The organism is Anoxybacillus andreesenii (assembly GCF_030813005.1).
In the GTDB taxonomy this organism is placed as follows: Bacteria; Bacillota; Bacilli; order Bacillales; family Cytobacillaceae; genus Robertmurraya; species Robertmurraya andreesenii.
Map to the genome: position 1 here is coordinate 1 of NZ_JAUSTU010000003.1, position 230,686 is coordinate 230,686.

General features: G+C 40.8%; 220 protein-coding genes, 4 pseudogenes and 2 riboswitches (1 of these 226 cut by a window edge). Of the genes and pseudogenes, 81 read left to right on the top strand and 143 right to left on the bottom strand.

The annotated features are described in order from the left end of the window. Positions 1-63: 63 nt before the first annotated feature. Together J2S07_RS03660 and J2S07_RS03665 are read right to left on the bottom strand one after the other, a co-directional pair. On the bottom strand, positions 64-654 hold the full coding sequence (locus J2S07_RS03660; RefSeq protein WP_307149053.1) for a transposase: 591 nt from the start codon (positions 652-654) through the stop codon (positions 64-66). A 29-nt stretch (positions 655-683) separates the two neighbouring features. Then, positions 684-1,862 (bottom strand): tyrosine-type recombinase/integrase, encoded by a 1,179-nt coding sequence (locus tag J2S07_RS03665; RefSeq protein WP_075981806.1) that lies wholly within the window; start codon positions 1,860-1,862, stop codon positions 684-686. 289 nt (positions 1,863-2,151) lie between these two features. Here J2S07_RS03665 and yiaA point away from each other — a divergent pair. The 6 genes and pseudogenes from yiaA to J2S07_RS03695 all read left to right on the top strand — a co-directional run. Further along, a pseudogene (gene yiaA, locus J2S07_RS03670) lies at positions 2,152-2,529 on the top strand (inner membrane protein YiaA); the annotation flags it as partial. A gap of 83 nt (positions 2,530-2,612) precedes the next feature. After that, positions 2,613-2,802, top strand: a riboswitch (cobalamin riboswitch). Between the two features lie 168 nt (positions 2,803-2,970). Continuing rightward, positions 2,971-3,492, top strand: coding sequence for a cobalamin adenosyltransferase family protein (locus tag J2S07_RS03675; RefSeq protein ID WP_307149054.1), 522 nt, complete (start codon positions 2,971-2,973; stop codon positions 3,490-3,492). A gap of 11 nt (positions 3,493-3,503) precedes the next feature. Then, positions 3,504-4,445 (top strand): ABC transporter substrate-binding protein, encoded by a 942-nt coding sequence (locus J2S07_RS03680; RefSeq protein ID WP_307149055.1) that lies wholly within the window; start codon positions 3,504-3,506, stop codon positions 4,443-4,445. 627 nt (positions 4,446-5,072) lie between these two features. Further along, positions 5,073-6,311 carry a saccharopine dehydrogenase family protein gene (locus J2S07_RS03685; RefSeq protein ID WP_307149056.1) on the top strand — a complete coding sequence of 413 codons (1,239 nt, stop codon included), beginning with the start codon at positions 5,073-5,075 and terminating at the stop codon, positions 6,309-6,311. A gap of 1 nt (position 6,312) precedes the next feature. Further along, positions 6,313-7,440 (top strand): carboxynorspermidine decarboxylase, encoded by a 1,128-nt coding sequence (nspC, locus tag J2S07_RS03690; protein WP_307149057.1) that lies wholly within the window; start codon positions 6,313-6,315, stop codon positions 7,438-7,440. A 134-nt stretch (positions 7,441-7,574) separates the two neighbouring features. Continuing rightward, complete coding sequence (locus J2S07_RS03695) at positions 7,575-8,816, top strand: sugar efflux transporter (RefSeq protein ID WP_307149058.1); 1,242 nt, start codon at positions 7,575-7,577, stop codon at positions 8,814-8,816. Between the two features lie 58 nt (positions 8,817-8,874). On the opposite strand, the gene J2S07_RS03700 is transcribed toward J2S07_RS03695, so the two are convergent. After that, the gene (locus J2S07_RS03700) at positions 8,875-9,177 is read right to left on the bottom strand and encodes a DUF5634 family protein (RefSeq protein WP_307149059.1); all 303 of its coding nucleotides are present in this window, start codon (positions 9,175-9,177) and stop codon (positions 8,875-8,877) included. Between the two features lie 362 nt (positions 9,178-9,539). On the opposite strand from J2S07_RS03700, the gene J2S07_RS03705 reads away from it, so the two are divergent. After that, complete coding sequence (locus J2S07_RS03705; protein WP_307149060.1) at positions 9,540-9,656, top strand: YhfH family protein; 117 nt, start codon at positions 9,540-9,542, stop codon at positions 9,654-9,656. A 71-nt stretch (positions 9,657-9,727) separates the two neighbouring features. Here the strand turns inward: J2S07_RS03705 and J2S07_RS03710 are convergent, their stop codons facing one another. Continuing rightward, the gene (locus J2S07_RS03710; protein ID WP_307149061.1) at positions 9,728-10,621 is read right to left on the bottom strand and encodes a LysR substrate-binding domain-containing protein; all 894 of its coding nucleotides are present in this window, start codon (positions 10,619-10,621) and stop codon (positions 9,728-9,730) included. A gap of 207 nt (positions 10,622-10,828) precedes the next feature. On the opposite strand from J2S07_RS03710, the gene J2S07_RS03715 reads away from it, so the two are divergent. Genes J2S07_RS03715 through J2S07_RS03755 form a run of 9 tightly spaced genes read left to right on the top strand, consistent with a single transcriptional unit; the run spans position 10,829 to position 20,768 of the window. Next, on the top strand, positions 10,829-12,610 hold the full coding sequence (locus tag J2S07_RS03715) for an assimilatory sulfite reductase (NADPH) flavoprotein subunit (protein WP_307149062.1): 1,782 nt from the start codon (positions 10,829-10,831) through the stop codon (positions 12,608-12,610). Between the two features lie 54 nt (positions 12,611-12,664). Further along, positions 12,665-14,383, top strand: coding sequence for an assimilatory sulfite reductase (NADPH) hemoprotein subunit (gene cysI / locus J2S07_RS03720; RefSeq protein ID WP_307149063.1), 1,719 nt, complete (start codon positions 12,665-12,667; stop codon positions 14,381-14,383). A gap of 21 nt (positions 14,384-14,404) precedes the next feature. Then, positions 14,405-15,109, top strand: coding sequence for a phosphoadenylyl-sulfate reductase (locus tag J2S07_RS03725; protein ID WP_307149064.1), 705 nt, complete (start codon positions 14,405-14,407; stop codon positions 15,107-15,109). A 16-nt stretch (positions 15,110-15,125) separates the two neighbouring features. Continuing rightward, complete coding sequence (cysP, locus tag J2S07_RS03730) at positions 15,126-16,202, top strand: sulfate permease (RefSeq protein WP_307149065.1); 1,077 nt, start codon at positions 15,126-15,128, stop codon at positions 16,200-16,202. Further along, entirely contained in the window at positions 16,199-17,347 is a 1,149-nt protein-coding gene (gene sat, locus J2S07_RS03735; protein ID WP_307149066.1) for a sulfate adenylyltransferase, read from the top strand. Before cysP ends, sat begins: the two co-directional genes overlap by 4 nt. Before the next feature lie 13 nt (positions 17,348-17,360). Beyond that, positions 17,361-17,963: an adenylyl-sulfate kinase gene (gene cysC / locus J2S07_RS03740; protein ID WP_307149067.1), complete on the top strand. Its 603-nt coding sequence runs from the start codon at positions 17,361-17,363 to the stop codon at positions 17,961-17,963. Between the two features lie 15 nt (positions 17,964-17,978). Then, entirely contained in the window at positions 17,979-18,755 is a 777-nt protein-coding gene (gene cobA, locus J2S07_RS03745) for a uroporphyrinogen-III C-methyltransferase (RefSeq protein ID WP_307149068.1), read from the top strand. 12 nt (positions 18,756-18,767) lie between these two features. Continuing rightward, positions 18,768-19,502 (top strand): sirohydrochlorin chelatase, encoded by a 735-nt coding sequence (locus tag J2S07_RS03750; RefSeq protein WP_307149069.1) that lies wholly within the window; start codon positions 18,768-18,770, stop codon positions 19,500-19,502. Between the two features lie 60 nt (positions 19,503-19,562). Continuing rightward, positions 19,563-20,768 carry an acyl-CoA dehydrogenase family protein gene (locus J2S07_RS03755; protein ID WP_307149070.1) on the top strand — a complete coding sequence of 402 codons (1,206 nt, stop codon included), beginning with the start codon at positions 19,563-19,565 and terminating at the stop codon, positions 20,766-20,768. 73 nt (positions 20,769-20,841) lie between these two features. On the opposite strand, the gene J2S07_RS03760 is transcribed toward J2S07_RS03755, so the two are convergent. After that, positions 20,842-22,149: a nucleobase:cation symporter-2 family protein gene (locus J2S07_RS03760; protein WP_307149071.1), complete on the bottom strand. Its 1,308-nt coding sequence runs from the start codon at positions 22,147-22,149 to the stop codon at positions 20,842-20,844. Further along, positions 22,146-22,739: a xanthine phosphoribosyltransferase gene (locus J2S07_RS03765; RefSeq protein WP_307149072.1), complete on the bottom strand. Its 594-nt coding sequence runs from the start codon at positions 22,737-22,739 to the stop codon at positions 22,146-22,148. Before J2S07_RS03765 ends, J2S07_RS03760 begins: the two co-directional genes overlap by 4 nt. Before the next feature lie 119 nt (positions 22,740-22,858). Next, positions 22,859-22,960: riboswitch (purine riboswitch) on the bottom strand. A 128-nt stretch (positions 22,961-23,088) separates the two neighbouring features. On the opposite strand from J2S07_RS03765, the gene J2S07_RS03770 reads away from it, so the two are divergent. Then, positions 23,089-23,424: a L,D-transpeptidase gene (locus tag J2S07_RS03770; RefSeq protein WP_307149073.1), complete on the top strand. Its 336-nt coding sequence runs from the start codon at positions 23,089-23,091 to the stop codon at positions 23,422-23,424. Between the two features lie 117 nt (positions 23,425-23,541). Here the strand turns inward: J2S07_RS03770 and J2S07_RS03775 are convergent, their stop codons facing one another. Then, positions 23,542-24,132, bottom strand: a complete 591-nt coding sequence (locus tag J2S07_RS03775) for a guanylate kinase (RefSeq protein WP_307149074.1) — start codon at positions 24,130-24,132, stop codon at positions 23,542-23,544. Positions 24,133-24,429: 297 nt separating this feature from the next. Between J2S07_RS03775 and J2S07_RS03780 the strand changes: the two genes are divergently transcribed. Both J2S07_RS03780 and J2S07_RS03785 read left to right on the top strand, forming a co-directional pair. Next, the gene (locus J2S07_RS03780; protein ID WP_307149075.1) at positions 24,430-24,822 is read left to right on the top strand and encodes a globin domain-containing protein; all 393 of its coding nucleotides are present in this window, start codon (positions 24,430-24,432) and stop codon (positions 24,820-24,822) included. A 179-nt stretch (positions 24,823-25,001) separates the two neighbouring features. After that, positions 25,002-25,772: a 3-hydroxyacyl-CoA dehydrogenase gene (locus J2S07_RS03785; RefSeq protein ID WP_307149076.1), complete on the top strand. Its 771-nt coding sequence runs from the start codon at positions 25,002-25,004 to the stop codon at positions 25,770-25,772. Between the two features lie 146 nt (positions 25,773-25,918). Here the strand turns inward: J2S07_RS03785 and J2S07_RS03790 are convergent, their stop codons facing one another. The 3 genes from J2S07_RS03790 to J2S07_RS03800 form a co-directional block, all read right to left on the bottom strand. Then, entirely contained in the window at positions 25,919-26,461 is a 543-nt protein-coding gene (locus tag J2S07_RS03790) for a GNAT family N-acetyltransferase (protein WP_307149077.1), read from the bottom strand. 120 nt (positions 26,462-26,581) lie between these two features. Next, the gene (locus J2S07_RS03795) at positions 26,582-26,923 is read right to left on the bottom strand and encodes a spore coat protein (RefSeq protein ID WP_307149078.1); all 342 of its coding nucleotides are present in this window, start codon (positions 26,921-26,923) and stop codon (positions 26,582-26,584) included. A gap of 17 nt (positions 26,924-26,940) precedes the next feature. Then, positions 26,941-27,216 carry a ferritin-like domain-containing protein gene (locus J2S07_RS03800; RefSeq protein WP_307149079.1) on the bottom strand — a complete coding sequence of 92 codons (276 nt, stop codon included), beginning with the start codon at positions 27,214-27,216 and terminating at the stop codon, positions 26,941-26,943. Between the two features lie 275 nt (positions 27,217-27,491). Between J2S07_RS03800 and J2S07_RS03805 the strand changes: the two genes are divergently transcribed. Continuing rightward, the gene (locus J2S07_RS03805; protein WP_307149080.1) at positions 27,492-27,836 is read left to right on the top strand and encodes a zinc ribbon domain-containing protein YjdM; all 345 of its coding nucleotides are present in this window, start codon (positions 27,492-27,494) and stop codon (positions 27,834-27,836) included. Between the two features lie 74 nt (positions 27,837-27,910). Here J2S07_RS03805 and J2S07_RS03810 read toward each other — a convergent pair whose 3' ends face one another. Next, positions 27,911-28,612, bottom strand: coding sequence for an NAD-dependent protein deacylase (locus tag J2S07_RS03810; protein ID WP_307149081.1), 702 nt, complete (start codon positions 28,610-28,612; stop codon positions 27,911-27,913). 148 nt (positions 28,613-28,760) lie between these two features. Between J2S07_RS03810 and J2S07_RS03815 the strand changes: the two genes are divergently transcribed. The 3 genes from J2S07_RS03815 to J2S07_RS03825 all read left to right on the top strand — a co-directional run bounded on the left by J2S07_RS03815 (position 28,761) and on the right by J2S07_RS03825 (position 30,288). Then, positions 28,761-29,108, top strand: coding sequence for a hypothetical protein (locus J2S07_RS03815; RefSeq protein WP_307149082.1), 348 nt, complete (start codon positions 28,761-28,763; stop codon positions 29,106-29,108). A 73-nt stretch (positions 29,109-29,181) separates the two neighbouring features. Beyond that, a complete protein-coding gene (locus J2S07_RS03820; protein WP_307149083.1) occupies positions 29,182-29,382 on the top strand; it encodes a histidine kinase in 201 nt (66 codons plus the stop codon). A 24-nt stretch (positions 29,383-29,406) separates the two neighbouring features. Beyond that, complete coding sequence (locus J2S07_RS03825) at positions 29,407-30,288, top strand: mechanosensitive ion channel family protein (RefSeq protein WP_307149084.1); 882 nt, start codon at positions 29,407-29,409, stop codon at positions 30,286-30,288. A 159-nt stretch (positions 30,289-30,447) separates the two neighbouring features. Here the strand turns inward: J2S07_RS03825 and J2S07_RS03830 are convergent, their stop codons facing one another. Beyond that, positions 30,448-30,912 carry a DinB family protein gene (locus J2S07_RS03830; RefSeq protein ID WP_307149085.1) on the bottom strand — a complete coding sequence of 155 codons (465 nt, stop codon included), beginning with the start codon at positions 30,910-30,912 and terminating at the stop codon, positions 30,448-30,450. 217 nt (positions 30,913-31,129) lie between these two features. Between J2S07_RS03830 and J2S07_RS03835 the strand changes: the two genes are divergently transcribed. The 5 genes from J2S07_RS03835 (at position 31,130) to J2S07_RS03855 (ending at position 37,299) form a co-directional block, all read left to right on the top strand. Next, positions 31,130-32,353, top strand: coding sequence for a dicarboxylate/amino acid:cation symporter (locus J2S07_RS03835; RefSeq protein ID WP_307149086.1), 1,224 nt, complete (start codon positions 31,130-31,132; stop codon positions 32,351-32,353). A gap of 240 nt (positions 32,354-32,593) precedes the next feature. Further along, positions 32,594-33,727 carry a zinc-dependent alcohol dehydrogenase gene (locus J2S07_RS03840; protein ID WP_307149087.1) on the top strand — a complete coding sequence of 378 codons (1,134 nt, stop codon included), beginning with the start codon at positions 32,594-32,596 and terminating at the stop codon, positions 33,725-33,727. A 44-nt stretch (positions 33,728-33,771) separates the two neighbouring features. Continuing rightward, positions 33,772-34,239: an 8-oxo-dGTP diphosphatase gene (locus J2S07_RS03845; protein WP_307149088.1), complete on the top strand. Its 468-nt coding sequence runs from the start codon at positions 33,772-33,774 to the stop codon at positions 34,237-34,239. Positions 34,240-34,361: 122 nt separating this feature from the next. Next, a complete protein-coding gene (pepF, locus tag J2S07_RS03850; RefSeq protein ID WP_307149089.1) occupies positions 34,362-36,149 on the top strand; it encodes an oligoendopeptidase F in 1,788 nt (595 codons plus the stop codon). Between the two features lie 295 nt (positions 36,150-36,444). Further along, positions 36,445-37,299, top strand: coding sequence for an AAA family ATPase (locus J2S07_RS03855; RefSeq protein ID WP_307149090.1), 855 nt, complete (start codon positions 36,445-36,447; stop codon positions 37,297-37,299). A 204-nt stretch (positions 37,300-37,503) separates the two neighbouring features. On the opposite strand, the gene J2S07_RS03860 is transcribed toward J2S07_RS03855, so the two are convergent. From J2S07_RS03860 to J2S07_RS03870, 3 genes are read right to left on the bottom strand one after another with little or no spacing between them, the layout of a single operon-like run. After that, positions 37,504-38,163, bottom strand: a complete 660-nt coding sequence (locus J2S07_RS03860) for an ABC-2 transporter permease (protein WP_307149091.1) — start codon at positions 38,161-38,163, stop codon at positions 37,504-37,506. After that, a complete protein-coding gene (locus tag J2S07_RS03865; RefSeq protein ID WP_510182024.1) occupies positions 38,147-39,016 on the bottom strand; it encodes an ABC transporter ATP-binding protein in 870 nt (289 codons plus the stop codon). The genes J2S07_RS03860 and J2S07_RS03865 overlap by 17 nt, the downstream gene beginning before the upstream one ends. Positions 39,017-39,030: 14 nt before the next feature. Next, positions 39,031-39,402 carry a GntR family transcriptional regulator gene (locus tag J2S07_RS03870; protein ID WP_307149093.1) on the bottom strand — a complete coding sequence of 124 codons (372 nt, stop codon included), beginning with the start codon at positions 39,400-39,402 and terminating at the stop codon, positions 39,031-39,033. Between the two features lie 180 nt (positions 39,403-39,582). Between J2S07_RS03870 and J2S07_RS03875 the strand changes: the two genes are divergently transcribed. The 6 genes from J2S07_RS03875 to J2S07_RS03900 all read left to right on the top strand — a co-directional run bounded on the left by J2S07_RS03875 (position 39,583) and on the right by J2S07_RS03900 (position 46,244). Further along, positions 39,583-40,308, top strand: coding sequence for an ABC transporter ATP-binding protein (locus J2S07_RS03875; RefSeq protein ID WP_307149094.1), 726 nt, complete (start codon positions 39,583-39,585; stop codon positions 40,306-40,308). Next, entirely contained in the window at positions 40,305-41,369 is a 1,065-nt protein-coding gene (locus tag J2S07_RS03880; protein ID WP_307149096.1) for an ABC transporter permease, read from the top strand. Before J2S07_RS03875 ends, J2S07_RS03880 begins: the two co-directional genes overlap by 4 nt. 15 nt (positions 41,370-41,384) lie before the next feature. Then, a complete protein-coding gene (locus J2S07_RS03885) occupies positions 41,385-42,032 on the top strand; it encodes a TetR/AcrR family transcriptional regulator (protein ID WP_307149097.1) in 648 nt (215 codons plus the stop codon). A 280-nt stretch (positions 42,033-42,312) separates the two neighbouring features. After that, positions 42,313-43,929, top strand: a complete 1,617-nt coding sequence (gene glpA, locus J2S07_RS03890; RefSeq protein ID WP_307149098.1) for an anaerobic glycerol-3-phosphate dehydrogenase subunit GlpA — start codon at positions 42,313-42,315, stop codon at positions 43,927-43,929. Then, entirely contained in the window at positions 43,922-45,034 is a 1,113-nt protein-coding gene (locus J2S07_RS03895; RefSeq protein WP_307149099.1) for an FAD-binding protein, read from the top strand. Before glpA ends, J2S07_RS03895 begins: the two co-directional genes overlap by 8 nt. Beyond that, positions 45,027-46,244 carry an anaerobic glycerol-3-phosphate dehydrogenase subunit C gene (locus J2S07_RS03900; protein ID WP_307149100.1) on the top strand — a complete coding sequence of 406 codons (1,218 nt, stop codon included), beginning with the start codon at positions 45,027-45,029 and terminating at the stop codon, positions 46,242-46,244. Before J2S07_RS03895 ends, J2S07_RS03900 begins: the two co-directional genes overlap by 8 nt. Positions 46,245-46,458: 214 nt before the next feature. Here J2S07_RS03900 and J2S07_RS03905 read toward each other — a convergent pair whose 3' ends face one another. Beyond that, positions 46,459-46,602 (bottom strand): hypothetical protein, encoded by a 144-nt coding sequence (locus J2S07_RS03905; protein WP_307149101.1) that lies wholly within the window; start codon positions 46,600-46,602, stop codon positions 46,459-46,461. Positions 46,603-46,766: 164 nt separating this feature from the next. Between J2S07_RS03905 and J2S07_RS03910 the strand changes: the two genes are divergently transcribed. Then, positions 46,767-47,519, top strand: coding sequence for a DUF2161 domain-containing phosphodiesterase (locus J2S07_RS03910; RefSeq protein WP_307149102.1), 753 nt, complete (start codon positions 46,767-46,769; stop codon positions 47,517-47,519). Positions 47,520-47,554: 35 nt separating this feature from the next. On the opposite strand, the gene J2S07_RS03915 is transcribed toward J2S07_RS03910, so the two are convergent. Further along, complete coding sequence (locus J2S07_RS03915) at positions 47,555-48,244, bottom strand: DUF1287 domain-containing protein (protein WP_307149103.1); 690 nt, start codon at positions 48,242-48,244, stop codon at positions 47,555-47,557. 278 nt (positions 48,245-48,522) lie between these two features. Between J2S07_RS03915 and brnQ (J2S07_RS03920) the strand changes: the two genes are divergently transcribed. Further along, on the top strand, positions 48,523-49,881 hold the full coding sequence (gene brnQ, locus J2S07_RS03920; protein ID WP_307149104.1) for a branched-chain amino acid transport system II carrier protein: 1,359 nt from the start codon (positions 48,523-48,525) through the stop codon (positions 49,879-49,881). A 124-nt stretch (positions 49,882-50,005) separates the two neighbouring features. Next, positions 50,006-50,443 (top strand): peptidylprolyl isomerase, encoded by a 438-nt coding sequence (locus J2S07_RS03925; protein ID WP_307149105.1) that lies wholly within the window; start codon positions 50,006-50,008, stop codon positions 50,441-50,443. Between the two features lie 51 nt (positions 50,444-50,494). On the opposite strand, the gene J2S07_RS03930 is transcribed toward J2S07_RS03925, so the two are convergent. Further along, positions 50,495-52,048: an ABC-F family ATP-binding cassette domain-containing protein gene (locus J2S07_RS03930; protein ID WP_307149106.1), complete on the bottom strand. Its 1,554-nt coding sequence runs from the start codon at positions 52,046-52,048 to the stop codon at positions 50,495-50,497. Between the two features lie 309 nt (positions 52,049-52,357). Here J2S07_RS03930 and J2S07_RS03935 point away from each other — a divergent pair, with 309 nt between their 5' ends. Continuing rightward, complete coding sequence (locus J2S07_RS03935) at positions 52,358-53,548, top strand: glycine C-acetyltransferase (protein ID WP_307149107.1); 1,191 nt, start codon at positions 52,358-52,360, stop codon at positions 53,546-53,548. 27 nt (positions 53,549-53,575) lie between these two features. Continuing rightward, the gene (locus J2S07_RS03940) at positions 53,576-54,529 is read left to right on the top strand and encodes an L-threonine 3-dehydrogenase (RefSeq protein ID WP_307149108.1); all 954 of its coding nucleotides are present in this window, start codon (positions 53,576-53,578) and stop codon (positions 54,527-54,529) included. A 49-nt stretch (positions 54,530-54,578) separates the two neighbouring features. On the opposite strand, the gene selD is transcribed toward J2S07_RS03940, so the two are convergent. Then, positions 54,579-55,631 (bottom strand): selenide, water dikinase SelD, encoded by a 1,053-nt coding sequence (gene selD, locus J2S07_RS03945; protein ID WP_307149109.1) that lies wholly within the window; start codon positions 55,629-55,631, stop codon positions 54,579-54,581. A gap of 205 nt (positions 55,632-55,836) precedes the next feature. On the opposite strand from selD, the pseudogene J2S07_RS03950 reads away from it, so the two are divergent. Continuing rightward, positions 55,837-56,022: pseudogene (locus tag J2S07_RS03950) on the top strand (Rdx family protein); the annotation flags it as partial. 104 nt (positions 56,023-56,126) lie between these two features. Continuing rightward, entirely contained in the window at positions 56,127-57,533 is a 1,407-nt protein-coding gene (selA, locus tag J2S07_RS03955; RefSeq protein ID WP_307149110.1) for an L-seryl-tRNA(Sec) selenium transferase, read from the top strand. Positions 57,534-58,088: 555 nt separating this feature from the next. Here selA and J2S07_RS03960 read toward each other — a convergent pair. Next, positions 58,089-58,238 (bottom strand): small acid-soluble spore protein P, encoded by a 150-nt coding sequence (locus J2S07_RS03960; protein WP_307149111.1) that lies wholly within the window; start codon positions 58,236-58,238, stop codon positions 58,089-58,091. A gap of 105 nt (positions 58,239-58,343) precedes the next feature. On the opposite strand from J2S07_RS03960, the gene J2S07_RS03965 reads away from it, so the two are divergent. Next, complete coding sequence (locus J2S07_RS03965) at positions 58,344-58,604, top strand: hypothetical protein (RefSeq protein WP_307149112.1); 261 nt, start codon at positions 58,344-58,346, stop codon at positions 58,602-58,604. Between the two features lie 40 nt (positions 58,605-58,644). Here J2S07_RS03965 and sspO read toward each other — a convergent pair whose 3' ends face one another. Beyond that, the gene (gene sspO, locus J2S07_RS03970) at positions 58,645-58,794 is read right to left on the bottom strand and encodes a small acid-soluble spore protein SspO (RefSeq protein ID WP_307149113.1); all 150 of its coding nucleotides are present in this window, start codon (positions 58,792-58,794) and stop codon (positions 58,645-58,647) included. A 336-nt stretch (positions 58,795-59,130) separates the two neighbouring features. Between sspO and acnA the strand changes: the two genes are divergently transcribed. From acnA to J2S07_RS04010, 8 genes are all read left to right on the top strand, one after another. Next, positions 59,131-61,839 (top strand): aconitate hydratase AcnA, encoded by a 2,709-nt coding sequence (gene acnA, locus J2S07_RS03975; RefSeq protein ID WP_307149114.1) that lies wholly within the window; start codon positions 59,131-59,133, stop codon positions 61,837-61,839. Positions 61,840-62,065: 226 nt separating this feature from the next. Beyond that, a complete protein-coding gene (locus J2S07_RS03980; protein WP_307149115.1) occupies positions 62,066-62,617 on the top strand; it encodes a redoxin domain-containing protein in 552 nt (183 codons plus the stop codon). A 182-nt stretch (positions 62,618-62,799) separates the two neighbouring features. Next, positions 62,800-62,931, top strand: coding sequence for an FbpB family small basic protein (locus J2S07_RS03985; RefSeq protein WP_126407478.1), 132 nt, complete (start codon positions 62,800-62,802; stop codon positions 62,929-62,931). Positions 62,932-62,994: 63 nt separating this feature from the next. Beyond that, a complete protein-coding gene (locus J2S07_RS03990; protein WP_307149116.1) occupies positions 62,995-63,147 on the top strand; it encodes an acid-soluble spore protein N in 153 nt (50 codons plus the stop codon). Positions 63,148-63,329: 182 nt separating this feature from the next. Further along, positions 63,330-63,560, top strand: a complete 231-nt coding sequence (tlp, locus tag J2S07_RS03995; RefSeq protein WP_307149117.1) for a small acid-soluble spore protein Tlp — start codon at positions 63,330-63,332, stop codon at positions 63,558-63,560. A 98-nt stretch (positions 63,561-63,658) separates the two neighbouring features. Further along, a complete protein-coding gene (locus tag J2S07_RS04000; protein WP_307149118.1) occupies positions 63,659-65,998 on the top strand; it encodes an AAA family ATPase in 2,340 nt (779 codons plus the stop codon). Next, positions 65,998-66,429, top strand: coding sequence for an acyl-CoA thioesterase (locus J2S07_RS04005; protein ID WP_307149119.1), 432 nt, complete (start codon positions 65,998-66,000; stop codon positions 66,427-66,429). Before J2S07_RS04000 ends, J2S07_RS04005 begins: the two co-directional genes overlap by 1 nt. A gap of 21 nt (positions 66,430-66,450) precedes the next feature. Then, a complete protein-coding gene (locus tag J2S07_RS04010; protein WP_307149120.1) occupies positions 66,451-66,741 on the top strand; it encodes a hypothetical protein in 291 nt (96 codons plus the stop codon). 10 nt (positions 66,742-66,751) lie between these two features. Here J2S07_RS04010 and J2S07_RS04015 read toward each other — a convergent pair whose 3' ends face one another. From J2S07_RS04015 to plsY, 4 genes are all read right to left on the bottom strand, one after another. Next, positions 66,752-67,552: a CPBP family glutamic-type intramembrane protease gene (locus J2S07_RS04015; protein WP_307149121.1), complete on the bottom strand. Its 801-nt coding sequence runs from the start codon at positions 67,550-67,552 to the stop codon at positions 66,752-66,754. A 121-nt stretch (positions 67,553-67,673) separates the two neighbouring features. Further along, entirely contained in the window at positions 67,674-69,761 is a 2,088-nt protein-coding gene (locus J2S07_RS04020) for a methyl-accepting chemotaxis protein (protein ID WP_307149122.1), read from the bottom strand. A gap of 556 nt (positions 69,762-70,317) precedes the next feature. Beyond that, entirely contained in the window at positions 70,318-71,136 is an 819-nt protein-coding gene (locus tag J2S07_RS04025; protein ID WP_307149123.1) for an ATP-binding protein, read from the bottom strand. Between the two features lie 250 nt (positions 71,137-71,386). Further along, on the bottom strand, positions 71,387-71,968 hold the full coding sequence (gene plsY / locus J2S07_RS04030) for a glycerol-3-phosphate 1-O-acyltransferase PlsY (RefSeq protein ID WP_307149124.1): 582 nt from the start codon (positions 71,966-71,968) through the stop codon (positions 71,387-71,389). A 258-nt stretch (positions 71,969-72,226) separates the two neighbouring features. Here plsY and J2S07_RS04035 point away from each other — a divergent pair, with 258 nt between their 5' ends. From J2S07_RS04035 to J2S07_RS04075, 9 genes are all read left to right on the top strand, one after another. Continuing rightward, positions 72,227-73,942, top strand: coding sequence for a glycosyl hydrolase family 18 protein (locus J2S07_RS04035; protein ID WP_307149125.1), 1,716 nt, complete (start codon positions 72,227-72,229; stop codon positions 73,940-73,942). Positions 73,943-74,044: 102 nt separating this feature from the next. Continuing rightward, positions 74,045-75,334, top strand: a complete 1,290-nt coding sequence (locus J2S07_RS04040; protein ID WP_307149126.1) for a purine/pyrimidine permease — start codon at positions 74,045-74,047, stop codon at positions 75,332-75,334. 72 nt (positions 75,335-75,406) lie between these two features. Beyond that, positions 75,407-75,820, top strand: a complete 414-nt coding sequence (locus tag J2S07_RS04045; RefSeq protein ID WP_307149127.1) for a CoA-binding protein — start codon at positions 75,407-75,409, stop codon at positions 75,818-75,820. Between the two features lie 365 nt (positions 75,821-76,185). Next, a complete protein-coding gene (gene parE / locus J2S07_RS04050; protein ID WP_307149128.1) occupies positions 76,186-78,165 on the top strand; it encodes a DNA topoisomerase IV subunit B in 1,980 nt (659 codons plus the stop codon). After that, positions 78,162-80,606 carry a DNA topoisomerase IV subunit A gene (gene parC, locus J2S07_RS04055; RefSeq protein ID WP_307149129.1) on the top strand — a complete coding sequence of 815 codons (2,445 nt, stop codon included), beginning with the start codon at positions 78,162-78,164 and terminating at the stop codon, positions 80,604-80,606. Before parE ends, parC begins: the two co-directional genes overlap by 4 nt. 198 nt (positions 80,607-80,804) lie before the next feature. Beyond that, positions 80,805-82,085: an MFS transporter gene (locus J2S07_RS04060; RefSeq protein ID WP_307149130.1), complete on the top strand. Its 1,281-nt coding sequence runs from the start codon at positions 80,805-80,807 to the stop codon at positions 82,083-82,085. A gap of 79 nt (positions 82,086-82,164) precedes the next feature. Beyond that, the gene (locus J2S07_RS04065) at positions 82,165-82,932 is read left to right on the top strand and encodes a YybI family spore inner coat protein (protein WP_307149131.1); all 768 of its coding nucleotides are present in this window, start codon (positions 82,165-82,167) and stop codon (positions 82,930-82,932) included. Between the two features lie 292 nt (positions 82,933-83,224). Next, a complete protein-coding gene (locus tag J2S07_RS04070; RefSeq protein ID WP_307149132.1) occupies positions 83,225-83,704 on the top strand; it encodes a staygreen family protein in 480 nt (159 codons plus the stop codon). 125 nt (positions 83,705-83,829) lie between these two features. Beyond that, on the top strand, positions 83,830-85,320 hold the full coding sequence (locus tag J2S07_RS04075; protein WP_307149133.1) for an amidase: 1,491 nt from the start codon (positions 83,830-83,832) through the stop codon (positions 85,318-85,320). A 370-nt stretch (positions 85,321-85,690) separates the two neighbouring features. On the opposite strand, the gene J2S07_RS04080 is transcribed toward J2S07_RS04075, so the two are convergent. Next, entirely contained in the window at positions 85,691-86,062 is a 372-nt protein-coding gene (locus tag J2S07_RS04080; RefSeq protein ID WP_307149134.1) for an rRNA methyltransferase, read from the bottom strand. A gap of 24 nt (positions 86,063-86,086) precedes the next feature. Next, positions 86,087-86,872, bottom strand: coding sequence for an LAGLIDADG family homing endonuclease (locus J2S07_RS04085; protein ID WP_307149135.1), 786 nt, complete (start codon positions 86,870-86,872; stop codon positions 86,087-86,089). 283 nt (positions 86,873-87,155) lie between these two features. On the opposite strand from J2S07_RS04085, the gene J2S07_RS04090 reads away from it, so the two are divergent. After that, the gene (locus J2S07_RS04090; RefSeq protein WP_307149136.1) at positions 87,156-87,449 is read left to right on the top strand and encodes a spore germination protein; all 294 of its coding nucleotides are present in this window, start codon (positions 87,156-87,158) and stop codon (positions 87,447-87,449) included. A gap of 85 nt (positions 87,450-87,534) precedes the next feature. On the opposite strand, the gene J2S07_RS04095 is transcribed toward J2S07_RS04090, so the two are convergent. From J2S07_RS04095 to J2S07_RS04130, 8 genes are all read right to left on the bottom strand, one after another. Beyond that, positions 87,535-88,392 (bottom strand): class I SAM-dependent methyltransferase, encoded by an 858-nt coding sequence (locus J2S07_RS04095; RefSeq protein WP_307149137.1) that lies wholly within the window; start codon positions 88,390-88,392, stop codon positions 87,535-87,537. 77 nt (positions 88,393-88,469) lie between these two features. Further along, complete coding sequence (locus J2S07_RS04100) at positions 88,470-89,099, bottom strand: hypothetical protein (protein WP_307149138.1); 630 nt, start codon at positions 89,097-89,099, stop codon at positions 88,470-88,472. 69 nt (positions 89,100-89,168) lie between these two features. Beyond that, positions 89,169-89,657: a UPF0175 family protein gene (locus J2S07_RS04105; protein ID WP_370872781.1), complete on the bottom strand. Its 489-nt coding sequence runs from the start codon at positions 89,655-89,657 to the stop codon at positions 89,169-89,171. A 28-nt stretch (positions 89,658-89,685) separates the two neighbouring features. Further along, positions 89,686-89,961 (bottom strand): DUF6155 family protein, encoded by a 276-nt coding sequence (locus J2S07_RS04110; protein WP_307149139.1) that lies wholly within the window; start codon positions 89,959-89,961, stop codon positions 89,686-89,688. 301 nt (positions 89,962-90,262) lie between these two features. Further along, on the bottom strand, positions 90,263-90,829 hold the full coding sequence (locus J2S07_RS04115; RefSeq protein WP_307149140.1) for a hypothetical protein: 567 nt from the start codon (positions 90,827-90,829) through the stop codon (positions 90,263-90,265). Positions 90,830-90,955: 126 nt separating this feature from the next. Continuing rightward, positions 90,956-91,630: a GNAT family N-acetyltransferase gene (locus J2S07_RS04120; protein WP_307149141.1), complete on the bottom strand. Its 675-nt coding sequence runs from the start codon at positions 91,628-91,630 to the stop codon at positions 90,956-90,958. 159 nt (positions 91,631-91,789) lie between these two features. Beyond that, positions 91,790-92,581: a helix-turn-helix domain-containing protein gene (locus J2S07_RS04125; RefSeq protein ID WP_307149142.1), complete on the bottom strand. Its 792-nt coding sequence runs from the start codon at positions 92,579-92,581 to the stop codon at positions 91,790-91,792. A 126-nt stretch (positions 92,582-92,707) separates the two neighbouring features. Continuing rightward, positions 92,708-93,316: a Type 1 glutamine amidotransferase-like domain-containing protein gene (locus J2S07_RS04130; protein ID WP_307149143.1), complete on the bottom strand. Its 609-nt coding sequence runs from the start codon at positions 93,314-93,316 to the stop codon at positions 92,708-92,710. Between the two features lie 308 nt (positions 93,317-93,624). Here J2S07_RS04130 and J2S07_RS04135 point away from each other — a divergent pair, with 308 nt between their 5' ends. The 3 genes and pseudogenes from J2S07_RS04135 to J2S07_RS04145 all read left to right on the top strand — a co-directional run bounded on the left by J2S07_RS04135 (position 93,625) and on the right by J2S07_RS04145 (position 95,953). Next, positions 93,625-94,479, top strand: a complete 855-nt coding sequence (locus J2S07_RS04135) for an MFS transporter (RefSeq protein WP_307149144.1) — start codon at positions 93,625-93,627, stop codon at positions 94,477-94,479. A gap of 18 nt (positions 94,480-94,497) precedes the next feature. Next, positions 94,498-94,860: pseudogene (locus J2S07_RS04140) on the top strand (MFS transporter); the annotation flags it as partial. A gap of 172 nt (positions 94,861-95,032) precedes the next feature. Further along, positions 95,033-95,953: a redoxin domain-containing protein gene (locus J2S07_RS04145; RefSeq protein WP_307149145.1), complete on the top strand. Its 921-nt coding sequence runs from the start codon at positions 95,033-95,035 to the stop codon at positions 95,951-95,953. Between the two features lie 37 nt (positions 95,954-95,990). Here J2S07_RS04145 and J2S07_RS04150 read toward each other — a convergent pair whose 3' ends face one another. The 6 genes from J2S07_RS04150 to J2S07_RS04175 form a co-directional block, all read right to left on the bottom strand. Next, positions 95,991-96,992, bottom strand: a complete 1,002-nt coding sequence (locus J2S07_RS04150; RefSeq protein ID WP_307149146.1) for a glycosyltransferase — start codon at positions 96,990-96,992, stop codon at positions 95,991-95,993. Positions 96,993-97,114: 122 nt separating this feature from the next. Beyond that, entirely contained in the window at positions 97,115-97,699 is a 585-nt protein-coding gene (locus J2S07_RS04155) for an FHA domain-containing protein (RefSeq protein ID WP_307149147.1), read from the bottom strand. A 3-nt stretch (positions 97,700-97,702) separates the two neighbouring features. Beyond that, entirely contained in the window at positions 97,703-100,141 is a 2,439-nt protein-coding gene (locus J2S07_RS04160) for a protein kinase domain-containing protein (protein WP_307149148.1), read from the bottom strand. Between the two features lie 12 nt (positions 100,142-100,153). Continuing rightward, on the bottom strand, positions 100,154-100,888 hold the full coding sequence (locus tag J2S07_RS04165) for a PP2C family protein-serine/threonine phosphatase (RefSeq protein WP_307149149.1): 735 nt from the start codon (positions 100,886-100,888) through the stop codon (positions 100,154-100,156). Further along, entirely contained in the window at positions 100,888-102,150 is a 1,263-nt protein-coding gene (locus tag J2S07_RS04170; RefSeq protein WP_307149150.1) for a trypsin-like peptidase domain-containing protein, read from the bottom strand. The genes J2S07_RS04165 and J2S07_RS04170 overlap by 1 nt, the downstream gene beginning before the upstream one ends. 98 nt (positions 102,151-102,248) lie before the next feature. Then, a complete protein-coding gene (locus tag J2S07_RS04175; protein ID WP_307149151.1) occupies positions 102,249-103,277 on the bottom strand; it encodes a PP2C family protein-serine/threonine phosphatase in 1,029 nt (342 codons plus the stop codon). A gap of 232 nt (positions 103,278-103,509) precedes the next feature. On the opposite strand from J2S07_RS04175, the gene J2S07_RS04180 reads away from it, so the two are divergent. Continuing rightward, the gene (locus tag J2S07_RS04180; protein WP_307149152.1) at positions 103,510-104,136 is read left to right on the top strand and encodes a glycosyl hydrolase family 18 protein; all 627 of its coding nucleotides are present in this window, start codon (positions 103,510-103,512) and stop codon (positions 104,134-104,136) included. Positions 104,137-104,414: 278 nt separating this feature from the next. Here J2S07_RS04180 and J2S07_RS04185 read toward each other — a convergent pair whose 3' ends face one another. From J2S07_RS04185 to J2S07_RS04240, 12 genes and pseudogenes are all read right to left on the bottom strand, one after another. Further along, positions 104,415-105,416, bottom strand: coding sequence for an LLM class flavin-dependent oxidoreductase (locus J2S07_RS04185; RefSeq protein WP_307149153.1), 1,002 nt, complete (start codon positions 105,414-105,416; stop codon positions 104,415-104,417). A gap of 322 nt (positions 105,417-105,738) precedes the next feature. Continuing rightward, on the bottom strand, positions 105,739-105,978 hold the full coding sequence (locus tag J2S07_RS04190; RefSeq protein WP_307149154.1) for a hypothetical protein: 240 nt from the start codon (positions 105,976-105,978) through the stop codon (positions 105,739-105,741). A 190-nt stretch (positions 105,979-106,168) separates the two neighbouring features. Beyond that, the gene (locus J2S07_RS04195; protein ID WP_307149155.1) at positions 106,169-107,665 is read right to left on the bottom strand and encodes a catalase; all 1,497 of its coding nucleotides are present in this window, start codon (positions 107,663-107,665) and stop codon (positions 106,169-106,171) included. Positions 107,666-107,899: 234 nt separating this feature from the next. Continuing rightward, positions 107,900-108,382: a hypothetical protein gene (locus J2S07_RS04200; RefSeq protein ID WP_307149156.1), complete on the bottom strand. Its 483-nt coding sequence runs from the start codon at positions 108,380-108,382 to the stop codon at positions 107,900-107,902. Continuing rightward, entirely contained in the window at positions 108,372-108,746 is a 375-nt protein-coding gene (locus J2S07_RS04205) for a hypothetical protein (RefSeq protein WP_307149157.1), read from the bottom strand. The genes J2S07_RS04200 and J2S07_RS04205 overlap by 11 nt, the downstream gene beginning before the upstream one ends. A gap of 170 nt (positions 108,747-108,916) precedes the next feature. Continuing rightward, positions 108,917-109,825 (bottom strand): hypothetical protein, encoded by a 909-nt coding sequence (locus J2S07_RS04210; protein WP_307149158.1) that lies wholly within the window; start codon positions 109,823-109,825, stop codon positions 108,917-108,919. Between the two features lie 32 nt (positions 109,826-109,857). After that, positions 109,858-110,445: an OmpA family protein gene (locus J2S07_RS04215; protein WP_307149159.1), complete on the bottom strand. Its 588-nt coding sequence runs from the start codon at positions 110,443-110,445 to the stop codon at positions 109,858-109,860. A 103-nt stretch (positions 110,446-110,548) separates the two neighbouring features. Continuing rightward, positions 110,549-111,211 (bottom strand): annotated as a pseudogene (locus J2S07_RS04220) (hemerythrin domain-containing protein); the annotation flags it as partial. Positions 111,212-111,362: 151 nt separating this feature from the next. After that, the gene (locus tag J2S07_RS04225) at positions 111,363-112,538 is read right to left on the bottom strand and encodes a CapA family protein (protein ID WP_307149160.1); all 1,176 of its coding nucleotides are present in this window, start codon (positions 112,536-112,538) and stop codon (positions 111,363-111,365) included. 168 nt (positions 112,539-112,706) lie between these two features. After that, a complete protein-coding gene (locus tag J2S07_RS04230) occupies positions 112,707-113,726 on the bottom strand; it encodes a zinc-binding dehydrogenase (RefSeq protein WP_307149161.1) in 1,020 nt (339 codons plus the stop codon). Positions 113,727-113,854: 128 nt separating this feature from the next. After that, positions 113,855-114,319 carry a CD3072 family TudS-related putative desulfidase gene (locus J2S07_RS04235; RefSeq protein ID WP_307149162.1) on the bottom strand — a complete coding sequence of 155 codons (465 nt, stop codon included), beginning with the start codon at positions 114,317-114,319 and terminating at the stop codon, positions 113,855-113,857. Continuing rightward, entirely contained in the window at positions 114,309-114,884 is a 576-nt protein-coding gene (locus J2S07_RS04240) for a CD3073 family putative ECF transporter S component (RefSeq protein WP_307149163.1), read from the bottom strand. Before J2S07_RS04240 ends, J2S07_RS04235 begins: the two co-directional genes overlap by 11 nt. Before the next feature lie 177 nt (positions 114,885-115,061). Between J2S07_RS04240 and J2S07_RS04245 the strand changes: the two genes are divergently transcribed. Next, positions 115,062-115,886 (top strand): MBL fold metallo-hydrolase, encoded by an 825-nt coding sequence (locus tag J2S07_RS04245; protein WP_307149164.1) that lies wholly within the window; start codon positions 115,062-115,064, stop codon positions 115,884-115,886. On the opposite strand, the gene J2S07_RS04250 is transcribed toward J2S07_RS04245, so the two are convergent. Beyond that, entirely contained in the window at positions 115,868-116,530 is a 663-nt protein-coding gene (locus J2S07_RS04250) for an NUDIX hydrolase (RefSeq protein ID WP_307149165.1), read from the bottom strand. The genes J2S07_RS04245 and J2S07_RS04250 overlap by 19 nt on opposite strands. A gap of 124 nt (positions 116,531-116,654) precedes the next feature. Here J2S07_RS04250 and J2S07_RS04255 point away from each other — a divergent pair, with 124 nt between their 5' ends. Continuing rightward, complete coding sequence (locus tag J2S07_RS04255; protein ID WP_307149166.1) at positions 116,655-117,386, top strand: hypothetical protein; 732 nt, start codon at positions 116,655-116,657, stop codon at positions 117,384-117,386. Between the two features lie 31 nt (positions 117,387-117,417). On the opposite strand, the gene shc is transcribed toward J2S07_RS04255, so the two are convergent. After that, entirely contained in the window at positions 117,418-119,301 is a 1,884-nt protein-coding gene (shc, locus tag J2S07_RS04260) for a squalene--hopene cyclase (RefSeq protein ID WP_307149167.1), read from the bottom strand. An 83-nt stretch (positions 119,302-119,384) separates the two neighbouring features. On the opposite strand from shc, the gene J2S07_RS04265 reads away from it, so the two are divergent. Together J2S07_RS04265 and J2S07_RS04270 are read left to right on the top strand one after the other, a co-directional pair. Further along, complete coding sequence (locus tag J2S07_RS04265; RefSeq protein ID WP_307149168.1) at positions 119,385-120,524, top strand: DUF2515 domain-containing protein; 1,140 nt, start codon at positions 119,385-119,387, stop codon at positions 120,522-120,524. Next, positions 120,484-120,900, top strand: a complete 417-nt coding sequence (locus J2S07_RS04270) for a CBO0543 family protein (RefSeq protein WP_307149169.1) — start codon at positions 120,484-120,486, stop codon at positions 120,898-120,900. Before J2S07_RS04265 ends, J2S07_RS04270 begins: the two co-directional genes overlap by 41 nt. A gap of 19 nt (positions 120,901-120,919) precedes the next feature. Here J2S07_RS04270 and J2S07_RS04275 read toward each other — a convergent pair whose 3' ends face one another. The 3 genes from J2S07_RS04275 to J2S07_RS04285 form a co-directional block, all read right to left on the bottom strand. Then, positions 120,920-121,783: a hydroxymethylglutaryl-CoA lyase gene (locus J2S07_RS04275; RefSeq protein WP_307149170.1), complete on the bottom strand. Its 864-nt coding sequence runs from the start codon at positions 121,781-121,783 to the stop codon at positions 120,920-120,922. 43 nt (positions 121,784-121,826) lie between these two features. Next, on the bottom strand, positions 121,827-123,197 hold the full coding sequence (locus J2S07_RS04280; protein ID WP_307149171.1) for an aldehyde dehydrogenase: 1,371 nt from the start codon (positions 123,195-123,197) through the stop codon (positions 121,827-121,829). Positions 123,198-123,259: 62 nt separating this feature from the next. Beyond that, on the bottom strand, positions 123,260-124,408 hold the full coding sequence (locus J2S07_RS04285; RefSeq protein WP_307149172.1) for a thiolase family protein: 1,149 nt from the start codon (positions 124,406-124,408) through the stop codon (positions 123,260-123,262). Positions 124,409-124,595: 187 nt separating this feature from the next. Here J2S07_RS04285 and J2S07_RS04290 point away from each other — a divergent pair, with 187 nt between their 5' ends. Continuing rightward, positions 124,596-126,113: a sensor domain-containing diguanylate cyclase gene (locus J2S07_RS04290; protein WP_307149173.1), complete on the top strand. Its 1,518-nt coding sequence runs from the start codon at positions 124,596-124,598 to the stop codon at positions 126,111-126,113. Positions 126,114-126,177: 64 nt separating this feature from the next. Here J2S07_RS04290 and J2S07_RS04295 read toward each other — a convergent pair whose 3' ends face one another. The 7 genes from J2S07_RS04295 to J2S07_RS04325 form a co-directional block, all read right to left on the bottom strand. Further along, on the bottom strand, positions 126,178-126,426 hold the full coding sequence (locus tag J2S07_RS04295; RefSeq protein WP_307149174.1) for a hypothetical protein: 249 nt from the start codon (positions 126,424-126,426) through the stop codon (positions 126,178-126,180). Positions 126,427-126,512: 86 nt separating this feature from the next. Beyond that, positions 126,513-127,112 (bottom strand): response regulator transcription factor, encoded by a 600-nt coding sequence (locus J2S07_RS04300; RefSeq protein WP_307149324.1) that lies wholly within the window; start codon positions 127,110-127,112, stop codon positions 126,513-126,515. Then, positions 127,105-128,241, bottom strand: coding sequence for a sensor histidine kinase (locus tag J2S07_RS04305; protein ID WP_307149175.1), 1,137 nt, complete (start codon positions 128,239-128,241; stop codon positions 127,105-127,107). Before J2S07_RS04305 ends, J2S07_RS04300 begins: the two co-directional genes overlap by 8 nt. A gap of 94 nt (positions 128,242-128,335) precedes the next feature. Further along, entirely contained in the window at positions 128,336-129,379 is a 1,044-nt protein-coding gene (gene desA, locus J2S07_RS04310) for a Delta(5) desaturase DesA (protein WP_307149176.1), read from the bottom strand. A 193-nt stretch (positions 129,380-129,572) separates the two neighbouring features. After that, on the bottom strand, positions 129,573-131,225 hold the full coding sequence (locus tag J2S07_RS04315; RefSeq protein ID WP_307149177.1) for an FAD-dependent oxidoreductase: 1,653 nt from the start codon (positions 131,223-131,225) through the stop codon (positions 129,573-129,575). Positions 131,226-131,370: 145 nt separating this feature from the next. Beyond that, positions 131,371-132,099 carry a GTP pyrophosphokinase gene (locus J2S07_RS04320; protein ID WP_307149178.1) on the bottom strand — a complete coding sequence of 243 codons (729 nt, stop codon included), beginning with the start codon at positions 132,097-132,099 and terminating at the stop codon, positions 131,371-131,373. Positions 132,100-132,103: 4 nt separating this feature from the next. After that, positions 132,104-132,754, bottom strand: coding sequence for a TetR/AcrR family transcriptional regulator (locus tag J2S07_RS04325; protein WP_307149179.1), 651 nt, complete (start codon positions 132,752-132,754; stop codon positions 132,104-132,106). Positions 132,755-133,068: 314 nt separating this feature from the next. Between J2S07_RS04325 and J2S07_RS04330 the strand changes: the two genes are divergently transcribed. Further along, complete coding sequence (locus J2S07_RS04330; protein ID WP_307149180.1) at positions 133,069-133,233, top strand: hypothetical protein; 165 nt, start codon at positions 133,069-133,071, stop codon at positions 133,231-133,233. 76 nt (positions 133,234-133,309) lie between these two features. Here J2S07_RS04330 and J2S07_RS04335 read toward each other — a convergent pair whose 3' ends face one another. The 5 genes from J2S07_RS04335 to J2S07_RS04355 form a co-directional block, all read right to left on the bottom strand. Continuing rightward, entirely contained in the window at positions 133,310-134,845 is a 1,536-nt protein-coding gene (locus J2S07_RS04335; RefSeq protein ID WP_307149181.1) for a long-chain-fatty-acid--CoA ligase, read from the bottom strand. Positions 134,846-134,944: 99 nt separating this feature from the next. Next, positions 134,945-136,318 carry an MFS transporter gene (locus J2S07_RS04340; protein ID WP_307149182.1) on the bottom strand — a complete coding sequence of 458 codons (1,374 nt, stop codon included), beginning with the start codon at positions 136,316-136,318 and terminating at the stop codon, positions 134,945-134,947. A gap of 247 nt (positions 136,319-136,565) precedes the next feature. After that, the gene (locus J2S07_RS04345) at positions 136,566-137,477 is read right to left on the bottom strand and encodes a CBASS cGAMP-activated phospholipase (RefSeq protein ID WP_307149183.1); all 912 of its coding nucleotides are present in this window, start codon (positions 137,475-137,477) and stop codon (positions 136,566-136,568) included. A 9-nt stretch (positions 137,478-137,486) separates the two neighbouring features. Further along, positions 137,487-137,945 carry a branched-chain amino acid aminotransferase gene (locus J2S07_RS04350; protein WP_307149184.1) on the bottom strand — a complete coding sequence of 153 codons (459 nt, stop codon included), beginning with the start codon at positions 137,943-137,945 and terminating at the stop codon, positions 137,487-137,489. Positions 137,946-138,190: 245 nt separating this feature from the next. Continuing rightward, positions 138,191-138,952, bottom strand: coding sequence for an exodeoxyribonuclease III (locus J2S07_RS04355; RefSeq protein ID WP_307149185.1), 762 nt, complete (start codon positions 138,950-138,952; stop codon positions 138,191-138,193). Between the two features lie 163 nt (positions 138,953-139,115). Here J2S07_RS04355 and J2S07_RS04360 point away from each other — a divergent pair, with 163 nt between their 5' ends. Further along, positions 139,116-140,234 carry a CAP domain-containing protein gene (locus J2S07_RS04360; protein ID WP_307149186.1) on the top strand — a complete coding sequence of 373 codons (1,119 nt, stop codon included), beginning with the start codon at positions 139,116-139,118 and terminating at the stop codon, positions 140,232-140,234. 58 nt (positions 140,235-140,292) lie between these two features. Here the strand turns inward: J2S07_RS04360 and J2S07_RS04365 are convergent, their stop codons facing one another. From J2S07_RS04365 to J2S07_RS04415, 11 genes are all read right to left on the bottom strand, one after another. Further along, the gene (locus tag J2S07_RS04365; protein ID WP_307149187.1) at positions 140,293-140,589 is read right to left on the bottom strand and encodes a rhodanese-like domain-containing protein; all 297 of its coding nucleotides are present in this window, start codon (positions 140,587-140,589) and stop codon (positions 140,293-140,295) included. A gap of 11 nt (positions 140,590-140,600) precedes the next feature. After that, positions 140,601-140,960: a rhodanese-like domain-containing protein gene (locus J2S07_RS04370; RefSeq protein ID WP_307149188.1), complete on the bottom strand. Its 360-nt coding sequence runs from the start codon at positions 140,958-140,960 to the stop codon at positions 140,601-140,603. A gap of 111 nt (positions 140,961-141,071) precedes the next feature. Further along, positions 141,072-141,953: an NAD(P)-dependent oxidoreductase gene (locus J2S07_RS04375; protein WP_307149189.1), complete on the bottom strand. Its 882-nt coding sequence runs from the start codon at positions 141,951-141,953 to the stop codon at positions 141,072-141,074. Between the two features lies 1 nt (position 141,954). Further along, complete coding sequence (gene hyi / locus J2S07_RS04380) at positions 141,955-142,728, bottom strand: hydroxypyruvate isomerase (protein WP_307149190.1); 774 nt, start codon at positions 142,726-142,728, stop codon at positions 141,955-141,957. Positions 142,729-142,893: 165 nt separating this feature from the next. After that, positions 142,894-144,162 carry a LysM peptidoglycan-binding domain-containing protein gene (locus tag J2S07_RS04385; protein ID WP_307149191.1) on the bottom strand — a complete coding sequence of 423 codons (1,269 nt, stop codon included), beginning with the start codon at positions 144,160-144,162 and terminating at the stop codon, positions 142,894-142,896. A gap of 134 nt (positions 144,163-144,296) precedes the next feature. After that, positions 144,297-144,860 (bottom strand): hypothetical protein, encoded by a 564-nt coding sequence (locus tag J2S07_RS04390; protein ID WP_307149192.1) that lies wholly within the window; start codon positions 144,858-144,860, stop codon positions 144,297-144,299. Between the two features lie 113 nt (positions 144,861-144,973). Next, a complete protein-coding gene (locus J2S07_RS04395) occupies positions 144,974-145,570 on the bottom strand; it encodes a lysozyme inhibitor LprI family protein (RefSeq protein ID WP_307149193.1) in 597 nt (198 codons plus the stop codon). A 68-nt stretch (positions 145,571-145,638) separates the two neighbouring features. Beyond that, positions 145,639-148,194: a DEAD/DEAH box helicase gene (locus tag J2S07_RS04400; RefSeq protein ID WP_307149194.1), complete on the bottom strand. Its 2,556-nt coding sequence runs from the start codon at positions 148,192-148,194 to the stop codon at positions 145,639-145,641. Positions 148,195-148,455: 261 nt separating this feature from the next. Then, a complete protein-coding gene (locus J2S07_RS04405) occupies positions 148,456-149,817 on the bottom strand; it encodes an MATE family efflux transporter (protein WP_307149195.1) in 1,362 nt (453 codons plus the stop codon). Positions 149,818-149,958: 141 nt separating this feature from the next. Continuing rightward, positions 149,959-153,138, bottom strand: coding sequence for a UvrD-helicase domain-containing protein (locus J2S07_RS04410; protein ID WP_307149196.1), 3,180 nt, complete (start codon positions 153,136-153,138; stop codon positions 149,959-149,961). Further along, the gene (locus tag J2S07_RS04415) at positions 153,131-156,118 is read right to left on the bottom strand and encodes a PD-(D/E)XK nuclease family protein (protein WP_307149197.1); all 2,988 of its coding nucleotides are present in this window, start codon (positions 156,116-156,118) and stop codon (positions 153,131-153,133) included. Before J2S07_RS04415 ends, J2S07_RS04410 begins: the two co-directional genes overlap by 8 nt. A gap of 236 nt (positions 156,119-156,354) precedes the next feature. Between J2S07_RS04415 and J2S07_RS04420 the strand changes: the two genes are divergently transcribed. Beyond that, positions 156,355-156,855, top strand: coding sequence for a MerR family transcriptional regulator (locus J2S07_RS04420; protein WP_307149198.1), 501 nt, complete (start codon positions 156,355-156,357; stop codon positions 156,853-156,855). A gap of 32 nt (positions 156,856-156,887) precedes the next feature. Here the strand turns inward: J2S07_RS04420 and J2S07_RS04425 are convergent, their stop codons facing one another. From J2S07_RS04425 to J2S07_RS04520, 20 genes are all read right to left on the bottom strand, one after another. Then, positions 156,888-157,085 carry a hypothetical protein gene (locus J2S07_RS04425; RefSeq protein WP_307149199.1) on the bottom strand — a complete coding sequence of 66 codons (198 nt, stop codon included), beginning with the start codon at positions 157,083-157,085 and terminating at the stop codon, positions 156,888-156,890. A gap of 171 nt (positions 157,086-157,256) precedes the next feature. Then, entirely contained in the window at positions 157,257-157,583 is a 327-nt protein-coding gene (locus J2S07_RS04430; protein ID WP_307149200.1) for an SCP2 sterol-binding domain-containing protein, read from the bottom strand. 87 nt (positions 157,584-157,670) lie between these two features. Then, positions 157,671-158,102 (bottom strand): GtrA family protein, encoded by a 432-nt coding sequence (locus J2S07_RS04435; protein ID WP_307149325.1) that lies wholly within the window; start codon positions 158,100-158,102, stop codon positions 157,671-157,673. Beyond that, positions 158,065-159,093 carry a glycosyltransferase family 2 protein gene (locus J2S07_RS04440; protein ID WP_307149201.1) on the bottom strand — a complete coding sequence of 343 codons (1,029 nt, stop codon included), beginning with the start codon at positions 159,091-159,093 and terminating at the stop codon, positions 158,065-158,067. Before J2S07_RS04440 ends, J2S07_RS04435 begins: the two co-directional genes overlap by 38 nt. 17 nt (positions 159,094-159,110) lie before the next feature. Continuing rightward, on the bottom strand, positions 159,111-160,781 hold the full coding sequence (locus J2S07_RS04445; protein WP_307149202.1) for a DUF6044 family protein: 1,671 nt from the start codon (positions 160,779-160,781) through the stop codon (positions 159,111-159,113). Positions 160,782-160,891: 110 nt separating this feature from the next. Further along, positions 160,892-161,293, bottom strand: a complete 402-nt coding sequence (locus J2S07_RS04450) for a MaoC/PaaZ C-terminal domain-containing protein (RefSeq protein ID WP_307149203.1) — start codon at positions 161,291-161,293, stop codon at positions 160,892-160,894. Beyond that, the gene (locus J2S07_RS04455; protein ID WP_307149204.1) at positions 161,290-161,739 is read right to left on the bottom strand and encodes a MaoC family dehydratase N-terminal domain-containing protein; all 450 of its coding nucleotides are present in this window, start codon (positions 161,737-161,739) and stop codon (positions 161,290-161,292) included. The genes J2S07_RS04450 and J2S07_RS04455 overlap by 4 nt, the downstream gene beginning before the upstream one ends. Before the next feature lie 15 nt (positions 161,740-161,754). Further along, the gene (gene fabG, locus J2S07_RS04460; RefSeq protein WP_307149205.1) at positions 161,755-162,519 is read right to left on the bottom strand and encodes a 3-oxoacyl-ACP reductase FabG; all 765 of its coding nucleotides are present in this window, start codon (positions 162,517-162,519) and stop codon (positions 161,755-161,757) included. 75 nt (positions 162,520-162,594) lie between these two features. Continuing rightward, positions 162,595-163,770, bottom strand: coding sequence for an acyl-CoA dehydrogenase family protein (locus tag J2S07_RS04465; RefSeq protein WP_307149206.1), 1,176 nt, complete (start codon positions 163,768-163,770; stop codon positions 162,595-162,597). A 100-nt stretch (positions 163,771-163,870) separates the two neighbouring features. Next, a complete protein-coding gene (locus J2S07_RS04470; RefSeq protein WP_307149207.1) occupies positions 163,871-165,058 on the bottom strand; it encodes a thiolase family protein in 1,188 nt (395 codons plus the stop codon). Positions 165,059-165,062: 4 nt separating this feature from the next. Next, complete coding sequence (locus J2S07_RS04475) at positions 165,063-166,226, bottom strand: acyl-CoA dehydrogenase family protein (RefSeq protein ID WP_307149208.1); 1,164 nt, start codon at positions 166,224-166,226, stop codon at positions 165,063-165,065. Between the two features lie 226 nt (positions 166,227-166,452). Beyond that, positions 166,453-167,682: an ABC transporter substrate-binding protein gene (locus tag J2S07_RS04480; RefSeq protein WP_307149209.1), complete on the bottom strand. Its 1,230-nt coding sequence runs from the start codon at positions 167,680-167,682 to the stop codon at positions 166,453-166,455. A gap of 73 nt (positions 167,683-167,755) precedes the next feature. Beyond that, on the bottom strand, positions 167,756-168,463 hold the full coding sequence (locus J2S07_RS04485) for an ABC transporter ATP-binding protein (protein WP_307149210.1): 708 nt from the start codon (positions 168,461-168,463) through the stop codon (positions 167,756-167,758). Beyond that, on the bottom strand, positions 168,447-169,220 hold the full coding sequence (locus J2S07_RS04490; RefSeq protein WP_307149211.1) for an ABC transporter ATP-binding protein: 774 nt from the start codon (positions 169,218-169,220) through the stop codon (positions 168,447-168,449). Before J2S07_RS04490 ends, J2S07_RS04485 begins: the two co-directional genes overlap by 17 nt. Before the next feature lie 35 nt (positions 169,221-169,255). Continuing rightward, complete coding sequence (locus J2S07_RS04495; protein WP_307149212.1) at positions 169,256-170,224, bottom strand: branched-chain amino acid ABC transporter permease; 969 nt, start codon at positions 170,222-170,224, stop codon at positions 169,256-169,258. Next, complete coding sequence (locus tag J2S07_RS04500; RefSeq protein WP_370872785.1) at positions 170,224-171,054, bottom strand: branched-chain amino acid ABC transporter permease; 831 nt, start codon at positions 171,052-171,054, stop codon at positions 170,224-170,226. The genes J2S07_RS04495 and J2S07_RS04500 overlap by 1 nt, the downstream gene beginning before the upstream one ends. Before the next feature lie 220 nt (positions 171,055-171,274). Beyond that, positions 171,275-172,960: a sigma-54 interaction domain-containing protein gene (locus J2S07_RS04505; RefSeq protein ID WP_307149213.1), complete on the bottom strand. Its 1,686-nt coding sequence runs from the start codon at positions 172,958-172,960 to the stop codon at positions 171,275-171,277. A gap of 102 nt (positions 172,961-173,062) precedes the next feature. After that, positions 173,063-173,602, bottom strand: coding sequence for a hypothetical protein (locus J2S07_RS04510; protein ID WP_307149214.1), 540 nt, complete (start codon positions 173,600-173,602; stop codon positions 173,063-173,065). Continuing rightward, positions 173,583-173,774, bottom strand: a complete 192-nt coding sequence (locus tag J2S07_RS04515; RefSeq protein WP_307149215.1) for a YbxH family protein — start codon at positions 173,772-173,774, stop codon at positions 173,583-173,585. The genes J2S07_RS04510 and J2S07_RS04515 overlap by 20 nt, the downstream gene beginning before the upstream one ends. Before the next feature lie 21 nt (positions 173,775-173,795). Continuing rightward, on the bottom strand, positions 173,796-173,945 hold the full coding sequence (locus tag J2S07_RS04520) for a hypothetical protein (protein WP_307149333.1): 150 nt from the start codon (positions 173,943-173,945) through the stop codon (positions 173,796-173,798). Positions 173,946-174,166: 221 nt separating this feature from the next. On the opposite strand from J2S07_RS04520, the gene J2S07_RS04525 reads away from it, so the two are divergent. After that, complete coding sequence (locus J2S07_RS04525) at positions 174,167-174,907, top strand: hypothetical protein (protein ID WP_307149216.1); 741 nt, start codon at positions 174,167-174,169, stop codon at positions 174,905-174,907. Positions 174,908-174,982: 75 nt separating this feature from the next. Here the strand turns inward: J2S07_RS04525 and J2S07_RS04530 are convergent, their stop codons facing one another. The 10 genes from J2S07_RS04530 to J2S07_RS04575 all read right to left on the bottom strand — a co-directional run bounded on the left by J2S07_RS04530 (position 174,983) and on the right by J2S07_RS04575 (position 186,854). Beyond that, positions 174,983-176,419: a glycoside hydrolase family 1 protein gene (locus J2S07_RS04530; protein ID WP_307149217.1), complete on the bottom strand. Its 1,437-nt coding sequence runs from the start codon at positions 176,417-176,419 to the stop codon at positions 174,983-174,985. Between the two features lie 29 nt (positions 176,420-176,448). Next, positions 176,449-177,354, bottom strand: coding sequence for an ROK family protein (locus J2S07_RS04535; protein WP_307149218.1), 906 nt, complete (start codon positions 177,352-177,354; stop codon positions 176,449-176,451). A gap of 69 nt (positions 177,355-177,423) precedes the next feature. Then, positions 177,424-178,449 carry a LacI family DNA-binding transcriptional regulator gene (locus J2S07_RS04540; RefSeq protein ID WP_307149219.1) on the bottom strand — a complete coding sequence of 342 codons (1,026 nt, stop codon included), beginning with the start codon at positions 178,447-178,449 and terminating at the stop codon, positions 177,424-177,426. A gap of 92 nt (positions 178,450-178,541) precedes the next feature. Next, positions 178,542-179,390 carry a carbohydrate ABC transporter permease gene (locus tag J2S07_RS04545; RefSeq protein WP_307149220.1) on the bottom strand — a complete coding sequence of 283 codons (849 nt, stop codon included), beginning with the start codon at positions 179,388-179,390 and terminating at the stop codon, positions 178,542-178,544. Position 179,391: 1 nt separating this feature from the next. Further along, positions 179,392-180,339 (bottom strand): carbohydrate ABC transporter permease, encoded by a 948-nt coding sequence (locus J2S07_RS04550; protein WP_307149221.1) that lies wholly within the window; start codon positions 180,337-180,339, stop codon positions 179,392-179,394. A 184-nt stretch (positions 180,340-180,523) separates the two neighbouring features. After that, entirely contained in the window at positions 180,524-181,825 is a 1,302-nt protein-coding gene (locus tag J2S07_RS04555) for an ABC transporter substrate-binding protein (protein ID WP_370872786.1), read from the bottom strand. Between the two features lie 449 nt (positions 181,826-182,274). Then, on the bottom strand, positions 182,275-183,111 hold the full coding sequence (ahlS, locus tag J2S07_RS04560) for an AhlS family quorum-quenching N-acyl homoserine lactonase (protein WP_307149223.1): 837 nt from the start codon (positions 183,109-183,111) through the stop codon (positions 182,275-182,277). A gap of 53 nt (positions 183,112-183,164) precedes the next feature. After that, positions 183,165-184,346: an iron-containing alcohol dehydrogenase gene (locus J2S07_RS04565; RefSeq protein WP_307149224.1), complete on the bottom strand. Its 1,182-nt coding sequence runs from the start codon at positions 184,344-184,346 to the stop codon at positions 183,165-183,167. After that, the gene (locus J2S07_RS04570; protein ID WP_307149327.1) at positions 184,347-185,777 is read right to left on the bottom strand and encodes an aldehyde dehydrogenase family protein; all 1,431 of its coding nucleotides are present in this window, start codon (positions 185,775-185,777) and stop codon (positions 184,347-184,349) included. It lies immediately after the preceding gene. 84 nt (positions 185,778-185,861) lie between these two features. Further along, positions 185,862-186,854 carry a LacI family DNA-binding transcriptional regulator gene (locus J2S07_RS04575; protein ID WP_307149328.1) on the bottom strand — a complete coding sequence of 331 codons (993 nt, stop codon included), beginning with the start codon at positions 186,852-186,854 and terminating at the stop codon, positions 185,862-185,864. Between the two features lie 226 nt (positions 186,855-187,080). On the opposite strand from J2S07_RS04575, the gene J2S07_RS04580 reads away from it, so the two are divergent. Then, positions 187,081-187,701, top strand: a complete 621-nt coding sequence (locus tag J2S07_RS04580) for a PdaC/RsiV family protein (protein ID WP_307149225.1) — start codon at positions 187,081-187,083, stop codon at positions 187,699-187,701. 158 nt (positions 187,702-187,859) lie between these two features. Here J2S07_RS04580 and J2S07_RS04585 read toward each other — a convergent pair whose 3' ends face one another. The 10 genes from J2S07_RS04585 to J2S07_RS04630 form a co-directional block, all read right to left on the bottom strand. Next, a complete protein-coding gene (locus J2S07_RS04585; RefSeq protein ID WP_307149226.1) occupies positions 187,860-188,423 on the bottom strand; it encodes a TetR/AcrR family transcriptional regulator in 564 nt (187 codons plus the stop codon). A gap of 33 nt (positions 188,424-188,456) precedes the next feature. Continuing rightward, positions 188,457-189,629 (bottom strand): thiolase family protein, encoded by a 1,173-nt coding sequence (locus J2S07_RS04590; protein ID WP_307149227.1) that lies wholly within the window; start codon positions 189,627-189,629, stop codon positions 188,457-188,459. A gap of 69 nt (positions 189,630-189,698) precedes the next feature. Then, positions 189,699-190,670 (bottom strand): MBL fold metallo-hydrolase, encoded by a 972-nt coding sequence (locus J2S07_RS04595; RefSeq protein ID WP_370872787.1) that lies wholly within the window; start codon positions 190,668-190,670, stop codon positions 189,699-189,701. Between the two features lie 116 nt (positions 190,671-190,786). After that, positions 190,787-192,421 (bottom strand): ABC transporter substrate-binding protein, encoded by a 1,635-nt coding sequence (locus J2S07_RS04600; protein WP_307149229.1) that lies wholly within the window; start codon positions 192,419-192,421, stop codon positions 190,787-190,789. A gap of 33 nt (positions 192,422-192,454) precedes the next feature. After that, the gene (locus J2S07_RS04605; protein WP_307149230.1) at positions 192,455-193,363 is read right to left on the bottom strand and encodes an ABC transporter permease; all 909 of its coding nucleotides are present in this window, start codon (positions 193,361-193,363) and stop codon (positions 192,455-192,457) included. A gap of 42 nt (positions 193,364-193,405) precedes the next feature. After that, positions 193,406-194,353, bottom strand: a complete 948-nt coding sequence (gene nikB / locus J2S07_RS04610) for a nickel ABC transporter permease (RefSeq protein ID WP_307149231.1) — start codon at positions 194,351-194,353, stop codon at positions 193,406-193,408. Between the two features lie 14 nt (positions 194,354-194,367). Next, complete coding sequence (locus J2S07_RS04615; protein ID WP_307149232.1) at positions 194,368-196,392, bottom strand: ABC transporter ATP-binding protein; 2,025 nt, start codon at positions 196,390-196,392, stop codon at positions 194,368-194,370. 35 nt (positions 196,393-196,427) lie between these two features. Further along, entirely contained in the window at positions 196,428-197,975 is a 1,548-nt protein-coding gene (locus tag J2S07_RS04620) for a class I adenylate-forming enzyme family protein (RefSeq protein ID WP_307149233.1), read from the bottom strand. Positions 197,976-198,040: 65 nt separating this feature from the next. Next, positions 198,041-199,252 carry an MFS transporter gene (locus J2S07_RS04625; RefSeq protein ID WP_307149234.1) on the bottom strand — a complete coding sequence of 404 codons (1,212 nt, stop codon included), beginning with the start codon at positions 199,250-199,252 and terminating at the stop codon, positions 198,041-198,043. 139 nt (positions 199,253-199,391) lie between these two features. Then, positions 199,392-200,558 carry an acyl-CoA dehydrogenase family protein gene (locus J2S07_RS04630; protein ID WP_307149235.1) on the bottom strand — a complete coding sequence of 389 codons (1,167 nt, stop codon included), beginning with the start codon at positions 200,556-200,558 and terminating at the stop codon, positions 199,392-199,394. A 362-nt stretch (positions 200,559-200,920) separates the two neighbouring features. On the opposite strand from J2S07_RS04630, the gene J2S07_RS04635 reads away from it, so the two are divergent. Further along, positions 200,921-201,415 (top strand): Gmad2 immunoglobulin-like domain-containing protein, encoded by a 495-nt coding sequence (locus J2S07_RS04635; RefSeq protein ID WP_307149236.1) that lies wholly within the window; start codon positions 200,921-200,923, stop codon positions 201,413-201,415. A gap of 116 nt (positions 201,416-201,531) precedes the next feature. On the opposite strand, the gene J2S07_RS04640 is transcribed toward J2S07_RS04635, so the two are convergent. The 3 genes from J2S07_RS04640 to J2S07_RS04650 form a co-directional block, all read right to left on the bottom strand. Next, positions 201,532-201,747, bottom strand: coding sequence for a hypothetical protein (locus J2S07_RS04640; RefSeq protein ID WP_307149237.1), 216 nt, complete (start codon positions 201,745-201,747; stop codon positions 201,532-201,534). Between the two features lie 265 nt (positions 201,748-202,012). Continuing rightward, positions 202,013-203,728 carry a GMC family oxidoreductase gene (locus tag J2S07_RS04645; RefSeq protein WP_307149238.1) on the bottom strand — a complete coding sequence of 572 codons (1,716 nt, stop codon included), beginning with the start codon at positions 203,726-203,728 and terminating at the stop codon, positions 202,013-202,015. 23 nt (positions 203,729-203,751) lie between these two features. Continuing rightward, positions 203,752-204,510 carry a gluconate 2-dehydrogenase subunit 3 family protein gene (locus J2S07_RS04650; RefSeq protein ID WP_307149239.1) on the bottom strand — a complete coding sequence of 253 codons (759 nt, stop codon included), beginning with the start codon at positions 204,508-204,510 and terminating at the stop codon, positions 203,752-203,754. Between the two features lie 111 nt (positions 204,511-204,621). On the opposite strand from J2S07_RS04650, the gene J2S07_RS04655 reads away from it, so the two are divergent. Beyond that, the gene (locus J2S07_RS04655; RefSeq protein ID WP_307149240.1) at positions 204,622-205,350 is read left to right on the top strand and encodes a hypothetical protein; all 729 of its coding nucleotides are present in this window, start codon (positions 204,622-204,624) and stop codon (positions 205,348-205,350) included. Between the two features lie 295 nt (positions 205,351-205,645). Here J2S07_RS04655 and J2S07_RS04660 read toward each other — a convergent pair whose 3' ends face one another. The 6 genes from J2S07_RS04660 to J2S07_RS04685 form a co-directional block, all read right to left on the bottom strand. Then, a complete protein-coding gene (locus J2S07_RS04660) occupies positions 205,646-206,884 on the bottom strand; it encodes a hypothetical protein (protein ID WP_307149241.1) in 1,239 nt (412 codons plus the stop codon). A gap of 42 nt (positions 206,885-206,926) precedes the next feature. After that, positions 206,927-207,112 carry a hypothetical protein gene (locus J2S07_RS04665; RefSeq protein WP_307149242.1) on the bottom strand — a complete coding sequence of 62 codons (186 nt, stop codon included), beginning with the start codon at positions 207,110-207,112 and terminating at the stop codon, positions 206,927-206,929. A 333-nt stretch (positions 207,113-207,445) separates the two neighbouring features. Beyond that, entirely contained in the window at positions 207,446-207,760 is a 315-nt protein-coding gene (locus tag J2S07_RS04670) for a hypothetical protein (protein WP_307149243.1), read from the bottom strand. A gap of 18 nt (positions 207,761-207,778) precedes the next feature. Beyond that, a complete protein-coding gene (locus J2S07_RS04675; protein ID WP_307149244.1) occupies positions 207,779-208,360 on the bottom strand; it encodes a GNAT family N-acetyltransferase in 582 nt (193 codons plus the stop codon). A gap of 95 nt (positions 208,361-208,455) precedes the next feature. Further along, positions 208,456-210,870, bottom strand: a complete 2,415-nt coding sequence (locus J2S07_RS04680) for a DEAD/DEAH box helicase family protein (RefSeq protein WP_307149245.1) — start codon at positions 210,868-210,870, stop codon at positions 208,456-208,458. Continuing rightward, entirely contained in the window at positions 210,863-211,189 is a 327-nt protein-coding gene (locus J2S07_RS04685; RefSeq protein ID WP_307149246.1) for a nucleoside triphosphate pyrophosphohydrolase, read from the bottom strand. Before J2S07_RS04685 ends, J2S07_RS04680 begins: the two co-directional genes overlap by 8 nt. Before the next feature lie 118 nt (positions 211,190-211,307). Here J2S07_RS04685 and J2S07_RS04690 point away from each other — a divergent pair, with 118 nt between their 5' ends. Then, complete coding sequence (locus J2S07_RS04690) at positions 211,308-211,700, top strand: (deoxy)nucleoside triphosphate pyrophosphohydrolase (RefSeq protein WP_307149247.1); 393 nt, start codon at positions 211,308-211,310, stop codon at positions 211,698-211,700. Positions 211,701-211,749: 49 nt separating this feature from the next. Here J2S07_RS04690 and J2S07_RS04695 read toward each other — a convergent pair whose 3' ends face one another. The 6 genes from J2S07_RS04695 to J2S07_RS04720 all read right to left on the bottom strand — a co-directional run bounded on the left by J2S07_RS04695 (position 211,750) and on the right by J2S07_RS04720 (position 218,020). Continuing rightward, positions 211,750-211,908 carry a hypothetical protein gene (locus J2S07_RS04695; RefSeq protein ID WP_307149248.1) on the bottom strand — a complete coding sequence of 53 codons (159 nt, stop codon included), beginning with the start codon at positions 211,906-211,908 and terminating at the stop codon, positions 211,750-211,752. 37 nt (positions 211,909-211,945) lie between these two features. Then, entirely contained in the window at positions 211,946-212,857 is a 912-nt protein-coding gene (locus J2S07_RS04700) for an Rpn family recombination-promoting nuclease/putative transposase (protein ID WP_307149249.1), read from the bottom strand. 152 nt (positions 212,858-213,009) lie between these two features. Further along, positions 213,010-216,159 (bottom strand): DEAD/DEAH box helicase, encoded by a 3,150-nt coding sequence (locus J2S07_RS04705; protein WP_307149250.1) that lies wholly within the window; start codon positions 216,157-216,159, stop codon positions 213,010-213,012. 49 nt (positions 216,160-216,208) lie between these two features. Then, positions 216,209-216,937: a Fic family protein gene (locus J2S07_RS04710; protein WP_307149251.1), complete on the bottom strand. Its 729-nt coding sequence runs from the start codon at positions 216,935-216,937 to the stop codon at positions 216,209-216,211. A 74-nt stretch (positions 216,938-217,011) separates the two neighbouring features. Then, positions 217,012-217,473: a UPF0158 family protein gene (locus J2S07_RS04715; protein ID WP_307149252.1), complete on the bottom strand. Its 462-nt coding sequence runs from the start codon at positions 217,471-217,473 to the stop codon at positions 217,012-217,014. Positions 217,474-217,573: 100 nt separating this feature from the next. Then, on the bottom strand, positions 217,574-218,020 hold the full coding sequence (locus J2S07_RS04720; RefSeq protein ID WP_307149253.1) for a tetratricopeptide repeat protein: 447 nt from the start codon (positions 218,018-218,020) through the stop codon (positions 217,574-217,576). Between the two features lie 558 nt (positions 218,021-218,578). Between J2S07_RS04720 and J2S07_RS04725 the strand changes: the two genes are divergently transcribed. Beyond that, positions 218,579-218,884: a hypothetical protein gene (locus J2S07_RS04725; RefSeq protein ID WP_307149254.1), complete on the top strand. Its 306-nt coding sequence runs from the start codon at positions 218,579-218,581 to the stop codon at positions 218,882-218,884. A gap of 143 nt (positions 218,885-219,027) precedes the next feature. Here the strand turns inward: J2S07_RS04725 and J2S07_RS04730 are convergent, their stop codons facing one another. Both J2S07_RS04730 and brnQ (J2S07_RS04735) read right to left on the bottom strand, forming a co-directional pair. Next, on the bottom strand, positions 219,028-219,915 hold the full coding sequence (locus J2S07_RS04730; protein ID WP_307149255.1) for a UCP032817 domain-containing protein: 888 nt from the start codon (positions 219,913-219,915) through the stop codon (positions 219,028-219,030). Positions 219,916-220,160: 245 nt separating this feature from the next. After that, complete coding sequence (brnQ, locus tag J2S07_RS04735; RefSeq protein WP_307149256.1) at positions 220,161-221,471, bottom strand: branched-chain amino acid transport system II carrier protein; 1,311 nt, start codon at positions 221,469-221,471, stop codon at positions 220,161-220,163. A gap of 520 nt (positions 221,472-221,991) precedes the next feature. On the opposite strand from brnQ (J2S07_RS04735), the gene tnpB reads away from it, so the two are divergent. After that, complete coding sequence (gene tnpB / locus J2S07_RS04740; protein WP_307149257.1) at positions 221,992-223,143, top strand: IS200/IS605 family element RNA-guided endonuclease TnpB; 1,152 nt, start codon at positions 221,992-221,994, stop codon at positions 223,141-223,143. Between the two features lie 81 nt (positions 223,144-223,224). Here the strand turns inward: tnpB and J2S07_RS04745 are convergent, their stop codons facing one another. From J2S07_RS04745 to J2S07_RS04765, 5 genes are all read right to left on the bottom strand, one after another. After that, on the bottom strand, positions 223,225-223,398 hold the full coding sequence (locus tag J2S07_RS04745; protein ID WP_307149329.1) for an FAD-binding protein: 174 nt from the start codon (positions 223,396-223,398) through the stop codon (positions 223,225-223,227). A gap of 82 nt (positions 223,399-223,480) precedes the next feature. Beyond that, positions 223,481-225,133 carry a recombinase family protein gene (locus J2S07_RS04750; protein WP_307149258.1) on the bottom strand — a complete coding sequence of 551 codons (1,653 nt, stop codon included), beginning with the start codon at positions 225,131-225,133 and terminating at the stop codon, positions 223,481-223,483. Positions 225,134-225,190: 57 nt separating this feature from the next. Further along, a complete protein-coding gene (locus J2S07_RS04755) occupies positions 225,191-225,394 on the bottom strand; it encodes a transposon-encoded TnpW family protein (protein ID WP_024833073.1) in 204 nt (67 codons plus the stop codon). A 75-nt stretch (positions 225,395-225,469) separates the two neighbouring features. Further along, positions 225,470-226,369 (bottom strand): phage major capsid protein, encoded by a 900-nt coding sequence (locus J2S07_RS04760; RefSeq protein WP_307149259.1) that lies wholly within the window; start codon positions 226,367-226,369, stop codon positions 225,470-225,472. Between the two features lie 273 nt (positions 226,370-226,642). Further along, on the bottom strand, positions 226,643-228,652 hold the full coding sequence (locus J2S07_RS04765; protein WP_307149260.1) for a phage/plasmid primase, P4 family: 2,010 nt from the start codon (positions 228,650-228,652) through the stop codon (positions 226,643-226,645). A 942-nt stretch (positions 228,653-229,594) separates the two neighbouring features. Here J2S07_RS04765 and J2S07_RS04770 point away from each other — a divergent pair. Further along, a complete protein-coding gene (locus J2S07_RS04770; protein WP_024822623.1) occupies positions 229,595-229,816 on the top strand; it encodes a helix-turn-helix domain-containing protein in 222 nt (73 codons plus the stop codon). Between the two features lie 4 nt (positions 229,817-229,820). Beyond that, positions 229,821-230,686, top strand: partial view of a type I restriction-modification system subunit M gene (locus J2S07_RS04775; protein WP_307149261.1) — the 5' portion only. The gene runs 703 nt beyond the window's last position; only the first 866 of its 1,569 coding nucleotides appear in the window; the start codon lies at positions 229,821-229,823; its stop codon lies off the right edge, out of view.

The window sequence follows — 230,686 nt, forward strand, 5'->3', positions numbered from 1 at the left end:
TGTTTTGTTCTTGGCATGATGTTAACCTCCTTGGTACATTAGGCAGTATAAAATAAAATACTCTTATTGTCCAAGTTCATTTTGGGGCTTATGAGATAACTGTTCATAAACTGCGCGGAAGAAGTTTGCTAACTTTGATCTAATTTCTCTTCCACCATACTTATAATGATGACTTTTCCTAGTTGTTTTTAGACCGTTGTTATTTAGCCACCAAATCCATTTTTTCTCAGCTTCATCAACATCCAAATCAAGAAGTGATTGGAGTTTGGGGTATTTTTCGTTTAGAAATAAAATAATTCGATATATGTACCCAGAGTATTTACTAAAGAAGACTCTTAGACCAATTTCATCATTAAACAATCTGTGGAACATAACATATTTCAGTTCTAAAGCAAAGTTATGATTTTCGGAAGTGAAATTTACATTTTTACGTTTTTGTGTATATTTTTTGAATTGTTCCTTAAAGTTAGGAATAATACCAATGTCATTTACATTCCAACTATCACTAACTAAAAAGTAATCATCATAAACTAACTCTGTTATTACCTTCCCATCTCTAGAAATTTCCTTAACCTCATAAGAGGAAAGAGTAGATGTGATTAAATCCCAATATTCACTTTTTTGAATTGGATTACTTGCTACTTTGTTTTCCAAAGTTTATCCTCCTTAAATATCAATCTAGATTAAAAGGGAACTAAATCATCAGGAATATTTGAATTAATTTCATCCTCTGTGATTTTACTCTTCCCAATCTCAAAAACGTGAGAGACTTTCTCCCAATCTTTACGAATATCATCTTCAGATGGGTGGATGTATAAGTCTATCGTTGTTTGTATTTGTGCATGTCCTAAACGCTCTTGTACCGCTTTAATGTTCTTAGTTTTAAGATAAAACATTGTCCCATGAGTATGACGAAAAATATGTGGTGTAATATGTATGCCTGTTTTTCTCTCAATCTCTTTAAAAGTTGCGTAGACATCCGAATAGGTGAGAGGTTGTCCAGCATTCTTTCCCCAAATTTTAACAAATACAAAGTTATGGTCTGGATTATATTCATCAATTACCTCATACAAGTAATCATCATATAAGTCCATTAGTCCTTGAGAAATATCTATTTTCCGTTCACCAGTCTTCAATTTCCCGCCATTTGGTAATTCGCCTCTATCAGTTAACTGAATTTTATGCTCCCTTTTTCTAGCATCAAAAAGAAAATCTTCAAGGAATAAAGAGAGGACCTCACCTATACGTAATCCACTTTCAAAAAGTAACCTTACTAAGAATCGATCCCTAATGTTTGTAGTAGATTGATAGATTTCATCAACCTGTTCTTTTGTAAATATTTTAACTCTATTTCTTCTTGGTTCATCTAATTTAAGGATATTTTTAGTGGTGGGTTTACCCTTATTCACATGATGTAAGAAGCCCTTATACCCATTTCCACCTGCACCTACAAACATCTTCTTCATTAGTTTCTCGACAATATCTGAATCAATTAGCTCGTTTCGGTATAGATAATCGTAAAAGTTTGTAACTACTGTAAGGTAAGTATTAACTGTCTTCGCACTACGTTTGGCTGGTAATTTTTTATGAGGTACTACTTTATTGCTTTCATATGGATTTCTTAGCCAAGCAATAAAGTTAGATAATTTTTCAAAGCTCACATCCTGATAATCTATTCCAATTTGTTCTAAGTATGTAAAGTAGAATTTCAAAGCCGTACAGTAAGTCCTTAAAGTATTGCTACTATCCTCTCTGTTATGTAAATACTTCATATACTTAGCAACAGGTTCTACAGGTAACCCATCTGCTCTAATAAGAAGAAATGCTTTTCTATTTTCTACAGTTACCTCAACTATCCTCATGATATAACCTCCAATCCTTTTATTATCTTAATAGTGGCTCTGCTCATAAAAGTACTATCCTTATTGTTTCTTTAAAGGTCCTCGAAACTATCGTTTCTGCGGAGTGCTATCCTCGCACCGAGGCTACGTCCTCTTGAAAACAAACAAACGTTCTTTAGTTTATATATTCATATTAAACTTTTGAAACCATATATTCAACCATTATTTAACTAATATATTATGTAAATAAAAAAGGATAATTAGCCCTCATAATAGACTAACTATCCTATAATAAATAATCTATATTTAATTCAAAGGGGCATCTTGGGCTGCTTTAATTGTTGGTGTTGGTGCTTATCTCATCGGTTTGTTTAATGCAGGAATGGAGTTGAACGAGAAGGGCTATTATTTTGCCATTTTAATATTCGGACTTTATTCATCTGTATCCCTACAAAAAGCTGTAAGGGATAGGGACGAGGGAATCCCTGTAACGAGCATTTACTATGGTATTAGTTGGTTTGCCCTTATCGTATCGATTTCATTAATGGGAATCGGTTTATACAACGCAGGAAGTATCGTACTAAGCGAAAAAGGCTTTTATGGCATGGCCTTTGTTCTTAGCCTATTTGCAGCGATAACCGTTCAAAAGAATGTGAGAGATACACAAAGGGCGAGGGAAAAAGATTGAAAGCAGTTAGAATCAGTTTTCTGAAGATAGACAAATTCCCTTTAATTTTCTATCAATATAATGTAAACTAATCCATATGTGAATATGTCTTGCAGAGATTAGGTGCTAACTTGTTAGCTAAAAAAGGGAATTCGGTGAAAATCCGAAGCTGTTTCCGCAACTGTAAGTGCTGATGAAATAAGAAATACCACTGTTTGTTTCTAAACAAATGGGAAGGTTCTTAAAGTAAGATGATGCATGAGCCAGGAGACCTGCCTATTCTTGAACGTATTTTGCTCTTCGGAAGTTAAGAGGATTGTACGGCAGTGTTTCTATTTTATAGGTCAGCCTTGATCAGAATTAATAGAATGATAGCCGTCCAATTTTTATGGGCGGCTTTTTTATGATCTCGAAGACTCGTTCTGCAGCTATTCACGAAAAAAAAGAGAGGAGGAATGAATATTGAAAAAGGATTCTCGCTATCTATGCTATCCATTTATGCGTGAGTCAGCTTCAACAGTAGACTTTGAAATCAGGACCGATTCATTGACGACTCGAATTGGACAAGCCGCTTCGCAAACACAGGATTTACCTGTCGTACATAGTGATTTAATAGATTTGCTCCCAATGGCCTATCATTTAAATGGCTCAGCACGAGGAAAACTTGCCATATTCCCAGAAGATTTGGAACGGCTAAGTAAGATGTATGATTTTTACAAGGCGGAGGTTGAAGAGCAGATTCAGACCTTCCTTTTACCGCAAGGAACAGAAGCTGCATGCACACTCCATGTTTGTCGTAGTGAAGCAAAGAAATCGGTACGCGCTCTACATAAGGTTAGCTTGGAAAAAGAGATACCTGAAATCATGTTTGATTATGCCCATTTATTAGCGAATGTCTTTTTCGTCATGGCGGTCTATGTCAATAGACAGCATGGGGTCGAGGAAATCCCTTTTATTAGTAAATCATATCCAACGAGAAAATAGGAGGAATCACAATGCCAAAAAATCTTATGAAATGGCTTTCTGCATTGATGCTCGTTTTTTTACTAGCAGCATGTAATTCTGCACAAGAGCCAGAAAAGCAGGACAAAGATACAGAAAAGCAAGCTCCAAAAACTGAATCCTATACAGTGAAAGACGACACTGGAACAGACATCACATTTGATAAAGTGCCTGAAACGGTTGTTTCTCTTGCACCAAGCAATACGGAAATCCTATTTGCTTTGGGTGTAGGTGACAAAGTAGTCGGTGGTACTGATTTTGACAACTATCCAGAGGAAGCACAGAATATTGAGCGCGTCTCAGATTCCATGAACATTAATGCAGAAAAAATCATTGGACTAAAGCCTGACGTTGTCATTGCCTATACAATTGGAGAGGCCGACACTTTAAACCCACTGAAGGATGCGGGGATTCCAGTATTCGTCATCCAATCTGCGACTTCATTTGATGACGTCTACGGTGACATTGATCAAATTGCCAAAGTGATGGGTGTTGAAGAAAAAGGCAAAGAATTAGTCGATGACATTCGTGGAAAAATTGCAGGAGTAGAGGAAAAGATCTCAAATGTATCAGATAAGAAAACCGTTTATTTTGAAATTGATCCTACTCCGTTTACAACAGGAAAAAATACCTTCCAGCAGGAAATTTTAAATGCAGCTGGTGTTGAGAATATTTTTGCAGACCAAGAGGGATGGATTCAAGTTTCAGAAGAGGAAGTCATCAAGAGAAATCCTGCTATTATTGCCACCACTGTTAACTATGTCGAGGACCCGGTTGGAGATATTAAAGGTCGTGCCGGCTGGGATCAGCTAGACGCAGTGAAATCTGATCAGATTTTTGAATTAGATCCTGATGTCACATCTCGACCAGGACCAAGAATTGGAGAGGCAGTTGAACTCGTAGCAAAGATGGCCTATCCAGATCTATTTAAATAATTGTTTGAGAGTGACCGTTTTGAAATAAATTCGAAACGGTCACGTTTGTTTTGACCAAGTCCTGACGATTAAAAAAACTATAAACAACTTAGCATTAAAAGGAATAAAAGTTTTTTTTATTTTTTTATAGATTTTTTTATTATTTCCTGTTAAGATAAGCAAGTATTATTTATGGAGAGCAGATATTCAAATATCAGAGTCTTTCCAAGCAGATAATTTTGACCACTTTCTTCAAAATAAGAGAGTTAAGGCCATACGGACAGCCGGGTCAAGTGCCGATTGGCAACTTTGTTGCCTTATTGATTGAGTTAGAAGCTCAAATTTTATAAGTTGGTTACTTTACAACCAGTGCATATTGCATATCAACTTGTGAAACGGTCAATAAGAGTGGTAAAAGTAATTATTTGCTATATAGACTCTGAACCTATTATTTGAATAAAGAAAAGCTCTTCTATGATTCTGTCTATAAAAGAGTTCTGTTCAGATCTGTATGCTTTTCTTACGAATTCAAATGACCAACAAGCAAGTGGTGCGCATATATGCGTATGCACTTGCTTTTTTATTTGAGCAAAAACTTCAGTTCTGCCTATTTAGGTGAAAAAATCTAATTTAAAGGGGAAATGAAAAATGGGTAAAGCACTTATCATTGGTTGTGGCGGTGTGGCATCTGTTGCCATCCACAAATGTGTCCAAAACAGCGAGGTATTCGAAGAAATTTGTATTGCGAGTCGTACAAAGTCAAAATGTGACGACCTAAAAGCAAAGCTAGATGGAGGCAAAACAAAGATCACAACAGCACAAGTGGATGCCGACAATGTGGACGAGCTGATTGCTCTCATAGAAGAGGTAAAACCGGATATCGTCATGAATTTGGCCCTCCCATATCAAGACTTAACGATTATGGATGCGTGCTTAGCAACGAAGACGCATTATTTAGATACAGCGAACTATGAGCCAGAGGATACGGCTAAGTTTGAATACAAGTGGCAGTGGGAATACCGTGAGCGCTTTGAAAAAGCTGGCATTACCGCACTATTAGGAAGCGGCTTTGACCCAGGTGTTACAGGCGTATTTTCAGCACATGCTTTAAAGCATCACTTCGATGAAATTGAGTACATTGATATCCTTGACTGTAATGCAGGGGATCATGGCTATCCATTCGCAACCAACTTCAATCCAGAAATTAATATTCGTGAAGTTTCAGCCAACGGAAGATACTGGGAAAACGGTGAATGGATCGAGACCAAGCCGATGGAAATCAAACGCGTCTATAACTTCCCAGAAATTGGCGAAAAGGATATGTACCTACTTTATCATGAGGAGCTAGAATCTCTTGCTCAAAACATTCCTGGATTAAAGCGAATTCGCTTCTTCATGACCTTTGGACAAAGCTATTTAACCCATTTAAAATGTCTTGAAAATGTTGGAATGACTTCCATCGAGCCAATAGAATTTGAAGGCAAGCAAATCATTCCACTTCAATTCTTAAAGGCGGTATTACCAGATCCAGCTTCTCTAGGCCCGCGTACAAAAGGAAAAACAAACATCGGCTGTATTTTCCGCGGTAAGAAGGATGGCAAGGACAAAACCTATTATGTGTATAATGTTTGTGACCATGAGGAGTGCTTTAAAGAGGTAGGATCCCAGGCCGTTTCCTACACGACTGGAGTTCCAGCGATGATCGGTGCAATGATGATTATGACAGGTAAATGGAATAAGCCTGGCGTTTACAATATTGAGGAATTCGATCCAGATCCATTCATGGAAGCATTAAACAAATGGGGACTTCCATGGAAAGAAAGCTTTGATCCAGAGCTAGTCGATACTGTGGCTGAAAATGAAAAAGAGCCGGAGCTAGTGCGATAAGATGAGGTTTGAAGAGTTACCAACACCTTGTTATGTAGTCGATGAAGAACTCCTTGAAAAAAATCTAAAAATCCTCAGAGGTGTCATGGACCGGACCGGGGCAAAGATCATTCTTGCCCAGAAGGCTTTTTCCATGTACTCCACTTATCCGCTTATTCGCCAATACTTAAGTGGGACAGCGGCAAGTGGCCTTTATGAAGCAAGACTCGGCTATGAGGAAATGGGGAAGGAGAATCATGTCTTCTCCCCAGCTTACCGAGAGGATGAAATGGATGAGATTATTCACTATTGTGATCACATCATTTTCAATTCTTTTTCTCAGGTGGAAAAGTATCGGGATCGGGTATTAAGTGCTGGAAAAAAGGTCGGTCTTCGCATCAATCCGGAGTGCTCCACCCAGGTCGGACATGAAATTTATAATCCTTGTGCTGTCGGGTCAAGGTTCGGGGTTACACTCGAGCAATTTCATCCTGAAGACTTAGAGGGGATTTCTGGCTTTCATTTTCATACCTTATGCCAACAGAATTCAGACGACCTTGCCACTACATTAGATGCTGTGGAGGAAAAATTTGGTCCGTGGCTTGCCCAAATGGAATGGATCAATTTCGGTGGCGGCCACCATATTACGAGAGAGGATTATGATATCCCATTACTCGAGGATTGTATTAGAAGAATGCAGGAAAAATACGGATTAGAAGTCTATCTTGAGCCAGGGGAAGCCGTTGCCTTGAATGCGGGTTACCTCGTGACAACGGTTCTTGATACGCTTCAGAATGGGATGGATATCGCCATCCTTGACACGTCTGCGTCCTGTCATATGCCTGATGTACTAGAGATGCCGTATCGGCCGCCTCTTTTTGATTCAGGCGAACCTGGGGAAAAGGCGTATACGTATCGACTTGGCGGACCTACTTGTCTTTCTGGTGATAATATTGGGGACTATTCATTCGATCAGCCTTTGAAAAGCGGCGACCGCCTCGTGTTTGGTGATATGGCCATTTACTCAATGGTGAAGAATACAACCTTTAATGGAATGGCGCTGCCATCGATCGCTCTGAAAGGGAAAGACGGCGACTGCCGCATCATGCATAAGTTTGGTTATGAAGATTTTAAGATGAGATTGACCTAAAATGAAATAAAAAGTCACCTTCAATTAGAGGGTGACTTTTTTGATATTCATTTGATGGTATCTATAGACACCAGAAATATAGGGTTTATAATGGAATTCGTAATTATTCTCAATTGTTAGGATCGTGGTACTTCGTGAAGAACAGCAGTGTAAAGGATAAAGTTCTATATGTGTTTCGCATTCCTACCTTTCCAGTCCTCTTTCTCATTAACACCATTTTTGGGTTTTCCTTATCCTTTTTTGCCCCATTTTCATCTCTTTTTGGTATTGATGAAGTAGGGATGAGCAATGCAGGCTTTGGAATTTTTATGACGGTCATGGCCATCGGAGGTGTATTGATTAGTAGTTATATTGCAAAGCGTTCCGATACAAGAACCAGCCGGCGAAAGCTTTTGCTTATTACCTCTCTAACTGGGGTTTTGGGCTATGCCTTATTTGCCATATTGAGGGATTATTTCGCTCTCATGATTACAGCGTTTTTCCTGCTGGGAACCACAGCAGCTTCTGTGCCACAATTATGGGCTTATGCCCGTGATGCGTTGAAGGCTGCGAATATTCCGAGTGAAGAAACGCCTTTTATCATGAATGTCCTGCGCATGTTCTTTGCCCTTGCTTGGACGGTTGGACCTGCAGTAGGAGCTTGGCTTTTAGTCATTATTGGGTTTAAGGGACTTTTTCTCTGTGTTTCGGCTGCATACTTCTTCGCATTCATGACGATTCTATTCTTTTTGAAAGAAGTTCCGAAGCAAGCTACACCGTCGAAGGAGTCGTTGGCAGTTCGGAAACATCTTGCTCGACCGCATTTATTATCATACCTTGTCGCAGCATTATTATTAGCAGCAGCGATGAACATTCATATGCTCAATGTTCCACAGTTTGTAACAAAGGTGCTTCACGGGTCGGAAATGGATGTTGGTTATATTTTTAGTGTTCCGCCCATTTTTGAGGTTCCTTTTATGATTGCCGTAGGAATTCTTGCAACCAAAATGGATAATGGGTTATTAGTAAAAATCGGTTTTTTTATTGCGACAATCTATTTCATTTTGTTCAGTTTCGTCAGTGAGACATGGCAAATTTATCCGTTGCAAATTCTTAGCGCGGCTCAGGTATCGATTACGGCTGGCATTGCTATTTCATATTTTCAGGATTTTATTCCAGAAGCACAAGGGACGGCAACTACACTTTATATGAATTCCACACAAATCGGTCAAACTCTCGGATATCTCACGTTTGGATTTGTTTCAGAGTTCATCCATTATGAAAATCTAATTGTTATTTATGCTGTTCTAGCCGGCATTGGATTTGTCTTACTCCTCTTTTTTGCGAAGGAGAAGATGAATGTACCCATCGTTGAATCAAAGGTCCAGGATCTATAGGAATGATTAACACCACCCGATTTTGCTAAACGGGTGGTGTTTTTATTTCTTTGGATTTTTATAATTCACGAAATGCATTTTCAAGGCTTGTGAAGCCAGTTGAGTCCTTTCCATCGGGATCATCGGTTTCAATTGTCCACAAATTATTGATCGGAGCAAGTTCTTGTTCATGATCCTTTCTGAAGGTTGAATGAATATGATAGGTTTTGCCATCCTTTTTCACTGTGTAGCCCATATAATAAATATTGTCCTGGCCCTCTTCTTCAAAAATTCCAATATCGTCAATGCCATACTTTTCGACATAGGATTGAAATGGCTCTTGCAGGGCCTGAATAATCTGTTCTCGTGGCAAATATTCCATTTGATTTCTTCCCCTTTCTGTCAACTCCTACCTTTAATATGGCATTTCTTCTTTAGAAATAATCAAGATAGCAGCATAAGAAAATCGTTTTTATGAATACTAAAAATGGAAAAAATATAAAAAGGAGATATTAAGACGGCTGATTTGAATGAAACCCATTTGATCCACTTTGGAGATATTCTAACAGAAGAGATTATCAAACAGTTTCCAGAGAAATTTGAGTGATCAATGATGACCTCGGTAAATTATCGGGGTTATTTTTAATTAGAAAAAATCTAAAAAAGTTATATAACAGTATTTACAAATTATATTCTGTTATAGTACAATGAAGATAACAAAATGAAACGGTAGGAGGAATAAAAATGATGGAAACAAACCCAATTATTAAGGAATGTGTTGAGTGTGGAGGAGAATTTAAGGAAAAGCAAAAATCAATTCATTATGAATGTGAGCGTTGTGTTGGGAGACATGAAGAATAGATAAAAAAGCTGCAAATTTGCAGCTTTTTTTGCTGTTTATTAAGAATTCAAGTCTTTAACATCGAAAACGTTCATCCCTCGAACTTCCACTTTTCATCCACAGCTTCAATAAACGCCTGCACATTCTTTTTCTCCTGCATGACGGGTGAATAGATATAGGAAAAAGAGCTACTAAAGTCAAGCTCATTCACTTGAATGAGCGATAATTGTTTTTCTGCCAAATCCCTTGCTATGGCGCGTACAGATAAGAGCGATAAACCGAGACCATTCTTGACACATTCTTTAATCACTTGAGTACTGTTAACAGAAAGCATTGATTTTACCGATAATCCATTTCGATCAAGCATCCCCATTAATAATTCACGAGTCCCAGAACCCATTTCTTGAGTAATCCAAGATTGATTATGTAAATCCTTAAGGTCAATCGATGATTTCCGAGCTAACGGATGATCAGGTGAAGCAAGGATGACTAATTGATCATCCATAAAAGGGATGACTTCTAGCTCCTTATCATCCATCTGGTCATCAATCAAACCGATTTCGAGCTTGAACTGTCTGATAGAATCAACTATTTCTTCAGTATTGCCAATCATTACTTCAATTTCGAGCTTTTGGTACTTACGTTGGAGATCGGACAGAAGAGAGGGGAGTAAATATTCTCCGATTGTATAACTGGCTCCTATTCTTAAAGTCCCTTTTATCTCTTCCTGTAATTCGAGAATGTCTCTTTTGGCTTGTTCATAGAGGTCAATGATTTGTTTGGCACGCTCCACTAACAGCTGACCATTTGGAGTAATGTTCAGGAATTTTGGTGAACGCTGAAATAACTCTGTTTGAAACTCCTGCTCCAAATTCTTAATATGTAGGCTCACTGTCGGCTGTGACATCAAGCGGATTTCAGCTGTTTTTGTGAAATTTTTGACCTCTGCCAGAGTAACCAAGGTTCTTAGTTCTTCTATTTGCATCAAGCACCCACCTTACTATTAGGAATGTTAATGATCATCATTATGAAAAATGATTTTACATATGCCCTTTTCTCCGTTACAGTTTTGAAATAATAAGTTTCATATTTTTTTAGAAATAAAACCAACTTATTTGATAGGAAAAGTAAAGATATGTTCATCGTATCATATCTTGTTTCGAAAGAGAATCTTTTTGTGGGGTGAATAAAGTTGCAACTTCAAGTAGGAAATAGTCCTTTTAATGCAAAGCAGTCGGCGCTTCTCAATGAACTTTTAGAGTCCCTGACGCCTACGCAAAAGATCTGGCTTAGCGGTTTTTTTGCCTGTTCTGCTACTGAAACGAAGACACGCCCTGTGGCACAAAATCGTTCAAAAGAGGTGACGATCTTATATGGATCGCAAACAGGCAATTCACAGGGGCTTGCGAAAAAGGCAGGAAAGGCATTAGAAGAAAAGGGCTATCAGGTTCATATTGAGGCGATGAATGATTTTAAAGCGAATCAATTAAAAAAGGTGCGGAATCTTTTAATCATTATCAGTACTCACGGGGAAGGCGATCCACCAGACAATGCAGTCCTTTTCCATGAGTATCTGCATGGTAAGCGGGCACCGAAGCTTGACGGACTTTCCTATTCTGTCCTCGCTCTTGGCGATAGCTCCTATGAATATTTTTGTCAGGTAGGGAAAGAATTCGATAAGCGCCTGGAGGAGCTTGGGGGTGTCCGGCTCTATCCACGATTTGACTGTGACGTAGATTTTGAGGAGCCCGCATCCGAATGGCTTGAAGGAGTGATTCACAGTTTAGAAGAACAAGAGGGAATGGCTGAGGAGGTTCAACACTCATTACCACTCCAGGAGCAGGCAGTCTCATCTTATTCCCGCAGCCATCCTTACCAAGCTGAAGTGTTGGAAAACATCAACCTAAATGGCAGAGGTTCAGAAAAAGAGACCCGTCATTTAGAGTTATCCCTTGCAGGATCTGGACTAACCTATCAACCAGGGGATAGTCTTGGAATTTTTCCAAAAAACGATCCAGCTCTCGTTGCTGAGCTTATTGAGGAACTGAAATGGAGCCCAGAGGAATCAGTCCCAATTCAAAAGCAAGGCGACCGAGTGAGTTTAAGAGAAGCGCTCACAAGCTACTATGAAATTACTGTTCTAACAAAACCTCTATTACAAAAAGTCGTTGAGCTCACACAGAATGAAGCACTAGCCACCCTACTTTCCAATGAAAAGGATTGGAAGGCTTACTTAAAGGGTCGAGACCTTCTCGATTTGGTCCGGGACGTAGGATGCTGGGGGGATACAGCGGAGGAATTTGTGTCGATTCTTAGAAAAATCCCACCTCGACTGTATTCAATTGCGAGTAGCGTAAAGGCTTATCCGGCTGAGGTTCATTTAACGGTTGGGACGGTAAGATACACAGATCATGAACGTGAACGGAAGGGCGTATGCTCCTGTTACTTGGCTGAACGCCTTGAGCTTGGTGAGAAAGTTTCCGTCTTTGTCCAAGAAAATGATAATTTCCGCTTACCTAAGGATCCTCAGGTTCCAATCATTATGATTGGCCCTGGAACAGGAGTGGCTCCATACCGTGCATTTCTACAAGAGCGGGAGGAACTCGGTTATGATGGGAAGGCTTGGCTCTTCTTTGGTGATCAGCATTTCATGACGGATTTCCTTTATCAAACTGAATGGAATCAATGGTTAAGGAACGGGATTCTGACTAGATTAACTGTAGCTTTTTCTCGAGATCAGGAAGAAAAAGTGTATGTTCAGCACCGCATGCTTGAAGAGAGTAAGGAAATTTTCTCCTGGTTAGAAGAAGGTGCTGTTGTCTATATTTGCGGTGATGAAAAAAAGATGGCAAAGGATGTTCATCAAGCACTGATCGAAATCATCGCTCAGGAGGGTGCGTACAGTCGCGAGGAAGCAGAAGCTTATCTAGCTGATATGCAAAAGCAGCGAAGATACCAGCGCGATGTGTATTAGAGAGAAGAAAGACTTATGAGATGAACCAATAAATCCTAGAGAGGAGATTTGAATATGAGTAGAGATCATTTACAGGCTCCTAAAGGACCTCCAAGTAAGAATGAGCAGTTAAAAAAAGAGAGCAACTTTCTACGGGGAACACTAAAGGAGGAGATGGCAGATAGACTTCATGCAGGGCTATCGGATCCTTCGAATGTACTGCTAAAATTTCATGGTAGTTATCTTCAGGATGATCGGGATCTGCGCAACGAACGACAAAAGCAAAAGCTTGAGCCTGCCTACCAATTCATGATCCGTGTGCGCTTACCTGGTGGGGTGGCAACCCCTGAGCAATGGCTTGTTATGGATGAGCTTTCAGAGAAATATGGGAATCACTCCTTAAAGTTAACGACACGCCAGACCTTTCAGCTGCATGGGATTTTGAAGTGGAATATGAAACAAACGATGCAGGAAATAAATCGGGCACTGATGGATACGATTGCTGCATGCGGAGACGTCAATCGAAATGTGATGTGTAGCGCTAATCCCTATCAATCAGAAATTCATGCCGAAGTATATGAATGGTCGAAAAAATTAAGCAACGGTCTATTGCCACGAACGAAAGCATACCACGAAATTTGGCTAGATAACGAGAAGGTTTTTGGAACACCAGAAATAGATGAAGGGGAACCAATGTACAGCCCTGTCTATTTGCCGCGGAAGTTTAAGATTGGGATTGCTGTTCCGCCTTCAAATGACGTGGATGTTTTTTCACAGGATATCGGCTTTATTGCAGTTGTTGAGAATGAAAGCTTAGTAGGCTTCAATGTCGCCATTGGTGGTGGGATGGGCATGACCCATGGAGATGTGGAAACATATCCCCAGCTTGCAAAAGTGATTGGCTTCTGTAAGCCAGAGCAATTAAATGATGTAGCCGAAAAAATCATCACCATCCAGCGCGATTATGGCAATCGCTCCATTCGCAAAAATGCTCGTTTCAAGTATACCGTGGATCGCCTTGGGATCGAAGCGGTGAAGAATGAGCTCCAACAGCGCCTCGGGTGGAATTTGGAGGAGGCGAAGCCCTTCCATTTTGAGCATAATGGTGATCGATATGGCTGGGTGAAAGGGACAGGAGGAAGATGGAATTACACCCTTTTCATTGAAGGGGGAAGGGTGAAGGACACGGAACGCTTCAAGCCCAAAACAGGACTTCGAGAGATTGCTAGAAAGCATAAGGGAGAATTTATCATCACCCCGAATCAAAATTTGATTATTGCCAACGTGTCGGAAGAAGGCAAGGAAGACATTCATCGTCTACTGGATAAATATGGTTTGAATGACGAGAGCTATGCTCGTGCATTAAGAAGAAACTCCATCGCATGTGTCGCCTTGCCAACATGTGGGCTAGCGATGGCAGAAGCAGAAAGGTATTTGCCAACTCTCATTGACAAGATTGAGCGGATCATCGATAAGAATGGTCTACGAGATGAGGAAATCACAATCCGCATGACTGGCTGTCCAAATGGATGTGCCCGTCATGCGTTAGGAGAAATCGGTTTTATCGGAAAGTCAATTGGGAGATACAACATGTATTTGGGCGCTGCCTTTGATGGAAGCCGCTTAAGTAAAATCTATCGTGAGAACATTGCCGAGGAGGAAATTCTGAAGGAGCTAACCGTACTTTTATCCCGTTATGCCAAAGAAAGATTGGACGAGGAACGTTTTGGAGATTTTGTCATTCGTGTGGGAATTGTAAAGGAAACAACGGATGGTACAAATTTCCACCATTAGGAAGGGAAGGGAGGGTTTCTGATGGATGATCTTCTTAAGCAATACGGTTCACCCCATTTTACAATCGATGAAGAGACGAAAGGAGCGAAAGAAGTCGTCAAGTGGGCCTATCGGAATTTTCCTGAGGAAAGAATCGTATATGCATCAAGCTTTGGAGCGGAGGCGATCGTATTAATCGACATTATCCAACAAGTAAAGAGTGATGCCCATATTGTCTTCCTGGATACGGACCTTCATTTTCCTGAAACATATGAAGTCATTGAAGCCATTGAAAGACGATTTCCGAGCCTCTTCATCGAGAAAAAGAAGCCCCAGCTCACCCTAGATGAGCAATCGGCACAATATGGTACAGCCTTATGGAAAAGGGAGCCAAATCAATGCTGTCACATTCGCAAAGTCATTCCATTACAGGAAGTGTTATCAACAAAGGATGCTTGGATATCGGGGCTGCGCAGGGAGCAATCGCCTACAAGAGCGAATACAGAGTTTTTAAATAGGGATGAAAAATTCAAAAACATTAAAATCTGTCCATTGATTCATTGGACGTGGGAGGATGTATGGTCGTATATCCGAAAGCATCATCTTCCATATAACAAGCTTCATGATCATCATTATCCGAGCATCGGCTGTTTTCCGTGCACCGTAGCGGTCACAAAGGACGGGAACCCTCGTGCAGGACGATGGTCAGGTTGGAGAAAAACCGAGTGTGGTCTTCATTCAAGTTAGAGGAGGTTGAATAGTTTTGAGCATCAGCGCCATTCTCATCGGACTTTTTTTTGCATTGAATATCGGTGCCAGCGGGGCAGCGGCATCGATGGGAATCGCCTACGGTTCTGGCGTTGTCAAAAGGAGAATGGCGTTACTACTTTGTGCTTTCGCTGTTTTTCTCGGCGCTTATTTTGGCGGAGGGGAAGTAGTCAAAACATTAGGAAATGGAATTATTCCAAGTGAAACCTTCACCATTGCCATTTCGATCATTGTATTGTTTTCAGCGGCACTATCCCTTTTTTTAGCCAATATATTAGGGATTCCCTTATCTACGAGCGAAGTAGTCGTTGGCTCGATTATAGGTGCGGGGCTCGTTTATCAAACCATTTTTCTCGAAAAAATAGCATGGATTATTTTATTTTGGTTTTTAACACCATTCTTGGCCTTCCTACTTGCGATTATAGGGCAGCTCGTGTTGAAGGTGAAGCCATTTCAAGGGCTTTTAAGAACGCAGGTTGCCGTTAAAATTCTTCCATTACTCTTGATTGTCACTGGGATGTTTGAAGCTTTTTCCGCAGGGATGAACAATGTTGCTAATGCGGTTGGTCCGTTAGTTGGGGCAGGTGTGATGTCGATAGAAAGCGGAATTTTACTTGGTGGGCTATTTGTTGCATTCGGTGCCCTGTTCTTAGGGGCGAAGGTGTTAGAAACGAACGGCAAAAGAATCACCTCGATTCGGCTCGAGGACGGCTGCCTTATATCGGGTACAGGAGCGAGTATCGTCACGATTGCCTCGATCTATGGTATCCCCGTTCCGTTAACTCAGATTACCACAAGTTCCATTATTGGAATCGGATTTGTGAAGGAAGGTCTGTCCGTATTAAAAAAGCAAGTCGTGATGCAGCTCTTTACCGTGTGGATCGTTTCCCCATTAATCTCGATGGTCTTGTCCTATACTTTGATTCAAATTTTGATTGAGCATAATTTTTATCCGATTGTCGTCGTCATAGGTGTCCTGATCTCAGTGTTCGGTGTGGTGTTTTTGCAAACAAGAAAGGATGCTGAAATGGCGTTAACGAGCAATGTTATTGAAAGGAAGGGAGAAAATTGACCCAATTACCAGCTCCTCATGGAGGAGAACTTGTGCAATTATTTGACCCAAATCTTGAAACAGATTCGATCCACATGAGCATACCGATTGACGCGATTGCTTTAAGTGATCTCGAGCTCATTGGGATCGGACTTTATAGCCCACTGAAAGGCTTTCTCGGGAAAAAAGACTATGATTCTGTCTTGGAAAGGATGCGACTTCATAATGGGCTCGTTTGGTCGATTCCGATTACTTTACCAGTGTCTACAGCTATCGCCAGCACTTTAACGGTAGGAGAATATTACAAGCTAAAATTTAATGGTGATACGTATGGGGTCATTCGCGTTTCAGAATGGTATGAACCCGATTTAGAAAGGGAAGCGATTCGTGTCTACCAAACAAATGAGCTTGCTCACCCTGGAGTGAAGCGCCTTTTTGAACGGGGCACTGTCTATGTGGCAGGTGACATTACCCTAGTGAAGAAAGTGGATAAAGGGAGTTCCTCAGACGTATGGTTTGAGCCGAAGGAAACGCGAGCACTTTTTGCTGCAAAAGGGTGGAGGACAATTGTTGGTTTTCAAACGAGAAATCCGATTCACCGCGCCCATGAATATATTCAAAAGGCAGCGCTTGAAACTGTGGACGGTCTGTTTGTCAACCCGCTTGTAGGTGAAACGAAAGCAGATGATATTCCAGCTGATGTTCGGTTAAAAAGTTATCGGGTCTTGCTCGAAAACTATTATCCTACTGAAAGAGTTCACCTAGGTGTGTACCCAGCAGCAATGAGGTATGCGGGGCCGAGAGAAGCGATTTTTCATGCCATTGCTCGCAAAAACTTTGGCTGTACGCATTTTATTGTCGGTAGAGATCATGCTGGTGTAGGCAATTACTATGGCACGTACGATGCCCAAAGGATATTTAGTGATTTTACGGAGGATGAACTTGGGATTAAGCCATTATTCTTCGAGCATAGTTTTTATTGCTACAAATGTGATGGGATGAGCTCAGAGAAGACATGTCCTCATGGAAAAGATGATCGTGTCATTCTATCTGGGACAAAGGTGAGGGAGCTATTGCGGTCGGGAACGTTTCCACCATCGACATTCAGCCGCAAGGAAGTAGTTGAGGTGCTCATTGAAGGGCTAAAGGAGAAATCTACTGTTTGAGGAGGGGAGAGAATTGCAAGTGACAAACCTAACATGGCATAAGCAAACCGTATCCAAATGGGATCGACACGCTCAAAATGGCCATCGCAGCTGTGTTCTATGGTTCACAGGTCTATCCGGTTCTGGGAAATCCACGATCGCCAATGCCGTCTCTCATGAGTTATTTCGCCAAGGCATCAAGGAATATGTTCTTGACGGGGATAACATTAGACACGGTCTCAATAAGGATCTGGGCTTTTCAAATCGGGATCGTACTGAAAATATTCGGCGTATTGGCGAAGTTGCAAAGCTATTTGTCGAGAGTGGTACCATTGTCATATCGGCTTTTATTTCTCCAATCAAAACCGATCGTGAACAGGTGAGAGCTCTTTATCCTGATGGAGAATTTTTCGAAATCTTTATTGATTGTCCCATTGAAGAATGTGAAAGGCGGGATCCGAAAGAGCTTTATAAAAAGGCTCGCCGTGGTGAAATCAAAGGTTTTACAGGCATTGATAGCCCGTATGAACGACCGGAAGATCCAGAATTAACGATTGCTTCACATGAAATCAGGGTGGAAGATGCAGTTGCGACGATTATTGAATTTTTGCAGGGGAAGGAAATTATTCCTAGTTAAAGGAGGCGTTATCCGATGGTTGGCAAGGTATATTTAGTTGGCGCTGGGCCAGGAGATCCTGAGCTGATTACGGTAAAAGGGCTCCGATATTTACAGCAGGCAGATGTTATTATGTACGACCGGCTGGTGAACAGGGAACTCCTTCAATATGCCAGTGAGAAAGCCCTCCTTATATATTGCGGCAAACGACCACATGCTCATACGATGAAACAGGAGAGCATTAATCGTCTACTCGTAAAATATGCGAAGAAAGGTTGTCATGTCGTCCGCCTAAAAGGAGGAGATCCATTCGTCTTTGGACGTGGCGGTGAAGAAGCTTATGCATGTACGGTGAACCACGTTCCATTTGAAGTGGTTCCAGGCATAACGGCTGGAATTGGTGCAGCAGCTTATGCAGGAATCCCTGTCACTCATCGACATTTGAGCAAAAGCTTTGCCTTCATTACTGGGCACGAAGAAGATCTTATGGCGAAGGGGCAAGAGTGGTCCCACTTGGCTAAAGCGGTTGATACGATCTGTGTCTATATGGGAGTCTCCCATTTGCCCTCCATTGTTAGAAATTTAATAAAGAATGGGAAATCACCGCAGACCCCAATCGCCCTTATTCATTGGGGAACATTGGCTGAGCAGAGAACGGTGATCGGAACGTTAGAAACAATTGAAGCGAATGTAAAAAAAGCACATATATCGAATCCTAGTATGATCATCATCGGGGAGGTCGTTCGTTTAAGTGACTCGTTGAGCTGGTTTCATGAAGAAGTGAATCTTCTGTTTCCAGCCATTGAAGGCTAGGAGGCAGGTCGTATGAAGGCTGTTCTTTATGTTGCCCATGGTACCCGTTCGAAAAAAGGAGAGCTTGAGGCGAGAAGCTTTTTACAAAAAATTATGATGAAAGCCCCACTGCCGATTCAAGAAATAAGTTTTCTAGAACTGTCAGAACCATCAATGGATGAAGGGTTTGCACGCTGTATTCAACAAGGGGCAACAGACATTACGGTCATTCCAATTTTCCTTCTTGCAGCAGGGCATATGAAACGAGACATTCCCGACAATGTAAAGAGATGGAAACAGAAATACCCCCAAATACGTATTGAACTTCTGAATGCACTTGGGGTACAAGAAGAAATTGTCGACGGGATTGTCGAATTAATACATGAGTCGATAATTGATTTGAAACGAAATGACTCGATCTTAATTGTTGGACGTGGCAGCAGTGATCCAGACATTTATCAAGCCTTTGCCCAAATTGAAAATATGCTGAGAAAACGAATCAAAATCGAATCGATTTCCACCTGTTATCTCGCGGCAGCTGAGCCAAGCTTTACTTGTGGGTTGAATAGACAACTGACAAATACAACCGGGCGGGTGATTGTTGTTCCGTATTTGCTTTTCTCAGGGTTGCTCCTTTCAGAAGTGAGCCGAACCTGCCGAAAATTCGGTTCAAAAGTGATCCAAATGGGACCGTTAAGTCACTATCCTGCAATCGAATCCCTTCTTGTTCGAAAAGTATCTATCCCAAATATTTGCAGTTTGAGGTAGGATATACCCGCTGAAAAGTAGAAATATTTAGACAACATGGATTTTTGGGAGGTTTTTGTGATGAATTTTGAATTAACGGAGGAACAGGAAAGTGTGAAGTCGATGCTTAGAAGGTTTGTTGATAAGGAAATCATTCCTAATATGCGCGAATGGGACCGGCAAGGACATTTTGAACCAAGCGTGTTGAAAAAGCTAGCAGATTTACAGCTAATGGGGGTCTGTATTCCAGAGGAATATGGTGGAGCAGGTATGGATTACAACACCCTTGCGATTGTTTGTGAGGAGCTGGAAAGGGGAGATACCGCTTATCGAACAGCCGTATCCGTTCATACCGGACTAAATAGCATGACACTTTTACAATGGGGAACAGAAGAACAAAAGTGGAAATATTTAGTCCCTCAAGCACAGGGGGAAAAGATTGGGGCTTTCGGGTTAACTGAACCCAATGCAGGTTCAGACGTAGCAGCAATGAACACAACTGCCGTTCTAACAGGGGACCATTATATTCTAAATGGCTCAAAAACATGGATTTCACTCTGTGATGTCGCTGATCATTTCTTAATTTTTGCCAAGACAGACCCAGGTCTTGCCCATAAGGGGATATCTGCTTTCGTTGTTGAGCGAACGTTTGAGGGAGTGGAGACGAAGGCGATCAAAGGAAAGCTCGGAATCCGTGCTGGGAATACTGGTGAGGTATTTTTATCAGATGTGAAGGTTCCTGTTGCAAATAGAATAGGGGAAGAGGGGGAAGGCTTCAAAATTGCGATGTCAGCGCTTGATAATGGCAGGTTTACGGTTGCTGCGGGTGCTGTTGGCTTAATTTCAGCAAGCTTAGAAGCAAGTTTGAAATATTGCCATGAACGACAAACCTTTGGAACGGAAATTGGTCGTCATCAGCTCGTGCAGCAAATGATTGCGAAGATGAGCGCGAACTTAGAAATTTCCAGATTATTAGTTTTTAAAGCGGGATGGTTGAAGAACAAGGGCATACGAAATACGAAGGAAACGTCTCTTGCCAAATGGATTGCCTGTAATGCCGCATTTGAAGCAGCCAATGATGCCGTCCAAATTCATGGAGCAAATGGGTATTCAGATGAATTTCCGGTCGAACGCTATTTACGGAATTCGAAAGCACCTGTCATTTATGAAGGAACACGAGAAATTCACACAATTATGCAGGGAGAGTATGCATTAGGCTATCGAGAAGATAAGCCACTCCGAAAAAACCTGCCTGCTTGGCCGTTTGAGAAAACGTCCGTGCATTAATTCCTTGGCTTAAATGCTGTACTAACGCAAAATTAAATAGCGGGTCTATGAAAAGGATAGACCCGCTTTACTTCTATGATGCGTGCTGTTCCTCAACAGCGTGCATTTTTTTAGTTCGTGACGGTGCTAAATGAAAGACGATGTTTAAAATAATCGCTGTCAAGCTTCCAATTACAATGCCATTGCTCGTTAAGATATGAATCCCCTCAGGGAGATGTTCAAAAACAGCTGGTACAGTCGTAACCCCAAGACCCATCCCTATCGAGCAGGCCACAATGAGCAAGTTTTCCTGTGAAGCGAAGTCAATTTTGCTGAGCATCTTAATTCCTGAAGCAATTACCATACCGAACATCGCAACCATCGCACCACCCAGAACTGGAGTAGGAATGACTGTTGTAAAGGCACCGATTTTGGGAACGAATCCGATCAAAATAAGGAACCCAGCGGCAGTATAAATGACATTATTACGTTTTACCCCGGACAGCTGCAAAAGTCCGACGTTTTGAGAGTAGGTCGTATATGGGAATGCATTAAAGAATCCACCAAGTATAATCGCGAGCCCTTCTGCCCGGTAACCATTTGAAAGATCCTTTTCTGTTAGTTTTCGATTGGTGATATCTCCGAGGGCGAAATAAACACCAGAAGACTCGACAAGACTGATCACAGCGACAATGGTCATCGTAAGAATGGCAGATGCATGAAAGGATGGCATCCCAAAATAGAAAACCTGTGGCAAATGAAGCCAGGAAGCCTCTAAAACTGGGGTGAAATCTACCATTCCCATGAAAAATCCTATAAGTGTACCAGTAAGCAAACCAATTAAGATCGCAATCGCTCGCACAAACCCCCTACCAAATCGGTACAGAAGGATGATAAATAATAGGGTACCAAAAGCGAGGGAAATGTTTGAGATAGCTCCGAAATTTTCGTTCCCTTGTCCACCCGCCATATTATTCATGGCAACAGGAATTAAGGTAATTCCGATAATCGTTACCACTGAGCCTGTTACAACTGGAGGGAAGAAACGGGCGAGCTTTCCAAAAAATGTCGAGATAAGAACAACCACTAAGCCTGAAACAAGGATTGACCCGTAAATAGCGGAAATCCCATACTCGCCGCCAATGGCAATCATTGGCCCCACAGCCGTAAAGGTACAGCCAAGAACGACAGGTAGTCCAATTCCGAAAAACTTATTCTTCCAAACTTGAAGAATGGTAGCGACTCCACACATAAAAATATCGATAGAAACAAGGTAGGTTAACTGCTCTGCTGTCAGACCGAGAGAAGTACCGACAATAATCGGAACAATTACAGCTCCTGCGTACATGGCAAGCACATGCTGGATGCCTAACGATGCGGTCTTTAATAGATTTGTATTCATGACAGAGCAACCTCCAATTCCTCTAAAAAGGCTACCTCTCCATTTTCCAAAGAGGAGATTCGGGCAAGGGATTCTACTTTATAGCCTTTTTCCCGAAGCGATTGACCGCCTTCCTGGAAGGATTTCTCAATCACAATCCCAAATCCTGCTACTTCAGCACCAGCTTGATTTACAATCTCAGCTAAGCCAAGGGCAGCTTGACCATTCGCTAAGAAATCATCTATAACTAAAACCCTATCGTCTGAAGCGATGAATTTGCTAGAAACGGAGATTTCATTTGTTTCATTTTTCGTAAAAGAATGGACCGTTGCTGTCAGCAGGTCGTTTACAAGGGTCAGTGATTTTCTTTTTCTGGCAAAAACTACCGGGACTTGGAGCTCCAGTGCCGCCATCAAACCAGGGGCAATCCCCGATGACTCAATTGTTAATACCTTAGTAATTCGTTCAGATTGGAACCGCCTTGCAAATTCTTTCCCAATTTCGACCATCAATACGGGGTCAATTTGGTGATTTAAGAACGAATCCACCTTCAATACTTGATTGGATAATACTTTGCCTTCTGACTGAATCTTTTGTTTGAGTAAGTCCATCATTTTTCCTCCTAGTCAAAATAAAAAACCTGAAATCATTGCACCCTCAAAAAATGAGTGAGTCAATGACCTTCAGGTTTGCCTTAGAAGGAAATGGAATAAACACCTACAAAATAGATGTATCCCCATTGCTCACTCATAGTCGGTGTATTTACGGTACTCCGGTAGAAACTTGCGGGCCATATCCCCGCGATTATATGAGTGAATGCGTTGATTATCATGTAGAACATATTATAGGGTCTTGTTTCGACTTTGTAAATAGCTGTCGAAAGATTTGTAGTTTCATTGATAGGGAAGAACAAAATTTTGTATCCCCCGTAGAATAGTATTAAAAATGGGGTGATTTACCTTGGTCAAGTGGAAAGATGTTTCGACCTCCAAGCATCTACTTAAACTCTTTGATGGAAGCAGGCTTATCAAGTCCTATCCGATAGGAGTGGGGAAAATACTAACTCCTACACCTGGAGGAACCTATAAAATCATCAACAAACAGAAAAATCCAGGTGGTCCATTTGGAGTTCTTTGGATAGGATTATCAAAACCCCATTATGGGATTCATGGAACGAATAATCCCTCTTCAATTGGTAAAAAGGTCTCTCACGGCTGCATCCGCATGTATAATAGTGATGTCTTGGATTTGTCATCAAGAGTACCAATTGGGACGGAAGTGTATATTCATAAATAGGGGCACTTTTCTAAAAGCTTTCCTACAAATAATAAGAACGTTACTCCTTAATGCAAATGCATTGACAATGATTGCTCGTCATGCACTTCCAATAAGGAGTAACGTTCGTTTTCAGGATTAATAGTCTGTAATAATGATATCACGCTCAAGGAACTGTTCAATCACTTCGCTTACTTGGAAGGAAACCTGTGGTGAATCAAAGTTCTCAAAAACGTATTCACAGCTATCTTTATACGCCATAATTTCTTGATAATGATCAAGATGGCGTTTAATATCTTCCTCGCTATCGCCGCGCTCCTTTTGTCTTTCGATTACGGTATCACGGTTAGCGTATATGAATAATCGCATAACACGATCTCCGTACATGCCCTTTAGCTTCTCTGTCCCTTGAGGATTCAAGGTTAAATAGACGAGATTATGGGATTCAAAAGCCTTTACAATATCCTCCTCACGAATTCCGTAATGGAAGCCGTCTATTTCCACAGACTCTAGAAACTCCTGATTCTCTTCCATTCTTTTAAAACTCTCAACATCGACAAAATGATAGTCTTCACCATTTACTTCATAATGACGGGGAGGACGTGTCGTATAGGAGAGGACAGTTTCCATATCGAACATCGTAGCAACCATTTTTGCAATTGTCTTTCGCCCAGACCCATCTGGACCAGTGTAAATGAATAGCTTTTCCTTTTCTTTAATTTTGTACATAGATGAACCTCCTTTGGTTATATTTAATTATGGGATAAACAGTACGGCGGGAAAGGATGAGGGGAGAAGGATTTATAGTTATTTTTCCATTATATCAGAATTTTTACAAAATTTTAATATCTTATTTAGAAATTTTTCAAAACTTTTGGAGAAGAAAAATCCTTGTACCACTATTGTGCAGGAGTGGCTTTCTAAAGAATTGTTTTGTGCATCATAAAGCTAGTGGTGTGACATAGATCACAAAATGATTTCCTATTTAATTCTATAATGGTGGTTAATATATTGAGGTGATGGGAAATGGAATATAAATTTAAGACACTTTATTCAGAGATCGGTGGACAAGAAACGATTGATCGACTTGTGAATGCTTTCTATCCAAAAGTATATGCTGACCCGGAGCTACGGCCACTTTTTGAAGGGGACATGGAGGAAATTAAAAGAAAGCAGAAGCTATTTCTTCCACAATTTCTTGGAGGCCCTGCCCTTTACAGTCAAGAGTTCGGTCCTCCAGCGATGCAGCAGCGGCATCTTCCGTTCGAAATTACACCAAAGAGAGCAAGATGCTGGCTCCGTTGCATGCGTGAGGCTTTTGAAGAGATTGGCCTATTTGACAACCCAGCTGGAAAACCGTTTTATGATCGATTAACCCAGGTAGCTGGGATCATGGTGAACACCGCAGATAAAGAATAGAAACAGTCCTTATGGCTGTTTTTATTTTACAATAAATATACTGAAAATTAAGAATAATCCATGTTATAATGGGCTCAGTAAGGTATTTATAGGAGAATAGGGGGGAAATGATTGAAACTGGAGGAACTGATCCTCTAAAAGTAAAGAGAGTTAGGTTTAGATAGGAGGAGAAAGAGGATATGAAATTAAAAGATACAGTAGCTGTAGTAACAGGAGGAGCATCAGGTCTTGGAGAAGCAACTGTTTTGCGCATTGTTGAAAATGGTGGCTTTGCTACAATCATTGATATGAACGAGGAAAAAGGAGATACACTTGTTGAGAAAATAGGTTCCGATCGTGCGCTTTTTGTCAAAGCCAATGTGGCGAGCGAAGAGGAAGTAGCAGTCGCCCTTAATCAAACAATAGAAAAGTTTGGCGCTGTTCATGTAGCTGTAAACTGTGCTGGAATAGGAATTGGCGAGAGAGTCGTTGGCAAAAAGGGACCGCATGATCTGAGCCGTTTCAAAAAAGTCATTGAGGTCAACCTAATCGGCACCTTTAATGTGATTAGGCTAGCGGCTGAAAAAATGACATCGAATGAGCCAAATGAAGAAGGGGAAAGAGGGGTTATCATCAATACGGCATCTGTGGCAGCTTTTGAAGGACAAATTGGGCAAGCCTCCTACAGTGCATCAAAGGGCGGGATTGTAGGTATGACCCTGCCAATTGCGAGAGAGCTCGCTCAATTCGGGATTCGTAATGTTACGATTGCTCCTGGTCTCATTGATACGCCGTTGTTCGGCAATCTTCCTGAACCTGCACGGCAGGCCTTAGGTGCGATGATTCCATTTCCAAAGCGTCTCGGTTATCCTGAAGAGTATGCTCATTTAGCAACCAGTATCATCGAAAATCCAATGCTCAATGGTGATACGATCCGCCTAGATGGAGCGATCCGTATGCAGCCACAATGATCAATTTTTAGGTTCCCTTTTGGTCACTCTACATATTTTTAATGATCTCCGTTTCTAATGAATTTTGATTAATGGGTTCTCAATAGGGGAATAAGCAAATTCATAGAAAGGAGCCCCATTATATGAATGAAAGGCTCCTTTCTAAGCTAGAAATCCTTTTTTAACCTTGCCAGCATAAGTAAATCATCATATTTGTCACAAGTGAATTCATATTGTGCTAGCAAACCTTCTTCATTAAATTTCAACTTTTTTAATAAACCTAGTGATGCAAAGTTCTCTGGCTCTACTAATGCTTGAATTCGATTAATATTTAGCTCTACAAATCCAAAGGGAATAATCGCCCTTAATGCCTCTCCCATGATTCCCTTATTCCAATAATGCTTTGATAACTCAAACCCGATTTCCGCTCGATGATGCCTTTTATCCCAGTTATGGAACCCACATGATCCTATCACCTTATTTATTTCTTTAAGTGTAATTCCCCATCGTATGCCTACCCCAAAATCGAAGATTTTCCGGTACCAGTTAATTTCTTCGAGTGCTTCCTCTTCATCCCTAAAAGGGGACATACCGTAGAATTTCATTACTTCTTCATCTGACAAATATTCTAGAATATCCAAACGATCCGTTTCTATTATTTCCCTCAATATAAGTCTTTCAGTCTCTAAAACTGGGAATCTCTTTTTCATATCTTCACCTCATTTTTCCACAATAGCAAAAAAATGGTCAATTTTCCAGTAAGTCAAGTTGAAAAAGAGTAGAAATAAGGAAAAAGACTGAGCGTGAAATTCTCAGCCTTTTTGTGCTAATTATTGAAAAGGAAATTGCGAGGAATAGCTGCTGAACTGTTGATGGGCCTGATCGATTTTTTGCTGCTCCTCGGCCTCAAGCTTATACCATCCATTTTGGAACATAAGTGTATAAAAATGACGACAACTACGATGCGTTTCTTCCAGCATTTGAAGTAGGTCTACAAACAACGCATCATGACTCGCCTCACGAACAGCAACATTCAAGCTGTCGGTTAAATATTTACAAGTGGCAAGTGCATCATTCAAAAAATCACGATCATTCATTTCAGGTGTTTTTACCTTTGGTAGTTGCCCTGTTTGCGGGTTGGCAATTTGCTTATTTTGCTGTTGGTTTTGCAATAGAATCACCCCTAAACTTAGTGCTGCTGACTTTGATTTGGATTTGGAATATTCGCCATGACTGCATCATTGTTGACATCAAGATGTGATAAAAGCCGTTCGAAATGGGCTTGGTGCATCTTTCCCGCTTGATTCAATGCCTGTTTGAATTCTTCATTTTCAACCTGTTCTGCGTAAAAATGAAATTTCTTAAAAGCTAATAGCTCCCAGCTCATGGCATCCTTTAAATAGGAGATATCCTTTGTCGTAATGGCCTGAGGCGGATTGGGTATGGGTACTTGAGAATGTTCCATGTATCTTGCTCCTTCACTATCTTAATGGTCCCAAATACATAAGTTCGGACGATCTTATAATTTACAAAAGTGGAATAAATTATTCTAAAAAAAGCATGCTTCTGGCTTAAGATAAATACGTTCAGAAAGTGGAAATGAAAATATCTTTAAATCTTCCTTTTTTAAACAAATCTCACCATGTAAATCGAATGGGGGAATCTAGCAATCTCACTTGCCAATCCTGGAAGTCTATGCCAGTATAGAGGGGACTATATTGAAGATTAGGAGGATATGAAATGTCTAACGAGACACCGAATTGCCCAAAGTGCAGTTCAGAATACACCTATGAGGATCGAGGACTATTCGTTTGTCCGGAATGTGCTTATGAGTGGTCCGGTGAGCAAGCTTCCAATTCAGCCGAGGATGAATTAGTCGTACAAGATGCCTACGGCAATCTTCTTAAAGAAGGAGATACCATCACGGTTATCAAGGATCTAAAGGTAAAAGGAAGCTCAACTGTATTAAAAATCGGCACAAAGGTAAAAAATATTCGCTTGATTCACGGCGATCACAATATCGATTGTAAAATTGATGGATTTGGAGCCATGAAGCTCAAATCAGAGTTTGTAAAAAAGGCCTAATAATTTTAAAACAGGGCTTGAGATTCAACAATGAACTCAAGCCCTGTTTTAAAATTTTGCTTTTTGATACACCTTTATAATTCCAATTCCTGCAGCAACTCGCCAATCTTTTTATCGTGAATGACCAAATCCGAATAATGATCAAATGGGGTTGGCTCCTGATTAACAATGACTAATTTTGCACCGTTTTCCTTTGCGATAAGTGGAAACTGATTGGCTGGCGTGACTGTTAATGAAGAACCTAATACGATAAATAGTTCCGCTCTTTCTGACTCCTCAAGTGCCAGATGGAATGCCTCCTCAGGGAGAGACTCTCCGAACAGGATTATTGAAGGGCGAAGGACTCCGCCACATTTACAATAATAATCTCCATGCAAATATTCTGAGCTGTCAAATTGTTTTCCGCATCTTTGGCAGTGTAACTTTTGCAGTGTTCCATGCAATTCCGCCACTTGTTTTGAACCCGCCGCATGGTGAAAACCGTCCACATTTTGCGTAATGATTGATTGGAGAAGGCCCTTCTGTTCCCATTCCGCTAAAATATAGTGGCCACGGTGAGGTTGGTATTCTTTTACTCCAATCACTCTCTCCCGGTAAAATTCAATGAATTCCTCCACATTATGATTCAGTGCGTCCGTACTGGCAATCTTGCTGGGGTCTTTCTTCTTCCACATCCCATTCGAAGAACGAAAATCAGGCAAGCCACTTTCTGTTGACATGCCTGCACCAGTAAATACAACTGTGTAGTTGGACTCCTGAAGCCATTTTTTCAGCATACTCAACCCTCCTTGTATTTACAAAGATTATAGCATATTAGAGCTTTACCCTTTGTTCATCGTATGGCGGTCCTTTCATTTTTTCACAATTTAAAGGTTGGAGCCCTTTTTCTCGCATATATATTTACAAAAAAGGAGAGCTATCTCAATGGAATTTGAACGTGAAAAAGCATTGTTTTTAGGAAATCAATTACGAGAGTTTGTTGCCTTCGTTCATCAGAGTTATCGAGATAATACGTACATGTCTGACAAGGATCAGCTTTACCGCTTGAAAAATTTGGTAGACGAATATAAATTTCAGCTTTTAGCTGAGGAGATCCTGAGAATCAATCAGTTTTCATGGGAGGCAAAAGGGACTGAGATTTTAGTCGGAAGGGTCAGAAAAGGGATAACTAGTATCCATAATTACATTGAAAATAATCGAAATGGCCTATTCATTTTTTCGGCACGAGTCTATACCATAAAAACGGCCTGCAAATCCTTCACTACGTTCTAACCAAAATGTTCGATCGAATTCAATTTGTAATTGTATAATAGGAATGGAAGAGACAAAGAAGGGGAGTTTAAATTTGAAATCAAAAAGATTAACTTTCAGCATTCCTATTATGATTGTTGTTTGGTTTGTCGCCATGTGGATGCTGAATTCGGGCTACGAAGAGATTCAGTATTCCATTCGGTTAATGATTGCCATTGGTGCCGTTATCGTATCAGGAGTTATATCTTATTTTCTTTTTCCTGACCATGAAGGGAAAAAGGATTCTGGTAAATAGTTTTTCTATAGAAAGGATGTTATTGTGTTAGGTTTCTTAGGTTTTGATTTTGCCACTTGGGTTGAAAATTATGATTGGGAAAGCTTGATTATTAAAATTGGCAGTATTTCTTTAAAGGTTATTGCGATTTTCATTGCTTATTTCATAATTAAAAGAATCGGTCGAAAATTATTAGAACAGACTTTCAACCGGGTCATGAATCGCAAAGAAATATCAGAGGGACGAGCCCTGACCCTACATCGATTAGTGGAAAATATTTTTCAATATGCCTTAATCTTTATTGTTGCGGCAACATTGTTGAGTGTGTTTAATATACCGGTTGCAAGCCTAATTGCTGGTGCAGGAATTGTGGGTCTTGCCGTCGGATTTGGTGCTCAAGGGCTGGTTAGCGATGTTGTAACGGGCTTTTTCATCTTGCTCGAAAAGCAAATTGATGTCAATGATTATGTTACGATTGGGAATTTTGATGGCATTGTGGAGGCTGTGGGGTTGAGGACGACTCAGGTTCGTGGCTTTAACGGAACTCTACATTTTATCCCGAATCGAGAAATTCTTAGTATAAGCAATCATTCACGGGGAAATATGCAGGCACTTGTTGATATAAGGATCTCGTATCAGGACGATATTGATCGAGCGATTGAGATTATGCAAAAAGCCTGTGATCAGGTGGCTGCTCACAATCCGGCCATTGTTGAGGCTCCAAAGGTTCTCGGTGTACAAGCATTCGGTACATCCGACGTGGTGATTCGTGTTATTGCAAAGACGGTAAATATGGAGCAATGGGGAGTGGAACGACAGCTTCGTAAAGCCATTAAGGATGCTTTTGATGAGAATGGTATAGAAATTCCTCTACCACAGCAAATGCTTGTTCAAAGAGACAATCGGAATTTACAACAAAATGGCTAAGGGATTAGAGAGAATCTAATCCCTTTTTGTATGGTTTGGTGATTGGTCAAGTCCGGCCGGGACAGATCAAGGTATACCTCTCAAATAAGAGGGATTTTTCTACAGAATCCAGAATGGTAGAGATGAAAAAATCAGGATGTTCATTTTCACTCATCACCTTCATCTTTCAATCATTTTCAAAATATCAAGTATGGATTGAAGATGCATGCCCTCATGAAAAATTGTGCGAATCAGAACTTGCTCGATCGTATGCATGCCCATTTCAGTAGGCGGAAATTCTTCCTCCAAACGACTGCCGTATTGATTCTTAATCTCGAATGGCTGTGATTTCAAAATCAATTTTAATTCATTAAAGGTCGGAGTATTGACATCAAAGTTGGAGGGAGAAGTACCATAACCAAACCAACTCATAAACTGCTCTGGTACAATCGCCTTTTCTTTTGTAACAGATTGAATCCAGAGATATTGATCCAAATAAATATGACCCAAATTCCAGCGAATATTGTTCTTAAAGCCCTGTGGTATGATCTCTGCCTCTTCAGGAGAGACGTGTTCAAGAACTGCCAAAATTTCATCTCGATAAGCTTTTAACTGATTAAACAATACTTCGTGACGCTTTTTCAATTCTTGTCCTCCTACTCTATTTTTTCTCTTACTAATGATTCGATAGAAATACTTTTGATCCTTCCGAAAAATTAGAAATATGAATGTCATTGAGCAATCAAATCGCCTTTTCGGGATGTCTAGTGTTTCGTTTTTTATGTACTTTTTTTCTTTGATAGTTTAATAGTATAGTATTATATTAAATATAAATCTGGTTCTTGTTGTGGGGGTAGTCAATTTGAAAACAGCCTGGAAAAGCTACCGATTTCCAATTATTTTACTTTCATCGGTTATTTTAGGTAGCATCATTGGCATCACTTTAGGAGATAGGGCAGAAGTTCTTAAACCCCTTGGTGATATTTTCTTGAATTTAATGTTTACCGTCGTCGTACCACTCGTATTCTTTGCAACAACCTCGGCGATTGCCAATATGGGAAGTGGTAGTCGCTTTAAAAATGTCATCTCCTCGACCTTCCTTGTTTTCATAGGGACAGGCCTTATTGCAGCATTGGTAATGGTTACAGCAGTGAAATTGTTTCCTTCGGCTGCTGAGATGCATATTGAACTTGCTAAGCCAGAAGCGGTGGAATCGATTTCTGCAGCCGAACAAATCGTCGGGATATTCACCACTTCGAATTTCATTGACCTTTTTACAAGGGAGCATATGCTTGCACTCATTTTCTTTTCCTTGCTATTAGGTTTTTCCACTTCACTCGTAGGGGAAAAGGCTAAGCCACTGGCCCGCTTCATGGACGCTGGAACATTGGTTTTGACTAAAATGGTCAATCTCATCATGTACTATGCACCGATAGGATTGGGTGCTTATTTTGCCTATCTTGTCGGGACTTTCGGGACTGATTTGCTACATACATATATGAAATCAACGATTCTGTATTTTGTCGTATCCATTCTATTTTTCTTTATCGCCTATACCATTTATGCGTTTATCGCAGGGGGGAAAAAGGGAATCACAACCTTTTGGAAAAATATGATTTCTCCTTCTGTTACGTCCCTTGCTACCTGTAGCAGTATGGCGTCACTTCCAGTCAACCTCGAAGCTACTGAAAAAATGGGGATACCAAAGGATATTCGTGAAACCGTCATCCCACTTGGGGCATCGATGCATAAGGATGGCTCGGTTCTAGGGGTAATCTTAAAAATTGCTGTGTTGTTCAGCGTTTTCGACATGGAGTTTACAGGCTTCTCGACCATCGGGATTGCGATGCTCATTGCAGTGCTTGGTGGCACAGTTATGGGTGCAATTCCAAGCGGCGGTATGATTGCAGAAATGCTCATTATCAGTTTGTACGGATTTCCGATTGAAGCTCTTCCTGTTATCGCAGCCATTAGTACTGTCATTGATGCACCGGCTACCATGCTGAATGTTACAGGCGACAACGCTGCAGCTATGCTTGTTGCAAGAAAAGTAGAAGGAAAGGATTGGCTGGAAAAAATAGACTAAATGTAAATACACCTAATGGATAATACCATTAGGCGTTTTTTTTAAATTCTAATAAAAAATGGTAAGAAAGCCGATTTCAAGAATGTCAAAACTTTCATGTTAATTAGTGTCCTAGTTCTAATGCTCATTATTATTGTCATTATGATTTACAGGGAAAAATGCTAACTTAACTTCTAGCATATTAAAGAAATGATGGGGGAAAATATCCTTATGTGAATTTGTATTTACAAGGAGGATATTATGAAGGCCGTTACCTATCAAGGAAAGTATGAAGTCGCTGTTAAAGATGTGGAATCACCATCCATTCAAGACCGGGAAGATGTCATCATTAAGGTTACATCTACGGCAATTTGTGGCTCAGATCTTCATCTCTATCAAGGGAATTTCCCACTACCCATCGGCTATATCATTGGACATGAGCCGATGGGGATTGTGGAAGAGGTCGGGCCAGATGTGACCGCAGTAAAAAAAGGCGATCGGGTTGTCATTCCTTTTACTGTCGCCTGTGGGAGATGTCATTACTGTGAGCATGATTTGGAAAGTCAATGTGATAATTCCAATCCCCACTATGATTCAGGTGGGTATTTTGGTTATTCTGAAAAATTTGGCAACTATCCTGGAGGACAAGCCGAGTATTTACGGGTTCCGTTCGGAAATTATACGCCCTTTGTGATTCCACAGGATTGTGAATTGGAGGATGAATCTCTCCTTTTTCTCTCGGACGTTCTACCAACAGCCTATTGGAGTGTCGACAATGCTGGCGTTAAAAAGGGAGATACGGTGATCGTATTGGGTTCAGGTCCGATAGGGTTAATGACTCAGCAATTTGCTTGGGCCAAGGGGGCAGAACGAGTTATCGCTGTTGATCATATACCAAACCGCCTTGAACATTCCAAGAAGGTATTTAAGACCGAAACCTTTGATTTTACCAAAGATGAGGACATGGGAGAAACCTTAAAAGAAATAACTAAGGGTGGGGCAGATGTGGTTATCGATTGTGTCGGGATGGATGGGAAAAAGTCGCCCCTTGAATTTGTCGGACAGAAATTAAAGCTACAAGGTGGTACACTCGGTCCGATCCAAATCGCAACAAAGGCTGTTCGAAAGGGTGGAACCCTACAGCTTACGGGGGTGTACGGTGGATTATATAATATGTTTCCGCTAGGTCCTTTTTTCACAAGAAACATCACGATCAAAATGGGACAGGCGCCAGCAAGGCATTATATGCCATTTTTGTATGAACAAATCAAAAAAGGTGAGCTTGATCCAACTAAAATCATCACACATATATTGCCGCTTGAGGAAGCCTCACGTGGATACCATGTTTTCAACGAAAAAGAAGATAATTGCATTAAGGTTGTCTTGAAGCCTTAACAGAGAAAAATAAAAAAGATAAGCAATAGAGGAGAAACGAATTCATGATAAAAGTTGATTTATACACGATGTGTTTAGTTCAAGATGGGGACAAAGTATTATTATTAAATCGACCAAGCAAAAAGGGATTCCCAGGATATATTGGGGCTGGAGGCAAGGTTGACTTTCCTGAAAGTCTGACAGAAGGGGCCATTCGTGAAGTATGGGAAGAAACAGGATTAAGGGTTAAAGATTTAGTATACAAGGGGTTAGATGAATATGTGGACCCGAAACAGAATTATAGATATATGGTTTTTAATTATCTAGCTCAATCCTTTGAAGGTCAGCTATTAACAGATCCCCCTGAAGGAGAACTATTTTGGGTTCCAATTAATGAGGCTTTAAATCTTCCCATGCAACCTTGGTTTAAAAGGAGATTTCCATTATTTTTTGAGGAGGGTACCTTTGAAATATATGAGATTTGGGATGAAGAAAACCAACAAACCTTAAAAGATTCTGTGAAAAAAATTTAACAAAATAAAGAGCTTAAAATCATCCATTTTCATTTTTTTGATGTGTCCAAATCTTCTTAAAAGTATTTCTTGCTAAAATTTAGTAAAATAAGGAGGAAAATACTTTTCAAAGGAGCACAACGATGACAACCTACAAATCAAGAGCAGAAGTACCAATAGAGGAAAAATGGAATCTGGATGATCTTTATCTCGACATAAGCAAATGGGAAGAGGATTTATCTGCTATTGAAACGATGGCAAATGACCTTAAAAATTTTGATGGTGCTATCAAAAATGGACAGGATCTATTCCATTTTTTGAAGAAGCAAGAAGAGCTGTCCTACAAATTTAATCATGTATTTGCCTATGCGATGCTAAGTGTGGACCTTGATACGAGGGATACCACATCGCAATCGTTATTAGACCGAGCAAGAACGCTAAGTGTAAAGGTGAGTGCTGCGACCTCCTTTTTTATGCCATTCCTACTTAGCTTGGATGAAGCAACTTTTAAGCAGTACATAGCCGAAGAGGAAGGACTTAAGTATTTCGAAGAGGATTTGTTGGAATCGTTCCGGTACAAGAAGCATGTTCTCAGTAAGGAGCAAGAGGAAATCCTTTCGCAATTAGGAGAAGCACTCTCTGCACCATCGACGACGTATGGAATGATCAATAATGCCGATATCCAATTTGGTGAGGTTACCAATGAAAACGGTGAGAAGGTTGAGTTAACAAGAGGGATGTACTCGAAGCTAATTGAGGATGAAGACCGAGAAAAACGGAAGGAAGCGTATAAGGCTTATTACAAGCCATACCTGCAAATGAAAAACTCCATTGCTTCAACACTCGCTGCGGCCGTGAAAAATAATGTGACGACTTCTAAAATTCGTAGTTATCCATCTGCACTTGAAAAAGCCTTATTTGGTGATAATGTGCCAAAAGAGGTGTATGAAAACCTCATTCAAGCAACTAAAGACAATATCGCGCCACTGCACCGTTATTCCGAGTTACGCAAGGAAAAGCTTCAGCTGGATGAACTTAGGCAATACGATATGAATGTCCCCCTTGTCAGTGGTGTAAAGCAGGAAATTTCTTTTGATGAAGCCTTCGAGACGATGCTCAAAGCTTTAGCGCCACTTGGGAAGGATTATGTAGAAACCCTTGTGGAATTCAAAAAAGCACGTTATTTCGATGTCCGTGAAACACCGGGTAAGCGCTCTGGTGCCTATAACCTAGGAGTCTACGGAGTTCATCCATTTATCTTGTTGAATCATCATGACGATCTTGACAGTCTATTCACGCTTGTTCATGAATGTGGTCACGGTGTCCACAGTAAACTAAGCTCCCAGCATCAGCCACAAATCACAGCCCGTTACAGCATTTTTGTTGCGGAGGTCGCATCCACCGTGAATGAAGTCCTGCTCATTCATTATTTATTAGATAAGGAAAAGAATGAACTTGTTAAGAAACATCTCATCAACCATTTTATCGATAAATTTAGAGGAACCTTTTTTACGCAGGTGATGTTTGCGGAATTTGAGATGCTGACTCATGAAAAAGCGGAACAGGGACAGCCGCTGAATGTTGATGTCTTTAATCAAATATATGAAACGCTATTCCGACAGTACTATGGGGATGCATTAGTGTTTGACGAGGAGGTAAAATATGGATGGTCGCGAATCCCGCATTTTTATCGGCCGTTCTACGTGTATAAGTATGCAACTGGATTTGCCTCAGCCATTCATATCGCGACTAAAATACTTGACGGTGACAAGGCGACACTTGAATCCTACCTTGAATTCTTAAAAAGCGGTAGCTCAGACTATCCATTGGAATTGCTTAAGAAAACAGGCGTGGATTTAACAACACCAGAACCAATAAAGAATACATTGACACAATTTGCCGAACTGGTGGAGGAGTTTTCGAATCTTTAACATATGGGGGGTCCATCAACAAAAAGCGCAAAACATACGCTAAGCAAATTTCGACTTCAAGTAAGCCGATTTTTCTACGCAAAGGGAAAATGGTTTTTATAAGATGATTTTGAATATTGAACCGAAATCTCTTGATTATATAAGAGACTTCGGTTTTCTTTTTGTATGCTGAAGGCAAAGTTTATTTTATTGAAATGAATGAAGAAAAGTTCTATTTAAGGTATGCAGGATAGATGAATAATGGTTTAGATTTTTACGGTCAGTTATAATGTGAATAAACGGTAAGGAGGAAATTATGGTCTATTTACATGCTTTTTCATTTCCAGATGAGGATATGGAATTTGACTTTTTCATGAATATAAAAAGAACGTGCTATGACTCGTTTTATCCATTTAAGATATTATCAAGAAATGGCTTTGAAACGATTGTTTTTGAGCCAGTGACGATTTTATATGGCGGAAATGGTTCAGGAAAATCTACTGCATTAAATGTGATAGCTGAAAAAACAGGAATCAAACGTGATTCTATCTATAATAAATCTAATTTCTATCCCGATTATGTCAATATGTGTGAGATGCAGCTTAAGGAGGACATTCCTGAAAATAGCAGAATTATTACTAGTGATGATGTATTTGACTATATGTTGGATATCCGGAACCTCAATGAGGGAATAGATCAAAAACGGGAAAAACTTTTTGAAGAATATTTAGATGCGAAATATTCCCATTTCCAAATGAGATCTATGGCAGATTACGAGCAGTTAAAAAAAGTTAACACAGCTAGAAGTAAAACACAGTCCCGTTTTGTGAGGAATGAATTAATGGATAATGTAAGGGAATACTCGAATGGAGAAAGTGCATTCCTGTATTTCACTGAAAAAATTGGCGATAATGGACTTTACATTTTGGATGAGCCGGAAAACAGTCTTTCTCCTAAACGCCAGATAGAATTGGTGAAATTTATTGAAGACTCTGCTCGATTTTTTGGCTGTCAGTTTATCATATCAACACATTCTCCATTTCTACTATCCATGCGGGAGGCAAAAATTTATAATCTTGATGAAAACCCTGTTAAGGTAAGACATTGGACGGAACTAGAAAATGTCCGTACATACTATGAATTTTTCAAAAGGCACGAAAAAGAGTTTTGAGGTTGTGAATGTCGCAGGTGATCAAGCAATTGGAAAACACGAAAATTATGTACTGATGTTTTTGATGGGTAACTAGAAAAGTCCAATTCCTCAATTGAATGCATAGAAATTGGACTTTTTAATATTGTAATTTCAGTAGCTCTTAAAATTCGCCTTCCTGATGCTCCTTCCAAATAATACAGGGCAAAGTGCCATTGGGTGTCCCTAAAACTCCCTTTTGGTATAAAAGGTTAGGGATAGCTTATAGGAAATCATTAAGATGACTAACAGTGGAAGTAAAATGAACAACGTCTTCTCAATATTAGAACTTTCATAAACAAGTTTTTGTAGCCATTGCTTAACAGCAAGATTTTCATTTTTGTTTATGGCTTCTGTTACAGGAGCTGAGAGAAAGACCAGTCCAAAAAATAGTATTAAATTTATGATTCTTGACTTGGCATATCCAAGCTTAAAGATCAGTGGAAAAGAGATTGAGCTAAAAATGGTCACAGCAATAATGGCTCCAGCAAATCCTACATAGGTGATAGGAAACATTTCTAAAGGGATACTGAATGTATGGACACCCAAATAGATGAGATAGTTAAATAGAAATACGCCGGTTGCAATGATATAGACAGAAAGGTATTTTGATAGCACAATCGATTTCTTTTTGATCGGGAGACTTAATAGCATAATATCGCTATCATTCTTTTCTTCCAACGATGCAGAGCCTAGCGCTAGCATATAGGTTACGACCATAATTCCAATGGTTAATCCAATCGGCTCATTCTTTGCAATCGCAAAAGTAAAGAAAATGAGATAAAGCAGGGCAAACATCAACGCTTTCTTCTGCATCAATAAGTCTTTTTTAATAAGTTGATACATGGTTTTCACTCCTCCTTGTCGAAAAGATCATGATGTCCTCTAGTGTGGGCTTCTCGATTAAAACGGAATCTCCAAAGCTTTTGAGGACATCCATTTTTCGATTAGATAAAGCCTCAAATCCATAATGATTCTCGTTAATGCCAACAAACACCCCACGATCGATTTTATGTAACTGCTCCTTGTTTCCCTTAACAATGCAATACTCCTCGAGAAGCTCATCCTTTGTCTTACTGAGAACGATTTCGCCATTATCGATGAACGTAATATAATCGGCTATTTTATCTAAATCAGAGGTAATGTGAGTAGAGAAGAAGACTGATTTATTCTCATCCTCCATAAGACCCTGCAGAATTTCAAGTAATTCATGACGGATTAACGGATCCAAACCAGAGGTTGGCTCATCCATAATAAGTAACTCTGCGTGATGGGATAGAGCAATCGCCAATGAAAATTTCATTTTCATCCCCTTGGATAGATGCTTAATCTGCTTCTTAAGTGGGAGGTTAAACTCCTTCACATACTGCTGAAACAATCCCTCCGCCCAATTTTTATAAAATGGACGGACCATGTTCTTCATTTCTTGGACGGTTAATTCCTCGTAGAAGTGATTGGAATCGTACACAAAACCGATTCGTTCTTTGATGGGGATTTCATGCTGGACATGATCCAATCCGAATATTTTGATGACACCATGATCCTTTTTTAAAAGGTTCATCATGAGCTTGATGGTTGTACTTTTTCCTGCACCATTAGGTCCAATAAAGCCCATAATATACCCTCTATCGAGAGAGAAACTGATATTCTTAAGCGAAAAACCTTTAAAGCTTTTTGAGACATTTTCTAATTGCAGAATTTTTTCCACTTTCCTCACTCCTCAAAAATAAACGTTAGCATTTCAGTCAATTCCTCCAATGACAGACCGATTAATTTTGCAGTGGTGACAGCTTCTGTCATTTTCTCCTCAACTAATTTGATTTTTGCTTCACGAAGCATTTCCGTATTAATAGGGGCTACATAGGAGCCCTTACCGGCGACGGTGACAATTAACCCTTCTTTTTCTAATTCGTCATAGGCACGCTTCGTGGTTATGACACTGATCCTCAATTCCTTGGCTAAACTTCGAATCGAAGGGAGGGGATCAGACTCGATAATTTCCCCCTTAATAATTTGTTCCTTGAGTTGATTGACAATTTGCAAATATATCGGTTCGTCTGATGTATTCGATATGATGATATTCACTGCTTCGCATCCCTCATTTCGTACTATCTGTTCATATACAATATATACAGTAATAACAGATTAGTCAACAACAAATATTTTTAAAAAAAAGCAAGTAATTACTCACTTTTTTATTGATTTGCATGTAAATAGGTGGTATAAATTAAGTGAGTAATTACTCACTAACAGAGGAGTGATAGCATGAATGAAACCATTGCGATTGAAAATGTAACAAAAAGCTTTGGTAAGAAGACGGTCCTAAAAGACATCCAAATGTCGATTGGCGAGGGGACCATCTATGGCTTTATTGGACCGTCAGGCGCAGGGAAAACAACACTAGTCAAAATGATTGTTGGGATGGACCGACCTGATCAAGGTGCAATTGATGTTCTTGGGAAAAGAATGCCGAATTTAGAGATGTTGCAGGAAATTGGCTATATGGCACAATCTGATGCACTGTACATGGAGCTAACAGGGAAGGAGAACCTAACCTTTTTTGCTTCCCTATATAAACTTAGTAAGAAGGAAATGAAGGAACGAATCTCCTATGCTGCAAGCTTGGTGAATCTAACGGAGGACCTTAATAAAAAGGTGTCTGCTTATTCGGGCGGGATGAAGCGCCGTTTGTCGTTGGCTATTGCCCTCATTCAAAATCCAAGAATATTAATCTTAGACGAACCAACAGTTGGGATTGATCCTGAGTTAAGATTCAGTATTTGGAATGAGCTTCTGCGGTTAAAAAGAGAAGAAAGAAAGACCATCATCGTCACGACACATGTCATGGATGAAGCAGAAAGATGCGATTTTGTTGCGATGGTGAGAGATGGTTCGATTATCGCCCATGGTACACCACAAGAACTAAAGGATCTCTATCAAACGAATAGTTTTGATGAGGTGTTCCTATATGCAGGGAGGAAGGACTCATGAGAACGACCGCACTGATTAAACGAATCATCCTGGAAGTGTTTCGGGACAAACGCACATTGGCTCTCCTATTCGTGGCACCATTGCTGATTTTGACCTTGATGTATCTAGTTTTTAATGGCAATGCTGTCGAACCAACTATCGGCGTGGAAAATGTACAGCAACCTCTCATTGAAGAACTAGAAAAGGCAGACATTCACGTGAAGGAATTTGAAAATATTTCAGATCCTAAGGAAACGATGATTAAGCATGAACTAGATGCTTTTCTAAAAGTAGAAAATGAGAAACCGGCTCTTACACTGCTTAATAGTGATCCGGCTATCGCTAATAAATTGCAAATGAAGATCAAGCAATTGATCGGCGCCAAAATGCAAGCCCAATTGCTAGAAAAAAGTGGAATGAAAATTCCTCTGCAAACCGAGGACATGGTAAAAACGGAATATGTGTATGGGAGCAGTAAAACGGAATTTTTTGATGTCTTCAGCCCGATATTAGTTGGATTTTTCGTATTCTTTTTTGTTTTTCTCATTTCGGGAATTGGGTTATTGAAGGAGCGCACATCGGGGACGTTGGAGCGATTGATGTCCACACCGATTCGAAGATGGGAAATTGTCGCTGCTTATTTAGTCGGCTTTGGTATATTTGCCGTTCTGCAAACGATTATCATTGTCTTATTCTCCATTCATGTATTAGATATTGTCTTAGTTGGTTCAATTTGGAATGTAATTTTGATCAACTTGATTTTAGCTTTAGTTGCATTATCACTGGGAACACTTTTATCATCCTTTGCCGCATCAGAATTTCAAATGGTGCAATTCATACCGATTGCCATTGTACCGCAAATCTTCTTTTCGGGAATCTTCCCGCTGGAAGGAATGCCTGGTTGGCTGCAGGTCCTTGGAAAAATCATGCCACTTTATTATGCGGCAGACGGTTTACAAGGGGTTATGTATAAGGGCATGGGGTTAGCAGATATCAGCTTTGATTTATATATATTAATGGCATTTGCCGCCGTCTTTATCGTCCTTAATTTATTCGCTCTAAAAAAATATCGGAAATTATAATGGTTGGTGAAAAGATTGACAAAAAGCAAATTATTAGAAGGTTTAATGCAGGAGATGGCCAATTCAAAGAAACAAACAGTGAAGCAACAAAAAATCATCCAAACCGCAATTGAGTTGTTTGCGGAAAAAGGCTATGCCAACACTTCCACCGCAGAAATTGCGAAGCAGGCAGAGGTAGCAGAAGGGACGATTTTTAAGCATTATGGAACGAAGGATCGATTGCTCCTTTCGATTATCGTCCCTTATTTAAAGGAGATTTTTCCTTCAATGGCAGATGAGGTCATAGGGGAAATTATGGGGAGGAATATTGCCACATTTGATGAATTTCTGAAAGGATTCTTTACGAATCGAATTCAATTTTTTAATGAGAATAAAGAAATTTTTCAAGTGCTTGTGAAGGAATTTATTTATAACCAAGAATTAAGAAACGAGCTATTTCCTTACTTCTCTGAAAATGTCTTATTAAGATTTGGGAAAATCTTTGATCACTTCCAAGAACGTGGTGAGCTTGAGAATATCCCAAGGGAGAGGGTCATGAAGATGTTATTCACCTTCATCGGTGGCTTCTTCGTATCTCGCTTTGTTATACTCACTGATTACACAATCACAGAGGAAGAAATTGATGACGCAGTCCGCTTTGTGATGAATGGACTTCGGGGTTAAGACAGGAACACCTATGGACGTTTCTGCTTCCTTGTGTCGACAGCTACTTAGGACCACCTTTGTAGATAAGATTGCTTTATTATAGTAGAATTCACAATTTCGACATGACCTAAATATGGTCTCGATTCCCTTCTGTGATAGGATATAGACATAACATAATAGATTTGGCTCAGAGATTAGGAGAAGCCGTAAAAACACGTTGGAAAGCTTAAGCGTTTTCCAGGGGTTTTTGCGGCTTTTTTGTGTTCTTTTAAGAGTCGTCTATCTGGAGGGAAGAATGATGGCGCAAGTTTTTGAAACACAGGTGGTTGTCATCGGTGGAGGTGCAACGGGAGCGGGTGTTCTTCGCGATTTGGCCGTTCGTGGTATCAAAGCCATTTTAGTTGAGCAACAGGATTTGGGGCATGGCACCTCGACTCGGAACCATGGATTATTGCACTCTGGTGCACGCTACGCCGTTAGAGACGAGGAAGCTGCAATTGAAAGCTACCGGGAAAATCTGATCTTAAAAAAAACAGTCCCAGGATCTATTGAACAAACTGGAGGATTGTTCGTGAAGGTTCCTGAGGATGATGATGAGTATGTAAAGAAGTGGTTACAAGCCTGCCAAAGAATCGGAATTCCTGCAGAAGAGGTCCTGTTAGAGAAAGCGTTTCAGGAGGAAGCGTTTCTCAATAAACAGGCAGAAGCCGTGTACCGGGTTCCTGATGGTGCGGTTGATGGCTTCACACTTGTCATTGATGTGGTAGCAGATGCGGTTTCTCGTGGAGCAAAGGCCCTCACTTATCATGAGGTAATTGGCATCATGAAGGAGCAGAGCCGGGTCAAAGGGGTCATCACCCGTGACCTATACACAGGGGAGACGAAGGAAATCTATGCAGATATCGTCGTCAATGCGGCGGGACCATGGGGCGGAAAAATTGCCGAACTTGGTGAGGTGCCATTGTACATCATTAACAATAAAGGAATGCTCGCCATTTTTGGCCATCGGATCAACAAGCAGGTCATTAATCGTCTCAGAATGCCGGGTGATGCGGATATTTTCGTACCTGCTCATAACGTGACCATTTTCGGAACAACAGGAATTAATACAGAGGATCCAAATGATTTTTCCCTAGACCGTAAAGAGCTCGAAGGCATGATCGCTGAAGGAAAAGCGCTTATACCAAATATCGAAAATATGCGTTTTATCCGTTCATTTAGCGGAAGTCGACCATTATTCCAGGAAACAAATACAAATGACAAAAGCGGACGGAATGTAACGAGAGGGTTAGCTGTTATCGATCACCAGGTAAGAGATGGATTAGAGGGCTTTATTACGATTACTGGTGGAAAGCTAACGACCTTCCGTTACATGGCTGAAAAAACGGTCGACAAAATTTGTGAAAAGCTCGGAGTCGATATCCCATGCACCACTCATGAGGAAATGGTCGCACACCGAGATGCGAAGCAGTTTTTCAAGGATGTCAACATCGCTCCTGCAGCAAAAAACAAGCTGTTTCATTGGGCAGGAACAAGAGCGGGGGATATTGAAACCGATCTAATGAAGGATAAACTGAACACGGTTGTCTGCGAATGTGAGCAGGTCACTTGGGCGGAAATTCAGTCGGTCATTCCTGAGAACGGCCATTTCCATCTTGGCGATATCCGTAGAAGAACGCGACTTGGAATGGGGCCATGCCAAGGCACATTTTGCAATCACCGTGCTGCTGCAATGGCAGTTGAAAGAGGGAAGGCAACACCTGACGAGGCGAATCGTGCCTTAAGAGAGGCCGTCTTTGAACGGAAGAAAGGGATGCATGTGGTTGCCACAGGTGAAACGGCGAAGCAGCTGCAATTAATGGATGCGATCTATCGTGTGTCATTAGGTGTGAAGGAGGATATACAGCATGTATGATTATGTCGTAGTAGGTCAAGGATTTACTGGGTTATTGTCAGCCATTTGGGCAACGGAGCATGCAGAAAAGGTCGCTTTAGTGGCAAAGGGAACGGGGAAGATTCTGCAATCCTCTGGTGTCATGGAATTATATCCGAAGCTTGTAGAGCGTGAAAAGTCCATATCAAAGATTAAATTGGAAGAAGCCATTTTTAAATTTAAGGGATTAGTGAAGCAGCTTGGCTATCCCTATCACGGGAATGCGAGTAAAATGATTCCAATCGTGACTGGGGCCGGCTTTGTAAAGGAAACAAACCTTTATCCAGAAACCGTCAAACCCTTGCCTGAAAAAGGTCGCGTCATAATCGTCGGCTTTCATGAAATCATTGATTTCCAACCTGAGTATGTGAAGGGAAATCTTCAAAAAGAAAGACCAGAACTCGAAATAGATACGATTATGGTTCGGCTTGGAAAGGGCTCTTTGAGAACGATGACTCAGCTCGATGGTGCGAGAGTGCTCGATTTTCAAGAGGTGCGCACGAATGTGATTGCTGAAATTATCAACCAGATGAAGAGCCAGGGTCTTGATAAGCCGAATCTCTTTATTTTCCCAGCAGCGTTAGGAATGAAAAATTGGAAAGCCGTTATATCGGATTTCCGCACGAAGCTTGGGTCTGAAATAACTGAGGCACCTGGAATGCCGCCAAACGCAACAGCCATTCGCTTACATGAAGTTTTGCTGAAGGAGGCAGTGAAGCGTGGAGTTCGTTTCTATATGGACACAGAGGTGATCGGAAGCCATGTTGAAGACCGCCTTCTTACAAAACTCGTGATCAAAAACAATACGAAAACGATGGATGTTAGAGCACGCCAATACATTGTCGCTGGTGGAGGCGTACTTGGCGGTGGATTTGAAGTAACAGAGAAAGGACTAAAGGATCGGACGCTTCATTTAGATGTGGATGATCATGGAAGATATATCTATTGTCCCGAAAATGTATTTCCAGTTGGTGCTCAACAGGGCATAAATGTGACCCAACATGGAATCACGGGTGGGCTTTACTCCATTCTATCAAGCTACGAAAGCTTTATTCGATTTGAAGAGAGGGGGATGAAGCATGCATAGCTTTGCCTATCCTGAAAGCACCTTTGATAAATGTCTAAAATGCAATGCCTGTGTCGTCAGCTGCCCTGTATCCAATGCAACATTGGATTTCGGCGGACCAAAGCATTTAGGGCCAGAGCTCAAACGGTTAATAGAAAATCAGGAGGTCATTGATGACCATCGCATCGAGCTTTGTACTCTTTGTGGAAATTGTGACCTATCCTGCCCTGAAAATGTCCATGTGTCAACCTTAACAGCTATGGCAAAAGCAGTTCATGCTGAAAAAGAAGGAATGAAATTCCGTGACTTCGTCTTAAGTAATGCGGAGTTTGTTGGAAAGGTCGCTTCTGCTTTTGGGCCCATTACGAATATAGCGATGAAAATGAAACCTGTTCGGTTAATAATGGAAGGGGTCATGGGCATTCCAGCTGAGCGTCAATTTCCGGAGTATCGCTTTAATAATTTTAATAAGAGATACAAAAAGAAAACGGCGACGACCAAGCGAAAAGTCGCCTATTACGTTGGGTGCTATGCAACATATAATGCCCCAGATGTTGCCGATGCTTTTGTGAAGGTGATGGAGTACAATGGCATAGAGGTTGTAAAACCTGATCAAAAATGCTGTGGTGTACCGATGTTTGCCAATGGAAAAATGGAGCAAGGGTTAAAAAATGCCAACTATAATATAAATAACTTATTAGAATATACTAGACAGGGCTATGATGTTGTCGTGACTTGTACGAGCTGTACATTAGTTTTGAAAAAGGAGTATGTTTCCTTCCTGCAATCAGAGGGAGCTTATGAATTAGCTGAGCATGTCTACGATGCAGATGAATACTTGCGCATGCTTCATGCAGAGGGAGAATTGAATACCGATTTTGCCCCTATGAATGTGAGAGCAGGGTATTATGCCCCATGTCATCTAAAATCCCAAGGAATCGGTAATCCAGCGATGGATGTACTGGAGCTTATTCCTGGCTATGAAATACAAGACGTCGCTGCTGGCTGCTGTGGTCAATGCGGAACCTTTGGCTTTAAGAAAGAAAAATATGAGGTCTCTATGGCTATCGGAAAACCAATGGCAGAAGCCGTTGCCGAAACAAATGCCGAATACACCGTTACAGAATGTGGGATGTGTAAGAACCAGCTCGATCAATTAACAGACAAGGAAGTTCTCCACCCAATGCAGATTTTAGCGGAAGCTTATGAGCGTTATACTGAGGCACATTAATTGAAAAAAAGCTAGATGAAGCTGGTGTTTTCCTTTTTTCATCTAGCTTTTTTCTTAAGCAACTGGCTCCGATAAATGAAAGTGTTGATCACGATACTACCTTCTGTGTATGTGTTCGCTATGTTATTCGTACCGAATAAAACCCGTTCACAGCATACACAGAAGGCTATATCCACATTGAACAAGAACACAGCCAATCATTGAACAAAAATAACTATTGCTGTTCGCTATTCTGGTTTTGCTCATTGTCCTGTACCATGTCTTTGACATCCTGAACCATATGGTCAAAGGCCTGGTTGACCCGCTGCATTAAGCTGTCATCATTATTCTGCTCGTTTTCTTGTTTCTTCTGTTCCACGCTGTCACACCTCCCATATTATTTTGTGTCAAGCAAGGAAAATTTATTGCGCTTGTGAACATTATTTCTTCTAACCTTTCGCTTAATAATTTCCGTAATGTAAAGGAAAACATTGGTCCAGGAATCATGGTATACTATCCTTCGAAGGAACGGGGAGATCGATGATGAAGGAAAAAATATATGAAGTGGACTTATATGCACCAGTACAAAAATATTTGCAGGAGCAAGGCTACACTGTTTATGGTGAGGTCAACGATTGTGACGTGGTGGCGGTAAGGGAAGATGAACTGCTAATCGTTGAGTTAAAGCTTAATCTGAATATCGACCTACTTATACAAGCGACAAAGCGCCAACGATTAACAAATTTCGTGTATATTGCGATTCCAAAACCAAAATATAAACGATTCTCGAAGAAGTGGCATGACATGTGCCATCTTATCAAGCGGCTTGAGCTCGGATTGATGGTGATTACTTTTTTAAAAAGTGGTCCGAAGCTTGAAGTCATATTTCCACCAGGACCCTTTGACCGGAAGAGAAGCATCCAACTAGCGAAGAAAAAGAGGAACAAACTTCTTGAAGAAATAAATGGACGCCATGTTATCGACAATATTGGAGGCAGCAATCAAACGAAAATTATGACGGCGTACAAAGAGAATTGCATTCAGATTGCTTACTACTTGGAACGGTATGGGCGTTTGTCTCCGAAAGAGTTACGGCAATTGGGGACCGATGAGAAGACCCAATCCATCCTGTACAATAACCATTACGGCTGGTATATAAGAGAAGAAAAAGGAATCTACAATCTTAGTGAATTGGGAAAAAGAGAGTTAAAGAATTTCCCAGAGGTAGTGAAGTATTTTTCGGAGAGGGCTAAGGACCCTGAAGTAAAGTGTAAATCCAATGAAAAAAATCCTTAATACGTCGTATTGAGGATTCTTTTCATCGCTCTTATCTAGTATTTCCAGCGATAATGGCCTGCAATTGGAGTCTTAAAGGAGCTTAGCTTCACTTCGGCTGCAAATGGCGGATTATTATGTATGAAATAGGGAGTTCCATCCTTGGCCCTTTTATCTGAAACAATGCCTACATGTTGGTAGCCATCAAGAAAAAGGACAATATCACCAGGCTGCCATTCCTTTAGATTATTCACATCACCAGGAATGAGCTCAGTCGTCAGGCTTTCTGTAAATCTCTCAAAAAAGACGTATTGGTTTGGGACTCTGCGAAAATCAATATTTGGATCTGGTTTTCCCTCAACCCTTGCGTACAGGTCCGTATTTGCAGCAATATCCTCATCCATTTGATTTTTCAACAAAATGTTGGCACCGAGAAGGCCCCTCCAAATCACATCCGTACAAACTCCTTCTTCATCCGGTGGATACCCTCCTTTATAGTAATTACTTTCATATCTCGTACGATTCTTAACTTCTTCCCGTGCGGCTATGACTATATCGAGAGGATCAGGGATATCATTATGGTTCCGATCGACATTTACATAGGTTTCAGGTATCTTTAGTTCCTTCGAAAAAGGATTTTCAATGTGGATGCCAACATAATCGAGGATCATTCCTTTTCTAAAGAAAAGCACAAAAATCAGGAGAACAAAACAGATAAAGACCATGATTCTAGAAGCCTTGGACAATTTTACCACCTCAATTATATGACGGCCAAAAAGCTGATAAAGTTTCAGAAATTTTAAAATCCGTTATGAAAATGAAATTTGAATAACGATTTAATTTTCTTAATATACTATAAATATATGAAAGATAAAGTATAAATTCTATTAAAGTACTTGATTCCTAACGTATTTTTTAAATTCTATAAAAAGTCAAAATATTTCATAATAATATATTGAATTTTTGTAGAAAGAAGAGTAATATAGCATTTATCAAAAATATTCATCTTGGAGGATTTATCAGCATGCAGAAAAAGCTATCATTTTCATCTTACTTAGTTATCGGAGTTATGTTATTCGCCCTATTTTTTGGGGCTGGAAACTTAATTTTCCCTGCACAGCTAGGACAGAATGCAGGAGACAACCTGTTGCCAGCTGTGATTGGATTTTTGGTTACCGGGGTTGGCTTACCCTTTTTAGGGATTCTCGCTATGGGATTTTCGGGGAGTTCAAACTTACAGGAGCTTGCTAGCAGAGTCCATCCGAAGTATGCCATCTTTTTTACATCTTTACTCTATTTAACCATTGGACCATTTTTTGCAGCGCCACGTACTGGGACTGTTGCTTATGAAATCGGAATTACACCATTTGTTCCCGAAGATTCTATCAAACTTGGATTGCTACTTTTTACCTTTGTATTCTTTGGTATAACCCTATGGTTATCGTTAAACCCAGCTAAAATTGTGGATCGAGTAGGAAAAATCCTTTCTCCAGGAATCATCATCTTGTTATTTTTCCTATTAATTATGACGGTGATCAAGCCGTTAGGCCCAATCGGTGAACCGCAGAACGCCTATGTGAATAACCCTCTTGCCAAAGGGATTATCGAAGGGTACAACACGATGGATGCATTGGCTTCGCTTGTTTTTGGAATTATTGTGATTAATGCGATTCGCGTGATGGGGGTAACCTCAAGAAAGGGGATTCTATCTGCAACGTTCAAGACAGGAGTTGTAGCAGTTTCCTTCCTTGCTATCATTTATGTAGGAATTTGTTACCTTGGGGCAACGAGTACGGAAAGATTTGGCTTATTTGATACAGGGGGACCCGTTCTAAGCAGTGCCTCATCCTATTATTTCGGTACCTTTGGCTTAGTGATTCTCGCTGTTATTATTATTTTAGCATGTCTGACAACAAGCATTGGTTTGATTACTGCCTGTGGAGAATACTTCAATAGTCTATTTCCGAAGATCAGTTACAAGGCATTTGTCATCTTCTTTTCATTATTTTCATTTGTGATTGGGAACTTTGGGCTCGGAAATATTATTACATTTTCCATTCCAGTATTAATGTTCCTCTATCCACTTGCTGTAACCCTGGTGTTACTAACATTCTTGTCGCCATTATTTAATCATTCAAGAATGGTATATGTAGCGGGAACCGTAGTTGCATTCCTGATTAGTATCATTGACGGCATTAAGACTCTATGTGAAACTCTTGAAATTTCTTATTTCAAGTGGCTCGAAGTAATCATTTCCTTTTATGAAAAAGCATTGCCTCTTTACGAACAAGGACTTGGCTGGCTTTTACCTGTTCTAATTGTCGTTGTAATCACAGGGATATTTGCTAGATTTCAGAAGGTATCCATGATAGAGGTAAGATAATTGTTGAAACCGATCTGTATAGGTCGGTTTCTTTGTAGTTTCATGAGCCTGATGCTTTTCTTTCCAAATATCTTCATGTATGATAAAGACTGATCAATTTTTTTACATAAAAGGAGCTGTCATAATGACAAAAAGAGGAACCATTCAAATGCAAACTGGAGAAAAAATTGAGTTTGAATTATACCCAAATGAAGCACCAGGGACAGTAGCAAACTTTGAAAAATTAGCTAATGAAGGCTTCTATAATGGTTTAACCTTTCACCGTGTGATTCCTGGATTTGTAAGCCAAGGGGGCTGCCCAAGAGGAAATGGGACAGGTGGTCCTGGTTACACAATCAAGTGTGAAACTGAAGGAAACCCACATAAGCATGAGGTAGGGTCATTATCGATGGCTCACGCAGGAAAGGATACGGGTGGAAGTCAGTTCTTCATCGTTCACGAGCCACAACCACATTTAAACGGTGTTCATACGGTTTTCGGTAAAGTTACAAGTGGTATGGAAACAGTTTTGAGCATGAGAAATGGCGATGTAATGGAGAAGGTAGAAGTATTTGACGCATAAAAAGAAGGGCATCCAGGAGAGCAATAACTCCGGGTGCCCTTTTTTTATCGACTAATTTAACTGCTGGGACCATTCCTCGACATTCCAGACCTTGGTAACCCAATCCTCATAGAAATCGGGCTCATGGCATACTAGCACAATGGTTCCTTTATATTCCTTTAAAGCTCGTTTTAATTCAGCCTTTGCATCAACATCCAAATGGTTCGTCGGCTCATCGAATAAAAGCCAGTTACTTTCATTCATTTGCAGCTTACACAGACGGACCTTCGCTTGCTCGCCCCCGCTTAATTGGCTCATCTGACGGGAAATATGTTCATTTTTGAGCCCACATCGTGCAAGGGCAGCACGGACCTGATGCTGATCAAGGCTCGGGAATTCGTTCCAAACATCCTCGATCGGTGTGATGTTCCCTGCCTTCACTTCCTGTTCGAAATAAGAAGGGTAGAGGAAGTCACCTTTTTCAATTTTTCCACTGAGCGGAGGAATGACCCCCAACATCGTTTTCAACAGTGTTGATTTTCCGACACCGTTGCAGCCGACAATCGCAATTTTATCGCCACGCTCAATGGTCATGCTCATTTTTGGAAGGAGAGGGTGATCGTAGCCAATTTCAAAGTCAGTTCCTTCAAAGACATATCTTGAGCTTCCACGTGATTCCTTAAAAGAGAAGGTAGGCTTAATCGCTGTTTCTGGTCGGTCAATTCTCTCTAGGCGCTCCAACTGCTTTTGGCGGCTTTTTGCTCTTCCTGTTGTCGAATAACGGGCCTTATTTTTTGCGATAAATTCTTCCTGCTTTTTAATGAATTCTTGCTGTTTTTCATATGCGTTAATATGCTGATTTTTCGTAATTTCAGCAAGCTCCAAAAACTTTTCATATGTTGCGGTATAACGATTCATTTTGGAGAACTCCAAGTGAAAGATCACATTCGATACTTGATTCATAAATTCTGTATCGTGAGAGATAAGGATAAAGGCATGTGGGTATTCCCTGAGATAGCCGGTCAACCAGCGAATATGCTCGACATCCAGGAAGTTTGTCGGCTCATCCAGTAAGAGCACTTTCGGTTTTTCGAGCAAGAGCTTTGCAAGTAAAACCTTCGTTCGCTGTCCACCGCTGAGAGCAGCTACATCTCGATCGAGTCCAATCGCATCAAGGCCAAGTCCACGGGCTGCATCTTCAACCTTTAAATCAAGGGTATAAAAATCGCCAGCATCCAATTGGTCTTGGATCTCAGCCATTTTTTCAAGCAATACCTCAAGTTCTTCTGGTGTTGCCTCCGCCATTTGCGCAGTTACTTCATTTAGTTCCTGTTCCCGTTTAAATAGCGGCAGAAAGGCATCATTCAAAATATCCCGAATCGTTTTCCCGGGTGTTAACACGGTATGCTGGTCGAGATACCCGTAATGGACGCCTGGTGTCCACTCAACCTTTCCAGAATCATGGATTAATTGCTTCGTGATAATTTTCATCAACGTTGATTTCCCCACGCCATTTGCGCCAACGAGACCAACATGATCCTCTGCTAAAAGACGAAAGGACACATCTTTAAAAAGCGTCCGATCCCCAAACGTATGACTTAATTTCTCAACTGTTAGTAAACTCATTCATATATCCTCTCTTTATCTGTATAAAATAAATCAACATCTATTATTAAGGTCGATAATCTATTTTACTAAATTTACAAAATGAAGACTAGACATTTCACATAGTTTGTAAATAAAGGGAGAAAAATAAGAGGATCGAAAAAGATAGTCGAATTTTATCTGTCCTTTATAGGTGTACAAATTATAGTTTTGTGATAAATTAATAGTTATAAAAACCAATATTAACAAGGGTTATCAGGATTTATAATTGTCCACCTGCGAAAGACAGATGTCTTTTCAGGATATCTTTTAAGAGAAAGGGGATTCATTATGTCGAGTAAAACACTGGATGCTTTTTTACAGGAAAACCTTGAGGAATTAAAAGAAAAGGGTCTTTATAATGTGATAGATCCGCTTGAAAGCCCGAATGGTCCAGAAATCACCATAAAAGGGAAGAAACTCATCAATCTTTCCTCGAACAATTATTTGGGGTTAGCAACAGATCAAAGACTGAAGGCTGTAGCGATCGAAGCGATACAGAAATACGGAGTTGGTGCTGGGGCTGTTCGGACCATCAACGGTACATTAGATCTGCACGTACAGCTAGAGGGAAAATTAGCGGAGTTCAAGCATACCGAAGCGGCCATTGCTTATCAATCTGGTTTTAACTGTAATATGGCGGCCATCTCAGCCGTAATGGATAAAAATGATGCGATTCTATCTGATGAACTTAACCACGCTTCGATTATCGATGGCTGCCGTTTATCAAGGGCGAAGATCATTCGTTTCAATCATTCCGATATGGATGACTTACGAAAAAAGGCGAAGGAAGCTACAGAATCAGGTCAATACAATAAGGTCATGGTTATTACAGATGGGGTCTTCTCAATGGACGGGGACATTGCCAAGCTTCCTGAAATCGTTCAAATTGCCGAGGAATTCGACCTTATCACCTATGTGGATGATGCTCATGGTTCCGGGGTTCTAGGAAAAGGGGCAGGAACGGTCAAACATTTTGGTTTATCTGACAAGGTAGATTTTCAAATTGGGACATTATCAAAAGCAATTGGTGTTGTTGGTGGCTATGTAGCTGGAAAAAAATCTTTAATTGATTGGTTAAAGGTGAGAAGTCGTCCGTTTCTTTTTTCAACTGCCTTAACCCCAGCGGATGTTGCTGCTTGTATAGAAGCCATCAATATTCTTATGGAGAGTACAGAATTAAATGAACGACTTTGGGAAAATGCAAATTATCTGAAAAAAGGCTTAGTCGATCTCGGGTTTGATATTGGGGAAAGCGAGACTCCGATCACTCCATGCATCATCGGTGAAGAGGTCAAAACTCAGGAATTTAGTAAACGTTTATACGATGAAGGAGTTTATGCGAAATCGATCGTGTTCCCAACAGTACCAAAAGGAACGGGAAGAGTGCGCAATATGCCTTCTGCCGCACATACAAAAGACATGCTTGATCAAGCTTTAGCCATTTATAAAAAAGTTGGGCAAGAGATGGGAATTATATAAGAAGCAAAGGTTTGGAGGAGCAGCTAGATGAATCGAATACTGATTACAGGGGCGTTAGGACAAATCGGGTCCGAACTAACCACGAAGCTAAGAGGAATCTACGGTGTGGACAATGTGATCGCCACAGATATCCGCAATCCAGAAGAGGAGACAGATGGACCATTTGAGGTTCTTGATGTTTCTGACGGCAACAAAATGTATGAGCTTGCCAAACGACACAAGGTCGATACGCTCATCCATATGGCCGCCTTGTTGTCAGCAACAGCTGAAGCGAAGCCGGTATTTGCATGGAATTTAAATATGGGTGGACTCATGAATGCGCTCGAGACCGCTCGCGAGCTGTCATGTCAATTTTTCACACCAAGCTCCATCGGGGCATTTGGGCCAACAACTCCAAAGGACAATACACCACAGGATACCATTCAAAGACCAACGACGATGTACGGAGTAAATAAGGTAGCTGGGGAATTGCTAGCTGATTACTATTTTCAAAAATTTGGAGTAGATACGAGGGGAGTTCGCTTTCCTGGCTTGATCTCCTTTGTTACTCCACCCGGAGGCGGGACAACCGATTATGCGGTAGAAATCTATTATGAAGCGGTGAAAAATGGGTCTTATACCTCATACATTGACAAAGGTACTTATATGGATATGATGTACATGCCTGATGCACTGAATGCGATCGTCGATTTAATGGAGGCAGACCCATCGCGCCTAAAACACCGCAATGCCTTTAATGTAACAGCTATGAGTTTTTCTCCGGAGGAAATTGCGGATGAAATAAAAAAACATATTCCAAGCTTTGAAATGAATTACCAAGTTGATCCGATCCGTCAATCCATTGCCGATAGCTGGCCAAACTCCATTGATGCAACGGCAGCAAAGGAGGAGTGGGGCTTTAAGGCTGAATATGATCTTGCAAAAATGACTGCGGATATGATCGAGAAATTAAGCTTGAAATACAAAACTATCCAAAAATAACGATATTAAAAGGGTGTTCTCATAAAATTTCTTTGAGAACACCCTTTTTTCATTGCTTCACATAGATAAGCTTTTCTTTTTTCTCGATGACTTTCCCGATGATGGATGCAGCCTCAATGCCTTCTTTATGTAAAATCTCTACATATTGACGAGCTTCGTTTTCAGGCAAGGCGATAAGCAGACCACCCGAGGTAATGGCATCACATAGAATAATTTGTTCCTCTGGAGAAATGTCTGTGTATTCCACATCATTTTCCAACCATTTGTGATTCGATTTCGAGCCGCCAGGGACGACACCATTTTTCGCTAATTCTAATGTACCCTCTAGTATCGGAACCTTGCTTAGTGAGATCTCAAAGCTTACGTCACTGCCACTTGCCATTTCACTGCCATGACCGAGAAGACCGAAACCAGTGACATCTGTTACGGCATGCGGTGAAAATCTATGAAGAGGCTCAGCTGCCTTCTTATTTAATGTTGCCATCACCTCTGTCACCTGTTGTTCCTGTTCAGACGTAACAGCTTGGCGCTTAATACCTGTTGTCATAATGCCAACACCAATTGGCTTCGTCAAGACAAGAACATCACCAGGACGTGCTCCAACATTTTTCCATACTTTTTTCGGATGGACGATCCCCGTAACAGAGAGTCCGAACTTTGGTTCTTGATCATAAATCGAGTGTCCGCCAATAGTAACGGCACCTGATTCTATCACCTTGTCCCCAGCACCTCGTAGGATTTCAGCAAGCATATCCGCACCAAGCTTTTTCACTGGGTAGCCGACAATATTCAGAACTGTTTTTGGCGTTCCGCCCATAGCATATACATCGCTTAAGGCATTCGCAGCGGCAATTTGCCCAAACATATATGGATCATCCACAATCGGAGTGAAATAATCGAGAGTTTGTACAAGTGCAATTTCGTCTGTTAATTGATAAACCCCACCATCATCTGATGTTTCATGCCCGACAAGCAGTTCAGGGATAGGGTCATGCTTTGGCAATAGACGCAGAACCTGCGCTAGGTCCTTAGGACCAATTTTACAGCCTCAGCCAGCTTTCGTTGATAATGAAGTAAGGCGAATTTTTTCTTCTTTACTCAACTGGTCCACCTCCTTATATCAGTATACCTCTTCTGATTCTGAAAATCACTTCTCGATTATTTGATGAAAAAGGGGGATTATACTAAAATGGTCATAATCACAAAATGTTAATATTTTGTGAAATTTCCATAGAATTTTGGGAGGAGTCAAATTGGGTAAGTTTGAAGTACAAGTAGAATTCTGCATGATGTGAAACTATGCACCAAAAGCCGCGGGTCTCGCGGAAGATTTATTTACTGAGTTTCGTTCTGAAATCAGTCAAATGAACTTAATTCCAAGCTCTGGTGGAGTCTTTGAAGTAACCGTGAATGGTGAAAAAATTTATTCCAAGGATGAAACAGGTGTTTTTCCAAAGAGTGAGGAAATTATTGATAAAATGAAGACCGTTTAAGCCCAACCCTCATCGTTTTTGATGGGGGCTTTTATTTTGGAACTCCATTCTAATTTGCGAAAATGATATAATAGAGCGGCAGAGATGACGATGGAGGAGTTCATATGAAAGAATTGGTTCGATACATACCACCTATCCATGAAATTCAAAAAACTGCGGGGTTTAGGGAAATCTTGCAGGAGTTTGGAATAGAAGAAGAACACCTAACCAAAATGGTGAAGGAAGCACTGGATGAATATAGAAGCTTGATTTTACAAGAAAAATGGCTAGGACCTCATCCAGCTGACATGGAATTTTCGGAGAAGCTTTTTTCTAAAGTTAGAAAGCTGCTTTCACTGCAGTTTCAATATACCTTGAAGCGTGTCATTAATGGTACGGGGACTATTTTACATACAAATCTAGGAAGAGCGAGAATGAGTGACCGGGCGATCGAGCATGTGGTGGAAACGGCCAAATCCTATTCGAACCTTGAATATAATCTCACAGAAGGGGAGAGAGGGTCACGTCATTCCCATGTGGAGAAGCTCATCAAGGAAATAACAGGGGCTGAAGCTGCGATGGTCGTGAACAATAATGCAGCAGCCGTCTATCTCATTTTGCGAGAGCTTGCTTCTAATAAGGAAGTGATTGTATCTCGAGGAGAGCTTGTGGAGATCGGTGGTTCCTTCCGCATTTCTTCTATTATGGCAGAGAGCGGTGCCCAGCTTGTTGAGGTTGGGACAACGAATAAAACCCATTTGTACGATTATGAAAGAGCAATAAATGAGAATACCGCTATGGTGATGAAGGTACATACGAGTAATTTTAAGGTGATTGGTTTTACAAAATCTGTGCAGACAGAGGAGTTAGCCCAGGTTTCAGCAGCCCATGAACATGTTATCTTTTATGAGGATCTAGGAAGTGGGGCTCTTTATGATTATGGCAAGCATGGGATCGGGAGCGAGCCAGTCGTTGCAGATGTCTTACAAAAAGGGGTTGACCTCGTTTCCTTTAGTGGGGACAAGCTACTTGGAGGTCCGCAAGCAGGCATCATTGTCGGGAAGAAGCAACTCATTGATCGCTTGAAAAAGAATCAGCTTGCCCGGGTCGTTCGTGTTGATAAAATGACGCTGGCTGCATTAGAAGGAACGCTGATTGACTACTTAAGAGGGGAAAATGGTTTGCGGAATATCCCAGTTGTCCGTGATATGCTGTCAACGAGGGAGGAACTGAGAGCTAGAACAAGTGCATTCATTCAAGCTTTGGAGGAGAATTCGAATCGATACGAGGCTAGGATAGAGGAAAGCGTCAGTCAAGTGGGCGGCGGCACAATGCCAGAGGTGGAACTCCCGAGCTATGTAGCTGTCTTAAAGCATAAAGAAATTTCAGCGGAGAACCTAGCAAAGAAGCTTCGGGTGGAGCATCAGCCTTCGATCATTGTGCGTATTCAAAAAGATGAGGTTTTAGTTGATCTTCGCTGTATCACAGAGGAAGAAGAGGAAATGGTGCTAAACGCATTAAGTGGTATTTAATAGTGGAGAGTTGTGAGTCCCGATTTATTTTGAAATCGGGACTTATTTCGTTGTGATCGTGTGATCTCAGTTGATTAGTTCCTATTTAGGACTAATCCAATGGGAGAAGAGCGAACTGAGTCTCTAATCGGGACTCGTACACCGGAATACAGCAAACTGAGTCCTGATTATCTCTCAATCGGGACTCGTACGACGAAAATACAGCAAACTGAGTCTCGATTACCTCTTAATCGGGACTCATACAACCGGAATTCAGCGAACTGGGTCTCAATTATCTCCTAATCAGGACTCGCTCGACCGAAATACAGCAATCCGAGTCTCGATTACCTCTCAATCGGGACTCATACAATCGGAATTCAGCGAACTGAGTCTCAATTATCTCCTAATCAGGACTCGCTCGACCGAAATTCAGCAATCCGGGTCTCGATTAACTCCCAATCGAGACTCATCTCGCTAGAATCCCCCGATTTCAGTCTTGATACCCGCTGAATCAAATCCGCTCATTTCGACAAATATCATCATAATCTCAATTGCTTCTAAATATTTCATATCTACTTACATATCATGATGACTATTGTGTTTTTGTCTCGTATGATTGCGGTTTTTAACTTTTTTCGAACCGCTTAATGGTTCCGGTTGTCCCGGATTATCGCCTTTCGGAGCGTTTTTTCTCATATCCTTGCTATCATTTTTATTCAATTTCATCCCTCCTATGCAATAGAATGCTGTCGAAAAACGTTAAATATACCGAATATTTTTCTGACGGAATGCATAATTTAACCTCACATCATGAATGAAAGGAGCATCAACATGCCACAGCATAAAAATAAACAACAGGCCTTCCAAGCTGCACAACAGGGAGTAAGTGAAGCACAACATCTTTATCACGATATAGTCCGAGACAGCGCAAGCTACGGTCATCAATTAAAGCACCTAAAAAATGAAGTAAACGAAGCATTGCAGCAAATTGAAAATGCGTTGGAAGTGGCTTCCGAAACGCAAAAGCCCCAATTAGAGCAATTTCGTCAGGATATAACGGCGATTGCCCACGAGGTAAACCAGACAGAATGAAGGAATGGACTCAGGACAGTAAATCCCTGAGTCCATTCCTTCATTGATTCTTTTTCCTCTTCTTATTGTTTTGCCGTTGTGCTTCAGTTAACGGTTCATTCGATAATTCCTCATTAAAACCTGCCCCTTTGCCCTGAGCACTGGCAGCATTCATTCCTGGAATGACATGATTGGCCTTGCGTTTAACCATTTTTTTCACCTCCAACCATTACTTTTTCCATTCGTTGAAATGTCATACAAACAATAGCCTCCCGATTTTTCTAGACAAAGTCTTTCACTTTACTAGAATAACTTTGCTGCCAAACATAAAATTCATTTTACCCCATGCATATGATTTAATTACACAGTTTTAAGTTTTTTTGGCAAAAATACAATAATAGAATAAGTAAAACTTATCAAAAACAATAACTTTCTTGTTATTTACTTATATAAAAGACTGTATTAATATAAGATTGTAAGAAAAGTTCGGATGGGAGTAAATATTCAAACTTTTCGACTGGTATTTGATGTAGAGGGGGAAATTCATATGTCAAAAAACGATGTTTATAGCGCACGCAAGTCTTTTGAAGTAAATGGCAAACGCTATAACTACTACAATTTGGCTGCTCTTGAGGAAGCAGGCATTGGTAAGGTTTCAAAACTACCATATTCGATTAAAGTTTTACTAGAATCGGTGCTTCGTCAATACGATGGCCGCGTCATTACAAAGGAACATGTTGAAAATCTAGCAAAATGGGGAACAGACGAGGTTAAAGAAGTGGACGTTCCATTCAAGCCTTCTCGTGTTATTCTCCAAGACTTCACAGGTGTGCCAGCGGTTGTTGATTTAGCATCCCTACGCAAGGCCATGGCTGACCTAGGTGGAGACCCTGATAAAATTAATCCAGAAAAGCCTGTTGATCTTGTCATCGACCACTCTGTTCAGGTTGACCAATACGGAACAGCGAATGCTTTACAAGCCAACATGGATCTTGAATTCGAAAGAAATGCTGAGCGTTATCAGTTCTTAAGCTGGGCGCAAAAAGCATTTGATAACTATCGTGCCGTTCCACCAGCAACAGGTATCGTGCACCAGGTAAACCTTGAGTTTCTTGCCAGCGTTGTTCACGCAGTGGAAGGCGAAAATGGGGAATTTGAAGCATTCCCAGATTCACTTGTTGGAACCGACTCACATACAACCATGATTAACGGTATCGGTGTTCTAGGTTGGGGTGTTGGTGGGATTGAAGCAGAAGCTGGAATGCTTGGCCAGCCTTCATACTTCCCAGTTCCAGAGGTAGTTGGTGTTAAGCTTACTGGTGAGCTTCCAAACGGAGCAACCGCTACAGACCTTGCGTTAAAAGTAACTCAAGTTCTTCGTAAGCATGGGGTTGTTGGTAAATTTGTTGAGTTCTTCGGACCTGGTGTTGTTTCACTACCACTTGCAGACCGTGCAACAGTGGCAAACATGGCGCCTGAATACGGGGCTACTTGTGGCTTCTTCCCAGTAGATGGAGAATCTCTAGACTATATGCGTTTAACAGGTCGTTCTGAAGAGCAAGTACAAATCGTTGAGGCATACTGCAAAGCAAACGGATTATTCTTCGATCCGAACTTAGAGCCTGTTTACACAGATGTTATTGAAATTAACTTAGATGAAATCGAAGCAAACCTTTCTGGTCCTAAGCGTCCTCAAGACTTGATTCCACTTTCTCAAATGAAGGCGGAATTCAATAAGGCGTTAACAGCACCACAAGGAAACCAAGGCTTTGGTCTTGAAGCATCTGAAATTGAAAAAGAAGCAACGGTTAACTTCGAAAATGGCGATACTGTCACGATGAAGACAGGTGCGATTGCGATCGCAGCGATTACAAGCTGTACGAACACATCTAACCCATATGTTCTTGTTGCTGCAGGACTCGTTGCGAAGAAAGCAGTAGAGCTTGGAATGGAAGTTCCGAAATTTGTGAAGACTTCCTTGGCACCAGGTTCAAAGGTTGTAACTGGATATCTACGTGACTCTGGCTTACTTCCTTATCTTGAAAAAATTGGATACAACCTTGTTGGTTACGGTTGTACAACATGTATCGGAAACTCTGGTCCATTAAAGCCAGAAATTGAAAAAGCTATTGCTGAAAGCGATCTATTAGTGACTTCCGTTCTTTCCGGTAACCGTAACTTTGAAGGACGTATTCATCCGCTTGTTAAAGCAAACTATCTTGCTTCACCACCACTAGTGGTTGCATACTCTTTAGCTGGTACAGTGGATATCGACCTTCAAAATGAGCCAATCGGAAAAGACAAGGATGGCAACGATGTACTCTTTAAGGATATTTGGCCATCAACTGCAGAAGTAAATGAAGTTGTACAACGCACAGTTACACCTGAGCTTTTTAAAGCAGAATATGAAAATGTATTCAGCGATAATGAGCGCTGGAACGAAATCAAGACAAGCAATGAACCATTATATTCATTCGATGATAAATCAACTTACATTCAAAACCCGCCATTCTTTGAAGGCCTTAAGCCAGACCCAGATGAGGTGAAGCCTTTATCAGGTCTACGTGTGGTAGGTAAGTTTGGAGACTCTGTCACAACAGATCATATTTCTCCTGCTGGTGCCATCGGCAAGGACACTCCTGCTGGTAAGTACCTACGTGAAAATGGCGTTGAAATCCGTGACTTTAACTCTTACGGTTCTCGTCGTGGTAACCATGAGGTTATGATGCGCGGAACATTTGCAAATATCCGTATTCGTAACCAAATAGCACCAGGCACTGAAGGTGGTTATACAACCCACTGGCCAACTGGTGAAGTCACTTCTATCTATGATGCTTGCATGAAGTACAAGGAAGAAGGAACAGGCTTAGTTGTTCTTGCTGGTAAAGATTACGGAATGGGATCTTCACGTGACTGGGCAGCAAAAGGAACAAACCTTTTAGGCATTAAGACAGTTATCGCTGAAAGCTTCGAGCGTATTCACCGTTCTAACCTTGCTTTAATGGGTGTTCTTCCACTTCAATTCAAGGAAGGCGAAAATGCTGAAGTCCTTGGCTTAACGGGCAAAGAAATCATTGATGTTCAAATCGATGAGAACGTGAAGCCGCGTCAGCTTGTTAAAGTGACAGCTACTGACGAAAACGGCAATAAGAAGGAATTTGAAGTTGTTGTTCGCTTCGATTCTGAAATCGAAATTGACTACTACCGTCACGGTGGAATTCTACAAATGGTTCTACGTGAAAAACTAGCAAACTAATAAATTAGAAAAGGCATCTGTCACGGCGATAGATGCCTTTTCTGTTTGAAATTATATGGGTTTATTGCCGATTATGTAGGTGCCTGGTCTTTATGTTTCCTTTTACGACTTTTCTAGAAAAGTACCTTGTTAAATCATTATGAACTTTTCTCAGTACGTATTTATAACCTTTCCAGAAAAGGTTATATTAAGACAAGAATCGTTTTCTACATCTAGGAGGTTTTTGATGGTTAAAAAAATTCTCGGTACTGTTCTAATATTGGCTTTGCTATCAGTCGCAGTAGTCCAAGCGATTGAAAAGGATAGAAGCGAAGACAAAATTATTACCCAACCTGCAACGAAAAATATTTCTGTTGAAAAAATGTCAGGTATAAAAGTCGGTTTGAAGGCACCTGATTTCGAATTAGAGACACTTGAAGGTAAGAAAGTAAAACTCTCTGACTTTGAAGGCAAGAAAGTTATGCTCAATTTTTGGGCGACCTGGTGTCCTCCTTGTAAGGCGGAGATGCCGCATATGCAGAAATTTTACGAGGAAGCGGGAGATAAAATTCAAATCCTCGCTGTTAACATTGATCCAAAAAATAATGTCGCAGGATTTGCAGAGGAGATGAATTTACATTTTCCCATTTTGTTAGACAAAGATGATAAAGTCATGAAGATGTATCAAATTCTTTCGATTCCTACCACATATTTTATTGATAAAGATGGAATTATTCAAAACAAATTTATTGGGGCCATGTCACTCGACAAGATGAGGGAATTCTTTGAAAATCAGTAGACCTTTGGATTGATTCCAGAGGTTTTTTTGTCTTCCTGGCATATAATGGATTAGTCTCATGCTCCTTTAACAAAAAAAGTTTAAATTAAATAAATATCGGGTAAATTTTCAAAAAGTTGTAATAATTTAAACACAAAATGGAGATAATGACTGTTACAATAGTGTTAAGGAAGGTGAGCCAAATGAGAAAGCCAAGAAAACGTTCATTTTCAGAACTCGTATTAGAGAATAAGCGTCAGCTTTTACAGGACCAGGAAGCTCTTGAAAAAATTGAAGAGCGTCTTGAAAAGAAGCGTTTGGGACAAGCGAGATAAGATAGATTTTTTACTCATGAATCCTTCTAAATTGGGTGATACTTTTATTAGGAGGGATTACACATGAGTAAAGAAAAAGAAGTAAGAAGAAGTTCCAATCATTTTGCTCCAAACCACATCGGTATGCAGCCAAGGGGCTTTGGTGGCAATAAGGGCAAGAAGATGCAGGATACATCTGGAGAACATGCTCAGGTGATTCAAACAAAGGGAGAATAGTTGACCCGTTTTTCTAAATTGATTTGCTATGACTCGCCAATTTATTAGGCGAGTTTTCTTTAATGAAAGTTGTTTACATAATATAATTATCTATAACTAAAGAATTTAATTTTTTCCATTATATTTTTACTGAAAAGATACAAACTATGGCTGTAACTATTATGATTTTGGGAGGAAGTACGATGCCTTATAACAATCAACCAAAACCAGATGATCGCAGCGATAACGTAGAGAAACTTCAAGAGATGGTTCATAATACGATTGAAAATATGGAAGCTGCAGAAGAAACGATGGAGTTTGCCAATGAAAAGGATCGGGCAGATATTGCGGCAAAGAACGAACGAAGACGTGACGCAATTGAAGGCATGAGAGCAGAAATTAAAGACGAATATCGTGCTCAGCAGGAAGAATAAAGAATGGGACCTGATCGATGGATCAGGTCTTATTTTAATATTGGCAAGAAAAATATGATAGAATAGGACATGAAATTTATGATAAAGAAGTGATTAACATGTCTCAAAGGGAAGCCCGTCAACCAAATTTACATATAGATATTTCTGAATGGGAAAAGGAAATCAAGGAAAAAGGATACATTCGGGACGATACAGAGCTACTAAAGGCGATTAAAGCTTTAAACGAGGATGAGGACCAAAAACTCCTTTCGACTCTTTTATCATTAGCGGCACTTTCAAGAAGTGGAAAGGAAGCAAGAGCGGATTCCCTCGTTCATGCCTGGATGGACAAAGCCTATGCTTTGAATCCAAACAACCCTCGAGCTAAAGCGTTTCTTGCTCAGCATATTTGGAAAACAAAAGAAGATTTATTAAAATCCATTGAATTCCCAATTATTCGAGAAACAGACAACCGACAGCTCAAGAAGAAAACGGCCGAGGAAATCATCGCAAAATGCGAACAGCTGCTCAGGGATTATGAAGACGAGCTTGATGAGCTTGAAGATGCCCTGAAAAATGTGAGAGACATCAAAGAGGAGAAACTTATTGAAAAATATCGACTCCTTTTGAACTTACTTGAGATGGTGATGGAGAGCATTGCAGGTGTACGGAAGTCAGCGGCTGAGTTCGAACAAACAATTTCCGGAGCCTTTCATAATACAACCTATTACTATGATATGAAGGCACATCTTGAAAACATTGAAAGGGTGAAGGAAGATTGGTCGGAAGTGTTTCAAAATACAACGACCGAAAAAGAGAATAGTCCTTTAACTGAATTAGATGCCATGATCGGTCTCGGCTTCGTCAAAGAACGGGTAAAATCGCTCTATCAATTCCTGAAATACCAAAAGACCCGCAAGAATTTAGGCTTTGAAACGAAGGATGAGCTAAGTCTTAATATGATTTTGACAGGGAACCCCGGAACTGGGAAAACAACATTAGTACGATTATTAGCAAAGATTTACCATGAATTAGGTGTATTACCTCGTAAGGACGTAGTTGAGACGGATCGTTCTCAGCTTATTGGCTCTTTTGTCGGACAAACAGAGGAGAATGTTCGAAGGATTGTTGAAAAAGCACTTGGGGGCGTATTGTTTATTGATGAAGCCTATAGCTTAAAAAGAGAAGGGCAATCAGGCACTGATTATGGGCAAACGGCTATTGATACACTTGTATCCTTAATGACAGGAAACGAGTTTGGGGGTCAATTTGCCGTTGTATTGGCCGGATATCCCGACGAAATGAGAAGCTTTTTGGATGCAAATCCTGGACTTAGAAGTCGTTTTCCACAATCCAATTTTATGGAGCTTGAGGATTATACCGATGATGAATTAATCAAGATTGCTACACAGTTCGCACTGGAAAACGACTATTTGTTAACAGAGGGGGCAAAAATTGAGCTCCGAAAAAGGCTGGAAAAGGAACGAGTGGATGATACCTTTGGAAATGCGAGAACCGTGCGCAACATCGTCTTGGATGCTATTTTTAAAAAAGGCTCACAGACTAGCAAGGACAATAATATTTTAGATTATACGGTCCTTGAACAAGGAGATTTTGAAATCGTCGAGGATGTTGATCAGGAAAGTGCCATTGTGAAACTCGATGCTCTGATTGGATTGGACAAGGTTAAAACTGAGGTAAAACGACTGATTTCCTTTGTAAAAGTACAGCAAATGCGCAGAGAGAATCATTTGCCAGTTCTTCCGCTCCAGCTACACTCAGTATTCATGGGAAACCCTGGAACAGGAAAAACAACGGTTGCCAAAATCTATGCAGACGCCTTAAAAGAGTGCGGAATTTTGAAAAGAGGCCATCTAATAGTGACGAGCCGTGCTGATTTCGTGGCCGCTTATGTTGGACAAACAGCCATCAAAACAAAGAAAAAAATACGTGAAGCCCTCGGTGGAGTGCTGTTCATTGATGAAGCATACTCCCTTCTAAGTCAATCATCAGGGGATTTTGGCAAGGAGGTCATCGACACCCTCGTTGATGAAATGACAAAGCATAATGAGAACCTCGTCATTATCCTCGCTGGCTATCCTAAAGAAATCGAGGAGCTCCTTTCCAGTAATCCTGGATTGAAATCACGTTTTAAGAAGTTCTTCGAGTTCCATGATTACTCGATCAACGAAATCATAGAAATTATGAAACATTATGGATCTCATTATCAATATCATCTAACGGATGAGGCGAAGGTATTCCTAATAGAGGAGCTAGGGAAGATAACGATAATGGGAAATGGGCGCTTTGCCACAAACCTCATGGATGAAGCAATCCAGGCGCAAGCCTCAAGATTAATGGAGGAACCAAACGCACTGACCGATTTGAACAGGGCAACCGAGATCAACAAAGCAGATATAGAGAAGGCATTCATAAAAATGAGAAAAGGGGAAGCATAATGTTCGTTGCGACAAAAGAAATCGAAGTACGCTATGCGGAAACCGACCAAATGGGAGTGGTTTATCATGCCAATTATCTCGTCTGGATGGAGCTTGGCCGCACAGCATTGATTCAGGAGCTAGGGTTTAACTATGCGGAGATGGAGAAGGACGGGATCATTTCACCGGTCATGGATATTCAAGTTTCCTACAAGAAGCCGGTCCGTTATGGAGAAAAAGCAACGATTCGCACATGGATCGAGCACTATGATGGACTAAGAATCGTTTACGGCTATGAGATTTTCACAGCGGACGGAGAATTATCTGTTACTGGTGAATCCAAACATGTTTGTGTGAAAAAAGATAGCTTTAGACCGATATCCGTCAAGAAAAAATACCCTGACTGGCATGAAGCCTATGAAAAAGCAAAAAAACAATCGGTTGAAGCCTAACTTCAGGGAAGAGGTGTAAAGATGGCCTTTGGTATTAAGCGGGAGGACCTCCTTGCCTGGAAAAAGAAAATTGATGATGGTGAGATTGCTTTTTTGACACATTATTGGCTTGATGATCGCTTTCCTAGCTGTAATACCGTGACAAAAGTTGGGTGCAAGGATTTGAATAAGCTGGTCGAGTGGGGTAAGCAATATGGCTTAAAAAGAGAGTGGATTCATATTCGCAAGGATGGATATTCCCATTATGATCTTCTCGGTGAGAAAGAGAAGGAAATTCTAGCAAAAGAAAAAATCAAAGCAGACGTGAGGTAAGACGTCTGCTTTAATATTGATAATAAAAGGGGATAACATTCATAAATGTAAAAATCATAGATAATAGGAAATTCCCCGTAATGGCTGGGAGCAAGCTTTTTGTATGTATTGTAAGGAGCCCTAAGAGCAAACCAATAACAAAGAATAAGAAGCAATACGAGAACGAATAACCAAATAAATAATAGGCGATTGCCCCAGACAGGCTCGTAAAGAAGACTGCAGGTATTTTATCAATTACCGTGATGAATCGTGTTAGTAGGACCCCCCGAAAGAGAACCTCAACCAATGCAGCGTTTAGGACTGAAAAGGCGACTGCTCTCCATAAGCCATTCCAGTTTACCGGGAGAGATTCTATAAAATAGAATAGGAAAACAAATAAAAGAAGAACTAGAACCATCATATAAAGTCCTTTTATAGGTAAATCTCTACTGCCTCGTAGTTTGATAGCCCCCCATTCCATCTTCATGCGAAAGGCTGTGAAGGTTGCCTTGAATTTATAAAGTACATAGCCAATAATCAAAATCGGGAATAAAAGGAGAAGCCGATTGAGTAGAATGAGATTGGCATGTGAAAATGGGAGTGCAAGCAGTAACCGATCCGCATAGATGAACGTAAATAAACCACCAGCGAAGCTGACAATCGTCCACACAAAGACACGATTTGTTTCCGAAAGAAAGGCAATGGAAATCATCAGAAGAATGAGAATCATAAAGATAGGGGTGAACATTTGTAGTTGAAATAGCATCTGTATAAGTAAGAATATGGTTGCAAGAAAAAGCCCCATCCAAATATTTCTTTTATTTTCAATCACGATCGATTCTCACCCCTTGGCTTACGGATTATCGTTATTTTATCATGACAACAGAATTCTGGCTAAGATAACCATTTTTATAATAAAAGAGTGACGCACAATGCATCACTCTAAAGAAAAATTATAGTTTAAAATGTTCAATCGATTGTCTCAGTTCTTCTGTCAGTCCTTTTAGATTTTCAGAGATGGTCTGTAGCTCAAGAACCGCTTGTTTTTGTTCTTCTGATGTACTGGCAACCTCCTGAACTCCTGCAGTTGTCTGTTCCGAAATTGCGACAACACTGTCCACGGAGCTAGAGATAGATTGGCTGCTGGTGAATAATTTCTCACTGGCATAAGCGATTTCTTCAATGTCACTTGTTAGGTGATCAATAAACTTAAAGATATTGCGGAAGCTAGTTTCAGTTTCCTTTGTCATGTTTGCGCCTTCTAGCGCAGACTGTTTACCTTGATCCATATTGACAAGCGCTTTCTCCGAATCGTGCTGGATTTCTGTAATCAGACCCGAGATTTTTTCCACAGAGTTGCTACTTTGCTCCGCAAGCTTTTTGACCTCCTGCGCTACAACAGCAAAGCCTTTTCCATGCTCACCAGCACGTGCCGCCTCAATCGATGCGTTAAGGGCAAGGAGATTGGTTTGCTCTGCAATGTCATAAATTAAAGTAGTAATATCATTGATTGCCTGAAGCTTTCGATGAAGCTCCTTCATTATATTCGTTGACTCTGCTGACTGGACCACGATGGTATCGATCTTTTTATTCATATTTTCCATGGATGATTGACCATCATGAATCACCGTTTTTGTATTCTTTGAGTGCTCGACTATTTTTTCAATCGTATCGGACATCGCTTGGACAAATTGATTATTATGCTCAACATTGCTAGAAATATTGACCATGTCTGCAGATAGTTGCTCTGAGCCCCTTGATACTTCTGCCATGGCGGAGGAAACCGTATCTGCTACTTGGGAGGATGCAGCCGCCTGATCGTTCAGTACTTTAGAATCCTTTTCCACTTCCCTTATTAAGCTAATAATGCGATTGGTCATGTCCCTTAAGCTATCAATCATCCGATTAACAGAAGAGAAGAGAGTTGCGATTTCATCCTTCGATTTGGTAGTGATTTTTTCCGTTAAATCACCAGCAGACACCTTTTCTAAGAATAAGGAGAGCCTATTGATCGGGTTAATGAAATAGCTAGCAAAGAACCAGCTAATCACGATGGAAATCGCTAGTAAAATGACTACAATCACAATCTGGAAGATCAATAGCTTGGACAGAATAGCTGCGTTTTCTTTATCCGCTGTTTCTATACGATTATTCATATTTTGAGAAATCGTCTTCGTAAAAGAATTAACCTCATCCTTTGAAATCACAGAATAAATACGCCAACCAGTTGTTTCTTCCACATCTGCCACATAGGTAACTTGATCCATATCTAAATAGAAATTATTATCTTTTTTCTCCTTGAAGATAGGGAGGGAAGTAATGCCCGCATTATTAGAAACTGCAGCTTCGTCTTTATAAGCGATGAGTGCCCCTTCAGAATCAGTCAAAATGACATATCCGCTATTACCAATCTTTTTGCTGGCAATATCGGTTGTTAAAGCAGATAAGGAAACATCGAGTCCAAGTACTCCATAAAGCTCATTATTTCGAAAAACAGGCGTGCTAACTGTGATCATGTAACTTTTTCCAGTCCCGTCCAAGTACACGTCCGTGATAAAAAATTCACCCTTTTTTAACTTTTTAGCGGGCTCATACCAAGGTCTGGTGGTCGGATCATAATCAGCGGCAAGCCCTTCAGGTCGCGGCTGTATCGTGAAAGTTTTTGCCTCTGTCCCTAAATAGGCATACTGCATCATATCATTTTGACTCAAAAACCTCTGAAATAGAGTGTTTAGCTTTGTCGGATCACCAGAATAAAGATCATCAAATGAAGAAATGATGTTCAAATCGCTCTTAGCACGAGAAATAAGCGTTTGGACGGATTTCTTTACATTTTCTGTCTCATGATAAATAAGTGTCCCGGCATAATGCTCAGAGAAACCGTTTACATCTCGAAAAACATCCTCCGATAGCCCCTTTGTCAAGTCCTCCGTATGACTAGAGAGTGTCTGAAACGCAAACTGGGTAAAAATGGAGCTTACCGCAATCACTAATATCAAGGTTGATAATACACCAGCAATAAGCTTCGTACGTAGCTTCACAAAAAATTCCCCCTTAAACCCCTATAAAACTTATCTAATATACTTACATTATAAAGGAAAAAAGTCCTTACATTATTGAAAATTTGTCAAATATCCGACAATTTTCCTAAAATAAATTCTCTATAATTTCTACATAAAAAAAGCAGACTCTTATTGAATCCGCTAATTTTCTTCTTCAAAGAAATCGATCAATTCTTCGAAATTATGAATGACTTTAATGGGACTATGTTCACATTTCATATCTGCTGAATAAGGAAAAACTCTAAATAAAAATCGGTCATTTGGCTTGATGTCATAACCTCGGTCTGGAAAATAAGCTCTTCCTCTAATCGTTGTGAATCTTTCATAAAAACCACCTTCCTTATCGCAAATTAAGGTTCATTTATTAATCAAGCTATTCATGGATTATGAACATTCATTACATTAAACGTGTAACAACAATTCTTAAGTCTATTTTAAAGCGAAAAAAGGCTTCACAACTTATATGGTTTTGACAGTTTATTGAAAAATAAAAAAACACTGGAGAAAACCAGTGTTAAAAGCTTAGATAAAAACCTTACGCATGCATGATATATTCATTAGCGAGCGGTAGTTCGATATAAAAGGTCGTGCCTTCTCCGAGGCGGCTGCGGATTTGAATATCGCCACCAAAGTCATGAATGATATTTTTGCAAATGATAAGACCGAGTCCCGTACCTGTTGTTTTCGTTGTGAAAAATGGAGTGAACAGGGATGCTATAGTCTCCTGCGGTATTCCACAGCCATTGTCATGGATACTAATCACCGAGTGAGCTCCCCTAATTTCAGTGCGCATGCATATTCTTCCTTGGATGCGTTCGGAGGCACGAATCGCTTCAAAGGCATTTTTCATCATATTAACTAAGACGGCCTTAAGTTGATACTCATCAATAAGAATGCTTGGATTATCTGACGAAGGCACCGTTTTGATCGAAATCCCTTGTAAGCTTGCCTCTCCTTCGTAAAGAAGGGCCATCTCCTCAATGAGCTTATTAACAGAAACAATTCTTGTTTCCTTTTTTTGAGGCTTTGCTGCATTAAGAAATTGAAAAAGAATCTTATTGGCTCGTTCGATCTCATCAAGAGAGATATCTGCATATTCTTCTTTTTGTATGTCAATTAAATAGGGCCTGACTAGCTGAATAAATCCCTTTATCGTTGTGAGAGGATTACGAATTTCATGAGCAATTCCGGCAGCTAATTTTCCTACACTCTCCAGATAACTAGATTGTAATGCAAGTTGATCATATTCCTTTTGCAGCTTTGCATATTCTTCACGGCTTTCCTTTAATTTCTGTTTGTACAAATTGAGTCTTCTTCTCATTCGATTTAATTGTTCAAATTGGTTCGTTGTCATTTTTCATCCATCCTTCATCAAAACGATCATTGATTAGTATCATGTTTATGGCGAAAAATATCAGAATATGCATAAGTTTGCAAAGTTAGGTCTGTTTTCATATAGTGAATTTTTCCTATTTTCAGATTCCTATACATTTAGTATACAAAAAGACCTAAATTTTATCAATAAAGAACAAAAATATCTTTTTTTCGAACGAACTAAACAATATGAACATAAGAAAAACTAGGCAGTCGATCTGCCTAGTTGTTTAAATCCATTTTACTTTTGGTTCAGTTTTATTCTTTATGCGCCCGATATTCGCTCGATGGCGGTAAATAACAAAGGTTGCTAAAATTGTGACAACGATAATGAGAGGGAGATCCCTTGTAATTAAAGAATAAATGAATGCCGCTACTGCAGCTACCATCGAAGAAAGGGAAACGTACTTTGAAAGATACAAGCAAACCATAAATACCCCAACCAAGACGAAAAATAGAACGGGGTTGTAGCATAATAGAACTCCACCAGAGGTAGCGACCGCTTTGCCACCTTTAAATGAGGCAAAGATCGGAAACATATGTCCAATAACAGCTGCCACACCTGCAATCAATGGGTGTAATTCAGGATAAAATAATAGAGGGAGAGCTGTTGCTAGTGTTCCTTTCAAAATATCCGCTAAGGTAACAACGAGACCTGCTTTTACTCCTAATATCCGAAAGGTATTTGTAGCTCCTAGATTTCCGCTGCCATGTTCGCGTATATCAATCCCTCGAGTCAGTTTTCCCGCAATGAGACCTGAGGGGATTGAGCCCAATAGATAAGATAAAATAAGGATAGTAGTAACAATCATGCATTTTACTCCTTTACTAGAAGGACTGGTTCCATTTTTATAGTGTTTATATTGTAACATGGTTGATTCGTAAAACTCCATATTCAAAAGGAAATCGAGCGAAAAAAATCCTACACCCCCATTTTATACCAAAAAGACAAAATGAAACCTTCTGGATGAAATTGTCGTTTAGTTATATGGGGAAGGCTATAAATTTCGAAATTTTCCTTTTCAAGGATAGATTCATTCGTTACGATTAAGAGAGAGAGGAGAAGTGAAATGGCTCGAGTTGAATACCATAAAAAGAAAACTTTCAAAAAAGGGTGGATCTTCGGCGGCCTGTTCATCGCCCTTTGTTTGGTTATATCTAGTATTCTATTATTTTTATACCCATTTGCATCGAAGGAGAAGGTACCGTATTTTTCAGGAAGCAACCCGATTCTCTTTGAAGGGAAACAGGTCGGGAATGCTCTTATAGATGGGGAAAGCGTCTATGTTCCACTAAGCTTCATGCAGGAAAAGATTGATGATGGAATCATTTATGATGAAAAGTCCCATTCCATTATTATTACGACTGCAGATAAAGTTGTACAAATACCCACGGAATCCTTAACCTATTATGTCAACGAAAAACCCGTCAAGCTTCATTTCTCACCGATAAAGGATGAAGCAGGAGAGCTATATTTGGCATTGGAACCTATTCTAGCCTATTACCCGATTCAATATTCTATTCTTAAGGATACGAATGCCATTTGGATCCAAAAGGATGGCGAGGGGCTCACCTATGGAACCATCAAAGGAAAGGATGTCAATGAGGAGAAGCTCCGTTTAAGGACAGATGCCACCCTTCAATCCTCCTACACCGTTCAATTAAATGAGAGCGATCAGGTGTATATCGAGGGTGAAAAGGAAGATTACTATTTTGTTCGAAACAAAGCTGGAGTGGCAGGTTATATCCATCAAAACCTCGTCAAACAAGGGAAAAAGGAAGAAATCATGGTGAAAAGAGAACAAAAGCAAGCATCCCTTCCGAAAATTGATGGCCCGATTCAGCTAACCTGGGAAGCCGTTTATACAAAAAATCCGAGTACGGACAAGATCCCACATATGCCAGGAGTGAATGTTGTTTCACCAACCTGGTTTGAATTAGCAAATGAAAGCGGGGATATTAAGAACCTAGGTTCATTATCCTATGTCAATTGGGCTAAGGGGAAGGGCTATCAGGTTTGGGGACTATTTTCCAATGCCTTTGATCCCGATTTAACGTACAAAGCATTTAAGGATTTTGAGACAAGGCAAAAGATGATCCGTGAACTTCTTCATTATAGTCAAATGTATCATTTGGACGGGATTAATGTAGACATTGAAAATGTCAATCCAGAACACGGCCCACTAGTCACACAGTTTATTCGTGAGGCCACACCTTATTTTCATGAGGCAGGACTTGTTGTCTCCATGGATATCACTTTTATCGCAGGCGGTAATTACTCTGCCTTCTACGAAAGAGAGAAGCTTGCAAAAATTGTCGATTATTTAGCTGTAATGGCCTATGATGAGCATTGGGGGTCCTCACCTAAAGCAGGCAGTGTGGCTAGCCTTCCATGGGTGGAGAACAATCTTCAAAAGCTATTAGAGCTGGTACCGAATGAAAAGCTCATTCTTGGAGTTCCGTTATACACAAGGCTTTGGGAGGTCAAGGATAGTGGGGAAGTTTCATCCAAGGCGTTGTCCATGGCAGAGGTGAAGGAGTGGCTCGAAACTCATCAGCTAACGCCGGTCTATGACGAGGCGAGCGGACAAAATTATGCTGAGCTCTATGTCGCTGAGGAGCAAGCGACCTACAAAATTTGGCTCGAAGATGAACTATCTTTAAAAAAGAGAGTGGAGATCGCATCAAAATACGAGCTTGCTGGGGTCGGCAGCTGGTCCAGATATTTCGCTGATGAAACAGCTTGGGTCGCTTTGAATATGAAGAGTCAAGTAACACAAAAATAGTTTCAAAGGGCTGGGAGCTTATCCTAGCTCTTTGTATTTGGAATTTTATTTAAATGTCCTGTATGATGGAAGGTACATTTTTTAAGTGAATGGAAGATGCATATGAAGACAACGATATCAGGCTTTCAGTGGATGGCATTTATGATTGCAGGGTCCATTGTTGCCCCCATTGCCATTGCCGACCTATTTGGTCTATCACCAGTTGAAACAACTGGTCTTGTTCAAAGAACGATGTTTGTACTCGGTCTTTCAAGCCTCTTACAGGGGTTGGTTGGACATCGCTTACCCATTAACGAAGGGCCAGCTGGATTATGGTGGGGGGTTTTTGCAATCTATGCGGGCCTTAGCACAACGCTTTTTTCCTCCAACATGGAAACACTAAGAGGATTGGAAGGAGCGATGATTGTAAGCGGGGTCGCATTCATTCTATTAAGCCTCTTCAAGCTGATCCAAAAGGTAGCAACCCTTTTTACCCCAGTAGTATTGGGTGTCTATTTGCTATTACTTGTCTTACAGCTGAGCGGCTCGTTCATTAACGGCATGCTTGGTGTTGGTTATAGACAGAATGGTGTAGACTTACCAATCGGACTGTTTTCTTTAATTCTCATTTTATTTACGTTTTATCTATCGAGACATCGAATTACTTGGGTAAGTCAATATTCCATCTTGATTAGTTTGGCAGCTGGATGGCTTATTTTTTCATTACTCGGGTTTTCAAAACCAATTGAATTTCAAACGGATAAGCTGATTCATTTGCCTACGTTTTTTGAATTTGGTCGTCCGATCTTTGATTCCGGGATGATCACAACGGCGATATTCGTGACGATGCTTTTGTTAACAAACATGATCGCCAGTATTCAAGTGGTGGACGATATTGTTTCCAAGAGCGAAAAGCAGGAAGGAAGAAAAGTCAGCTACTCAAGAGCAGGCTTCGTTTCGGGGATAAATCAGCTGCTCGGCGGTAGTTTCTCAGCGATTGGCCCAGTACCAATATCTGGGGCAGCTGGATTTATTGCAACCACCAACTTGACATCCATCTTGCCCTTTTTACTTGGTTCGATATTTATCCTGATCTCCAGTCTATCGCCACAGATAATGACCATTTTTGCGGCATTGCCAACACCGGTTGGCTATGCTGTAACCTTCGTAGTATTTGCAAATATGATTCGCCTGTCATTTTTTCAATTTGATCAGGAAAAGGATACGGATCGTATTCGCCTAGTGATTGGGATTTCATTAATGATCGGTGTAGGGGCGATGTTTGTTCCATCTGCCGCTTACAAGGATGTTCCACCGATTTTGACATCCCTGCTGAATAATGGACTTGTTCTTGGATCATTGACCGCCATTATTGTCGATCAATTAACCAGAAAAAACCGCAAATCCAAATAATGCTAGAAGTTTCAATCTATTAAAAGTAAAATAAAGATTAACTGACAGTTCAATGATTGGAGGAAATTAAAGATGACAATCGAAAATCCAAGTCGTGAGGAAATCGGAAAATTGTTGAAAAAGGCAAAGAGAATTGCAGTCGTTGGTTTAAGTGGAAATCCTGAAAGAACCTCCTACATGGTCTCGAAAGCGATGCAGGATGCAGGATATGATATTATCCCTGTTAACCCTACGGTTGATGAAGTCTTGGGAGTCAAGGCTGTAAAGAGCCTGAAGGAAATCGAAGGCCATATCGATATTGTCAATGTGTTTCGTCGCCCTGAGCATTTAATGGATGTGGCGAAAGAGTTTGATGAAATTGATGCTGACATCTTCTGGGCTCAGCTTGGGATTGAAAATGAAGAAGCGTACCAATTTTTGAAGGAAAAAGGCTACACAGTCATCATGGATCGCTGTATTAAAGTCGAGCATGCATTGACCAAATAGAAACTGTCGAGAGCGCTCGACAGTTTTTTTCCTGTTTTTCTATGACATGATTAGATTTTCGTAATGGTCCAAGTATCGATCTTTCCTTTAAGGATAAAGTTAATTTCGCTCACATGGAGTTGCCAAATCGAGATATTTATATAAAATAGGCAATAGGCTTTTCTTTTCATTCATTTTCCTTAAGGGTGATCTATCACATAGTCTAGAAAAATGTTTTATAAAGATTGCTTTTAATATGTTAAAATAGAACATAGAACACTTGTTCTAATCGTAAAAATGCTGGAATTGAAAGGATTTTCGGATCTTTTCTAGAATAGATTTACATGTGACAGCAGTTGTTTGTAGCAAATGAAAGGGGTAATTTCGTGGCAAGAAGTCAGAATAACTATGAATACAATGATGATGCCATCCAGGTGTTAGAAGGGCTTGAAGCCGTTCGCAAGCGTCCTGGAATGTATATCGGAAGCACGGATACTAGAGGGCTTCATCATTTAGTATATGAAATTGTCGATAACTCGGTTGATGAAGCATTGGCTGGGTTTGGAGACCAAATTACTGTCAAAATACATAAGGATAATTCCATTAGCGTTCAGGATAAAGGCCGCGGTATGCCAACGGGCATGCATAAGCTTGGAAAACCAACGACTGAAGTCATTCTAACGGTTCTTCATGCTGGTGGTAAGTTTGGACAGGGAGGCTACAAGACAAGTGGTGGGCTACATGGTGTTGGGGCCTCTGTCGTTAATGCCCTATCCGAATGGCTCGTTGTCAAAATTAAGCGAGATGGATTTGTATATGAACAGCGCTTTGAAAACGGCGGAATTCCAGTGACCACGTTAGAAAAGGTTGGAAAGACCCATCAAACGGGAACAACCATTCACTTTAAGCCTGACCGTACGATTTTTTCAACAATTACTTATAATTATGAAACCTTATGCGAGCGTCTTCGTGAATCTGCCTTTCTCTTAAAGGGATTAAAAATTGAAATTATTGATGAGAGAAATGAAGCGAAAGATGTGTTTTATTATGAAAATGGCATTGAAGCGTTTGTCGAGTACTTGAATGAAGAGAAAGACGTCTTGCATCCAGTTGTGAGCTTTGAAGGAGAAAATAGTGGCATAGAGGTCGATTTTGCCTTCCAATTTAATGACGGCTACTCAGAAAATGTGCTTTCCTTTGTTAATAATGTACGTACGAAGGATGGAGGAACCCATGAAGTCGGTGCGAAAACCGCAATGACCCGTGCCTTTAATGAATATGCACGAAAGGTTCATCTCCTCAAAGAAAAGGATAAGAATCTTGATGGTGCTGATATTCGTGAAGGACTTTCGGCAATCGTGTCCGTTCGTGTACCCGAGGACCTTCTTCAGTTTGAAGGGCAAACAAAGGGAAAGCTTGGTACGAGTGATGCACGCTCAGCTGTCGATTCGGTGGTGTCTGAGCATCTGTCCTATTTTTTAGAGGAAAATCCCGACATCAGTACTCTTTTAATTAAGAAATCGATCAAGGCTTATCAGGCTCGAGAGGCAGCAAGAAAAGCACGGGAGGAAGCAAGAAGTGGCAAAAAGAGGAGAAAAGGGGAAACCCTTTTATCTGGAAAATTAACACCAGCCCAGTCACGGAATCCTCAGCGTAATGAATTATATCTTGTCGAGGGGGACTCTGCCGGCGGATCTGCAAAGCAAGGGCGAGACCGCAGATTCCAAGCTGTACTGCCACTTCGCGGTAAAGTTATTAATACAGAGAAGGCAAAGCTTGAAGATATTTTCAAAAACGAAGAAATCAATACGATCATTCACACAATTGGTGCTGGAGTGGGTAATGATTTTACGGTAGAGGATTGTAATTACGATAAAGTAGTTATTATGACCGATGCTGATACGGACGGTGCTCATATTCAAGTGCTCCTGCTCACCTTTTTCTACCGTTATATGAAGCCGCTAATTGAAGCAGGCAAGGTCTTTATCGCCCTCCCACCCTTATATAAAGTGAGTAAGGGAACAGGGAAAAAGGAAGTCATCGAGTATGCGTGGAGCGATGAGGATCTTCAAGCTGCGATTAAAAAGGTAGGAAAGGGCTATATGATTCAGCGCTATAAAGGACTCGGTGAAATGAATGCGGACCAGCTTTGGGATACGACGATGAATCCTGAAACAAGGACATTAATTCGCGTTCGCATTGATGACGCTGCGAGAGCAGAAAGACGGGTGACGACCTTGATGGGCGATAAGGTTGAGCCGCGCCGAAAATGGATTGAATCAAATGTTGCCTTTGGTTTGGAAGAGGACGGAAGTATTTTGGAAAATGAAAACATATTTATCGAAGAGGGGGTTACTGAAGCATGAGTACGGTTGAGAAATTTCGTGACCTCCCTTTAGAAGATGTGCTTGGGGACAGGTTTGGTCGCTACAGTAAATATATCATTCAGGATCGGGCATTGCCTGATGCACGAGATGGATTAAAGCCTGTCCAGCGCAGAATTCTCTATGCCATGCATGTGGAAGGCAATACCCAGGATAAAGGCTTTCGAAAATCAGCGAAGACGGTTGGGAACGTTATTGGTAATTACCATCCACATGGAGATAGTTCTGTTTATGAAGCAATGGTAAGAATGAGCCAAGACTGGAAGCTGCGAGCCCTATTAGTTGAAATGCATGGGAATAACGGCAGTATTGATGGCGATCCTCCGGCTGCGATGCGTTATACAGAAGCAAGATTATCCGCAATTGCAGCTGAACTGTTACGGGATATCGACAAACGAACCGTTGATTTCGTCCCTAACTTTGATGACACAGCCAATGAACCGACCGTGCTGCCAGCAATGTATCCCAATCTCCTAGTGAACGGATCTACTGGAATTTCAGCTGGTTATGCAACCGATATCCCTCCTCATCATCTAGGTGAAGTCATTGATGGCGTGATCTTGCGAATGGACAATCCACATGCAACCATCGATGAACTTATGACTGTCATTAAGGGGCCAGATTTCCCAACAGGTGGGATTATCCAAGGGATTGACGGTATTAAGAAGGCTTATGAAACGGGAAAAGGGAAATTTATCATTCGTGGAAAAACCGAAATTGAAACCGTGCGAGGTGGTAAGCAGCAAATCGTCATTACCGAAATACCCTTTGAGGTGAATAAAGCCAATCTCGTCAAAAAAATTGATGAATTCAGGGTCGATCGGAAGGTAGAAGGAATTTCAGAGGTTCGAGACGAAACGGATCGTACGGGCTTAAGAATTGTCATTGAATTAAAAAAGGAAGCGGATGCTGCAGGGGTACTAAATTATCTATTTAAAAATACTGACCTCCAGGTTACCTATAGCTTTAATATGGTAGCTATCCATAATCGCCGGCCAAAATTAATGGGGTTGGCGGAGCTATTGGATGCCTATATCGAGCATCAAAAGGAAGTTGTTACGAGAAGGACGCAATTTGACCTCCAAAAAGCAAAGGATCGTCAGCATATTGTTGAAGGTCTGATGAAGGCCCTTTCAATATTGGATGAAGTCATTGCTACGATCCGCGCATCGAAGGACAAGCGCGATGCAAAAGACAACTTAATTATCAAATTTCAGTTTTCTGAAGCACAGGCGGAAGCGATTGTTTCCTTACAGCTGTACCGCTTAACTAATACCGATATCACTGCATTGCAACAGGAAGCGGAGGAGCTTGCAAACAAGATTGAGGAGCTTTCGAGTATTTTAGAAAGTGAGCGCAAGCTATTATCCGTCATTAAGAAGGAATTAAGGGATGTCAAAAAACGCTTTGCCGACCCAAGACGTACGCAAATTGAAGCGGAAATTGAGGAAATCAAGATCAATCTTGAGGTATTAGTCGCAAGTGAGGACGTCATTGTGACCGTCACCAAGGAGGGCTATGTAAAAAGAACAAGCCCCCGTTCCTTTGCTGCCTCAAATGGACAGGATTTCGGTATGAAGGATAGCGACCGATTGCTTGCAAAGTTAGAGATGAACACGACAGATGTTCTCCTTCTTTTCACAAATAAAGGCAATTATTTGTATTGTCCTGTTCATGAGCTTCCAGATATTCGCTGGAAGGATCTAGGTCAGCATGTTGCCAATATCGTCCCGATTGACCGTGATGAGGTAATTGTACAAGCTTTGGCTGTACCAAATTTTGAGAAAGAAGCCTATCTTCTGTTTATCACAAAATACGGCATGGTGAAGAAGACGGAGCTACATGCATACAAAGCCCAAAGATACTCAAAGCCGCTTGTTGCGGTGAATCTCAAAAAGGGTGATGAAGTCATCGATGTTTTTGAAACGGATGGGAAAAAAGAAGTCTTCCTAACTTCTTATCTTGGCTACGGATTAAGATTTTCCGAGGAAGAAGTCAACATCGTGGGCGCACGTGCTGCAGGTGTAAAAGGGATGAACCTGAAGGAAGGGGATTATATTTCAAGTGGAAATATCATTGATTCTTCCAAAGACGAGAGTGTCGTGATTGCAACTCAACGTGGTTCGGTGAAGAAAATGAAGCTGACTGAATTTGAACTGACAACAAGAGCGAAGCGTGGGGTTGTTATGCTAAGAGAACTCAAATCCAATCCTCACCGCGTGATTGGGGCAGTGATCGTAAAGGCTGGGGATGAAGTTTTCATCCAGTCTGAGAAAGGACAAATTGAATCGATACATGCATCGGAATTAAGATACAACGACCGCTATACGAACGGTTCCTTCCTTATTGATGAAGCAGAGAGTGGACAAGTCATGACAATATGGAAGGTTGAAGCGGAAAAGGAATTAGAAGATAAGAGCTAACGAGAGGTCCCTGCTTGAATTTGCAGGGTCTTTTTTTGTTCATCTCCGTCTTAGGTCCGAGAGAAAAACCATCAAAAGACCCTAACCTTAGATGGTAAGCTTTACTAAAATAAAGTTAGATGAAAGAAATTCATGGAAATTAAACGGTTTTTGAAATATTTGTCTAATTATGAAGCTTAACGGAGAGGAAGTTTTATCATGGAGAATGCGATTAAAAGAAACATTCGCTTGTTTTTAACAGGAAAACTAACGGCAGCCCTTGGATCATCCATTTATGGTTTTGTCATCGGGCTCTATATTCTGGCAGAAACGGGATCGAGCTTAAATTTTGCGATTACATTGTTGTTGAGTGTGTTACCCCACGTCCTCCTTGCCCCATTGGCTGGGACGCTAAGTGATCGGTGGGATCGTAAGAAGTTAATCATTTTTTCTGATTTTGCTTGTGCAATTTGGTTAGCCATTATCTTTGTGATTTTTACATATTTTAATCAAGAAATCTGGGTGTTATATTTGGCAACCACCATCCTGAATATTCTCAACACCTTTTACTCCATTGCCGTCACATCCGCCATTTACAATATGGTCGGCCCAGACTCTCTTCAAAAGGCAATGTCTCTGAACCAGGCAGCTGTTTCAATTTCTACAATCTTAGGACCTGTTTTGGGAGGGGTATTATTTGGGTTCTTCCATATCTCAACCTTTATGATTATTAATATCATTACCTTTACGATTTCTGGGCTTGCGAATATATTTATCTCTTATCATTTATTTGCCGAAAAAGAAGAAGAAGAGTCTCAAAAAAGCATTCTAGCAGAATTAAAAGACGGTTTGGCCTATGCAAAGAATCAACCATTCTTAAAAAGTCTCATCATGGTTGCTATTTTTCTAAACTTCTGGTTTGCTGTTTTTCCTGTTGCTTTACCGTATTTAGTTCTTACTGTAAGAAAGATGGAGGCTTTTCAGCTTGGCATTATAGAAGGGGCTTTTTCCGTTGGCATGCTCGTCATGTCCATTATTCTCTCGCAGAAACAAGAAATTAAAAAGAAGGAACTTAGTATTATTGGCGGGCTTTTTGGGATGGCCATTGTCTTAATGTTAATCGGGGTTCCTGGTATTTCTGGATTCGCTGGCATCCCTAACACGATTTTCTTTCCATATTTAATCGTTCTCGTCTTATTTTTGTCATCCTTTATCATGTTGATCAATATGCCGATTATGGTGTTGCTACAAAAAAGCACGCCAGATGTCTATCGCGGACGGGTCATGTCTTTGCTTGAAACAGGAGCAAGTGCGATGACACCGCTCGGATTCATTCTCTTTGGACTGTTACTTGAAAAAATCCCAGTCTGGATTTTATTAGTGTTCTGCGGCTTATGTGTGATTGTTCTGATCCTCCGAACCTTAAAAGAAAAAACTCTCATTCAGCATTTGAGAAAAATTGAAAATGAAGAAGAAGTCGCAATGGAAACGTCGGTTTAGCCGGCGTTTTTTGCTATATTACATCATTTTTCCAATTTGGGGCATATTAAACTCACCAAGTTCTGAGGAGTGGATATGTATGAGGAAAGAATTCATCATTCTTGTGGCTGCGTTTTTTATCATGTCCTTAACAGCATTTTCAGCTGTCTATGCCCTTGAAGAAGAGAAAAAACCTGTCCTTATTACCGAGAAAACCGCAGATATCACAGGAGATGGGGAGGAAGAGAGCATCTATTTAAAGGGGATAGAATATCAAGAGGATAGCCTACACTTTAAGACTATTTTTCTAGAGGTTCGTGAAAAAAATGGTCGTACCCATAATATGGAATTTGATGGGGGATTTGAACCAGCCATTTGTCTAAAGGATTTCAACGATGATGGTGTAAAGGATGTCCTTGTTACGATCAATACGGGGGGCAGCGGTGGAATCCTCAACCACCATCTGTACTCCCTAAAGGATTCCAAGGTTACCGATCTTATGACACCAGAACCATTAGTGATTTCTGGACAATTTCTAGATAAGTACAAAGCAAAAATTACGATTGAAAATAACCATAAATCCCATAAGTTTGACCTAAAGGAGCGGGCAAAGGATTATGAACTAAACGGGCTATATCATAATGGGAAATTAAATGAACCAACTGAGTTAATTATGGGAGGATTTGATCGGCTTAAGCCCATAAAAATTAAGGGTAAGAAGTGGGGCTTGCGAGGAAATCAAACAATAAGCGGAGCAGCTCATGCGGATGTTATTGGTAGAGTGGAATCCACTTGGATCCTTAAAAATGGGGTCTGGGTATTATTAAGCACAAAGGTATTTGAGGCAAATATGAAGCAGCAGAAGTAGGCTACATTTATAAAGTAAAGCTCTTTTCTCAAACATAATTGCTTTTGAACAAATAGTAGTTAGACAAAACGATGTTTGATGCAATCTATCTGTAGAAACAACGAAGAAAAGTGCGGCCCATTCTATACGTATCGCACGCCTAGAATGAAACGGAATGGCCAGCATTATGGACATTCCAGAACCATAATCCGTGCGAAAACAGTCTAAAGTAAGTAGGCACTTGTCACCCTTGTTATTATTTAACATATATTACAACAAGAAGAATAATTCATCATTTAGGGGGGCTTCTGCAATGAGTAAGTTTGATCCTTCTAGCTTAAGAGTGACCTTTTTGCCACCTGTCACCCCTTTTAAGCCAGTTGATGAAAGAAAATATACGATGACGCATTCGGATGAAACAGGGGAGTTATTCTTGACGGTTGGTTATTGCTATGATGAGAGCTGCATTGATCCAAAGTTTCGTGACGAGGTGCTTGCTGAATGGACGCCACGAATGGGTCAGTATGTATTAAGCGGGAAAGTCTATGTAAGCGGCGGGGAATTTGATGAGCAGTATTCGAAAATCCGTTTTATGATTTTTCAGCGTGAACTAAAGCTAGCCCTAACAGCCATTGTCTATGGTGACAGAGCTTTTTATCAGTATTACCCATGGCTTCTTGATTCACCAATCTATATTCAATTCGAATCTACCTATCCTTTATATAATCAAATACTGTACTTTGGCACCCCGAGACAATACTTAAATGCAGCCCTTCAGGAAACTGTTTCGTAACACAGGAGATAACCACCCTGTGTTTTTTGTTTTTCCCTTATGCGCTGTTCTTTTCAGGTCAATGCAGGATTTCATTGGAAAGACCTAGAATTAAATAGATTAGATACTTAAAAGGGGTGAGGGGGATGTCGATTTTTCCGTTTTGGCTCTATGATGGAATAGGAATAGCGGAATTATTAAAGAAAAAAGAGATTTCGATGAACGAGCTTTTGACAGCTGTTATTGCACGGATTGAGGAAAAAAATCCATCTATTCAAGCAGTGATTCATAAAATTTACGAGCATGCGGAGAGGGAGTTGGAGTTAACTGCTGATTTTGCGGGAGTGCCAATTGTTTTAAAGGATATCGCACAAGAGATTAAGGGTGAGCCCATTACATCTGGATCAAAAGCATACGAGGGCTTTATTGCAAAAGAAGATTCCGAGTTTGTGAGACGGGTAAGAAATACAGGTGCGGTCTTTATGGGGATAACGAATGTACCCGAATTTGCGTTAATGGGGATTACTGAACCTTCTCATTACGGACCAACTCGTAATCCTTGGAATACTGACTATACTCCTGGCGGATCAAGTGGTGGCTCAGCCGCTGCTGTTGCTGCCGGACTTGTGCCGATGGCTGGAGCAAATGACGGCGGTGGTTCTATTCGTATCCCTGCTGCCTACTGTGGATTATTTGGCTTAAAACCAACAAGGGGAAGAACACCAGTAGGAAGAAGTTTCGGCAGACATTGGCAAGGTGCCTCTGCTGACCATATTCTTTCCAGGTCCGTTCGGGATAGTGCATTAATGTTGGATCTAATAAAGGGGTATGAAAAGGGAGCAGCTTTTCCGGCACCACCTTTTGATGAAAATTATTTTGAATGTATTCAGAAGCCGCTTGGAAGACCGCTGCGTATTGCATTTTCAGTTACTTCTCCAATTGGTGCTGAAGTGCATGAAGAGTGCAAGCAAGCAGTTATGAAAACAGTCGAAATTCTAGAAGCCATGGGGCATCAGGTGGAAGAAAAAGAGACGGGAGTTGACGGAAGGAAAATCGCTAAGAGCTATATGACCATGTACTTCGGGGAAGTAGCTGCTGGGCTTGCTTCATTAGAAGAAATCCTTGGGCGAAAGGTAAAAAGGACTGATGTCGAGCCGACAACATGGCTGTTGGGTCTGCTTGGCAAGGTAACAAGTGCCGGAGAATGGGTCCTCGCTTTAAGAGAGTGGGACAAAGCAGCTTTCTTAATGGAAGATTTTCACGAGACCTACGATCTTTACGTAACTCCGACAACCGCTTTTCCTCCAGCAAAAATCGGAGAACTCGCCTTAAAATCTTCTGAAAATACGATGATAAAGGTTATTGATACATTGAGGCTAGAGTCACTCGTCAAAAAATCCGGGTTTATTGACCAGCTGATTGAAAACTCCTTGAAGCGTACACCTTTTACCCAGCTGGCCAACTTAACAGGACAGCCCGCAATGAGCGTTCCGATGCATCTTACAAAGGAAGGCCTCCCAATTGGTGTTCAATTTATGGCAGCAAAGGGGAGAGAGGACCTGCTTTTTGCCATGGCAGCAGAATTAGAGAAAACGGATGAATGGATAGATATCTTGAAATGCCCGATGATGGTGTAGGATATTATGATAACTAAATTATATGTGAAATCCGGTAATTAAATTTGTTTTAAACAAAAATAAATTTGAGCAAACTCTCTAGGATTTTCTTTAAAGTAGCCAAAAATACTGTTGGCTACTTTGTATTAGAATTTTGAGATTGGCTGAACGTAATTGATGGTCTGGCAAATCTATCTAAGATAGCGAAAATATACAAAGGTTAAAACTTAATGATTACTGAACGATCCAACATGTTTTTTTTATTCCATCTCACTATCTTAAGTATACTTAGATTATGAGATGGAATATTTATTATTTTTATAGCTTCCTATAATATATATTATGTCCATGGCGTTGTTTTAGATTAGCATAATTTAAAACCAAATGACTCCTACTCTATCCGATGCCTATGACTTTGATTCTTTAAAGTACTTACATCTATATAATTTATACTATACTCAATAACATCGTTAATAAATAAATGCTGTTCTTTTGCAAAGTCTCTAGTTTTATTTAGTAATTCCTTATCATATGTACTTTTGTACTGTATACGATCTTTGGGTCTCAAATCTTTGTTGTATTGAATGCTACCGTGTGATAATAGATTTTTTAACCCATTTTCAATTAAATAGTTTACGTGAGTATTATACTCCTGTGCCATTAATTGTAACTGATCAAGGCACGCTCTGCTAATATTTGTCCTGAATGCTATTCTTGTGGTGTCAGTTATTGCTATTAATCCATCTCTTGTTTTTTTCCACATACAAATCCCTCTCTCCTAATACTATTAAATTTCATGTGATCTCTGTGTCAATAATTCTCTTTTATAAAATATAAAGTTATCTGTAGCATTATTGTAAACAATATCTGCTAGTTTTGGAAGCTCATATTTCCCTTTAACCCAAACCCTATATACCACATTTCCAGATGGGTTCATTTCTGATGTTATCTCAGATCTAAGCTTCCAAGATTGAAATATTGATAATAATCCCTCAGCAAATGATAGACTACCCGTTGTTACATTCATTACATATCCTCTTTTTTGTACCCAACCATCCCCGTCAATAATCCCTCTAACGAAGGAGGGCAAAAATTCTTCAGGTACATTCGGAAATGGAACAGTAAATGATTTTTTCGGACCAATACCCATTTCTTCTAGATCTTTTTTGATTTCTTTGGAGTTAATAATAAGCGATTGAGTCTGCATGGTTGGACCATATGGGGCTAAAACATAATCGGCTTCCATGTAATTAGCGATAATACGGAGAATCCTTTCATCCTTTTGAGAAAAGGTTATACTGTGCGCCTTTGAGTTAACATGCCCATCGGTGATGAAAATTCCAAGTACCCATGCCATTTCATGGGACCAATTTTTAAAGAAATCTTCGTTGACTTTATGCTTTCTTGGACGCCCAGAAGATTGCTCACGATTCATCTCTATCCCATGCTTGTAGATGACATTTCGAATCGCTCGGTCAGAAAGCCCGATAATTGGTTCCATCTCCTTAAAGGGCATCCCGCTTTTATACATTTGAATAATCTCCTCATCAGTAATTCCAGGGTTTCTAGGCATATTCTCATTCCCCTTTTCAAGAATTTTTTATACTCCAAGGGATCTTTCGTCGCCTTTTGATGAGTTTGCTTTCCGACATATTCCCTATATTTTATTATAACATAGAAACAGAACAAATGTTCCTATTTTGTAAAATTTATAAAAACCTCCCTAATTGTCCATATTCACTTTTTCTAAGTGTTTGTCCATTCAAAAGACAAGCTCTTACATATTTTGTTTCATAAGAGGATTTCTTCTAATACAACTAGAGCTAAATTAGCTCTATATAAAAGGAGTTGTTTAAGTGATATTTATTGGCTCGGTTTCAATTCAAAATGTAAGTGGTGGGAATGTTCAATTTGGAAATATCGTCAATATGTCTCCAACATCGGCGTCAAAATCTACTTCTGGTGCTGGTTCTGAAAATGAAGGTATGCTAATCTTAACTACTTCAGGTTTTAGTCTATCTACTTCAATCCCAACAGCAGCAACAAGTTCAACTACTAGCTCAGCTACTAGTCCAGTTACAAGTACGACGCCACCAAATCTAATTATTTCAGCAGCCCTAAACCCAGCAGTACCAAGTCAAAGCGCTTGATGAAACAGAAAAATAGCAAATATACAAAAAGCACTTCACTTTTAACTGAAGTGCTTTTACTTTATACAATAAATAAATCTTGATTCTAAGTAGTTGCTACAAGGAACTCCTCTCCACTTGGCAATTGTATTCTATCGTTTCGACCGGTAAAGTAGCGCTTGTTAAGATCCGCTGAGGATACATGCCTGACTTCTCGAAAACCAGCATCGCGCGCCATCTCTAACATTTCCGGCGGCGTAAAGAAGCTGATGAAAGGTGTGCCGCTGGCCTTTGCTCCTTTTTCCGCCGTGTCAACCTCAGATCGTTTCACAGGTTCCGTTAACTCAAAGGGCAACAAAAATGTCATGGCTAAAGTGGAACCGGGAGCGAGCCTCGCAACCTGACGAAGCGTCGCGGTGATTGCGTCCTTGGTAAGATATTGAGTGACGCCTGTGGAGGCCACCACAGCTGGACGACCCGTGTCAAAACCGGCATTCTTGAGTTGCTCCCACCAAGACGAACCTGCCTCGAAATCGACTGAAACAAAACGTAGCCACTCCGGAATTCCAAAACCGAGTGCAATTAGACGTTGTCTCTTCCAAGCCTGTGTACCGGGTTGGTCCACCTCGAAGACCCTCATCTGGGAGGCAATTTCTGATCGGCGTTGTGCAAAAGTATCGAGGCCAGCACCTAGGATAACATACTGAGTGACATCTTTAGCGAGCTGTTCGGTGACTAAATCCTCAATGAAGCGGGCACGGGCCACGATGGATGCTCTAAATCCACTAGAAAACTTAGGATCCATATCTGGTCTTTGGCGCCATACATCATCAGGGTCTACTAATCGTAGGCCGACCTCATCTTCAAGCACATGTGGTGGTGAGTCAACCTGTACATGCAGAGCCCGCCATAATGCGACCCGTTCTGCGGTGTGGTTAGGTTTTGTTTTTTGTTTATCTTCCAAAATGTTCTCTCCTTTCGAGAAGATCACTCACTTCAAAAATAACTTTTAGCTATAATATGTATTTTGAGTCTTTGATTTTATTCAAATTCCCGAAATATTTTGTAATTATTGATAGCAACGATCCCTTTCCATTGTTGCCTGGCTACATAGAAATTCTCCTGGTACTGTCCCCAAGCCCATGAAATGTCCCAAACCCCATCATCTTGGACCGAGTTCTTTAAATAATTAAGGTTTTCATTTACAAGTTCTTTATACTTTTCATACAGATTGTCACTTTTGCTAAGAATCATATTTAATGGAAGAGCTTTATAACTCTTCCCCCAGGACTCTGTTTCTGTGTTAATCGACTGTTCAGCTAGTTTATTTATTTTATCATTCATTTCTTCAAAGTCAGGGAGATGATCCTTTAAGATTTGGACTGCCCTTTGATAGTTATTTACTTCATGAAAATCCATCTCTGTACAATTTAATAAACGTTTTCTAGCATTTTCAATTACGTTCCATCCCAACTGAGCACCTTCACTACCTACTTTTGACCAATGGATGAGGTATGCTGCGAGTTCAACACTTGGATTGAACATCCAATTATTCTGTACTCCTTCTTCGTAGTGCCAATGAGGAGCATGAGGATAATCATTTTGTTCAGGAATAACAGTTTTCCATAAGCCTAGTTTATCATCATAGGAATGAATTAAATAATAGTCCACATAGAAGGGTTACATACTCTTGTCTTTATTAAGCATGATTTTAAGAATCAATATAATCACCAGCCACACTTAGTCATCAACAATTTCATCAATGAACTTTAGTAATGCAGGAATACTGTTTCTATACTCTTTATTTCCATCGTTACTCCCAACATCCCATGAAAAACCATTTCTCTCCAGCAACTCGATAAAATCATTATATGGACGATCAGTTAAATACGCTGCCTTTTCTAGACTAATTTTGTTGGAAAGAAATAATGTAATCGTGATAGAAGCATTAACTGCAGCCTCCAGAGACTTTTCACCAGCTATCACTCTTAGTTGATCCGCAAACTCATCAGGTAGAGAAATAGATACCCTGTCTTCGTAAGGATTGAAACTCCAATCATCCCACTCCTCAAAATCAAATTCATCTTCCTCGAAATCTAAGATATCAAACCCTGACTTCTTACAATCCTTACATATATGTTGTTTCCGACCTTTTCCTGTAAACTTTTCATTGGGAAGATTTGTGCCACAACCTTTACAGTAATGTCCTCTTTTTTTCTTCTTAGCCATATAACTCTTCCTAACTACTTATTCTTCCTCATCCCATCGAAAAATAAATATCACATAATTCATCGTGATAGCCCCAACCGACTCCATTTTTGCCAAACCCACGGTCTGGAAAAAACTCATCCTTGATCTTCTTTTTTGCACTTTCGTATAGACTTTGTACGGCATCTTCTCCTATGAATCTAGTGGACAAATAATGTTGGACATCAGGAATTTTTTTATAAAGCTCTGAAATCACCTCAATTAGCTCTTTGTTCTCCATTTGCTTTAACTCTTTTTTTAATTCCGTAATCTTTAATTTGACCATCTATTTCACCTTTTTCTAGACAAATGAATTCTCTGATATTATTTTATAATAGATTCAAATAACTGACTACGAATTTTATAGGGTGAAAATTCTTTATCATTCCATTTTAAAAAGGAACCCTTGTTTCTACTCCACTTTCGACAATCACAATGCTTTCTATGTCTTTGGATAGTTCTTTATTTATTTGGATTACAAATGTTCTTGGTGTTGCATCAGTAGTACAAGCTCCTTCTGGTTCCGTCAAGGTAACATCTTCGCTTATTCAGTTGTTTGGTTCATAACCTCATACACTGGCATCAAATTATCGATGCTTCTGTCTGCCTTTTTTGAAAATGAATAAAGCGAGCATGAACACAACAATAATTCCTCCAATGAAAATTTCCATATCATATTTCTTTATCGTTTTATTTACCTCACTTGAATGGTTCATTTCCTTTCCTTGACCTAAAAACTTCAAATCTTCCCCTGCTTTTGAAGCTTCCTCAGTGCGGCTACATAAACCTGTCCGAAACTCACCATTTTCATTTTTAGAAGCATATACAAGATAGGTTTTCCCTTCTTCAAATCCTATCCCGCATGATTCTACATATCCATTGTCAAAAACGAGCATTTGAGATTGGTGAGTTCCTTTCCAAATTTGAGTAACTTCAAAAAGATTTGCAGTCCTATAACTCACAGTAACCCCGTCGTGCACCTGTTCTGGTTTAGTATTCAATACTCTTCCTAAGAAGACAGCTTCTGACTTTTCGAATGCCTCTGCAGGCTCAATACCAACACAGCTACATGCGTAAATATTATTAGGAAAAATCAATGTACTACCACTCAGGAATAGCATTGTTAACATACACTTAAAAAGCCGATCCTTCATCATTCATTCTTCCTTTCCACATACTTCCCATTTCCTGATCCTTTACTTCCATAAGAAAGAGCTATTCTCCTTCTTGAAGAATAGCTCAGTTGCCTTGTGTATGATTTTTCACAAAAAAGTTTTAAATCAGCTCATATGAATATCGGTTCCATACTGGACCAAATGTAGTTTTCTCGCTAATGATTGAGATGCAAAATTGTCCCAAGAAGTGCTATATAGGGCAATTCGTCCTTGTTTCTGTACCTCTTTGGCCCAGGCATTCGTAACATCTAAACCATAAGCTTTGCCTCGATAATCTTCATGTGTAAATACACTTGCCTCGTCAGCTTTCGAGGTCTGTCTTGCACTACAGCAAATAGAAACTATTCTGTCATCTTCAAAGATCACAAAACAAGGCTGCTTGTATTCGAAATCCTCAAAGGTATACGGGAAATGAGGCTTCAATATTTCTCTATTTTCATAAGTTACTTTCATTGCTTTTGTGCTAGTCTGTTCCCTGATTTTGGGAAAGGCATATGCCGGTCCAAAAGATATATTCTTTAATTCATAACCTGCGCTCAGCACCTTAATTAGTTCAACTAAATCAGTGGGATCTGTCCTTACGACTTGTTCCATTCTCTCAACAATGTCCACATCTAACGAATTCGAATACCTTACTACATTACCATCCTTGGTAGCCCCCATAAAAATCAACGGTGCAGCATCATAGGGCGGTTCATTGACTACAGTCATTCGATTTTCGCTATTGTGTTTAAATAATGCTTTCACATGAAGTCTCATCAATTCTATATCAGATAACATAAACATACCCCTCAGTTACTTTTTTTGCTTCAATATTCAAGATACATCTGTCAATTTCCTCCCTATCGATAAATTTCAAAAAAAGAGCGTCAGTCCTTGGATCAACGCACCAATCGTATTCCTTCACGAAACCTCTGTATGTAAAGGTTTCATTTACTTTTATAAAGACTTTTCTAATCTCTTTTTTACTTTTTTCATCATACTATTACTTAAACGTTTCATATGTTCTTCATTTTTCACCAATATTCTATATGCATCTATAACTGATAATGTACGTATGAGAATGAAGACCCCAATGGCAATGAAAGCGATGAAGATTGGATAATAAGGCATCAAAACGTCTGACGGAACAAATTCCTTTTTTACTAATAAGAAGGCGATCCCACCAGCAACAATAGAGCATATCCCAATGATCATTAAGACAGCGTACTTATTTTTCATATCTTCGTATCTTGCTTTCATTTCTTTAAGAAAATTTTGATCAAATATCAGAGATTCTTTTTTGAGTATTGTATAACGATCTTCTTCAATAAAACCGGCTGTTACAGCTCCAATCCCAAGGACAGCAATCATAATGATTAGGATCGCATAAATTATGGGCTCTTGTCTAAAAACAAAAAAAGGTATGGTTGATAAAATGAGAAGACTAAATCCCATAGAAAGGTATTTTGAAGTTTTATGTTGAGAAACAAGATACCCCTCTGCCATTTCCTTGCTTACATAATAACCCTTTTCATTCTCATTACTTTGTTCAGCGGTGTCTTTTAGCAAGTAATCAATCGATACTTCAAAAATATTTCCAATCATTAGTAGTTTTTCAGTTTCTGGGAAACCCTGACTATTTTCCCATTTACTAACGGCTTGCCTTGTCGTGTTCAATTTCTCAGCCAAGGCTTCTTGGGATAAGCCTTTTTCTTTTCTAAGTTTAAAAAGCTTTTCGCCAAATGTCATATAAGAACTCCTCCCTTCGTTTGATACTCAAATTATATGAAAACAATAACTAACATTCTATACATTGGCAGTTGCACTTTGTTAACTTACAGTTGCACCTATGTTATTTAGCAGTGTACAGCTTCGTTAGGTAATAATTTTCGCTATCAACTGTTCATTTTTAAAGTGTAAATTTTCATTATCCTCTAATGTATATAAAGTCCTGTTTGTTTGCGTAGTTGCCCAGTTATCGAATGCCATACGACGTTCTTCATCATTATAATGAGGACAAAGACTCCCTTTTAAAATTCCTAACCCTTCAAATTCTTCGTATCCTTGGTCCGTTTTTTCGCTATAACAGGTTTCAAACCAACACATCGCCCCCGCACTTATACCAGCTAAAATTACTCCGTTTCGATAAGCTCTTTTCAATACCATGTCAAAGTTTGTTTTTTTCCAAATCTCAAGCATATATTGAGTGTTTCCACCACCTACGTACACAAGATCTAAAGTATTTACAACTTCTTGAATATTTGGGGATTCCAAATCCTTAATAGTAAGATGGCTCGGCTGTTCGGTTTGAAAAGCATCGTAAAACTTATTTATGTAACCCTCAGCATCATGACTTGCCGTAGCAAGAAAACCAATTTTTAATGGTTCCCGCTTCCGAGGTATTTTTAGTAAATATTCATCAATATAGGCTTTGTCTTCCTCAGAAAAGCCACCACCAGAAATTGCAAGTATATGTCTGTCCATTCTGTACCACTCCTTCGAAATTGCTCTATTCCTTATATACTTATTTAGATATGCTGATTATGATTATCGCAAAACACCAAACAAAAATAAAAAAGACCCTCCAAAACGAGCGCCTCCGTACATACGTTCTATTGATGTCGCATCTAAATTAGAACGTCATTATCCTTGATTTCCATATTAATATTATAAATTAAAACAAAATATAAGTCTATATTTACTCTTCAAAATATTCTATATTTTAGTAACCGGGCCGGTAATTCTCAGAAACAAGGATCCTCAAGAAAAAAACAAAAGAAATGAGGGATCATTTGAAGCTGCGACTATGGGATAGTAATTTAAAAATTCGATTAGCTGGAGAAGCGCTTTTTAATTTGTTTTATTGGATGTACTTTCCGTTCATGGTGGTCTATTTCAGTGACGCTTTAGGAAATCGAATGGCTGGCATATTAATGACCATCCCCCCATTAATCATCATGATTAGCAATATGGCTGGGGGAAGCTTAGCTGACCAAATTGGTCGAAGAAAGGTAATGCTGGTGGGCTCACTAATGCGAGCGATTATGTTCGCCCTATTTGCCCTAACCAGTTCCCCTTGGTTAAGCTATCTTGCATTCATTGGGATTGGATTAGGTGGCGGGCTATATGGGCCTGCTAGTGACGCGATGGTGGCCGATCTTGTTCCAGAAATAGACCGAAGAAAAGTATTTGCCACTTTTATTACGGCAAATAATATTGGAGCTGTGTTAGGTCCAGCTATAGGAGCATTCTTCTTCTTTCATTATCGCAATGAACTGTTATGGGCCTGCGCCATGGTGATGCTGCTATTTACAATGGCGATCTACTTCAAAGTCCGTGAATCAATGCCTGAAAAAACTAAAGGAATGAAGAATGGAAATTCAATGAAAAGCCAATGGAAAAGCTACCGATTCATTTTTCGTGACAAGATCTTTCTCCTGTACCTGATGGGTGGGATTTTCTCGGTTATCGCCATTATGCAGCTAGATTTGTACTTAGCTATTTACATTACAGAATATGTCCCCGCACAAACACTTTTTGCATCGGACGATTCGTCGCTGATGCTTGATAGCAATCAAATTCTAGGTTGGGTATTAGGCTTGAACGGTCTTCTATTTGTATTGTTTGTTGTGCCTGTTACAAGCTGATTTAGAAAATGGAGTGATCGAAATGTATTTATCCTTTCAGCTGTATTGGCTGGGTTCGGAATGTTCCTCATAGGATTCACAGCAAATATTTGGCTGCTCTTCCTGTTTACGATTATTTTTACCTTTGGAGAAATTGTCCGTTCCCCTGTCCTCAATAATTTTATCAGTGGTTATGCCTCACCAAGTGCAAGAGGGCAGTACATGGGAGCGTCTCGACTGCAATTTACAGTGGGAAGATTTTTGGCGCCTATAACAGTCTTTCTGTCTGAATGGATTCACCCGATTGGTATTTTTGGCATCATTCTTTGCAGTGCATTAATCGGTGGAGCCTGTTATGTCCTACTCTACAAAATGTATAAACCAGAAACGAACTCTATCTAACATGGTATGAAAATTGCCCCCACATCCTTACTGTGGGGGCATCTTAAAAACTCCTACTCCATCGCTTTTTGGTTTCCAGCTAAAACTGAGCTATTTTCGTGCGTGAGCCTTATTCAAATGTTATGGTTTCCTTAAGTAAATATTTCCTCAAATAACGTATAGGGTGATTCGAATGACATACATAACCATTGGTAAAATAACCATTCCGGCAGTTTGGCTGGCCGCAGTCATTGGCATATTTACGATCGCACTTCTTTATCGACTTATTTCAAGGAAAAGGATTGGAGATTGGTATTGGAATAGCTTCATTTTTTACTTACTGACCTGGAAGCTTACCTATATCCCATTAAATTTTTCACTTTTTCTCGATACGCCGCTATCGATTGTTTATTTTAATGGAGGAAGGATTGGTCATATTCTCGGCCTCGTAGTCGTTTCCCTTTATCTCCTCTTATACGTTCGAAAAAAATATGGTTTTTCATTTACAAATAAGGCTCAGATTTTTATCCTGATTAAAAAAATGATCCCAATCGCCATTTTGCTATTAGCAATCGGGATCGTCATCGTGAACTTTGTAAACGCACAAAAAGAAGCTAAAGATGCTGTGATGCAGGAGCAGATAGAGAAGAACCCTTCTAAAGAGGAACCTAAGAAAAGCGAGTTAGTGGTAAAGGAAGGTCATCCAGCTGTTGATTTTACCATGACAACCTTAGCAGGTGGCTCTGTAAAATTATCCGATTATAAAGGGAAAAAGGTCATCTTAAACTTTTGGGCGACCTGGTGTCCGCCTTGTAAAGCAGAAATGCCTCATATGCAAAATTTCTATGAGAACCGTCAAGATGAAGAAGTTGAAATATTAGCGGTTAATTTAACTCATATGGATAATGGCTACGACGAGATTGAGAGATTTGTTGAGGAGTATGGTCTCTCGTTTCCAGTTCTTTTAGATAAAAATGGAAAGCTATCGGCCAAATATAAAGCCTTTACCATCCCAACCACGTATTTCATTGATTCAAATGGAATCATATCAAAGAAAATTGTCGGTCCCATAGATAAAAGGATGATTGAGAACATTCTTAATGAATTAGACTAAAAAGACAAGACCCACCAATCGAGGTGGGTTTTGTCTTTCAGCTCCTCAACCATTCAGCAAAAAATTTCCGGTATCCTTCCTTCATCACCGTGCTTGAAAAGGCTTCAAATGCATAGTCTCTATTTTCTTGGGAGGCCTTGATTGGCACAGCAGCAGCCATATTGACAAGCTCAAACCAATTCTTTTCATTTCCAGAAAAAGAATACTTGGCAGAAATATGATCATAGCAAGGATGTTCGGGCTTGACAACGATTTTTCCCATCGCCAGCGCCTCGGTTAATGGCATTGCGAAGGTATCAAATCTCGAGCAGCTCCAATACACCTTCGCTGAATTCATCAATTCAAAAATCTCTTCCTGCTTTAAGGCAAACTGCAGCTTAATATTGCTTGGTATGTCATATTTCTTCATGCTCTCACGATAGCGCTCCCCGCCAAAAACCATGTACACCTCTTTATCGGGATTTTGCTTTGCATATTCAATGACTAAATCCGGTCGTCGATTCTCCTCGTCCCTTCCAATCCAGAGAATTCGATTGTCTACAACCTGACTTGGATCATAATATTGATGCGCCAGCTCTTCATTGAAGCCGATTGGGATCACGGAGACATCTTCAACTCCAAAATTCCTCGCCATTTCCCTTTTCAAAAATTCTGTTTGGACAATTGCTTTATCAACGATTTGATAAAAGGGCTTCATCATTTCATAACCAGTCAAAGCAGGGTCAGGAAAGCTATGTGGGAACAGCACACTATTTTTCAAAAACATTTTCAAGTATGTAAAGCCTGACACCGTATAAATCACATGTTCAATGTTTTGCGAATAGATTTGGTCCAGTACAATATCATAATTCACCAAATCACCTTTTTCATGCTCATAGCCCTGAATCCAATCATAACCGCTCACATGACGCTCCGGTGAAATAAATACGATTTCCACACCAAGCTCTTTCCCTAACGCTTTCAGACGCTCAGCAAATATGCGCGGACCCTGAGCCTCCGTGAACTGAATTTTCCTCATTACTAAACCGACCTTTGTCATGGTTAAACCACCTTTTGTTGCGTTCTTTTTGGAAGGGCTCTTCCCGATCCAGATATCAACATTATGGCATGCAGCGCTTCAGCCTGTAAAGAATGGAGAAAGGGCAAGACCAATCATGGGTCTCACCCCTTCTTCATTCCTTCTTCATTCCACTCAAATCCCTCACCACAAAACGGAACGAACATAAGCTTTGTTTTCCCAATTTCAATAATATCGTACATCTTTAGTTCATCCGCCGTAATGACCTCCTCATCGTTCAAGTAGACAAGCCCTCTAGAATCACCGGGGTAGATCCGGAAAAGCCTCTTTTTCGGACTGTAGCTGATGATGGCGTGATTTTCACGCGAAATGGTATCGTCCCCATCAATGACAATATCCATGGTCTCGGATCGTCCAATGAAATTCCGTTCACTGTGAATTCTGTAATCTTTGCCTTTATTTGCCCCCTCAATACATACCAACCAGCCGACAACGGGATCGATTCCCATTTCTTTTCGAAAAACTGCGACTGTCTTCCCGTCATTTTGTGAGGGGGGCGTTTTTTGCCCCGTTCCACTTGGAAATAATGCTTTTGTTTTGGAAAGGTCATCATCTATTGATCGTTTTGGCATCGTCACCCCAAGGTTCAAATCAATATTGACCCCGCAATGGGGACAAAAGCTATGCTTCGCTTCATCGTAGTAATGACCGTTGGTACAGCGCTTCACCTTTTACCCTCCTTCAACATCTGTAGACGAAATTAGCCACTTAAAAAGTCCGTCTGATCGAACTAAATGATGGGTCATCGTACTCTTAGATTCATAGTTTTGTGTTCCATCTGTATAGGTGATCACCTGGACCACCTTAGCCTTGGCAGCATCTCCATTAATCTCTAATACTTCGATATTCTCAATGGTAACGACAAACTGATCATAGGTTGCAAATAAATCACTGATGCTTTTTTCAGTCGCTGCGTAACCAGGTGAATTGGGATCAATCGTAACCATATAACTATCGACATTCTCGTCCTCAATCGCGAATCCATTGGCATAGATAGTAATATGGATTTCATCCTCATCCGTGTAGACTTCTGCTTCTGGACTCGCATACATTTTCTCTATTTTTTCCATATCAGGATGTTGAATTTCTTCCTGTTTGAAATACTTAAAGTCCTCTAAGACAACGTCTTTAAAAGATTGCGTGTCATTCACAAGCTCTTCTTGGTGCTGTTTATAAAGTGATACAGCAGAATCAAACTCATCAGCAAATAAATAAGCATGGGCGAGATTTACTTTAAAGAGTAGTTTTTCAGGATTGATGGCTATTGATTTTTTAGCTGACGTAATCGCATCATTTGGCCTTTGATTTAAGAACTGAATATGGGAGAGCTCCCCGTAGGAATTGGCCAGCTCACTGTGATCCTTTTTAAATACAGGATCCTTTGTCAGTAAATCCTCTAGAATCGCTACGCTTGATTCGATATCTGCTAGAGCAAACTCATAATATCCTAAGACTCGCTTCATCAACGTTATATTCCGATCTAAGACACCCATCGAATACTGGGCATCAAAATTCCCATCCATTTTATAGATAATCTCTGCCATATCTCTAGCATGAATATAATACTTAAGAGCACCCAAATAGTCCTGTTCCTCGTTTAATTTATAGCCTTCGTCCCAATAATCATAGACAATGTCTAGGTGCTGTGTCTTTATCGATTCCTCATCCATAGGGAGTTCAATTCCTTTGCTTACTTCTAGATTAATGGCATCGTTTGCATTAATCTTCTCATCAGCAGCCATTGATTGCTTTGTTACAACTCCCTTTTTCACATACAAGCTTTCGACATAGGTAATTTCTCCAAGCTTTAAGCCCTCTTTTGTGAGTAAAGCCTTTGCGTCCTTCTCATAAGCGTTGACAAGGTTTGGAACCGTAAGCTCCTTTAAAGTTTCAATCGCTTGATTCTTCTTGGTGCTAGGATCTGGAGAGTTTGCTAGCTCTTCTCCTCCAAACATCAAACCAATTAAGAATAATACGACCAAAATCCCGACCGATAAAAATGCGACAACTGCTGCACCCCCACCAATCCAAACCCATTTAGAAATCGGCTTTTTCTTTTTTGGCATATTTGCCTCACTCGCCGATGGAACGGTCTTAAATTGATGATGAGGCTCTGTCACATTCTGCTCCTCATTTAAATCCATTTCCTTCAAAAGCTCCTGCTGGAACTCCTCCATTGTTTGAAACCGGTCTGCTGCCCTTAATGATAAAGCCTTTAATAATGCAGCCTCTGCATGCTTTGGAATATCCACGCCTAAAGAGGATGGTGGGACGATGGAATCTTCCTCTAGGCGATCAAGGGATTCTGGTGGCACCTCCCCGACAATTGCCCGATACAGAGTAGCCGCTGTCGCATAAATATCCGTCCATGGACCTTGTTTTCCCTTGCTGCGATACTGTTCCTCGGGGGCATATCCAGGCTTTAAGATAACGGAAATGCTTTTACTAAATTCACTAATGGCATGGCGTGCAGCTCCGAAATCTAAGATTTTGACCTGTCCCTCAGCTGTGATGTAGATATTATCAGGACTGATGTCTCTATGCAAAGTTCCTGTTTGGTGAACCTCTCTTAAAGCATCCATGACAGGCATCATGATTCTAAGGGCCGTTTGATAGGGAATTTTACCACCCTGTGATTCCAAATACTGCTTGAAATCAATCCCTTCCAGATAGTACATCACCAAATAAGCCGTTCCATTCTCCCTAAAAAAATCCCGAACCCCCACAATGCCAGGATGGTGACTAAATTGGGCTACCGTCTTCGCTTCATCAAGGAAATTCCTGAGCCCATTTTCAAAATGGGTTTCGTGATCCCCGGAAAAAACCGAAACCATCGTTTGATCTGCAGATCTCGTCGCGAAGTCACGGGGCATATACTCCTTGATTGCAAGCTTCATATTCAAGTTCAAATCCCAAGCCAAATAGGTAATGCCGAAGCCTCCGTGACCGAGCACCCTTCCAAGAAGATACTTTTCCTGTAAAATCGTTCCTGGCGGCAAATGCTGTGGTGCTTCTGCTGCTGTGCCTACCTTCCAGCCACAGTGGGGACAAATTGATTCTGATCCAATATCTGCCATGCATCCTAAACAAAGATGCTCATACCCCGCCATTTTTTCACCCCATCACATTGTTGTATTTTTTTCTACAAAAACAGCGAGAGCACTGTAATTATCATGTCTTTCTAAAATTCGCGATTTAAGAATTGACTCCATCGCCTCAAGCCACTCAGAAGGAGAGGAGGCGCTTTCTATTGTTCTAACCATCTCGTCCTCCGTCACATATTCCCAAAAACCATCAGAGCATAATAAAAATGCGTCCCCTTGCTCAATCTGTATCCCATCCTCCCTAATGCTTGCTTTCACTTCACCTTCTGTGCCCAATACCCGATATAGACGGTTCCGATCCTCATGAAATCGAATATCTTCTTGTGAAATTTCACCAGCATTAACAAGTGCTTGGCATACACTATGATCCTTTGTTTGTGAGATATGCTTTCCTGCTCTAAAATGATACAGTCTCGAGTCACCGACATGGGCCCAATAGGCGGAAGCCCCACTGCAAACAAGAACAACGAGGGTGGTCCTCATCGATCGTCTTAACGGTGATCTTTTTTGCTCTTCATGGAGAAGACGTTGTGCCTCCGCTAAGCCACCCTTGATCAAGAGGATGGGCTCCTCATCAACTTGTTCCAACATCGTTTGAACAGAGAGCCTTGCTGCAATTTCCCCGCCCTGAGAGCCTCCTAAGCCGTCAGCTAAAGCCCATATTCCGCGATCCCTAACTACTAGAAAATCACAATAATCCTGATTGACCTCTCTTCCACCCTTCTCAGAAAGCATGGCTGTAGAAAAGCGCATTACAGTCGCTCCAGTCGAACTTCGAATGTATTTTCTCGAGAGCTTATATAAAAACGATCACCTGAACGTAATACAGTCATTTTCCGCTCCGGGATTTTTTCCCCAGACTGTAAAAAGGTTCCGTTCGAGGAGCTATCCTCGATCATAAAGGTATAATTAACCTCATCGAACCGAAGTGTGCAGTGCTTCCTACTGATCTCTTCCATATGAGGTGGAAAAATGAGCTGACATTGGTTAGCATCACGCCCGATGGTTAAGCCCCCTCGATCCAGTTCGAGCGTTTGACCGGCAAAATATCCCGTTACACCTATCAGAACAGGTTTCGTACCATTAACACGGGGAGGTGGAACAGGGGAAGATTGATTTGAAATCGGATGTTGCCTATTGCCTTTCTTCCTAATCATCATGACCACGATCAACACCAGGATGATCAGAACGAGGAAACCGACACCAGCAATCGTAAGAATCCAGATGAGTTTATTTGAGTGGTCCTGGGGAGAATTGAGGGATTTGTTTACGGTTTTTTCTACGCTTCCTGTTAAATAATCAATCCCTCGTGATTCTAAAATGGGGATTAACTCATCGATCCGGACAGCACCATTGATGCCTGATGCCGAGGTTACCTTGAAGGTATTGATCCCTATGACTTGCCCATTTTCATTTAAGAGCGGCCCTCCAGAGTTTCCAGAATTAATATTGACATCGACCTGAAAGATTCCTCGACCGCCCTGAGTCGAGATTTTACTAATAATTCCCCTTGTGATGGTGACATCATCAGGATCGCCGGAAGGAGTATCATCAATTAGATCGGCATCACCTGGAAATCCAAGAGCATAGACATCATCACTTGCTTTCACGGTCTCACTATCGCCAATTTCCATCGGCGGTCTTTTATACAAATCCTGGGTTAATTGCAACACGGCAATATCCTTTACCTGATCAAAAGCAATCACCTTTGCTTCAATTTGGTCCTCTTTTGAAAGCAAAATGGTGACGCCCTCTGGATTAGGCTCTATCACATGGTAATTTGTAACGATATGGCGAACCGGCTCACTTTTTCCAACCGCAAATCCCGACCCTATATAGATCCCCCCATCAGTGCCATAGCAGATAATCCTAACGACACTATTTCGGAGTTCATCAATTGAACGGGTCTCGGCCGAGACAGGAATTGCAGCGCATAAAAGCAGGACAAGCGAAAAAAAGATCCAAGCGGACTTTAAGACATTCCTTCCTTTTTCTTTGATACCTTGCAACACCATCCATTCCCCTCTTTCCGTTTAAAATTGTGGCATTTTTTATTTAGGAATGTACTGCCCGCTCCCTTGCTTATGAAGCAGTACCTTGTGATTGGACCCTACTAATCGATAGTAAGGATTGCGACTGTTGCGTTGTCCTGGTTCACGATTTTTTTAGATAACACAAGTGTAATTAGCTCCTCTGCTGACTCTTGAGTAGGTAAATACCGACAGACCTCCAAGATTTCGTCGTTCGATAATGAACCATAGACCCCATCACTACAAAGAATGATTGAATCTCCTTTTTGAAGGGAAATCGATTTTTCAGAAATATCTACCTGCTCAAGCTTCTCCAAACCTAGGAAGCTAGTTAAGCTTTCTCTTTGCGGATCGTTTTTTGCCACCTCCTCGCTGATTTCTCCTAAGGCCGCTCTCTTCTCCAATTCTGTTGCATATTTATGTTCGTTCGTGAGCTGAGTTAACGATTCGCCCTGCATTAAGTAAATGCGACTGTCGCCGACAGAGATCCAATAAAGTTCATGCTGAAAAATCACCGCTGCGACAAGAGTAGTCCCTACATTCCCTAACAACCGTTGTTCACGGGCAAATTGTAGAACGGACTGATTCGCAGCATCTAGAGATGAAATAAGCTTTTGGGGAATAGAAGGAATGGCTGAAGACTGTGAGTAATGGTCTAGGAAGCCCTGAACGGCAACATGGCTGGCTTCCCTTCCTCCATGTAGACCACCCATCCCATCTGCCAGTACAGCCAATACACCAAATTCTTGCATGAATGCATCATCATAAATATCCGAAAATCCGAAAGCATCCTGCTGCTCGTCGCGACTGCCTATTGTCTGGGCATTTCCAGGAATGATGGTTGGATTTTCCCTGCGTTTTGTTATAGGCTCTTCCCTCCTGATAGGAATGCGATTCTGTAAATCCTGATTTTTTCTCCTTAAAAGAACAAAAACAAGACCTATCAATACCACAAGAATAATTCCATATATCCACCAGGGAAGATTAGTGAGCCTGACATCGATTGAAGAGAAATTACTAGTACGATCTGTGCTAGCCAAAACGATTACAGAGAACGACTGAAAGAAGAAAAAGAGCAGAAATATCCCACAAATTCTCAGAATATAACGCATTCGAATCACTTCCTCTGCCTCTAGTCTGAAATTACTCACAGATAAAAATAAGGCACTATAAAAAAAGACCTTAATCATATATGTATGTGCCATTTAGGATAAATTGCTTATCCATTTTTTTTGAATGTACAGGGAATTTTTCAGTTCCCTAACATGCATAAATTACCTCCACTTTAGCAATTATTTTTCTGATAAAGTAAGAAGGAATACGATTAATTGGAGGAAAACAGCAATGATCAAACGGAATCTCCTCCTTTTTCTGGTAATTTGTATTACCTTTATTGGAGGCTTTTTAACTGGGACCCGATTTCCACATGAGGATTCACAGAATATATCAAATAGTGAACTCCCACAATCATCGGTCCATACAGAGCAAAAGCAAATACCTAGATTCAAAGAAACGAAGGAAAAGGTTCTATTAGGCTATTTGCAGGACTATCGTGATCCAAGTATGGTTCCCTACCGTGATTTAACCCATGTAATATTCTCCTTTGCTCATCCGACAAATGATGGAGGACTCTTATTGAATGGAGAAATGGCGGAGCAAAATTTAACAACGGTTGTTTCGAAAGCCCATGAAGCAGACACAAAGGCTATACTAGCGATTGGTGGCTGGTACAATATTCAAGGTGGTGAGTCCTATCCGTACTTCAGGGAGGCGATCTCTTCAGCCGAAAAGCGGACAAGGTTCATTAAAGAGATTAATAAGATAGTAGATCAGGAGAATTTAGATGGAATTGACATTGATTTTGAGCATCCACGGACGCTTGAAGATGCTAGAAATCTGGCTACCTTTATGAAAGATCTAAATCAAACGCTCGATCAAAAGAATAAGGAGCTGTCGATTGCGGTTACCTAAACGGAACCGTTTATCATTATAATGGTACGGCAGCAGTCCGCCAAAAAGCAGAATTGGCCCTCTCCCATGGGTTTGGTGGAATGATGCTTTGGGAGGTTGGACTCGATGCGAAAGGTCCAAATAGTTTGATAGAAACCTTGGCTAAAGAAATTCTTCTTGAGAAGCTAGCAAAAAAATAAAGTGACTCCCAAAACAAAGCAGGATGGCTATTACCATCCTGCTTTGTCGTTTATGATTATATGTTCACCACAATATGCGTCACTTTATTGATGAGAGGTTCATTTTCCATCCACGACTTCTTTTAGAATCTCATACGAACGTTTTTGCTTATCTGGGTCAAAAATATAAGAAACTGCCATAATTTCATTGATATCATATTTCTCTTGAAATGCGGTTAGCTGTTCCCGAATGGTATTTTTGCTTCCTACAAAAGATACACTTGTCATACCTGAGGCCATTTCCTTTTCAGCCGGAGTCCAGATACCATCCATGCTTTCTACTGGAGGAGACAAGGGATTCTTCGTTCCGCGGACGATATTTAAGAAAAATTGCTGCATCGTCGTTAACTCGAATTGTGCTTCCACATCAGTTTCAGCGCCGATCACATTTAAGCAGACTATCATATAAGGTTCAGATAAATACTCAGACGGCTCAAAACGACTGCGATAGATCGAGATCGCTTCCTCCATATATCTTGGGGCAAAATGGGAAGCAAATACATAAGGCAAGCCAAGCTTTGCTGCTAAATAGGCTGAATCCGTTGAAGATCCGAGAATGTAGATTGGAATATTTGTATTAATACCTGGGAAAGCCTTCACATAGCCTTGGCGTTCCTCCGGACCAAGATAAGTAAGCAGTGCATTGACATCCTCAGGAAAGGTAAAGACAGAATCATTTTTAGAACGTCTTAAGGCGCTAGCTGTCAGCATATCCGTCCCTGGTGCCCGACCAAGCCCCAAATCCAAACGATTCGGATATATCGTTGCCATCGTTCCGAATTGCTCTGCCACTACCAAAGGGGAATGGTTCGGCAGCATGATACCACCGGAACCGATGCGAATCTTCGCGGTATTCTCCAACGCATGTTTTATTAATATGGATGTTGCAGAGCTGACCAGTGTCTCTGAATTATGATGCTCTGCAATCCAGTAACGAGTATAGCCCATATCTTCTGTGGCCTGTGCAAGATCAACCATCGCTTCAATGGCCTCTTTTGCACCTTGTCCCTGACGAATAGGAACGAGATTCAAGACGGATACAGGTATATGAATATTTGCCATTTTTTCATGTCCTTTCTATTGGTGAATCACTGGGCTTTTCACAATTTTGTTGATACTGAGCAATACATATTAAAAGAAATTGATGTTCCTACTACTTAACAATTTAAATGAGGGAGGAAAGGCCCAGTTACTCTATGTATTGCGTAATGTGAACCAAATTTGAAACGGAATGGACGGCACTAGGGCCATTCCAAAATTAACATCCGTAGAAAAAAATCAATTTCACTCCTATCTTATCAATTGTGGTTAGGGAAACAAATTTTTTTGCTTCAAACCGCAAAAAAAGAGCAAACCTCCAATTTAAGAGATTTGCTTCCATTCTTTAGGCATATCGAATTCCTGCCTGCTTAATATTGTTAATGTCGGCTGAGCTACATGGAGTGACGGCATAAGTCATTCCACAGTTTGGGCAATTCATAATCACGCGCTCAAATACAAAGGTTTCACCGCAATCACAGTTTATTTCATGCTTGACCTTTGGTGCCATATGATCCTTTTTCTTGAATTTAACGTGATCAACGATGGCTTTCCCATCTGTTAAATTTGAACAACTTGTACTCATGCTGTTTCCTCCTAATACGATAAATTTTGTACATGTTGAGGATAGCACAATTTTTTTTGAGATTTTATATTATAAATCACACTTTTCGCATGATTCTTGTCCAAATGATGAATTCTGTTGATTGTTTTGAAATAACCATTTGTATGCTGTTCCGTTGATTTTCGTAATTCCTCCTTTTTTTGAAAAAATATTAAGCTTTCGCTCCAGCTGCTTCTACTTCACTTAGAGAAATTCCAAGTGCTTTTGCCACACCCTCACCATATGCAGGATCTGCCTTGTAGCAGTTGTTAATATGTCTCAACTGAACTTCCTTTGTCGTTCCTTGCATATTATTAGCTGTATTCTCGAATAATCTTTGCTTTTGTTCATCAGTCATCAAGTTGAATAGCTTACCAGGTTGCTCATAGTATAGATCGTCGTCTTCACGGAAATCCCAGTAGCTTCCTCCACCATCAATCGCAAGCTCTGGCTCTTGATGCTCTTTGGAATCCTGCCATTCACCATAGCTGTTTGGACTGTAGGTAATGTTGTTACCTTGAACAGTATTCATGATTCTCATTGCCCCATCACGGTGGTATGGGTTGAAGTTCTTCGCATTCTTAGGATAGTTAACAGGAATCTGCCAATGGTTCACTCCTAAGCGGTAACGCTGTGCATCTCCATAAGAAAATAGACGTCCTTGAAGCATTTTATCAGGTGAGAATCCGATACCAGGAACGATGTTTGTTGGAGCAAATGCTGCTTGCTCTACTTCAGCAAAATAGTTCTCTGGGTTACGGTTTAATTCTACTACCCCAACCTCGATTAGAGGGAAGTCCTTTTTGTACCAAACCTTTGTTAGGTCAAATGGGTTATAAGGTAATTCCTTCGCTTGCTCTTCTGTCATTACTTGGATGTACATTTTCCATCTTGGATAGTCACCTTTTTCGATTGAATCATAGAGGTCTCTTTGGTGGCTTTCACGATCCTTACCAACTAATTCTTCTGCTTCTTGGTCAGTTAGGTTCTTAATTCCTTGCTCTGTATAGAAATGGAATTTCACCCAAACTCTTTCGTTGTCAGCATTGAACATGCTGTAAGTATGGCTTCCGAACATATTCATATGACGGTAGCTAGCTGGAATTCCACGATCACTCATGACAATCGTCACTTGGTGAAGAGCTTCTGGTAATGAAGTCCAGAAATCCCAGTTGGATTGTGGGTTATGCATATTCGTTCTTGGGTCACGCTTAACCACGTGGTTTAAATCAGGGAATCTCTTCGGATCTCTTAGGAAGAATACAGGCGTATTGTTACCTACTAAGTCCCAGTTTCCTTCTTCTGTGTAGAATTTCATTGCTGTTCCGCGGATATCACGCTCAGCATCTGCTGCGCCACGCTCACCAGCAACAGTTGAGAAGCGGATGAACATATCCGTTTTCTTGCCGACTTCTGAGAAAAGAGCCGCTTTTGTATATTTAGTAATATCATTTGTAACAGTGAATGTTCCGTAAGCACCTGACCCCTTCGCATGCATACGACGCTCAGGAATTACTTCACGGTCAAAGTGTGCTAGCTTTTCAAGAAACCAGAAATCCTCCATCAATAGAGGGCCGCGTTTACCGGCTGTTTTAGAATCATCGTCATTAGGTACTGGTGCACCAAAAGCAGTAGTCATTTTTTGGCTTTGCTTGTTCTTATCTTCCATTCAAACCATACCTCCCAAAATAAAGTAGATTACAATAATTATTATAAAGTAATTCTATTAAAAAAGCAAACAATTAGTGTAAGGATAATTAGAAGGTTTTTTATAGTTTAAATAGGTTTTTCATTATCAATAACGATAGATAGTTGAGAAATTAATTAAGCTCTTTTTTCAAACATTGTTGCTTTTAGACAAAAAAAGAGATAGATGCTGTATATCGCACTCTATCTCATTATCTTATTTAAATATAACCGCGATAACCTCATCCATTGTCATGTTGCTATCCAGTTCAAATGTTCCTGGCTTTAGTTTATTAGAAAGTCCTCTTTTTTCCACTTCATTGAAAAAATCTCGGGCATTATCTATAATTTTCCCACGAACTAATGCGTTCCCCACATCGATACTGGTCATACCTTGTGCCACATTTACAACGGTACGGTATACGATTGTTTCTTTTGTAGTTTCCTTTGTTTCCTGTTCAGTCTCTTTTTGAGGCTTCTCTTCTTTCGTCGCTGCCAGCTGTTTTTCCCATTCTTTGTTTGTCAAAATGATGTAACCAGAGTTTGACAATGTATCTTTCATTTGCTCTTCAGTTGGTGCCTTCACCACTTGTTTGGCGCTTTTTCCACTTGGGCTTGGCTTTGAAAAGTAAACAGCACCACAGACTGTAGCACTAAGCAAAAGACCTGCAGCGAAACTAGTGATCAAGTTAGGCTTCATTTGCTACCTTTCTCCCTTCACTCTTGCTTGACATGTACGGCTCAAGCAATTGCTCCACTTCCTGTTGTTCAAGCTTCATTTTCCCAGCGATCCCTTCAATGGTATAGCCTCTTTTGTACAGATCCAAGGATTCACGCAGTAAATGAAGATCTTCCTTCGCAAGTCCAGTCATTTGAGCGGTGATCTCACTCTCAAGCTCAAGGCTTCGAACTTGATTTTGTAGCTTGCCGATTTCCTCCATCATTGTCATGTAAATCGTATCAATTTCTCGCTGCTCTACTATTTGTGCTTGTTTGTTCTTATAATATGAAAAAATAAGTAGTACAGCCGCTATTGTGAATAAAGCTACAAGCGCCCATTCCATCTTGAATATCCTCCCTTAGTCAAAAATCTTTCGTCTCACAAGATAACATTATACCCTCTAACGAGTGTTTTTTCGATGAATTTCTTCAAAATGCTACAAAAGTCAGAGCATCCACATACGAAAAAAACCGCTAAATACAGATCTGTATTTAGCGGTTCGTTACAATAGAATTATTTCGACCACGGTACCTCTAATTGAATAAACTGGCTGCTTCCTGACGAATTTGTCTTGACCAGGTTTCCAACAAGCTTTTGGCCCTTCGCACCATAAGCCTCCTCAATTTCATTCCACTGCGAGGAACTTGGCGAAAACTCAATCACAAAATTGGTATCTTCTGAGTATTTATATTCAATCTTTAGGTTAAACGTACCATCGGGTAGAATTCGAGTATCATCACTATTCCAGCCATAACTGCCTCGAATCTTGCTGCCTTCCAAAAGATTACTACGACCTTTTAGATAATAAAATTCTCCGTCCTCAGTAATGTCATCGACCTCAATCCAGACGCGAGGATCGCCATAATCCTTCGGAAGCTCCTCCCACTCCGGTGCTTTCAAGCTTAGATCGTTCTCTTCATCTGGGCTATAGGACACCTTTACTTCAGCCTTTTTATAGATGTCATCATATGGTTTTTTATGTTTATAAACAAATGGTCCTTTTAGCTTCTGCCCTTTCTCCCCATAATGCCTTTTAATCGGGTCGTCCTGAACCCCTACTAAATCAAACCTGACAAAGATTTCAGCTTCCCCAAATTTATGATGCTCAAGTTCAATTTCAAAGCTACCATCATCACCTACAAGCTCGGTTGTATCGGCAAATAATTCGTCCTCAGAAACCCATACCTCTCCAACTACTCTTGAGCCAGGTAATAAATTGCTCTTTCCTTTTATAACGAACTTATCCTCTTCCTCGACAACCTCACCACCAAAAAATACGTTATAATCTCCAAGCTCACTTTTTTTAACCTTTTCTTTCTTTCCATCAGCCTTTGCATTGTCTCCGCTTGCACTTTCACCACAGCCTGCCAGCAACAAAGCAGTTAAGAGGAAACATACGAGTGCAAATAATTTCTTTTTCAATACTCATTCACCCCAAATCTAGAAGAATAGGATTATCTCAAATTAATTACGATTTCTACGCGGCGATTCTTTGCCTGGCCAGCTTCATCATCATTCGAAGCAATCGGTTTGGTTTCTCCAAACCCTTCTGTTAAGAATGAAATATTCCCCAGATTGCTCTGTTCTAATAGGAAATTCTTCACTTCCTCAGCCCGCTTCTTTGATAAATCAAGATTGTACTGACTGTCGCCGACATTGTCTGTATGACCATGGATTAAGACCTCCATGTTCTTATCAAATTGCCCAAGGGTCTTTCCGATTTCACTCAAAATCGCTTTCGATTCTTCCTTAAGTGCAAATTGGTCAAAATCAAAGAGAACATGATCAGGAACGAGCATCTTAACCTCCGTGCCCTCGATGATTAACTCCACGTTATCTGGCACATGAAGCTCTGTTGATTTATGATGGAATTCCTTTTCGATATACTGAACAGTTCCAGATGAATTGGTCTTAACAAGGTCACCAACGAGCTTTTGACCCTTCTCTCCATAGGTTTCTTCAATAATATTCCATTGATAATCATTTGGTCGAAACTCAATAATAAAGGGGGTGTCTTCGCGATATTTATACTCGATTTTCATATCAAAGGATCCATCAGGTTTGACACGTGTTTCCGTACTATTCCAATCGAAACTCCCTCTTAGTCTACTACCTTCAAGTAAATTCGTTCTCCCATGGAGGAAATTCAACTGGTAAATGGTTTAAAATAAGTTCCAATTGCTTTAAGGATAGGATTCCTGTCTCCAACTTAATGTAGCCCTCTGTAAAGGCTTTCTCATCAAGTTGGTTTCGCTTCGGTTTCCATTCTTCAACAGAACTAATTAAACAAAATCCAATTTCATCACTTTCATGAGCAATTTTCACCCATTCATCCTCTGTAAAATTTTCAAGTGCCATCGGGAAAAGGATATTCTCTTCACGGTAAATCATGTGTAGCACCTCTTCAATGACAAAGTGGAGAGCATTCATAACTTCTTCTTTTTCTCCATCATAGTTAGACAGCATTTTCTTTGCATTTTTAATTGCATCACGGATAAAATCATTAATTCTCCACATATGATTGGTCGGTCCATGAATGCCGTATCTTTCTAAGTAAGGGAAAATTAAGTTCTCTTTCCGACTGTAATGCTTATCAATATCAAGAAGCAAATTCAAATCTTCAATCAATTGATACACAATATCGGACGTATCATCTTTTTCAAATTCTTGAGTATGAGGCTTTAAGCTATTTTCGATAAGCTTGGCAATTTCCTGATTTTCTAATAAAAAGGTATGAACAGGATGACCTGGTACAATTTCAGGTCTTGAATGTTCTTCGCTTCCTGAATGCTTATGCGTGATATGATGTTCACGATTGTTTATAATTTCACTCATTTTTATTCCCCTTCATGTAAAGTGATAACTTTTCTCATTCAAAGATATCATCTCTCTTGAAAAGGGATCGTGATCCGGATCATTCAAAATAAAAAAGATGCACTTAGGCATCTTTTTTGTGGAACTATTCTGTTTTCTCCTCATACTTAAGCCAGTCGGAGCCATTTATCTTGTTGGAAACGTCGATAATTATTTGTTTTACCCGATCTCGCTCAGCACCCTCAAGCATCGTTGGTCGATAATCATTGCGGTTCTTGACAGATGAAATAGAAAATGGAACGACATTGATTTCCTTCTTATCTGTTAGTTCCCCATTTTTCAGATGGAAGGTTTGCTGGAACACGTATGTATCCTTATCACTCGGATTTCGATTGCCTCCGAACATGAAGTTTCCTAAGCTATAAACAATGAATTTCCCTTTATATTCCTCTATCCCCTGGACAACGTGGGGATGATGACCCAATACTAAGTCGGCACCTGCATCCACCGTATAACGAGCCAACGATTTTTGTGATTCCGTTGGAACGTATTGTCTTTCTACACCCCAGTGAAAGTGAACAAGAACAATTTGTGCCCCTTGATCGCGTAATTCCTGAATATCCTTCGAGACCTGTCCGCGAATTTCGGTCGTATCATTCCAACCCTCATAGCCTAAGGCCCCGATTTTGATGTCCTTCACAGTGGTCAGATATTTATTGTCATACCCAAAAAAGCCGATATTTTCCTTTTTCAGATTCGTGATTGTATCCTGGTAGCCCTGTTCTAGGTAATCATGGATATGGTTATTGGCTAAATTAACCGCCTCTATCCCACCTAGTGTTAAGATTTGGACATAGGATGGGTCTCCCTTGAAGCGGAACTTCTTCACTGCTTTTTTTGTTGCATTGGTTAAGGTAGTCTCTAGATTTACAGTTGTTAGATCGTCGTTCTTAAAAATATCATTTAAGCCACCAACGAAATGTTTGAGCCCCTTTTTATCCGCCTCATGCACGAAAGTCCCATCATAACCGAAAGATTCATCCGTTCCAATTGTAAAATCTCCAGCAGCACTAATTTTAATCGTCGTTTCCTTCACTGGTTCTTCCTTCGGTTCTGGTTGTTTAGTAGATTTGGGTACTTTGGTTACCTTGGTCTTCTGAACTTCAACTTTCTTAGCTTCATTTTTCGTCTCATCAGCTGAGTTTAAGTAGGTCAAAAGAAGACCGCCTGTCACGAATAGTAAGACTACGAAGATTACGATGGGTAAAGTTCTCAATCTTCTGCGTCTTTTTGTACGATTTTTTTCTCTTCTACTTGTCATCTTCTTGAATACTCCTCTTTGTTTTGCTTAGGTAAATAGGGGATCTTTTTCCTAGTCTTCCATTTTGTGACCAGTACGTATATATTACCACCAAGTTACCTAGAAGAGAATTAAAAAAAGGTAACAAATTTCAATTTTGCAAGTCTATTTGCATAGAGGAGAGATTGATTATTCCTGAATAGCCAGAACAATTTTCCCAAATTGTTTTCCTTGCTCCATGAGCAGATGAGCCTCTTCAGCTTTTTCTAATGGGAATACTTCATCCACTACTGGCTTCAGCTGCTTTTCTTCAAATAATGCCAGCATTTGCGCAAAATCACTAGGAGATCCCATCGTCGTCCCCATAATATGAAGCTGTTTAAAAAATATCCTAGGCATTAAGAGGTTATTGACCGGACCGCGTGTGGAGCCAAAAGAGACAATCCTGCTTCCCGGATTGGCAAGGGTAATTAAGTCCTTAAACGTATCGCCGCCAATGCTATCAATCGCTAAATCAGCACCACCTGCCAATTTCTTCAGTTCCTTCACCCAATTCTCATTCTTATAATTGACTCCTCCAGCGGCACCAAGAGCAATCGCTCGCTCAATTTTCTCATCGCTGCTTGACGTGACAAATACCTTTGCACCATGGGCAGCAGCAATTTGCAGAGCAACCGTAGCCACTCCACCACCAATTCCAGGGATGATGACCGTATCCCTCTCCTGTACTTGTCCCTTCGTCACGACTGCGCGAAAAGCGGTCAAGCCTGCCAGTGGAAGTGCAGCTGCCTCCTCCCATGAAAGATGCTTTGGCTTTGGAAAAACATTTTCAGCAGGCATTTTGATGTATTCCGCATAGGTTCCATTAATCGGTACACCGAGTACAGAGAAATTGACATCAGGGAATTTCGGGTTATCCCCCCAGCCCATCGAAGGATTCATGATGACCTCATCTCCGACCTTAAAGCCTTCGACTCCCTCTCCTAGCTCTGCAATGACCCCAGCACCATCTGACCCAGGAATCGCCGGTACCTGTATGCCGGGATAGAGGCCTTGCCGGACAAATACGTCTCTGCGATTCAAAGCTGCATAGCGCAGACAGACAACGATTTCCCCAGGACCTGCCTTCGGATCGGCGACTTCCTCGTAGTATAGTTTTGCAATTTCCCCACCGGGTTTCACTTTATCCTTTAATACAAGTGCTTTCATTTCCATACCTCCGTTTGTTAAATATTCACAATATTATGCATATATCTATCATACCACAGATACAGGGGCTTGCCCAAATGAACAAACAAGACCCTGTTTCAAGTTTCTAACAGGGCCAAATCAGAATATTATTTGACAAAATGCTGACTAGGATCAAAGACAGGTTTTTCGTCATTCGGCAAATACCATTCTCGCTCGATAGGTATATCATTTTCTTGAAAAAGCTTCATGAGCTCCTCCATATATACACCTCGAGTTGGGTCACAGGATGGACTGCTTTGAATCGATAGTATTCCCGTTAATTCATAACCACTGTGCTTATATTCTAGCACTTGTTCCATAATCGGCAACAATAAATTTCGACAATGTATGCGATATGCAGGAGTATCATATTCTTCATAGGTCATCGGAGGACGCTCTAATCCTAAAAAAGTAAATTCAGGACAGGAGAGCTGGATAACCCCTACTCCTTCTTTAAGTATCCAATCTAGTGCAGACGGGATGGCACCAAGGGCTCTCGCTTCCCCTTCTATCACGGTATTTTGGTTCAAAATACAATGAGAAGTAATCAATATCCTCTTTTTACGCTGCATTCTGCTTCATTCCTTTATATACCTTTTGTAAATACGGCAGCTTTGAAACAATCAGCATCACCAGCAGGCAGGTCACAATCTTATCAACAAAATTCCCTGAAATTCTCGAAATAAAGGTAGATGCAAACACACTTTCTCCAGCAGACCTTAACCAAAGTACAACTAAGTCCATTCCACTCCCATTTAAGCCACCAAATAAAGCAACAGAGATTGGTGTGCCAATCAGAGGCGCGATAATGGATAGTAGGAGTCCCGTAATGATAGCAATATACCATTTCATAAAATCAAACTTCCGAGCCATAAATCCAACAACAATGGCCACCGCCACATTCACAATTCCATAAAAAATAGCGGTTGGGGATGTGGTTGCAGTTAATACCACATTTGTTAGGAGACCGGCCAACGCTCCCCACCAAGGACCAAACAGGACGGCCATTAGCACCGTACCTATCGTATCTAAGAACAATAACGGAATTTTTAGGGCGGAGACGACTGTCCCGAGAACAACATTTAAAGTAATGCAAACCGCTCCATAGGTTAAAATCACTGTTTTTCCCTTTTTCATCAATTATCCTCCACTATATGTATTAAATGACTATTAAAATATATCATCGATTCGATATAGATAGGATAGTTTTTATCGATATTATCAATTGAATATAATCGATAAAATAGATGTCTAGAGAAACAAGGATTTTCTAAGTAAAAACCTGAATATATACATGGAAAGGATGGTGCTTATATGAAAAACCTGAAAATTGTTCGGGTTCCCATTCCTACCCCAACGCTTTGGCCGCATCAAACAACCAATTGTTATTTAATTGGAACAGAAAAGGAGAGCATTCTCGTTGATGCAGGCTACGATCAGGAGGTCACAAGGACGGAGCTGCAAAAAGCGCTCCAGATGACGGGAATGGCACAACCTCAATCGATTATTCTTACCCACTATCACCCGGATCATGCACCAGGTGTGAATCAATTATCCGAGTGGAATCCGACTATTTATTGTCATTCCTATGAATTCGAGGCCATTCAAAGGACCATTTCACCAACAAGCCATTTAGAAACGGTCTCGGTTGAGGAACCCTTTTTGATCGATCAGCACAAGATCAATTTACTCCATACCCCTGGTCATACGAAAGGACATTTAAGCCTTTATGTCCCTTCGAAAAAGATCTTAATTGCCGGGGATAATATTGTGGCGGAAGGAACGAGCTGGATCGGTCCGCCTGATGGGGATATGGCAGACTTTCTGAATACGCTTGCAGCCCTAAAGCAATTAGATTTAGAAAGGATTGGACCGGGGCACGGAGACTGGGTCACGAATCCGTACGAGCATATTGACTTTGTCATGAATAGGCGACTTGAACGGGAGGTACAAATCCAAGATTTGCTCCTGCAACATGAGCGCTTGACCGCTACCAATCTAACAAACATGATCTATCAAGGCTCAATCCACCCAAGCGTTTTTGAGGTAGCTAAGAGAACAACGGAAGCCCATCTTATCAAATTAATCCAGGATGGAGTGGTCGTCCAAGAAAACGATACTTACCGGATGAAATCTTGAATATCGGGCATTTTTAGCGGTTGACCATGTAAATGCTGGACTATAGCATGCAATGAGGCAATTGTCGGTGGTGCCAACGGAATCTTTTTTTCTTTAAAAGCGACAATCGCTTCCTCTGGGTCTACCCAGTAGGCATCGGCTATCTCCCCCGCATCAGGCTGTGGCTCCTGGTCTTTTGGAAGCTTTGCAAGGAAAAAGCGAGTATCATAACGAATAGGGCTGAACTCCGGTGTGATGAAATGTCCGAAATATTGAAGGGAATCCAACTGTAGCTTGAGCCCTTCGGTTTGAAGGATATTTTGGAAGCTGATCTCACGTTCTACAAGAAGACGGCGGTAATCAAACGCCGTTTTTTCTTTGAAAAAGGACTGAGCGCCTTCAATTGAGCGCCCCAGAAAAATACCCACCTCTTCAAATAGCTCTCTTGCAGCTGCGACATAATAATCCGTGCTAAAGGTTTGCTCTCCCTTTGGAGGATTGATAAAACGAGGATCCATTTGAGCATCTTCAATATCTACTGCACCACCGGGAAAAACGTAATAGCCACCTAGAAATTTCATCGTATGAGGTCGTTTCGTTAAATATATTCTAGACATATCATCCATTAATACAACTGTGGAAGCTGGTTTTGGAATTGCTGGCAATCGTCTCTCCTCCAAATCTTCTGTTCAGTGATAGTCTTAATATTCTACTCGCTGTAAAAAATCCCTTCATTTATGTTAATCTTAATTCATACAAGTCAATGATTTTTTGAAGGGCGGGAATCAAATGGGAAATGAAAATCGTATCACCTATCTTCCTCCAATCGAGGAATATGAAACCTTTCACGATGCGGCGCATTATGCAGAAAAACTAAAGGAATGGGGCTTAGCATCTAAGGACCATTTCTGGTATAAAGAAGGAAATCTCAAAGCTAAGGTTAGTATTTTAGGATACATCGTCTACGGAAAAACGGATGAGTATAACACCATCGTCATAGAGTTTGAAGATGGAAATTTGAGCTGTATCCACCCGGCATATCTCAAAGAGATGCAGGCAAATAGCTTTTCAAAGGCTGTATCCAGTGAGGCAGCTACGACTCCAGTCCCAACAAAGTCGGGAGAGGAGTCGAAAACAGAAGTAAAGCCTGAACCGAAAGCAACAAAGGCGAAGAAAGACAAGCCACAAAAAATTGAGTTACCGGAGGAAAAGGTACACTTTACTGCAGAGGTGCTTCAATTTGCATTAAGCTGGAATCATTTTAATGAGGAAAATGATGAAGTGGTTGTCCTAAAAGACGTCACTATCGAAATGGACCCTCCGCTTGAAATCGGACAGGCCTGGTGTAGCCATTCGAAAACCCTTAAGAAATTTGAACTTTCCCCAGGGGACAAGCTCGAATTCGATGGAAAAATTGTGAAGAAGAAGCTTCCGAGTGGTAAGGATGTAGAAGAGGAATTTATCGTCAAAGAGCCGGTTTCCTATAAAATTAATAATCCTTCCAAAATTAAGAAAGGCTGAACAGACAAAGCTAAAAGGAGCTCCCATTCTTTTAGCTTTGTCCTTTTTCAAATTTCTGTTGGTAATGAGCGAAAGCCAACAATGGAAATAGATATCGATAGCTATGATAATGAATGTAAAATCCCCCTGCCATCCCCTGACCCTTCGGATAATTCGTTGTCCAGTCCTTACGATTCAAATTTTTTAATAAAAAGTCTATCCCTCTTTCAATTTCCCTTGTCGGTTTCGGTGATGCTACAATTAATGCATCCACTGCCCAGGCAGTATGGGTTAATGTGCTAGTACCAAGCGGGACAAACATGCTTTCACTATCACTTTTACAAGACTCCTCCCAGCCTCCGTCCTCATTTTGAATCGACTTTAGCCAAGCAACTGCTTTTTGGATGGAAGAGTGCTGGACTGCTTCCCCAGCTGCAATTAGACCTGTTACAGCTGCCCATGTACCATAGATATAACAAATGCCCCAACGCCCATACCATGAACCATCGCTTTCTTGATTCTTTAGGAGATTCCGAACCCCTGCCTGCATAGATGGATGCTGCTTCGAAAGATTCGTATATTTACCTAAGAACTCTAACGTCCTCCCTGTTAGATCGGGAGAAGGCGGATCGGTTAAAATAAATTCTGCCTTTTCAATCGGAAGCAGCTTAAATAAAGGGCTATTTGTATTCTTCTCAAATGCTGCCCATCCGCCGCCATGACTTTGCATTGATAAGACCCATAATATGCCTCTTTCCCAGCTTTGTCGATATTCTGCCCTTGTAGCAACCGATCGGGTAATCGCCCTAAGAGAAGCGGTCGTATCGTCGACATCTGGATGAAAGGTATTAATATGTGAAAATCCCCATCCCCCGGGAAAGCCCTCAGGGTTATGCAAGACCCAATCACCATATAGATGATGCTGACGCTTTAACAAATACTCGTTGGCACGGACTACCATCGGGTCATCAGGATGAACCCCTGCCTCTTGTGCAGCATAGCTAATTAATGAAGTATTCCAAATAGAAGCAGTCGTATACTGCATATGCATATAACCGTCAATTTCCGTTCTCATCGACATCAGACCTTTAATAGCCCTAAGAATAATCGGATGATCTTTCTTATAGCCTAATGCTATCAAGGCAAATATCATTAAAAACGTCGAGCTAAAATAACTAGAGAACGTACCATCCGCTTCGATATGGCCTAGGATGTATTGCTTTGCTTTCATTCTTGCTTTCTTTTTCAACTGGTCCTTCATGCCTACTAAACTTTTAATCCCTTCCTTGATGGTAGAATGTAGCGCTCTCCCATCACGCCCTAACCACTTCTCCTCTACCCTATCCCGAAGGAATAGATCCGATAAATCGGGTGATGGATTCGTTTTCAGGCTGAATTTTTGATCAGCCAAAATCATGATTGGTAGAAGATTTGCCCTCCCGAAAACAGACAATTGATAGAAGTTAACTGGAAATGAAGGAGGGAGCAAAATGAATTCAAGTGGGATCAGGAAAAAAGTCGGCCATTTGTATTGTCCTGTCATCGCCAGCATGATTTTGGTGAACATATGTACCTTTTTGATTCCCCCATGAGCCAAAATAAATTTTTTTGCCGCAACCAATCTTTTATCATCCTTCTGATAATACCCCGAATACAAAAGGGCGTAATATGCTTCGCAGGTCGCGCTAATATTCCCCCTCCCCTCATCATAGAAAAGCTTCCATGCCCCATTGTTCCCCTGCTTGCTTAGAATTCTATCAGTTAACTGTTGAATCAAGTTTTCCTCATCAATCCCCAATGTTCTTAATAAGATGATCATATAGCAATCCGTGGAAATCCCAGTCTCAAAGGGATAATGCCAAGCACCATCCTCCGACTGGTCATTTCTCAAGCGTTCAAGCAATTGATTTATTCTGGATGAGATGCTTTGCACCATTCCAATCACTCCGCAAAAAGTTTTGGTTCCCTTTCATACATATTCCGTAAGTCCAGCGAGCATTCACCTAAGGAGGACTTATTTTGTTTAAGGTCAAAAACGAGAAGCTTCCACCGCTGCCAGAGCATTTAGTTCGACTTAAAAAGGTACTCAAGAGGAAACGACCAGAAGAAAAGCCTAGCAAGCCTTCCTTACAAGAAAGAAGAATAATCGAAAGAATTCAAGCGAAAACAGAGCAATGGAACTTAAATAATGTAACGAGGACAAAGGCTTATCTAGACTTTTATCTCCAGTATCCCGAAATTCAATGGGCCTTTTTAGGTCATATGGTTTCGCGAAATGGAGGCTGGAATATGACCGATTTAAAAGGAGGTCTGCATACGAGGCTGTTGACAAATAAAGAAGCGAAGAGTTTTTTTTCCTTTTTAGAACGAGGCAATTGGCTTATTTTTCTGGATGCCTATCCCCAGTTTCTTCTTTACGAGGAATGCTTAAGGAGGGGAGAAAATCTATTTCATTTATTGCCCCATTTTCATGTGTCTACCTATATGGAGACCATTTGGAATGATTTTTGGTATCACCGTAATCAATATGTCTTAACAATATCTCTTGTCATCAACGAACAAAGCTACTTAGAAGGACGGGTCATTCATCATCCTACATTTAAAAAAGAGGTCTTTGATTCCCTTGAATTCATGCTACAAGACCTACTCTCTATGAATCATATTCTTTTTCCTTATCAAGAGAATGGGCAAATCAAGCTAGTCGGTGAAACGCTCCATCGTTTTGAAAGCTTACATGAAAGAATCCTGCTTGGAAAGCGCCTTTATCAGATCTTATTTGGAGAGGAAGAACGAAAAAGAGCCATTGAAGACTGGGCCCGGGCAACTCCGCACACCGGTTCAAGAAAGGACTACTGCCCCTCGATTTTCAACGACATTGAAGAAGCGGTACCAGGTACCTTTTTGAAGCGGCGTTTAAATAATTGCCAATTACGGCCCGATGCCAATCGCATTTACAGTCCAACATTAACGAATGCGTGGAAGGATATGAATCATGCTGAAGCGGAAATTGGAGATTGGTATAGGAGCTGGAAGGTTCTTTATTATTTAATAGATTCAGATTTAAAGATAAATGGAGAGATTAAGAATGAATACTGTAAAACCCTGGAGAAGCTCGAGCTTGCCGCCATCGCCAAAAAAGCGATTCCCTTCTTGGATTAAGATGCTGCCAGCATTACTGCTATCATCGCTTATTGGAACCTATTTGGACCTCTTCTATGTTGGGTTAGGTTACTACTCGTTCCCATTTAGACCCATGTATGAGATCTTCACGATCAATATCGCCTTCACCTTAGTAGGTCTTCCCGTCTTGATGGCCTGCTTTCTTATGATTTGTAGCCGATTTACCCGGTGGAACAGGGCGGTTTTTATCATTCTATTAGGATTAATCATGCCATTATTTGAAAGAATAGCAGAAAAATACGGCTGGTTCATTCATAGCGAGGAATTTCATCATGCTTACTCTTTCTTTGGCTATACTGTCTTCTTTTCGGTCATTTACCTTTTTCATCAATTTGTTCTTCATCGATGGAAATAGGAGAGCCAGGTCAGTTCTCCTATTGTATTCGACTTGAAAGAGTCTTAGCGAAACGGCTTGCCTCACGAAGCTTATGCAAGTCAAGATTCGTGCTGCAGCCCATTTGCTCCAGCATATGAACGAGCTCTTCAGTCGCCACATTTCCGGTAGCTCCAGGCGAATAGGGACAGCCCCCAAGTCCTCCAATGGAACTATCAAACTTCGTGATCCCCGCTTGCATGGCAGCAACCACATTGGCCAATGCCATTTTCTCCGTATCATGAAAATGAGCCACGAAGGTTGTATGCGGATACAAATCTCGTAATCTAGAAAAACGCTCATAGACAGCTTTTGGATTAGCTTTTCCAGTTGTATCACCAATACTGATTTCGTCTGCTCCAAGCCTAATCAGCTCATCACATACATATCGAACCTTCTCAAAGGCCACCTCCCCTTCGTACGGACAGGAAAAGGCCATTGAAACATAGCCTCTGATCCAGAGATTGGCCTTCTTAGCTCGCTCAAACAAATCCTTGCACTCTTCGAGAGATTGATCAATTGAACGATTGATATTTTTTCGATTAAAGGTTTCGGTTGCCCCAATAAAGACAGCGATTTGCGGCGCTTGGACGGCAATCGCACGCTCTAATGCCTTTTGATTAGGAGTGAGTGCCAAGTAGGTGATAGCCAGCTCCCTGCTGTATTCTGCCATTTCCTCTGAGTTGGCCATTTGTGGCACCCACTTTGGATGAACAAAGGAGGCTGTCTCTATTCGCGAGAAGCCAGCCTCCGACAGCATCTTGATTAATTTCTTCTTCTTCTCCAGAGGGATGAGATTTGGTTCATTCTGCAGCCCATCACGTGGACCAACCTCAATTACTTCCACCTCTTTTGGGAAAATCAATGGAAACTCCTCCTCAGAATGCTTATTAATGGTAGGGCTCGCCTTATTTGAACACCATTTTGATATACTTCAAGCCATTCTTAAAATTAGGATAACGAATCGGAATATCAAACATCGTTGTTTGCTTCAAAACACTCTTTTCATGTGAAAATGTATCAAAGCTTCCCTTGCCATGATAGGCGCCAGTCCCACTACTACCAACCCCTCCAAAGGGGAGATAAGGGCTAGTAATATGGTAAACCGTATCATTGATGCAACCTCCGCCGAATGAGACGCTTCCCAAAACCCGATCATGAAGTGTTCGATTTTCTGAGAATAGATAGAGTGCTAATGGCTTTGGCCTTTGCCTGATCTCCTTTATAACTTCTGCTAAATCGTCATACTCCAAGACAGGTAAGATTGGTCCAAAGATCTCATCCTCCATAATAGGATCGTCCCAGGTAATGCCCGTCAGCACCGTCGGCTCAATTTTTAACTGCTCAAGTGAACTCCCACCACCGGTGAAAACAGAACCGTCCTTCATGAAAGCTTCCAGTCGTTTAAAATGACGTTCGCTCACAATTTTAGTTAGGTTCTTATTTTCCAATGGAGCTTCTCCATATAATTCCTTAATCGTGACTTTAAGCTGATTCAAAAAATCGGCACTCTTGCTGCGATGAACATATAAGTAATCAGGAGCAATGCAAGTCTGCCCCCCATTCATGAATTTTCCCCATGCAATACGTTTTGCAGCAAGCTTCAGATTGGCATCCTCATGAACAATACAAGGGCTTTTTCCACCAAGTTCTAATGTGACAGGCGTTAGGTGCTTTGAAGCGGCCTCCATCACGATTTTCCCCACTGGAACACTCCCAGTAAAGAAGATATAATCAAATTTTTCGCTTAAGAGCATTTGACTTGTCTCGACCCCACCCTCAACCACGGCAATATGCTCTTCTTGAAAATAGTCCTTTACAAGTCGAGCTAGCAGCTTAGACGTATTGGGAGTGAGCTCCGAAGGCTTTAATATCGCGCAGTTCCCGGCGGCGATCGCACCGATTAAAGGAGCAATAGCTAATTGAAATGGATAATTCCATGGTGAGATAATCAAGACAACACCGTATGGTTCGGGATAAATGTAACTTCTTGAACCAGCATGGGTCAATGGTGTTTTAACCCTTCTTGGTCTCGCCCATTTCTCCACATTTTTCAACGTGAAGCGAATCTCCTCAAGGACAATGCCGATTTCGGTTGAGTAGGCATCAAATTCCGATTTATTTAAGTCATCTTTGAGAGCGCTGATTATATCTCCTTCTGATTCCTTAATCATTTGTCTTAACGTTTCTAATGCATTGATGCGAAAGGATAGATCTTTCGTCCGCTCTGTTTGAAAAAAATCCCTTTGTTTCTTCACTAATTGTGCGATGTTAATCATTTTTTTCTCCTTGATTATTTGATGGTAAAGTGGACAAAGATGACCTCAATGGGTCATCTTTCTCACAATCTTTCAATAATGGTCGCGTTTGCCATTCCTCCACCTTCACAAATCGCTTGAAGACCGTAGCGGCCATTCGTTCTTTCTAATTCATGCATCATCGTGATCATTAAGCGAGCACCACTTGCTCCTAAAGGATGTCCGAGTGCAATGGCTCCACCATTTGGATTGAGCTTTTCTGGATCCGCCTCAAGCTCTCTTAACCAAACCATTGGTACTGGTGCGAAGGCTTCGTTCACCTCGTAAGTATCCATATCATGAATAGATAGACCTGCTCTATTTAAGACCCGCTTACTAGCCTCAATTGGCCCAGTTAACATCAAGGTTGGATCAGAGCCTACCACTGTGCGAGCAACAATTCTGAATCGAGGCTTTAGTCCTAATTCCTCTGCTTTATCCCTCGACATTAAAAGAAGTGCAGCGGCTCCATCACTCATCTGGCTAGAATTTCCGGCATGAATTTTGCCATCCTCTGTGAATGCTGGCTTCAGCGCTGCCAATTTTTCAAGGGAGGTTTCCCTTCTCGGACCCTCGTCCTGGGTTACCTTCAATGTTGTCCCATCCTCAAGGGTTACTTCTAAAGGCATGATTTCCCGGTCGAAACGGCCTTCATCCTGGGCCAAAATGGCTCTGCGATGACTTTCTAATGAGAATTCATCCAGCTCCTCGCGACTTAAGTCCCATTCTTTCGCTATTCTTTCAGCAGACAATCCTTGATGAATCATCTCATATTGAGAGGTTAGCATTTCACTCCATCGTGAATTCTTCCGGGAAGAGCCCATCGGTACGCGCGTCATGCTCTCCACTCCACCGGCAATGACAATATCCATATCCCCACTCAAGATAGCCTGTGCAGCAAAATGCACAGCTTGTTGCCCCGAGCCGCATTGACGATCAATTGTAGTACCTGGCACCTCGATCGGAAAGCCAGCCATCAGTGCAGCCGTCCTTGCAATATTGAGACTTTGCTCTTCGACCTGAGCAACACAGCCCAGAATAACATCTTCCACTTGCCCAGGAGAAATTCCAGCTCTAGCAACTACTTCCTTAAGAACCTTTGCTGCTAGCTCATCTGGACGTTCATTACTAAGTAAGCCCTTTCTTTTTCCTACTGGGGTTCTAACTGCTTCTACAATGACGACTTCTCTCAAAATACTCTCCTCCTACCAATTGAATTCAACAGCTACATCTATTATAACATGTATATTATAAATTTTCTGTAAATTTACTTCAGGGTAGAAATATGATTCCGAATAAGTACTTTTCTCCTAAATATAGTATATTTTCTGATAATTTTATGATAAAATAGCCGCAGATCGTTGTAAAGGATTGAAAGCTTTGAAAATTTTTGTCAATAAATATTTAGAACTAAAATCTAAAATCATTGTATTTTATAACAATAGCAAAGCCATTGATGACAACGAGTTTCAAAAGCATAATAATGAGCAGCTTTTGAAAAGAATTAACCTCGTTTCGATTACTTTAATCTTCATCTACATCTATTATATTATTGCGGATGTTATACTTCTTCGCGATATTCATGATTCTTCTTTCCGCTTAAACCTAATCGTGATCCATTTTGTCAGCTTTCTTTTCTCTTTAATTTATTATTTCATTTATCAAAATGTAAAAAAAAGCAAGACATTCATAGAATCGAAGAGTGCTACCTTTCTCATAAACTTTTATATCATCATCTATGCGATGTTAGGTGTAACAAGTTCATTAAATAATCAAAAGTTAACGGGGAATATTGATGTATATACAACGATAATTATTGGAATTGCAGTCTTATTGCATATTAAACCACTGCATCTATTCGTGATTTATCTACTAACTTATCTTAGCTTCCACATCGGTCTATCCTTTATTTTGGAAGATGAGCTAATAAAGATCACAAAGCAAACAAATGCGACTACAACTGTACTCGTCGCCTACTTAATTTCCTTTGCATTTTACACGTTTCGCAGAAATGCTTTTTATAATAAGGTTAAGTTAAGAGAGCAAGAGAAGAACTTTAAGAAGCTGTTTGATATTAACCCATTCCCTCTTCTCCTAACAAGCGCTGTTGACGGAAGGATTGTCGAGGTGAATGAAAAAGCGCTCGAGTTTTATGGGGTAGCAAGGGAGGACGTACATAAATATACAGCTATCGATTTCTATAAAAATGATAAAGAAAGAATTCCACTGATTGAGGAGTTAAATCGCAATGGATATAAGAAAAATCACATTATTGAACAGAAAGTAGCAAGCGGAAAACTTATATGGGTTATCCTAAACTATCAACTAATCGACTATCGCAATGAAAAGTGCATTCTCACTGGAGTTACGGATATATCCGAATTGAAAAAATTTGAAGCCGAACTTATACAGCATGCTTCAACAGATATTTTAACAGGAATTAATAATCGACGAAGTGGGATTATTCAGCTAAAGGAATTACATCAGAAGGCTAAGGAAGACCATTTTCCTTTCACCCTTTGCTTCGTGGATGTCAATAATTTGAAGATGGTCAATGATCAATATGGACATGCCGAAGGAGATTTTTTAATCAAAAGGACCTGTCAGGTGATCAAGGAGCATATCGAAGAACAGGATATCTTTTTCCGCTATGGTGGTGACGAGTTCATCGTCGTTTTCCCGCACAAGCCATTAGAGGAAACTGAGAGGCTTTGGGAGGAAATTACCTCCGTGCTTACATCCAATCATCCGTTGAATGTAAAACCATACCCGATTTCTATCAGTTATGGCTTGTTCTATTACGAACCAGGCCAAGACCTGTCTATTGAAGACATGATCCACCAAGCGGATGAGGAAATGTATCGCCGGAAATTATTACTGAAAAAAATATATTCGTAAAAACAAAAAAGGATTTCATATGTGAAGTCCTTTTTTCATGTGACGATATTTTAAGAATGGAGCCTTAACTAATATCCTGCTCTTGTTCTTCGAGTTGAAGGAATTGTTTTTTGTCATCAAAGATGGTTAATTCAGTTCTCTTTAATAAATATTGGAGATGCTGAATCGGCATGGAACCATATCCTTTTCCATCCTCGAGAATGAATTGAACCGTGCTCCCACTCAGTCTTGTGATCGTCATCGTTTCCGCAGAATTATAGTAACCCTTAATTGCGTTTGTAATTTGATATTTCGTTCCAACCTTAACTGACATGGCAGTACTCCTTTAACTTTTTTAGATCGTAGTATGCCATTTTTTTCTTCTTTGTATACATGATCATTTTACTTCTGACAGTGCCTCTATTTAAACCAGCCTTTTTCTTTAAAATGGGTGATCGCTTCAATTCGATTCGTGACACCAAGCTTATCTAATATCGTTGAAATATAGTTCCTGACTGTTCCGGTCTTGATGCTAAGTTCATCGGCTAATTCCTTCGTGTTTCGCCCATTTGCCACTAACTCCAAAACCTCTAGTTCTCGTTCTGTCAAAGGATTTTCTTCCGCGTACAAATCGTCCATCAGTTCAGGAGCATAAACTCTTCTGCCGTCCATGATATTGCGAATTGAGGTAGCGAGCTCTTCGCTAGGACTATCCTTTAGCAAATATCCTCTTACCCCAGCCTTAAGGGCCCGTTGAAAATATCCCGTCCGAGAAAAAGTCGTCAGGATAATGATATAACAGCCCGTGTCTTTTAACTCCTCTGCTGCTTCAAGTCCACTTTTTTCAGGCATTTCAATATCCATGATACATACGTCTGGCTGAAGCTTGTGTACAAGGGCAATCGCTTCATCACCGTTCGTCGCTTTCCCAACCACCTCCATATCATCCTCTAAATTGAGCAAGGAACCCAATGCGCCTAACAACAATCTTTGATCCTCAGCAATCACAATTCTAATCAACTCTACTTCCCTCCATTCTGCTGACTGCATTTGGCACCCTCATTTTGATACTTGTACCACCACTTGAGCATATGTCCAAGCTTCCATTTACAAATTCCAATCGCTCCATCATTCCAAGTATACCATTCCCTTTGCCTATGTCGGTGTCTTCCTTCAACCCAATGCCATTATCGCTTATTTCAATGGAAATCTCATTCATCTTTTGTTCCACTCTAATTAGACATTTCGTTGCCTTGCTATGCTTCACAACATTTGTGACGGCTTCCTTTAAGCACATGCTCAAAATATTTTCCAAAAATAACGAAACATTTGTTAAAGGAACCTCTTGTTCAAAGACTAGCTCTATTTCTGCAGCGTCTAATAGTTGACGAATATGATTCATCTCATCCTTCAAGCGAATACCTCTCATGGAGGATACCATTTTCCGTACCTCATTTAAGGCCGTTCTCGCTGTTTGCTGAACATCCTTTAATTCGTTTCGTGCCTGCTCTGGGTCCTTATGAATAAGCCTCCTTGCCAGGTCTGTTTTGAGGCCAATGAGAGAGAGCTTTTGTCCTAATGTATCATGAAGATCGCGAGCAATGCGTTGACGCTCCTCCTGTTTCACCAATTCCGCGATACGTTTATTCGCATCCTCAAGCTGTTCCTCAAGCTGCCCCTGCTTTTTCTTATTATAAAGATTAAAGGGGAGAAGGATGACGCTAATCCAAATAATCAACACAAATGGAATTTGCTCGATAAAAAGCGATTTTTGCATAACGAAATTATAGTTGATAGCAATAGTCGTTGCGACAAGGTGAATCACGTATAAGGTAATAAAAGCGATCCGATTCTTAATATTTCCGTTATAGTACGCAATGTAAAAGGCAAAGTAGACAAAATCAAACAAGACAGTCATGGTCATCGAGATGCTAATGAGAATCAAGGTCCAAACATAGACCGGCCATCTTTTTGAAATAAAAGCAAAACGGTAGGCGATAAAAAATATCCCAGTCAAAATGATTCCGACCACAATTTCAATCGTGGAGGAGGACTGAAAAATAAAATAGAATGGCAGGATGCTGAACACAGTCCAAATATATGGGGAAATCCCTTGAAATCTTTGGAACATGGCAGGTTTTTTTTTCATTATAGAAACCTCATTCGCTTTTTTGCAATTTTAACACAAATGGAATAGGTAGCTAAAGAAAGAAGCCGTCCTCCAAAGAACGACTTGAATTCCATTATGATCGAGCGTGTGATGTCCTTTTTTCATCCTTTTGGACCTTGGATAGAGCCCGCTTCTTTAACTCCCGAAAGCCAATAAAGACCTTTTGTTCTTCGTCCCACAAGTGAAATTTCAGGGACTCGAGGCTTGTCGAAAGTGTAACAGTTGGTACGTTTTGCAAAGGTGGTGTGTTTTCATGTGCTTCCTCAAGCTTGTAATTCGGAATTCTTGGGCTTAAATGATGGACGTGGTGATAGCCAATATTTCCTGTTAGCCATTGAAGCAGCCTTGGCAGCTTGTAAAAGGAGCTTCCTTCCACAGCAGCACGTACATATTCCCAATGCTCATCCTCTTCAAAATAGGAATCCTCAAAGGTGTGCTGTACATAAAACAGCCAGATGCCAGCCGCACCAGAAATCATAAAGATCGTCCCTTGAATGATGAAAAAGGATTTCCATTCAAGAAGCATACTGAGAACAACAATTAATAGAACGAGGATGCTATTGGTCAAATACGTATTCACTCGTTCCTTCTTCCTTGCACCCTTTCGATTAAACCGATTTTGGATCAAGAATTTGTAAATCGGGCCAAGGACAAACATGACAAATGGATGACGGTAGAGGCGGTATTGAATTTTCGTAAGAGTAGATGCCTCTAGGTACTCATCCACGGTCAGCATCCATATATCACCCGTTCCCCTCTTATCAAGGTTGGAGCTAGTAGCATGATGCACGGAATGATCATGCTGCCATTGCCTGTATGGGAATAAGGTGAGCACTCCTGTTATCGTCCCAAGTATGTCATTTGCCCGACGATTTCTAAAAAATGAGTAATGGCAGCAGTCATGAAAGATAATGAAAATTCGTACCAAAAAGCCTGCTGCAACGACACACAAAATGAATGTTAAGGCATAAGAAATTTTCAAGCTTTGATAGGCAAGAATCCAGAGTAGAAAAAATGGAACGAAAGTGTTTACCATTTGATAGATGCTTTTACGCATAGTAGCTTTTTCATAAGGTGCCATTTGTTTGCGAAGATTTTTTTCTTTTTCTTTTGACATGCACTTGCTTCCCTTCATCTTTAATTTTGATTGTTATATTTTGGATGTTCGCTTTGAATGTTTATTTTTTCCTATCATATCAAAGAGTAAAAAATATGGTAGACATAGTTGTCATGTTCGATATATGATAAATGTCATGTCTAAGGCCCACTCATACAAAAAGATCCCTCTATTTAGAGGGATCTCAACACATTTAATTATTTCCAAATACAGAAGAATAAGTCTTCCAGCCACCATCCACATTTTTAACCTTATAACCATGATTTCTTAAAATCCGGCTAGCAAGATAACCGCGTAAACCAACCTGACAGCTAACATAAATCGTCTCATTCTGTGGAATTTCATCTAAACGATCGCGAAGCTCATCTAATGGGATATTGATCGAGCCTTTTATATACCCATTTTCTCTTTCAATTGGTTGTCGAACATCAATTAAAATCCCACCATTTGCGACGATTTCGTCTACCTCATGCCACTGAATCTGCTCAAGCTCTCCATCAAGTATGTTGCTTGCCACATAGCCTGCCATGTTGACAGGGTCCTTTGCTGAGGAGTAAGGCGGCGCATAGGATAGCTCAAGATTCGTCAAATCGAGTGCAGTTAAGCCTCCCTTCATCGCTGTCGCAATCACATCCATTCTTTTATCGACGCCGTCCGCTCCAACAGCCTGTGCTCCAAAAATTTTTCCAGATTCCGGATCGAAGAGTAATTTTAAAGAAATCTGACAGGCTCCAGGATAGTAACCGGCATGGGAGGCTGGATGAAGATGCACGGCTTCATAAGGTACTCCTAATCGCTTTAAGGTTTTCTCATTGTTACCAGTTGAGGCAACGGTTAAATCAAATACCTTGGCAATCGAGGTCCCAAGAGTTCCTTGGTATTTTTCCTTTTTCCCCATCATATTGTTTGCTGCAATACGACCTTGTCGATTAGCTGGGCCTGCTAATGGGATCATCGCTTTCATACCGCTTATATAATCCACCACTTCAACTGCGTCACCAACAGCATAGATGTCTTCATTTGAGGTTTGTAGGAATTCATTGACGATGATTCCGCCACGTTCACCCAACTCAAGCCCCGCATCTCTGGCTAGCTCATTTTCTGGTCGTACACCGATTGACAAAATCGTCATATCGGTTTCAAGCTCCATTCCGTCTGCAAGAATGACCTTTTTGCCTTCGTCAGCAAAGGCCTGAACCCCATTTTCAAGGATGAGCCTAACACCCTTTTCCTTCAAGTGCTTGTGTAAAATCGCAGCCATTTCGTAATCAATGGGAGCCATAATCTGATTACCCATTTCCACAATTGTTACTTCGATTCCCCGTTCAACCAGGTTCTCAGCCATTTCAATGCCGATAAAGCCCCCGCCGATCACAACTGCTTTTGAAGGCTTCTCATCATCGACAAAGCCCTTTATCCGATCGGTATCAGGAATATTTCTTAATGTAAATAATGTTTTATTTTCTGAAAGACCTGGAATGGGTGGCACAATAGGCCTGGCACCTGGTGAAAGCAAGAGCTTATCATAGGATTCCTGATAGATTTCCCCTGTTTGTAGATCTTTTATTTCGATCGTCTTCTGCTCTGGATAAATTCGAACAGCCTCGCTTAGATTCCGAATATCCAAATTAAAGCGCTTCGACATGCCTTCAACCGTTTGCACTAGGAGCTTATTTCTTTCCTTAATCGTTTCCCCGATATAGTAAGGAAGGCCGCAGTTGGCAAAGGAAATGTATTCTCCTCTTTCAACTAAAACGATCTCCGTATCCTCACTTATTCTTCTTAGTCTCGCCGCAGCTGTTGCTCCGCCGGCCACGCCACCAACGATGATTACTCTTTTCCCCATGATGATCCCTCCAAAATTAGAAATTCACTCTATTTTCATCATACCCAGCAAGGTATAAGTCCTCGCAAAAAAATATGTTTCATATACCCTTATAGGTATATTGTATTCCAAAAATAAAAAAAGTCAACAGATGATATCTGCCGACTTAACTACTTTTTGTCAGAGACTCTAGCAGCAAGGATGGTAGTTTAAAAGTATCCTTGTCAATATTGATGAGAAATTCCTCAGAGTCTTCATTTGCATTCAATATTTTGATTTCCTTCATTTCTTGATGGAGCCTTTCCATTTTTCGATCCAGCTCCGCTGCTGTTGTTGCAGCTTCCTTTAATTCGTTCGTAACCTTTTCTGGAACCACTTTATTATATTTGTAAAAAATCTTATGCTCAAGGCTAGCCCAGAAATCCATTGCGATTGTTCTAATCTGGATTTCAACGGGAATATGCACTTCACGATCAGACATATATATAGGAATTTCCACGATTAGATGTAGACTTTGATATCCATTTGGCTTAGGGTTTTGAATATAGTCTTTTGTAGTAATTAATTTGACATCCTTTTGCTTCACAAGCATGTCACTGATCTTATAGATATCTGAAATAAATGAGCATGTGATTCGTATTCCCGAAATATCCTTAAGGTTTTCGCGAATGGACGATAAGGATAATTCATGGCCCTTTCGGATCATTTTCTTTAGAATACTTTCCGGTGATTTTACTCTTGATGTGACATGCTCAATGGGATTATAGTCGTGAATATGGAGAAATTCTTCCTTCAGAATATTAATCTTCGTGTTCATCTCATCGAGCGCAAACTTATACGCCATCATGAACCTTGTTAGTTCAACTTTTAGTTCCCTTAAATCCTGTAAATCCATTCGGTCACTCTTCTCTCTTCAAATTTTTAAGCTGGATCATTTTCTCTGGTGGGAAGACAAGGCGACAAATTATCTTAGCTATTTGGTCATAATCAGGATTGCTTCCGCTTTCATTTTGGATTTCCGGTATTTTTTCAACGAGGGCTATAATCGACCACGATAACGTTTCTAAACTTAAGTCCTCCCAAGCAAACCCATTTTCTTTTACCTGCTCCAGGCCCTTGAGAATTTGCATATATATTTTTCGCTTTGCTTCAAATAATACCTCGGCCAATTCCTCATCACGATGGAGCAATTCCGGTAGGACTCTATACAGGCCCAGCTTGTCTAACCGTTCAAAATGGGCTTTCAATAAAATCGCTAAAGAAGATTCCGGATCGACATTGAGCCAATTCGGCTCCGGAGGCATCATACTTTCTAATTTATCCTTTAGGAGAGACAACAGCAGCTGACGTTTATCCGAAAAATACCGGTAAAAGGTCCCTGTCGCTACCCCAGCATGGGAGGCTATTTCCTTGGCTGTGGTGTTCTCGTATCCCTTTTCGGCAAACAAGATATTGCCACTCTTTAACAGGGCTTGTCTTTTTTCCAAAGCACGAGCTTGCTTCGGTATTGTTGGGAAATACCCAGTTTGTATTTCATTGTTTTCTGACATTGCCGCCACCTCAGCTTTTATTATACCATAGCCCAATGAAAAGATGAATTTAAGTTCATGTTTTTGTTGACAGTATTGCTCTCGCGTGCAATACTTGAACTATGGTTCATGTTTATTTGTTTGAAATGTTTTACACCCCTTAAATAATCATGTCTAGAATAAATAAACATGATCTTTTTTTATGAGAAATGGTTTGAACAATTACGACATGATATATGCAAAAATTCGTAGAACATTCTGTTTGAAATCATGTTTTGTCATGCTTTATAATAGATATAATTACAGTTCTATTAATAGATGGAGGGTGGAAAAAGATGACAAAAAACCCTGAAAAGAAAATCGCTGTGAATTCGCAGATTTCCCTAAAAGGCTTGGTAAAAGCTATTTTTAATGATACCATCCATGTTCAAATCGGAGGAAAGGTCATTACCTTGCCGATTGCTGACTTAAATACGAATAAGCTTGAAAAGAATATGTAATTCCTATAAAACAAGACAAAAGCCGATGAGTTCTTCCTCACCGGCTTTTTCTTATTCGGGAAAAGAATCTTGTCATTTAATCCTTTACAGCGGCTTCAGCTGCAGTTTGCCTTAAATGGGTCTTCAAAATCTTGCCAACCCCATTCCGTGGTAGCTGCTCTAAGAAAAATACTTTTCTAGGTGTTTTATGCTTTGCTAGTCTTTGCTGACAAAATTGAATGAGCTCTGTTTCCGTTACGGCCGAGCCTGGTTTTTTCACGACACAGGCAACCATTTCCTCTCCCATTCGCTCATCGGGAATCCCGACGACCGCTACCTCAGACACCCCCTCATGTGTACTCAATATTTCCTCCACATCACGAGGATAAAGGTTGAAGCCGCCGCGAATGATGAGATCCTTTTTCCGATCCACAATAAAGAGATAGCCGTCTTCATCCATTCTTGCCATATCCCCAGTGAACAGCCAGCCGTCTTTTAATACTCGCTTTGACTCTTCCTCATTTTGAAAATAACCAGGGGTGACGTTATCCCCTCGAACAATCAATTCCCCAACCTCTCCTCGAGGAAGCTCCTTCCCATCATCATCGACAATTTTGATTTCAACTCCTGGAATGGGGATGCCAACGGATCCAGGCTTGATGATCCCATCTTTCGTATGTGCGGTTACTACTGGAGCCGCCTCAGAAAGTCCATACCCCTCGAGTACATCCGCATTGAATTTTTGCTTAAAGGCGTGTATCAGCGCAACAGGGAGTGGCGCCGAGCCTGAACCAATCGATTCCAGGGAGGATGTATCATATTCATCTGCTTGTGGAAAGGCAATCATCGCATGAATCATGGCTGGCACAGCGGAGAAAGATTTCACCCTATGCTTCTCGATTGCCTCAAACACTTCTTTCAATTCAAACTTTGGAAAGACAACAATCGAGCTCCCCGTCAGATAACAGGTATTTGAAATCGTTAACCCATAGACATGTGCTAACGGAAGGACACCAATGGTCGTACTTCGTTCGTCTGTATCATGGTGCTTAACCGAGTTGGCAGCGTTCGAATAGAGATTCTTATGGGTGAGGACGACTCCCTTTGGATTTCCTGTCGTTCCAGATGTATAAAGAATGATAGCTGTATCGTCTTCCGTGATCTCATTTTGTTCTGACTCAAGATCCACCGATGTCTTTCTTAGAACATCATAGAAATTGTAAGCCCTTTCATCAGTGGGCGCATCAACGACAATGAGAAGTGGTTTCTGTTCCAAGCCCTCCACGGCCAGTTCTACATTTTGCAAAATATGTGAGGAGGTAATAACGGCCTTTGCATTTGAATTCCGGGCGATATAATGAATTTCTCTTGGATGGAGCATGAACATCACCGGAACAATGACAGCGCCTGCTCTCGTAATGCCTTGATAGGAAATGAGAACCTCAGGACAATTCGGCATACAAACGATTACCCGATCCCCTTTTTCGATCCCCATTTCACGCAATCCATTTGCCAGTTCATCTGCATACCTTTTCGTTTCCGTATTCGAAACGATTCGATCTTGAAAATAAAGAAATGGATATTCCCCATACTTACTAATATTCGTTTCTAGCAAATCTTTTAGTATCAACATGGTCCTCTCCTCTCAAATTAAGATTCCATATGACTTTTACCAGCAACTATCTTGCATATCATTGATTGACTACCCACCCCCCTCTTCATAAAAAGTCCGCTATGCTTCTTCATGCAAACTAGTTTTTCGTGTATATAAAATAAACATAACGATACTTACTAAAATAAGAAAAAAGATTCCAATAAATATATTTCGGTAAATGATGTCAAAGGCTGCCCCGTCCTGTAGCGATAAAAATAGTCCTGTAAGCGTGACCCCAAAACCCCCACCGATAAATTGGGTGAGCTGTGTCAGTCCCATTCCCGAACCAATTTTTTCAAATGGTAAAATTCTAGACACCTCATTTGAGAGGCTCGAGGTAAGGGCAGAAAAGGCTGGACTCATGACGATATAGGCAACAAGAAGAATATAGGGTGAAAGGGTGACGCCAAAGGCAAATATAAGTACGGCTAAACCGAGAAATAATTGCCCCAGTAAGAGAATTTGCTTATTCCCAAACCGATCAATTAGGATGCCAATGAATTTTGCGGATATGGCAGATAAAATCGCACCAGGGAAAATGATCAAGCCAACCTCTGCCGCTCCCTTCCCATATACCTGGGTAAGAATAAGAGGCATTAAGAACAACGTAGAAAAATGAGTAATAAATGCAGCAAAGGCCATAAATAGTAGCTTCAAATATTGTAAATCCTTAAAAAGATCAGGTTGAATAAAGGGAACTTTTGCTTTTCGAAGATAGAATGAGAGTATGATAAATAAAATAATCGTTACCGCCAATAGACTGGTTGATAAAATGGAAAAATAGAGTAAAAGAGTTGTAATGCTCCCCATAGTCAAGAGCGCCCCTAATAGATCAAATCGCCCTTTCTTGACCTCCTCCTTAGGAAGTAGTCTTTGAAAAAGGGGTATAAGAAGCAAGACGAAGCAGGTGACACAAAATAGAAAATTCCAGCCCAGATACTGCGTGATGGCACCGCCAACTACCGGTCCCAAACCGAAGCCTAAGGAAGCCGCCGAGGCAATGAGTGCCATCGCCTTCCCACGCCTCGATATCGGAATATAGCGACCAGCAAGAACCATCGCCAGCCCAGGAACCGCTCCTGCACCTGTTGCTTGCAAAATCCTTGCGAAAAGGAGCACATAGAATCGATCCGCAAAGAAACCGATTACCGAAGCAATGCCAAGGATCACTAACCCGATTAAAAGCAGCCTTGAAATCGGAAGATAATCGGACAATCGACTAAAGGTCAAGGATGAAATGGCAAAGGCAATGGAATAGCCGGAAACAATCCATGAGACGGTTGTCGAGGAAAGGGACAGCTCCGTTAATACCGTTGGCAGAGCCACATTAAACATGGTTGTATTCATAACGACCAACCAGACGGTAAAGCTCCAAACTAGTAGAACTCTATTCTCCTGTAGGGGTTCGATTCTACTTTCACTTATAACTGATACTGAGTATGGTGAAGACATAACATCACACCTAATATATAAATATCTAGTATGGATCAGAACGGCCAGCATTAGGCCGCTGAATGCCTAATTACAAAAAAACAGCCAATAAAATGAACACAGAATCATTATATGTAGAAATATTCAGAATTATTTACTAATTACATTTTACAATATATTCATGTGAAATACAGCATTAAATAGACTTTTATTAAAAAAACCAAAAATTAGAAGACCGAAAAAAATCCGCCAATCGAAATCGGCGGATTTAGTTCAAAAATTGTAGTATTTCCTCTTTTCGATTGCCCATACACTTGGCAGCCAAATCAATTAGCCTGTCCGTGTATGTGACCTCATCAAAGGAAACTTCTTCACCAAGGTTTTCATTGATGCGCAAATAATTCTCTCCAAGTAAATACTTGCAATGATAGGTGACCGATTCTGAGGATAAATGTAGTGCCAAATCAAACAGCTTGGGTGTCACCTTAAATGATGGGAGCTGTACAGGCAACCATTGTTGCATTCCCCAACTCCCCCTCTCTTCATCACTGAAAACAATTTGCTGTTCTCCTGTCCCGATAGAGAGAATCTCAATATCCTCGATTTTTTCATGAAAATGCTTCATGGCTTCCGTTATACAGACTAACGAGGGGTTATTGGCCCATAGCCCTCCATCGATGGAGAGAAATTTATTCTCTACGTTATTCGGAGGAAAATATACGGGTGCTGAGCATGAAGACAAGACCGCATCCCAAAGCTTGACAGATAGATCGGTTTCCTCACCGGAAGATCCAAAGTTCGATCGGTGAACATAAGGCTTCCCGTGAGTGAGATCAACAGCAGGGATGAGCAACGGCTTTTCGATATCTGCTAGAGTATAGTTCCCGAAAGCTCTTTGAAAAAACCGTCTCATGAACCGATCACTATAGATCGTTCTCCATAAGCCTAGCTTCGACTGACGACTAAAAATCTTCTCTCCATATATTTGATAATCCTTGAGGACATCCTTCATTTCAAGCTTGAGGGCCACAGAGGCCGCAATAATCGCACCTGTGCTTGTCCCTGCAACTAGATCAAAAGCTTCTCCAATCGGCTTCCCCATTTCCTCCTCAAGTGCTTTAAGAATAGCGATCGCGAACACACCTCTAATTCCGCCACCATCAATGCAAAGAACCTTCATGCTCGCTCCCTACCGCACTTCTGCGACAAGTTTTAATAGAAACTCATGAATGATGCTTAACGCAGCAGAGAAGGTCATTTCTTCCCTGTAGCCAGCTACATAATCCAATGTAAAATTCAGATTCCACAGACCATCATTTGCATCAAACAACAGTCCATACTTGATTTCCTCTCCGCTTAAATGATGCTCAAGAAAAGCCTTAATCTGAGGCTCAAGCTTCTTCGGTAATTTGAGTCCGAGCATCACATTATACGTTCCAAAGACATCATCAACCTCTAAGGAAAGCCCATCTGCACCTAGTTCACTAAAAGGAGTCGCTTCAATATAAACAAACTCATCCTTGTTCACACGCAAATAATCAATATGATTTTGTAAAAATGCCTGACCCTCCTCAGCTAAAAAGTTTTCGGTTTCCTTATCACATCTCTCAATATACACATTGGAAAAATCAACTGGATTCGTTTCCATCTTCTACCTGCTCCTTTTGTTAAGACTATGTTAATGTGCAGTGTTGATTTTAGCCTTATATATGTACGTGAACGGGTTTTATTCGGTACGAATACCTTAGAGAACGTACATGTATAAGGCGATATGAAAATCAACAACAAAATATAACGTGCCTTTGAAAAATACCTATTCCTGTTTATTTTGCCGTTTTTTGCTTTATTTTGCAAAATATAATAAAGGAGAGCATCTTGGACGCTCCCCCACGCTTATCCTATATTATCCATTTTCAATACAACCGGACAATGGTCACTCCCGAGCACTTCGTGATGAATCTCGGCATCCACGATATTTTTCTCAAGTTGCTCGGAAACAATAAAATAATCAATCCGCCATCCGATATTCTTTTCCCGTACCTTACTCATATAAGACCACCATGTATAGGAATCGGTCTTTTCTGGGTATAGATGACGGAAGGAATCAAGAAATCCAGCCTGCAGCAGTGTCGTCATTTTTTCCCGCTCTTCATACGTAAAGCCGGAGTTTCCGATATTTGACTTCGCATTACGGAGGTCAATCTCCTCGTGGGCGACATTTAGATCCCCGCAATAAATTACGGGCTTAATAGCGTTTAATTCAATCAAATACTCTCGGATTTCTTCCTCCCATTGAAGCCGATAACCAAGGCGTGACAAATCCCGTTTGGAATTAGGGGTGTATACATTCACAAGGTAGAAGTCTTCATATTCTAAAATGATGCTTCTTCCCTCTTCTTCCGTTTCCCTTTCACCAATGCCATAACTCACGGACAATGGCTTTTTCTTGGTGAAGACAGCCGTACCAGAATAGCCCTTTCTTTCGGCATAATTCCAGAATTGATGATAGCCATCTAATTCAAGCTCAATTTGTCCTTCTTGAAGCTTTGATTCCTGTATACAAAAAATATCGGCATCCACTTGGTGAAAATAATCAAGAAATCCTTTTTTCACACAAGCACGAAGCCCGTTGACATTCCACGAAACCAATTTCATTGCCAATTTCTCCTCGCATGCCCTTTTTTCTGTGTTTTAACGAATAATTCTACTATACTATGAAAAAAGGAGATGATCACGTAATTAAGATTACCCCTCTCTTTTAAAATTCATGATTCTTGGCGAAGCTTATACAAGCAATAAGAGGAAGGAGGAGAGCAAAATGAAACGATTTCTTATCTTGGTTTCGTTTATCATTCTATTAAGCTTTGGCTGGATTTACTTAGGGGAAAAATTTAAAGGCGACATGGACCACGTGAAGGAACAGGTCACAAGCCTTTTTGAAAATGGGGAGTTCAAGGAAATCGCGATGGGCTTTCTAGATAATGCCCGCTTGTTTTTTGATCAAATGGAGAAAGAGGTAGAATCGCTCCCTGATTTAGCAAAAGAGGATTCGGTTGAGAAGCCAAAGCTTTTTACACCAACAGAGCAATCTTTTTCTATCCATAATATTGAGATTGGAGCGAAGAAAGCGGACGTAGAAGCGACCCTTGGTAAGCCACAAAGGGTATCAATCAATGAATATGGCTTGAATTGGCTTACGTATCATCAAGACTATCATAACTTTGTTCAAGTCATGTACGATGAGCATGATCAGGTGGTTGCTCTGTATACGAATCAGGATTTGATCGCATCCATCAAGAATATCAAGCTCGGAAGCTCAAAGAGTTCGGTTCGTGAGCAACTGGGTGAACCAACAACGAGGATTCGCAAAGGTCTGGTGATTTATGAGCTTCAAGGCGATAATGACTACGACGTTTTCCATATGGATGGTTGCTATATTACAATTTTCTATGATATTCATGAGAATAACACGGTCACTGCAATTCAAATGATTGACGAGAATCTTGAGGAGCAAAAGAAGGATTTCTATACGAAAGCAAGTGACTCATTGCGCGAGGGCTTTGAGCTGCAGATGTTTGATCTGACCAATACCGCCCGTGTTCAGCACGGCCTGAATCCCTTAGTCTGGGATGAAAAGGTTCGAGGAACTGCCAGAAAACATAGTGCCGATATGGCAGAGCATAATTATTTTAATCATACCAACCTGAAGGGGGAGTCCCCCTTTGACCGCATGTTAGCTGATCAAATCACCTTTACTGTAGCCGGTGAGAATCTTGCCTACGGTCAATTCAGCAGCATTTTTGCCCATGAGGGCCTGATGAACTCGATGGGACACCGTCAGAATATCCTGAAAAAAGATTTCCATTACCTCGGTGTTGGGGTCGCCTTTAACGGGGAATCACACCCCTACTATACACAAAACTATTATACAAAATAACGAAACTCCGTTTAGGCGCTGAACGGAGTTTCGTTCCTTTTATAGAGTCAAGACTCACCTATTCCATTTCACCTGTCCAAGCTAGCATGCCACCGTTCATATTGATGACATGGAAGCCTTGCTGCTCTAGATACTGACAGGCGAGGGTGCTTCTGCCTCCTGCTTGACAAACAACAATATACTCATTTGCTTTGTTTAACTCATGCATTCTGAATTCTAACAGTCCAAGGGGAATATTGACAGCTCCCGGTATTTTTCCTGTGGCAACCTCGTTAGCTTCTCGGACATCAATGATATTCAGTTGCTGACCTTCCTTTAATCGCTGTTCTACCTCTGCTACCGTTATCTGTTTCATGTTCCTACCTCCTACCTCCAAGCGCTCATTCCGCCCTTGACGTTTCTAATATTCTTAAATCCTAGGCGCTTTAACATTTTGGCGGCATTTTGACTACGCATACCACTCTGACATATGACTACGACCTCTTTTTCCTTTGAAAGCAAATCGGCCTTTTTTGCAATGTCCTGTAAGGGAATATTTTTGAATTCACGAATATGATTCCGTCTATATTCTCCTGGTGTTCTGACATCGATAAACTGTTTGCTTTTATCACTCAGCAAGTTCTTTAGCTCTGAAGTTGAAATTTGTTTTACTCCACTTGCTGGAATGAAACGCATGATAAATACTCCAAGCAATACAGCGATGACTATATAAGATAAAATGTCCATTTTGTATACCCCCTACCGTTTATTACAAATTTATAGTATACCCTATCAGGTATATTGTCAAGGCATTAAACATACAAAAAGCTTGTCCCTAGGAGACAAGCTAACTGAAAACTATTTTTTCACGATGACACCACATTTTTCCTCTAATGGTTGTATAACAGCGGACATATCTAGCTCGCTCAGCCCTTGACTCATCGCAAAAGCAAAGGATTGTTCCGCCTGCTGGCCTAACGTTTCTGTCATTCCAGCCTGGGAAAATAGCTGATTGGCTAAACGAACGTCCTTATGGACATATTTCACCGCACCACCTGGTTCAAACTGTCGATCAAGAACATATTGCTCCATATGGCGTTCGAGCATCCGACTTTGACCATAGCTTACCTTCAAAAGATGGTATAGCTGTTCAGAATTCAAACCATAAGCAGCACCTGCCACCATTGCCTCAGAGGCTGCGAGCGAGTGGACCGCAACTAAATATTGATTAATAAGCTTGGCGATACTTCCTGAGCCAGAGCCGCCAAGATACTCGATGGTTTTTCCGATTGTTTGAAGCAGAGGCTCCACTTTTCTAAAGGCTGCTTCGTCTCCTCCAACCATAATAGTTAAAGTGCCTTGCTCGACCCCTTCAGGCCCACCGCTAACCGGTGCATCAAGGAAGATGATGCCTTTTTCAGCCGCAGTCTGCGAAATCTGCTGGCTCGTATCAGCACCAACAGTGGAAAAATCAAGGCAAATGGCCCCTTTTTTCGCATATGGAAGAACGCCTTCAAGGAACACGTGGATAGAATCCTCTGGCATGGAAAGACAGCTGCAAATCACATCAGAACTTGCCGCAAGAGCAGGCAGATCCTCGGCCCTCTTTGCCCCTAATTTGATAAGGGGCTCCGCTTTCCCAGAGGTCCGGTTATAGACCATTACCTCATATCCTGCTGCAAGAAACCGTTTGACCATTCTCGAACCCATTACCCCTAAGCCGATAAATCCAATTTTCATGTTAGCAATCCCTCCTCATCCATGTAAAACTATCCTCACTGGAACCCTTCGGTGTGTACTCAAGCCCAATTAGACCCTTGAAACCATCATCTTGAAGTGACCGGAAGATATTTTCATAATGAATTTCTCCCGTTCCCGGCTGATGCCGTCCTGGGACATCGGCAATTTGGATATGACCTATGGAATGGGAATATTTTTTAAAATTCGCGATGAGATTCCCATGGATTCTCTGTATATGATAGAAATCATACTGTAATTTAACATTCGGACGTCCGATTTCGGCGATAATCTTAGCAGCCTCATGTAGATTTGATAAAAAATAACCTGGCATATCGAAGGTGTTGATCGGTTCAATCAACAGGGTAATGCCATGCTCGTCCAGCTTTTCCGCTGCGTAAGTCAAATTCTCTATGTAGGTTTCTCTTACTGTTTTTTGTTCCATCCCTTCTGGTAGAATCCCGGCCATACAATGAATTTTCTTTACCTTTAGTGCTACTCCATAGGTAAGCCCTTTTTCCACAGAGGCTTTGAATTCATTTACCCGTCTAGGATCTACCGCAAGCCCTCTATCCCCACCGCTCCAATCACCAGGAGGTAGATTGATGAGCTCTAATGACAAGTGATTCTCCGCAAGCACTTCTTGGATCTGTTCAGGTGGATAATCATAAGGAAATTGGCATTCTACGTATTTGAAGCCCGCCTCCCTCGCCTTCTGAAACCGTTCCAAAAAAGGTACTTCCGTAAAAATGGTTGACAGATTAATTGAATATCGCATCGTATCCTCCCTGTTGTCGTATTTTTACAAAATTCGATCAATTCCTCTTTGTACTTTCTACAGAAGTATGTAATATCCTTTTAAAATCCTCGAAATTTTTCGGGTCCTTTCGGTAAATTCAAAAGGACAGCTGCTTTTCATTCCAAGAGCTGTCCTCTACTTCCGTTAATATTTTTTCACAGCAATATTCCTCTCCATAAAGCTCCAATTTTGTGGGGCAGGCAAACTTAGCTGCCAATAGGTTGCTCCCCTTAATTGATAGAGATCGATGAGTCGATATTTCTCCATATAGCTTCTTATGTCCTCAAACCAGACCACCTGCATCTGCTCATTCGCCTGATATTGAAACCAAGGTGATTTGGCAGCAAGATCAAATTGAATCGGTGTTTGAGTGGTTAAGGCAAGATTTTGAGCGGCTAAAACGGATAATGCCTTGGTATGATTCGACGGGACTGTTTTTTCATATCCGTATAATGGGAGGGCAATTTGCAGTTTAGCGGGATTGATTTGAGTAATCGAGTAACGAATAACCTCTGCCACCCACCAGGCGGGCGAAATCGGATCCGGCGGACCAGTAGGATAGCCATAGTCAATCGTCATGACGGCCACAATATCAGCCACGTTGCCAATGCGCCGATAATCATAGGCTCCAATAATCGGGTTTGTTGGAATATCCATTGTTTTTGCATGAACATTGACATGGAGAAGAAGGCTTCCTAATGCTGATTTTAAGTCGGTAAGAAAAGTGATAAAATCATTTCTTTGCGGAGGTGGAATAAACTCGAAATCAATGCTCACACCTGAATACCCTCTTGTTAGAGCAAGATTCACGAGACTCGAGATTAGATTTTGCCGATAGGTTGGATTATTAAGGACCCGGCCTACAAGCTGACGATCAAAATCTTCATTGCGAAAGTTTCGAATCATTAGTAGCGGTTGAATTCCCCTTAATTTACTTTGAAGAATAATTTCCCTGTCCTCGAGGATATTGTAGGCATAGCCTTCTTCTGTAAAGGAATAAGATACAATCGCCAAATAGGTAAGTTGGTTGGCAAAAGTAGATAAGTTTGCGATAAATGCATTCGGATTATATGGCACAATGAAACCAAGTGTCTCCAATGGTAATTTTATTGCTGTTGGTATTGTTATTTCTTGTCCAATATATAAACGGTTGGGATCCACCCCTGGATTTGCTGTAAGGATGGTTTCAACGGTTGTTTGAAAACGTTGTGAGAGCCCCCAAAGGGATTCCCCTGCCTTGATTTTGTAATAACGGTTGACCAATTGATCATTGGGGATATATAGAGCGAGACCAGGTACAATCAAGCCTTCTTGCGGCAAACCATTTACCTGTAGCAATGCTCCGACCGTAACTCCATACAATTGGGCGATGGTCCATAGGTTTTCTCCGGACTTTACAACATGGACTGCCACCTGACATCACCCCTTTTTTATTCTTAATCCCATTTTATGAAAGAGGTTCAAAAAATAGGCTAAAAAATCCCGCTTCCAATGACAAAGCGGGATCTCGCGTTGATGAACCAATAAAAACCGTATCTATTAATCTCTTATTCCTCTATCTTAACACTTTCAATGGCAATATCCAGCTCTTTGACTTTGCGGTCAAATTTATTTCGAATTTGTCTAAAATAATTGCTATTTTTCAGTTTCAAACTTTCTCCATCTGTAAAGCAAAATTCGTATTCATTGTAGCCTTCGTTCACATAATCAATTCTGACAATTTTCTCAACATCTTCCCAATTATATGTATGTTCCTTGCCTGTTAAAATCGGTCTGTAGGAGATTGAATCATCTGCAAGAATCTTGTAAGACTGTGCACCAACATAAAAGGAGCTAAGACTCAATAAAAGGACCATACAGCTGATAACCAATGACTTTCTTTTAAGCCCCATCAAGAAAAGAACCATCGATGCGACAAATAAAAAGAAAAACCCGATGCCAAACGCAATGAAATTTTCTCCTGGCGCAAATACATTCCAAACCCCATTTTTATAATGAAAAATATTTGCCACTAACTGAGGCAGAAAAGCTAAAAAAAGTGGTGATAACAAGCCAATTAATACTCCGATTGCCAAAAAGATATGCCTGGACTCATGATTCTTATAACCCATACTCATTTCCTCCAAGTAAAATAGTCTTAAATTTCATACGATTCTGGATCAAATAAGTTTCAACAATTATTCATTAGTCAAAGGAGAATGGAATACTCGCCAGTGTTGAAAAATCACTTCATGTAATGGGCAACTAATTCATAGCATCTTTCCCTTGTAAGACTTGCTTGCGTAGCCACATATTCAAGAGATTCCGTCGAACCACCCTTATATTTTAGTGACGATTCTTTCGCCTCTTCATCTCGATGTTTGATCCAATTTCGTTGTTCTTCTCTTAAGTTATCCATTTTGTCTGGACTAAGCTGTTCCTTCAAGATTCCATAAATTTTGTTTAATTCATCATCCCATTTTTTAAATCTCTCGGCTTCTTGCTTCTCCATCTCTACCATGGTTGTTTTAGCCTCAGCGTTTCTATCTTCTTCTTCCATTTCATTAAGCTTCTGAAGGTATTCGTCCTTTTGGCTTATTGTCGCTGAATCACCATTGTTTGAATTTGAAGATGTTTGATTATTAGTTGATTCCTCCTGATCATTTGCTTCGGTGTCTTTAGGGCTGCTTTCCGATTGATTTTTTCCTAAGTCTTCATCCACCTTTGGATTGGCGGTCTCCTTGTTCGATTTAGCGCTTAACCCATCCGATGCGTGGTTACATGCAACCAACAATAATGCAGTGGTGAATATTACTGACAAGATTTTTCTATTCTTTCTCATCATACAGGCTCCTTAATAATTTAATCTATTATTTTCATAAAGAATATCGGTTGGCAATTGTTTTTTTGTCAAAATTCGTATCTTGAAAAATGGCAAGGATCACAAATTTGAAATGGGTGCTCCCAAGACAGAACACGACCACATCTTCTACACTTTTTCGTCATTTTCTTAACTTCGGTCTTTAAGGATTTGTGGACGGCATCACTTAATTCCTCCCGTACCCTTTCCCAATAAGTAGCCTCGATTCTCTTCTCTAAGCGGTATAAAAACAGTAAATGCAACCCAATGGCTTTATAGGATAATTCCTGTTCATCTAGATTTCTTTTCTTTATCACGGGCTCGGGAAGCTCCTCACCCCGCACGATCGCAAACATCGTCTCCCTCCATTGATAGACGAGCCCATCATCCTTTGTCGAGAACGGGAGGTGTAAAAATCCGTACAGGTCCATCATCGAGAGGCGTGCCTCAATCTCTGTTCCACGTATCAACTCATACAGCTCTCTCTCTTGCGCTAGTGCGGCTTTCTTCGTCCCTTTTGGGCTTTCGAACTTTTTCCATAGCTCAAAAAAGGTTCCAAGATCCCGATAATATTTTTGAAATCGCTCAAACACGGCATTCGTTGGGGCAATCGCAAATGTGTGAACAGGTACGTCCTCCTGTTGAAGAAGCTGCTTCATTATTTTAATATCATTGGTAAAAGCAACCTTTCCTACATCGTAAATCCCTTTTCGTCCAGCACGACCTGCAATTTGCTTCACTTCCTGGGAGGATAGCCGTCTTCTTCTTACCCCATCGAATTTCTCCGTTTCTAGAAAAACAATTCTTCGGATAGGCAAATTTAAGCCCATCCCAATCGCATCTGTCGCAACAATCACCTTCGTCTCCCCGTCGATAAACCGTTGCATTTCTTTTTTTCTCGTTTCAGGCGGCATACTTCCGTAGATCATGCTCACCGAAAAGCCATCGTTTTGCAAGCGAGAAGCAGTTTCCAACACTCTTCTTCGGGAAAAACAAACAAGAGCATCCCCCTTTTTTGTTTGTTGAAGGGTAAATAGCTTCCTCTCGACCTGCAATGGGATGTCACGGGTATACTCCTTTACCTCTATATGAGCATCACCTAAAAGCTCCACAATCATGGATTTAAGATTGCGGCTTCCAACAATATGTACCTCTCTGGCATTGGCCTTTGTGATCGCTTTATACCAGGAGAAGCCACGATCCCGATCGGCAATCATCTGTGCTTCATCGATGACGACCACATCAAAATAATCCTTTTCATGAAACATTTCGACGGTGCAGGAGAAGTGCTTTGCATCAGGGACAACCTTCTCTTCCTCACCAGTTTTCAGGGTACAAGGCACACCGTCCGCATTTAATTTATCGTAAACCTCAAGAGCTAGAAGTCGTAGCGGAGCCAAATATAACCCACTTTCCGACTTTTTTAATTGTTCTAAAGCATGATGGGTTTTGCCAGTATTCGTTTCACCAACATGAAGAATATAGCGAATGTCCCGCAGGTTTCCCGGCTGGTACTCTTGACCGAAGATATATTCGATTCTGCGCGCTTCTTCCTCCTTTTTTCTTTGGACCTCCGCTAACTCTGCTTCTTTCCGCTGCTCCCGCCTAGCTAAATCAGCGTTCAACATGTCTTGATGGACTTCAACATCAAATGGGACCTCCGCTAATTTAAGCAAGTCCTCAACATATTCCTCTTGAAAAAGCTCTACAAAGTCAAAAGCTATTTCATAGAGCTCGTCCTCAAGGAACTCTTCGATAAAGTCTATGTCCAGTTCCGTTCCTAGCAAGTTTTCAAATCCATGACCCATCTCTTCAACGACAAGTTCTTGTATCAACTGAGGGACTGTTGCTTTTACATTTTCCAGGATACAGGACTCAAATATAGAGCCATAATCCTCATAGTAATAAAGGATTCGGCCCTTATGTCGCGTCTTCTCAAGTCCCCCTGTTAATTCCTCGTAAAAGGACGTCAACGTTGTATAATCTTTCGCATGAAAATCCCCTGTTTTCTTGAGAGGAGTCTCCAGAGCGAACGGGTCAAGCTTTTCATATCTAGGTTCTTCTGCGAAGATTTCCACCAGCTTTTTGGCAACAAGATGGCGAATATGAATATAAAACAGCTCGTACTCATCGGTAAGAATTTCATCAAGGACAACCTCTAGCCTTTGGAGGATGCTTGTTCTTTTTTCCGCAAGGCGCTCCCTCTCCTGGGCTTCTAAAAATTGTTTCCGTGCATTTTGATAGAGCTCTTCCCATTCTTGTGACCGATTCGCTAGCCTTTCCTGCACCCATTCCAAAACATCAAAAGTTTGATAATCTCTTATTTCCTGGCGAAAGGAATGATTGATTAGCTTCCGGTCAACCCCTTCCACCTCATAGCCTTTAGATGACAGGAATTCCTTCTTCTCGCTGCGAGGAACTTTATTTGAAACAAGATTCAACCAAACATTGATCCAAATTTGCTCGAGATACATGGTTCGGTCTTGTAAATACTGGTCGAAGCTAGGGCATATTTCCTTGTCCCCTAAATAGCGATACAAATCCTCCCATACCTTCTCTTTTGTGTGTTCAATTGCCGCTGGATAGAGCATTTCTAAATGTGACACAAGCATTCTCCTTTAATGGATCTTTTTCTTATTCTTTCCTATTTGAAGAGGTTATTATGATTTTGATGTATGTGGGTTTCCGGTGCATCCTTTTGACGACATGTTCCCCCTTTTTGGGAGCAAACTTTTCGCCTTTGAACACCTATGACGATAGATTCAATCTGTTTACGACCTGAATTACTTTATTAATAGGCCCCATTCCCGAGAAACTCTAAAAAAATAGTCGCATGAATCCGACATGCGACCACTCCCATCAATTTATTACATACTGACTGGTTCGACAACCTTTTTCTTCCTTAGCCATGGCTGAGAAATCCAGCGTCTCATCGCAAACAGTCCGCGCACCCACTCATCAATCCCTTGAGCTAACCAAACCCCTAAGAGGCCTAAGCCTAATGAAATACCGAATAGATAGCTGAACAGTACGGCTACTCCCCACATGCAGATAATCCCAATCACGACAGGGAATCGCACATCGCCAACGGACTTTAATGAACCCATAAGGACAATGTTCATCGCGCGTCCGGGCTCGATAAACACTATCGCCCATAAGACAGGGAGAGCGATCGCGATGATTTTTGGATCGTCCGTAAAAATCCTTAGGACTGGCTCCCCGATTAATGCAAAAGCGAGAGAAACAACGCCTGATACGACCATCGATATCTTCAGCGTCTTAAGACCTCGTTTCAGCGCTCTTTCAAATTGTTTCGCACCAATATAGCGGGCAACTAGAAGCTGTGTACCTTGAGCAATTGCCATCGTAAATAGGAAACAAACCATAGAGATATTAAGAATATAGACCCGAGCTGCTAACGCTTCATTTCCGATGATAGCAACAAAGCTTGTGATCATGACCTGTGATAATTGGTAGGAAAGATTTTCCCCTGCGGATGGAACCCCAATAGATAAGAGGCCCTTTACATCTGCTTTATCAATGACGAAGATGTCTTTAATATGAAACTTTAAGGCAAGTCTTTTATAAACAAAGTAGAAAAGGGCGACAATGATGAAGACACGGGCGACGATAATCGCATAAGAAACCCCTGTCACACCTGTAATCGGAAATCCAAATAATCCTTTGATGGCAATCAAGTAACCGATGACACCGATGACATTCATAATCACTGTTACAACCATCGTTTCCTTTGTATGCCCATAGCTTCGCAGCACGGCACTTAAAGCCAAAGAAATGGCTTCAAGGAAAAGCGAAAGACCCGTAATCGTCAGAAAAGTATGCGCATAGACATATACTTCACCACTAAGTCCATAAACCTTTAAAAACACGCCGCCAAACGCAAATACAACGAGGGACATGGCAATTCCTACCCAAAAGTTAACTCCGAAAGCAGATTTGGCAAGTCGCCGTGCCTTTGATAATTGATTAGCACCTAAGTTTTGACCGATTAAAATAGTCGCCCCGATGGCAGTCACGTTAAAAACCAAGATAAATATATTAATAATTTGATTGGCAACCCCAACACCAGCCACAGCATTATCGGAATATCCGCTCAAAATTAACGTCGCAAAAATCCCCATACTCATATGGAGGGTGATTTCTATAAAAAGAGGCCAGGTAATACTAAACAAAGATTGATCTTGGAAGCTGTTTACTTTTGCTGTCAACGTCTTTCTCCTTCTACATAAAAATAATTTAAACCCTATTTTACCTCTTTTTATCCAAATTGGATATCGTTTTTTTCGAATGTCGAAATATTTTTAATAGCTAAATTTAAGAAGGAGGATCTATCGCACTCCTCCGATCAATTACCTATAAACAAAGAACAACCTTTCTTCGACAACCTTCCCTTTCGTAAGCGCTTCCCACACTTCCTTGTAAAAATGGATTTGACTTCGGTAAAATTCCTCCAGCTTGTCGAAATCCTCCGCGTTCGCCGGACGGTCTGTCTTATAATCAACTATCACCCAACCCGCTTCCGTCTGATAGACCAAATCAATGATCCCTTTTACAAGCACGGTCTCTGATTCAACCTGTCCGAGTAAACCATAAAGGGGGTCATCTTTCGTAATTCTAAGGGAAAACGGAACCTCGGTGAATACCTGATCAGACTTCATCACCGCATCCCATATGTCCGTTTGCTGGAGCCTGCGAATGATTTCAATGACTTCTTCTTCCTTTTCTGAGGAATAATCATGCTTGGCTAAGGTTGCTTGAATAAAATGAGTCACGTCATGTCCTTTGACCACTTTTTCAAGAATCTCATGAACGACCGTTCCCCAGGTCAAGCCACCACCCTCATCTCGCTCGATCGTTATGATAGATGAGTAGTCCTTGTCCTTCGTTGGACTCCAGTAGTCGAATGATTTCTTCTGTGCCGCATCAAGCCATGTGAGGGCATTTTCAGTTTTCCCACGATAATCATCAAGGGTAATAAGAACAGGTTCTGTAACACTTGCCTGCTCTACCTCCACCGTTTCCAATTCCTCGATCTCGCCTATTTCAAAAAGGATACTCCAAGGGTTTTTATTATTGTTCTTTGCGCTTGAGCTTAGGATCAATGCTTTTTCAGCACGTGTAGCTGCAACATAGATAATCCTAATTTCCTCCTCTGACAAATAGCGAAGCTCCTCCGCCTTGACCTCGGACCAGCCAGTCGGTATCGCTACCTCCTTATCCTGAAAACCATTCCGCACCGTATAGGCAAAGTACCCCTTCGATTCACTGTCTTCCCTTTTTATATGCTTGTTTAAGAAGGCCTCTGGCTGCACAAGCTTAGCCGGGTGAGCAAGGAAAACTACGGGAGCCTCTAGTCCCTTTGCTTTATGGACATTCATGACCCGAACCGCATCGGCGTCCTCTTCAATATTGAGGACAACGGTTTTCTCATACACCATTTCGGTTAATAAATCATACACCTCTTTAAAGGTGCTGTTCCCTCTCGCTTCTTGCTCTCGTAAAGAAGAGATCATCTGTAGCAAACTCTTAAAAGTGCGCTTACCTCTTTGATTTTTTAATAATAATGGGTAAAAGCCGACATCCTCCATGATTTTTTCAATCGCTACCGTTGGTGTAAGGTCCCGAATCCACCTATGATAGGCTCGCATTTTGGCAAGCGACTGCTCCCATTTTCCCTTCACTTCAGCTGGGAGGGATTGTGGAATCTCAGCATACATCGAAAAGTAGCCATTTTCCTTTTTCCATTGGTACAATTCATTGTCACTGATTCCGAAGAACACCCCGCGTAAAGCAGCAACAAAGGCAACCTTGTCTGTCGGATCGATGAAAGCCTTGAGAAGAATGCTCAGCTCCTGAAATTCTTGCATTTTTCCGATCACAATCTCCCCACTAATGCTTACAGGAATCCCTAATGCCTCAATCGCTTCCGCATACGTTGCAATCCCATCATTGTATCTCGTTAAGACCATGAAGTCCTTTGCTTTAGAGCCGCGGTTGATTTGCTCCTTTATGCAGCCTGCGATATTGTTCGCATCCTCTAAGATAATCTCTTCTTTTTTGGAAAAATCCGCAGGGACAACCAATTGTTTCACACCTGTTAAGCCCTCACCATGATCCTCATGATAGGAATGTAGAGGACGATAGGCTGCTTGATAAACCGTTTCCTCTTCAGGAAGATAACGACTGAACACTGTATTCAGCTGCTTCGTGATCGAATCAAGTGTGCGGAAGTTCATCGTCAATTGAAGAACTTCTCCACCATGCGCTTCGATTAATTCCTTTACCCTGTTATAGGTGTCAATATCAGCACGACGAAAACGATAAATGGCCTGCTTCGGATCGCCAACGACAAAAAGGGATCCTGCTCTTGGACGACAGCTTGTCCACACCGTTTCGCTCGTGTTTTCCCCTGTAAGATAGAACATAATTTCCGCTTGAATTGGATCGGTATCCTGAAATTCGTCAACTAAGAGGAATCGATACCGCTCCTGAAAATATTCCCTTACCTCTTGGTTATATTTCAATAATGAAGCGGCCCCAATTAATAAATCCTGAAAGTTTAAAAGGGATCGCTCTTTTTTCAAGCGCATATACTCTTCGATCGCCCCTAAAAGAAAACGAGTCACATATGGATGACAATATTCCTTCCATGCCTCCATCAATGGCTTGACATTCATTTCGAAGCTTGTTGAGATTTTCTCCTCATAATACTTCGCATCCTCTTTCGATTCCCAGCGATTTAGTGTAGGCTTGAGCTTTTTATCAAAGAGGGCAAACACAGAAATAAGATCCTTTTCCTTTTTTGGATTGATGAATCTTGCCTTCTGAATCGCCGTCACAACAGCCTTTTGCAAGCTATCATAGCCCTTATCAGGCTCCGAATCAGGGATTACCCTTTTTGCCTCCTGAACAAGGATCATGAAGGAATGAAAGGCTGCTTTCAAATCAGGCTTTTCAATCTCCTCTGTCACCCATTCGACATCAGGATACTCCTTCATTTCCCGCAGAATTTGAAAAAGATCATCCACAGGAATCCCGAGATCGTCCATGGATTCAAGCTCATGGGGCTGATTTTCCTGCAAGTTCTGCAAATAGTAACTCCAAGCTTCCTCAAGTAAATCCAAATCAGCGGATTCCTCAAGCTCTTTAAAGTCCAAATCAAGATTCGCTTCAATTGGCCGTTCCCTAAGAAGCCGTGCACAAAAGGAATGAACGGTACCCAAATAACAGCGCTCTATATTTTGCAAAGCCTCTGATAGTCTTGCTCTAATTTCCTCATCAGCTTCATTCTTCCAGGTTGTCTCGAGTACAGATTGAAAGCGGACCTTTAGCTCATCGGCTGCTTTCCTTGTAAAGGTGATTGCGACGATATGTTCAATCTTACTTGTCCCTGTATATATGAGGTTGACCATCCGATCGACCAAGCTAGTTGTCTTCCCGGAGCCTGCCCCCGCTTCCACAAGGAAATTCGTTTGCAAATCATGCTTGATTTTGTCACGTGCTGTCTGGTCCACAATCACCTTAGTCATAGGCCCTAACCCCCTTAAATCGTCCAAGCTCTTCTCTCTTTTTGTCCGTTTGCTTCATTTCCAAAATATCCTTGTCATAAAAGGCCCGTCTACAGACCGTTTTAAAATCGCAAAACTTACAGTCATTTTCATCATCAGTCATCGTGAACGTCCCCGATTTAAGAACATCGATTAATCGTTCCAGGATATCGGCGCCATTCGTCCGTACTATTTTGTCCTGCTTGCGGACAACCCTTTTTGCGAGTCCCTTCACCGTTGGAAAATAATAAGCACTCTCCTGAACAGTGCCTGCTTCAAGACCGAGATGCTGCTCGATAGCTAGAGCATACAGCATATGCTGGAGCTGACGGCCCCCTTTAAAAACCTTTTGATTCTCATAGCCATAGGTGCTTCCTGTTTTATAGTCGAGAATATGGAGATGACCGGTGCTAGACTTATCAACCCGGTCAATTTTCCCGGCCACCTGAATCGTAGCTCCAGAGGGAAGGGTGACAACAGCTGGCTTATGCTCCCCAAGTCCAAAGGTATACTCGAAATATAATGGCTCGTACGATTCAGAATGCTGCTCTTCTTCTTTTAAGAAAATATGACAACATTCCAGGATATCCTTAACCTCCTTATCAAAAATCCGCTCACTTGGAGGAGGAATTAGTTCTCTTTGCTTTTGAATCAGCTCATTCGCCATCCTGTAGATTTTTTCCTCATGCTGCTCAAGAGACGGCTTTTCTCCTTGAATTTCCTTATAAAAATTCTCAAAAATACTATGCAACAAGCTTCCCCTTGTCGCTGCATCCAACCATTTATAAGAGTCATACTCGACTGATTCAATTGGACGGACCCTGAGAACATCCTGAAGGAAATACGAATAAGGACATTTGGCGATCATCTCAAGCTTCGCGGCAGAGACAAGGGCATCCTTATTCACCCGAGGGTCCAATTCCCCTTCCTCCATCTCTACCAGACCGTCAAATTCGGTGAAATCCGCTCCTGCTCGATAGGCTTCAGCCTCTAACCCAACCTTCAAATTAGGAAGGGCTTTTAGCAATGAGCCATCGATGACACTAAAAGCTTCAACGAAAAGCTTTTGGTTCCAATAATCCTTCGTTTCTAGAATTTCATCTCGAGTTAAAGCCGATGGAAGGGTACGTAACGTCTTGAAATCTGCTTCCTTATTCCCTGTTGCATATCGGTAGCATTGCAGAAATAAATGGGCAGGGCTCACCGCACGATTATCGAGAATGTCAAAGCTACAGTAGCTAACCGTCACAGAACCTCTTGTATGTGCTAAAACCTGCAGCATTAAATAAAGAATTTCTCGTCCAGAATTTTGTAAAATCGGGATTTTCCTGCCCAGTTCTCTTCTTTCTGTATCTAATAATAGTGGATCCTCACTCGCTCTTCCTGGGAAGCTACGGTTATCCAGACCGACGACAAACACATTCGGACGAGCGTGATAAACCCCCGATTTGTAGGACGCTACATGGAGGTGACCCGGCATGGGCTTTGACTGGAGAATCCGAATGGAAAGAAGCAGATCCTTAATCTTCTCAAACACTTCAAAACGTGAACTCGTCTCATTGGCAAAAGGAATGATCTTCTCCATCGTTTCCAAAAGGGCTGTTTTTCCAATTTCATGAAGACTACCATTTGTTGAGCCATAGTTTTTTAACAGAGTATGAATTCCCTCTAAGGTCTCTTGATAATTCAACGTACTCTCATCGTTTGGCAAGCGTTTGAAGACGCCAGCAAACCATTTTGACAACCAGTTCAGATCATGGAGCTGTTTGTTCAAGTAATCCTTTCGTTCGCCATTCTCCAAGGTATCGATCATTGCTTGTAGGTTCACAATCTCTTCCTTTATGATCGTGAGGTAGCGTTCCTTGCCCCAGCCAATCTGCAAATCTCGTAAATATCCTGCTATTTTTGCCCGACTAGGTGCCTCTTCCCCGAGCTCAAGTAAGCCTTCTTGTAATAAGTAGAGAAATGGCTGAACACTATAATTGGATTGAATCCAATTAAGGATTCCGCTTACGAGTCGGCCAGGACGACTAAAAGAAATCGGTAATCCTTCGCCAAAGGTTACTTGAATATTTACGCTCTGTGCCAGATGATAGATGAGGGTCACATATCGGTCTGGATTGGTGTAAAAGAGTACATAATCATCAAGCCTCGTTCCCGCTGATTTGATTCTCTCAAACACTTCCTTCAATTCAAGCTCTTCCGTTTTTGCCGAAAAGAAGGAAAGATTCGGTTCTTCATTTGCATGCTCCAAATCATAAATATAGCTTAGAGGTGAAGCGTCACCCCAAGAAATTGCGGATAGGCTTGTCCGCTCTGGAATTTGAATGCCCCGAACCTGATCCACGGGCAGCTTATGGCTATTTTCCGGCAATATCAATCTTAAGAACTCTTCCTCCAAATAACTCAATCTCAAATCGGATTGAAGGAAAAAGATCTGATGTTCAGAAGCTTTAGCATGTTGGATGGCGGTCCGAAGCATCCCTGCTTCATCCGTTAACTCTTTTGATTCCAGCATGGCTTCGTATTTTTCAAGAATGATAGAGATATCTTTTGCTTTTTCTTTACTTAAGAAGGCCTTCAAAGGGAAATCGTCCTTTGTGTAGCCTGCCATACGAAGCTCTTGAATCGCCCGATAGATGGATTTGCTGAAGGACGGCGTAATTTCCATTCCTGAAAAATAGTGAAGGCTCCCTGTCTCCTTTATTTCTACTAGAAGGGAATAGATCATTTGTTCAGCGACAATGGAATCTAGAACACTTGTTGGTCCCCCTGTAAGAGCAACCACTTCAGCAGCTAAATCATAAACCGTTTTATATTTAAGATTGATGGAGGAATAACCCATTAAGTTATAGGCTTGATTGATTTGTTCTCCAATGGAGTACGAGTCAACCACCACAATTTTCTCTTGAATGGGGTATTTCACACACCAATTGTGCAAGGCTTCTAGTAATGACTTCATCCTTAACCTCCTCATAATTCCTACTTTCATTATCCCACGAATCTGTGATGTTTCAAACAACAAAACCGAACGAATGTTTCCATTTTACTTTTTCGTGCCTGAACGCGATATTTCCTTCTTTTTTTCGACGATTAGGAGAGAAAAATAACTTTCTTTGCCGAATGAATACTTGTTTTGTCACACGGGTAGGAGTTTCCCGTTTCGTCACGAATTGAATCATTAAAGGAGTGAGAGCATTGAATACAGGCGCAGTTTCAAAGCTATTAGGGGTATCTTCTAGTACGATTCAAAGATGGGTCAAGCACTTGGGATTAGAAATGGAGCGCAATGAATTTGGCCATTTCATCTATACGGAAGAGGATATTTCCATGCTGAAGGAATTTAAGGAGCAAATTCAAAAAGGGGTGCCAGTGCAAGAGATTCAAATCAAGCGACAAACCCGAAGAGGAAGCGTCAAAGTTCAAGAAAGACCGATCGGCCATCTGCAGCTATTAGAGAGAATAAAAAGAATGGAAAGAGCTCTTGATGACAAAGCGGATTCTGTTGTTACCTATCAGCTTCTTCAGCATAGACGGGAAATTGAAGAGCTAAGAAACCAAATTCAGCAGCTTCAGCAGCTCATAGATAAAAACCTCTCCATTCACGAAGAACCACCAAGTACTCCGACCCACCTCAAACCGAGCGAACCAATCAAGCACAAGAAAAAAATGAGAATTCGCAGTCTGTTTGGCTTTTAATTGACCTCATTTAGCTTTAGATTAAAAAACAACTATAAATGAGGTCTCTTGTTCAATTTTTGTTTCATCATCACCTCGTGAGATTTATCAATAATGTCACTTAATACATCGCCTTTATGCACTTTTCCGATCTTCGTGTTTTCCTGATAAAATTCCACAATTTCATTCAGCTTCTTGATGGTCTCTACAGATACTCTTACATTCAACTGACTTTTATCCTGATTTGCCAATGAAAACAACTCCTTGTACATTTGCTATCAAGCGCTAGCATAATGCTATCACCCTGCTAGTAATTTGCTATCACATTGCTAGCAGATGCTAGCACAAATTTATCATAGCATAAAACCCATATTAGTGAACAAACAAAAAAGCACTCTAAAAACCGAGTGCCGTCTGTATTCCTATTGATATTTCTTCACGATTTCTTGAAGTTTCAAAGCTAATCCGAGATTCCCGTCTACTCTTAACCCGCCTGTCATAAATGCCATAGTCGTATTTAGGTCATCCTTTAATAGCTTTGAAAAATTCTTATCCGAAGTCTTTAAGGTCACCTGTGGCTCATGCGGAGTTCCATCCGCAACAGAAATCTGTCCTGCTGCAAGAACAATTTGTAAGATCCCGCTTTCCTCTAGGTTAATTTGAAAAACTCGATCCTTTTCATCCTTAATATGCTCTGGATTCGCATTGATTTTGCTAATGAGTTCATCTAGCTCTGCTCTTACACCCATCTCTCTTCCCCCTGTATCTATGTAGTCATACCCTTGTTTATTATTTCATATTTTTCCTAATATTTCAATAACACTCTACAAGGAGGGCTAGGAGGGTTGAGCATTGCGGCCAAAAACAATGTACCTTTGTCCTAAATAATTGAAGACCGTATATAGAACTGCACCCATTAAAACGGAAAAATCTTTTTTAGAAAGAAGTTCTAGGGATGGAATGGACCGAGCAAGCATAGGACTAAGTGAGTAGGCTATAAAATAGCAAAGCAAGATGACCGCAATGAAGCGAATCCCTCCAGCCATATAAGAGACATCACTCCTGAAGGTAAAGGCGCGATTTAAGATAAAGCTGCAGATGGCACCTACACAATTACCAATGAATGTTGACATCCAATAGCCTTGCCCCAGCCCATGCAAGACAATAAACGTAACCGAAAGCCCAATCATGGTGTTCAGGACCCCGACGAGAAGGAAGCGCATAAACGAATTAGTTTGACTTGAGAATTTTTCGGTAATCCTTCGCATAGCCTTCACTATCACTCTCTTTTATTGGCAAGGTCAATGGGGAATGATAAGCATCGAACTCAACAATATATTTCGGGCGCCTTTTCACTTCCTTATAGATCTTCCCGATGTACTCACCAACGAGCCCCACGGCAATCAGCTGAAGTCCGCCAATCAACCAAATCGAAGTAATAATCGACGTCCAGCCAAGCTCGGTATTGCCGAAAAATTTTAATAAGAAGAAATAAAGTGCAAATAACAGACTTGTAAAAAAAGAAAAACACCCGATAAACAACACAAACCGAATCGGCTTTATCGAAAAGGAAGTAATCCCATCAAAAGCAAAGGAAAGCATTTTTCTAATGGGATATTTCGTTACACCAGCCAGCCTTTCCTTCCGATCGTAATACACGCTGGTCGATTTAAATCCAATTAATGGAACAATTCCTCGCAAAAATAGGTTCATTTCCTCAAATCGTTCGAGCTCCATGACTGCCCTTCTGCTCATTAAACGGAAATCAGCATGGTTATAGACAAGCTCCACTCCCATAGATTTCATCATTTTATAGAATCCTTGAGCCGTTGTCCTCTTAAAAAAGGTATCGGAGCTTCTACTCTTTCTCACCCCGTACACAATTTCATAGCCTTCGTTATACCTCTCGAGAAAATCCTTTATCACATTGATGTCGTCCTGCAAGTCCGCATCGATCGTCACGATACAATCCGATTTCACCTTCACTGTGAAGAGACCTGCAAGCAGTGCATTTTGATGGCCAACATTACGGGAAAGCTTTAGTCCCTTAATATATTCATTTTTTAGCATTTCCTTATAAATATAGTTCCAGGTTCGATCCTTGCTTCCGTCATCAACAAAGAGAATTCTGCTATCAGCTGCGACGATTTCTTCTTTGACCATCTCATCCATTAAACTCTTCAATTCTGAAAAAGTATATGGCAGGATATCCTCTTCGTTATAGCAAGGGACGACGATTGTGAGTACTGGCTTCTTCATGTTTCCCTCCTAGATGCTCAAAGTGCTTCATATAAATAGATGTTCCAGGCTGCGTTCTTGTTCGTAAAAATCTTGTTCAACCGAAGCTTGTTTTCCTCCGCATTATCAATTGGAATACTTGAAAAAATGTACTTCCCGCCCATTTCCTTAAAGGGCTCCGTATTTAATTCGAGGTTTTTCAAGCGCTTTTTAGATGTCTTTTTAAACATATAGTGCTTGCCTAATTCAGCCGTAAATAAATAGCAACGCCCGCCCCATTCATCAAAATACGTCCTGATCGTTTTATTTTTTTCAAGCTCTATTTCGATGATGGTACGAAATTGGTGTTTATACCTAAGGGGGTAAAAATTATTATACGTATCAAGGGTGTAAAAGCCATTGTATTGTGCGATGGCGGGATGAATCCCAATACTAGCCACTCGATACTCGTCTAACGGCTCATCGATGTAGTTCTTAATATCAGTGAACAGTTCCTCTGCAAAAAACTGCTTGACCGTCGGCTTGTTTTTATGAATGATCTCATCATTAAACAAAAATAGTACAAGGAGCTGAGCTGCAATTAACAGGTGTACAGCAGGCTTAAGACTCCAATCGTACTGGGCGATAATTTTTAATCCAAGGGCAAAGCCTAAGTAAATCACTAATGGCCGAAGAAAGTGAAAGCGGGCAAAATTAAAGGTGTCTAGAAAATGAAATCGCTCTGTTAAAGGAAGCCACCCTTTATAAAACCAAAAGGCATACCAGGTTGATAATGAGAAATTGATAACGAGTAAAATCCAAAATGCCCTTTCCTCCTTCCATAGACTTTTTCTAGCAATTACATAAAGAGCTAAGAAAAGGACGGGAAGTATGATCAACCCATGAACCGTCATCACATGAGTATGTCCTAGTATAAAATTCTTGAAGGTGAGCCGAACGGCCCTCCATAATGGTAATCGAGCGTGGAAATATTCATCACGGCTATTTGGTTCGGTCGAGAATAAAAATGAACCGACAAGTCGATATTCAACCAAAAGAAAAACGGTGGTCATAAAGGCGATGGCGAACAAGAACCTGAGGTTAAGTCCTTTCCCTTGAATCACATCAATCAACCACCATAGACCCATCGCAACTAAAAAAAAGAAAAATCCCAATACAAAGCTTGAATATAGTGGCAACAGGGTTAAGGCAGCGTAATTTTTCCAGGACTTCTCCCCTTTACGTATATTTAAGAATGCCCATAGGGCTAGTGGCATTCCCAGTGTACTTAGCATCCCGGAGGGCCAAAAGGGAGTTAAGGAGAAGGCTAACGCTACCCCAACATTTATAAAGGTCCATTTCTGCTCTCGAAGGAAATGCTTTTTCAATAGGTGATACATCCCGAAAAAAGCTACAAACCTCGTAATCGCCTGACTTAACGTATAAGCAACCATGGTCGGAAAAAGATGATAAAGCCAAACAATGCCACTAAACTCCGTCCCAAATGCATTGCGTGGTAAGCCATTAATGATTTGCGGGATGGTTGCATCAAGTGAGCCAAACATTTCCCCGCTTTTTGATAAAACCTTATACCAAGCAAGATTGGAATCCAAGTTGTCATGAACGCGAATATGGGCATTCTCCCCCAGGATGATTAATGGGGATAGATATATCATGATCACTACAAGCGCCAACCCTATTTGTTTTTTTTCTGAAAAACCTCTAACCATTTATACCCCAACCTACTTCTCCTTAGTAACGTTATCATGTCTGATTTACTTGAATATTATTCCAAAATAAAAGACACCTTCCCAAATTAGGAAGATGTCTGTAGACTATCTTAGTATTGTGCAAATACAGCGGTACCGACCAAAACCTCTCTGCCATCTTGGTTAAGGGCAGCCACATTGAATTTCAACTTCTTGTCATTTTTCTCCACAAGCTCCGCTCTTAACGTAATTACATCGTTTAGAAAAACCATGCCTTTAAAGCGGATGGAATAATCCTGCAGAAATCCTTCTTCATGATAGGGCGTAAATAGCTTCGCCAAGTTCCCCATTGTCCACATTCCGTGAGCAATGATTCCTGGAAGTCCAGCCTTCTTTGCCTCATCATCAATCGTGTGAATGGGATTGTAGTCCCCGGATGCACCAGCATATTTGATTAAATCTAGTCTTGATACAGGAGAAAGTACGATATCATTGAGTGTCTCTCCGGCCCTTAGTTCGGCTAATGAGCTCATTGCTTCATCCCCTTTCTAACTGCTTCCATTATGATGATGACTTGCTCAGAGCTGAAAATGAGATGCCCTTCCAAATCCTCCCCATATTGCTTAATTGAAAGAAATGCCATATTACCAGTGCTTCCCGTTTTTTCAAAATAGCTTTTCACTTCGGAGTAGCATTGAATTTCTTCCCCAACAATAAGCGGTCTTTCGTAATGATAATTTTGCTCCCCATGGATAAGTCCTTTCGCTGGAAGCTTTAGGCCTTCAATTACACCATAGTCAAATACCCGCGGAAAGGTAGGTGGTGCAATATTGTTTTGATAACGCGACTTCTTTCCGTATTCCTCGTCGACGAAAATCGGATGAAGATCACCGATCGCCTCAGCAAACTTTTTGACTGCCCCACGCTCGACGGTATTGCGAACCTTATTCGACCTCTTTCCAATAAATTCAGTAAACATTCCCTTCACCTCACACTAATTTTTTGGACCTCCTGCAACATAAATGACCTGTCCATTGACAAATGAGGAATTCTCATCTGCAAAGAAGGCAACGGCATTTGCGATATCCTCTGGCTTCCCGCTACGGCCTACAGGAATTTGTGAAACACTAGCATGAATTAGATCCTCGAAGGAGATGCCAATTCTTTCAGCCGTTGCTTTTGTCATTTCCGTTTCAATGAAGCCAGGTGCAACTGAATTCGTTGTAATACCATACCGTCCAAGTTCAATGGCTAACGTCTTCGTAAAACCTTGCAGGCCTGCTTTAGCGGTAGCGTAGTTTGCTTGTCCTCGATTTCCTAGAGCAGAAGTGGAGGAAATATTGATGATCCGGCCATACTTGTTTTGCACCATATATTTCTGCGCCGCTCTAGCCGCATAAAAGGAACCTTTCAAATGGACATCCATCACAGTGTCCCAATCAGAATCGGTCATTTTGAATAGGAGGTTATCACGTATGACTCCTGCATTATTGACAAGAATATCGAGTGAGCCAAGCATTTCGTATGCTTCGTTCACTGCCCCCTCAATTTCGTTCTCATCCGTCACGCTAGCAATCTTTGAAAATACCTCGTACCCTTTTTCTCTTAATTCATTCGTTGTTTCAGTGAGTGCTTCTTCATTCACATCTACGATTGCGACCTTCGCCCCTTCTTCTGCAAAGCGCTCAACAATGGCACGCCCAATCCCCCGACTTCCTCCAGTTACAAATGCTACTCTACCTGAAAATCTACCTGTCATTATCATGATACCTCCTCAAATATGAAGTTAATATAGTGTAAATTCTTAATTTTACAACTATTATTATAATGGATTCTATATGAATTGTCCTAATTTAACATGTCCCTTAAGCAGATTTCTCGCAATAATCATACGTTGAATCTCATCGGTACCATCGTAGATTCGCCATAATCTTGCTTCACGGTACCAGCGTTCAATCGGTAATTCTCTCGTGTAGCCCATTCCACCATGAATTTGCAGCACGCGATCGACGACACGGTTGCCCATATTTGAGCCGTACAGCTTCGCCATCGAGCCTAAATGACGATTATCCTCACCATGATCCAATGTAAAGGCAGCATTCAATACCAGCCACCTAGCTGCTTCAATTTCCACTGCTGAATCCGCAATTTGCCACTGAATCGCTTGCCGTTCAGAGATAGGCTTTCCAAATGTGACCCTTTCCTTTGAATAGTCAATGGCCATTTGCAATAATCTTTCCGCTGCCCCAACGGCACGTGCCCCAACGACCCATCTTGCAAATCCGATCCACTCTAATCCGAGCTGATAGCCCTTATCTATTTCTCCTAGGATATTTTCTTCAGGGACGCGCACATTATCAAAGATGAGACTAGCAGGTCCCCATTCTCCCATTGTATGAATGTATTCCGATTTCCAGCCCATATCTCGATCGACAATAAAGCAAGTGACTCCCTCTCGTCCGGTAGCTCGATGCTTTTCCTTATCCGTAATGGCAATCACCATAACGAAATCCGCTTCATTCCCACCTGTGATAAAGGTTTTTTCGCCATTTAGAACCCATTCATTGCCATCCTTGACAGCGGTCATCTTAATATTCCTAGTATCGGAGCCTGCTGATGGCTCGGTCATGGCGAAGCATGATTTTCTTTCGCCATTAATCGTTGGAATCAAATATTTTTTCTTCTGTTCTTCGTTGCCATAATAGAGAATATTGTCAGCGCTTCCACCGAAGCTAAACGGAACAAATGTCTTCGAGACTTCCATGAGAACGATGGCCATCATCATTTGTCCGAGGTCGGCTCCCCCGTATTCAGCAGGAGTGTTAATTCCCCAGAAGCCCGCTTCCTTCGCTTTCAGCTGAAGTTCTCTTAACGTTTCTTCAGGTAAGCTCGGTCTTCCTTCCCGCTCATTTCTTAACACTTCATTCTCTAAAGGGATTAATTCCTTCTCAACAAATTTGCGAATCGTTTGCTGCACCATCTTCTGTTCCTCAGTTAATCGTAAATGCATACATTTCACTCCTTCAATCGTATTAAGTACATCAATTTTTGTGCTGTATCGTCATGGCGAGAACTTACGATGATAAAAAAGTTATCATATTACTAGTTTATTAGGACAAGTCTTCTAGCATGACAGCCATTCCTTGTCCTCCTCCAACACAAAGGGTGGCGATTCCAAGTCGCTCGTTTCTTCTTCTCATTTCATATAATAGGGTCGTGATGATCCTTGCGCCTGTTGCGCCTACTGGATGACCAAGTGCAATTGCCCCTCCATTGACATTGACTTTGTCCGGGTTCAAATTTGCTTCCCGTATGACCGCCAAGGCTTGAGCTGCGAAGGCTTCATTTAATTCAATTAAGCCGATTTCCTGAATAATTTTGTTCGTCCTTTTTAATAATCTTTCAATCGCAGGAACCGGACCAATTCCCATGATTTCTGGAGAAACCGCAGCTGTTGCCCAATCGACAATCTTTGCTAAAGGCTTGAGCCCAAGGGAGTTTGCCTTTTCTCTTCTCATCATCACAAGAGCAGCAGCTCCGTCATTGCGTCCACAGGCATTCCCAGCGGTGACGACGCCATTTTCCTTAAAGGCAGGCCGTAGTTTTGCCAATTTTTCAATCGTCGTATCAGGTCTTGGATGCTCATCCTTATCAAAAAGAAAGCTCTGCTTCCTTTCCTTTACCTCTACGGGAATGATTTCTTCCTGAAAAATCTCTTCCCTTATGGCCTTGGCAGCTTTTTGCTGACTTTCATAGGCAAATTGATCCTGATCCTCTCTTGAAATCTGATACTTTTCGGCGACATTTTCTGCGGTCATGCCCATCCCTAATCCGACTCCATATTGTTCGATCGGTTGCTGCCCATTTTCCAAATGCGAGTCTACTAGATAGGGATTTCCCTCCCCAAATCGAGAGTTTCTCAGATAGATCGGGGCCCGGCTCATATTTTCCGTCCCACCAGCAACAATAATATCTCCTTGGCCGCTCCAAATTTGTTGGATCCCTGAAGTGACCGCCTGCATCCCCGAAGCACAAAGGCGATTCACTGTGAATGCAGGAGTCGTTTCCGGGAGTCCTGCTCTCAAGGCAGCGACCCGAGCCACATTGGATGATTCCGTCGTTTGCCTGACCTCTCCCAGAATGACCTCGCTAATCTGCTCAGGTGCTAATCCAGCCCGTTTAATCGACTCTTTGATCACGATCGCACCTAAGTCTCCGGAGTTGAGATTTTTTAGAGAGCCACCGAAACGACCAATGGGCGTCCGAACGGCACTTACGATTACAATTTCATCCCGCATCCTCTCACTCCCCTCTTTTTGCTTTAAACTCCTTCCTTAGCTGGGCAGCAATAATATTTTTCTGAATTTCCGATGTTCCTTCATAGATCCGAGTAATTCTCGCATCACGGTAGTAACGCTCCACTGGGTAGTCAGAAATATATCCTAATCCTCCGTGTATTTGAACAGCCTTGTCAGCGACCCGATTATAGACCTCTGACCCGTACAGCTTAAGCATGGCCGCCTCTTTTATCACATTTTGCCTTTCATCAACCATCCATGCGACACGGTACGTAAAGGAACGCAGTGCTTCAATTTCTAAGGCCATCTCCGCGATCATGTGTGATACTGCCTGATGCTCAATGATCGGTACGTCAAATTGGATTCGTTCAGATGCGTACTTTATCGACATATCCAAAAGCTGTTGACAGGAGCCCAGATTTCGAGCGGCTAACCCCGCTCTACCGTTTGCAAGTATTTTAAGGGCATTCACATACCCTTCTCCCTCTGTACCAAGAACATTTTCTACTGGAACCTCACAGTCTTCGAAAATTAACTCTGCTGAATGGGAACCCTTGAGCCCCATTTTCTTTTCAATCTTTCCGACATTAAAGCCAGGAAAGTCCTTCTCAACAATAAAAGAGGTAATCCCCTTCGCCCCTTTTGTAGAATCTGTCACTGCCATTACTGTAAAAACATCAGCAATAGGGGCATTAGTGATATAATGCTTTGTTCCATTGAGGAGATATTTATCTCCTTTTTTCACAGCGGTTGTCTTTAGATTGGAGGCTTGTGAGCCAGCCGCTGGTTCAGTTAGGGCAAACGCCCCAATTTTCTCTCCAGAAGCCATGGCAGGAAGGTATGTTCTTTTCTGCCGTTCATTTCCCATTTCCACAATTCCGACCGTTCCAATCCCTGTATGTGCACCAACTAGAGTGGTATACCCGTTATGGGTCCTCCCAATCTCCTCATAGAGAGCGCATTTCCCGACCATGCCAATTCCAAGACCACCATAATCCTCAGGAATACTTAGCCCAAACAAGCCCATTTTCTTTGAAGCCTCAATAATTGAAAAAGGAATCTCATCCTTTTCTTCAATCTCCATCGCATTGGGCTCCACTGCATTTTCGATAAAATCCCGAATATTCTCTTTAAGCAAGAGAATGTCCTCATCCAATTGAAAATTCAATCATCTCCCCCCTTTTCATAAATAAAATGCAAGAACTGTGCCAACCTAATTTCGTTATAATACTAGAAACATTGGATTTTCCTTGATTCATAATTGAATCAAAGAAAATCCAAATTAAGATTCAATTTTGTATCGGATCATTCAAAAATGAATTAATTTCGAAAGAAGAGCATAGAAGATGGCCGCACACCATGATCTATGCTCAAAGCTTAAATATTAACAATTGTTAATCAACAGTGATGTCTACGATTTTCCCTTCTTCTACAACAGCAATTCTCAGTGGTGTAACGAGCCCGCCATCAGCCTCGATTTCATTGACCTTGTAAATTTTCTTATCCTCTGAAAGTGCGTCTAACCCAGCTTGAATATTCTCCATTATAGCCTTTGGATCATCCACACTACCTGCAGCCTTCATTGCTTCTACAAATAAATACATCGAGAAGTAATGATAGCCTGCCTCAGAGCCTGGATCCTTGCCATGGGCCGCCTTATAATCATCGAAGAACTTTTGGTTTTCAGGCTCAATCGAAACAGCTAATGGCAAGGTACCTGAGGAGCCTTCAAGCATATCCGTGCCTCCAAGCACCGCTGCAATTTCATCTAGCTTCGCCTGGTCCATAATGATAAATCCGCCCTTAAAGCCGAGCTCTCGGGCCTGCTTGATCACTAATGCTGTTGGCTCAGATGGACCTCCGACAAAGAGAACATCAGGCTTTTCCTTCAATGCATTCGTCACAATCGTGAAGAAGTCCGTATCCTTGTTAAAATCAATGGAACCGTTATAGACAATCTCTCCGCCTTTTTTCTTCCAAACAGGCTCTAATGTTTCAGCCCAATCCTTTCCGTATTGTGTTGCTGTTGGAAGAAACGCGATCTTCTTACCGAAGCGCTCCATTTGGTAATCTGTGAAAGGTTCAATATAGCCGTCATATTTAGGTGGGATTCTCACCGTTAGGCTATTCCCTTGGGCAGTGATCGCTGGCTCACTTGAATAGGCCGCTACGATAAAGTTATCCTGCATATTAAACACTTGAGTCGCAAAAATCCCGCCACTATGTGGGACAAAAACGATCGGTGTCTTGTTTTCTTGTAAAAGTCTCTTCGCATTGGCTCCTGTTTCATTCGGTAAATATTTGTCATCTAACGAAACTAAATTGATCTTATAGGTATCTCCATTTACCTCAAATCCTCCGGCATCATTAATTTCATCCACAGCCATTTCAAGCCCGGAGAGGGTATTCTCTCCATAAAAGGCGGCTGGCCCGCTTAATGGCCCGCTAAAGCCAATATTAACCGTTTTGGCTTCCTTATTTTTTTCCTCATTTGCCTGTTCCTGGTTTTCCTCAGTTTTCTTATTTCCCTCATTTTGCGGCTCGTTTGAAGTTGTACCACTACATGCTGTCAAGATCATCGCGAACAAAATCAGGACATAAAACACAAGCCCTTTTAACTTCATCCCTTTTCCCCCTCGCTAAATTTTTAGCAGACTTTCAGGCAACTCCTATGCGATAGACTCACCTCCTTCAACTTTAGGCACCAATATAGGCCTTGCGAATTTCATCGTTGGCAAAAAGCTCCCCGCTCGTACCTACCAAAACAATGCGCCCATTCTCGATGACATAGCCTCGGTCGGCGATTTTGAGGGCGGCGTTAGCATTTTGTTCCGCTAATAAAACCGTCGTTCCATTTCTATGAATCTCTTGGATGACCTCAAATACCTGCTCGACAATTAATGGCGCCAATCCAATGGAAGGCTCATCAAATAGGACAAGCTTTGGTTTTGACATTAGCGCTCTTCCAATCGCAAGCATTTGCTGCTGTCCACCGCTTAAGGAGCCTGCAGGATCATTTCTTTTTTCCTTGAGGATCGGGAACAATTGATAAATTTCCTCGAGTGCCTTCTTGAGCGAGTCCTTGTTTTTCCTACGGACATAGCCCCCTAACAACAGATTTTCATAAACAGACATTTGTGGAAATAGCTTCCTCCCTTCCGCACATTGCACAATTCCTGCCTCCACGAGACGATCTGGTGAGAGACCGCCTATATTCTCATTCAGAAACTGGATGCTGCCCCCAGATGGCTTACTCAAGCCACTGATCGTCCGAAAAATCGTACTCTTCCCTGCCCCATTAGCCCCCAGAAGGACGACCAATTCCCCAACACCGACGTCCATGTTAATTTCATGCAGCGCTTGAAATGCTCCATAATGAACGGACACATCAGTTAGCTTGAGCATGGTCACCACCTCCAAGATAGGCTTGAATGACGAGCTCATTATTTTTGATATCATCTGGCGTCCCCTCTGCGATCTTCTTGCCATGGTTCAAGACGATAATTTTGTCCGCGATACTCATCACCATCTTCATTTTGTGCTCGATTAGACAAACGGTAATCCCTTTGTCGACCATTTTCTTCATTAATTCTGCAAGTCCATCTGTCTCCTCTGGGTTAATTCCTGCTGCCGGCTCATCAAGAAAAACAATCTCAGGATCCGTCGCCAAAGCAAGGGCAAAAGCGGTCCTCTTTTTTGCTTCCTGTGATATATCTGAAACAAGCCGATGAGACATTTCAGACAAGCCGACAAATTCCAGAACCTCATGGGCTTTTTCTCGACATGCGGCCTCCTCCCTTTCCAACCTCCCTGTCTTAAAAATCGAGTCAAATAATCCAGATTTCGTTCTTAAACGGTGGCCAATGATGACATTATCAAGAACCGTTGACTGCTCAAATAGGTGCGTCGTTTGAAAGGTTCTTCCCACTCCGAGCCGAGCAATTTCATAGGTTCTCAATTTCGTAATATCCGTCCCTTTAAAATGAATGGTGCCTTCGGTTGGCGGATGGAGCCCACTAATTAAATTGAAAAAAGTGGATTTTCCCGCCCCATTCGGACCGATAATCGCGGTAATTTTGTTTGTTTCAATTTCGGCATCCACCTGATTGACAGCGGTCAGTCCACCGAAGGATTTTGTCAATCCCTTTGTTTGTACGAGCATTATTTCTCCTCCTTCATTGAGACTTGATTCGCTGGCTACATTAGCTGCTGCGATTTTTTTATTAATCTCTTTGCTCGCCACATCTGATACCCACCGGCTATTCCCCGAGGATAGAAAATAATTAATAGGGTGAGCAAAGGTCCAAAGATGAGCATGCGGTAATTTTGCAGAAATTGTAGATATTGGGAAAGCCAGACAATGAGTAGCGTTCCAATTAAGGGTCCTGATAAAGTCCCCATTCCCCCTACGATCAAATACATCAGCATATCAAAGGTCACGCTAATATAAGAAATATCAGGGCCAATAAAACGCACAAAAGCAGCATATAGTCCCCCGCTTAAGCCAGCGAAAAAGGTGGATAGCACGAAGGAAACCATTTTTTGCTTCATTGTTGCAATCCCGATTGTTTCGGCCAGCTCCTCACTATTACGAATCGCTATGTACGTGCGGCCGATGATCGAATTCATGATGCGATGCATCAAGAAAATAACGAGGACAAGGAAGAATAACAACAAATAATATTGATTTCTCGGTGTATCAAAGGTGATGGGTCCAATTGGTGCGGGTACAGGGATGCCAATTAAGCCCCTGACTCCTTCAGTCAACTCCTCCCATTTGTACAAAAGGAGATAAATGATGTAGCCGACACAGAGTGTGTAAATCGCAAAAAAATGCTCCTTCGTCCTCAGTGCAACAAGACCGATGACAAAACCGATGGCGGTTGTGATGATCAGTCCTAAAACAAGGGCGAGCCAAAAATTCAATCCCATTTTCACCGTCAATAGCCCGACAGAGTATGCACCAATTCCAAAAAAACCTGCATGGGCGAGGGAAAGCTGGCCAGTAAAGCCGCCGATCAAATTCAAGCCATGAACAGCAATCGTCCAAATAAATGTGAGTGAGAAAATATGAAGAACATATTGATTGTCAGTAAACAGGGGAAACAGGATCGCAATCGCCAACAGAAGGATTGACAGATTTCGATTCGTTACTACCTTCTCCATTAATGGACCCCCTTTGCGAACAAGCCTTTCGGACGAACCGTCAAAATGACCACTAATAATAGGAAGGCAATCAAATCCTTATAGTCATTCGAGATAAAGGTTGCGCTAAGGCTCTCAGAAAAGCCTAAAATATAGCCGCCGATAATCGCCCCAGGAATGCTTCCCATGCCGCCAATGATTATAATCACGAACGCCTTCAGAATCACGAGATGACCCATCCCAGGAAAAACGAGATTGATTGGTGAAGCAATCGAAGCTGCGATGGCTGCCAGCCCTCCAGAAATAAAGAATGTCAGCATCGCCACCTTGTTTGCGTTGATCCCCACTAGGAAGGCTCCTTCGCGATCTTGAGACATCGCAATAATCGTCGCACCAATCATCGTTTTCTTTAGGAATAGATTTAAAAGGATCATCACGACGATCGCCGTCCCGATAATTAAAATCCTTTGCATGGTCACGGTGAGGCCGAAGAATTCCACAACCTGACCGAACGGCGTTGGCATCGGGCGGTATTCGGCACCCCAAACAAGCTGAACCAAGGCTTCCAAAAATAACATCATACCAATAGCAGCAATTTTATCGTGGGTTGGTGGAGCATTGCGCAACGGATGGAAAACCAAGCGCTCCATGAGAATAGCGAGAATTCCGACGACAAAAATGGAAGCTACAATCGCTAAAAGATAATGGACGCCTGTCTCAAGCATGACGATGAGTGTCATATAGCCGCCAACCATATATAAGGCTCCATGGGCAAAATTAGGAATATGTAGAATCCCATATACAAGGGTCAGTCCTAGAGCCACCAGACTGTAAACGCTACCAATAGTCATAGCATTAAATATTTGCTGAACTAAAATATCAATCAACCTCCTTTTCGGGCCTTTGTACTTGTTAATGCAATTTCTATGCCAAATTCTAAGCTATAAAAAAAGCTATAAAGCTGTACATTCAGGTGTACAACCCTATAGCTTAATTCAAAATTGAATTAATTTAATTATATATTCCGAATTATTTGATTATTATAGAGGATTCATTATTGAATTGAGTCATTCATTTTTGATTTAGCGTCGTTAATTGATATTTTTGTAGCTTTCGAACAATGGTCGGCTGACTTGTCTTAAGCCTTGCTGCCAGCTCATAGGTGGAATTACATTCCCGTATCGCCCTTTCTAACACGTTCCTTTCTGTCCGTTCGACCATTTCCTTAAGAGAAAGCTCTTCCTCTTGGCTAAACCCGCTCATTAACGGATTCTCCTTATACTCTCCTGGTAAATCAGCAGTGGTTAAGAGCTGATTGGGAACGGTCAAGATGAGGCGCTCCACAAGATTCGACAGCTCCCGCACATTACCCGGCCAATCGTAATAATAGAAAAAACTTTTCAAATCCCGATCATATTCCTTCGTCACCTTATATTTACGGTTATATTTTTCAAGGAAATGATACATCAGCGGCAAGATATCATCCTGTCTTTCTCGCAAGGGTGGAATGGTAATCGGCACAACATTTAGTCGATAAAATAAATCCTCACGAAATTCTCCCTTTTCAACCATCGCTCTTAAGTCCTTATTCGTCGCAGCAATAAGCTGAATATCAACCTTCTTCACCTTTGTGCCACCCACACGAATAATTTCTTTTTCCTGAATGGCTCTTAGCAGCTTCACCTGCAAATGAAGAGGGAGCTCCCCGATTTCATCGAGAAAAAGAATGCCTTTATCCGCCAACTCGAACATGCCCATTTTCCCGGAACGAGCGGCACCAGAAAACGCCCCGGCCTCATAGCCAAACAGCTCCGACTCAAGTAAATCCTTTGGAATCGCCCCGCAATTGACCTTAATGAGCTGTCCTCCCTTGCTTCGGGGACTATTTTGAAATAAATGCCGGACTAAAACGTCTTTTCCGACCCCAGTCTCTCCAAGGATAAGAATCGTTGGATCAAATGGAGCAATGCGTTCGGTCATTTCGTATATTTCTCTCAGCTTTTTACTATTAATAACTGTTTCGGAATCGATCGTTGTGTGAGCCTTTAGTTTCTCGAGTTCCTGCTTGTATTGCTCGTTCAGCATTTGGGCCTTCTTTAATTCTGCGTTAAGCTCATTCAAATCGGATAAATCGCGAATATTGGTAACAATTTTCTCGATTTCACCATTTTCATTAAAAATCGGATTCCCAGTGAGGAGTGTTTCCTTGCCATTGAAATTCTTCTGTACGACGGTGACTGTTTTCTTTTCCTCAAGCACCCTTAGTGTGACAGACTCTTTCAAAATTCCTCGCTTTACTAAATCACTCGTATTCTTTCCAATATAGTAGTGTTTCGGAATTCCTGTAATTCTTTCGATCGCTGAGTTCGTCTTCAATGTATTGCCTTGAATATCGGTGATATAGATCCCATCATAGGAGCTCTCAATCACCGCATCCATTTCTCGAATCGATTTGTCGAGTTCCTTTACTTTGCTAATGGCTTCATGGATGAAAGCATCTTCAACAAGAATGTACATCCTTAATTGCTTATTCTCATGTGGAAATGGACAGTTCAGCAGGAGATAATTCCTTTCCTTTGAAGCCGCTAAAATGATCCGTTCACTCTTTTCAACCCAATCATCAAAGAGGTCCGAAATCTTTGTCTGATAAAGATTATCCGCCGTTAATGGTTTGGATAAATCCCATGCTTGAATCCATCCATCCGCATCCGTGATGAAATGATCAAACGGAATTACTCCAACTTTTTCACGAATCATCTAAAACACCTCTTCTCTCATGATCTTCCTGCTTACTTCTACATCTCATCAATATTTCCCTTTATTTACACATAAAATAGGCCATCCCCATTGGATGCCCTATTATGGATAGAGATTATCAAACATTTTCTGCATGAAATGCTGATCCTGGCATTCAGCTGTTTCCACCGTAATCTGTTTCCCTTTCTTCATTTTCTTATCTGTAAGGATCCAATTGTCTGGATCTCTTTTTAAAGTTAACATAATATTATTATGGTCTATATCTTTAAATAAGACATAGCTCACATCTGGATCCTGATTGAAAAAATATAATCTCTTCTCACCACGGTATTTCCCAGCCATTATTTTCTTAAGGGATTCGATGTGTGAATCCTTTCCGGTCAAGAATTCCATTTTCCAGAGATCGCTTGCCGTGAAATAGAAGGCATTCTTCTCCTTGACGTCCTCAAATAGATCGAAGCTTGCTAAGACATCATTGGCAACGAGATTGACATATTGCTCCTTCGTTTCCTCCAGCAGCTTTTTGCATTCTGCTGTTAATTCCTCCTTAGCAAGAGTGTGAATTGGGTCGAGGAGTAAGAATACGAATAAAGATAATACGAGCTTTTTCACGAATAACGGTCTAAATATTTCTCTCCTCACAGTAATCCTCCACTAGCTCTTCAATAAGATTTGGTTCCGGGAATTTCCCGTTAAAATCAAACTTGATTTCTTCAATGAATTCACCCTTATGGTATACATGGATGGCTCCATCCTGACTAATGACGCTAAATTCCGGCTCAAACCGGTATCCATTCCGCTCGATCGCACCCATTGTTACGTTCTCCCTCCATCCTTAGCTTGGATCCACCTCATCATAGGAGAGATTCGTCACCTCTGTGAACTCACCTCTCTCGATTTCCTCATTCGTTGCGGATTGTTCCAGTTCTTCATGATCGCTCATCCCTGGTGCCATGGTAGGCTCTTCCTGTTTCTTCTTTTTCACACTCATCAACTCCTTTTTTGCTACTGCCTTTTGTGTATGAGTTATTTCCTTGTTCTTACCGAACCCCTTACACTTCTTTCTTATATTTTCCAGTTGATTTTTGATTATTCAACCTATTGGAACTTGGTTTCATTTGCGAACGAATTTTCATAGCATAATATAGGACACAGTTTTATTAAAAAGCTCTTTTCTCAGCCTATTAAAAAGGAAGTGACAAACAGATGGGGATAAAGAAGAACCCTCAAGTCTATCTTAGGATAGATTCCAAGCCAATCTCGTCGAATCAGGAGGTATTTAGATATCATTCTTTACAGGCCATGTTCGAGATGCAAATTAGTATGAATGATACCCTGCAAAACTCGTTAAAAAGGGTTCATCATGCAATACAAAGAACGAGAACCGCTCAAGCGAGCAAGCTGCAGCAGATGGAGAACAAACTGAATGACCAGGAGCAGTATTCAAGGCAAATGCAGGATCTATTAGAAAATCAGTTGAAAACAAATGAGATGCTGATTCAACGATTAGATGAGCTGGAGAAAAGGAACGAGGCATTAATGGAGAAGCTGGATGCGGATGGCTTAATGACGCAGGCGATTTTGAACCAACAGGAGGCACAGGAAGTTGCGATTTCAAAAATGTCCGCCCATCTTGAGGGACATGAAGCTGTTGGTGAAGAACTGAAGAAGCAGCAGGAGTTCTATAACGAGATTTCGAAAAAACTGGATCTCCAGGAGGTCTATCACACAACGGTCATGGAAAGATTGGATCAGCAGGAAGGGTTTTTGAAAAAACTCAGTGGAGAGCTCGATCATCTCCGTTCAGTCATCTATGAGCGAACAACACATCTTGTAGAAAAGTTTGAGACTGGACTCAATCGCATCACAAATCCAATCCAGCGCTTTTTTGTCCATACAGATAGCAAGGAAGAACTGGAAGTGGCGGAAAAGCAGTTGAAGGAGTAAGAATCAATACGTAATCTAAGCTTTCCGGTCACAAAAAATATCCCTACCGAAAAAGGTAGGGAATCTTCTATTCATTTAAAGTTTTTGCCCGTTAGAAGCAATGACTTCTTTATACCAATGAAAGCTTTTCTTTTTGATACGGCGAAGGTCATGGACCCCTTCTTCATGTTGATTGACATAGACAAAACCGTACCGTTTTTGGAAGCCGTTTAGCCAGCTGAGAAGATCGGTGAACGACCATGTGCAGTAGCCGAGCATGTCAACTCCGTCGGTGATCGCTTCCTGAACCGCCTGCAGGTGAACCTTAAGGTATTGAATCCGGTAATCATCATTAATGATATCGCCTTCCTCAAGCTCATCATATTCACCGAGCCCATTTTCGCTAATGAGAATTGGTAATTGATATCGATTTGTTATCCGACGCAAAGCAATTCTGAGGCCGGTCGGGTCAATGTTCCAGTCCCAATTCGTCCTTTCTAGATGCTCATTTTTGATCGTTTTGTAAAGTCCTGGGATCCCAGTATCCTGAGAAGTCCCTTTTTTCCCTGATGTATTCATTTTCCCTTCAGACACTCCGTCTAACGGGTTTGTTTCAAAGGTGGTTGTTTGGTAATAATTCAACCCCATAAAGTCAGGCTTGCCTTCCTGTAATAATTCAAAATCGCCACTTTCAACGACTGGTGCCAGTCTTTTTTCCTCCAAATACCTCCATGCGGACTGCGGATATTTCCCCCATGCATAGACATCCATCCACCAGTGTGCATTCAGCTCCTCGGCATTTTCGGCAGCAAGGATGTCCACTGGCTTCGAAGTGGCAGGATATGCTGGAGAGTAAGCAAAGCTTGGACCAATCTTCCCATCAGGGACCCATCTGCGGAACTCCTTTATCGCACTTGCATTAGCAAGGCTGGCATGATGATTAACCTGGTAGAAAAGCCTTTCATCCTTCACCCCGGGTGGATGCATGGCCATTTTATATCCAAAACTAGTAAAAATATTTTGCTCATTTAAACTTACCCAATACTTGACACGATCTCCAAAGTGCTTATATAACGTCACCGCATAGTTTGTGAAGTCATCGACAATTTGACGCGATTCCCAACCGCCATACTCATCCTGTAATGCTTGCGGCAAATCCCAATGATAAATGGTGAGAATCGGTTCGATTTGCTTGCTTATCAATTCATCAATTAAATCACTATAAAATTGTATGCCTTTTTCATTGACCTTCCCTTTTCCTTGAGGAAAAATACGAGTCCAAGCAACGGAAAAACGATATGCTTTCAATCCCATTTCCGCCATCAATTGTACATCCTCTTTGTAGCGGTGATAATGATCCACCGCCAGATCCCCAGTTGTTCCTTTGAAGGTCTTGCCAGGGATTCGGACAAACTGGTCCCAAATAGAAGGGCCTTTTCCATCTTCATCCCAAGCCCCTTCTACCTGATAGGAAGCGGAAGCAGACCCCCAAAGAAAGTGAGCAGGAAACGGCTTTAAATGTTCATGTATCAATTTTTTTCCTCCATGCTTCATCATATTGGTTATTTTCTCGAAGAGTTCCTTTGCAAAAAGTGGTAAAGGGCTCCAATTAAATTTGAGTCGTTTCCAAATTGACATTTCTCCACTTGAATTTCTAAACAATGTTGATCTGCTCTCATTTGCTTGAGTTTTTCGTTAATATTCTCAATCAGCCCCTCGCGGTTGCTAATAGCTCCGCCAATGAGGATTTTCTCTGGGTCAATGATGTATTGCAAATTATATATTCCAACAGCTAAGCGCTTAATAAATTTCTCAATTTCTTCCTGGACCTCCTTGTCATCTTGTTCAGCCATTGCAAATACCTTTTTGCCGTCAAGGATCTCTGGGTCCATGTTTTTGCGCTTAGCAACCTGCTTAATTAAGCCACCGGTTGCAGCAAGGGAACTCCACGTTTCGCCGATGGGCTGATTATGGAAATCCTCCAAGATCATATAGCCAAATTCTCCAGCGAATAGATTGGCTCCATGACGAATTTTCTTATCAAGAAATAACGAGCCGCCAATGCCGGTCCCGATCACAATACAAATATAGTCATTGACATCTTTTGCAGCACCAAGCCAGCCTTCTGCTAAACCTGCACAATTGGCATCATTCTCAAGCTCGACAGGGAGATTGAGCTTCTCCTCAAGCAGCTTTCTAATATTCGGCCCATGTAAATATGGAATCGCTGTTACTCCTTTAATATATCCTGATTCCACATCAACTGCGCCAGGCATGCTTAAGGCAATCCCACTTATAACATATCTAGTTTGAAAATCCTTGACGATTGTTTCAATTGTATGGACAAACGAGCTAATACCATCCTTCGGCGTTGGAATGGAGAATTTTTCTATAACCTGCCCGGTTTCTTCCATCACGGCATACTTTATAGAGGAACCTCCTGTATCAAAAACCGCATAATTATTCAACCATAAACCTCCTATCAAACGATGCAAAAGTCTTTCATAAGGCATTGTACATCTGCCATGATCCTAAGGTTACCAGAAGCTATTGTTCGTTCCACAAGAATCTCGTACGATGATTTCAGAGTCAGTAAACACTGGCTTAATATGGCTCTTCCCATTAATGAAATCATTTAGCATATAAGCGGATAATTTGCCGATTCTTTCCTTATCCTGTTTGACTGTCGTAAGCTTCGGATCGCTGTATCGACAGGCAGCAATATCATCACATCCAACGATTCGGATATCCTTTGGAACCTGGAGTCCAGCCTCTCTAATAGCCCTTAGCGCACCAAGGGCCATCATGTCAGATGCGGCAAAGACAGCTTCTGGGATCTCCCTCATTTCAAGTATTCTCTTCATAGCGACGTAGCCGCTTTCTTCATGAAAATCACCATACTGAATCCATTCTTCTCGAAATTCAAGACCAAACTGATTGATCGCATCCAAAAACCCTTTTTTTCGCAAACTAGAAATCACTGATTCACGCATTCCACCGATAAAGGCGATTTTTCTGATGGAATTCAAATAGAAATGCTCTACGACTCTTCGCGAAAGATTAACATTATCGGTCATCACGTAGCTTGCTTTTGGCCCGGTTAACTCGATATCGATCCCAATACAAGGGAAACCGCTTTCCGCTAGTTCAAATGTCGCATCCTCCACCTCTTCCCCCGCAATAACTAAGCAGCCGTCCACATTGAAATGCTGGCATCTTGCAATGTAGCTGCCATTATCCTTCAGAAAATGTTCATTTGAGAACATTAAAATATCATAGCCAAGCAGGCCTATATTCTTCTTAAAGGTTGAGATAACCTCATTAAAATAAGGGTGGGTCATATCTACATTGATTTTTCCCGCATAGATGAGGCCAATGAGACTCGATTTTTTTGTCGCAAGAGATCTTGCGGAAAAATTGGGCTGGTAGCCCATTTCATTAATAACGGTCTCAACTTTCTGCTTTGTTCTCTCACTAATTCCGCCATAGCTATTGATTACCTTTGATACGGTTGACTGTGAAACCCCTGCCATTTTTGCAATATCTTTTATCGTTAAATTCATCGTGTTCCCCTTCAATTTCAATCAAATAATAATATTCCTATTCTTTAGATTACTAAGAGTTGGTGCAGGAAACAATAGAAGGACAGGAAAAATTATTTCACAGAGCCCTCAGTAATACTGGAAATAAATAAACGGTTAAATAATAGGAAAATAACTAATAATGGAACAGTTGCCCAGAATACTCCAGACATAATCATTCCAAAATCGACATTTTGCGTGTTGCTTAGCTGTGCAAGAGCCACTTGAATGGTGTACATCTCTGGGTCTCGTAATATCGTAAACTGCCATAAGAATTCTCCCCAAACAGCTGTGAAGACAATGATTCCTAATGTTGCAAATGCAGGTAAAATGATTGGTAAAACAATGCTTCGAAAAATTCGAAAGTTCGAACACCCATCCAGCTTTGCAGCTTCAATAAGCTCATCAGGAACCGCTTCTGATATATATTGCCTCATAAGAAAGATTCCTAGAGGATGAAGAAAGAATAGAATCATCACCCCTGGTAAGGTATTAAGGAGTCCCGCTTTTGAAATTAGGAAATATTGTGGAATTAACCCTAATTGCGGTGGAATAATCATCGTCAAAAGAACCGCTACAAAAAGGACATTTTTCCCTGGAAATTTAAATTTGGCGAAAGCAAAACCGGCTAGGGAACTGATGAATAGAACAACGATCGTTACAATGGCACAAAGGACAAAGGAGTTCCACATGCCACCGAAGAAATCGATTTGACTTAACACTTTTTTAAAATTTTCAACCATCATATTTCCTGGTGTTAGTACAGGCGGAATAGAGTTATAGGCAGCACTCGGCCTTGTTGCCATCACAAACATCCAATAGAAAGGAAATAGTGAAATAAGCGAGGCTAGGAATAAAAACAAGTAAACAATGATTTTGCTTATTGATAGCTTTCTACCCTTTTTCTCTTTTTGTTTACTCATCCTACACACCTCTCTTCTTTTTGCCAAAGCCTTGGGTTAACCTGATATTCAAGACTGCAAACACCGTTATGATGACTAATAGAATAATCGCGGTTGCCGAAGCGGTTCCAAAGGACTGCAGTCGAAACGCATCTCGATACAAGTACATGACGATAGTCATCGCTTCATCCCTGGTAAATGCATCCCTTCCTAAGAACACCGTCGGTTCAGAGAATAGCTGCATCGCACCAACTGTCGAAGTAAATACCGTCAGGATAATAAATGGCTTCATCATTGGAATGGTGATGTAAAACAGCTGCTGAACCTTATTTGCTCCATCGATCGTTGCTGCTTCATATAAATCATTCGGAATGCTCTGAATTCCTGCTAGATAAATAATGGTGTTGTATCCAACCCATCTCCAGAACACCATAATCGAAATCGCGATTTTCGTTCCCCACTCGGATGCTCCCCATGTGACGGGGTCAAGTCCGAAAAGATGAGTTAACACATAATTGGCTAAGGAAGAATCATGATTACTAAATAGCACACTGAATATTAGGGCTACAGCCACCATTGATGTCAAATAAGGCATAAATATCGTTACACGAAAGAAGCTCTTCAATCGAAGAAAAGCCATATTTAATAAGTAGGCTAAAATAAGGCCGACAATTAATTGGGGGGCTGTCCCCATAATCCCCATTACAATCGTGTTGTAGACGGACTTCCAAAATAGGGGGTCTGTTAACACCATTTTGAAATTTTCTAATCCATTAAATGTCATGGGACCTAGCCCATTCCATTTTTGGAAGGCCAAATAAATACTAAATAATGCGGGATATAGACCGATAAGTGTAAAAATTATGAAGAAAGGCGCTATATATAAATATCCCGAAATCCTGTCCTTTTGTTCTTCAGACCGGAATTTCTTCCTCTTAAATATAGATTCCTTCTTACTAATCGAGTTCATTTTCACGCCTCTTTTCCAGTTCGAGGATGTATGGTGCCAATGAGACCCCAAATCCGTCTATCATTTTCACACATGTGGGTGATGAATAGGAAGAACGGCCGGCCTTTTTTCGTGAACCTTATCTGATTGCACTGAAAGGCTCGCTCATTGAAGGAAGCCGACCGTTATCTTCAAATTCTCAAGATTAACGTTTTAATAAATCCTCCGCACGCTTCACAGCGTCTTTCCACTCTTTCTCTGGATCCGTCCCATTATTTTGAACATTCTTAAGAGCATTCAATACTTCGGAATAGATTGGGAAGTATTTTTCCCCCTTGAAAGCTATGCCAGAGATATCTTGGGCAGCTTCAGCAAATACTGGAGCTGATGCCTGCCCGCCGAAAAACTCATCTGCGTTTGTCTTAAACTCTTCCATATCATAGACAGCCTTGGCAGATGGGAATAATCCATGACTTTGGAATGATTTGAATTGATTTTCTGCTGATAGGAGCCATTCAATAAAATCATAAGCTTCTTGTGCATGCTTTGTTTCATTTGGCACTGCGATATAAGAACCACCCCAGTTTGCCGCAAAATCTGTTGGCAAAGTAGCCACTCTCCATTTTCCGACTGCGTCTGGTGCATTTCCTTCCATCCAGCCTTTTAACCAACCAGCTCCTAATTCTACTCCAAACTCACCCTTATTAACGGCATTGGCCCACTCTGGGCTCCACATTTCAAATTTACCTACAATCCCTAGATCATTTAAGTGAACAGCATAGTCAAATGCCTTCTTCGCTTCACTATCGTCACCTAGCAATAATTCGTTATCAGGTGACAATAATGCTGGATCGGCAGCATCTAAGTAAGCACGGAACGCCATTTCAATACTATCGATAAAAAACAAACCTGTTTTTTCCTTCACTTGTAAACCAGCTTGTTCAAATGCTTCTGGGGAATTGATAAGGCTTGCCACTTCCTCTGGCTCAGTTGGAAGGCCTGCTTTCTCAAATACATCCGTGCGATAATACAATGCTTTCGGACCTATGTCAGTAGGAAGACCAAATAGAAAATCCCCTTCAGCATTTTCGCCGTATTTCCATTTCCAATCTAAGTACTGGTCCTTCACGTCTTTCGCACCATGGTCATATAAGTTGACGAAACGATCCTGAGCTACCTTGAAACGATCAAACTGATCCAATTCCAGCATCGCAATATCTGGTGCCCCGCTTCCTGCAGATAAAGCAGTAAATAGGGCATCATGATGGTCTGCAGTTTCAGAGGATTTCACCTTAATTTTGATATTGGGATTTTGATTCTCGTATTCTTTCGCTAAGTCTTCATACCCTGTTGCACCAAAAGTCCAAAAATCTAACGTAATTTGTTCGTTTCCACCCTTTGAATCTTTCGAGCCATCACTTGATGCCTTTTCATTATCCTTTTCGCTGCAGGCAGCTAATGAAAGAGCAAGCAAGGAAGCTACCCCTAAGGCAACCCATTTTTTCATCCTTTTCAATTGAATTCCCCCAATGTTTTAGTTTTAGTTATCGCAAACTCACTTTCTATTAAACTTGTAAATAAACACCTCCTCTAGTTTAAGGAAACCGCTTTCCATAAACTTTATAAAAAAATAAAGGAAACCGCTTTCATTAATATACTAGCCTATAAATATGATAAAAATCAACCATAAATTTCTAAATTTATAGAAAATTTTATAAATTACTCCTTAAACATTGATAAAACTGGGAATTTTGAGAATGGATTTAATCGGGGTTTAGAAACCGATTTCGTACATAAGTGTAGTCTTCACGAATGTATTAACGCTTAGGAGGAACAAAACGAAATTGAAATAGACCTTTCCTCCGACGAAAAGGTCTATTCGTTCCCTGTATTAAGTATTCAACTACAATTCGATGTTCAAAGGGCTCCTTTTAGAAAGAACGAAATTACTCTTAATTATTCGTAATAGCCATCGGTCGATTTGATGAATGTTTTAAATTGGTTGGCATCATGACCAAACCAGATGTCTGATTGGTGACGGTCGGCAAATTGGCGAATGCGTTCAACTGTTGAGCTGTAGCCGACGGAATCGTATAGAATTCCAGGTGGTTTAACGGGCGGGCCATAGCTTTCCTTTGTATAAAGTGCATCTGATGCAAGTAAAATATTACCATGCCCTGGGAGTTCTACGTGCAGGCCGAGCATCCCGTAGGCATGACCAGGACCAAAGTTGAGAATTTTGATTCCGTCTACAAGCTGAACTTCTGTTTCATGAGGCTTAATTGTGCGCCAACGTAGGTTATTTTGAATCCACGCCATCACATCCCCCCAAATATAGGCACCCATGTCACGGGTCATAGCAAAGGTTTTCATCACATTGGAGAGCTCAGAATCATGGACGATGATCTCGGCATTGGTAAATAACTCAAGGCAACCAGCGTGATCTAAATGTAAATGGGAAGCAACTACATACTTAATATCCTCAGGTCGAACTTTCAACTGTTCAAGACGGTTGATTAAATAGCATTCCTCGCTAGCGAATGCTGGAAATGCTTTCTGAACCCCTTCTGGCCAACGTCCCTCTTTCCCCATTCCTTCTGGATTACAACCAGTATCAAACAAAATTTTCCCTTCTGGATGGTCTATCAGCACGGCGTAAATTGGGAATTCAACAAATTCAGCTGGAGGGTTCGGATTGTCAATGGTTGCTGGATTATGCATGGCAATCATGTAATTCTTATCCATTTTCATCTTTCCGGTATCAAGAACATACAGCTTTTTGTTGTTACACATTTAAATCTCCCCTTTACTTTTATAAGATGAGCTTAAAGTTAAAAACTTCAAGCTTAACCCCTTTTTTCGACAATGACAGAATCATAGGCAGCCTTATAAATGGTGAAAATATCGGCTCGTTCTAGCGCCATTGGGCTTCGTGCTAGCAATCTCTTTTGCTTTGTAGCATCCTCTGTCAAACCTTCCAGGGCTTCTTCTGTAATGTTGAAGCCCTTTAAGCTCGATGGAATGCCTACGTCTTCTACTAATCTCTTTAATTCATCAATGCATTTATAGGAGGCGTCGACTTGCGATAGATGGGCACTACTGAAACCCATTGTGTCGTAAATATCTTTCATGCGCTTCTCACAGGACTGACGAATATAACCCATTACATACGGCAGTAAAACGGCATTTGAATCACCATGGGCAATATGAAACTGTCCGCCGAGCGGGTAAGCAAGCGCATGAACACCAGCTACCCCAGCATTGAAAAACGCTAAACCTGCTAAATAACTCCCATAGCTCATATCGGTACGGGCTTGTTTATTTGTCCCATCTTGGACCGCGGTGCGAATCGCCTGACTAATGAGCTGAATCGCCTTTAATGCAAGGGCATCTGAAACGGGACTGGCATTCTTTGAAATATAAGCTTCGATGGCATGGGTTAGTGCATCTACCCCTGTTGCAGCGGTTACTTTTGGCGGAAGAGTAAGGGTGAGCTCTGGATCAACAATGGCTACGTCAGCCAGCAAGTAGTCATGTGTGACGACATCTTTCGTTGATTCAAGAGACAGTACTGAGATGTTTGTGACTTCTGATCCTGTACCAGATGTAGTTGGAATTAAAATCGTAGGCAGCCCTTTTTTATCAATCGAGCGGGTTCCCGTCAAATTTAAATAGTCCTTCACGTTTCCTTCATGGACTGAAAGAACCCCCGCGAGCTTTGCTAAATCAAGCGCACTTCCGCCCCCTAGTCCAATGACTAAATCACTTTCGTGTCGGCGTGCAAAGTCGACCAACTCCTCCCCAACCGCTAGTGGTGGTTCTGGTACTACCTTGGAATATATCTGTATGGATAAACCAAGGGCTTCCAGCGGCTCTATCACTTTTTTTGTCAATCCCATTTCATGTAAAAATGGGTCGGTAACAAGGAGAATCTTTCGTCCATTGAATCTTTGCACTTCTTGCTCTAAAAACTGCAGCGATCCCCAACCAGTGTAACTTACCGGGGTAAAGGTGATCTTTTCTGCCATCTAAATTCCTCCTTCTTGATTCCAAACGACGAGCTTTGTTTCCGTCATTTCACGGATCGCATATTTCAATCCTTCTTTTCCTGTACCGCTCTGTTTCACCCCTCCATAAGGCATTTGGTCAACACGATAGGTTGGAATATCATTAATCATGACGCCCCCAACCTCTAATTTCTTAGAGGCGTGAAAGGCAGTTTGGATATCCCTTGTAAAAATGCCTGCCTGTAAGCCAAACATAGAATCATTGATCGATTCGATTCCTTCTTCAACCGATTTAATCTTATTGACACTGACAATCGGTGCAAAGACTTCTTCACAGCTCACTTTTAACCTCGCATTTACTCCTGATAGAATCGTAGGCTGTAAGATTCCATTTTCTACATGTCCTCCGTATTCTACATTGGCACCTGCGGCCACCGCTTCTTCAAGCCATTGCAGTGCTCGCTTTTGTTCCTTCTCATGAATCATGGCAGATATATCAGTTGCCTCATCTAATGGATCTCCGACCTTCAGAACCTTTGTCTTCTCAATGAAAGCAGTGATAAATGGCTCGAACAAATCCTCCATCACATAGATTCGTTGCAGCGAAATACAAACCTGCCCCTGATTGGAGAACGCACCCGTCACACATTTTCCTACGATCGGTTCTAGGTTTACATTACGGTCGATTATCACTCCTGAATTCGATCCCAATTCAAGCGCTACCCTCTTTAGCCCAGCCTTTTCTCTTATGCCGATTCCTACACTTGGACTGCCTGTGAAAGTGATCATTTTAATGCGCTCGTCTTTTATTAGCTGCTCACCAACTGTGCCGCCGCTACCAATGACGACATTAAAAGCACCCTTTGGCAAGTTAGTTTTGTCTATGATCTCTGCTAATAGCAGCGCTGACAATGGGGTTTGCGAAGCTGGTTTCAAGACGATCGTATTTCCTGCTGCGATTGCTGGTCCAACCTTATGTGCGACAAGATTCTGAGGGAAATTAAACGGAGTAATCGCTCCAATCACACCTAAAGGTTGTTCAATCGTATAGGCGAACCGATCCTTACCTGTTCTTGCAGCATCCATTGGAATTAATTCACCAACAAGTCTTTTTGCTTCATCTCCAGCAAAACGATACGTTTCGATCGTTCGATCAATTTCGCCAAGTGCATACTTTAATGGCTTTGCACTTTCCAATGAAATAAGCTTCGCTGCCTCAAGTCGCCGATTGGCAAATGCATCAGAAATGGCGTACAAAATATTGGCACGTTCTAATGCAGATAAATTTTCCATTTCCATTCTTGTCTTTTCCGCTGCTTCAATCGCTAATTCCACTTCCTCAAACGAAGCTTGTGGAATAAAAGCGATGCTCTCCCTAGTGTAAGGTGAAAGCAATTCTGCATAGTTACCCGCTTGGATCCACTCTCCATTAATATAATTTGACTTCTTCAGCGTTATCATCCTTTCTGAATATTCAGTTATGAATACGTAACCATTTTGATGCTGAAAAAAATACGTCATCCTGAGAAAACGTATTTATTCATGCTCAAATCTTCTAGTAGTCCTTCTATGGAAAAGTCTAACAGATTCGGTGATTTGAATGCAAGTATTTTTTTTATTTTCAATCATTTCAATCAATTCAATAATTGCCAGCAAACCTAGATTCTGTTCTGTTTCGTTACCGATTGTTGTCAGTTGAATAAGCTGATGTGAAGCAAGCTCAACATTGTCAATTCCCATAATACTTATATCCTCTGGTATACGAATTCCCCGTTTTAGCAGTTCATCGATCGTAAGAAACGCAATCGAATCAGACCCACAAATAATCGCAGTTGGCTGCGTTGGTTGAGCCAAAAACTGTTCAATTCCAAGGACAATGCTTTCACGTGATGTATTGGAATGATAAATGAAGGAGTCCTGAAGGCTTTGCCCCAATATTTTACTAACTCCAAGGAAGCGATTAGCAAATGTACTGACCGTTAAATGTCCGCCAAGATAAGCAATAAGTCTATGACCTAAATCAAGAAGGGTCTTAGCAGCCAAACAACCTGCTCTATTATTATCAATTTCTACAAAATTCTCATTTGACTTATGTTTCCGGTTGAAGGTAATAAATGGGATATCCAACTTTTTTAATTTCTCAAAAAAGGGGTCATCATACAAAATACAAGATAGAATTATCCCATCTACCCTCCTTTCCATAAATGTAGCGTACGCTTTTTCAACCGCTTCATCATTAACAAACTGCACATCGACTTTATATCCCTTGCTATTGGCATAATTGACAATGGCTGTTGTTGTATCAGAAAAAAACGGGTTATGTAATGGCCCAGACAGTAGTGCAATTCTATTCGTTTTCTTTTGAACTAATGAACGAGCGCTTTCATTCGGAATATAATTCAATTCTTCAATCGCTTTTAACACTTTTTCTACTGTCGGCTGCTTCACTAATTCAGGTGTATTCAATACTCGCGATACAGTAGTCTGAGAAACGCCTGCTAACTTAGCAACATCTTTTGAAGATACGATCTCCCTCTCCCCCTACTATTGTGATGTCTCATTACTTCACAGAAGATTTCTATCTATTACATATTATACCAAGATAGGTTCAGAAAAGGGGGAGATTTCTTTCAACTTATTAGAATATTGTTCTCTGTTAAGAGTAGCCCTGCCCTAACTGGCTGCCCTAATCAACTTCATAATTAGGGAACTTTCTAGATAAACTGAATAGGATAATGAAAAAGGATGATGATAGATGCCTATTTCATTTCCTGTCCCTATTCGAGCCCTCAAAATAAGCAATGGTGATAAGAAGAAGATTTACTATCCTCATATATATGGCACGAAATCTCCTGTATTCGAAGGTTATATTAATCGATCGATTGTGGAACAAACACAAGAGCTGATCAATCAACAGGTTGGAGAGACATCATCAACGGTCGAGGAGGTGCTTGGGACCTTTGAAATCAAGAATAACCAACGGCAGGTGCTCAGCTTGTCCCTCTCGAATTACACTTATCACCACCATGCAGCCCATGGAATGACGTATATTAAATCGTTAACATTTGATTTGGAAAAAGAGAAAAAATGTGAGCTTAAAGATTTGTTTAAACCAAATAGCAATTATGTAAACCGCATTTCCAAGCTCGTGCAAAAACAAATAAAAAAGCGTGACATTCTCATGCTAGAACCGTTTACAAAAATCAAACCCGACCAGGACTTTTACATTGCAGACAAAACACTCGTCATCTATTTTCAGTTATATGAGCTTACTGCTTATGTCTTCGGCTTCCCAATGTTCCCTATCTCTGTCTATTCCTTACAAGACATTATTGATGAGTCTGGTCCACTCGGGCGCATGGCAGAAAATAATTAGGGGAATGAGGCATTTAAAGAAGTCTTTGCAGCAGAGTCCGAGGAAATTCATACTAAACTAAAAGGTGCTTATTTTTATGTCTACAAACCATCAAGGACGGTTCAATTAGCTCAAGGTGAGCCTCGAACCGTCCTTGATGGTTTTTCTATATTTGAAATTTACCCTTTTAACCCATTCACCAGCATTTCAATAAAAATGTCGACCAATTCTTCTTCCTTCACTTCTCCGTCGGGGTCGTACCAAGAATAAGTCCGATTGACCATTCCTAATATACCGAAAGTGACGATATCACTTCTTAAGTCGCTTCGAAACTCCCCATTTTTGATACCTGCTTCGATAATCCTTTGAACATTCATCCGGAACTCCCGTCTAATTGCATGTACCTGTTTAATATGCTCCTCTTCTAGATGCCTCACTTCCCGATTGAATACTCTTGCACTCTTACCTGATTTTCTGATGCCGCTAATGATTAGATAGCCCATCTTTTGTAACTTTTCTCGATTGCTTAATGTAGAATCATTCATATAAATCATTTGATTATCTAGAAGATTCTGAATGTAGTTTAGATGGATATCCCTTAAAAGCTCTTGCTTACTATTAAAATAATAATAAAATGTGCCTTTAGATACTCCGATGCTATCGACGATATCTTGAATGGACGTTTTGCTGAAGCCTTTCTTATCAAATAAATCGACACTACCTTCTATAATTCTATCTTGCATAGGCTTTTCAACTCCATAACGGATTTGGAAACTCTACGACTCTCTTTCAATAACAGTAGCAATTCCCTGCCCTCCCCCAATACATGCGGTGATCAGTGCATAACGTCCTTTCATTCTATGCAATTCATATAGAGCCTTCGTTATCAGAATGGCCCCAGTAGCACCAAGGGGATGACCATGTGCAATCGCTCCCCCATTTACATTCAGTTTATCCGGACTGATTTCCAGTTCTCGATTACAGGCAAGTACCTGTGCGGCAAAGGCTTCATTTAGTTCAACTAGATCCATATCGTGGACCGTGAGACCAAGCCTATCCATTAGCTTTCTTGTTGCAGGAACGGGACCTATCCCCATAATATTCGGATCAACTCCAGCTACAACAGTTCCCCTAATCATAGCTAATGGTTGAATTCCAAGCTCTTCCGCCTTTTCCCTCGCCATGATTACTAATGCAGACGCAGCATCATTTAAGCCAGAACTACTCCCAGCGGTCACTGTACCATTCTTCAGGAAGACAGCTGGTAATTTGGCTAGGCCCTCCAAGGTCGAATTTGGACGCGGATGTTCATCTTTGTCAAAAATAATCGGTTCACCCTTACGGATAGGAATTTTGATCGGAACAATTTGTTCTTCAAACCTTCCCTCCTCCATCGCTCTTGCCATTCTTTGCTGACTCCTAAGGGAAAATTCATCCTGCTCCTCCCGAGAAATATTGTATTCTCTTGCTAGGTTCTCGGCGGTTATCCCCATTGGTGGATTACCTATTTCCTCTGGAGCTAGAAGTCCCCTTCGAAAAGATGGTGGCGCTGAACTATATGGCTTTTCTGGACGTTCCATTAAATACGGCGCACGGCTCATGCTCTCGATCCCGCCCGCAATATAGATATCCCCGGCACCCGATTGGATTGCCTGGGCAGCAAGTGCAACGGCATTAATACCAGAGCCGCACTGACGATCCATCGTCATTCCCGGTACTTTCATAGGCAACCCAGCCTGCAATGCTGTTAGTCTAGCAATATTTCCACCACCGCTTAAAACATTTCCAAAGATACAATCGTCAATCATATTCGGAGTAATCTTCGCCCTTTTTACAGCTTCCTTTATCACTTCAGCACCGTATATATGGGCAGGAACAGCTGCTAAGGACCCTCCCTGCTTGGCAATAGCCGTTCTAACAGCTGAAACGATAACTGCTTCTCTTTTCATCATTATCTACTCCTTCTTCAATAGTTTTCCATGAACATTTTTTCCATTCTGATTAAAACCACATTTCTACTATTCTACGAGTCGATATTGATAAACCCCATTCACTTTTTCAACCACAACCCTATTTTTCACTTCCAAAAGCTGCAGGACACTGAATATTTCAAACATGAAAGACACAATCGCTTTATTCAGACGCTTCTGATACATTTCCTGAATGATTTCAAAGCCGGTCCCTTTTCCACCCAATTTTTTTAAGGCTTCTACCGTTCGGACGATGCGATGATCGATATTCCGCAATTCCTCATCAATGACTTTAGGGAGATTTGTAAATTCTGGGCCATGGCTCGAATAGGTAAGCTTAGCAGGGAGCTTTTTACATTTTTCTAAATCTCTTATATACTCAATCAGCATTTTGGGTCTAGGCTCCCCCTGAAGAGGAGCATCCAAGAAAATTCCTGCATGCATATCCTGGATGATATGGTCTCCACAAAGGAACAGCTCGTCTTCAGGACAATATAATGAAATATGATCCATTGAATGACCCTTTGTCTCGATCACCTGCCAGCCTTGCATCCCCGGTACCGTAGCACCTTCATGTAATATGTCATGAAATGTGATGCCATCTATCGTTCTTCGATTCTTTTTTCGAAAGGTAAAAGAATCTATTATTTTCTTTGGTAAACCGAACTCGTAAAAAAGCTTATCAAAATATTCACCGCTCCATTTCGAAAACTCTTTATCTTGCAGATAGATTTTCGTATTTTCATGTGTGTAGACATCAATCGACGGTTGTACCTCTAAGATTCGATGAAGCATTCCAGCATGGTCATTATGATGATGAGTTAACACGATTTGGTCTAAATCCTCCAATCTTACATCTAAGGTGTGCAACCCATCATTCAAATCTTTCCATGCCTGGTCAAGATTTAACCCCGTATCAATGAGGGTAAGCTTTTCTCCGAATACGATAAATACATGCACAGGACCTACCGGAAAGCTCGTAGGTAGCTCTAATTTTTCAACTCTCTGCACTTTCCTCATTTCCTTTGTCTTAAGGTATTTGCCTATCTTATTTCCCTCCAGTGTCAGGAACAGGGAAAATCCGCTTTTTAAATGCTGGATTTTCCCTTCTACCATTTTTCAATCTTTCTGCGAATCTATTTATCCAGCCAAACATTCCTCAAATAGCCATAACCATAAGAAGCATGAGGATAAGCATCTTTCACATATGGCATTCTTGGTGTCTTTGTATGATAGGTTGTTAAAGGAATTGGATTGACTAAATTTTCTAATACATAACGCTGGATATCATGTACATACTCTCTTCTCTCATCCACATCATTGATGACTCTTTGTTCATCAAGCATTTTATCAAGTTCTGGATCGGAGATGTGATACCAGTTTCGGGTACCTTTTGTGTGAAGCTGTGTTCTCAACCATTCATCCGGCTCCTGAAAATAAGTTTGATAGCCGATTCCCATCTCATAATCGACTTTTGGCCATCTCTCTGAGAAGTAGGTTGCATACTCGACGACTTCAATCTCTGCGTTAATCCCAATATTTCTTAAATCCTCGGCCACCCATTGGGCAACACGGACCAATTGCTCTCCATACCCGTCCGTTACCATCAGCTTTGTATCAAAGCCATCAGGATATCCCGCCTCAGCCAGTAGCTTTTTCGCTTGATCCGGGTCATAAGGCATGAGCTCTTTTCTTTCCTCTAGTGGTAATGCCCATTTCCCTAATGAAGGATTGACTGGACTGCTTATTTCCCCGCCGCCATAAATCCGATCAACCATGGATTGGCGGTCAACAGCTAAGCTAATCGCTTTCCGTACGCGGATATCATCGAACGGTTTCTTTTTCATATCCATATAGATTTGTTCCTGGGTTGGAAACATCGCTTCAAACACAGTGATTTCGGGATTGCTCTTAATTAGCTGGTTTAACTCCTCAGGGGAAATCTGAGATACCGCATCCGTTTGCCCAGTTCGCATGGCTGCTAACCTCGCCGTAGGATCAGGAACTACTTTGAAAATTACTCCATCCAAATATGGTTTTCCCTCTTCATAATAGTTTGGATTCCGTTTGTACTTCGCTTCAATATTATCCTTCCATTCCTCTAAAACAAATGGCCCTGTCCCGATAGCGTCCGTTGCTAAATCAAATTTTCCTTCCGCTGCCTCTTTGGGCAAAATCCACATAAAGTGGTTGGCCATAAAATTTAGAAATGGGGCAAAGGGCTGTTTTAATGTAAAGACAACCGTTTGATCATCCTTGGCTTCGATACTTTCCACTTCTGATAAAAGAGCTGCCTGATGGCCAGGAAGACTAATGATCCTTTCCATCGTTGCAACGACATCTTCTGCCGTTACTTGTCGCCCATTTACCGGTTCCTTATCGTGCCAGTAAGCTTCTCGTAAATAAAATGTATATACCTTCCCGTCTTCGGATATATCCCACTTCTCAGCAAGATCCGGCACCACATTATAATCCGTAAATTCTACTCCTGGCCCTGTTTCATATGAAACGAGCTTGTTATACACTAAACCAGCTAGCTGATGTGTATAGATGGAAGATTGACGATGAGGGTCTAGCATATCTGGGTCTGCGGGTGATAAAATCGTATAAGTTCCTCCATGTTTTGGTTCAGATGAGCCCCCTTCATTTGAAGTGCTTTCATTCCCTTTCTCATTTCCCTTGTTTGTTTTTTCAGAGGAGCAGGCACTTATGACCAATAAAAGTAATCCGATTAACAAAAAGTTAACGATGAGCTTCCATTTTTTATTCATCATTCTTCCCCCAATATCGGTAGTTTTCTTACCTTAGGATGAATTCTTCGGATCTAAGAAATCCCTTAGAGCATCACCTAACAAATTGAATGCTAAAACTAATACACTTAGAGCCAAGCCGGGAAATAGCACAAGCCACGGTGCGCTTTCCATATAGCGGCTCGCATCACTAAGCATCAATCCCCATGAAGGATTTGGCGGTGGAGTTCCAATTCCTAGAAAGCTAAGAGATGCTTCCGCAATAATGGTTTGACCAAAGGCCAAGCTTGCCATAACGATGATCGGCGCCATCATATTAGGCAGACCATGCTTTAGAATGATTCGAAAAGCGTGGGCCCCTACTGAACGAGAAGCCTCCACATAATTCGTTTCCCGTATTCGTAGCATTTCTCCCCTGACAATCCGCGCAAACCGAGGGATCTCGATAATTACAAGGGCAATGATGACATTTTGTATGGCAGGACCTAGTAGGGCTGCAATAAATAGAGCCAAAATCAAGGCCGGAATTGACATAATCGCATCCATAATTCTCTGAATCACCATATCGACAATACCGCCGAAGTATCCGGAGACCATTCCAATTAGCACGCCCATCGTAATGGAAATAATCACGGTCACAAACCCCACAATTAAGGAAATTCGAGAACCAAAAACAATTCTGCTAAAAATATCTCGCCCTAAATCATCCGTTCCCATTAAGTTTTGAGAACTCGGTCCCGAAAGGAAAGCATCCCGGTTTTGAGTGACTGGATCGTATGGTGCAATGACGGGCGCAAGAATTGCAATGACAACGACCGCAACAATGACCAATAGAGCTAAAAAACCAATCTTTTGGGTAAAGATAAAGCGTTTACATTCCTCTTTGAATTTTAACAAGTGAGCACTTCTGCCCGTCGTTATCCTATTTTTAGACAGAGAGGACTCTAATTGAACCTGGGACATTTTGATCACTTCCTTTTCTATCTATCCAGTTTAATACGGTGCTCATCTCGTCCTGATTCTCGGGTCTACCCACCCATACATAATGTCAACTAGCAAATTGACCAGTAAGAACATCGCCCCAAATATTAATACGGATGACTGAACGATGGGATAGTCTCTTGATAACACCGATTCAAAGATCAAGCTCCCTAAGCCTGGAAGCGAGAAAATGGATTCCAGTACAACTGTTCCGCCAAGGAGGTAACCGATTTGTAAACCAATTAATGTAATAACAGAAACCAAAGAGTTTCTTAACGCATGCTTGAAAATGACGATCCTTTCCTTTGCCCCTTTGGAACGAACGGTTCGAATGAACTCTGAATGTAAAACCTCCAATACAGCCGAGCGAGTCATCCGGACAATACTTGCACTAAGCGTAATCGCTAAGCATATGGCTGGCAGGATCATTTGCTGCAAATTAACAATCGGATTCTCGGCAAAGGATTGATAGCCAATCGGTGGTATCCAATTTAATAGAAGGGAAAGCCCTGTTAGCAGGATTAAACCCAGCCAAAAATTAGGAATCGATAAACCGCCTACTGATAGGATCCGGAGCAAATGATCGATCAGCTTATTTTGCTTGACTGCTGAAATGACTCCAATAGGGATACCAATGATGATAGCCAAAATAATGGACATAATTGCTAGCTGTAAGGTAATCGGTAGCCTATCAACAATTACTTCTGATACACTCTGACCGGACCACAAAGAATTACCTAAGTCCCCCTGTACAGCACGGGCGATCCAATCACTCAGCTGTCCAAATACATTTTTATCAAGGCCTAGTTCTGCCTTTAGTGCGCTCATTTGCTCTTCAGATGCACCGGAATTAGCGAGTTGTAGAGTAACAACATCGCCAGGTACAGCTCTCATGAGGATAAATACAAAAGCAGTCATGATGAAAAGAACAATTATTCCGTATAGGAACCGTTTGAAAATATACTCAAACATCCCACTCCCCCCCTTCAATACAGATGACAGGAAACAATATGCCGATCTGTTATTTCTTTCAATTCCGGTTTCTTATTTCTGCAAATATCCATAGCAACCGGACAGCGCGTATGAAATTTACATCCACTCGGTGGATTGGAAGGACTAGGGATCTCCCCCTTTAAAATAATCCGATCCGGTTCCATCGTTGGATCTGGTATAGGTACGGCAGAAATCAGGGCTTTCGCATATGGGTGAAAAGGATTTTCAAAGAGAGTCTCTGCATCTGCCACTTCGACGATTTCCCCAAGATACATGACAGCAATCCGATCGGAAACATATTTCACAACATTCAAATCATGGGATATAAAGAGATAAGACAATCCCATTTTGATCTGCAGGTCTTTTAATAAATTGAGAATTTGCGCTTGGACCGAAACATCTAAAGCAGAAACGGCTTCATCACAAATCAAAAGTTCAGGCTCCGTCGCCAGTGCTCGGGCAATGCTAATTCTTTGCCGTTGTCCCCCAGAAAATTGATGGGGAAATTTATGCATATCATTTCTCGATAATCCAACAATCTCGAGTAATTCAGCCACACGTTCTTGCTTTCTCGTACCCTTTGCTATTTGATGGACCTCCAATGGTTCTCCAATGATATCTAAAATCGTCATCCTTGGATTTAAGGAGCTATAAGGATCTTGAAAAACAAATTGGATCTTTTTTCTGATTTGCTTCATCTTGCTTCTGTTTGCATGAGCTAAGTTCGTTCCCTCGAAGATGACTTCCCCCGCCGTTGATTTAATCAAACCTGTAATCAGTCGGCCAACTGTCGATTTGCCGCAGCCTGACTCACCTACTAACCCGAGGGTCTCACCTTTATGAATGTTAATGGATACTCCATCAACCGCTCGAACATGGCCAATCGTTCTTGAGAGAATTCCCTTTGTAATGGGAAAATACTTCTTTATGTCTTTGACATCTAAAAGTGGTTGACCCTCAACCAAATGTAAATTTCGCTCAAAATTGTCGAGCTGCTCTTCATCGAAGGCAGTCATGATCTCTCTTTTGACCTGAAGAGTTGGATCCGCTGTCCAGCATTTGCTTAGCCGACCATCACCTGCATCAAATAATGGGGGCTCTTCATTCCTGCATTTTTCTGTAGCCAAGAGACAGCGGGGATGAAACCGGCATCCAGTAGGTAGCTCTTTCAGGTTTGGGACATTTCCCTTAATGGTTTGCAGACGCTGATTTTTATTCGTTTCGATTCGAGGAATGCTTCGCATCAATGCAGCTGTATACGGATGCTGTGGTTGCTCAAATAATTCCCTCACATTCGACTGCTCCACAACTTGACCCGCATAGACAACCACCACCCTGTCCGCCATTTCTGCTACTACCCCTAAATCATGGGTAACGAGGATGATGGCCGTTCCAAACTGTGCTTGCAAATCCTTTAATAATTGCATAATTTGCGCTTGAACTGTCACATCTAATGCGGTTGTTGGCTCATCCGCAATGATTAATTTAGGTTTGCACGCTAAGGCGATCGCAATCATTACTCTCTGCCTTTGTCCTCCGGAAAGCTGATGTGGAAAAGCATCAATTCGGGTTTCCGGATCTGGTAGACCAACGAGTCGCAATAACTCCAGTGCACGTACCCGGTATTCCCTTTTTGACAAATCCTCATGAATTTTGATCGTTTCCATAATTTGATCCCCAATGGTATATACCGGGTCGAGACAGGTCATCGGGTCCTGAAAAATCATTGCAATTTCATTTCCCCTGATTTTTCTAATTTCATCAGGGCCAATGTCTTTTAGATTGAAGTCATTAAATAATATTTTTCCGGAGGTTACCGAACCATTGTTTTCTAGTAATCTTAAAATCGAAAGGGCGGATACACTTTTACCAGAACCGGATTCGCCAACAATCGCTACCGTTTCCCCTTTGGAGATGCTGAATGAGACACCATCAACAGCTTCTAGCAATCCAGACCTTGTTTTAAAAACGGTCTTCATATCTTGAACCTCTAATAAAGGCTGTAAGTCTGAAACCAATCAGAGAACCTCCCTTCAAGAATTTTGAAGTTGATTTAACTCTTTATTTGCTGAATCATTTGCTCCCTTAATCTTGTTTTGAGGATTTTCCCCACTCCGTTTCTTGGAAGCTGGTCTAGAAAAATCACATGTCTTGGAGTTTTATATTTTGCTAGGTGCTTTTGACAATACTCAATGAGCTCAGCCCCCGTCACCTTGCTTTCTGGCTTCTTCACCACGCATGCAAGAATCTCTTCTCCCATTTGCTCGGAAGGGATCCCCACAACGGAAACCTCTAATACGGCTTCATGCTTTGCAAGCAGTTCCTCTAAATCACGGGGATAAATATTAAATCCGCCCCTGATAATCAAATCCTTCTTCCGGTCAACGATAAATAGATATCCATCCTCATCAACCTTTGCCAAATCCCCGGTGTGAAGCCATCCGTTTCTAAGGGCTTGCTTGGTTGCCTCTTCATTTCGAAAATATCCTGGTGTGACATTATCCCCATGCACGAGTAATTCTCCTACTTCACCAGGCGGTAATTCTTCCCCATGTTCATTGACAATTTTTATTTTCACCCCAGGCATTGGGACCCCAACTGACCCTTCTTTAATAGGCAAATCGTTTCTTTGGGTCGCAACTCCTGGTGAAGCTTCCGATAAGCCGTAGGCATCGCGAACTTCTGCTCCAAATTTCTCTTTAAATTTATGGCGCAAACTAACGGGCAATGCAGCTGATCCAGAACCAACGGTTTCTAAGCTTGACAAGTCATATTGCTCGGCATTTGAATGATATACCATGGCATGAACCATGGCAGGAACGGCAGCAAAGGACTTCACGCAATGCTTTTCGATCACCTTAAATACCTCTTCCGCATCAAATTTTGAAAAAATGACAACAGAGTTTCCAAGTACCAGCATCCCGTTCATAATCCCGAATCCATAGATATGGGCTAAAGGCAGGACGCCAATCGTCGTTTCTCTCGTCTCTTTTTCACGCAGCTGTATTCCTGACGATGTATTCGCATACAAATTTTTATGGGTCAGCATGACACCTTTAGGCATACCTGTTGTTCCAGAGGTGTAAAGGATGACAGCGACATCCCTTTCGTTGATCTCCAAATCTATGTTTAGAGGTTCCTTGCATTCTATTAAAGCCTGCTGTAATTCTATGATTTCTACTTCCGTTTGCATGCTCATCTCAAGAGGGACTTCATCAATACAAATGATTGTCGGCTTATGCGATAAATTCGCTGCTGCTAGAATCATTTTTTCTAGTTGAACAGATGAGGTAATTATTGCCTTAGCTTCTGAGTTTTTCAGGATAAAATTAATTTCATTTTCATGAAGCAAATACATCACGGGGACGATGATGGCGCCTATTCCCATGACACCCTGATAGGAAAAAATGACCTCAGGACAGTTTGGCATACAGATTAAGACCCGATCTCCTTTAGTGACACCAAGGCTATGAAGGACTTTTGAATAGTTTCGAGAAATTTCCTTCGTTTCAATATTCGTAAAAACACGGTCCCCGTAATAAAGCATGTTATATTCGCCAAATTTTTGGATATTTTCACTTAATAATTCTGTTAACAGCATGTTATCCACTCCAAACTTAAATATTTTCAAATGGTAAACGTCTGTCAAATAGCTATTTCCAACGATTAGTGATGACTGGTCATCTTATTGTGGCGGTTTTTCATTTCTATTTTCTTATGGTTTGAGGTCATGTAAGTGATTCCTAAAAGTAGTAGAGTAATAATGGCTGAGGTAATAAAAGGGGCGGAAACTGCGAAACTGAAAATCCATCCTCCCCAAATGGGACCAATAATCCTTCCCAAGCTATCCATGGAATGCTGCAGACCCATGGTGATACCTTGACCCATTTCGTTTCGTTTAGATAGCAAGGCGGTTGTCGTTGGGCGGACCAATGAATGACCTAATCCGGTTAGTAGGCAGCCAAAAAAGAGCGCCCAAATTGCAGGTGAAAAACTAATAAAACAATAGCCTGCCGCTGTGATCATGAGACCTATTTTCGTAACCGTCTCGTCATCCCAATACTTATACACTTTTTGCAGAAGGAGGAATTGGACAACGACGGATGTCCCAGCTTGTGTGCTAAAGGCAAGGCTCACTAGGGTTGGGGATGCATCAAAACGGGCAATCATGAAATAACCAATCAATCCAAAAAAGCTTGAGGCAGCAAGGGATATACCGAAAATAATGGTGTATAAATCCCAATAGCCGGTCTTCGTTACCATGGCAAGAGATTTCCAAAATGATAGGGTCTCTCTTTTTGAGTCAGGTCGTACTTCCTCCGTATTTTCTGCCTTCGAATCTTTGATATATAAAACGATGAAGGGGAGAGTGATAAAAGCCAAGCAGCCCGCCACGATAAATGGAGCCATCACACCTAGGGGTGAAATTAGAGCGCCTAAGAAAGGGCCGCATAAAAAACCAAGACCATTGACGGCTCCCATTTTTGCTATCGCTTGACTTCTCGTCTTTTTTTCAGTCTGGTCCGCAACCATGGAATATGCAGCTGGCTGAGTCCCTGATGAGAGGGCAGCTCCAATCATTCGCAATAAAAGTAATTGCCAGTAATTCTGCGCAAACAGTAATACGAGAAAGGCAACACCAAAACCAAATACGCCAAACAACAAGACTGGTTTTCTCCCAATTTTATCAGCCATCCGTCCCCATAGAGGTGCAGTGATGAGCTGAGCTACCGCCCAAATGATAATTAAAGATGACATCTGCAGGGCTGAAAGATGTAAATCATTTGCTAAAAAAGGGAGTATTGGAAATACAATTCCATACCCTGTCATCGTCAAGAACATAATGAAGCCTAGTAAAAGAAATGCCTTCCTATTCATCAACTTCATCTTCTTTCACTTTAATCAAGGCTTTTTTTTGTTGATAACTTTTTAGACTGACCGGCCAGTAGGACTATCGCAAAATCTATATACTGACTGGCCGGTTAAATTCTGGTTTTAAAAAAACCTTATTCAATGGTTATAGAAGTTCCCCTACCTTCGCATGACCCTTCAAGAGGTTGCGCGCAATCGTACGGCGCTGAATTTCATCCGTTCCTTCAAAAATCCTGTACAATCTCAGCTCTCTATACCATCGTTCGATTGGCAATTCTTTCGTATAGCCCATTCCCCCATGGATTTGCATGACTCGGTCAACCACTTGGTTCGCCATTAATCCGCCATTCAATTTCGCCATCGATGATTGGTGGCGAGCATCCATTCCATTTTCAGCCATCCATGCTGCACGGAATACAATCCATTTAGCTGCTTCAATTTCAACGGCAGAATCTGCAATCATCCATTGAATCGCTTGACGCTCGGAAATTGGCTTTCCAAATGTCACCCTTGTTTGCGAATAATCAATCGCCATTTGCAATAACCGCTCGGCACTTCCAATGGCTCTAGCTGGAATCATGTAACGTCCTTGACCAATCCATTTCATTCCGAGGCTGAAGCCGTGGCCTAATTCTCCTAAAATGTTCTTTTCAGGAACCCTCACGTTTTCAAAGACAAGAGTCGCTGGTCCCCATTCCCCCATCGTGTGGATATACTCTGATTTCCAGCCCATCTCCCGGTCAACGAGGAAACATGTTACGCCTCCATTAGCACCTTTTTCTTTATCTGTTACAGCAAATACCATAGCGAAATCTGCTTCATTCCCTCCAGTAATAAAGACCTTCTCCCCATTCAAAACCCAGTGATCCCCGTCTTTTTCCGCTTTCATTTTAATATTTCTTGCATCAGAGCCTGCACCCGGTTCCGTAAGGGCAAAACAGGAACGTCTTTCGCCATTTATGAGAGGAATTAAATATTCTTCTTTTTGCTCCTCATTACATTCGTACAGAATATTGTCTGCGGATCCTCCAAAACTAAATGGTACAAAGGTTCTCCCAAGCTCCATCGCAATCAACACCGACATAATGGGTCCCAGATTGGCACCACCGTATTCCTCAGGCGTGTTAATTCCCCAAAAACCAATATCTCTTGCCTTTGTTTGTAGCTCTTTCACCTTTTCACTTGATATTCCATGTCTACCTTCTCTTTCATTTTTCAAAACTTCCTGTTCTAACGGCTTTAGTTCTTTATTAACAAAATCCCTAACCGTTTTCTGAATCATCTTTTGTTCTTCTGACAATGTGAAATCCATCTTTTCAACTCCCTAATTTTAAATTTAAAAAATGGACGATATGTAGGCATCACCCCTTTTAAATAACAAAATATAGAATTTATAAAATATTTCAAATATTTAAAATAAAATATATCAAATAATTAAAGCGTTTACAATTTGTTATTTTGACTTCTTTTGTCCGTTTTTGTCCATATAAGGGATAAATAAAAAATAGGGACAGAACTCCTAATTTTTTTCATAGACGAAAGAATTAGGAGTTCTGCCCCTGGTAGCGCTGGTAAAAATATTAAATAGATGATTTCCCTTTCCTAGAAATAGATACTAATCAATCAGCACATAGGTTATTTAAATCATAGACTAAAAGAAAAGGGTGTTGATGAATGAAAAAATTTTTATACTTCTTTCTTGGGTTGATGGCAGTCATCGGTATGTCTGCTTGTAGTGAGAAAAAGGTGGTGGAGACACCTAACGAGAAAAATACGGTGACGGAGGTACCCGCTAAAGAAGAGCCTGTTAAAGAGGAACCTACAACAGAAGAACCCGATTCAAGTCCAGATGAACCAGTTGCAGAAGAACCGAAAGTTTTTCAAAATGCGGCATTTAAGGATGTCGTCGTAACAGAATCCGAGGAACAATACGTGATCACAGGAAAGGCGCAAGTTTTTGAAGGGGTGTTTCAGTATAAACTTCACGACGGTGACAAGGTATTACTGGAAGACCACTACCAAACGGCTGGTGCCCCGGAATGGGGAGATTTCGAAATTTTCTTCGATAAAGAGCTGGTCGAAAATACTCATGTTCTATTCGAGTTGTTTGTTTATTCAGCGAAAGACGGATCGAAGATTAATGTATTGGAAATTCCTATTCAACTATAGTAATGGATTAAGCCAGGACTTTAGCACCTGGCTTTTTCATATTTTTGAACAATCCCTCTTCTTTTTCAAGAAGGCTAAAATAATACCTAGAGTAGGTAGCCTCGGATTTTTGAGGCTCACAATAGTTTCTTCTTATCTTCGTGCTGCATATGTTCCAATTCAAGTCTCATTTTCTGTGTTTCAATTAGAAAGTTCTCATGCTTGAGCTTTTCCAATTCGATCTCGTCTTGTATCATTTTGTGTTTTAATTTGGATTGATTTTGAAAGTGACTCGTTATAATCGCTATGATCGGAATGGAGAAAATCATTATGACAGCAATTGTACCAGTCATGGTGCACCTCCTTATTTACTTTTCTATATTTTACCATGATTTGTGCTTCTAGTAATGTATTTATCGATTTAAGGTTAAGTGGCAGTGGCTACAGTTCTTTTGAACAAAGCAGGTTTGTGAGAAGTTAAGAGGCATCCTAAGCCATTCCAAAACACAATCCAACGAAATCAGCCATTAATTAAGACCAAATCATCCATTCTGATTTGGTCTCCTAAAAAAGTAAATATATAGATGGGGCAAACAAAGCATTTTCTCCTATCATTCCTTAAGCCAAAATATCCCCTTTTTGCCTATAGGTGAGTATGCCTTCTGCAGCTCGATAAGCGAGTGCCCCAACCGTCCCTGTTGGATTATAACCACTATTATGAGGAAACGCCGTTGCTCCAACGACAAAAACATTTTCTGCATCCCACATTTGTAAATAATTATTCACAGCTGATGTATTTGGATCTGCTCCCATGATCACACCACCTGTATTATGGGTGGACTGATAAGTAGTAATATCATAAGGGCCTAATTCCTCCAACGAGTCAATATGGTCTGCCCCCATTTCCTTCATAATGTCCACGCATCGATCGGACAAATACTTGGCGAGCTGGCGGTCCTGCTCTTCAAAATCAAACGTGATTCGAATCAAGGGATCTCCAAATTCATCTTTGTAGGTCGGGTCGAGATCGAGATAATGATGCTTAAATGGCATACTCGCTCCTTGTCCACCAACAGATAAGACTCGGTTTGCATATTTAATTGAATTTGCTTTAAACTCTTTTCCCCATGACGGAGTCCCTTTTGGAACCGTATTATTTGAAATCGGCCTCAAACCCGTTTGAGAAATAGCAATGGATCCTCCATGGATAAAGTTGAGATTGGAGTGATCAAAATTATCGCCATTATAATCATCCACCACCATACCAAGCGCACCTGCACCCGCAAACGTATTAAATTCTTCTTTTTCGAAAAACCCAGTCGCACTTCCTTTTTGAACCTGGTAGGCATAATTTTTACCAATTACCCCATTCCCCGTCTTCGGATCATAGGGACGACCGATATTTGATTGCAATAACAGCCTGACATTATTAAATACATAGCTTGTTAACACCACGATATCTGCCGGTTGTTCGATTTCTTCTCCCGTAGTTGTATCGATATACAAGACTCCGGTTGCTTTATTTCCTGATTTTAATAATCGTCTGACATTTGAATGGGTCCGGATCTCAAATTTCCCTGTCTTTTTCGCTACCGGGATCACAGTAACAACGGGGTCCGCTTTTGCACCATATTCACAGCCAAATCTTTCACAATAGGCACAATATTGACAGGCTGCTCTAGACACGCCATCTGGATTAGTATAGGCCTTTGAAAGATTTCCTGAAGGTCGGCTATATGGATGAAGCTTAAGTTTGATTGCAGCCTTTTTGAATTTTTCTAGCGATGGTGTCGTTTTCATCGGTGGTGTTGGATAGGGACTAGATCTTTTCCCTCCAAGTGGATTTTCTTCCCCAGATATCCCTGCCATTTTTTCAAATTTATCAAAATATGGCTCCAATTCGTCATAGGTGATGCCCCAATCCTGAATGGTCATTTCCTTAGGAATCTTCTTCTCCCCGTATCTTTCAATCGTTTTCTTACGAATTTCAAAATCGTAGGGTAGGAAGCGGTAGGTTTGTCCATTCCAATGAACGCCCGAACCTCCAAGATTATCTCCCAATAAAAAAGAACCATATTGACGCATGGGCAGCGCACGAAACTTCTCGTTTCCTCTGAACGTAATTGTTTCCTTCGAAAGGTCTTGAAACAGCTCATACCTTAATGCATAGCGTAGCTCGTCATGCACCATGAAATAATCCTCGGTTTTCCGCTCTTTCCCTCTTTCCAGTCCAACGCAATTGAGCCCCTGCTTTGTGAGTTCGGCGGCGATAATTCCCCCTGCCCAGCCAACACCCACGATGACAACATCTACCTTTGGTAATTTTTTTGCCACGTTATTTCACCTCTTTCAAATTCTCATGAATGTCCCATATGATCCTTCAGACTCTGTGGCGGAATCACTGTGTATTCCTTATCAATGACATTTGTATAGCTCATTTGACTGCCGGGATAATTCCGCATTTTCCACCCCTCCATATTGCGGTTACCACTATACAGTGGATCGCTATAGGCACCTTCTAAAGTACTAGTTCTGAGCATGTTAAAAAAACCGCTTGCAGAAATCGTTGTAAGCTTGACCTTATCCTCTGCAAAATCCGTTAATACGTCGTCTTTTTCCTCATCACCTAATGCAACAAAATCCTTTTTAAACTTCGTTAAACTATGATTTTGAATTTCACGTAAGCCAATATCGAATATTTCACGTCGTCTCAACCGGCCTTGATACCCCTGAACTTTTTCGCCTTTGTAAAAGGGAGGCTGCATGTATTCTCTCGCATTAAATCCCCAATCCCCACTTAGTTGGTGATCGATAAAATATGCAACGCCTAATTCCCTTGCACCTGGCCCGTTGTCATCAGCGGGAAAAATGCGTTCGGTTGCAGCTTCAACAATTTTGAATTGCTCTTGAGTAAAATACATAAGTGCTAGATTATAATCTTCAGCCTTCTGTTCTTTCTGATTGTTCTTTACCTCTTCTTTTTGATCCTTAAATGGAATGAGACTGCCTATTACACCACCGACAGCCAGTCCTCCAATCGCGATACCAGAGTTCTTGAGAAACTTGCGGCGCGAGAGGGACTCCGTCTTTTCCTGTTGTTTGGAGTTATCTGGCATTCCTTCCACCTCCTACATTTTATCGATAGATTACCCTAAAAAAATCCATTCATACATTAAATTAAGTTGGGCATGATAACAGATAAATCTATGTACTAGGAGTGGAAGAAAATGAAAAATATTTGGATAAATGTGGTCATACTTAGTGCAGCTCTATTCCTTTCAGGATGCGCTGGTCAGCTCCATTCAGTGGATGAAAATGTGAAGGCCGAGGAAGGTCAACATGATGGACATGGAACGCATCATCAGAATGTCTATGATAAGGGTGTATCAAAAAGGGACATAAATGATGGTCTAATTATTCCGAGTGAAACCGGAGTAAAAAAGCAGACAACCGATGAACATGGAGGGACCTCTCATGGTACTGGAACAAATGTATACAGCTTGATTGGAAGCTCTGGTTTGCATGATGGTGGGATTTCTTCTCATCTTGAATCAAGATTGGGCGGAGAAGGAATTTCAGGAGTGAAGGTATTTGTATTAGATGATACCGTCATCCTTGCACGAGCAACCCCTACGGTGACATCCACTCGATACGACTCGATGCAGGAGCATACCCTAAATGGTGTAGATGGGGTGTCTAGAAATGATATCAATATAAATACTAAAGGGAATACGCCTCCAACAACAACGGACGCAGACATGGATGATAACCTCGAGCACGCAAAAAGCTATATGAATCAAGTATTCAATGGCCAAGTTCAAACACTGACGGTTACCAATCCAAAAGCGGTTGAGCTTATTGACAAAATTAAGAACAATTTAAAAGCAGAATCCGTTCCTTATGAGACCGTATCAAAAGACATCATTACACTTGTGAAGATGACGAAGGAAAAGTAGGTTCTTGTGTGCAAACAGGTAAAGAAACTATTTCCCTCTGTGAATCCATTTTTTTCTGTTCAATGTTGATTTTGGCCTTATGAGTATATCAATAACGAGAGAACCAATACTCATAAGTCGTTATGAAAATCAGCAATAAAATTAAAAGCACCTTTTTAAAAGGTGCTTGCTGCTTAAATATGGAATTTTCGCTGATGTATGGAAGTCATTTATATCGACTAAAAATCTTCTATGATAGGTTCTTAAAAACATTTTGGGTGAATTAGCAGATATTATCTATATTTAGATAATGCTTCTAATCGAAGAAATTTAAATCCTTTGGCATAATGTATACGATCTCCTTCAAGAATCGCCAAGCAGCTTCAAAATCCTCTAATTCTCCAACTTGCCCCGTATAGTCACGATTTTGCTCACTGACCCAGCGCTGCATTTCCCAATCCCATTGATCCTTTTCTGCATCCGTCAAATCTCGGTGTCGGATGGCCTTGTGCTTCGTCCGTTCAACATAGTTCGCTTCCTTTGCTAGACGCTTAGCTAATTGGTAGCCTACTTCATACACATCCTTATTTTTACTATGCTTAAAATGACGGAAATCAATGTTGAATTTCAAGCCATACTCTCCAGGCAACCGATGCTCGATTGGCAGCTGGGCATCAGCATCCACCCACCCCAAATGAATCCGAATATCAGTTCCATGAACGGTAGGAAGGTCTAAGCGAAAGGCCTTTTTATTGACATGATAGCTACCTTTTTCTCCCGTCCAACCTAGCTCATATAAATTCTCAAGGCATTTTCGAAAAATGAGAGAACCCTTGTTCGTTAGGAATATCTCGACATTTTCAGGTGTAGGTTTTACCTCGTCCCTTTTTCTTAATAAGGAAGACCAGTCCTCAATTGATGCATAAAATTCCCCAGACTTACCACTTTTTTGAACATCATTAATCATGAAGGTATGTACTGTTGTTTCCGTCGTGCCAGAAGGAAAGACTAAATAGCCATAAGGATATCCGTCGTCGGGATGTCCCCTCAAAACCTCCTCTTGAAAATAATCACATAATACAGCCGATACCACTTCTTGATTTTGAATTTGAAAAAAAGTTTGATGATAAAGATGCTGGGCAAAGGCTTCATCTCTTCCAATGGATACCGCCCATTCCACAAAGGCCTGATATAGACTGCTATAGTCCTTGGAATTCCTTAGGAATCTTCTAGAACGCATAATAATCTCTTCTGTTTTTCTCTGTGCTAGGGCCTCTCTGTAAGTTAAGACCTGTTCTTTCCATATACCAGGGTGCAGCTCGGGATTAGATTGCAACTTAGCCTCGATTAACCAAACCCGGCCAAATTCATCGGTTCCCATTACATCAATTCTTCCTTGGTGCTTTCTTCTCCCGCCACCCAATACATGCAGCTCTCGGGCCCATATAAAAAGATAGCCTTCTTCTCCTTTAGGAAATTTAATCTTATGATGTTTGGTAAAATGAACAAATTGATCTACTAAATCAATTTCATTTGCGAACGCTATTGTTGTCATATTGCACTTCCTTTTTGAAAACCTTTATTCATCTCAGATGCTTTACTTAATACCTAAAGAGACAAAATTCTTTTTTAACTCATCTTCCGTTATAGATATCCTCACAGTTAAGTCTTGGGTTCGTAATACAAATTCTTTAACGCCAATAAACTCTGATTCCGCAATCAGATAAAAACGAGTTCCCTTCTTATTTCCTCGAAATTCATTTATTAATTTATATCGCTTCATGATTGTGATCCCCAGTTTACTTAGGTGGTTATTTGGTATTTATGATAGTACTATTTTATCAGATTTTCTTCACTTATTTTTTTTAAAAAGTGGATCATTAGCATTCAAAGCTTATATGACATATTAGGGAAAATCTATTGTCTTGGTTATTGAACTAACAAATACTGAAAAAATCCGTCATCTCATTAGATGGCGGATCTCCAAATCAATGCACTACATTTGTTTCTTCAATTTTTCTATTTCAGAGAGACCCAGCTTTGTGACTTTTTCGATTATCTCAACGGGGATGCCTTCCTTTGCCCCTTCCTCCAAATCGGTCCAGCTTTTGAGGCTCTAGTCCAAGCGATTCTTTAATTCTTGGATCTCTTTAACAGGCAGCTCCACATAATTAGCAACTTGCTCTACTTCCATATTGTCTTTCAATAATTTAATAGCTACCTGTTTTAACCCTTCTTCTCTACCTATTCTTCGTTCCCCTTCAAGATTACTCAACAAGTCACGCAGTTCTTTCGCACGTGCTTCAAAGATGACACGATTTTCCTTATTAGCACTCAGCGTTTCCCACTCGATGAGCGCTTCCCGTACCTGTTCAATATTCATCGCCCATTCCTCCAAATCAGATATTATTTCGTCATTGACTTCCTTCATATCATAAATTCCGCAGACTCATTCTGAAATGGTAGGTATATTGTATTGCCATTCACTCTTTTTAACTGCGTAATGATTATAAAATTTACCCTCAATTTCAATTTCATCTACAAACTTGAAACCACTCTTTTGAATAACCCTAATCGAACTTATGTTATGTGTTAAAGCAATTGCATTTAACCTCTCGACATCGGTTTTCTCAAATAGAAAATTCATCAGACCCTTGACCGCCATAGTTGTATAGCCTTTATTTCGATAATGCTTTGAAATGCCATAGGCAATTTCTCGATTTGGTGAAGGTAGTTCCTCTTTGATTCCTGTCATACAAAAACCAATAAACTCATTTGTTTCCTTAAGTATGATTCCAAATCTTAAATAGGTTTGACCTTCAATATGAGGCAATGCTGCTAAAAACCTTTTGTTCGAAGGAATTTCATAATTCTTAACCCAGTCATAACGCCGTTCTCTCGTTGTTTTAAAATCCGGCAAGAATTCGTATACCTCTGGCTGTGAGGTAATTTCAAAAATAGAATCAACATCCTCCATGCTATATTCCCGTAGTACGATTTCTCCACAGTCTATACTAAATAGATTGCTCACATGCTCAACTCCCTTAGATGATTCAGATATCAAAAGACTTTACTTTGATGAGAGAGGAGCATATTGTATAAGTCTTTATATCCGAAAAAAGTCACTTATTTACTCTTCCTCTCAAAATGCACATGCAACCTGTATTCACAGATGTCCTTTGTCATTTCGTAAAGGATTTCTTCATCTTCTTCTAGTACATCAAATTCTAGTTTTAATATATCATTTTCATAAGAAATCAACCCTTTTGAACTGCCGCTCCATTTTGTCATCGGCATGGTTGCAATCAGCTTGCTTACACCCTTCTCATCGTATTTCCAAAGCTTCTTAGCCCCACGGTCTGAAAAGTCAATTCTTTTACGGTATTCTTTTTCCATTAGATATTGATGGAAAAAGGGAGCAACCTCAGTTGAAGTTATTGGCTTATACCAATTAGCTGGCCCACGTTCTAACATAGATAGAAGTACCACCATCTTGTAGCTTTTGGTCATACCCGTCTTTTCTTCTTCAACAAGCCATCTCTCATATCTTTGATAAACCTCTTTTTCACGCTCTGAGAGCTCATTAGCCCAGAATAAAAACCCGTAATAAGAATGAAATTCCTGTCTATACTGAATCGATTCAGAGGCAACCTGCAAATGTAATTCTAAATAGGTTGGTCGTCTACCAAGTTCAAGTTTCAAATCTTTATAGTCTTCGAGCAATTTTTCTTTACGTGGCTGCTTCTTTCTTTCCATTTCCTTCAGTATGTTAATAACCTGTAAGTCAAGATGAAGCTCACATAATTCTGGAACAACTGGTTGAGTAGTTTTAGAAGTTTTTCTATCAGATTCTGTGTTAAAGAGACTTAATTTAATATCCGCATTTCGGTAGTTTCCAATCAAATCAATGATGACACAATGGTTTTTCGTATCATAGAGGCGAAGTCCTCGACCAATTTGTTGGGTAAAAACCGTGAGCGATTCGGTCGGCCGTACAAATAATAAGGTATCTACAGAAGGTATATCTACTCCTTCGTTGAATAAATCAACGGTAAAGATGACATCAAGTTCTCCACTGGCCAATTTTTCAATTGCTTCATGTCTGCCTACCTGAACCTGTTTTGAGTGTAGACTCACTGTCCGAAAGCCCCTACTGTTAAAATAGCTTGCTAGAAAATCAGCCTGTCGAATTGATGAACAGAATCCGATCGTTCTTGTCTGTTTTTTCTCTACCCATGCCCGCATGACTTTCTCAGCCATCTCATCTTTCAACTGGACTTGTAAAAGTTCTTGCTCATCATATCGGTTGCCCAGCCAGGTGATTTGGCTATAATCCGTTTCATCATAAACCCCAAAATACTTAAATGGGGAAAGCCACTTTCTTTTAATTGCATCCAAAAAATCGAGACGAAAAGCCACGTTCCCATCACAAATTGCATATACATCCTTATTGTCATTACGATCAGGAGTGGCAGTAATACCCAATAAAAACTTTGGTTGAAAATACTCGAGCACTCTTTTATAAGATTTGGCTGCAGCGTGATGGAATTCATCCACAATGATCAAGTCAAATTCATCTTTTTTGAAAGAATGTAGATGTCTATGTATGCTCATCGTGTAAATGGAAGCAAAGATGGTTTCCGAATGATTTTCTTTTCTTTTTCCATCAAATATTCCATAGAATTTGGTTGGATCAATTGTATGAAAAGAATTCTTGGCTTGCTGGAGAATCTCTTCTCGATGTGCAATAAAGAGGACTCTACGAAATTGTTGCGCAAAAAAACCTGCTAGATAGGTTTTTCCAAGGCCTGTTGCCATTATAACAAGTGCTTTATTGTAGTCCTCCTCCATGGTCTTGTGTAATTCCTCTAACGCTTCGACTTGTGCAAACCTTGGTTGAATGGAACCATATGGAGCTTGGTTCTCATGTATGACAACAGGGTCTTCTGGTTTATCCATCTTGGATGGAAGCATCAAGTCAAGTTCTTCAGCCTTTGACCATTCTTTTGCAAGATTAGGATTTTTCGAATGGTAGTGGTCATACTTTTCTTTATATTCGCTAAGTGTCACTTCGTTTAATGGTACAGTTTGCTCGGAATAAAAGGTTAGAAGAAATTGTTCCATTGCATCCTGAAAGACTTCATTATGATTCCTGACAGAAAGATTCCACTCCACCCCATTGCTTAATGCTGACCGAGATAAATTGGACGAGCCGACAAATAAGCAATCGTTAGCCTCATTTTGAAATAGATAGGCCTTAGGATGAAAGGAAACTCCATTACTATTCCAAATACGAACTTCTATCTTTTCACTGATTTTCAGGAGCTCTTCTAATGCTTCTGGCTGTGTAATATATAAATAGTCACCCGTGCAAATCTTAATATCCGCAAAACTATGTATCGCTCTTTGGAGTGACTCCTTTAAAAATTGAACTCCAGATTTCATCACAAAAGAGGTCAATATATATACAGTACTCGATTTTTCAATCTGCCTGATAATGTGTTCGCCTAGATGACTGGTTATCAGCCTTACATCACTCATCTTCTACCTCCAATAAGTAGATGCGTTCCTTGAAACCTCCTCTTTTTTCAGCCTTTTCTTTGCGAATCTCTTCCACATGCTCAAAGCGTGCCCCATGACATTCAATTAAGGCATGAATGATTTCCAGTAAGTCCGCAAGCTCCTCTAATGCATCTTCATCGTTTCCTGCATTCATATATTCTTCAAGCTCTTCATAGCTTTTCTTTCTTAATTCTTGTATGTATTCGTCGTGTGCAAGAATTTTTGTTGAAAAATTCTTCCCAGTTTTTTCGATGATTTCCGGAATTCGATCGCGTACCAGCTTGTTATGAATTGGCATTGTTGTATCCCCCAATATGTCATTTTTCTTCATTATACTACAAAAGAACTGCTTCAGATTGACAAATAATGGGCTAGATATGAAATAATAAGACTAGGAAAAAATTGAGGTGCTGTTGATGAAAAAGTCAATAAAAGTTGTTGCTGCGATTATTGAAAATGACCAAAGGGAAATCCTGTGTGCTCTAAGGTCACCAAGGATGTCTATGGGTAATCTGTGGGAGTTTCCTGGTGGGAAGGTGGAAGTAGGCGAGGATTTATTTTTTGCTTTGGAGAGAGAGATTCAAGAAGAATTAAGCTGTACCATACAGCCCCTAGAAATATTTGATGAACATAGCCATGAATACGAATCATTCATTATCCATTTGGTTGCAATCAAGGCCAAATTACTAAATGGTTTCCCAATTGCCTCAGAGCATTCAAAGCTCGTTTGGCTTAAGAGGGAGAATCTCTTGTCTCTGAATTGGGCTCCAGCGGACATTCCGGCGGTAGAAAAGTTATTGGGGGAATAAAGCAAAAAATCCGTCATCTCATTAGATGGCGGATCTCCCAATCATTGTACTACAATTGTTTCTTTAATCTTTCTATTTCAGAAAGACTCAGCTTTGTGACCTTTTCGATCATATTAATCGGAATGCCTTCCTTTAATATTTCAATGGCTATATCATTTTTCTCTTCTTCTCTACCCCATCTCCGTTCACTTTCCAGATTACTCAACAAATCAAGTAATCTACAGCAATAACTGAATATCTAATGCTTATTCCAAGTTATGCACCCATTCCTCAATCACCTCAACCGGCAATTCAACATACCTGGCCACCTGCTCTACACTCATCCCATCCTTAAGCAATTTGATTGCTACTTGCTTGAGTCCTTCTTGTCTTCCTCGTTCTCTTCCTTCTTCTCTACCCAGCCTTCGTTCACCTTCAAGATTACTCAACAGGTCGCGCAGTTCCTTTGCTCTTGCCTCGAAGACAACCCTGTTTTCTTTATTAGCACTCAACGTTTCCCACTCGATGAGCGCTTCCCGTACTTGTTCAATATTCATCGCCCATTCCTCCAAATCAGATAATATTTCATTATTGACCTTTTTGGTATCAAAATCTGTAGCTGTAAACATCAATAGCCAAGGAGTTTCTTTCCTATTTTTTCGTCGGTATTTCCTCCATTTTACCATAAACTTGCGGAGGTCAAATAAGTGAAACTCGAGTTGATTACTCCATAGGATATTCTCACTATCTTCTCTTATATGAAACACCGTGTGGAACTCGTCTGTTTGGGTTGGAAAAAGGGAATAGTTCAGAATTGAAATGAAGATAACGGGAGTTAATTGATGGTAGTTTTCACCAGAATGGATTAATGAAGAGTAAGTTTTTGCCCAATAGTAGAGGATTCGCTCGGGCATATCATGTTGATTCCTTACTTGAATCTCAATATTAATGTGCTCACCTGCCTCTGTGACAACGGCCATATCAAGACGACTTGTTTTTCCCTCATCTCGGTCTTTTATCAACTCGGTGTTCACAAAGGTTAAATCTTTAATACGGTCAGCACCCTCCCTTCCTAACAAATCATTAATAAATGCCAAGGTAATGTGTTTTCTTGAAGGCTGTCCAAACATTTGCTTGAACATGAAATCAATTTTTAAATCGAGGTATTCTTTTGTCATAACAAACATCCTTTCGGGGCTTTTTTTGCATTGATAAAACGAAGGTATATCTTCTTTAACAGTTTTCGACATAAAGCGAGAAAAGCCTTCTCGGTTATGAGAATTTCTTAACCAAATAAAAATCCGCCATCCCAATTGGACGACGGACTTTTCTATAAAATATTCTTATTCGCCTTTGGAACAAGGTAAGAAGGCATTTCTGTTTTTAATCTCCAAACAAAACTAACTGGTTTGCTTCCAGAGTGTTTCACATAATCGGCCGTTCCAAGATAGACAAATGGCGACGTATAACCATTTTCCTTTTTATACTCACGGACAAATAAGGCAATTTTGTGGTTATTCTGTTGATGCTGGATATATCGTTTGGCCGTAGTACTCACCTCAGCGACACGACTTTGCGATTGCCAATGAAATAAATACTCATTTATCGCATAGTCATCGTATAGAGTCGAAGGTGAAAAGTCTTTATCAGATTTGTTAAGTGTAATAAAAAAGATATCCAAATCCTTGTCCTGAAAGTATTTAACCCCTTCTCTAAAAGCAGGGCTCTGAGATTCATTATAATAGTCCAAACTTGCAAGTACCTGCGCTGTTGAATAGCGACAATGGACGCGAAGAGGACATGGAAATGAATAGTCATTGGCAATTTCCATTGTTTCTAGTGATTCAAATTGAAACTCCACGATCGCCCGCATCTCATCTTTGAAATCTTTATATTGTAAAATACTCTGTAAGCCTTGCTCTATAGAGGTAAAACCTTCTTTTTCTGGATGGGACTTAAAGAAGGAGTAGTAAAACATATTCTGCATAAGCTTTTCTTCTCCATTCATCACAGTTCCATCATCTAAGTATTTCAGCAAGAACCTTAAGAGTGTAGGTGAGTCCAAATGAAAAAGACTAGGCAAACGACTGGTAATCATCTTCTCCTTCTCGCAATGGAAATCTTCCTTCAATCCTGCCTCAACTAACAGCCTACTAAAACTGCGATCTCCACTTTTTCCGTAAAAATCGTAAATAGACATTCTATTATTTTTCAAAAAATTACTCAATGATAACTCTAAACCAGTATCGGCTGAAAAATGCTTCAATTTGGTAAGAATATTGGCTCTTGTGTTCGAACTTGATTTGATATTCCTTAAAATATATTCCTTTGCTTGCTTCTCAAGTTGGATAAAGGAACCCCTTGGAAGATTAAAAAATCCATTCTCAACATAATGCTGAACAGAATGTTTGGTCTTCCCAAGCAGAGCCCGAAATTTCTCTTCAAAATTATAATTTCGATGGGCTTGTCCAACAAAATCAAGTACTGTTAAGCATTCTTTCCCTTCTGAAATACGGAGTCCCCTCCCGAGCTGTTGCAAGAACACCGTTAAACTTTCGGTCGGGCGTAAAAATAAAATGGTATTAATCTCAGGAATATCGACACCCTCATTGTATAGATCAACCACAAAAATGAAGTTAATTTCACCAGAAACAAGCTGTCTCTTCGCATCTTCCCTTGTTGCTCGGTCAACCTCACCATAGAGTGCAATGGAGGGAATGCCCACTTGATTGAAATAATCAGCCATATATTTAGCGTGTTCTATTGATACACAGAAACCGAGGCCCTTTACCTCACCGATTTCGGTGACATATCGTTTGAGACTATTAACAATTTGGCTGCTTCGCTTAGTGTTGGCGGTATAGACATTTTCTAGTTCACGTATTTCATAGCCACCACGATTCCATTTCAGATTCGATAAATCGACTGTATCGCTAACCCCAAAATATTGAAAAGGACTTAACAACTTCTGATTAATTGCCTCTGTTAGCCTCATTTCCGCTGCAATTGTATGATCAAAATAGGCTAAAATATCCTTCCCATCCATCCGCTCTGGTGTTGCCGTAAGTCCTACTAAAATATCTGGCTCATAATGCTTTAACAACCTTTGATAGGAATCTGCAGCAACATGATGGAACTCATCAACAATGATAAAATCATAAAAATCTGGAGTTGTATATTCAAAAAGCTTCTTGCTATTGAAGCTTTGAATACTAACAAACAACTGATTAATGGAGCTAGGCTGATGGTTCCCAACGAGTAAATCACCGAAATTACTATCCTTCAAAATGGCCCGGAATGTATGTAGACTTTGCGTTAAAATTTCCTCGCGATGAGCGACGAATAATAATTTGGCAGACCGATTTTTTTCAAAGTATTTCTTAAAATCGAATGCAGAAATGACCGTTTTTCCTACTCCTGTTGCAGCAACGACTAGGTTTTTCTTTCGACCAAACACTTCACGTTCTACTTCCAATTTTTCGAGAATTTCCTTTTGATAGTAATATGGTTGGATATCAAATATGTAAGGAATCTCACTTTGATTTGTTTGTTTCGATTTTGATAGAGCCAATTTCAAGCGATTCTGTGCTTCTTCATTCTCATGTTCATAGAGGATAAACTCCTTGTCATTCCAGTAGCTTTCAAATGTCGAGTCACATTTCTTAATGATATCGAATGAATCCTTTTCCGTCACTTTCAAATTCCACTCTAACCCAGAGGTTAAAGCGGGGTTCGATAAGTTAGACGAGCCAATATAAGCCGTGCTAAAACCCGTTTCACGAGTAAACATATACGCTTTTGCATGCAGCCTTGTTCGTTCTGTATCATAGGATATTTTGATTTTCGTATTTTTTAGGAGGCTCAATTCATGGATTGCTTTAAAGTCCGTTGCTTCCATATAAGAAGTCGTAATAACCTCTAATTGTCCTCCTTTATCCGTGAAGGTTCTTAACTCTTCCAGAATACATCTTAAACCACTCCACTTCAGAAATGATACGAGCATCTTAATCGAGTCAGATGTTAGAATTTCCTTTTTTAGCTCACCTAGCATATTAGGCTCATAACTTGATCCGGTGAAAAGAGAGCTTTGGGAAAGAGGTGTCACAGGGCGGATGATTTCCTCTTTCTTAATGCCTTTTACTGAATTCAATTTGGAATAAATATGCGTTAAGATTTCCCCGTTTTCTTCGATTTTTAAGGAATCAAACTCATCCTCATCAAGCTTTTGACTTAACAACTCTATAATAGAGTTGCATGTCTTGATTTGATTCAACAAGGCGATATGATCGTCCGTATCATTTTCCCTAATATATTTGAGGGCCCTTCTTGTCACAATCGAAATATAAGTTGATAGTATTTTCCGAGCTTCTTCAACATCCAACGGTTCTTTGCCGATATCAAAGGTATCTTCTTGTATGAGAAGTAGATCGTCCTTTATTCTTTTCGTGATGATATCTTCGTAGATTCCTTCTTTGAGCATGTAGGAACCTCCTTTTTCTCCACTAATTACAAAACCATTTATTTAATTGTTATTCTACCGCACTCAAATACAAATCCAAAGATTCCTCCGCTTCCTTCGCAACCAGTTGAATAGAATCATCATAATCCTTTTGGGTATGTGCTTTATCTAAGGCCTCATAATAGTTCAAACGGTTTTCCACTTTTATGATAACGGGTGGGTATCCCTCTTTCATAAGCTCCAGATTTAATAATAATCGGGAAGTCCGGCCATTGCCATCGATAAAGGGATGTATCCCAACAAAAATGGCATGTAGCATCGCACCACGAGTTATTGGATGTAATTGGTTTGATTCTTGTTCATACCAATTTATCAGGTTCTCCATTTGTTCCTTGATAAGAAATGGAGCTGGTGGTCTATGTTTGGCACCCGAGATAAATACTTGCTGGTCCCGATATACACCTGCATATTCATCATTAATGCCCTTTAATATAAGCCGATGCAAATTCTTGATCTGCCATTCTGAAAAGGGCTCTTTGTTCTTAACAATTTGTTCAACATACGTAATCGCATCACGATGATTTATGACTTCAAGGTGTTCGCGCATCGTTTTCCCGCCAACTGTAATCCCTTCCAGAACTACTTTCGTCTCATTTATGGTCAACGTATTCCCTTCGATTGCATTTGAGTTATAGGTCCATTCAAGCAATAGCTTTTCACGCAAACTGCTTAAAGAATATTTTGGTAAAGGTCGCTTTGAATCTAGACGAGCTTTTTTTTGATCAATTAGTTCAAACATACATTTTCACCTCTTTAGGTACTTCTACTACCACTACTTTTCTAGAAAAAAACGAAAATTCCTCCCTGTGGAACTTACTCGATATAGTCTAGATTTTTACTTTTACAAAATTCTATGGCTATTTCCTTATATTTCTGATCACGGAAAGCATACCATTGGTCGGAAACTTCTAATTGTTGAATGTTGTCCTTAAATCGCCGGAAAGCACCTTTCCCATGTATAGAATTGAGTAAGAGATCCCTTTTTTGATGATCAGAGAGGCTATAACAAAAGTCTTCCATCATATTATATTCATTAATATCAAAGCTTGAGGGCAGTGATGCATATTCATTTATGGTAAAAACAATCGCCTTGGCAGTTTCCAATTCATCTTGTTGCCACTCAGGTAGGTGTGTGTATTCATCGTCATCTTCGGCAATGGTTAAAACTTCTCGAGAGACATACACGACTTCCCCCGTCTTAAGATTAAGAAATGACCTGCTCTCTTCCGATTGCATCTCCATTCCTTCAATGATCTGTTCAAGTTTCACTTTCATAGACAGTAACCCCTCTTTCTAGATTGTAGAATCTTTTCCTTCTTTTCTGCCAACTAAACAAAATCCTTTAGGGATTGGAACAAATCTTATTTTTTATTATTTACGACCACATTGCACCCTCTAAATCCTCTAACCTCTCTTGTAATAACTTAATATTGAACTCATCCTTCGCAATCGTTAGTGCTTTGTTATACAAGTCACGTGCTCTCTTGTAGTTCTCGTTTCCAAAATAATAAATATCTCCCCAAGCAATGTATCCCCATGGGTTGTGTGGGTAATCCTGCAAAAGCTGTTTAAACTCTATGTCGGCCTGCTCGTAATCACCCAATTCTACATAAGAACTGGCAATTGCACGCCTCATATAATGAAGAATGTGTTCATCTTCTTTGGAAAAAAAGTCACAGAACTCACGGCAATATACAATTCTTTTTTCAAAATAACCATTGTCTTTCAAACCAGCATTGTGTAGCTCCATTTCTAAGTCTTGGCATACGTTCCTTATAAAAAAGCTACGGCTGTACTGACGAGCTAAGTAATCAATATTCACATTAATTACCTCCAACACCTTATAATAAAGATTTTTTCCTATTATATTATAATTCTCTACGATATAACAAAGACCGCCACAAATGAAAGAGTAACGGCCAATACTAAAAAATGAACAACCTTAATGAATGATGGGAAGAGGATGTTATTGATTGAAACTGAGAAGGAATGTTCTCTCATGCATTGATGTGAGGTCATCCTTTTTTTGCTACCACTAATAATTATTTCTACCTTAAATTGCAATATTAAATGTAACACTTAATGAAATACGTTTCATAGACCAATATTAATCTCGAAATCGTACCATCCTCCTCAGATTTGCTTCTTTTAACTCTTCTTCTAAGCCTAGTAATTCTTCGATAGATTTGTTCAACCTATGATGTTTTGGTATAATATTTATCTCCTTTAAATTCATTGTTTTTTTAATAAGTTTAATCTACTAATGGAACTATAAATGATAAAATTCACTGATCTGATTTAATGCTGAATTGCCTATGAAAATGAGTAGTAATCACACATTTACTTAGGATCTTAATACTTACATAGAGGTGAAAATATTATGGAAAATAAAGAGTTGTTACTTGCAATAACTGAATTGAAATCCAGTTTAGATAAGCGTTTTGATGATTTAGAGAAACTAATCGATAAACGGTTTGATAGTGTGAGTGAGGAGCTCTACAAAATTAGAAATAGTTTAAGTTCAGGTGAAGGAGTAACATCAGAAGATTTCAGTGGAAAAATTAATAGTATTGAAAAGGAAATCAAAATTCTTAATCTGGATGTGAAATACTTGGCAGGGAAGTCTGGTATCCTTGAAATGAAGATAAACGGCTTAGAAAAATCAACTCTTATCGATCGACATTGACCACCACCAATAAATACGATTTATCAGATAATAAGAAGATAATTATTCAAAAAATACCGATAGGGAATATTTCCCTAAACGGTATTTTTATTTTGATTATATATTGAGGTTAAATCTTAATTGATGACTAACGCTCCTTATCTTTAATCCCCACCCCCGCCACAGCTTGAGCAAGAACTGCATGACGGGCCGGAGCTACAGGAGCTGGAAGAACCGCAGCTTGTACTGCTTGATTCACCGCTGCTACTGATTTTCATGTAGCTTGAAAATTCATCATAATGAAAATAAGAAACAGATAAAAAAGGAACGAGCAGAGCATTGAAGTTTTTCTGAAATATGCCCTTTTTCACCTTTTGTTGAATAACTTTTTTTCCATGATTTTTTACTTGGTTTGCCGTTTTTTTCATGGAAGAGACAAGTGCTCGAACAGTCACCATATATTTGGAATCACTCTTAAAATATAATTCTATCAGTTCGTCTTCCGGTAAATTTTTGAACTCATCAATCATATTTGGCGGTACTGGGTGCTTAAAAAAGCCTTTATAAAGGTGAATATTCTCTTCCCTTATGAAAAATAGCTCTGAATACACCCAATCAAAAAAACCTCGCAAATCTGGATCGGATGCCCCCTTTACATTTGGACGATGATGCAAAAAACTCCCTAAATATTTGCTTGAAAATTCGTCATACTCACGGGTAAACATAAGCATCTCGTGCCAAAGATCATCCACTTTTTGGCTAAACATCGGGGCTTCTTTTAAAAGATATGTCAGAATAAAAAAGCGTTTTAGATCTTGCAGTCGCCATTGGTATTCATTTTCTTTTAACTTAATTTCTTTTTTTACTCGCTCTTCCACGTTTTCCAAATAACTTTTACCAAGGGACTGCTCTAGGTGATCACTTAGTTTTCTTAATCCTTTTATCGGTTTTATCTCTACTACAATAGGAGATACACCAAATTTAAATGAGAATTTCTTCCGCAAAAATAAAATAAACCAAATCATCACTGCAAGCAGGAATAACCATTGCATCCAATTCCCCCTTTTAATTTTTTCATTTATGGAAAGAGTAACAGAAACGGGAACAAATTCCAATCTTGTCACACTAGAAAAAGTGATCGCTTTTTTTAGCAATCGCTCCATTCCTAATTACAACTTAAAAAATTGGCATCACAGAAATTAAGAGGTAATACTATGATTTTGAACGGGGGTCCATAATATCTCTAAGAACCCACCATACCAAACTTTTTTAAAAAAGTTATGCCATAGGAAAAAAATCAAAAGGAAAAATACCTTTTTTCATAAATACTTCCTCCTATGAAACCAAGCAAACCTGGAAGGATCCAGCCAAAGCCCTGAGCTTGCATCGGAACATAGGCTAACCATGGCGAAAGTGAGCCATTTAATAATATCGAATTCGTGATCTCCACTAAGCTAAATAAGCCGACGAAAAGAATGGTTATCGCGTAAACTGGGCGGCGATTAAAAGGTAATTTATTATGGAACAGTCCCAGAATGATTAAAGCAATCGCGATCGGATACAATAGGGCAAGAATCGGGACAGATACCTTCAAAATTTGAGATAAACCAAGATTTGCTACTATCCCGCTAACGAGACATAGAATAGCTGCCCATTTTTCATAGGATACCCTCGGCCATATAGTAGAAAAATACTGGGCACATGAAGTGATTAATCCGATGCTGACACTTAAGCTGGCTAATGTAAAAATGAGTCCTAAAATAATGGTTCCACTCTGTCCAAACAATTGATGTAAGACAGAACTTAATACAATCGCTCCATTGTCAGCTGTTCCTGGTACAGATGCTGAAGCTCCTAGGTAGGCAATAATGAAATAACAAAAAGCTAAAAGCAATCCACAAATGAGACCAAATAAAGTCAAATATTTAATTTGTAACGATTGCTCTTTTATCTGCTTACTGTTAAAAATGTTGGTAAATACAATGCCATAAATTAATGCACCAATCGCATCCATTGTTTGATATCCATCAAGAAATCCTTGTGAAATTGGATTGTCTTTATAAATAAATGAAGCTTCTTTGAAATCAGCCAAATTCGTAATTAGAGCCTTAATAAAAACAATTAGGATCAGGATTAATAATGAAGGGGTTAAAACTTTCCCAAACCGATCCATTAATTTCGATGGCGATTTTGCAAACCAAAAGACGATACAAAAAAAGATAATCGTATAAATGAAAAGTGCACCTGTGGAAGACTCAAGTGTACTAGGCAGAAATGGCTTTAATCCCATTTCATAGGCAAGGCTCCCTGCTCGTGGAATAGCAAGTCCCGGACCAATGCATAAATAGATGGTCATTGGAAACAGTAACGCAAAAACAGGGTTCACTCTATTTACTAAAGCTTGAAATGTTCCAGACTTCGCAATCGCAATAAAAGCAAGTAGTGCGAGGCCCGCATCTGAAATAATAAATCCTAATACGGCTTGCCATATATTTTCTCCAGCAGTCTGCCCCAAATAGGCAGGAAAAATAAGATTCCCTGCGCCAAATAACATGGAGAATAGCATAAAGCCTATAAACATAATCTCTCTATTGTTCAACTTATTCAATTCTGTCACCCTAGCCTAAATTTATTATATTAATATATTTTTTTATTCTACCAAATTCAGCTCTCTTTAGGCGTGACAAATTAAAAATATTTTTCTAAAAGGCTGTTTTCATACGGATTGTGGTTTTGGAATGGCTTTAATGCCAGCCATTCCGCTTCATACTAGGGGTCGTCACGCATGGGATGCCAGCACTTTTCTCCGTTATTTCAATAGATAGACTGCATAAAACTAGGTTTTATCTAATAATTTTTTGTTCATAACAACAATGTTTGAGAAGAGAGGCTTCTCTAAGAAAGGACCGCTTCCCATCAGCTAAAAACAAATAACGACCCACTCCCCTATAAAAGAAGGTGTGGATCGCTATTTGTCTATTGTTTATCATTCCCGACAGAAGACTCCCTCTTCAATCGTGCGAAGGGCATAGCCCAACGATAAGTGGGAGATGAATGTCGATTGGTTGTAGCCAAAATCCCCTAAATATGGTAAAATAGGAACATACATTCGTTTGGAGGTGAAAAAAATGCTAGTCAACAAAGCCTATAAATTCCGTATGTATCCAACTAAAGAACAGGAAATCCTCATAGCCAAGACGATCGGATGCAGTCGTTTTGTGTTCAACCGCTTTTTGGGACAATGGAATGATACCTATAAAGAGACTGGGAATGGATTAACCTATAATTCCTGTTCTGCTGAACTAACACAGTTAAAAAAGGAATTAGTATGGCTAAAAGAAGTTGATAGCATTGCTCTACAATCCTCACTGAAAAACCTCGCTGATTCATTTGCACGTTTCTTCAAAAAGCAGAATAACGCACCACGCTTTAAATCCAAAAAGAATAGGGTACAATCTTACACTACAAAGGAAACAAATGGTAATATTGCCGTTGTGGGCAATAAAATTAAATTACCTAAACTTGGTCTTGTCCGCTTCGCAAAAAGCCGTGAAGTGGAAGGGCGTATTCTTAATGCGACCGTAAGACGCAATCCCAGCGGGAAATATTTTGTTTCCATTCTTACTGAAACAGAAGTGCAACCATTAGAAAAAACAGGTTCTCGCGTGGGTATTGACTTAGGACTGAAAGACTTTGCCATTCTTTCAAATGGAAAAAAGTTTGAAAACCCTAGATGGTTTTGTAAACTCGAAGAGAAACTAGCGAAAGCACAACGTGTTCTTTCAAGACGACAGGAAGCAGCTTTAAAACGAAAATGCAAATTGGATGATGCGAAAAACTATCAAAAGCAAAAACGGAAAGTAGCTCGTATCCACGAGAAAATAGTAAATGCTCGATCAGATTACCTGCAAAAGACCTCTACTGAAATCATCAAAAACCACGATGTAATCGGAATGGAGGATTTGCAGGTATCTAACATGCAAAAGAATCACAAGTTAGCCAAAGCAATCAGTGAAGTATCGTGGTCACAATTTAGAACCATGCTCGAGTACAAAGCAAAATGGTATGGTAAAGAAGTGGTTACTGTATCTAAAACTTTTGCCAGTTCCCAGCTATGTTCTTATTGTGGCTACCAAAATAAAGACGTTAAAAATCTTAATCTTCGTGAGTGGGACTGCCCTTCTTGTGGTACGCATCACGATAGAGACATTAACGCAGGCAAAAACCTTGAAAGCGAAGCCATAAGGCTTCTAACCGTAGGAACTACGGGGCTAGCCTAATCAATTAGAAGCCGACAGGCTTCTTTACTTAGGAATCCCCCACTTCAAGCAGCTCGTAAGAGATACTAAGTGGTGGGTAGTTCAATGTTGTTTACAATCCATTGCAGCAAGATAACCGAATGTCATACCAGGGCCTAATGTTGCTCCTGGACCAGGATACGTTTCACCCATGACAGAAGCGGTACAGTTTCCGGAGGCATAGAGCCCTTTTACATAGCTTCCGTCCTCTTTCAGCACCCTGCCGTATTCATCGATCGTTAGGAGCGGTCAGATAGGGATTTATAATTCCTGAAAAATTCGGCATCGTCGTAGATTTTCGGCTATGCCGTTTTTTCGTTTAGTTTGGTAAGTCGATAGCGCCAATGCAGTTATAGAAAATTTGAATCCGCTGGGTTCTGCGGCCATCTATCTTTTCAGCCTTGAATACTATAATTTTGTCGATGAACTCTCTAATAATCTCTGCATCCAATTCTGTAATTTCTGTGTACTTTTTAACCAGTGCCAAAAAGCGGTCGGTATTGAGGGACTGTTCATTTGCTGTATCAATGGTATGTTTTAATTCAGTTATCCTTTCTTCCAGAGCCTTCTGCTCGGCTTCATATTCAGCCGACATCTTGTAAAAACGCTCTTCGGGAATTTTGCCCATCACATTGTCCTCATATAGCTTTCGAATGATTTTGTCTATGTCAGCAATGCGAGTCTGTGCTTGTTCATACTCCTTTTGACTTTGGCGGAGTTCTTTGGCAAGTTCCTTTTCTGAATTATTCGTAACTATACGGATGAATTCCTGTTCATGGTCTTTGGCAAAGGAGGTTACACGTCTTAAGTCTTCTAAAAGAAGCTGTTCCACTACAACATTGCGTATCTGATGTGAACTGCACATACCCTTTTTCTTGCGATAAGTAGCACAAACGAAGTATTCCTTATCGTGTGTCCATCCCTTGCCTCTAACCTGATACAGCTTTGCTCCACAGTCGGCACAAAACATCATGCCAGAAAGCATTCCCATTTCACCTAATCGCGATGGTCTTCGCTTGCCATCTCTGATTTTCTGCACTGTTTCCCAAGTGCCCTCATCAATAATTGCTTCATGGGTATTTTTGAAAACCAGCCAATCTTCTGGATTGTTCAATATCTTGACTTTGCTCTTATATGACTTTTTAGAAGTCTTGAAATTTACCGTGTGACCTAGATATTCCATTTTAGCCAGAATATCTGCTACGGTACGAGCCGACCAAGCATATGGGTTTTCAGGTGGTCTTGCTGGAGTGTTAATACCCATTTTGCGAAGATGAACCGTAGGTGTATCAATGCATCGCTTTTCAAGTTGCTTTGCTATCTGCGTGGGTCCAAAGCCAGCCATGCACAGTCGGAAAATATCTCTGACCATTTCGGCGGCTTTCTCATCTATAATCCAGTGCAACTTGTCTTTAGGGTCTTTAATATAACCGTAAGGTGGATTGGTGCAGAGTGGCTTACCGGACTGTCCCTTGGATTTGAACACAGCACGGATTTTCTTGCTAGTATCCTTAGCGTACCATTCATTAATAATGTTAAGAAACGGTGTAAAGTCACTGTCTGCTTGGTTTGCACTATCAATACCGTTGTTAATAGCAATGAATCGTACATCTGCTTCAGGAAACATAATCTCTGTGTAATAGCCTACTTTGAGGTAATCTCTGCCGAAGCGGGACATATCCTTGATGATAATCGTTCCAATTCTGTCGGACTCTACATCAGCAATCATGCGGTTAAAGTCTGGTCTATCAAAAGTTGTACCGCTGACCCCATCATCCACATAAAATTCGATGTTACGAAAACCGTTGTCCTCAGCATATTTCTTTAGAATTGCCTTCTGGTTTACTATACTGTTGCTGTCCCCTGCAAGCTCATCATCACGTGAAAGCCTGCAGTACAAAGCAGTAATTTTCGCTTCTTCAAATGCTAATGTTGATTTACGTATAGTGCTAAATGTTGACTGTCTATTCATTTTTCTCCTCCATTTCCGACAGTCTTCAAGCGGTTTAGCACTATGTATATTACCGTACTACCTTGAAGAAGTCGAGTTGATTTCCGTGGGTTTATATGAACTATCTGATAACTTTGAAAGGCTTTTTGCGTTGACTGTAATCAGTCGTTTCAGCTTGGAATATGCACTTTCCTTTGCTGAATCACTTACTCGTGATTCCACCACATAGACTGTACCTCCGATATCGGATTTGGTTGTGCGGCTGTTACTTTGATTTTCCATATCGTGACCTCCTGTCCGATGTTTTGAAGGAACTGGCACTGAGCAGAATTGATGACTCAGTGCCTAATCCATTATTTAAGCTTTTAATTGTAATATTTTAAGAGCATCCGGTTGAATTAGCTTCCCATCCAATCTCTCGTAAGCAGAAAATCCAATTTGCCCCTGCAATGCATATAACTCACTTAATTTTTTTATCGTTATTGGTTGACGTTCAATCAGCCAGTAGTATGATAAATCTCCAAATACAATGCTTTTTGCTCCTGCTGATACTGTAGGCATATATGGAGAGGTAACTATAGGCTTTCCGAAGATGGTGTTATCTGAAGGATTCCACAGATAACTGCCGCTTGTATCCTTAAGGGTTCTAAGAAGCATAGCTGTATTATCGTGCATGATAAACACAGCGTTATTTCGGTATTCATCTTTTAATGAAAAATACAGAGAGATAATCTCGTCAAAAGAGATGGTAGCACTATCTGCTGTAGTTACATCTGCATCTGCTGTAAGGATACCTGTTGGCTGTGTTGTGCCATTTCCATTAAGTAATGCATTTTCCTCAGCCTTGCCAAAACGCTTCGCAAAATCACCCATCAGATATTTTTCAAGATTAAAGTTCATATCGGTGACGAATGAGCGGTTTAGCTTGACAAGAGATGCCAGCTTGTATGATTTCACCAGAAACTGTGTAAATGTATCGGCACTTTCGGGGATTGGATCTCCGTCTTCAACCCAATCTGCTGTCCCCGTTGAGAATACCGCTTGAATTTTACCTTCTGCAGAAGATAGATTGATAACAGTAGCAAATCTGCGGAATATATTTTCCTTTGCCAAAGCAGTGTTAAAGCCTTCTCTGAACTCATCTGGTGCGACATAGGCTCCTGCATTATCAAAACCCTCGCTTAGATTTTGATTGTTTTCTTCTTTTCCTTTCATAACATTCCAAAACGCTCTATTATAAGTTGTTGATGTTGCCATAATCCTTTACCTCCTAAATTAAAATGGATTGTGGGGTATATACCCCGTTTGAAACTGCGTTTTTTTACACGTTGCCCCACGCCCGTTGTCCAGATGAAAAAGTGTGGAGATTTGACCTCCCCTAGGGGCAGGTATTAACACATGGAGTTGTATCCATTGTTTTCACTGGTTTTAAGCTTTGTAGCAAGATGTAGCAGGTAAAAACTAAACTCTCTATACGAGAGCGATTTTTTATATAACCTGTTTTTCTTGCTACAAGCTGCTACACTGTGTTTAAATAAGAAAAAACTCTTCTTCTGTCAGCTTATATCCGATAAGCATTGTGGTCATTCCACCACCAGAACGTGGTCGTTTCCGTTCTACACGGGCGATAGCTGTTAAGGCTTGTTTGAAGTTTCTTGCATTCTCCGAATAACAGCCATTGGCACTGCACCAACGCTGATACCGGGCATACACTTCGGATGTCCGCACCTCACTGTTAGGGCTTTCCTCCAAGGCATCCTCGAAAAATAATGCTATTTTATCGCTGTCACGCTTATAAGCCTCTGTTGCTGTCTTAACGGAATCAGGTAAAGTCAAGCCCTCCTTCTTTAACAACTGGTAGCCTTCAATTAGCCAGTTGAGGATAGCACTCTGATTCTTCGCTTTGACGAATTCACGTTTTAAGTTTTTATCCTGCTCGCTTTCATCAAAGTGTCGTTCAAAAGGGATAATCACCACTCTGCCACTGGAAAACAGTGTCATATCCGTTATAACGGGCAGATAATTGGTGTTGATATAAAGCTTAAACTTAGGTGAAAAGTCAAAAGAGTTTTCGTGTAGAAACCTTGCGTTGATGGTGTCACCACCCGTCATGCTTTTTACCTGTGCAGCATTTAGGACAAGTCCTCTGCTAGGTTCGGAGATATTCACAAAGCGTACTCCTGCAAGCCGGGCAATATCTTCACTTGGACTTGAACTGTTATTGTTCTTTTTCAGACTGATAGTCTCTGGCCTTGCGGTACAGCCATAACTGCCTAATACCTTAAGAATGCTCTCACATAGCGTACCTTTACCGTTTCGAGTTGTAGCACCATAGAGAACAAACAGGCATTCATACCGAGTGTCTCCGCTGATGCTGTAGCCAAAGGCTTTTTGGAGGAATTTTGCCTTTTCCTCATCTCCGCTCATAATCTCATGAATAAATCTATCCCATCGCTCGCTTTTGGCTTCTGGATCAAACTTAACACCAGATATCTTTGTGAGTCTGTCCTCGCTGTTGTGGGGTTGAAAATCCATGGATGTTAAAAACAATGTGCCATTGGAACAGTTGAGCACTTGCGGGTCTTGGTCAAATTCAGCCATTGATATGGGATATACGCTCTGCGCATCCTTAAGTACCGTTTCCCTGTATCTTCTTGACTGCCACTTTCGGCAATAGTCAATGTATGCCTTTCTTTGATGTTCATCCTGAATAGTCAAAGCATAGGTTAGCAGTTGGTTGGCCAATAATTTACACATTTCCATCACTTGGAGATTACCGACATCAGGAATCCAAATACCATTCTCATAGCAAAACCACATTTTCCTTTCGGGAACAAAGCGGGCAAAAGATTTATAATAATCAGCAAACAGCCTGCTTGCCCCAATATCCGTCCAAGGGTAGCGATCGTTACTCTCAGGCTTAAAGTCAGCAAGGGAACATTCTCCAAAATCTTCTGTAGCTGATGAACGCTTACCACCTGGTTTATATATTTCAGTAGCATTTGCAATTGCTTTTTCTATGGTTATCATTCCATAAGTACTGCCGGACTGTGATCTATTCCATTTATCTCGCATTAGGCCGCTCTGCCGGAAAAGTCTGTCTATCTGTCCAATATCTCTGCCACACCAAAATGCCAGCATACCGCAAAGTGCCAAATCAGCTTCACTGGCAGAAGCATAACCAGATGTATCTCCCTGCCATAATGCTTTGAACCTTTCTCCGTTTGCCGATTTTAAAGCCTTCTCAATAACAGACTTGTCAGACAGATAGGATTGGCTTTCTCTATCCAGAATTTGCTTCACAGGGGTAGGACGTAGCATATACTTGTCTAGTATCATCTGAAGCTCATTCGATTTCTCCGCTATATCACCATCTGCAAACATATTTCCCGTTACGGTAACAAAGCGATTAATAGCTCCAGCCACATAGACCTCAACTCCCAGCTTTCTGTTGTTGATATAATATTTTGTTTTGTCAAAGTTAAAGCCTGTGGCCTTAAAGAAAATATGAAGCCCTTTTCCAGATGGACTGTGTTCCATATAGCAACCCCTAAAAGCCTCTACTACACTTTGGGAAATAGGCTTAAGCCTACCGCTGCTATCAAAGCAATCATCTAAGTCGATAACACAGATGTCATTACCCACCAAAAATCCGATACCGTCATATTTACTTATAGCAGCTATCGCCGAACTAAAATCTTTAAATGTATCACGTTTATTTGGTTTTGCCCTTTTTCCTGTTACTGGATTATAGGGAACTTTGGTTTTTCTGCCACTTCGCTCTTCATATTTCCAACAGCAAAACTGTGGCTTAATTTTGAGTATCTGTGGCAAGTTATCATATTGTGGTTTCAGTTATTTCACCTCCTTGCCTGTTATATATGACCCGAAACGCTACTGTTCCAGAGGGTTTGCCTTGTTGGACACAACCTCGTTATCTTTCAAGGAATGCGCTCGGAATTATCGTCATGGCATATTCACCTTGAAGTATCTCTTGCATTTCGGGGTATTCAGTTGTCAAGGAGCAGTGAGAGAAAAACTCTGCTTTTATTGGTGGATTGTTTTCCTCTCACCTTATAGCCTTGGTAGAGCACATTAGTTGAGGATTTTAGAAAAATAATTTTCTTCCTCATTCATAAGCGAAGAATTCTATTGATTCGAACCCCTTAAAATAAAAAAACAGCCTGTCTATTTGCCAGAAAAGACGGCTGTAATGCATATGCTTTTGCTCAAATTTGAGCGGAAGTGATATTTAGTTTAAGAAAGATTAATGTTATAACTTTGCCTTTGGTTTTACATATAGACTTACAGACTTTTTTGTCTAAAAGTATTTATTTGAATAAAAGAGAAAAATGAAAGGCATACACAACTATCATTATCTTTGTTAACATTGTAAAATTACTTCACAAACACAGAATAATCATGTTGTTTTTGAAGGAAATGTGCTATAATGGAAAAAACATATATAAAGAGGTGACCAAGATGACCGTTAGCTATAAAAAGCTTTGGAAATTGTTGATAGACCGCGATATGAAGAAGAAAGATTTGCAAGCTGCTGCGGGAATAAGTCCATCGTCAATTTCAAAGCTTTCTAAAAACGAATATGTCAGTATGGATGTTCTTGTAAAGGTTTGTACGGCACTTGGCGTTGATTTTAAAGATATCATGGAATTAGTGCCTAATATGGTTGAAGAAAGGAAGTAGAGTTATGGAAAACAACAGAAAAGAACAGGAACGGGCGGAATTACACCGCACGATATGGAATATGGCAAATGATCTAAGAGGCAGTGTAGATGGATGGGACTTTAAGCAATATGTTCTAGGAATGCTGTTTTACCGCTACATATCTGAAAATATTACTGCCTATATTAACGCCGGAGAATGGGAAGCTGGCAATACGGAATTTGATTATGCTAAGTTATCCGACGAAGAAGCAGAACAGGCACGAGAGGATTTAGTTAAGACAAAGGGCTTCTTTATTTTACCCAGCGAACTTTTTGAAAATGTCCGAGCTCGTGCAAAGGACGATGAAAACTTAAATGAAACACTGGAACAGGTTTTCAGTAATATAGAGGCATCTGCCCAAGGAACAGAGAGTGAAGATAATTTCAAAGGTCTGTTTGACGATATTGATGTTAACAGCAATAAGCTAGGTAACACTGTAGTAAAGCGTAATGAAAAGCTGGTTAAGCTAATGAATTCTGTTGGAGAAATGAAGCTGGGAGATTACAAAGACAATACCATAGATGCATTCGGTGATGCTTATGAGTTTTTAATGGGTATGTATGCATCCAATGCAGGAAAAAGTGGTGGTGAATACTATACGCCGCAGGAGGTTTCTGAACTCCTTACCCACTTAACATTAGTAGGAAAAACTGAAGTCAACAAGGTATATGACCCCGCCTGCGGTTCTGGCTCTCTACTGCTAAAGTTTGCAAAAATCTTAGGAAAAGAAAATGTACGTCAAGGTTTCTTCGGTCAAGAAATCAACATTACAACCTACAACCTGTGCAGAATTAATATGTTCCTGCACGATATTGATTATGACAAATTTGATATTGCCCTTGGGGACAC

Coding starts and splice junctions, on each gene's coding strand:
- J2S07_RS04435 (WP_307149325.1), bottom strand. CDS start 158,102: ATGCGAAGGATTACCGAAAAATTCTCAAGTCAAACTAATTCGTTTATG.
- J2S07_RS04000 (WP_307149118.1), top strand. CDS start 63,659: ATGTCTCAAAGGGAAGCCCGTCAACCAAATTTACATATAGATATTTCT.
- J2S07_RS04150 (WP_307149146.1), bottom strand. CDS start 96,992: ATGACAAAGGTCGGTTTAGTAATGAGGAAAATTCAGTTCACGGAGGCT.
- J2S07_RS04340 (WP_307149182.1), bottom strand. CDS start 136,318: ATGTCTTCACCATACTCAGTATCAGTTATAAGTGAAAGTAGAATCGAA.
- pepF (WP_307149089.1), top strand. CDS start 34,362: ATGACAACCTACAAATCAAGAGCAGAAGTACCAATAGAGGAAAAATGG.
- J2S07_RS04620 (WP_307149233.1), bottom strand. CDS start 197,975: ATGCTGTTAACAGAATTATTAAGTGAAAATATCCAAAAATTTGGCGAA.
- J2S07_RS04440 (WP_307149201.1), bottom strand. CDS start 159,093: ATGAAGAAGCCAGTACTCACAATCGTCGTCCCTTGCTATAACGAAGAG.
- J2S07_RS04240 (WP_307149163.1), bottom strand. CDS start 114,884: ATGAAAAAGGGAAAAACAGTGATTTTAACCTATGGAGCGGTTTGCATT.
- J2S07_RS04065 (WP_307149131.1), top strand. CDS start 82,165: ATGAGGAAAGAATTCATCATTCTTGTGGCTGCGTTTTTTATCATGTCC.
- J2S07_RS04245 (WP_307149164.1), top strand. CDS start 115,062: ATGAAAAACCTGAAAATTGTTCGGGTTCCCATTCCTACCCCAACGCTT.
- J2S07_RS04335 (WP_307149181.1), bottom strand. CDS start 134,845: ATGTTGATACTAAAAGATTTGCTAGAAACGAATATTAGTAAGTATGGG.
- J2S07_RS04730 (WP_307149255.1), bottom strand. CDS start 219,915: ATGCAATGGTTATTCCTGCTTGCAGTGATGATTTGGTTTATTTTATTT.
- J2S07_RS04130 (WP_307149143.1), bottom strand. CDS start 93,316: ATGGACAGACATATACTTGCAATTTCTGGTGGTGGCTTTTCTGAGGAA.
- J2S07_RS04565 (WP_307149224.1), bottom strand. CDS start 184,346: ATGGCAGAAAAGATCACCTTTACCCCGGTAAGTTACACTGGTTGGGGA.
- J2S07_RS03800 (WP_307149079.1), bottom strand. CDS start 27,216: ATGGAACATTCTCAAGTACCCATACCCAATCCGCCTCAGGCCATTACG.
- J2S07_RS04630 (WP_307149235.1), bottom strand. CDS start 200,558: ATGGATTTCACATTGTCAGAAGAACAAAAGATGATTCAGAAAACGGTT.
- J2S07_RS04450 (WP_307149203.1), bottom strand. CDS start 161,293: ATGAGCTCATTAGCCGAACTAAGGGCCGGAGAGACACTCAATGATATC.
- J2S07_RS03755 (WP_307149070.1), top strand. CDS start 19,563: ATGAATTTTGAATTAACGGAGGAACAGGAAAGTGTGAAGTCGATGCTT.
- J2S07_RS03925 (WP_307149105.1), top strand. CDS start 50,006: ATGACAAAAAGAGGAACCATTCAAATGCAAACTGGAGAAAAAATTGAG.
- J2S07_RS03790 (WP_307149077.1), bottom strand. CDS start 26,461: ATGAAAAAGAGATTCCCAGTTTTAGAGACTGAAAGACTTATATTGAGG.
- ahlS (WP_307149223.1), bottom strand. CDS start 183,111: ATGTGTAACAACAAAAAGCTGTATGTTCTTGATACCGGAAAGATGAAA.
- J2S07_RS03910 (WP_307149102.1), top strand. CDS start 46,767: ATGAAGGAAAAAATATATGAAGTGGACTTATATGCACCAGTACAAAAA.
- J2S07_RS04770 (WP_024822623.1), top strand. CDS start 229,595: ATGACCGTTAGCTATAAAAAGCTTTGGAAATTGTTGATAGACCGCGAT.
- parC (WP_307149129.1), top strand. CDS start 78,162: ATGAGTACGGTTGAGAAATTTCGTGACCTCCCTTTAGAAGATGTGCTT.
- J2S07_RS03985 (WP_126407478.1), top strand. CDS start 62,800: ATGAGAAAGCCAAGAAAACGTTCATTTTCAGAACTCGTATTAGAGAAT.
- tnpB (WP_307149257.1), top strand. CDS start 221,992: ATGCTAGTCAACAAAGCCTATAAATTCCGTATGTATCCAACTAAAGAA.
- J2S07_RS04315 (WP_307149177.1), bottom strand. CDS start 131,225: ATGGGGAAAAGAGTAATCATCGTTGGTGGCGTGGCCGGCGGAGCAACA.
- J2S07_RS03685 (WP_307149056.1), top strand. CDS start 5,073: ATGGGTAAAGCACTTATCATTGGTTGTGGCGGTGTGGCATCTGTTGCC.
- J2S07_RS03840 (WP_307149087.1), top strand. CDS start 32,594: ATGAAGGCCGTTACCTATCAAGGAAAGTATGAAGTCGCTGTTAAAGAT.
- desA (WP_307149176.1), bottom strand. CDS start 129,379: ATGTCAAAAGAAAAAGAAAAAAATCTTCGCAAACAAATGGCACCTTAT.
- J2S07_RS04665 (WP_307149242.1), bottom strand. CDS start 207,112: ATGAAGCGATATAAATTAATAAATGAATTTCGAGGAAATAAGAAGGGA.
- J2S07_RS03875 (WP_307149094.1), top strand. CDS start 39,583: ATGAATGAAACCATTGCGATTGAAAATGTAACAAAAAGCTTTGGTAAG.
- nikB (WP_307149231.1), bottom strand. CDS start 194,353: ATGTTTGAGTATATTTTCAAACGGTTCCTATACGGAATAATTGTTCTT.
- J2S07_RS04025 (WP_307149123.1), bottom strand. CDS start 71,136: ATGACAACGAACCAATTTGAACAATTAAATCGAATGAGAAGAAGACTC.
- J2S07_RS03750 (WP_307149069.1), top strand. CDS start 18,768: ATGAAGGCTGTTCTTTATGTTGCCCATGGTACCCGTTCGAAAAAAGGA.
- J2S07_RS03900 (WP_307149100.1), top strand. CDS start 45,027: ATGCATAGCTTTGCCTATCCTGAAAGCACCTTTGATAAATGTCTAAAA.
- sspO (WP_307149113.1), bottom strand. CDS start 58,794: ATGGTTAAACGCAAGGCCAATCATGTCATTCCAGGAATGAATGCTGCC.
- J2S07_RS04455 (WP_307149204.1), bottom strand. CDS start 161,739: ATGTTTACTGAATTTATTGGAAAGAGGTCGAATAAGGTTCGCAATACC.
- J2S07_RS04120 (WP_307149141.1), bottom strand. CDS start 91,630: ATGTTATCTGATATAGAATTGATGAGACTTCATGTGAAAGCATTATTT.
- brnQ (WP_307149104.1), top strand. CDS start 48,523: ATGCAGAAAAAGCTATCATTTTCATCTTACTTAGTTATCGGAGTTATG.
- J2S07_RS04690 (WP_307149247.1), top strand. CDS start 211,308: ATGAAAAAGTCAATAAAAGTTGTTGCTGCGATTATTGAAAATGACCAA.
- J2S07_RS04105 (WP_370872781.1), bottom strand. CDS start 89,657: ATGGCTAAGAAGAAAAAAAGAGGACATTACTGTAAAGGTTGTGGCACA.
- J2S07_RS04545 (WP_307149220.1), bottom strand. CDS start 179,390: ATGAGTAAACAAAAAGAGAAAAAGGGTAGAAAGCTATCAATAAGCAAA.
- J2S07_RS04305 (WP_307149175.1), bottom strand. CDS start 128,241: ATGAAAAAAAAACCTGCCATGTTCCAAAGATTTCAAGGGATTTCCCCA.
- J2S07_RS04085 (WP_307149135.1), bottom strand. CDS start 86,872: ATGCCTAGAAACCCTGGAATTACTGATGAGGAGATTATTCAAATGTAT.
- J2S07_RS04465 (WP_307149206.1), bottom strand. CDS start 163,770: ATGCATTTACGATTAACTGAGGAACAGAAGATGGTGCAGCAAACGATT.
- J2S07_RS03940 (WP_307149108.1), top strand. CDS start 53,576: ATGAATCGAATACTGATTACAGGGGCGTTAGGACAAATCGGGTCCGAA.
- J2S07_RS03855 (WP_307149090.1), top strand. CDS start 36,445: ATGGTCTATTTACATGCTTTTTCATTTCCAGATGAGGATATGGAATTT.
- J2S07_RS04755 (WP_024833073.1), bottom strand. CDS start 225,394: ATGGAAAATCAAAGTAACAGCCGCACAACCAAATCCGATATCGGAGGT.
- J2S07_RS04010 (WP_307149120.1), top strand. CDS start 66,451: ATGGCCTTTGGTATTAAGCGGGAGGACCTCCTTGCCTGGAAAAAGAAA.
- J2S07_RS04655 (WP_307149240.1), top strand. CDS start 204,622: ATGAAAAATATTTGGATAAATGTGGTCATACTTAGTGCAGCTCTATTC.
- J2S07_RS04045 (WP_307149127.1), top strand. CDS start 75,407: ATGACAATCGAAAATCCAAGTCGTGAGGAAATCGGAAAATTGTTGAAA.
- J2S07_RS03965 (WP_307149112.1), top strand. CDS start 58,344: ATGCCACAGCATAAAAATAAACAACAGGCCTTCCAAGCTGCACAACAG.
- J2S07_RS04115 (WP_307149140.1), bottom strand. CDS start 90,829: ATGAAGGATCGGCTTTTTAAGTGTATGTTAACAATGCTATTCCTGAGT.
- shc (WP_307149167.1), bottom strand. CDS start 119,301: ATGGTGCAAAGCATCTCATCCAGAATAAATCAATTGCTTGAACGCTTG.
- J2S07_RS04235 (WP_307149162.1), bottom strand. CDS start 114,319: ATGCAGCGTAAAAAGAGGATATTGATTACTTCTCATTGTATTTTGAAC.
- J2S07_RS04180 (WP_307149152.1), top strand. CDS start 103,510: ATGATCAAACGGAATCTCCTCCTTTTTCTGGTAATTTGTATTACCTTT.
- J2S07_RS04280 (WP_307149171.1), bottom strand. CDS start 123,197: ATGATTAACATCGCACAATTAGTGAAGAAACAAAGGGATTTTTTTCAA.
- J2S07_RS03960 (WP_307149111.1), bottom strand. CDS start 58,238: ATGAAATTGAATAAAAATGATAGCAAGGATATGAGAAAAAACGCTCCG.
- cysI (WP_307149063.1), top strand. CDS start 12,665: ATGAGTAGAGATCATTTACAGGCTCCTAAAGGACCTCCAAGTAAGAAT.
- J2S07_RS03930 (WP_307149106.1), bottom strand. CDS start 52,048: ATGAGTTTACTAACAGTTGAGAAATTAAGTCATACGTTTGGGGATCGG.
- J2S07_RS04225 (WP_307149160.1), bottom strand. CDS start 112,538: ATGACAAGTAGAAGAGAAAAAAATCGTACAAAAAGACGCAGAAGATTG.
- J2S07_RS04765 (WP_307149260.1), bottom strand. CDS start 228,652: ATGGAACACAGTCCATCTGGAAAAGGGCTTCATATTTTCTTTAAGGCC.
- J2S07_RS04600 (WP_307149229.1), bottom strand. CDS start 192,421: ATGAATAAAAAATGGAAGCTCATCGTTAACTTTTTGTTAATCGGATTA.
- J2S07_RS04415 (WP_307149197.1), bottom strand. CDS start 156,118: ATGAAGTCATTACTAGAAGCCTTGCACAATTGGTGTGTGAAATACCCC.
- J2S07_RS04640 (WP_307149237.1), bottom strand. CDS start 201,747: ATGACTGGTACAATTGCTGTCATAATGATTTTCTCCATTCCGATCATA.
- J2S07_RS04060 (WP_307149130.1), top strand. CDS start 80,805: ATGGAGAATGCGATTAAAAGAAACATTCGCTTGTTTTTAACAGGAAAA.
- J2S07_RS03765 (WP_307149072.1), bottom strand. CDS start 22,739: ATGGACTTACTCAAACAAAAGATTCAGTCAGAAGGCAAAGTATTATCC.
- J2S07_RS04370 (WP_307149188.1), bottom strand. CDS start 140,960: ATGGACATTTTATCTTATATAGTCATCGCTGTATTGCTTGGAGTATTT.
- plsY (WP_307149124.1), bottom strand. CDS start 71,968: ATGATTGTTACTACTATCCTTATTTTATCTTATCTATTGGGCTCAATC.
- J2S07_RS04200 (WP_307149156.1), bottom strand. CDS start 108,382: ATGAAGCCTAACTTGATCACTAGTTTCGCTGCAGGTCTTTTGCTTAGT.
- J2S07_RS04390 (WP_307149192.1), bottom strand. CDS start 144,860: ATGGGTTATAAGAATCATGAGTCCAGGCATATCTTTTTGGCAATCGGA.
- J2S07_RS04175 (WP_307149151.1), bottom strand. CDS start 103,277: ATGCGTTATATTCTGAGAATTTGTGGGATATTTCTGCTCTTTTTCTTC.
- J2S07_RS04125 (WP_307149142.1), bottom strand. CDS start 92,581: ATGACATTTGGCGAAAAGCTTTTTAAACTTAGAAAAGAAAAAGGCTTA.
- J2S07_RS04320 (WP_307149178.1), bottom strand. CDS start 132,099: ATGGATTTACAGGATTTAAGGGAACTAAAAGTTGAACTAACAAGGTTC.
- J2S07_RS04410 (WP_307149196.1), bottom strand. CDS start 153,138: ATGACTAAGGTGATTGTGGACCAGACAGCACGTGACAAAATCAAGCAT.
- J2S07_RS03880 (WP_307149096.1), top strand. CDS start 40,305: ATGAGAACGACCGCACTGATTAAACGAATCATCCTGGAAGTGTTTCGG.
- J2S07_RS04355 (WP_307149185.1), bottom strand. CDS start 138,952: ATGAAATTGGTTTCGTGGAATGTCAACGGGCTTCGTGCTTGTGTGAAA.
- J2S07_RS04360 (WP_307149186.1), top strand. CDS start 139,116: ATGAAACGATTTCTTATCTTGGTTTCGTTTATCATTCTATTAAGCTTT.
- J2S07_RS04230 (WP_307149161.1), bottom strand. CDS start 113,726: ATGAAAGCACTTGTATTAAAGGATAAAGTGAAACCCGGTGGGGAAATT.
- J2S07_RS04585 (WP_307149226.1), bottom strand. CDS start 188,423: ATGCAAGATAGAATTATAGAAGGTAGTGTCGATTTATTTGATAAGAAA.
- J2S07_RS04505 (WP_307149213.1), bottom strand. CDS start 172,960: ATGATTCGTGAAAAAGTTGGAGTAATTCCGTTTGATCATTTCATCACG.
- J2S07_RS04680 (WP_307149245.1), bottom strand. CDS start 210,870: ATGAGTGATGTAAGGCTGATAACCAGTCATCTAGGCGAACACATTATC.
- J2S07_RS03815 (WP_307149082.1), top strand. CDS start 28,761: ATGGAATTTGAACGTGAAAAAGCATTGTTTTTAGGAAATCAATTACGA.
- J2S07_RS03775 (WP_307149074.1), bottom strand. CDS start 24,132: ATGTACAAAATTAAAGAAAAGGAAAAGCTATTCATTTACACTGGTCCA.
- J2S07_RS04005 (WP_307149119.1), top strand. CDS start 65,998: ATGTTCGTTGCGACAAAAGAAATCGAAGTACGCTATGCGGAAACCGAC.
- J2S07_RS03710 (WP_307149061.1), bottom strand. CDS start 10,621: ATGCAAATAGAAGAACTAAGAACCTTGGTTACTCTGGCAGAGGTCAAA.
- J2S07_RS04700 (WP_307149249.1), bottom strand. CDS start 212,857: ATGACAAAAGAATACCTCGATTTAAAAATTGATTTCATGTTCAAGCAA.
- J2S07_RS04550 (WP_307149221.1), bottom strand. CDS start 180,339: ATGAACTCGATTAGTAAGAAGGAATCTATATTTAAGAGGAAGAAATTC.
- J2S07_RS04160 (WP_307149148.1), bottom strand. CDS start 100,141: ATGGCGGGGTATGAGCATCTTTGTTTAGGATGCATGGCAGATATTGGA.
- J2S07_RS04625 (WP_307149234.1), bottom strand. CDS start 199,252: ATGAATAGGAAGGCATTTCTTTTACTAGGCTTCATTATGTTCTTGACG.
- tlp (WP_307149117.1), top strand. CDS start 63,330: ATGCCTTATAACAATCAACCAAAACCAGATGATCGCAGCGATAACGTA.
- J2S07_RS04075 (WP_307149133.1), top strand. CDS start 83,830: ATGTCGATTTTTCCGTTTTGGCTCTATGATGGAATAGGAATAGCGGAA.
- J2S07_RS04715 (WP_307149252.1), bottom strand. CDS start 217,473: ATGAAAGTGAAACTTGAACAGATCATTGAAGGAATGGAGATGCAATCG.
- J2S07_RS04555 (WP_370872786.1), bottom strand. CDS start 181,825: ATGAAAAAATGGGTTGCCTTAGGGGTAGCTTCCTTGCTTGCTCTTTCA.
- J2S07_RS04725 (WP_307149254.1), top strand. CDS start 218,579: ATGGAAAATAAAGAGTTGTTACTTGCAATAACTGAATTGAAATCCAGT.
- J2S07_RS03785 (WP_307149076.1), top strand. CDS start 25,002: ATGAAATTAAAAGATACAGTAGCTGTAGTAACAGGAGGAGCATCAGGT.
- J2S07_RS04605 (WP_307149230.1), bottom strand. CDS start 193,363: ATGTCCCAGGTTCAATTAGAGTCCTCTCTGTCTAAAAATAGGATAACG.
- fabG (WP_307149205.1), bottom strand. CDS start 162,519: ATGACAGGTAGATTTTCAGGTAGAGTAGCATTTGTAACTGGAGGAAGT.
- J2S07_RS04145 (WP_307149145.1), top strand. CDS start 95,033: ATGACATACATAACCATTGGTAAAATAACCATTCCGGCAGTTTGGCTG.
- J2S07_RS03895 (WP_307149099.1), top strand. CDS start 43,922: ATGTATGATTATGTCGTAGTAGGTCAAGGATTTACTGGGTTATTGTCA.
- J2S07_RS03990 (WP_307149116.1), top strand. CDS start 62,995: ATGAGTAAAGAAAAAGAAGTAAGAAGAAGTTCCAATCATTTTGCTCCA.
- J2S07_RS04470 (WP_307149207.1), bottom strand. CDS start 165,058: ATGCGGGATGAAATTGTAATCGTAAGTGCCGTTCGGACGCCCATTGGT.
- hyi (WP_307149190.1), bottom strand. CDS start 142,728: ATGCGATATTCAATTAATCTGTCAACCATTTTTACGGAAGTACCTTTT.
- J2S07_RS04660 (WP_307149241.1), bottom strand. CDS start 206,884: ATGACAACAATAGCGTTCGCAAATGAAATTGATTTAGTAGATCAATTT.
- J2S07_RS04650 (WP_307149239.1), bottom strand. CDS start 204,510: ATGCCAGATAACTCCAAACAACAGGAAAAGACGGAGTCCCTCTCGCGC.
- J2S07_RS03705 (WP_307149060.1), top strand. CDS start 9,540: ATGATGGAAACAAACCCAATTATTAAGGAATGTGTTGAGTGTGGAGGA.
- J2S07_RS04395 (WP_307149193.1), bottom strand. CDS start 145,570: ATGAGAAAGAATAGAAAAATCTTGTCAGTAATATTCACCACTGCATTA.
- J2S07_RS04430 (WP_307149200.1), bottom strand. CDS start 157,583: ATGGGTGTAAGAGCAGAGCTAGATGAACTCATTAGCAAAATCAATGCG.
- J2S07_RS03860 (WP_307149091.1), bottom strand. CDS start 38,163: ATGTATCAACTTATTAAAAAAGACTTATTGATGCAGAAGAAAGCGTTG.
- J2S07_RS03980 (WP_307149115.1), top strand. CDS start 62,066: ATGGTTAAAAAAATTCTCGGTACTGTTCTAATATTGGCTTTGCTATCA.
- J2S07_RS03805 (WP_307149080.1), top strand. CDS start 27,492: ATGTCTAACGAGACACCGAATTGCCCAAAGTGCAGTTCAGAATACACC.
- glpA (WP_307149098.1), top strand. CDS start 42,313: ATGGCGCAAGTTTTTGAAACACAGGTGGTTGTCATCGGTGGAGGTGCA.
- J2S07_RS03810 (WP_307149081.1), bottom strand. CDS start 28,612: ATGCTGAAAAAATGGCTTCAGGAGTCCAACTACACAGTTGTATTTACT.
- J2S07_RS04330 (WP_307149180.1), top strand. CDS start 133,069: ATGACAAAAAACCCTGAAAAGAAAATCGCTGTGAATTCGCAGATTTCC.
- J2S07_RS03700 (WP_307149059.1), bottom strand. CDS start 9,177: ATGGAATATTTGCCACGAGAACAGATTATTCAGGCCCTGCAAGAGCCA.
- J2S07_RS03935 (WP_307149107.1), top strand. CDS start 52,358: ATGTCGAGTAAAACACTGGATGCTTTTTTACAGGAAAACCTTGAGGAA.
- J2S07_RS03760 (WP_307149071.1), bottom strand. CDS start 22,149: ATGAATACAAATCTATTAAAGACCGCATCGTTAGGCATCCAGCATGTG.
- J2S07_RS04525 (WP_307149216.1), top strand. CDS start 174,167: ATGGGGATAAAGAAGAACCCTCAAGTCTATCTTAGGATAGATTCCAAG.
- J2S07_RS04295 (WP_307149174.1), bottom strand. CDS start 126,426: ATGTCAGTTAAGGTTGGAACGAAATATCAAATTACAAACGCAATTAAG.
- J2S07_RS04760 (WP_307149259.1), bottom strand. CDS start 226,369: ATGGCAACATCAACAACTTATAATAGAGCGTTTTGGAATGTTATGAAA.
- J2S07_RS04705 (WP_307149250.1), bottom strand. CDS start 216,159: ATGCTCAAAGAAGGAATCTACGAAGATATCATCACGAAAAGAATAAAG.
- J2S07_RS04375 (WP_307149189.1), bottom strand. CDS start 141,953: ATGAAAATTGGATTTATCGGCTTAGGGGTAATGGGTTCGAGAATGGTC.
- J2S07_RS03665 (WP_075981806.1), bottom strand. CDS start 1,862: ATGAGGATAGTTGAGGTAACTGTAGAAAATAGAAAAGCATTTCTTCTT.
- J2S07_RS04350 (WP_307149184.1), bottom strand. CDS start 137,945: ATGGAAACGAATCCAGTTGATTTTTCCAATGTGTATATTGAGAGATGT.
- J2S07_RS03780 (WP_307149075.1), top strand. CDS start 24,430: ATGGAATATAAATTTAAGACACTTTATTCAGAGATCGGTGGACAAGAA.
- selA (WP_307149110.1), top strand. CDS start 56,127: ATGAAAGAATTGGTTCGATACATACCACCTATCCATGAAATTCAAAAA.
- J2S07_RS03680 (WP_307149055.1), top strand. CDS start 3,504: ATGCCAAAAAATCTTATGAAATGGCTTTCTGCATTGATGCTCGTTTTT.
- J2S07_RS04710 (WP_307149251.1), bottom strand. CDS start 216,937: ATGTTTGAACTAATTGATCAAAAAAAAGCTCGTCTAGATTCAAAGCGA.
- J2S07_RS04040 (WP_307149126.1), top strand. CDS start 74,045: ATGAAGACAACGATATCAGGCTTTCAGTGGATGGCATTTATGATTGCA.
- J2S07_RS04485 (WP_307149210.1), bottom strand. CDS start 168,463: ATGCTCAAGCTAACTGATGTGTCCGTTCATTATGGAGCATTTCAAGCG.
- J2S07_RS04195 (WP_307149155.1), bottom strand. CDS start 107,665: ATGGAAGATAAGAACAAGCAAAGCCAAAAAATGACTACTGCTTTTGGT.
- J2S07_RS04345 (WP_307149183.1), bottom strand. CDS start 137,477: ATGAAGGTTCTTTGCATTGATGGTGGCGGAATTAGAGGTGTGTTCGCG.
- J2S07_RS04110 (WP_307149139.1), bottom strand. CDS start 89,961: ATGGTCAAATTAAAGATTACGGAATTAAAAAAAGAGTTAAAGCAAATG.
- J2S07_RS04170 (WP_307149150.1), bottom strand. CDS start 102,150: ATGGTGTTGCAAGGTATCAAAGAAAAAGGAAGGAATGTCTTAAAGTCC.
- J2S07_RS04635 (WP_307149236.1), top strand. CDS start 200,921: ATGAAAAAATTTTTATACTTCTTTCTTGGGTTGATGGCAGTCATCGGT.
- J2S07_RS04185 (WP_307149153.1), bottom strand. CDS start 105,416: ATGGCAAATATTCATATACCTGTATCCGTCTTGAATCTCGTTCCTATT.
- J2S07_RS04165 (WP_307149149.1), bottom strand. CDS start 100,888: ATGCGCTTTTCTACAGCCATGCTTTCTGAGAAGGGTGGAAGAGAGGTC.
- J2S07_RS04035 (WP_307149125.1), top strand. CDS start 72,227: ATGGCTCGAGTTGAATACCATAAAAAGAAAACTTTCAAAAAAGGGTGG.
- J2S07_RS04365 (WP_307149187.1), bottom strand. CDS start 140,589: ATGAAACAGATAACGGTAGCAGAGGTAGAACAGCGATTAAAGGAAGGT.
- J2S07_RS03845 (WP_307149088.1), top strand. CDS start 33,772: ATGATAAAAGTTGATTTATACACGATGTGTTTAGTTCAAGATGGGGAC.
- J2S07_RS03725 (WP_307149064.1), top strand. CDS start 14,405: ATGGATGATCTTCTTAAGCAATACGGTTCACCCCATTTTACAATCGAT.
- J2S07_RS04205 (WP_307149157.1), bottom strand. CDS start 108,746: ATGGAATGGGCGCTTGTAGCTTTATTCACAATAGCGGCTGTACTACTT.
- cobA (WP_307149068.1), top strand. CDS start 17,979: ATGGTTGGCAAGGTATATTTAGTTGGCGCTGGGCCAGGAGATCCTGAG.
- J2S07_RS04445 (WP_307149202.1), bottom strand. CDS start 160,781: ATGGTTAGAGGTTTTTCAGAAAAAAAACAAATAGGGTTGGCGCTTGTA.
- J2S07_RS04080 (WP_307149134.1), bottom strand. CDS start 86,062: ATGTGGAAAAAAACAAGAGATGGATTAATAGCAATAACTGACACCACA.
- nspC (WP_307149057.1), top strand. CDS start 6,313: ATGAGGTTTGAAGAGTTACCAACACCTTGTTATGTAGTCGATGAAGAA.
- J2S07_RS04750 (WP_307149258.1), bottom strand. CDS start 225,133: ATGAATAGACAGTCAACATTTAGCACTATACGTAAATCAACATTAGCA.
- J2S07_RS04480 (WP_307149209.1), bottom strand. CDS start 167,682: ATGAAGTTAAAAGGGCTTGTGTTTTATGTCCTGATTTTGTTCGCGATG.
- J2S07_RS04595 (WP_370872787.1), bottom strand. CDS start 190,670: ATGAGGAAAGTGCAGAGAGTTGAAAAATTAGAGCTACCTACGAGCTTT.
- J2S07_RS04255 (WP_307149166.1), top strand. CDS start 116,655: ATGGGAAATGAAAATCGTATCACCTATCTTCCTCCAATCGAGGAATAT.
- J2S07_RS04500 (WP_370872785.1), bottom strand. CDS start 171,054: ATGACTATTGGTAGCGTTTACAGTCTGGTGGCTCTAGGACTGACCCTT.
- J2S07_RS04190 (WP_307149154.1), bottom strand. CDS start 105,978: ATGAGTACAAGTTGTTCAAATTTAACAGATGGGAAAGCCATCGTTGAT.
- J2S07_RS04490 (WP_307149211.1), bottom strand. CDS start 169,220: ATGCTCGTACAAACAAAGGGATTGACAAAATCCTTCGGTGGACTGACC.
- J2S07_RS04540 (WP_307149219.1), bottom strand. CDS start 178,449: ATGAATTTAACGATAAAAGATATTGCAAAAATGGCAGGGGTTTCACAG.
- J2S07_RS04215 (WP_307149159.1), bottom strand. CDS start 110,445: ATGAAAATCGAGTATAAATATCGCGAAGACACCCCCTTTATTATTGAG.
- J2S07_RS04325 (WP_307149179.1), bottom strand. CDS start 132,754: ATGTCAGAAAACAATGAAATACAAACTGGGTATTTCCCAACAATACCG.
- J2S07_RS04070 (WP_307149132.1), top strand. CDS start 83,225: ATGAGTAAGTTTGATCCTTCTAGCTTAAGAGTGACCTTTTTGCCACCT.
- J2S07_RS04580 (WP_307149225.1), top strand. CDS start 187,081: ATGCCTATTTCATTTCCTGTCCCTATTCGAGCCCTCAAAATAAGCAAT.
- J2S07_RS04495 (WP_307149212.1), bottom strand. CDS start 170,224: ATGGAGAAGGTAGTAACGAATCGAAATCTGTCAATCCTTCTGTTGGCG.
- acnA (WP_307149114.1), top strand. CDS start 59,131: ATGTCAAAAAACGATGTTTATAGCGCACGCAAGTCTTTTGAAGTAAAT.
- J2S07_RS04685 (WP_307149246.1), bottom strand. CDS start 211,189: ATGCCAATTCATAACAAGCTGGTACGCGATCGAATTCCGGAAATCATC.
- J2S07_RS04515 (WP_307149215.1), bottom strand. CDS start 173,774: ATGGGTGCGATCGAGCGGAATGGATACCGGTTTGAGCCGGAATTTAGC.
- J2S07_RS04590 (WP_307149227.1), bottom strand. CDS start 189,629: ATGAAAAGAGAAGCAGTTATCGTTTCAGCTGTTAGAACGGCTATTGCC.
- J2S07_RS04670 (WP_307149243.1), bottom strand. CDS start 207,760: ATGAAGGAAGTCAATGACGAAATAATATCTGATTTGGAGGAATGGGCG.